This is a genomic window from Micromonospora sp. A202 (genome assembly GCF_006715105.1).
Lineage (GTDB): Bacteria > Actinomycetota > Actinomycetes > Mycobacteriales > Micromonosporaceae > Micromonospora > Micromonospora zamorensis.
The window spans coordinates 1,757,808-1,988,493 of sequence record NZ_VFMP01000001.1; the positions used below are offsets into that span (position 1 = coordinate 1,757,808).

Here is a 230,686-nt window from a genome sequence, read left to right on the forward strand (position 1 = left end):
CGTCGTGTGACGTCCTGGTCGGTGCGCGGCGACGCCGGCGATCCGTCGCCCGCCCGCGCTGACCTGTTTCCTGCGACCGGCGGATCGAGCCGCCGGTCATCCGCTGGTCGTCCTCGGTCCGCCCGCATCTCCCCTTTCAACGACTCGCGTGACGGCGCGGGTACGAGTGAGATCGGCGTACTCATGGATCTTGAAAAGCTGTTGTCCGACCGGCTGGCGCCGGCGTTCGCGGCGGTGGCCGGCGCCCCTGTCGACCCGCTCGTGCGGCGGTCTCCGCGCGCGGACTTCCAGTCCGACGCGCCGCTGGCGCTGGCCCGGCGGCTCGGCCGCCCGCCGCGCGACATCGCCGCCGCGGTGCTGGAGCACGCGGTGCTCGATGACGTCTGCGTGTCGGCGGAGGTTTCCGGGCCGGGTTTCCTCAACCTCACCATCGCCGACCGGGCACTGGCCGACCTGGTCGCCGGGCTGGCAGCCGACGCCCGGCTCGGCGTGCCGCTGGCGGCAGCACCGCAGACCGTGGTGGTCGACTATTCGGCGCCGAACGTGGCGAAGGAGATGCACGTCGGGCATCTGCGCTCGACGGTCATCGGCGACGCGGCGGTGCGGCTGCTGGACTGGCTCGGGCACCGGGTGGTGCGGGTCAACCACCTGGGTGACTGGGGGACACCGTTCGGGATGCTGATCGCGCACCTCGCCGACCTCGGTGAAGCCGAAGCGGCGCACGAGTTGTCGATGGGCGACCTGGACGGCTTCTACCGGGCGGCCCGGGTGAAGTTCGACGCCGACGAGGCGTTCCGGGAACGGTCGCGGCTGCGGGTGGTCGCGTTGCAGGGCGGCGACGAGCGGACGCTGCGGTTGTGGCGGCTGCTGGTGGAGCAGTCCGAGCGGTACTTCCTGACCGTGTACGACCTGCTCGACGTGACGTTGTCCGAGGACGATTTTCGGGGCGAGAGCGCCTACAACAACCTGCTTCCGGGCATCGTCGACGACCTGGACCGGTTGGGGCTGCTGGTTTCCAGCGGCGGGGCCGACTGCGTCTTCCCACCCGGGTTCACCGGCCGGGACGGCGAGGCGTTGCCGCTGATCGTGCGTAAGAGCGACGGTGGGTACGGCTATCCGGCCACCGACCTGGCCGCGCTGCGGCAGCGCACCGGTGAGCTGGGAGCGACCCGGTTGTTGTACGTGGTCGGGTTACCGCAGCGGCAGCACTTCGCGATGGTGTTCGCCGTCGCCCAGGCGGCCGGTTGGCTGTGCCCGCCGGTCCGGGCCGAGCATCTGGGCTTCGGGTCGATCCTCGGCGCCGACGGGCGGATGCTGCGCAGCCGGACCGGCGAGTCGGTGAAGCTGGTCGGGCTGCTGGAGGAGGCTGTCGGCCGCGCCACCGACCTGGCCCGGAGCAGGAACCCGGACCTGGACGCCGAGGCCGCTGCCGAGATCGGGCGGGCCGTCGGTATCGGCGCCGTCAAGTACGCCGACCTGTCTACCGATCGGAGGAAGGACTACGTGCTGGACTGGGAGCGGATGCTCTCCCTGGACGGCAACACCGCGCCCTACCTCCAGTACGCGTACGCCCGTATCCGGTCGGTGTTCCGGCGTGCCGGCACGGAGGCGCGGAGGGACGCCCCCATCGTGCTCGCGCAGCCGGCGGAGCGGGCGCTGACTGTCGAGTTGCTCGGCTTCGGCGCGGTGGTCACCGAGGTGGAGCGGAGCCTCGACTTCCACCAGCTCGCCGGTTACCTGCATCGGCTCGCGACCGCGTTCAACGCGTTCTACGAGCGCTGCCCGGTGTTGCGCGCGCCGGACGAGCTGCGGGAGAGTCGGCTGCTGTTGGCCGAGCTGACGGCCCGGACCCTGCGGCAGGGGCTGCACCTGCTCGGCATCCGCACCCTGGAGCGGATGTGACGGGGCAGCCGCCGGGTCAGCGGGCCTTCTTCGTGGCCCGCTTTCGAGGCGGCGTCAGCAGATCGGCGATCTGCGCGATCGCGGCGGGCACCAGGCGGTAGTACGCCCAGACCCCGCGCTTGTCCCGCTCGAGTAGGCCCGCCTCGGTGAGGATCCGCAGGTGATGACTCACTGTCGGCTGGGAGAGGTTGAGCGCCGCGGTGAGGTCGCTGACGGACGCTTCACCCTCCGGGGCGGACTGGATCAGGCTGAGCAGCCGGAGTCGCGCCGGATCGGCGAAGGCCTTCAGCACCCCCGCAAGCCGCTCGGCATCGGCCCGCTTGATCGGGTCGCCGGTGAGCGGCGAGATCGCAGGCATGGCAGTTTTCGCAGTTCCCACGCCTGCCATAGTGACACCAACACCATCAATAAGCCGGTAGAACCGGCACCAGTCCTCCGATGGCGTCCGGATGGCCGCCCGGTACGTCCGAACGTGAGTCGAACCTCGACGTCCGGGTGACGTAAGGGCCGTGTGGGGCTCCGCCGCGCCCCACACGGCCCTACGCCGGCATACGTGCCGTCGGATCAGCCGGGTCCGCGGGTCAGCGGCGGGGCCTGGGCGTGATGCGCGGCAGGACGTACGGCGGTCCAGCGAGGATCAGGTCCGACTTCAGTTCCTGGTACGCCCGCTTGGGTTGGTAGTTCTCGTCGTAGATCGTGGCCAGGCCCTCCGGCGGGTCGTCGAACCAGTCCGGCACCCAGGAGTACCTGTCGCTGAAACCCCAGACCGTGTACGACAGGCAGCTGCGCACCGCGAGGCACGCCTTCATCAGCACGCTGAAGTTGGCGGCCGACGCCTGGAGCCGAGGGTTGATCTCCTCCGAGTTGCCGGCCTGGACACCTGCCGTCATCTGACTGCGGACGTCGACCTCGGTGAAGGCGGTGGCGACGCCGAGCCCGCTGAACTTCTTCAGCGCGGCGGTCACCTGAAGGGTGTCGAAGTTGCCGTACTGCGTGCCCAGGTGGCCCTGGGAGCCGACGCCGTCGATCGGGACACCCTGTGCGCGCAGCCCCTTGGTCATGTCGTAGACGAACTGGGTCTTGTCGTCCGCCGGGTTGCCGGAGCCGAACGCCTCGATGTTGTAGTCGTTGTAGAACAGCAGGGCCTTCGGGTCGGCGGCCCGCGCCCAGCGGAACGAGTCGGCGATGTAGCCGGGCCCGAGGTTCTGCGCCCAGAAGCCCTTGTAGTGCAGGGTCGACGGGGTGTCCCACGGGTCGCTGACCGCCTCGTTGACCACGTCCCACTGCCAGATCTTGCCCTTGTAACGGTTGACGACGGTGGTGATGTGCTTGCGCAGAATCTCGCGCAGCTCCTGCTTGCTGATGGAGCCGTCGGCGACACCGGCGGTCAGCCAGGCGGGCAGTTGGTTGTGCCAGACCAGCACGTGGCCGCGCACGCTCTGCCGGTTGCGCTTGGCGAACTCGACCAGCTGGTCGGCCGCCGCCCAGTTGTAGGTGCCGCGGGTGGGCTCCAGGACCTCCCACTTCATCACGTTCTCGGCGGTGACCGAGGTGAACTCGGAGGAGGCCAGCGCGCGGTACTGCGGGTCACCGGCGTCGTTGAGGGCATCCATGTTGACCGCGGTGCCGACGTGGAGGCCGTGGCGCAGACCGAGGGCGCCGAGGCTCTGCGCCGTGGGGTCGTAGGGCCGGCTCGCGGTGGCCGGCACCGTGTTCAACGCCGCGACGGTCGCGACGGCGACCACGGCGACGGTCGTCCACTGTCTCAGCTTCATGTGCCTTCCTTTCCAGACCCTTGATCGACAATTGTCGATCAAGAAGGTGCGGGTCCGGTGTGGGCGGGTGGGGAGCGGGGTTCGGAATCGAGCGCCCTGGTCCGGGCGAGGGGCCGGTAGTTCCGGCCGGTGACCGGAAACCTGCTCGAAACGTTAAGGCCGTCTATGTCCGGGCGTCAACGCTGAAAACTTCCGGAAATTCGTCATATGACCTGCGCGGGGTCGCTTGACGGCCTCGCGAAACTTTCGGATGTCAGGGACGTTCTGCTACCGCGCTGACAGGCAACGTCGACAGGGTGGCCGACGATGCCTGGTGGCGTTACGGAAGCTGACCCGCGCAGTCAGCGCAGACCGGCGAAGAGGTCGTCCTCGGGGGTGGGCGCGCCGGTCCGGTCCCGGACCCGCACGAACGTCTCGACACCCATCAGCTCGGTGAACCGCTCGCGGCCCAGTTGCAGGAAGAAGATGTTCTCGGTCTGACTGGCGTGGGTGGCCAGCGCGTCGAACTTCTGCCCGCCATAGCTGCTCGTGTCGACCCAGGTGCTGATCTCGTCGTCGGGCAGGCCGAGCTGCGGCATCGGCTCCGCCGCCGGGTCCGGCTCGGACCACTCCACGCCGAGCTCCTGCATGATCCGGCCGAACTGCTCGAACGCCGTACGCGGCACGGTGGTCCAGTAGACCTTCGCCGGGCTGTCGGTCATCTCAACGGCGGCCATGGTGATCCGGTGCGCCTGGATGTGGTCCGGGTGGCCGTAGAAACCGTTCTCGTCGTACGTGACGATGACGTCCGGCTGGTGCTGCCGGATCAGCTCCGCGAGCCGACCCGCGGCCTCCGCGACCGGCGTCGTCCAGAACGCGCCGGGCTGGTCGTTGGTCGGCCAGCCCATCATCCCCGAGTCGGCGTAACCGAGGGTCTCCAGGCGGCTCACCTTCAGCACCGCACAGCTGGCCTCCAGCTCGGCCTGGCGCATCGCCACGACAGCGGCCGGGTCGTGCCCCGGGTCGCCCGGCTTGACCCCGCCGGGGCCGTCGCCGCACCGCCCGTCGGTGCAGGTCACCAGCACCGTCGTGATGCCCTCCGCGGCGTAGCGGGCCAGCACGCCACCGGTGCTCGTCGCCTCGTCGTCGGGGTGGGCGTGCACCGCCATCAGGGTCAGAGGTCGCTCAGCCATGCACTCACCCTACGGTCATCCCCCGACGGCCCCACGACCTCCACCGTCGTCCGGTTCGCGTCCCGCGTTCGTGGCAGACGTCCGGCTGACTTCGGGCCGGCATCCTACCCAGCTCGGCGTCCGTGCAGCGGTCCTTGCCGCAAAGCGCCATCAGGTCCGTCACCGGCCCCTACATTCGGCAGGGCCAGCAGGTCGGAGCAGTTCGGGACGCGGGGAGAGGTCGATCGCGGTGGCCGGTGCGGGGTCGTTCGCCGAGGTGAAACAGGTCGACGCCGGGGTCCTGAACGTGGGCTACGTGGACGCCGGGCCGCCGGACGGGCCCGCGGTGATCCTCCTGCACGGCTGGCCGTACGACATCCACAGCTTCGTCGACGTCGTACCGCTGCTCACCAACGCCGGCCACCGGGTCGTCGTCCCGTACCTGCGGGGCTACGGCACCACCCGCTTCCTCTCCGACGACACCATGCGCAACGGCGAACCGGCGGCCATGGGGCTCGATCTCATCGCCCTCATGGACGCCCTGCACATCGACACCGCGAAGCTGGCCGGGTTCGACTGGGGTGCGCGTACGGCGGACGTCGTGGCCGCGCTGTGGCCCGAGCGCTGCCGGGGTCTGGTCTCGGTGAGCGGCTACCTGATCGACGGCCAGGAATCGGGCAAGGTGCCGCTGCCGCCGAAGGCGGAACTGGCGTGGTGGTACCAGTACTACTTCGCCACTGAGCGCGGCCGGGAAGGGTACGCCAGGAACCGGCGCGACTTCGCCAGGCTGATCTGGCACACCGCGTCCCCCCAGTGGATGTTCGACGACGCGATGTTCGACCGCAGCGCGGCGGCGCTCGACAACCCCGACCACGTCGACATCGTCATCCACAACTACCGGTGGCGACTGGCCCTCGCCGCCGGCGAGCCGCAGTACGACGAGGTGGAGAAGCGCCTGGCCGCGAAACCGAGGATCACCGTGCCCAGCATCTCCCTGGAGGGGGATGCCAACGGCGCACCGCACCTGGAGCCCAGCGTCTACGGCAAGCAGTTCTCCGGGCGCTACGAGCACCGGACCATCGGCGGCGGTGTCGGGCACAACCTGCCGCAGGAGGCGCCGCAGGCATTCGCGGACGCGGTGCTGGAGGTCTGACCGGCGCGTCAGCCTCGGCTGCCCGGACGCTGCGGCTCCGGACGTTCCACCCGCACGGGGTCGCCGCGTACCAGTTCGTCGTGGATGCGCCACCGCGCGGTCGTGACGGCACGCCGCGCTGTCTCGTCGCCCTGCTCGATGCGGTCCCGCAGCAGTTGCAGGGCGATCCGACGGTTGAGGCTGAACTGCCGCTCCTCGTCCACCACCACGACGATGCCCGACGGACGGTGCGTCGCCCGCACCGCCGTGCTGGCCTTGTTGCGGTGCTGACCGCCGGGCCCGCCGGTGCGACAGGCGACGATGTCGACGTCCGCCTCCGAGAACGTCGTCGGCGCGGCGTCGAGGCGGGGCGGCTGGGCGGTGACGTACCAGTTCTTCCGACCGACGCTCGTCCGGTAAGGGCTGGGGGCCTGCCAGCAGAGTGTCCCGGTCCACGACCCGGCGAACGTCTCCGCGTCGGCGCCGGAGATCTCGATGAGCACCGACCGGTAGGTGCCGGCCCGGTCACCGGGCACGGCCTTGACCTGCCGGATGGTCAGACCTCGCCGGCTGCCGTCGGCGTTGAGGCGGTGCAGGAGCTGGGCCAGCGCCCAGGCGCATTCCTGCGGCCCGCGTCCGGCGGACAGCAGCAGGAGCGTGCTCACGACCCGCCTCGCCTGCCGCGGTGGCCCCGCCGGTCGGACCGCGCCGTGGACCCGAGGTCGGGCGTCTTGTAGGTGACCAGGGGAATCGTGGTGACCACCGGCGTGGCCAGCTGGTGCTCGACGAGGTCGGCGATCACCTGCTCGATGCGCTTGTAGGCGGTGGGCGCCTCCTCGAAGAGCAGTTGACGGTCGCCGCACACCACCAGCGAGCCCACCGGTGTGCGGCGCAGCTCCTCCACCGTGTGCTTGGCGCGGCCCCGGCGCAGCGCGTCGGCGCGTGACATCTTGCGGCCGGCGCCGTGCGCCACGGAGTGGTTGGCCTCCGGCCCTGCGTGGGCGGCCACCAGATAGGACGCCGTCCCCCGCGTCCCGGCGACGAGGACGTCGCGGCCGTCACCCGGCGCCGCGCCCTTGCGATGCAGGTACACCCCGTCGCGGATCTCGACCAGGTTGTGGCACTGGTCGACGATCGGGTCGGTGGGCTCGGCCCCCAACGCGTACGCGACCCGGGCCGCCAGCACCCGGCGGTTGAGCGAACCCCAGCGCACAGCGTCGTCGTGCCGCGCCAGGTAGGCGGCGGGGTCGGGGGCGGCACCGGCGCCGTGGGCCTCGGTGTGCGCCCGCAGGATCCGCTCGCCCAGACCGCGCGAACCACTGTGTACGACCAGCACGAGATCGCCGGCGTCGAGCCCGAGCCGACTCGCGTGACCCGGGTCGAAAACGGCGCCGACGCGGGCCAGCTCGACGAAGTGGTTGCCTCGGCCGACGGTCCCCAGGCCATCGAGGTGACCGGCCGGGACGTCGCCCTGAACGACGGCCCAGGCCGGGTCGTCGGCGTCCCGCTCCGGGTCCAGGGCGTGGTCGAGGTCGGGGAACCGGGAGGCCAGCCGCTCCGGTACGGCCCGCTTGAGCTTGATGGGGAACACGGCGATGCCGCAGCCGATGTCCGATCCGACCAGGAACGGGTACAGCACCGTCGACGCCATGGCCGCGCCGATGGGGGCGCCCTTGCCCGGGTGCAGGTCCGGCATCGCGGCAACGTGGACCATGCCGTCGAGGGCGGCCACCTGCTGACACTGCGCGAGCGCAGCGGACTCGATCCAACTCGCGGCCGACGCGAACACCGCGACGGAGGCACAGGTGGGGGAGGGTGTGGAAATCCGAGGGGGGTGGTGCTCAGACAAGGGGTACTCACTTCTCGCTGAGAAGGTGGAAACGGACGACGTCACACCGCCGGGAGGCGTCACCGGGGGCGGAGCGGGGAGGGAGTCCGTCAGTACGTCATGGACGCCACTCTCGCCGAGCGCACCGGGTACGACAAACGATTTTCCTTCGCGTCGTACGCTGCCGCGATGAGCGCACCGCGTCGCATCCTGATCTACGGCGTGTACGGCTCCGGCAAGTCCACCCTCGCCGCACGGCTGGCCGACCACCTAGGGCTGCCCTGGTATCCGGTGGACGACCTGGTCTGGCAGCCGGGCTGGGTCGAGGTGCCGGTCGCCCAGCAGCGCAGCAGGATCGAGGAAGTCTGCCGACGGGACCGCTGGATCATCGACGGGGCGTACCACGGCTGGCGGGACGTTCCGCTGGCCCGTGCCGACCTGGTGGTCGGCCTGGACTATCCACGGTGGCGCTCGTTCTGGCAGCTGCTGCGGCGCACCGTACGTCGGGTGGTGACGGGTGAGGAGATCTGCAACGGCAACCGTGAGTCGTTGGGCAGTGTGCTGTCCGGGGACTCGATCCTGCTGTGGCACGCCACCGCGTTCGGTCGGACGCGACGGCGGATGCGGGCCTGGCGGAGCGACGCTTCCGTGCCGCCCGTGGTGTTGCTGCGCTCCCCGGCGGAACTGGACGACTGGCTGGCCGGCCTGCCCCGCCGGGGTGTCGACCCGAACCCTGCCTGACATGCTCGCGGGCACCGCCACACCCGTCGTCGGCCCACCCCTGATCGGGAGTGGGCCGACGACGAACGGGATGACAGTGCCTGGAGTGGTCCGGCCGGCAGTTCACCGGCCGGACCACCGATCAGGACTCCTGACGTCGACGCCGCGCGAGGAAGAACGCGAACGCGCCCAGCACGACCATCACACTTCCGATGCCCGTCATGGCCGGGACCACACTGCCGCCGGTCACCGGCAGGATGGGGCCCTTGCCACCAGGGCTACCAGGCGCTCCGGGGCTGCCAGGCGCTCCGGGGCTGCCGGGGGCTCCGGGGCTGCCCGGCGCTCCGGGTGCTCCAGGGCTGCCAGGCGTTCCCGGTGCACCGGGGCTGCCGGGTGCTCCTGGGCTACCGGGTGCGCCGGGGCTGCCGGGTGCGCCGGGGCTGCCGGGTGCGCCGGGGCTGCCGGGCGGGCCGGACGGGCCGGCGGGGCCGGTGGGTCCGGGCGGACCGGTCGGTCCCGCACACACCGGTGCGGTGATGACGTTGTTGTCGAGGGTGACCGCCTCGGTTCGTGCCAGCGCGCGGCCCTGGAGGGTCGCGCCCGTGGCCATCGTGATCGCCGCCTGCGCCATGATGGTGCCGACGAAGGTCGTCCCCGTGCCGATCGTCGCCGAACTGCCGATCTTCCAGAACACGTTGCAGGCCGAAGCCCCGTTGATCAGCACGACGCTGCTGTTCGACGCCGTCGTCAACGAGGAGTCGACCTGGAAGATGAACACGGCCGAGGGGTCGCCCTGCCCGTTGAGGGTCAACGGTCCGGTGAGCTGGGCCGCCCCGATCCGATAGACCCCTTCGTTGAGCGTGTTGCCGCCGAGTTCTGCGGGCAGGTTGGTGAACGGGGTCCGACCGGCGGCGTCGTTGAAGGCGATGGTCAGGTCGCTCTGGGCTTGGAGAGCGACCGCGTCGCCGAGGTGGATCTCGCCACCGATGGTCGCCGTTTCGAAGCCGGCCGCGGTGTTTCCTGGGAACCGCCCGAGGCTCTGCGCCAGGAAGCTGGCGCCGGTGTTGGTGGGCTCGGCCCCGGCCAGGACGGAGAAGTTCGCCGCCGTCCCGAGGTTCACCGGCGCTTCCTGCGCGCTGGCGGCAGTCGAGCTGAAGAGCAGTAGGCTCGCCGCCACTGTAGCGGCGGTTCCGGCCGCGAGCGCCGGCAACACCACCCGCCGCCGTAGGCCGAGTCTCGGTTTCACTGTCACAGAACATCCTCCGTGGGTACTACTCGCGGGAACGCGTCTCGTGAGCCGTGTCCTGCGCGCGTTACGGCCGATATGGCGCCGACAAGCGGCGCTGACCACCACATCACGCACACCGAGTGAATGCCCGCAAAACGGAATAATCGACCGCAGTCGTCCGTACAAATAGGATTGGACCTCACGTTCGCGTTCGACGGTCTCGCGTTTGCGCCCCGGCCCACTGCCACGACGACCCGCGCCGGTTCGACCTCGCGCCGCCCGATCTCAGGGCAGCGGGTCGGCCGCCTCCACTATCGGGCCGCCGGCCAGGTCGCGCGCCCGTGTACGCAGGGCGAGGACGGGCTGTTGCTGCCAGCCGGAAAATGGAACCGGCGCAGCTCCTCGATCACGAACCCTGCGTCCGTGATCGCGGCGATGGTGTCCCGGCCGGTGTGGCAGCCGGCGAACAGCTTCGGCCACAGTGTCGCGTCGAGCAGCCGCTGGGTCCGGTGCAGCCTGCTGGCCTCGTCCGCGGCGACGTGCTCGAAGAACCGCAACTCGCCACCGGGGCGTAGCGTCCGGCCGATCTCGGCCAGCGCGCTCGCCTGATCGGGCACGGTGCACAACACCAACGCGACCACCGCCGCGTCGAACTCGCCGTCGCGTGCCGGCAGGCTCTCGGCCAGGCCGTCGACGACAGTGATCGGAACCGGCGCGGTCGGTGCCGCGCGCTCGGCGGCGGCCCGTAGCCGGCGTTCCGGCTCGACCGCGACGACCTCGCTCACCCCCGGCGGGTAGTGGGAGAACATCCGCCCGTTGCCCGCGCCGACCTCGATCACCCGGCCGGACAGACCGGCGACCAGGTCCCGCCGGAACTCCGCCGTGCCGGCACGGTCCATGGCGACGCTGAGCCGCTCGTAGACCCGGGCGAACACCGGGTGGGACACCGTAGCCACGTCGACCTCCGGGAAGCGGGTGGAACAGTTCTCCCGCGATTGTCCTGCATCGGCGCACGCTTTCCGTCTTACTGGTTGGCAGCACGATTCGACCAGGTGCAGACAGGACGTGGTACGGCCATGAAGATCGTCGTCATCGGAGGCAGCGGCCTCATCGGTTCCAAGCTCGTGGACAGCCTCGCCGGACAGGGCCACGAGGCGGTGCCGGCTTCGCCGAAGACCGGCGTGAACACACTGACCGGCGAGGGAGTCGCCGACGTGCTCACCGGCGCCGAGGTCGTCGTGGACGTGTCGAGCTCGCCGTCGTTCGAGGACAAGGCCGTGCTGGAGTTCTTCGAGACGTCCACCCGGACGCTCCTCGCCGCCGCGTCGGACGCAGGGGTGGGCCACTACGTCGCGCTCTCCATCGTCGGTTGTGACCGGATCCCGGACAGCGGTTACATGCGGGCGAAGGTCGCCCAGGAGAAGCTCATCGTCGCGTCCGGAACCCCGTACTCGATCGTGCACGCCACCCAGTTCTTCGAGTTCCTCCAGGGCATCATCGACGCCGGCACGGACGATGACACCGTGCACCTCGCGCCGGTGCTCATCCAGCCGATGGCCGCGGACGACGTCGCGGCCGCGGTGGCCGAGGCCGTGGTCGCAGCGCCGACGAACGCCGTGGTCGAGGTCGCCGGCCCGGAGCAGTTCCGTCTCGACGAACTGGGCCGGTCGATGCTCGCCGCCCGGCAGGACCCTCGTTCGGTGGTGGCCGACCCCGACGCCCGCTACTTCGGCGCCAAGCTGGGCGAACGCTCCCTCGTTTCCACCGACGGCGCCCGCATCGCCGGTACGCGTCTCGACGACTGGCGCGCCCGGACGGCCGGCGGTCGCTGACGCTACGTCGGGGTGTCTGGCGGATCGGCTCGCCCGAGACGCTGCACCAACTCCCGGACCACCTCGGTGAAGTGCTGGTCGGACTCGCCCGGCCAGTGTCCCTGGATGGGTGGGGGGACGCTGTCGCTGGGCGGCGTCACCACGTCGCGAGGGTCGCGATACCGGCGATCCACCGTGGCGGCCGGGCCGCTGGCGCAGGCCGGCGCGTGCGGCCGGTGAGCGGAGAAGATCCAGCCGCCGATGGGGTCGGCGTCACTCCACAGGTTCACCCACCGCCAACCGACCCGGTGGCCGATCTCGTGCAGCGCCGCGTCGTCGACGTACGCGGGGAAGAGCCGCGCGTAGAGGCGGCGCAGCGGTGACCCGTGGGTGAGCAGAGCGACCCGACCGCCGACGTGCGGCGGCAACTGGAGCACCGTCGCGGCGAGCAGGACCGAGCCGTGGCTGTGCCCGGTGAGCAGCACCGCGTCGCCGCGCCCGACGAGGTACGTGATGCGGCGGGCCAGCTCCGGCACGGCCCGCTCGGAATAGCAGGGCGGCGCGAACGGGTGGGCGGCCCGAGGCCAGAAGGTGCCGAGGTCCCAGAGGACACCGATGTGCCGACGGAACGGCACGGTCCGGTAGGCGAAGATGCCCCCGACGAGCAGGCCGAGGATGATCGCCGCGATCACCCAGCTGCCGAACGCGATGCCGAAGATGACCGAGTCCGCGGGCAGACCGACGTTCCGCTCGATGACGTCGTCCGGGAACTGCCCCAGCAGGCCGACGGTGGTGGTTGCCGTGGCGAGTCCGGTGAGACAGCCGTAGAGCACGGCCAGCGGCACCAGTTTCTCGGTGAAGCGAGCCCGGGCGATCGCGTCCCGGACCTGCCGCAGTCGCGGCCCGGCCTCGGCCGGGGCGTCCGGGTAGTCGTGGGCGACGATCGCCGCCGCGGATCGGCGCCGACTGCGCCGGGAGAGCACGATGACGAGGCCGGCGACGATCACGGTGGCCAGCAGCGCCCGGAAGAAGCCGTAGATCGCCCAGGTGTACGCCCGAGGCGGACCGGTCGCGATGCCCTCCCCGGTCGGCACGTCGCGATCGAGGAAGTCCGCCACCCGGTAGACCAACTCCGCTGAGTACGCCACCGCCAGGCTGATCCCGGTGGCCGCGACCACGAGGGCGCCCAGCCCGAACAGCGGGGTGGCGCCGCGATTCCGGCGGCAGAGCAGCACCACGCCCAGAGCGGCCAGCAGCGCCGTCTGTGCGACGAACAACCCGGCCAGGTGCGTCTCGTAGCCGGGTAGTCCGTGCCCCTCGTGCCACTGCGGTGGACCGGTCGCCAGGTGAGCCAGGACGACGACGGTCAGGACGACGGCGACGGTCCGCAGAGTACGGGTGACCCGGTCGAGCCGCGGGTCCCCGGCGGCCCGGTCGATCAACGGTGGCGTGCAGAGCAGCACCGCGCAGACCACCAGTACCACTGCGGTGACGACCGTCAGCGTGATCGTGATCGCCGTGGCGCCGCTCGCGGCCCGGGCCAGGAGCAGGGTGAGGTCCAGCGTCGCGAACGCGGCGGCGACATGGATGGAGCGCAGCCGGCCCACCAGCGGCTCGGCGTCCCACTGCCCGACGGTGCCGAGCCGCGACCCCGAGAACTCCCGATCGGGTGCGCGAAACGCCTCGAACGTCCGACCCGGGCGGTTGCTGATCCGCCAGATCAGGCCGATCGCGGCGGCCGGGACCAGCGCGAGCACCGCCAGTCGCAGTCCGACCGGTCGTCCGCTCAGCCAGGACAACCAGCTGCGCCCGGCCAGGCAGCGCGGCGAGGAGAGGCATTTCCAGCCGACCAGATCCACTGCGACGCCGGCGATGGCGAGCACGTACAGCACGGTGAGCGTGAGCGCCAGCAGCCGGCACAGCGACTTGACCACCGCCTCGGAGCCAGGGTTCGCCGGGCGCATCCAGATCGCGACGTTGACCAGCATGAAGGGCAGCAGGAAGACCACCGCCAGGGTGCGGGCCACGGTCCCGGACGGCAGATCACCCCAGCGGTACGCCTCCAGCGTCACTCCGTGCGCGCCGGTGCTGTCCTCGCACCGGGACCGCGGCCGGTAGAAGCCACCGCTGCGGTCACCCGCGACCTGCGCCGTCTGCTGAAGGTCGAGCACCTGTGCGGCGCTCGCGCCCGAGACGCCGTGCACCCGCAGCTCCACGACATCGCGGGGGATGTCCGACCCCCTCAACCGCGCTGATCCATGCGACGACCCCCCGAGGCGCTCGGCAGCCCCGTCTACCCGATGCGGACGGCCTCAACCGCACGAGCTGACGGGAGCGGGTTGGTGACCGTTGGCGAGGCTCAGTGCTCCCGGTCGGGTGTCAGGTCCGTCCTCGCCTGCCCGGTGCCCGGGTCGAAGGGGAACGACACGTGCTGGTGGATCATCTCCCAGCCCCGACCGGCCCGCTGGAAGACGCGGGTGCCCCGCGACCAGCTCACGATCGTGGTGCCGTCCGGCTGCTGCGCGGTCATCCGGTTGAGGCCCCACGACACGGCCAGGTCGTCGCGGGCGATGACCGCCAGGTCCGGAACGGTCCAGGTGACGATGCCGGTGCTGGCGTCGAGGCCGTTGGCGCAGACCTCGCGAACCTCGTCGCGGCCGACGTACTCCAGCGGCAGTTCGTGCTCGTACGACACGACCGTCGCGGCGACGGGCTCCATGATCCCGTCGAGATCCTTCGCCTCGGTGGCCTCGTACCAGCGCTCGTGCAGTGACCACACCTCCCGCTCGGAGGTCTCGCGGTCGTCGGCGCCGCTGTCGTCGGCGAACGAGTGGTGCTCGTGCGCCACGACCCACGAGCCGTTCTCCTTGCGCAGCCCGAGAGTCAGGCGCAGCAGGAGCTCGGGCCGCCTGGCGAGGTCCTCGGGGGTGCCGCAGCGCAGCAGCGCGTTGGCGTAGGCGAGGGTGTCGCCGGCGGTGATGTCGAGGCTGGTCAGCTCGAAGACGGCCCCCGACGCCTGCCACCGGAAGAAGTCGGGCCAGGTCCGCTCGTACGCCTCGATGCCCCGGACCCCCTCATGCGGCGGGGGTACGTCGTACATGACGATGTCCGCGGAGTGGCGGGCGAGGACGCCGGGCAGGTCACCGGCATGGACCGCCTGCACCCACCGCTCGATCAGCTCGCGGATCTGTGTCTCGTCGTCGGCCATGGTGCTCCCTCGTGCGTCGGGTTGCTCTCACCTCTACAACCCGCGCGGAGCGACAAACTCATCGCCGTGTGCCGACCGGATCTGCTCAGCCTGATCCAGGTGGGTCGGCAGACCGCACATGGGCAGGGTCTCCGGGGTCAGGAACGACACCACCTCGGCGATCCGGTCGCCGCGCAGCGCGACGACGTCCAGCGCCGCCGCCGTGAAGACCGACGCTTCCGGGTTCCAGAGGTACGTCCCGAAGGCGAGCTGCCCGTTCGCGTACGTCGGGACGAACCGCCACCGCACCGCCAACGGGCCGTCCAGCAGGAACTCTCGGATGGCGTCGCGGCCCTCGTACCACCGGGGCAGCGGCGGCATCGAGTACCGGGCGTCGTCGGTGAGCATCGCCAGGATGGCCTCGACGTCGCCGCGCTCCCACGCGGTCACGTACCGCCGTGCCAGTTCGCGCACGGTGTCGTCGCCGAGGCTGCTCAGCTCCGCCTGCTGGCTCTCGGCCGGGCGCAGCGCGTCCACGACCCGTCGGGCCCGTTGCAGGGCGCTGTTGACCGCCGGGGTGGAGGTGCCGAGCAGGTCGGCCACCTCGGCGGCGGGGTAGCCGAGCACCTCCCGCAGCAGCAGCACGGCCCGCTGTCGGCCGGGCAGGTGTTGCAGCGACGCGACGAAGGCGAGCTCCAGGTGCTCGCTGTCGATCACCCGCTGCGCCGGGTCCCGCTGTTCCGGAGGCAAGGAGCGTCGGTCCGGGTACGGTCCGAGCCAGGCCGTCTCGGCCACGGCGGCGGCGCCCGGGGTCAGGTCGGTCGGCAGCTCCCGGCGGCGACCCCGGCCCTCGATCATGCTCAGGCACCGGTTGGTGGCGATCTTGTAGAGCCAGGCTCGCAGAGTGCCGCGATCCTCGTACCGGTGCTGGTTCTGCCAGGCCCGCGTCAGCGTCTCCTGCACCGCGTCCTCGGCGTCGTGGAAGGAACCGAGCATCCGGTAGCAGTGGGCGGTCAGCTCGTCGCGGTGCTCGTCGATCAGCCGAGCGAACGTCACGGTCGTGGAGCCTACCGTCGGCCCGGCCGTCGCGCGCCTGCTCGCTGGCGCCGATCGATCGGCGGGGGAGGGGATTGATCCGACCAGGGTGGGGTAGGTGCGGCCATGGTCGCTGCCGGTCGGCGCGGAGCGGACGGTGGCGTTCCGGCACGTGCCGGGGACACCGCCCACGGCGGCCTGGCGAACACCGCGGCCCGGCTGCTGGACCGTGCGCTGGACACGGTGCGGGAGCGGTTCCGCCGGGTACGCGCCGTCGGCGGCCTCGCCCTGCAGGCCGGGCTGGCTGCGGCGCTGTCCTGGTTCGTGGCGCACGAGCTGCTGCACGTGTCGCAGCCGGTGTTCGCGCCGATCTCCGCCGTCTCGACCCTCGCCGCGTCCGTCGGTCAACGGCTGCGTCGCACCGTCGAGCTGATCCTCGGCGTCACCGTCGGGGTGCTGATCGGCGATCTGCTGCTCCTGGTGATCGGCACCGGCTGGTGGCAACTCGCCCTGATCGTCGTGCTGGCGATCATGGTCGCGTTGTTCCTCGCGGGCAGTGCCGCGGTGGTGATCCAGGCTGGCGCGACGGCGGTGCTCATCGCCACGCTCAGCCCGTCGATCCGCGACCTGGAGGTTCCCCGGTTCGTGGACGCGCTCGTCGGGGGAGGGGTGGCGCTGCTGGTCACCGCCGTGCTGCTGCCGCTGAACCCGCTGCGGGTGCTCAACCGGGCCGCGCGCCCGGCATTGGATCTCCTGGCCGCCCAGCTCGACGCCACCGCCGACGCGCTGGCCGAGCGTGATGCCGCTCGCGCGCGTACCGCCCGCAGCGAGCTGCGGCAGAACAAGGGCCCGCTGAAGGCGTTCGTCGAGGCGACCCAGGGCGCCCGGGAGGCCAGCACCCTGTCACCGGTGCACTGGCACCAGCGACGGGGGCCGGTGGGCCGCTATGCGCAGGCGGCGGAGCCGATCGACCGGGCGATGCGCAACAGCGGAACGTTGATCCGTCGGTCGGTGACGCTGATCGAGGACCGCGAACCGGTCCCGGAGCCGCTGCCGAGGGCGGTGGCCGATCTCGCCGAGGCCGTCCGGCTGCTCAAGCGGCAGTTCGCCGCGGGTGACGAGCCGGACCGGGCGCGCAAGCAGGCCCTGTTGGCGGTCGAGACGGCCGGTCACGCCTACCGGGAGGGCGTCGGCTTCTCCGGTGCGGTGGTGGTGGCGCAGGTTCGTACGACGGTCAGCGACCTTCTGGTGGCCATAGGACTGAGCCAGGAAGACGCGAATCGCCTGGTCAGGCGCTCGTTCGGTGGCCTCTGAGCGCCTGCCGGCCGGACCGTGACGGAGCCAATGGCATCACCTTGAGCCATGGGTGTTGCATGTTGAGCCAAAATGGTGCCATGATGGTGCCATGGAGCTGAGGTCATACGTCGAGAACCTGCGTGACGAGTTCGCCGTGGCTGCGGAGGGCGTCGACGCGGACGGCCGCGCGCTGGCCGAGCGGCTCTTCGCCCAACTGGAGGCCGCTACCCGACTCACCCTGCTGGAGGCGCTGTCCGACGCAGCCGACGAGATCACCCGCGAGCTGGCACCGGGCTCGGTGCACGTCCGGCTGCGTGGGCGCGAACCTGACTTCGTGGTCACCCCGGCCAGCCCGCCGCTCGACGAGCCGAGCGAGGCCACCGGGCCGCAGGCACCCCCTGCGCCGGTGCTCCCACCGGACGGCGACGACGGCGGCACCTCACGGATCAACCTCCGGCTCCCCGACCACCTGAAGGCCAGCGTCGAGGAGGCCGCCGGGCGAGCCGGGCTGTCGGTCAACGCCTGGCTGGTGCGAGCCGTCGCCGGTGCCATCGGGGCGGGCGACACCGAACGTCGTCCACCCCGGCGGGTGGAGCCGCGCTCCGGGCAGCACTTCACCGGCTGGGCCCGCTGACCCTCCGTACCCCTTTGTTTTCGCGCCGCTGACCAGCGGCGACATTCACCGACCACCTTTCGGGAGACCACCATGCCTGTTTTCGAAACGCCAGAGCCCATCTCCGTCCAGATCGAGTTGCCCGTCGGGGATGTCTGGATCAGCGCGACCGACCGCACCGACACTGTGGTGACGGTGCGGCCCCGCGACCCGTCGAGCAGGGCCGACGTGAGCACCGCCGAACAGTGCACCGTCGAGTACGCCGCCGGAAAACTGCTGATCAGGGTGTCGAAGAGTTGGCGCCGCTACGGCTTCGGCCCCGGCCCGTCGGTCGACGTCCTGATCGAGTTGCCGACCGGGTCGCGGGTGCAGGCCGAGTCGTCGTGGGCGGCATTCCGCTGCGAGGGCCGGCTCGGCGAGTGCCGGATCAAGACCGGAAGTGGGATCCGGCTCGACGAGACCGGCCCGCTGGACATCGACAGCAGCCACGGTGAGGTCGCCGTGGAGCGCGTCGCCGGTGACGCCCGGGTGAAGGCTTCGTCCGGCAAGGTGCGCATCGGTGCGGTCGACGGCACCGCCGAGATCAAGAACTCCTCCGGCGACTGCTGGATCGGCCGTAGCGGCGGCGACGTCCGGGTCAACACCGCGTACGGCGACATCACCCTCGACACGTCGACGGCCTCGGTGACGGCACGCACCGCCTACGGCAACCTCCGGCTGGGCGAGGTCGCACGGGGATCGATCGACCTGAACACCTCGTACGGGGCCATCGAGGTCGGCATCCGTCGGGGGACCGCCGCCTGGCTCGACGTCAGCTCCAAGCACGGCCGCGTACACAACGCCCTGGAAACCGCCGACAGCCCGGCGCAGACCGACGAGACGGTCGAGGTCCGGGCGAACACCGCCTACGGCGACATCATGATCCGCCGCGCCTGATCCGCTGCCACACAGACCGCAAAGAGGAGACCATGACCAGCTCCACGAAACCCGCAATCGTCGCCACCGACCTGCGGAAGTCCTACGGCGACAAGGTCGTGCTGGACGGCATCGACCTCATGATCACCGAGGGAACGATCTTCGCGTTGCTCGGCCCCAACGGTGCCGGCAAGACCACCACCGTGCAGATCCTCTCCACGCTGATCAACGCCGACGGCGGCCACGCCCGCGTCTTCGGCCACGACCTGGCCCGAGAGCCCAACGCCGTACGCGAACTGATCGGCGTCACCGGCCAGTTCTCCGCCGTCGACAACCTGCTCACCGGGCGGGAGAACCTGAACCTGATGGCCGACCTGTGTCACCTGGGCAAGGCGGCCGGCCGGCGACGGATCGCCGACCTGCTCGACCAGTTCGACCTGGTGGAGGCGGCGGGCAAACCGGTGTCGACGTACTCCGGCGGCATGCGCCGACGGCTCGACCTTGCGATGACCCTGGTCGGTGAGCCCCGCGTCATCTTCCTCGACGAGCCGACCACCGGCCTCGACCCGCGCAGCCGCCGGGCCATGTGGCAGATCATCCGCAACCTCGTCGCCGAGGGCGTCACCATCCTGCTCACCACGCAGTACCTGGAGGAGGCCGACCATCTCGCCGACCGCGTCGCCTTCCTCGACCACGGCCGGCTGATCGCCGAGGGCACGCCGCGCGAACTCAAGCGGCTCATCCCGGGTGGCCACGTCGTACTCCAGTTCGCCGATCAGGAAGGGCTCGATTCGGCGGCCCGCGCGTTCGCCGCCGCCACCCGCGACGACGCCGCGCTCACCCTCCAGGTGCCGAGTGACGGCGGGGTCGGCACGCTGCGGTCCCTGCTCGACCAGCTCGATCGCGCCTCCATCACCGTGGCCGGGCTCTCCGTGCACACCCCCGATCTCGACGACGTCTTCCTCACCCTCACCGGCCAGCCGGACACCCGCGCCGGCCGCCCCGACCACGAAAGGGCTCCAGCGCGATGAGCACCCTCTCCCTCGCCGTCCGTGACTCGAGCACGATGCTGCGGCGCAACCTCCTGCACATGCGGCGCTACCCGTCGATGACCCTGCTGCTCGTCGGCGTCCCGGTCATCACCCTGCTGCTCTTCGTCTACGTCTTCGGTGGCACGCTCGGCGCCGGCCTCGGGCCGACCGGCGACCGTTCCCAGTACGCCAACTACGTCACGCCGGGCATCCTGCTCATCACCGTGGCCAGCGCGGCGCAGGGCACCGCCATCTCGGTCGCGATGGACATGACCGAGGGCATCATCGCCCGGTTCCGAACGATGGCGATCTTCCGACCGTCGGTCCTCACCGGACACGTCCTGGGCAGCCTGGTCCAGACCCTGCTCAGCCTCGCGGCCGTCACCGGTGTGGCGCTGCTCGTCGGGTTCCGGCCCACGGCCAACCCGGTCGAGTGGCTCGCCGCCATCGGCGTCCTCTCCATGATCACCTTTGCGCTGGCCTGGCTGTCGGTCGCCCTCGGCCTGGTCAGCGACAGTGTCGAGACGGCCAGCAACCTGCCCATGCCACTGATCCTCCTGCCGTTCCTCGGCAGCGGGTTCGTCCCCACCGACTCCATGCCCACAGCGGTCCGATGGTTCGCCGACTACCAGCCCTTCACGCCCGTCATGGAAACCCTCCGCGGCCTGCTCCTCGGCACCGGGATCGGTGCCAACGGGATCATCGCGGTGATCTGGTGCGTCGTCATCAGCGCGCTCTCCTTCCTCTGGGCCAAGACCCTGTACAACCGCAGTCGAGCGACCTGATCCTGACCGGCGCCCGATGTCCCCGCCATCGCGACGGACAGCCGGCGGCTCGGCCCACTGGGCCGAGCCGCCGGCTGTCCACGTCGCGCGGGACGGGGTCGAGGTGGTGCAGGGCTGGCGGCGTCGCGAAGGCTTGACCGACTCGGGTTTCATGCATTCGGCCTGTCGCCGCGCCGCGGACCCCCCGATTTCAATAACGCGAGTGGATCTACCAGGCCGCACGACGTGGCCACGCCACTGCCCGCGTCGCGCCACGGCGCCGGGCGGGGGAGGCCGCCCTTGAGCGTCCGTCCGACCCGAGGGCACGCGACCGACGCAGCCACCGCTGAAACGTCGAATGTTATCGATAACACCCGCCGGTTGTCCGATCATGAGATGCGCCGGTCGCCCGCCGGGGCGCTCGCCGATGAGCCCGCGCGACCGTCGGCTCCGGTTCCGTAGATCTGATCAAGAGATCGTGAGGCCTCGATGATGTTATCGCCAACATCATCGGCGAGCGGCACGCGGTCGCCGTCGGACGGCCGTCTCGTGGTGGTGGAGGGTGGGACCTTGTCGTCCGGTCCGCCGAGAGGCAGCCGGGCGTCGACCGGTCCGCGCGGCAACCCCACCCGGAGTGCAGAGGAAAGGCCCGGCACCGGATTCGCGCCTTTTGCGCCGGTCCGTTATCGACCCTCCCGAGTCGGCCCACCTTCGGCGTTCCGTTACGGAGCTGTTGCGGGTAGATGTCTTGACGAGGCTGGATGTGAGCGTTAACACTATCCCCGTTAACGGTGGAGGTGAACATGAACCGTGTGGACGGAGCAGGCGACCGCTATGTCGTCGGTGTCGACTACGGCACCCTGTCCGGGCGCGCTCTGGTGGTCCGTGTCGGTGATGGTGCCGAGTTGGGGACCGCGGTGCACGAGTACGGCGACGCAGTGATCAGCACGGCGCTTCCGGGAGGTCGACCGCTTCCCCCGGACTGGGCCCTGCAGAACCCGGAGGACTACCGCGACGTGTTGCGGTACGCCGTCCCGGCGGCGGTGTCCGCCGCAGGGGTGGATCCGGCCGCGATCGTCGGCATCGGCATCGACTTCACCGCCTGCACGGTGCTGCCGACGACCGCCGACGGCATCCCGCTCTGCGAGGATCCCGAGCTGCGCGACCGGCCGCACGCCTGGGTCAAGCTGTGGAAGCACCACGCGGCGCAGACGCACGCCGACCGGATCAACGCGCTGGCCCACGAGCGGGCCGAGCCGTGGATCGGCCGGTACGGCGGCAAGATCTCCGCCGAGTGGCAGTACGCCAAGGGGCTCCAGATGCTGGAGGAGGACCCCGAGGTCTACCACCGCGCCGAGCGGTTCATCGAGGCGGCCGACTGGATCGTCTGGCAGCTCTGCGGCACCGAGACCCGCAACGTCTGCACGGCCGGTTACAAGGGAATCCTCCAGGACGGTCAGTACCCCAGTGAGGACTTCCTGACCGCGCTCAATCCCGGGTTCGGCGACTTCGTGACCAAGCTGGACGGTCCGTTGCTGCCCCTGGGCGCCCGGGCCGGCTCGCTCACCGCGCGCGCCGCCGCCTGGACCGGCCTGCCGGAGGGGATCGCGGTCGCCGTCGGCAACGTCGACGCGCACGTCACCGCGGCGTCCGCGCAGGCCGTGGAGCCCGGCCGGCTCGTCGCCATCATGGGCACCTCGACCTGTCACGTGGTCAACGGCGCCCAGGTCGCCGAGGTGGCCGGTATGTGCGGTGTCGTGGACGGCGGCATCAGCCCCGGCGCGTGGGGTTACGAGGCCGGGCAGAGCGGTGTCGGCGACATCTTCGGCTGGTTCGTCGAGCACGCGGCTCCGGCCGGCGTCGACTCGCACGAACGCCTCACCGAGCTGGCCGCGAGCCAGCCGGTCGGCGCGCACGGTCTGATCGCCCTGGACTGGTGGAACGGCAACCGTTCACTGCTGGTCAACCACGACCTCAGCGGGATGATCGTCGGAATGACCCTGGCCACCCGGCCGCAGGACATCTACCGGGCGCTGCTGGAATCCACCGCGTACGGCACTCGGATGATCATCGAGGCGTTCGTCGAGGCCGGAGTCGCGGTGAACGACCTCGTGATCGCCGGCGGCCTCACCAACAACGCGCTGCTGATGCAGATCTACGCCGACGTGACCAAGCGGCCACTGAACATCATCGCCTCGACGCAGGGGCCGGCGCTGGGATCGGCGATCCACGCCGCCGTGGCAGCTGGCGAGTTCCCCACGGTCCACGAGGCGTCGCAGGCGATGGGTCGGGTGCACGAGGCCGTGTACCGACCGGATCCCGAGCGGGCGCGTGCCTACGACGCCCTCTACGCCGAGTACCGGACGCTGCACGACCACTTCGGTCGCGGCGGCAACGACGTCATGCTGCGCCTGCGGGCAATCCGCAACGCGGCAGCCGGAACCGCTGCGGCCGCACCCGAGGCCGCGTTGGAGGTGGTCGCATGAGCACTGAGGTGACCCGACAGATCCGTGAGCTGCGCGAGACCGTCGCACGCCTGCACTCCGAGCTGACCCGGTACGGCCTGGTCGCCTGGACGTCCGGCAACGTCTCCGCGCGGGTTCCCGGCCAGGACCTCCTGGTGATCAAGCCGAGCGGCGTCAGCTACGACGACCTCACCGCCGACAACATGGTGGTGTGTGACCTCGACGGTGCTCTCGTCGAGGGCGACTTCACCCCGTCCAGTGACACCGCCGCGCACGCCTACGTCTACCGGGCCATGCCCGAGGTCGGTGGGGTCGTGCACACGCACAGCTCGTACGCCACCGCCTGGGCCGCCTGCGGCGAGGCGATCCCGTGCCACCTCACCGCCCAGGCCGACGAGTTCGGCGGGGAGATCCCGATCGGCCCGTTCGCTCTGATCGGCGGTGACGACATCGGCAAGGGCATCGTCGCTACGCTGGCCGGTCACCGCTCGCCTGCGGTGCTGATGCAGAACCACGGCGTCTTCACCATCGGGCGCGACGCCCGCGCCGCGGTCAAGGCTGCGGTCATGTGCGAGGACGTGGCCCGTACCGCGCATCTGGCCCGCGCACTGGGGCAGCCGGTGCCGATGGCGCAGGCAGACATCGATGCTCTTTATGACCGTTACCAGAACGTCTACGGTCAACAACCAGTCGCACCCGCGGGTTCCTGACCATTCGGCCAGGTCGAAGCCCGCTGGTCTGCACCACCGAAGCACCACCGACGCACCAGCACGCACCAGTACGCACCACCCGCGTACGCCGCTCTTTCGCACCTCGGCGGTTGGCGCGGTTTCCCACCACATGAGCCAAGGAGATCCGATGAGAAAGATGCGAACGCAGTCCGCTCCGTGGCGCGCTGCCGCGGTCCTCGCCAGCGTGCTGCTCGTCGGCGGCGTGGCGGCCTGCGGCAACAGCGACACCGGCGGCGGCGGTTCCAAGGACGACGGCAAGATCACGATGGGCTTCTCCCAGGTCGGTGCGGAGAGCGGCTGGCGTACCGCGAACACCACCTCGATCAAGGATGCCGCCGCTGCGGCCGGGATCGAGCTGAAGTTCGACGACGCTCAGCAGAAGCAGGAAAACCAGATCAAGGCGATCCGCAACTACATCCAGCAGAAGGTCGACGTGATCGCCTTCTCGCCGGTGGTGGAGTCCGGGTGGGACACCGTGCTCAAGGAGGCCAAGGACGCCGACATCCCGGTCATCCTGACCGACCGCTCGGTGGACTCGGCCGACAAGAGCCTGTACAAGACCTTCCTCGGCTCGGACTTCGTCAAGGAGGGCCGGCTCGCGGGTGAGTGGCTGGTCGAGCAGAAGAAGACCGCCTCGGGCCCGGTGAACATCGTCGAGTTGCAGGGCAACACCGGCGCGGCGCCGGCGAACGACCGCAAGAAGGGCTTCGCCGAGGCCATCGCCGCCAACCCGAACCTGAAGGTCATCGCCTCCCAGCCGGGTGACTTCACCCGCGCGGGCGGCAAGCAGGTCATGGAGCAGTTCCTCAAGGCCAACCCGAAGATCGACGTGTTGTTCGCGCACAACGACGACATGGGCCTGGGCGCACTCGAGGCGATCACCGCTGCCGGCAAGGTGCCCGGCAAGGACATCACCATCATCACTGTCGACGCTGTCAAGGACGGCATGCAGGCTCTCGCCGACGGGAAGTTCAACTTCATCGCGGAATGCAGCCCGCTGCTCGGCCCGCAGCTGATGGACCTGGCCAAGAAGGTGCACGCTGGCGAGCAGGTGGCGCCTCGGATCGAGACCGAGGAGACCACCTTCACCCAGGAGCAGGCCAAGGAAGCACTGCCCAACCGCAAGTACTGACCGACGCCGGGGTCGCCGCGCTCGCGTGGCGGCCCCGCCGCGTCGTCCCCCTACCCGCAACGGACCGGGTATGGCCCGCGACCATTCCGCAGCACGCCCGCCCGGACGATCCCCAGGGACGACCGGGCGGGCGCACGGGGCGGTGGCGGCCCTTCCGTGTCGACAACCCAGAAGAGGTCTGATGGGATGACGGATAGCCGTCCGGTCCTGACGATGACCGGGATCAGCAAGTCCTTCCCCGGGGTGCGCGCACTCCACGACGTCAACTTCCGGCTCTTTCCCGGCGAGGTGCACGCCCTGATGGGCGAGAACGGCGCCGGCAAGTCGACCCTCATCAAGGTGCTGACCGGTGTCTACGACACCGACGAGGGCACCATCACCCTCGACGGCGAGCCGGTCTCCTTCAGCGGGCCGATGCAGGCGACCGCCGCCGGGGTGAGCACGGTCTTCCAGGAGGTGAACCTCTGCACCAATCTCTCGGTGGCGGAGAACATCTTCATCGGCCGCGAGCCCCGGCGCCTCGGCGCCGTGCACTGGGGGGAGGTTCGCCGCCGGGCCCGGGCGCTGCTTGCCCTCCTCGACCTCGACCTCGACGTCAGTGCGCCGCTCGGCTCGTACTCCCTGGCTATCCAGCAGATGGTCGCCATCGCCCGCGCGATCGACATCAAGGCTCGGGTGCTGATCCTGGACGAGCCGACGTCCAGCCTGGACGCCGGCGAGGTGGCCCAGCTGTTCCGCATCATGCGGCACCTGCGTGACGAGGGCATCGCGATCCTCTTCGTGACCCACTTCCTCGACCAGGTCTACGAGATCGCCGACCGCATCACGGTGTTGCGCAACGGTGGGCTCGTCGGCGAGTACCTGACCACCGAGCTGCCTCAGCTCTCCCTGGTCGAGAAGATGATCGGCAAGGAACTCGACGTCCTCGAAGGCATCGAGGAGCACTCCCGCCGGGACCTGGCCGCGCTGGAGGAGGGCACCCCACTGGTGGCGGTGTCGAACTTCGGCCGGGCGGGGGCGGTCAAGCCGTTCAGCCTCACCATCCACGCCGGGGAGGTGGTGGGCCTGGCCGGCCTGCTGGGCTCCGGGCGTACCGAGGTGGCGCGGCTGTTGTTCGGCGCCGACCGGACCGACGGCGGTCAGGTCGCGGTGGACGGCACGGCGAGCAGCCTGCGCACCCCCGCCCAGGCCATCGACCATGGCATCGGCTTCTGTTCGGAGAACCGTCGCGCGGAGGGCATCGTCGCCGACCTGTCGGTCCGCGAGAACATGATCCTCGCCATGCAGGCCGCCCGTGGCTGGTTGCGGCCCATCCCGCGTCGCCGCCAGGACGAGCTGGTCGACAAGTACGTCAAGGCACTCAACATCCGGCCGGCGGACCCGGAGGTGCCGGTCCGCAACCTCTCCGGTGGCAACCAGCAGAAGGTGCTCCTGGCCCGGTGGCTGATCACCGAGCCGCGACTGTTGATCCTCGACGAACCGACCCGGGGCATCGACATCGGCGCGAAGACCGAGATCCAGAAGCTCGTGACCCAGTTGTCCGACGGCGGCATGGCGGTGCTGTTCATCTCCGCCGAGCTGGAGGAGGTGCTGCGCCTCAGCCACAAGGTGGCCGTGATGCGGGACCGGCAGATGGTCGCGCAGCTCGCCAACGACGACACCCTGGACGCGGACCGCATCATGCAGACGATCGCCAGTGGGTCCCACCGGGAGGAGGCAGACCGATGAACGCCACCATGGGCCGCTACCGGGCGGTGACCGGTCACCGGTTGTTCTGGCCCGTCGCCGTGCTGGTCGTCATGCTCGCCGCGAACACGATCTACCGGCCCGGGTTCCTGTCGATCGAGCTCAAGGACGGGCACCTGTACGGCTCGCCGATCGACATCCTGCGGCTGAGCGCACCACTGATCCTCGTCGCGCTGGGGATGACCCTGGTCATCTCCACCGGCGGCATCGACCTGTCGGTGGGGTCGGTGTGTGCGATCAGCGGCGCGATCGCCTGCATGTACATCAGCAAGCAGTCCGACCAGAACAGCCTTGTCGTGGTGCTGACCGCCCTCGCGATGGCGTTGGGCGTCGCGCTCGTGCTGGGCGCCTGGAACGGCGTGCTGGTGGCCGTGATCGGGATCCAACCGATCATCGCCACCCTGATCCTGATGGTGGCCGGCCGGGGCCTCGCCCAGCTGATCACCCAGGGTCAGATCATCACCATCAACTCCGAGCCGTTCCGGGCGATCGGGCTTGGCCACCTGTTCACCCTGCCGCTGGCCATCTTCATCGCCCTCGCCGCGGCACTGCTCGTCGCCGCGTTCACGCGGCGCACCGCACTCGGCATGATCGTCGAGTCGGTGGGTGGCAACGCCGAGGCGAGCCGGTTGGCAGGCATCCGCTCCGGCCGGGTCATCTTCCTCGCGTACGTGCTCAGCGCCGTCTGTGCCGCGATCGCCGGTTTCATGATGACGGCCAACGTCTCCAGTGCCGACGGCAACGCGGTCGGCCTCTGGGTGGAGCTGGACGCCATCCTCGCCGTCGTCATCGGCGGTACGTCCCTCGCCGGTGGCCGGTTCTTCCTCAGCGGCACGATCATCGGCGCGCTGATCATCCAGACGCTGACCACCACGGTGTACGCCATGGACATCTCACCGCAGACCTCGCTGCTGTTCAAAGCGGTCGTCGTCATCGCCGTCTGCCTCATCCAGGCGCCGGCCTTCCGGGCCCGGTTCGCCCGCCGCAGGCGCAGCGCGCCGAAGCCCACCACCATCGCCGACAAGCCGAAGGAGCAGGTACCGGCATGACCACTGGATCGCTCACCGCTGGTCGTGCCCGGTTCCGGCTGCCGAGGCGGCAGATACCGGTCCTGGCCACGCTCGTCCTCCTGCTGGTGATGTACGGCATCGGGGTGTCCCAGTACCAGGCGTTCTCCAACGTGCAGGTCATCTTCAACGTCTTCATCGACAATGGTTTCCTGCTCGTGGTCGCGATCGGGATGACCTTCGTGATCCTCACCGGCGGCATCGACCTGTCGGTCGGGTCCGTCGTGGCGATGACGGCGATGGTGTCGGCCTGGCTGCTCCAGGAAGGCCTACCGGCGGCGCTGGTGCTCGTCATCGCCCTGCTCATCGGGCCGACGCTCGGTCTGCTGATGGGCTGCGCCATCCACTTCTTCGACATCCAGCCGTTCATCGTCACCCTCGCGGGGATGTTCTTCGCCCGGGGGATGTGCACGTTCATCTCCGGCTCGTCCATCCCGATCACCGACGGGTTCTGGACCAGGATGTCGCAGGAACGGATCGGTGATCCCCGGGGCAACTTCGTCTCGATCAGCGTGCTGATCGCCTTCGTCGTGGTCGCCGTCGCCGCGTACGTGCTGGCCTACACCCGGCTGGGACGCAACGTGTACGCCATCGGCGGCAACCCCCAGTCGGCCCTGCTGATGGGTCTGCCGGTGGGGCGGACCAGGATCGCCGTCTACACCATCAGCGGTCTGTGCTCCGCGATCGGCGGGATCCTGCTGTCCTTCTACACCCTCTCCGGCGCGCCGTTGATCGCCGTCGGGATGGAGCTGGACGTCATCGCCGCCGTCGTCATCGGAGGCACGGTGCTCACCGGCGGCTCGGGTTACGTGTTCGGCACGGTGCTCGGCGTCCTGGTGCTGGGCGTGATCCAGACCCTCATCACCTTCGATGGGAGCCTCAACTCCTGGTGGACGAAGATCGTGATCGGCGGTCTGCTCTTCGCGTTCATCCTCCTCCAGCGCCTCATCGGAATCCGTTACAAGTGACAGTTCCTCTCGCGGAAGGCAACCCCATGGCACCACAAACCCAACCCGAGATCTGGTTCCTCACCGGCAGCCAAGGCATGTACGGCGAGGAGACGCTCCGGCAGGTCGCCGAGCAGTCCCGCCAGATCGCGGCCGCGCTCGACGACTCGCCGCAGATTCCCGCCCGCGTGGTCTGGAAGCCCGTCCTGACCAACAGCAGTGAGATCCTGCAGGTCTGCCGGGACGCCGCCGCCCAGGGTGCCGTCGGGGTCATCGCCTGGATGCACACCTTCTCTCCGGCGAAGATGTGGATCTCCGGTCTGGACGCGTTGCAGACGCCGTTGCTGCACCTGCACACCCAGGCCAACGTGCTGCTGCCCTGGAACGACATCGACATGGACTTCATGAACCTGAACCAGGCCGCCCACGGCGACCGGGAGTTCGGGTACATCCAGACCCGTCTCGGTGTGGCCCGCAAGACGGTGGCCGGGCACGTCAGCGACCCGCGGGTCACCGCCCGGGTCGGGGCGTGGGCACGTGCCGCGCTCGGCTGGTCGGCGATGCGGTCGCTGCGCCTGGCCCGCTTCGGTGACAACATGCGCGACGTCGCGGTGACCGAGGGCGACAAGGTCGAGGCGGAGCTGCGGTTCGGGGTCTCGGTCAACACCTACGGCGTCAACGACCTGGTCGAGGTGGTCGGCCAGGTCACCGACGCGCAGGTGGACGACCTGGTCAAGGAGTACCAGGACACCTACCGCATCGGCGGCGACCTGCTGCCCGGCGGCGATCGGCACGACTCGTTGCGGTACGCGGCCCGCCTGGAGCTGGGCATGCGCACGTTCCTGGACGCGGGCGGGTTCCGGGCCTTCACCACGAACTTCGAGGACCTCGGGGGCCTGCGTCAGCTGCCGGGCATCGCCGTGCAGCGGCTCATGGCCGACGGCTACGGCTTCGGTGGCGAGGGCGACTGGAAGACGTCGGTCCTGGTGCACACGCTCAAGGCGATGTCGGTGGGCGTGGACGGCGGCACGTCGTTCATGGAGGACTACACCTACGACCTCACCCCGGGCGAGGAGCTGGTGCTCGGCGCCCACATGCTGGAGGTCTGTCCGACCATCGCCTCCGATGTTCCCAACGTGGAGATCCACCCCCTGAGCATCGGCGGTCGGGAGGACCCGGTCCGGCTGGTCTTCGACGCCGCGCCCGGCCCGGCGGTGGTGCTCGGGCTCGCCGACATGGGCGAGCGGTTCCGGCTCGTCGCCAACGAGATCGACGTGGTCACCCCGCCGCAGCCGCTGCGCCGGCTGCCGGTGGCCCGCGCGGTCTGGCGTCCGCGACCGGACCTGCCGGTGTCGGCGGAGTCGTGGATCACCGCGGGCGCGCCGCACCACACCGTTCTGTCGCAGGCGGTGGGGGTGGAGGAGTTGCACGACCTGGCCGAGATGAGCCGCACGGAACTGGTCGTCATCGACGCCGACACCCAGCCCCGCCGCTTCGCCGACGAGATCCGCTGGAACCAGGCCTACTACCGGTTGGCGCGCGGCTTCTGACCCATTCGCTCGGAGCGTCCGGAAACGGGTGGTCCATCCCTGCCTGCGGGCCGGGGTGGCCACCCGTTCGCGCGTGGTCCTGGCAGGAACGCGGGCCGACTGTGTTACGTCTTGACTAACAGCATGTTATCGCTCACAGTCTATAGCCAAGATGGTCGATGTCTTGACTGTCCGGCCATGTGCGCGTTGCACCCCCTCGGATGCGGCACCTCGTCGCCGCGACGGTCGGGCTGGCGGTGTTAGCGATCACAAGGTCGGACGCGGGTCAACTCGGTGCCCCGCCCGGTGCCGCGGACGCCGACCCAGACCGCTCGGTTCGCGTCAGCAGAGGAGGATCATGCTTTCCATCGGTCGGGTTCCCCGAGGTGCGCCACGTCGGCGCGGGTGGCTGTCGAGACTGGCCATCGCCGCTATGACACTGGTGGTCGGTGGCGCGGCCGTAGCCGTCGCCTCGTCGCCCGCGTCAGCGGCCACCGTCGACACCAGCGCCTGGTACGTGTTGGTGAACCGCAACAGCGGCAAGGCCGTGGACGTGTACAACCTGGCGACGAACGACGGCGCGCGGATCACGCAGTGGACGCGCAACAACGGCAACCAGCAGCAGTGGCAGTTCGTCGACTCCGGAGGCGGCTACTACCGACTCAAGTCGAGGTTGTCGGGCAAGGTGCTGGACGTCTCCGGCCGCTCGACCGCCAACGGCGCCAGCGTCGTGCAGTGGACCGACAACAACGGCACCAACCAGCAGTTTCGGCTGGCAGACTCGGACGGCGGGTACGTGCGGTTGATCAACCGCAACAGCAACAAGGCGATGGAGGTGCAGGGCGCCTCGACCGCCGACGGCGGCAACATCGTGCAGTACGACGACTGGAACGGCGCCAACCAGCAGTGGCAGCTCGTCCGCGTCGACGGCGGGACCGACCCCACGACGCCACCGCCGTCGAACGGCACGTACTCGAACCCGGTGGTCTGGCAGGACTTCGCCGACGTCGACATCATCCGGGTCGACAACGCCTACTACATGTCGGCGTCCACCATGCACTACTCGCCGGGAGCGCCGGTGCTGCGCTCGTACGACCTGGTGAACTGGGAGTTCGCCGGTCACTCGGTGCCCCGGCTCGACTTCGGCTCGAAGTACGACATGAGCGGCGGTAACGCGTACGTCGACGGGATCTGGGCGTCGACGTTGAACTACCGGCCGAGCAACCGGACGTACTACTGGGCCGGGTGCATCGACTTCGCGCAGACCCACATCTACACCGCGTCCGCCGTCGACGGCGCGTGGAGCAAGCACACCACCATCCCGAACTGCTACTACGACGCCGGCATGCTGATCGACGACAACGACACCATGTACGTGGCGTACGGCAACGGCACCATCAGCGTGGCGCAGTTGTCCGCGGACGGGAAGTCGCAGGTTCGCGCCCAGCAGGTCTACACCACGCCGTCGAGCATCGGCACGCTGGAGGGCGCCCGGTTCTACAAGCGCAACGGCGCCTACTACATCTGGCTCACCCGCCCGGCCAACGGCCAGTACGTGCTGAAGTCGACCAACGGCCCGTTCGGCCCGTACGAGCAGCGTCAGGTGCTGCTCAACCTGCCCGGCCCGATCTCCGGTGGCGGTGTGCCGCACCAGGGTGGGCTGGTGCAGACCCAGAACGGCGACTGGTACTACATGTCCTTCGTCGACGCGTACCCCGGTGGTCGGATGCCGGCGATGGCCCCGATCACCTGGACCGGCGACGGCTGGCCGGTGCTGCAGACGGTCAACGGCACCTGGGGCACCTCGTACCCGAAGCCGAACCTGCCCGCGCCGCCACGTGCGGTCAAACCGCTGACCGGCACCGACACGTTCGCCGGCACCACCCTCGGCCCGCAGTGGGAGTGGAACCACAACCCGGACAACAGCAAGTGGGCGGTCAACAACGGGCTGAACCTGCAGACCGCCACGGTCACCGGCGACCTGTACAAGGCGCGCAACACGCTGACCCACCGCATCCAGGGCCCCACCTCGACCGCGACGATCGAGTTGGACTACTCCACGATGCGCGACGGTGACCGGACCGGTTTGGCGGTGCTGCGTAACTCGTCGGCCTGGATCGGGGTCCGACGGGACAACGGGTCGACACGTCTGGTCATGCAGAACGGCCTGACGATGGACGGCAGTTGGAACACCACCAGCACCGGCAGCGAGGTGGCGAGCACCGCTGTCTCCGGTGGCCGGATCTGGTTGCGGGCCAACGCCGACATCAGACCGGGGTCGGGCCGGCAGGCGCGTTTCTCGTACAGCACGGACGGGGTCAACTTCACCTCGTTCGGCAACGCGCTCACCCTGGCGAACAACTGGCAGTTCTTCATGGGCTACCGGTTCGCCATCTTCAACCACGCGACCCAGGCGCTCGGTGGCGCTGTCACCGTGCGCCGATTCGACCTGACGACGCCGTGACACCAGTCACAACAGGATCGGTCTGATCCGGTGGCGTGGGCGCGCACGTGCCCGTCGAGCCCGCGCCACCGCGCCACCGCGTGATGCCGTCGCCGGCCTGCTCCACGCTCTGTCCAGGGAGCGTAGGGCGGGCCGGCGTGGCGTCTGGCAACGACGGAGTACGCCGCTTGGCCGCGTACTCCAGGTGGGGGAATGCGTTGCGCGGCTCTGGCGCGTTGCGCGGACCCCCTACCGCCGTCCCGTGTTCGGGGCGGTGGCTGGCGTAGACTGTCGGCGATCCAGCGCTGGTCACCTGGGATTCAGCACCGGCGTGGTGACTGAGCGAGGGGGATCGGGCCGGGCCGCTCCAGTCGACGTCGACGGGCTGCGGGCCGGAGACGTAGCGGGGGGAGCGAAATGGCCGTCCACGGTCCCGCGATGACGGACGTTGCTCGTCTCGCCGGTGTCTCCCATCAGACGGTGTCGCGGGTGCTCAACGGGCATCCCAACGTCCGTGAGCAGACCCGGCTCCGGGTGCGCGCGGCGATCGCCGAACTCGGCTACCGTCCGAACGGCGCGGCACGCGCGCTGGTGACCGGTCGATCGCAGGTCATCGGCGTGGTCGCACAGAACACGACGCTCTACGGTCCGGCGTCACTGCTGGCGGCGTTGGAGCAGACGGCCGCCGAAGAGGGTTTCGCGGTCAGTGTCGGCAGCGTCCGCAACCTGGACCACCGGTCCATCTCGGCGGCCGTCGAGCGGCACCTGTCGCACCGCGTCGCCGGCATCGTGGTCATCGCGCCGGTCGAGTCGGCCGGTGAGGCGCTGGAACGCCTGCCGAAGGATGTCCCGCTGGTCACGGTCGACGGTGACCCGAGCCGACCGGTGCCACTGGTGACTGTCGACCAGGTAGCGGGTGCCCGGGCGGCGACGCAACATCTGCTCGACGCGGGGCACCGCACCGTCTGGCACGTCTCGGGCCCGTCCGACTGGTTCGACAGCGTCGGTCGGATCGACGGCTGGCGGGAGGCTCTGCTGGCCGCCGGGCTGGTTCCGCCACCGCTGATGCCGGGGGACTGGTCCGCGGCCTCGGGTTACCGGTGTGGGCAGATGTTGGCGCGGATGCCGGAGGTCACGGCGGTCTTCACCGCCAACGACCATCTCGCGCTGGGCGTGCTGCGGGCGTTGCACGAGTTCGGCAAGCGGGTGCCGGACGACATCAGCGTCGTCGGCTTCGACGACGTGCCGGAGGCGGCGTACTTCATTCCACCGCTGACCACCGTTCGCCCGGACTTCGACGCGGTGGCGCGGGCGAGCCTGCAGATGCTGCTGAGCCAGATCGAGTCGGGCACCAGCGGGGCACTACGGCAGACCGTCGCCCCGACACTGGTCTCCCGCGAGAGCGTCGCGCCACCGCGTCGCTGACGCTCGCCCGTCGACGGACGCGGTTGGATTGCCGTAGAGGGCCCCTATCGATGCTCGGCAATGCACCGAGGGCAAGGTATTGAACCTCATGAAATGTCGCCGTAACATGATGGGCGTCTCTGTTAACGCTAACAATATTGGCGTCCAGCAATAGGCCCAGCGACCCAAGATCGTAGTCAGGGGCGGGCGCCACCGACAAGGAGGCTCGATGAACCGCATCACCCGAGGTCGTCGCTGGGGGAGCGTACTGGCGGCCGGAGTGCTGCTCGCCGGCGCTCTGGTCGGCCTGCGCGCCCCCGCGGCGCAGGCACTGGACAACGGGGTGGCGCGTACTCCCCCCATGGGTTGGAATTCGTGGAACTCGTTCGGCTGCAACATCAACGAGGCGCTGATCCGGCAGACGGCGGATGCGATCGTCAGCAACGGTATGCGGGACCTCGGCTACAACTACGTCGTGGTCGACGACTGCTGGTTCAACCCCAACCGGGACAGCTCCGGCAACATCCAGGGCGACCCCAGCCGGTTCCCCAGCGGGATGAAGGCGCTCGGCGACTACCTGCACGCCCGGAACCTGAAGTTCGGCCTGTACCAGGTGCCGGTCGACAAGACCTGCGCGCAGTACTTCGGCGCCTACCCCGGCGCGACCGGCAGCCGGGGCCACGAGGTGCAGGACGCGCGCCAGTTCGCCGCCTGGGGCGTCGACTTCCTCAAGTACGACTGGTGCTCGCCGGAGGGCAGCATCAACGACCAGGTGACCACCTTCGCCAAGATGCGTGACGCGCTGGCCGCGACCGGCCGACCGATCGTCTACAGCATCAACCCGAACAGCATCCACGCCAAGACCGGCCCGCAGCGCAACTGGGGCGACGTGGCGAACATGTGGCGAACCACCGAGGACATCACCAACGCGTGGGACACCGGTCAGAGCAACGGCTACCCGATGGGCATCCAGAACATCATCAACGTGACCGTCCCGCTGGCGTCCTACGCGAGGCCGGGTGGGTTCAACGACCCGGACATGATGGAGGTCGGCCGAGGTGGCATGAACGACACGGAGATGCGCAGCCACTTCGCGATGTGGGCGATCATGGCGTCTCCGCTGATCGCCGGGAACGACGTGCGGAACATGAACACCGCGACGCAGACCATCCTCAAGAACGCCAACCTGATCGCGATCAACCAGGACTCGCTCGGGCTGCAGGGGACCCAGGTGTCCTTCGACGGCACCCGTCGGGTGCTGGCCAAGCCCCTCGCCAACGGTGACGTCGCCGTCGCCCTGTTCAACCAGGGCGGCTCGACGACGACGATCTCGACCACGGCCGCGGCCGTCGGCAAGTCCGGCTCGTCGTTCACGCTGGTGGACGCGTGGACGGGTGGCACCAGCTCCAGCAGCGGGACGATCAGTGCCAGCGTCCCCGCGCACGGCACCGTGGTGTTCCGGGTCAGCGGTGGTGGGACGACCACTCCGCCGCCGACCACGTCGGGCGCGTTCGCGAGCGCCGCCTCCGGCCGCTGCCTGGACGTTCCGCAGAGCAACACCACCAACGGCACCCAGCCGGTGATCTGGGACTGCAACGGCGCCGCCAACCAGAACTGGACCCTCAACGGGCAGACCCTCCAGGCTCTCGGCAAGTGCCTGGACGCACCCCTCAACGCCATTGCCGGCACCAAGGTGCAGATCTGGGACTGCAACGGGGGAGCCAACCAGCGGTGGGCGATCAACGCCAACGGAACGATCAGCGGCGCCCAGTCCGGGCTCTGCCTGGACGTCAACAACAACGCCACGGCCAACGGCACCACAGTGCTTCTCTGGACCTGCACCGGGGCGGCGAACCAGCGGTGGACGCGGCGATAGCCGATCGGGTCCGCCGACCGACCAGGTCGGGGCAACCCACCTGATCCTCGGAAGTGCCGGTGCCCGCTGACGACAGTCGTCGTCGGCGGGCACCGCTCTGTGTGGGGTCGCGCCGATGACGGTGAGTCGTCGCGTCAACCACTTCCCGCTGACCGACCGCATGACTACGCTCGCCTGGATGCTCCGTTACGAGACCGTGACACCGGTATTTCGACTCTGGTGTTGACGTGAACTTTGTGAGCGCTAACACTACCCGAAAGATGACAGTTGGCCCCGGCAGTCGCGGGGAGTCCAGAGAGGAGAAGCCCGTGGGCAGGAAATTCCTGGTTGCTCTGGGCAGCGCGGCACTGGCGCTGAGCCTGGCGGCGTGCAGTGGCGAGGGTGCGGGCAGTAACGGCAGCAGCGGGGGTGACAAGCCCAGCGACCTGACCATCGGCGTGTCCATGCCGACCCAGACCTCGGAGCGGTGGATCGCCGACGGCAACGCGGTGAAGTCGAAGCTTGAGGCCAAGGGCTACAAGGTCGACCTCCAGTACGCCGGTGACGACATCCCCACGCAGTCGCAGCAGGTCGACCAGATGATCACCCGCGGCGCGGACGTTCTGGTCATCGCGGCGATCGACGGCACCGCGCTCAGCAGCCAGCTGCAGGCCGCCGCGTCCGCGAAGATCCCGGTCATCTCCTACGACCGGCTGATCCGCGGCAGCAAGGACGTCGACTTCTACGTCAGCTTCGACAACTACAAGGTTGGCGTCGCCCAGGGCACCGCACTGCTCGTCGGCCTCGGCCTGCTGAACAAGGACGGCTCGAAGGGCACGGCCAAGGGGCCGCTGAACGTCGAGCTCTTCGCCGGGTCGCTGGATGACAACAACACCCAGTACTTCTTCGGCGGAGCGATGGACACGCTGAAGCCGTTCATCGAGAACGGCACGCTGGTCGTCAAGTCCAAGCAGACCACCCCCGAGCAGGTCGCCATCCTGCGGTGGCAGCAGGAGACGGCGCAGAAGCGGATGGAGAACCTGCTCACCTCCAGCTACAACGACGGCTCGAAGGTCGACGGGGTGCTGTCGCCGTACGACGGCATCTCCCGCGGCATCATCACCGCCCTGCAGAACGCCGGCTACGGCAGCGGCGCGAAGAAGCTCCCGGTGGTGACCGGCCAGGACGCGGAGATCGCCTCGATCAAGCTGATCAACGACGGCGTGCAGAGCTCCACGGTCTTCAAGGACACCCGCCTGCTGGCCGACCAGGCCGTCAACGCCGCCGAGGCGTTCCTGCAGAAGAAGCAGCCGCAGGCCAACGACTCGGAGACGTACAACAACGGTGTCAAGGTCGTCCCGGCGTACCTGCTGCCGATCGCGACCGTCTACAAGGACGACATCAAGGCGACCCTGATCGACTCCGGCTACTGGACGGCGGAAGAGGTCGCCGCCGGTCAGGCCAAGAAGTAAGCCACCCGTCGGGCCCGGCGATCATCGCCGGGCCCGACGCTGTGGTGTACCGCGTCCGACCTGACAGAGGACAGTGACCATGGACGACACCATCCTGGAGATGCGCCGCATCACCAAGACCTTCCCCGGCGTGACCGCGCTGGAGGACGTCACCCTCGCGGTGCGTCGCGGGGAGATCCACGCCATCTGCGGGGAGAACGGCGCCGGCAAGTCCACCCTGATGAAGGTGCTGTCCGGCGTCCACCCGTCCGGCTCGTACGACGGTGAGATCCTCTTCGACGGCAAACCGATGCAGTTCCGGGGCATTCGCGACAGCGAGGCCAACGGCATCGTCATCATCCACCAGGAGCTCGCCCTGGTGCCGTACCTGTCGATCGCGGAGAACATCTTCCTCGGCAACGAGCGGCGTGGCCGCAGCGGGCTCATCGACTGGAACTTCGCCAACGCCGAAGCGGCGAAGCTGCTGGCGTCCGTCGGGCTGCACGAGAACCCGGTCACCCCCGTCATCCAGCTCGGCGTCGGCAAGCAGCAACTGGTGGAGATCGCCAAGGCGCTGTCGAAGAAGGTGCGCCTGCTCATCCTCGACGAGCCGACGGCCGCACTCAACGACATCGACTCGGCGCACCTGCTCGACCTGTTGCGGGCCCTCAAGGAGCAGGGCATCACCTGCATCATGATCTCGCACAAGCTCAACGAGATCACCGCCATCGCCGACTCGACCACCGTCATCCGGGACGGGCGCGCCGTGGAGACCCTGGACATGAAGTCCGACGAGGTGACCCAGCAGCGCATCATCCGGGGGATGGTCGGGCGCGACCTGGACAGCTTCTACCCCGACCGAGAGTCGTCCCCCGGCGAGGAGGTCCTCCGGATCGAGGACTGGACGGTGCGGCACCCGGTCCAGGACCGGAAGGTCGTCGAGGGCGTCGGCCTGTCCGTGCGCGCCGGCGAGGTCGTCGGCATCGCGGGCCTGATGGGCGCCGGGCGGACCGAGCTGGCGATGAGCGTGTTCGGTCGCTCGTACGGGCGTGACATCAGTGGCCGGCTGTTCGTGCGCGGGCGCGAGGTGCACGCGCGTACCGTCGCCGAGGCGATCGACAACGGCATCGCGTACGTCACCGAGGACCGCAAGCGGTACGGCCTCAACCTCATCGACGACGTGCGGCGCAACGTGTCCGCCGCCGCGTTGGACCGGCTGTCCCGCCTGGGCTGGGTGAACGGCAACGAGGAGATCAAGGTTGCCGAGGCGAGCCGCAAGGAGATGAACATCCGGACGCCGAGCGTCATGGCGGTGGTGGGCAAGCTCTCCGGCGGCAACCAGCAGAAGGTCGTGCTGTCGAAGTGGCTGTTCACCGACCCGGACGTGCTGATCCTCGACGAACCCACCCGAGGGATCGACGTCGGCGCCAAGTTCGAGATCTACACGATCATCAACCGGCTGGTGGCCGCCGGTAAGGCGGTGATCGTCATCTCCTCCGAGCTGCCGGAGCTGCTCGGGATGTGCGACCGCATCTACACCCTCGCCGCCGGCCGGATCACCGGTGAGATGCCGGTGGCCGAGGCGACTCAGGAGAGTCTCATGGAGCTGATGACCAAGGACAAGGAGCTCGTCGGATGACCAGCATCAAGACCCCTTCGACGGAGCGCCCGACGCCCCCGGACAGCACGCCCGCCGCCGCCCTGCACAGCGGGACGAGCGACCTGCGGGCGCTGGTGTTGAACAACCTGCGGCAGAGCGGGATCTACGTCGCGCTGGTCGTCATCGTCGGGCTCTTCGCGATCCTGACCGACGGGGTGCTGCTGAGCCCGGGCAACATCACGAACATCGTTCTCCAGTACTCGTACATCCTGGTGCTGGCGATCGGGATGGTCATCCTGATCATCGGCGGGCACATCGACCTGTCGGTCGGATCGGTCGTCGCGCTGACCGGAGCGGTGTCCGCCGTCCTGGTGATTCAACAGGGCTATCCCTGGTGGGTGGGCGTCCTCGCCGCGCTCGCCGTCGGTGTCGCGGTCGGTGCCTGGCACGGCTTCTGGGTGGCGTACGCCGGCATCCCGGCGTTCATCGTGACCCTGGCCGGCATGCTGCTGTTCCGGGGCCTCACCCTGCGGGTGCTCGACAACATCTCGCTGTCGCCGTTCCCGTCGGAATACCAGCAGGTCGCGGCGGGCTTCCTCAACGGCCTGCTCGGCGGAAACGGTTTTGACGCCTTCACGCTGCTGATCGGTGCCGTCGCGGTGGCCGGTTACGCGGTGAGCGGCTTCCGCACCCGCGTGGCGCGGATCCGCTACCAGCAGCCCGTCGAGTCGTTCCCGCTGTTCGTCGCCCGGGTCGTCGTGGTCGGCGCGGTCATCATGTACTTCGCCTGGCAGCTGGCGCACGCCCGTGGCCTGCCGATCGTGCTGATCATCCTCGCGGTCCTCGTGCTGGTCTACGGCCTGCTCACCCGGCGTACCGTCTTCGGCCGCCAGGTGTACGCGATCGGCGGCAACCTGTCGGCGGCGGCGCTGTCCGGCGTGAAGGTCCGGACCGTCAACTTCTGGATGTTCGTCAACATGGGCTTCCTGGCTGCGGTGGCCGGCGTCATCTACTCGTCGCGGTCGAACGGCGCCCAGCCCGCCGCCGGCAACATGTTCGAGCTGGACGCGATCGCCGCGGCCTTCATCGGCGGTGCGGCGGTCACTGGTGGTGTCGGCACCGTCGTGGGCGCGATGGTCGGTGGTCTGATCATGGCGGTGATGAGCAACGGCATGCAGCTGATGGGTATCGACCAGTCGACCCAGTCGGTGGTGAAGGGTCTCGTCCTGCTCGTCGCCGTCGCCTTCGACGTCTACAACAAGCGCCGGGCCGGCACGGCCCGCTGACGTCGCAACAGCACGACCGTGGCCCCTGCCCGCCTCTGCGGACAGGGGCCACGCGTCAATGGGTGGTCGGTAGGCACACCGTGCCCGCCTCGGCCCCGCGCCGGCGCCCGGCACGCTGGTTGAGGGCTTCCCGCGCCGATGCCTGAGCCGCCCCGCAGGGTGCACCCCATCTGTCGGTGGTCCTGTAGAGCTGCCCCATATCCGGGGCAGCTCGACAGGAGCCGGACACACCCAGGGCCTGCCAGGGAAGCGACACCGAAGCGCCGCAGGGTCGAGCGCGAGACGATCCCGCTGCGCCGCGGACGACGCAGCGGGATCACGCGGTCAGTGACAGTTGCCGGTGCCGCTGTCGTTGTAGGTCTGCCCGGCCACCGGCACGAACTGCCAGTCGTAGCTGCCGGAGTGCAGGGTGAACTTCAGGACACCCCACGCCGAGCTGTTGCGCGCCTCGCTGTTGGGCTGGATGGTGCCGAAGCCGTAGTGGCTCGCACCGCCCATCCCGGCGACGAAGCTGCGCATGCCCCGGCTGGCGTCTGCGCCGCCGGAGGGGTTCATCGGGGCGAACCGTTCGTACACGTGGTTGTGCCCCCACACCACGACGTCGGCGTTGTGGTCGTAGAGCGCCTGGTACAGCGGACGCGTCGACGTCGACGGCGCGTGGTTGGAGCTGGACGTGAACAGCGGGTGGTGCCAGTACGCGAGCGTGCACGGCTTGCTGCTGGCGGCCAGGTCCGCGCGCAGCCACTGCTCCTGGGTTGAGCCGGCCGACATGCTGATGTTCGAGTTGAGCGACACGATGTGCCAGTTGCCGAGGTCGAATGAGTAGTAGCCACGGCCGCTCGGGCCGGCGGACGTACCGAAGTAGTTGTAGTAGCCGGTCGCTCCCGACGTGTTGTAGTCGTGGTTGCCCGGCGACGGGCGGGTGCGCGTCTTGTGTCGACCCCAGGTGGGCTCGTAGTAGCTGCTGAACTGCGACGCGGTGCCGCTGTCGTAGACGTTGTCGCCGGTGGTGAAGACCGTCCCCTGGATGTTGTCGAGCAGCGTCGCGGTGGCGCTGTCGCCGGAACCCGAGTCGGCGATGTCGCCGGCACCGACGAACACCGGGTCCCCGGACGGGGGTGGCGTGGTCCCGGTGGTGACCACCAGCTGCGGGGCGTCGGCCCCGCTCTCGCGGGTGTCGTAGTAGGCGCCGTCGCCGCTGGAGGAGGTCGCACCGAAGCTGTACGTGCCGTTGCCGGTGACCGCCGCCGTGACGTCGACCTCGTACCAGGTGTTGCCGCTGACCGCGCCGACCGTGCCGAGCGTGGCCCCGTCGATGGTCGGCTGGTTGTTCCAGGTGGTGCCGGTCTCGGACCACGTCGTGTTGGACATGCGGCGGAACGTGCCACCGGCGTCGCTGCCGCTGTTGCCACTGATCGTGCGCAGTCGCAGCTTGGCGCCGGTCACCGTGCCGCTGACGCCGCTCACCGTGAAGCGCAGGAACGAGCGCCGCACCGGCGAGTTGTCGACCACGATCTGCGTTGACGTGCCGTAGCTGGTGGAGGCCGTGTCGCTCTGGACGTAGGTGTCGGCGACCGGCGTGAACGTCACGCTGGCCGCCGACGCCGCGACCGAGCCGGTGAGGACGACGGCGGCGCTGGCGACGACGAGCACCGCGGCCGTTGCCAGCGTCAGCGGTGGGCGGGCGAATCGAGTGTCCATCCAGGACCCCTTCTCTGCGGGTGGAGAGCGCAAGGAATGTAGGAAGGCCGATGAACCGACGCACTGCCGCCAGATGAACAGTACGCTCAAACAGCGAAACTTCTCGATGTTTGTCACCTGTTCATCCGTCGCATGTCTGCGAGACGCCCACCGTCCCTTGCGGCCCCTCCGACCCGGTCGCCACGATGGCTGACCGTCAGTCGTCGACCCGAGGAGATGCTCGTGTACCTGTCGACCGTCTCCCGGCCGGCCGCCGAGGAACCCGGACCCGGACCCGGACCCGGACCACGGCGCCGGCGGTTCGCGTTGGTCAGCGGCAACGTCGTCGCACTCGGCACGGTCAGCCTGATCACCGACATCTCGGCCGAGATGGTGGCCGCCGTCCTGCCCCTCTATCTGGTGCTGGGCCTGCAACTCAGCCCGGTGGCCTTCGGCGTGCTCGACGGCGTCCACACCGGCGCCACCGCCCTGCTGCGGGTCGTCGGTGGCTTCGCCGCCGACCGGTTCCGGCGGCGCAAGCTGATCGCCGGCATCGGCTACACGCTCTCGGCGGTCGCGAAGCTCGGTCTGCTGCTCGCCGGCCGGTCGATACCGGCGATCGGCGCCGTCATCGCCGTCGACCGGCTCGGTAAGGGTGTACGCAGCGCGCCGCGCGACGCGCTGATCACGCTCTCCAGCCCACCCGAGGCGCTGGGTCGGGCGTTCGGGGTGCACCGGGCGATGGACAGCTTCGGGGCGTTCCTCGGGCCGCTCGCCGCGTTCGCGGTCCTGCTGGTCGTCGGGCAGTCCTACGACGCGGTCTTCGTCACAAGCTTCTGCATCGCCGCCCTGGCCGTGGTCGTGCTCGTGCTCTTCGTCCGCGAGCGTCCGGCCGGCGAGCCGACGGAGCAGCCGAGCGACCGGACCGAGCAGCCGAGCGACCCGACGGTCTCCGTGCGCGAGGCGTTCGGTCTGCTGCGTGGCGGGCCCGCCCGCCGACTGGTGCTGGCTGCGGCGATGCTCGGGTTGGCCACCATCGGCGACGGCTTCGTCTACCTGTTGCTGCAACGCCGGGAAGACCTCGGTCTGCGCTGGTTTCCACTGCTCGCGGTGGGGACCAGCCTGGCCTACCTGCTGCTCGCCGCCCCGCTCGGCGTACTCGCCGACCGGATCGGCCGCCTGCCCGTGGTGATCGGCGGCTACGCCGCCCTCGGCGCGACGTACCTGCTGCTGGCCGGTCCGGTCGACGGTTGGCCCCTGATCGCGCTGACGCTGGCCCTGTACGGCGCGTTCTACGCGGCCACCGACGGCGTGCTCATCGCGCTCGCCGGCCCGGTGCTGCCGGCGCGGCTGCGGACCACAGGTATCGCGCTCGTGCAGACCGGGCAGGCCCTGGCGTACCTCGTCTCCTCCGTCCTGTTCGGTCTCGCCTGGCAGTCGTGGGGACCGGAGAACGCGATCCGCGCGGCGGCCATCGCCGTCGCCGGGGTCCTGGTCGGCACGCTCCTCCTGCTGGCCTCCCCGTCCCGCCTGATCACCCGGAAGGTGCCCCGATGACCGTGATGTCGACCCGAGCCAAGATCGGCGTGGTGGTCGCCTCGGCCTTGCTGCTGGGCAGTGTGGCGGCCGGCTATGTGGCCATGGCGGCGGAACCGGCCCCGCCGCCGCCTCCCGCCGCCGGCGACCAGGCGGTCACCCTGACACCCGGCCCGCGCCTGTTGGCGATCACCGACCGGTACGTGTCCACCGTCGCGACGGCCGACCCCGCCGGGTCGCGTACGGTCTCGGGCCTGGAATGCCTCCGGGTGTACGCCGCCGCCGGCACCGGTGTCTGCCTGAAGCCGGAGACCGCGTGGTCGTACCAGATGGTCGTGCTCGACGCGGCGCTGCGCGAGACGCGGGCGATCAGCGTGCCGGGCCTGCCGAACCGGGCCCGGGTCTCGGCCTCCGGCCGGATGGTCTCCTGGACGACGTTCGTCGGTGGCGACTCCTACACCTCCAGTGGCTTCTCCACCCGCACCGGCATCCTCGACACCACCACCGGCGCCACTGTGGCCTCGCTCGAGGAGTTCGCGATCACCCGGGACGGCCGGAGCTACCGCCACCCGGACGTGAACTACTGGGGTGTCACCTTCACCGCCGACGACAACCGCTTCTACGCGACCATGTCGACCGGGGGCAGGAGGTATCTCGTGCGGGGTGACCTCGCGGCCCGTACGGTCGAGACGCTGAAGGAGAACGTCGAGTGCCCGTCGCTGTCACCGGACGGCACCCGGCTCGCGTTCAAGGAGGCGATCGACGCCGACCCGGCGAAGGGTTGGCGTCTCTCGGTCCTCGACCTGGCGACCATGCGGGTCACCGCGACGGCCGAGACGACCAGCGTCGACGACCAGGCAGCCTGGCTCGACAGCGCCACGCTTGCCTACACGCTGCGGGAGAGCGACGGCCGCCCGGACGTGTGGAGCGTCCCGGCCGACGGGTCAGGGGCACCGAAGCTGGTGATCCCCGGGGCCGAGTCGCCGTCCCCACTCAGCTGACGGAACGTGCTGCACCGACGACAACGACGGCAACGCGTTCGACCAGGTTCAGACGGCGTTGTCAGGCTCGCCGCTGGCGCTGGCCACCCCGTCGTCTCCGCCGAGGGACGAGGGGGTGGCCACGGCGCGCAGCGTGATCGACTCATCGTTGTGGTCGACCTCGAACAATGTTCCGGCAGGGAAGGCCGCCGACGTCTCGGGCGGCAGCTGGATCGTCCCGTCACCGGCCACCACGGCGAAGTCCCGGCCGTTACGCCCCTCGGCGCCGACCCGGCCGTCGCGGATGGTGACCGCTCGGCCGAGTTGGGCGCCCACCTCGCCGTCGTGGGTCACCACGACCACCGTGGTGCCCCGCTCCGCGTTGACGGTGGCCAGCGCCGCGAGCACGTCGTCGCGACCGGCCACGTCGAGCTGACTGGTCGGCTCGTCGACCAGGAGCAGGCCGGGCCCGGCGGCGAGCCCCTGCGCCAGAGCGGCCCGCTGGCGCTGCCCCGGGGTCAGGTCGCTCACCCGCCGTGCGCCGGCACCGGCGAGACCGACCAGGTCCAGGATCGCCTCCGGTGGGTCGAGCCGGCGTCCGGCGAGGCGCGCCGCGGGTCGCTGCGCCAACCAGATGTTGCGCGACAGCGACAGGTACGGCAGCAGGTTGCGTTCGGCGCCCTGGAGCACGGTGCCGACCGTGGCCCCGCGCAGGGCGGCCAGGCCCTTGGAGGAGAGTCGGGACAGCTCGTGGTCGCCCACGTAGACCCGCCCGGCGGAGGGTTGCATGAGCCCACCGAGGATGGCCACCAACGTGGACTTGCCGGAGCCGGACGGACCCACCAGCGCCAGCATCTCGCCGGCTGCGATGTTGAGGTCCACGCCGGAGAGCGCGACGACGTCACCGGTGGCGGTGGGGTAGATGTGGATCAGCCGGTGGCAGGTGACCGCGACACCCCCGGCTGGCTGTGCGGCGGTCACCGGCTCGTCCTGCCGCGCGGCGGTCATCGACCGCTCCGGCGGCGCACCGAGGCGGCGACGATCCGACCGAGCACGACCGCCGTGAGGGCGAACAGGATGACGGCCGGCACCGCGAACAACAGCAGCCGGCCGACGTCCGGCCAGTCGGGTAACGGGACTGGTGAGCGGCCGTCACTGAACAGACGCTGCCCGCGCCGGGTGAGGAGCCAGATCACCAGGGTGACGAGAGCACCCGATCCCACCGCGAACACGACCGGCCACCCGTAACCGCCACGCACAGCGCGTGGTGGCAACCCCTGCCGACGGAGGGCCACCAGCATGGCCACCCGGGTGCGCTGCTCGGCGGAGGCCGTCGCCACCATGCCGGCCGCCCCGATCAGCACCCCGGCCAGCGCGGCGAACACGTTGAAGCGCAGCGCCAACGCCGCTCCCTGCCGATCGAAGTCCTCTCGTACGCGGGTGATCGTCTTCTCACCTCGCACGACCAGACCCTGTGCGCGAAGCCGGTCGAGGACGTCGGCGGGAGCCGACTGCGCCAACCAGACCTCCTCGTTGCCGTTCTGACTGGAGACGGCGAGTCGGTCCGCGTACTCCAGGTCGACGATGAGGCCGGAGCCACCGAGTCGCGGCAGGCGGTCGGCCAGGCCTCGAACCGACCCGTTGGTCGGTGTCCCGTCGACACCGTCGTACGGATGAGACCCGCCGAGCCCCGTCCCCTTCGACCGGGTCAGGTAGACGGGCAGCGGGAACGGCGCATCGACGACACGGACGCCGGCCGGCCTTGCCCGGTAGGCTTCGGAGATATCGAGGACCAGCCCCGCCTTGGTCCCGCTCGCGGCGTTGAGATACGTGTCGTTCGGATCGAGCAGCCGCCACCGTTGCAGATCGGCGAGTTGCGCGCCCGTCAGCACGACAGTCTCGCCTCCGCCGTCGGCTTCGGCGGTGCGCAGCTCCTCGAACTGGACCCTGAGTGGCCGGGGCACCACGGGAGCGTCGATTTCGATCTTGACGAGCCGGCACTCCTGCGCGCACTCGGGCACCTGGAGGACGTAATCATTCTGGCCGGGCTGGATGTCGTCGCGGGGGAGGACCACCCGGGTGCCGTTCCGCCCGGAGATCGTGATCGCGAGGCGGACCCGGTTCCCGTCGAAGACCTCGGCGTCGAAGTCGGCGGAGATCGCCACGGTGAGCTGTCGGCCTCGCAGCGGCACGGGTGCCCCCGGTGCGGCTGGGCGGATCTGTCGTGCGACGTCCGCCAGGGACACGCCGTAGGACGGATGCGGCGCGGCCACCGTCGCCAGCCGGTCGGAGTCCACGGCCAACAGCGGCGTGCCGGCCACGTCAGGCGAACCCGACACCACGGCGGCCATCGCGAATGTGCCCTCGGGATCGACCGCCCGCACGGCTGTCAACAGGTGTGAACGGGAGGTCGCGTCGACCTCGACGACGCGGGGCGCACCGACCTCGACCGCCGCCCGGTCGCGGTAGGCAGCCGAGGCGACCTCACTCGTCGCGACGGTGAAGGCGAGCATTGCGACGACAACGGTGAGCAGGGCGATCAGGGGTCGGAACCGCGGTTGCCGGGCCACCTGCACCAGGGCGAGGCCGACCGCCGTCCGGCCGCGCAGGAGCAGCTGCGCACCCACCGCGGCTCCGGCGATCATCGCGACCCGCGCCAGCAGCACACCTGCGGCGAGCGCTCCGGCGACCGGCGCCACCAGCGCGAGGCCGCTGGGCGAGCCGCCGGAGCGTAACTGCACCACGGCGGCTACAGCGATGGACACCGCGACGACGTCACCGATGGTCGCCCGCCATCCTCGTACCCGTGCCGGCACCCGGCGCAGCAGGTCGACGACCGGCGCGGACATCATCCGAGCCTGGGCCAGCAGCACCGCGGCGAGTGCGCCGACGGCGCCGATGGTGGCGAATCCGATCGTGGTCGCGTCCACCGCGACGTCGGCGTGGGTCGGCAGGGTGTGCGCGGCGAGCAGTTGGGCAGCGGCCAGACCGGCCAGGCAGCCGAGGGGAATCGCGACCAGCACGGGCACGGCGTGCTCGCCGATCGCCAGCGCCCACAGTCGGCGGCGCTGCACCCCACGGAGCAGGAGCAGGCCCTGCTCCGGTCGCCGCTGGTCGGCCGCCGACGCAACAGCGACGAAGAGGACCAGCCAGCAGAGCAGGACGAGCAGCCCCGCGCCCAGCGTCACGCCGTCGGCCAGTTGCCCGCGTTGCAGCGTGACGCGGTCCAACAGACTGGGCAGGGTGGTGCCGGCGCCGAAACCCTCACGCTCCCCGTCGCGCTGCACCACGGCGATCGCCGCCTGCAGGCCCTCTATCGATCGGTTGTCCAGCAACTGCTCGGTGGCGTAGAGATCGGCCGTCGACCGGAAAAGGATCACCTGCTCGTCGACGAGGGGCGAGGACTCGGCGCTGAAGATGGCGTCCTCGGCGCTGCCCGGAATCGACGTGCTGGTCGAGTCCGCCGGGGGTGGCCGGATGAACTCCTCGCCAAGCCAGAAGGGGTCCTTCACGTCCAGCGGCTGGTAGATGCCGGTCACCCGCACCGGCACCGCGCCGAACGTGAACTGATCCCCGACGGCGACACCGAGCCGCGCCGCGGTGTGCGTGCTGACCATGACCTCGGGGAGCTGACCCCTCGATGTGGCCCGGGGGCATGCGCCGGTCATGGTGACGCGTTCGCAGACCCCCGCCCGATAGGTCAGGTTCGAGGTCACCGTGCCGGCACGACCGGCGGCGACACCGCCACTCTGGGCGCCCAGGACGACGTCGAAACCGGCCGGCGTCAACTGCCGGACCTTGCCGGCGAACACCGTCCTGGTGGGATCGCCGGGCATCCCCGGATATTCGACGGGATCGGCGAGTCGCATCCGAAGCTCGTTCGGCTGCGCGGTGGACAGTTCGTAGCGCCACAGGGCCTGCCCGGCCGCGGCGACGTAGGTCGGTGCGGCCGCTGCGGCGGCGCTGGCGAGCACCGCGAGCAGCAGCACGGCCATGGCCTGTGCACGGCGGGCCGCGATCGCGCGCCAGATGACGGTCAGCATCAACGCCAACGGTATTGACTCCGCCGCCGGCCCGCTGCCCCGTGCGGGTGGACTGAGACCTGCCGGTTATTCGGGGCCTCAGTCGCGCAGGATCTCCGCCCGACCCTCGACGAGGTGCAGCTCCGCTTCGCAGGCCGCGGCCACCTCCGGGTCGTGGGTGGCGAACACGACGGCGGCACCCCGGCGTGCCTCGTCGTGCAGCAGATCAAGAACCCGCTGCCGATTGCCAGCGTCCAGTTCGCTGGTCACCTCGTCGGCCAGCAGCACGCCGCCGCGCAGCGCGAGACCGCGAGCGATGGCCGTGCGCTGCTGTTGGCCGCCGGACAGTTCCTCGACCAACTGGTCGGCCTGGCCGGCGAGACCCAGCCGATCCAACATCGCTGCGGTCTGCTGGCGGGCCTCCGGCGCTGCCGCACCCCCGGCGACCAGTGCCACCTGGAGGTTTTCGGTCGCGGTCAGGATCGGGGCCAGACCGTTGTCCTGCGGGACGAGGACGATCCGCTGCGCAACCGCGTGATCACGGTCGCGGAGCGCCTGCCCGTCGACAGTCACTGTGCCGTCTCGTGGGCGCAGCAGCCCGGCCATCGCGTTGAGCAGGGTGGTCTTGCCGGCACCCGACGAACCGGTCAACGCCAGCACCCGACCCGGACGGACCGTCACCGACACGTCCCGGAGGACGGCCGGCGCGTCGCCGTAGCCGACCAATACCCGTTGAAGAGTCAACATCTGCGCTCGCCCCCTCCGGTATCGGCGTTCCGCACAGTGCCACGCCCGACCGGATCGCGCAATCCTCGTGCACGGGCCGTGCAGTGCGCCAAACCGGCCCGCACGGGCGCGAATCCAGGGATGTAGAAAACCTTCGATGGGTGCGTTGACTTCGACGATTTGCTACATAACAATCAGCGTCAATATCGACGGTTGTCTCTGGGTTGTCATCCGGAAGGAGGCACCCGTGGCGGAAACCGGCGGCCCGAAAACCCATCCGAGAGTGAGGCCACGATGAGACACGGTCGACGACTGGTCGGCGGCACAGCCGCGGCCCTGTTGATGGTCACGAGCCTGATCGGGGCGGCGCCCAGCGCCTCGGCTGCGGCCGTCACCCCCGCGCTCACCGCAGCGGTGACCGCCAAGCTGCTCGGCTCCTCCCAGCTGTCCACGGCCGACGCGCGACCGGAAACCCGGATCACCGTCAGCCGCACCAGCGGCCGCTGGGCGTTCGGCACCGCTGTCGCTCTCGCGCCCCGACAGGAGGACGCCCACCCGACCGGGTCGATCTTCCTCGCCCGGTCCGAGTCCGCCGGGTGGCGGATCGCCTTCGACGGAGAGGCCGCCTTCGGCGAACTGGCCGCCGAGTCGCCCCTCATGACGGGTCAGGAGAGGAGCGTGCTCACCACCACGCCGGCCCCGATGTACGCGGGTGGCGACTACCGGACCGGGATGGCCCTGCCGTTCGGCGTCGGCCAGACGTGGACGCTCACCAGCGGCCCGCACGGCTGGGGCGGAAGCGAGTCGCCGTACAGCTCGGTCGACCTGGCCGGCGGCGACCAGGTGGTCCGCGCGGCCCGGGCCGGAACGGCGTACACGATGTGTCAGGGGTGGATCCGGGTCATCCACGACCGGGGCTACTCGACCGACTACTACCACCTGTGGAACAGCATCTCCGTCAACGGCGCCGGTGTCGGCCAGGGCGCGGTCCTCGGCAACACCGGCACCGACGTTACCTGCGGCGGCGCGGCCTACGGCCGCCACGTCCACTTCGGGCTCCGGCAGAACAGCGCGTACGTGCCGATCGCCGGCCACGACATCGGCAAGTGGGTGCTGGCCAACGGCGCCGCCGCCTACCAGGGCGGGGCGCGGCACGGGTCGGCCTGGGCCGGTGCCGGCGCGGGCCTCTACAACTACGGCGCGCTCGGCTTCAACCAGGGGGTGGTCGACGCGAACGGCGGCGGGGTGCTCACCCGACGTGCCGGGCCGGGAACCGGCTACGGCTCGCTCGGCTCGGTCGCCGACGGCGCCACCGTCACCATCTCCTGCTCCGCCAACGGCACCTCCCACACCGGGCGGTACGGCACCACGGCGCTCTGGAACCGGTTGAGCGACGGCAGTTGGGTTTCCGACGCCTACCTGTCGACCGGTGTGAACGGTCCGATCAACGGCTGGTGCTGACGAGTTCGACCACCGAGGTTGGCGGCTGACCGGCCGCCAACCTCAGTCACCGCAAGGAGAGCTGATGCCCGTTCGAAGCTTCCACCGAGGCCGGTTCCTGCTCGCCCTGACCACCGCCCTGACCGGAGTCGTCGCGGTCGCGTCACCGGCCGTCGCGGATCCCGCCGGCACGCCAGTGACGGCCGCCCCGCTGGCCGTCGCGTTCGACACCGCCGCCGCGCGGTACGACGTTCCGCGCGACCTCCTGGTGGCGCTGGGCTACGCCGAGTCGCGGCTGGAGATGCACGCCAGCACACCGAGCGCGGCGGGTGGCCACGGGCTGATGCACCTGGCGAGCAACCCCGGGGTGCGCACCCTGGACGAGGCTGCCGCGCTCACCCGGCTCAGCCCAGCCGCGCTGCGTACCGAACCCACAGCGAACGTGCTCGGGGCGGCTGCCGTCCTGCGCTCGTACGCCGATCAGGCGGGCCTCACCGCCGCCGCGCGCGACGACGTGAACGGTTGGTTCGGACCGGTCGCCCGGTACGGCGGCGCCAGCGAGCCGTCGGTCGCGCGGCTCTACGCGGACACCGTCTACGACCTGCTGCGTGCCGGTTTCACCGGGCGCGGCGAGGCGGTGGCAGGGCGGCCGGTCGCGCCCCACCGAGGTGGCCTGGAGCGGGCCGCCGTGCTCGGCGGGATCGGCACCCTCAGCACCGACTACGGGCCGGCCGCGTGGGCGCCGGCCAGCACGAGCAACTACACAGTGGCCAGTCGACCGGGCAGCCACCCGGTCACCCGCATCGTCATCCACATGACGCAGGGCTCGTACGCCGGCGCTGTCAGCTGGTTCCAGAACCCGGCCGCCCAGGCCAGCGCGCACTACACCTTCCGCTCCTCCGACGGGGCGGTCACCCAGTCGGTGCGGGAGAAGGACATCGCCTGGCACGCCGGCAACTGGACCTACAACACCGAGTCGATCGGCATCGAGCACGAGGGGTTCGTCGACAACCCCGCCTGGTTCACCGACGCGATGTACCGCGCCTCGGCCGCGCTCACCCGGAGCCTCACCACGAAGTACGGCATACCCAGGGACCGGGCGCACATCATCGCCCACCGTGAGGTGCCCGGTGCCACCCACACCGACCCGGGCCCGAACTGGAACTGGACCTACTACATGCAGTTGGTGAACGGGGTCACCGGCATCGGCTCCGGCACGGTGAACACCGAGGCGTCCAGCCTCAACGTGCGCTCCGGCCCCGGTGCCAGCTATCCGGTCGTCGGCTCGGTCGTCGACGGCGCCACCGTCTCCGTCTACTGCCAGGCCGTCGGCAGCACGGTCACCGGCCCGTACGGCACGACCTCCGTCTGGAACCGGATCGGCACCAACCGCTACGTCTCCGACGCCTTCGTGCTGACCGGCTACGACGGGTACATCCCGAACGTGCCGCGCTGCTGAGGGCACACCTACGACCGCGACCGCTCAGGCGGCCGCCGACGAGCCGAAGAGCAGGTCCAGTTGGGCGTCCAGCGCGTCCAGCGCCTGCTCGGCGGTGTACTGCCCGCCCAGCAGGTAGAGGCCCAGCCCCTCCATCAGCGCGAGCAGGCCGGCCGCCTCGGCGGCGTCGCCGGTGGGCAGGACGCTGGCGATGAAACTGGTCAGCTGCATGGTGTCGGCGCGCAGACCGGTCGCGGACGCCGGTCGTACCGCTGTGTAGGCGAGGAAGGCCAGCGCCACCCGCCCGTCGTCACGGGTCCGGTCGTCGAGCGGCAACAGCGCGGCGATCATCGTGCGCAGCAGCAGCCGGGGGGCGGGATTCTCGCCCAGGCGCGCCAGGGCCTCGGCGACCCGGATCTGGCCACGTTCGCGGACCACCGCCATCGCGAACGCCATCATCTCGTCCTTGGTCCGGAAGTAGTGCTGGACCATGCCCGCGGACACGCCGGCCTCGGCAGCAACGTGACGGAGGCTGACGGCCTCCAGGCCCTGATCCGCGGCGACCCGCATCAGCGCGTCCGCGATGAGGGTGCGTCGCTCCTGGTGATCGACCTTCTTGGGCATGGCCTCGATCGTTTCACAGTGGGTGACCCGGACACCCCGCTGGCGCGGCGGCGGTCACCGGCTGACGGTGGTGCTCGCGGGGGCGCCGCGCGCGCTGCGCAGGAGGCCGTCCGGGTCGTCGGCGTACAGCCGCAGCTCGTCCACGGGCGTGGACCCGGTCTTCGCCAGGTCGAAGGCCAACGGCCGGCGCAGCAGGACGTCGATGCTCGTCTGGCTGCCGACGGAGACGGACACCACCCGATGGTCGCCTTCCTGCTCGACCTGCACCGACCTGCTCGACGGCAGCGAGCGGTGACGCTTGCGCAGGGCCTCGACGTCGGTCCACGGGATGAAGATGTCGATGCCCGAGCTGAGCCGTACCCGCAGACCCCGGTCGCCCACGATGTGCGGGTGGATCGTCATGCTGGCGAACAGCCCGATCATCCAGAGCAGACCCCAGATGCCGAGGCCGAGCACGATCCAGCGGGCGGGCCGCCACGGCACCACGTGGGTGACGACGACATCGAAGATGGGGATCTCCACGACCGACAGGCCGATGAAGATGCCCAGGATCGGCTTGACCACGCCGAGGTAGCCGAACGGCTCGTCGCCGGGCTCCAGGGGCAGGGGGCGGCGCCGGGCCCAGACGTACAGGCTGCGCCAGGTCGCGGCCTCGGCCTGGGCCGCCCGGCGCAGCAGCGGGCCCACCCGCGCCCTGGTCGGTGCCGTCGTGTCGGTCATGGTCGTCCTTCTCGGTAGGAGCCGACGGTCAGTGGACCGTGATGGTGCCGGCGCCACCGTCCACGGTGACGAGCTGTCCCGTGGAGATCGTCCGGGTGGCGTCCGGTACGCAGATGACGGCGGGAATGCCGTACTCGCGGGCCACCGTCGGACCGTGCGCCATGATCGCGCCGGTCTCGGTGACCAGCGCAGCGGCCGTGAGGAACAGCGGGGTCCAGCCGGGGTCAGTGGTCGCGGCGACCAGGACGTCGCCGGGCTCGATGTGGGCGGTGCCCGGATCGTGGACGACCCGGGCCGGGCCGGTCACCCGGCCCGCCGACGCGCCCACGCCGGCGAGCGTCCCGTCGCTGACGGGCCGCGCCGGCAGCAGGGTCTCCACGTCCGTGCCGTCGGAGAGCAGCGCCACCGGCACCGTCCTGCGACGCAGCTCCCGGCGGTGCACCGCCCGTCGGGCGGTGACGGTCCCGCGCGGATCCACACCCTGGTGTACGGCGGCGTGCACCTCGTCGAGGGTCAGGAACATGATGTCGTCGGGCTGGTCCAGTAACCCCGAGCCGTGCAGGTCGGCGCCGATGAGCAGCAGTTGGCGGCGCGTCTCGCGCAGCGGGTACAGCCCGGCGAACTTGCCGGCCTCGCGCAGGCCGGCCAACGACCGCGCCCGGCGCAGCAGGAAGCCGGCGATGCGGCCCCGCACCGGGCGCCGACGGCGGGCTCGCGCGACCATTGCCGTCAGCGACGCCTCCGCTGTGCCGGCGGCCCGCTGGAAGCGCTGGTCGGGGCTCTGCCGCGGATCGGTAACCCGCAGGTAGTTGGCGACCGCGGCGAACACCGGCGTGGGGTCCTCCGCCCAGCGCGGCACGCCGACGTCGACTTCGGCGACGCCCCGGTGACCGTAGACGTCGAGGAAGGTGGTCATGCCGATGTCGGGCAGCGTTCCGCGCAGATGGCGCGCGGCCAGCTCGGCCGGCGGGGTGTCGAGGAGGAGCTGACGGTGGTCGCCCGCGCCCTGGGCGAGCCGCCACAGGGCCAGGTCCATCTCGATGGTGACGTTGTGCGGCATGCCACCCAGCACGGTGTGGATCTCGTCCGGGGCGGCGACGCCCTTGAGCAGCGCGGTCGGCAGCGCGGCGGCGAGCATCCCTGCCACGATCGGCCACATGATGGCGTCGGCGCTGTCGTCGGAGTCCTGCGCCTGCACGAAGCGCAACCGGTCGGCGGCGGTCCGCAGGTCGGCGGGGGCGGCCGACCGTACCCTCATCTGCTCGATCGCCTCGAACATGCGGGTCCGTGCTGCCTCCGGGCGGGCCAGAGCCCGCAGAATCCCCACCACCGCGCGGCCGGCCGTCCCCAGCGACGCGGCACCCTGTGCCCCACCGCGCCCGGCCACGCCTCTGGTTGGGGCGAACCGGGGGTCCGCCAGCACGTGCTGCATCACCGCCTGGGCGCGCGGCCCGAAGTCGACCGCTAGGAGCTTCACCAGTCGCCTGCGGGACGACCTGTCTCGCGCCAGGTCGCTCAGGTCGCCGTAGAGCCGGCCACCGATGTCGACGATGTCGACCCGCACGCCGAGCGCGGCGAGCATCGCGGCGATCTGCGTCCGCAGTGTCGACATGCCCATCGGGGTGACCGGTTGCAGCATGCCCTGGACGTGACCGAACTCCAGGTAGACCCGGGGGAGGGGCTCCCCGGTCCGTGGTGGGAGGGGGAACAGGCTGGATATCGGCCGGGACTGCAGGAGCCACAGGACGTCGTCGGCGTCGATCGCCCACTCCACGTCCTGGGGGGAGCCGAAGTGGGCCTGCAACCGCTCGCCAGTGGCCCGCAGCTCGGCCAGGTGTGCGGAGGTCAGGCATCCCGTGTCGTCGCGTGGGAAGCCGTCGAGGACGTAGTGGTCGACGGTCGCCGCGCCGTCCACCACGGTCGTCCCGAGGCCGGCAGCGGCGTCGACCGCCATCTCGTCGCGACGCCCGGTCAGCGGGTTCGCGGTGAACAGCACCCCCGCCACCGTGGGCGTGATCATGCGTTGCACGACGACGGCCATCCGCACCGTCTGATGATCGATCTGGCGGGCGTCGCGGTAGGCGGTCGCCCGGTCGCTGTGCAGCGAATCCCAGCAGGTCTCGATGGCGGCGATCAGCTCGGCGGTGCCCGTGACGTTGAGGACGGTGTCCTGCTGCCCGGCGAAGCTGGCGTCGGGCAGGTCCTCCGCGGTGGCGCTGGAGCGCACCGCCACCGGGCCCGCCCCGAGCCGCTCGTAGGCGGCGACGACCTCGGCCGTCGGGATGACGCCGAGTCGGTGGGCCTCGGCGGTGACGCAGAAGCCCTCGGGGACCCGTTCACCGCGCCGGATCAGCTCACCCAACCCGGCGGCCTTGCCCCCGACCAGGTCGAGCATCTGGGTGGTCGCCTCGGACAGAGCGATCACGTGCATGGGGCCCACTCTCGTTGCAATACGACTGCATTGCATCCGACCGTACCCCGTTCACGATGCGAGTGCAATGTCTCCTTCGGTCGGGCGGCCGGGAGCGGAAGCGTTGCCGGCGTCTGCCATGCTCGGGCCGGTGACGACCGGCCGCCCCGACACAGCCCGCACCCACCGCCGCCCTCGAAACCGCACCGTCCGGGTTCTCCTTGCGCTCGTCGCGGTGGCGGCCGTTCTCGGCGTCGCGCTGGTCGTGGTGCCGATGCTGCGACCGGCGGGTCCTCGCCCGCTCTTCCAGATGCCGGTCAGCTGCGGCGAGACGTGGCAACTGGGCACCTACCCCGGCCACGACGACTACGACGTCGACCTGTTCCCCACCGAGGGCGAGGCGTGGGGGCGGCCGGTGCTCGCGTCGTACGCCGGCACGGTCACGGTGGCGGGCATCAACGGCTCGCTCGGTGGCCGTACCCCGGACAACCCCGACGGCCCACGGGGGCGGGGTGGCGGTTACTGGGTGAAGATCGACCACGGCGGCAAGTGGGAGACGCAGTACCTGCACATGCTCGAACCACCGCTGGTCGAGGTCGGTCAGAAGGTCGCCCAGGGTGAGCAGATCGGGCGGCTCGGCAGCACCGGCAACTCCGGCGCGCCGCACCTGCACTATGAGCAGCGACGCGGCTGGGACAAGGTGGAGACCCACTTCGACGGGGAGCCGTCGACCATCACCACCGACGACCGCGAATACACGGTCAGGCGGACGAGCAACAACTGCCCTGCGGCCGTCTCCTGAGGACGGCAGTTTGCCCCGGTGTGCCTGGGGGCACTGGTTCGGGAGACATTCAGACGCAGGGAGGGAGCCGGCCATGGCCAAGGGTGACGTCGAGACCTACCAAGAGGACGGGCAGTGGAAGAACAAGCCGGAGGGCAACGAGCGGGCCAGCAGCACGCATGACGTGAAGGCCGACGCGCAGGCCCAGGGCCGCGAGATGGCCGCCGACCGTGGCGTCGAACACGTGATCAAGAAGCAGGACGGCACGATCGGGGAGAAGAACACCTACCCCCGCAGTCGTGACCCCCGTGACATCGAGGGCTGACACAGCTCGTTTTTCGTCCACTGACCTCCTCGGCATCGCCGGGGAGGTCAGTTGGCTTTCGCGGCCTGTTGGTGGCCGGCTGGGCCGTCCGGCCATCTCCGTCGTACGGGGAATGTGGACGTTTTGGGGGGATATAGTCCAGAACGGGACTGGAGTGAAAGCTGGGAGTGGGCATGTCGTTTTGGGGCCGGCGTCGTCCGACCAGCACCGCGGCGCTGGTCGTCGTCGTGATCGCGGGGGTCCTCGCGTTCGCGCCGCAACCGGCGTGGGCGGCCGGGTCCGTCCTGTTCGACCAGCCGTTTCACAACAACACAGCGAACGGCCTCGGCGCTGTGGCGGTGCCAGGTGTGCCCGGCGCCTCCGCGACCAACGCCGCCTGTCTCAGCGCGGCGGGCAACTCGACCACCGGACCCCTGCTCAGCTGCCTCACCTCCACCGACCCCCAGGGCGCGGGCAAGCTGCGCCTCACCCCCGCCACCGTCACCCGCCAGGGTGGGGTGGTCGGTGCGGTGAGCGTGCCGACCTCACAGGGCCTGCACCTCACCTTCAACACCTACCAGTACGGCGGCAACAACCCGGGCGCGGACGGCCTCGCGTTCGTGTTGGCCGCTGTCGACCCGGCCAACCCGAGACCCCCGTCCACCCTCGGCCAGCCGGGCGGGTCACTGGGCTACTCGGCAGCGTTCAACGGCGCCTCGGTGGGTCTCTCCAACGGTTACCTCGGCATTGGGCTGGACGTCTTCGGCAACTTCAGCAACAGCACGTACCAGGGGACCGGGTGCACGAACCCGCCGTACATCTCGACCACCAACGGTCGGGTCCCCGGCCAGGTCGTGGTGCGCGGACCGGGCCGCAACAGCGTCGGCTACTGCGCGATCAACAGCACCGCCACCAGCACCTCCTCGGCCGCACTGGCGTTGCGGGCCGCCACCCGGGCCGCCTCGGTGGTGCCGGTCGAGGTGGTCGCCAACACCACCTCGTCCCCGTTCACCACGGACACCGGCATCACCGTTCCGTCCGGTCAGTACCGGGTCAGGTTCACCCCGGTCGGCGGGTCGGCGCGGACCTTGGCCGGCAGCCTCCCGGTCGTGTCGCCGAGCCTGTACCCGTCGCCGACCTGGCTGAACGCCAGCGGCTACCCCCGGCAACTCGCCTTCGGATGGGTCGCCTCGACCGGCTCGGTCACCGACTTCCACGAGGTCGACAACGCACGGGCGGTCAGCTTCAACCCGGTACCGGACCTGAACGTGTCACAGACCAGCGCGGTCGGAGCCAACCCGCAGCCCGGCGACCCGGTCACCTACTCGATCACCGCAGGGGTCGACGCCGGGGCCACCGAGACGTCGCCGATCACTGTCACCCAGACCGTGCCCACCGGTGTCCTGCCGCGCGGCGCGTACGGCTCCGGCTGGGTCTGCGGCGCCCCGTCCGGGCAGACCATCAGCTGCACCAACAGCAACGGCCCGTTCGCCGGTGACACCTCGCTGCCGCCGATCACGGTCGCGGCAACCGTCACCGGCGCAGCGGTGACGCCGTCGCTGATCCAGACCACGACGGTGGCGACCTCGTCCTCGATCGACGCGAACCCCGGTTTCTCCACAGTCACCACACCCGTCGCGCCAGCCACCGCACCCCGTGGCGTCACCGTCACCCCGGACCAGAGCTCGGTCTCCGGGGGAATCGCGGTCACAGTGGGCGGCAGCAACCTCACCGGAGCGACAGCGATCACCATCGGTACGGCCGCCGAACAGCAGGCAGGCACGTCGGTGCTGCTGTTGCCGTGCACCTCCGGCCCGGCCGCCGGCTGCTTCACAGTGAACCCGGGCGGCACCCTCGGCATCTCCTCCATGCCCGCCCGGTCCAGCCCGGCGACGGTCACGGTCAGCGTCGTCACCCGAGGCTCGGCGGGATCGGCGAGTTACGTCTACGCGTCCGCGCCGGGCACCCCGACCACACCGACCGCCGCAGCGGGCGTCACCAGCGCCACAGTGAACTGGACCGCGCCGCCGGACAACGGCAGCCCGATCACCGGCTACCTGATCACCCCGATCCGCGACGGGATCGTCCAACCGGTCCTCTCCTTCGACGCCTCCACCACAAGCCGCACGTTGACGGGACTGACCCCTGGCGCCTCGTACGCCTTCCGGGTGGCGGCGGTGAACGCGTACGGCACCAGCACGGCCAGCCCGGCCTCGGCGGCCGTGGTCCCGTACACGCTGCCGGGAGCACCGACGATCACCTCGGCCACGGCGGGGACCAACGCCGCCACGCTGACCTGGACCGCCCCGGCCAACGGGGGCTCGCCGATCACCGGCTACACAGTGACGCCCTACCTCGGCGACGTGGCGCAGACACCTCAGACCTTCAGCGGGACCGCCACGACCCGGATCGTCACCGTGCTGACCGCTGGCGCCACGTACACCTTCCGGGTGGCCGCGACCAACGCCGCCGGGACCGGTCCACAGTCGACCGCCTCCGGGTCGGTCACGGTTAACGCGGCACCGACGTTGACCTTCGCACCACCACCGCCCGGCAGGGCGTACGACCCGTACCAGTACCAGCTGACGGTGACCGGCGGGACGGGTCCCTTCGCCTGGGCGGTGAGCGCCGGGAGCCTGCCCGCCGGGCTGACCCTCGACCCGGTCACCGGTCTGCTCTCCGGTACGCCCACCGTGTCCGGAACATTTCCGTTCACCGTCCGGGTGACCGACTCGTTCGACCAGTCGGCGACCCGAGGAGTCGAACTGGTCATCAGCCCGCTCGGTGGGCTCTCCATCAGCGTCCCGGCGATCTCCCCGCTCGGCACCGCCAGCGCGGGCACGACCGGCGTCTCGGGCCAACTCGGCCCGGTGACCGTGACCGACGATCGCGGGCCGTTCTCCGGAAACTGGGTCAGCGTCGTCTCCAGCACGAACTTCACCACGGGCTCCGGCTCGGCCGGCGAGACGATCCCGAGCAGCAGCATCACGTACGCCTCCGGTGCGGCGCTGACCACCACCGGCGTCGGCACCTTCGTCCCGCAGGCCGGAGCGGTGCTGGACACCACGCGTACGGCTGGCAGGTGGTCCGGCCAGACCGGCGGCCCGAACTCCGCCACCTGGAGCCCGACCCTCTGGGTGACGCTCCCGCCGGGGGTGGTGGTCGGCGACTACGCGGCGGTCGTGACGCACTCGGTCATCTAGATACCGCGGCGCCAGGGCTAGGCCCTGAGAAACACCACTGCCCGGCCGTTCCTCGGGAAACGGCCGGGCAGTCTGTGTGGACCGGAGGTCAGGCGAGCCGGGTGCGTTGTCGGCGGACGAGATACCAGCCGGCAAGGGTGACGAGCACCGACAGGGCGATCCCGCCGACCGCGTAGACCAACCAGTTCGGCCCGGCGGAGTTCGCGACCACCATCGGCGCCGCGACGGGCAGGCTGATCTTCCCGGTCGCGGTGCGTTCGACGATGCCGCTGACCAGTTTCGCGTGCACGTCCCAGGACCCCGCGGGCAGGGCCTGGTTGACCTCGATCTGGACCTGGCCGCTCTGGCCGGGCAGGATCGTCACGCCGTTGGTCACCTTGAACGGGCCGGCCTGGACCGCCGCCCTGGTCAGCGACAGGGTGCCGGTCATGTCCAGCGCGCGCTCGCCGGTGTTGGTGACCTTCGCGGTGATCATTGCAAACTCGCCGGGTCCGGGTTCCGCGGCCAGCCCGTCGATGCGGAAGTCCGTCGGCGGCTCGCCACCCGGACCGATGTCGAGGTAGACCCGGATGCCCACCCGGTGGATCTGGGTGATGTTGCCGGTGCGCTCCTTCGCGCTGGTGACCTGGGCCCAGATCGCCCCGTACCGCTCACCCTTCGACGCCTTCCTCGGCACGGCGATCCCGACCTCGACCGGCCGTCGCTCGCCCGGGTCGAGCTCGATCCCGGAGGTCTTCAGCCGGATCCAACCGCTGAGTTCGTTGCCCGCGCGTCCCTCGGGAACGGTGAAGGCGTTGTTTTCGACCGACGCCGCCCCGGAATAGAAGTCAATCTTCTGTGACTCGCCAGAGTTGTTCTCCACCTCGACCCGACGGTTGATCGTCGCCCCGGGCTTCAGGTGATCCACTATGTAGACCTGGGCCCGGGGATCCTGCACCCTGCTGGCGGGGATGTCCAGCATGCGGATGCTGATCGCGGCGTCCTCGGCGGGCTCCTGTCGCTGCTCCCGCACGGCAGCGGCTGGTGCCGCCGAAACCCCGAGCGCCACGAGGGCGACCGAGGCCAGCAGCACCAGCCGGCCGAGCGGGTCAGAAGACCGAATGTGTCACCGTCCCCGTGTAGACACCCTGGACGGTGCCGACGGGCACGTTCACCACCAGTGTGGGGTTCCAGGTGGCGAAGTTGTTTCCCGTGCCACCGGTGTGGCTCATCGCCGTCCGTGGAACGTTGACGATCACCTGCTGGGCGGCGGTGGGCTGACCCGGCGTGAAGGTGCCGCCGCCGGCGGTCGCCGTGGCGGGGCCGGACCAGTACAGGACGTTGATGTTGGGGATCGTCTCCCCGGAGCTGCCGCCGCCGGTGACGAAGTCGGTGGAGGTGACGTTGGCGGTCCAGTTGGGGGTGAGCGCTCCACGCTGGTCCAGCACGGTGACCGGGCCGAGTTGACCGGAGATGGTCGTGCCCTCCACCCCGTTGCCGATGTTCGCGGTCGCCGGCACCGTGATCGACAGGCCGCCGGCCGCGTCGACGGTGAGGGTCACGATCGTGTCGCCCGTCGTGTCCGCGGCGGCCGGCCCGGCGAGCGCGACAACGGCGGCAACGCCGGCCAAGCCCGCGAGAAACTTTCTACGCATCGAGTCTCCTTCTGTCCTGAATGACCATGGGAAGCAGTTCGAGCGTAACTACGCAAATGCCCCATAAGGGACTGAATGCCGCAGGGTCACTCTGGCAGGCGGAGTCGATGTCCGAGCGGGGTGGACGATCCACTCGTTCTCAGCGAAAGTCGGGGCATCCGAACGTTCCGGATACCCCGACTTCTCGGTAAGCGACGGCTCGTGTGCGGCTCGCGGATCTCCGTCAGGCCGGGACCACGTAGGGGAAGGAGGCGGCACGGGCCGACTTGGTGACCTCCGGGGTGAGCCCGGAGGTGGTGCCGGTGTTGAGGACCAGGGAGAACATCACCTCGGGCGCGTTGTCCGCCATGGTGCGCCCGTTGCGGATCGCGAAGCCGAAGTTCGCGGCCGTGCCGACCTTGTACGACAGCATGTCGGGGTAGAGCTGTCGGGCGACGCTCCAGCCGTACGCCTGGGGGTCCGGTGCGGTGCCGTTCGCCGCGACGACACCCGCGACCGCGTTGGCGATCTCCTCGCCGTCCTCGGTGAGGTCTTGACTGGGGTGGCGGAAGTTGGCGGGATTTGAGAAGTCGGTGTCGTGCGGCCAGAAGATCGGCCACATCATGGGGTGGCCGGCGCGGTTGATCTGGCGCCAGCCACCGGCATCGGTGGCCAGCAGCGTGCGACACCACACGCCGATCTCGGTGCCGTCGCGCAGCAACGGCTCGTCATGGGAGACCTCAAGGACTATCGACTCCACTGTCGTGCCCGCGAAGCTGTTCTTGGCTTGGTCGACGCGCCACGCTGAGCGGTCCACCATCGACCCGTCCTTCACCGCGCCGTTGATGGTGGCGAGTTCGTCGAGATCGATGAAGAACGGGTCGGCGATCCGCCCGGCCCAGATCCGGACGTTGCCGCCGGTCGTCACCTCGCCGGTGCGCCCCTCCGCGACGGGAGTGCCCATCGCGGCGTCGTCGCGGGCGTCCGCCCCGGTCAGCTCGTACAGCTGGAAGGTCTGCCTGTTGTCACCGTCGAGCTCGCCGAAGGCGAACCGGTAGGTCAGATCCTCCATCTCGGCGCCGTTGACGTGGATCTTGATCTCGTAACGGCCCTCGGCGTGGAAGCCGCGCTTGATGTCAGCCTTGGTCACCGAGCTGTTGACGTCCATCACGAACACCGTGGCGCGGTTGCCGTCGAAGACGTACAGGTCGTCGATGTAGAGCTGGCCGCCCTGGGCGGCGAGGGGGGTGTCGAGGTGGTGCGACATGAGTTCACTCCCGGAGCGGCCGAATATCTGGATTAATCCGAACATAGCGGGCAGGAGACACCCTGCCGCGCCATCGGCTGAATCCGGAGTCGCCCGGGTTGGGGCCCGCACGGCGGCGGGCCGCCCGAAGCTGTGCTCGGACGGCCCACTCGTCGGTGCTGGTGTCGTCAGACGCGAGACCACTTCTGGTTGGCGGCGCCGAGGCAGTCCCAGAGGTGCAGCTTGCCGCCGTTGTTGGGGTTGGCTTCCCGCACGTCCACGCACTTGTTGGCGTTGAGGTTGACCAGGTCGCCGGCCGCGTTGAGGGTGAAGCGCTGCGCGGGATTGCCGTTGCACGTGACCAGGTTGACCTCGGTGCCGTTGGCGGTGCCGGCCCAGGCGGGGTCCATGCACTTGCCCATCGCGCGGATGGTCCCGTCCGAGGCGAAGGTCCAGGCCTGCGCGGCGGTGGTGTTGCAGTCCCAGATCTGGAGCTTCGCGCCGTCGACCGGGTTGGCGCTGGGGATGTCGATGCAGCGGCCGCTCTGCGCCCCGCGGATCCGGCTGGTGCCGGGAGTCGGGTTGCCGCCACCGTCGGAGGTGTAGCTGGACACCCGGACGTAGTCGACGAGCATCTGCTGCGGGAACTGCGTGGAGCCGTCCGGGTAGCCGGGCCAGTTACCGCCGACCGCCACGTTGAGGATCATGAAGAAGGGGTGGTCGAACGCCCAGCGGTTGCCGCCGAGTCGGGCGGGGTCGACCCGGTGGTACTGCACCCCGTCCAGGTACCAGGTGATCACGTTCGGCTCCCAGTCGACCCGGTAGGTGTGGAAGTCGTCGGCGAGCGGTGCCCCGACGGTGCGGCTGCCGGTGATGCCGCCGCCGCCCGAGTAGCCGGGTCCGTGCACCGTGCCGTACACGGTGTTGGGCTCCCGGCCGATGTTCTCCATGATGTCGATCTCGCCTGCGTCGGGCCAGCCGCCGCCGGTGCCGAGCATCCAGAACGCGGGCCAGATGCCCTGACCGCGCGGGATCTTGATCCGCGCCTCGAACCGACCGTACGTCTGGGTGAAGGTGGCTGCCGACAGGAGTCGGGCGGACGTGTATTCACAGCGCCCGTAGTGGCACTGGTAGTTGCCGGGGTTGTCCCGGCGGGCCGTGATGACGAGGTTGCCCTGGCCGTCGTGGACGGCGTTGCTGGTGCTGTTCGTGTAGTACTGCCGCTCGTTGTTGCCCCAACCGCTGCCGCCGATGTCGAACCGCCACTTGTTCTGGTCGACAGGCGTGCCGGCGGGGGAGTTGAACTCGTCCTGCCAGCTGATCGGGCCGATGGCGGCCTCGGCCCGGTCGGGATGCGGCGGGACGACGAGCGCCGCGGCGGTCGCGACGAGGGCGGCCGCCATGAGTACGAGTGGGCGGAAACGGAGTCTGGGGCGGGCTGTGAACACGGGAGGCTCCTCAGCGAGGGGGGTGGCGGAGGCTGCGTGCCGGAGAGACGGAGAGCGCTCTCTAGAATGAAGCATGTCGATATCATTATCTTCTGTCAAGACTGTTTCCAATATGCCAACCGTCCGTTACCGCCCGATGCTGCGCAGTGATCGGTGGAGTGCCGGTGGGCGACAGGATCACCAGGTCGATCGATGTCTCCGAGGTGGACGGCAGCCGCCGCATCGAAGCAGGTCGCCACGATCGAGTACTACTCGATAGCGGTCGAATCGACCCTTCCTATTGCCGTGAGGCGTCCACCCGGGACAGGATGGCGAGGCGAGCGGGAAACCTCCCCGTAACCTGCGCGCTGCTGGTCTCTGTCACAAGGAAGTGGGAGTCAGTCATGAGCGACGCGTCGACGGCGCTGGGTGTGCGCCTCTACCCGGATCTGGTCGAGCGGGGTGGCCTGGCCCCCGCGCTCATCGAAACCGCTGCCGGTCATGGGCTCGATCTCGGCCGGGTCACCGCCCCCGAGCAGGGGCGGAGCCGGTTCACCTGCGCCGAGCTGCACTCCGAGCAGGGCGTGGTCTGCGTGAAGCTGGGTTCGCAGGCCCGATACTTCATGATCGATCTGCGGGTCTCGGGCGAAGTCCTCGCGCGCGGCGACGTCATGGACCTGTTGCAGGTCGCCAAGGTGGCGGCGGCCTGGCATGCCGGGATGACGATCGCCGAGCTCACCGCCCAGTTCCCGTTCATGGAGGAGATCAAGCACCGCCCGGCGCCCGTGGCCCAGGTCAGCTAGCGCGCGGTCGGTCAGGTCAACACCGCAGCCGGGGCGGCAGAGCAGCCTCGACGCCGACCTCACGGTTCAGCCAGGTCGACTGGACGAAGGCGACGAAGCGTTCCGCGTCGGTCGCGGTGGAGGCCAGTCCGAACGAGACGCGGACCGCGCCGCCCGTCGGCAACCGCAACGTGGCGAGATACTGGTCGATCGTGTCGACCCGCGCCAACAACCGCCGCCGCAGCGACTCCCTCCTGATGCCGAACGCGCCCTCACCCGCGCCCGGGTTGCAGAAACAGCCGGTACGCAGGGAAAAGCCGGCCGCTGCGGCTTCCCGTGCGACCAACCGCTCGTCGACCAGCGTGCCGTCCGGATGGCGGAGGTTGAAGGTCACCGTCGCGCCGCGCGCCGCACCCGTCGTCGGCCCGTACACCTGGACCAGCGGCCCACCGGTGTCGTGCCGCAGGGTGACCAGCCGCTCCAACAACCATTCGGTGAGCAGGCCGACGCGGGTGTGCACGAGATCGACGCCGATCGAGTCGAGCCAGCGCAACCCGAACTCCACGTCCGGGATGCTCAGGAAGTTGAGCGTGCCGTCCTCGAACGCCGACTCGTCATCCATCGACCGGTGCCAGTCGCCCTGCACGCTGACCGCGCGGATCGTGCCGCCGGCGAACCACGGCCGGCGCAGCCGGGCCAGCGCGTCGCGCCGGGCCAGCAGCGCGCCGACCCCGGTGGGATAGCCGAAGAGCTTGTACCAGCTCAGACACACGAAATCCGGCCGGACGACGCTGAGGTCCAACCGGTTCGTCGGCGCGAAGGCGGCGGCGTCGAGCAGCACGTCGTACCCGTGCTGGTGGGCCAACTCCACCCAGCTCAGCGGGTGCTGCACGCCGGAGAAGTTGCTCTGCGCCGGATAGGCCAACAACCCCCGGCGGCCCGGACGGCCCCACCGTCCGGCCAGCCCGCGCGGACCAGCGTCGAGCACCCTGGTCAGATCCGATTCGGCGACCCGCAACTCCGGCCCGCTCAGCGGTACGTAACGCACGGCCCCGCCGGCTGCCCGGGCGTACTCCCGGATGCCGTTGACGGAGTTGTGGTTGTCCCAGGTCAGCACCAGCGGCGAGGCCCGGCCGAAGTCGTACGCCTCGCCGACCAGCCGGCAGGCGCCGCTGGCGTTCGGGGTGAAGACGACCGCGTACTCGGCCGGGTCGGCGTGGAAGAAGTCGAGCACCGCGCGTCGGGCCGAGTCCACCAGGGAACCTGCCGCCGCGCTGGTGGGGTTCTCCGAGTGGGGATTGCTGTACAGCCCGGCGAGCAGCCGATCGTGGTGTTGGCGTACCTGGGCCTGTGCCGCCACCCCGGCCCCGGCGTAGTCGAGATACACCTGCCCGTCCGTGTCCAGGTGGCGGTACTCGGTGGCGCGCAGCTCGTCGATCCGCCCGGTGGCGGCATATCCCGGCCAGGCGGTCGGGGAGGTGCGCGGCGGCTCAGGTCGTTCCACGGGAGCCCCGTCGTGCCAGCACCGCCCAGGTGGCGCACAGGAAGAGCAGCACGAAACCGCCGAGCACCAGCCAGTTGACCCACACCGGCCGGGAGAAGCTGTCACCGTACGTGGCGAGCAGCGGCGGGCCGAGCGGGGAACCACCGTCCCGCCAGAGCTGCTCCACCCCGGCGGTGTGCCCGAGGGCCTCGAACGCCCACCGGTTCGACATCGCGTAGCTGAGCCACTGACCGCCGGTCGCCATGGCGGGCACCGGCAGGATCGCGCCGACGAACAGCACCTGCGGGAAGCAGAGCATCGGCAGCATGAGCGTCGCCTGGGCCGCGTCGGAGACGGCCGCGGAGCACAGCAGGCCGAGGGCGAGCGCCGCCGCCGAGGAGAGCAGCAGGGTCGCGTACAGGGCGGCGAAGTTGCGGCCGTCGACCGGTGGCAGCCGGTCGATGCCGCGCAACACCCCGAGCAGGGCCAGGTCCACCAGGGCCAACAGCGGAAGCAGCACCGCGACCTTCCCCATCAGGTACGGCACCAGCCGGACGCCCGCCAGCCGCTCACGGCGCAGGATCGGCAACTCGGTGCAGATCTGCAGCAGCCCGTAGGTCAGCCCGAAGAAGAAGCCGCCGAACGCGATCCAGAACAGGATCATCACGGTCACCGTCGGGCTCGGCCGGGTCGGGTCGAACGCACCTGGCCGGAACAGCAGCGCGAACATGCCGAGCACCATCAGCGGCGAGCCGAGCAGGATCGCCAGGGTCAGCCGGTTGCGGACGACGATCTCCGCGTTGCGCGTGGTGAGGACGGCCCACTGACGCAACCGGCCGACCCGTCGGGGCGCTGGCGCGGAAACGTCGCAGTGGTCGGTCGCGCGGGCCGGCGGGCCGGCGTCGCGCTGAGCGGCGAAACGGTCGGGCCAGGCGGCCGGGTCGGTTTCCTCGTCGAGGCGCAGGTGCACCTCCGCGAGGGACCGCAGGCCGAAGAACTCCCGGGCGGCGGAAGGTGTGCCGGTGAACGCCAGGCGGCCCTGGCGGGTCAGCACCACGACCCGGTCGCAGTGGTCCACGTCGGTGATCTGGTGGGTGGTGAGCACGACTGTGGTCCCCACGTCGGCGAGGGTGCGCAGCACCCGGAGCAACTCCACGGCGATCGCCGGGTCCAGCCCGGAGGTGGGCTCGTCCAGGAAGAACACCCCGGGCCGGTCGAGCAGCTCGACGGCGATGCTGGCGCGCTTGCGCTCACCGCCGCTGAGCCTGCCCACCGGCACCGCGGCCCGCTCGGCGAGCCGCAGTTCGGCCAGCACCTCGGCCACCCGGTCGCTGATCTCGGTCGGCCCGGTCCCGGATGGGAGGCGTAGCCGGGCCGCGTACCGCAGGGTCCGGGCCAGTGGCAGCTCGCGGTGGATGATGTCGTCCTGGGGCACGAAGCCGATCGCGTGGACCTCGTCTGCGCCGTCGTGTGCCACGGTGCCGGTCGTCGGCAGCCGAACCCGGGCGAGCGTCTCCAACAGGGTGGTCTTGCCGGCGCCGCTCGCGCCGATGACGGCGACGACCTCGCCGGGCTGGATGGTCAGCGAGATGTCGTCGAGAATGCGGCGGCCGCCTGGGACGGTGCGGCCCACACCGGTGGCCGTGATGCCGAGGCCGGTACGCGGGGGAGACGTGGTCTGCTCGGTCGTCATGTCGGGTGCCCGATCCGGTCGGTGGGTGGTCCGCCTGAATATCGTGCCTCGCCGATGCTACGTCCGGTGTGGACCGTGCCGGCCCCGCCAGCTCAGTCGATGGTGATGGCCCACCACCTCGCGCCGGTGGGTGGGTCACCGGTCGCCGTCACGTCGGCGTCAGGGTCTCGGCTCGGCTGGGCCGCCGAGATCTCGGCGAAGAACTGCCGCAGGGCGTCGGCGACCAGAGCTGGTGCTGTCATCGTCGCGAAGTGTGACTGGCCCGGCCAGACGACGTGGCGCGCGGCCGGAATCGTGGCCGCGAGGGTGTGCGTCGTCGTGGGCATCGGCTCCCACGTGTCGGCGCCGGACAGCACGAGAGTCGGCACGGTGATCGAGGACCACCGGGCGATGACGTGCGGGCGAGGGCTCTCGGCAGCCTGTCTGCGGGCGCGGGCCGAGGGGCCGGGCGCGGCGTACGGCTACGCCGGAATGGGTCCGTACCGGGGCGCGCAGGCCGACCTGCTGCGCGTGCCGTGGGCCGACGCCAACTGCGTACCCGTGCCCGGGGAGCCGGGAGACTCCTACGAGGACGACTTCGTGCTGCTCGCCGACGCGTTCGTCACCGGGTGGCACGCCGCGGCCACCCTCGCCGGGGTCGAGCCGGGTGACACGGTGGCCGTTTTCGGCGCCGGCACCATCGGTCTGCTGAGCGCGTACTCGGCGCTGCTCCGGGGTGCCCGGGTCGTGTACTGCGTCGACGGTGTCGACGCCCGGCTCGACAAGGCCGGCGAGATGGGCGCCGCGCCGATCGACTTCCGCCGGGGCGACCCGGTCGAGCAGATCCGCGCCGACCGGGCCCGGACCGGGCTGCCGCTCGGCGAGGAGAAGCTGGGCGGGGTGGACAAGGTCATCGACGCGGTCGGGTTTCAGGCCCGTGACCGGGAGCACCCCGAGCGGGAGCGTCCGAACCAGGTCATCGCCGACGCGGCCCGACTGGTCAATGCCGCTGGCGCGATCGCGGTCGCCGGTGTGTACCCGGACCGGGACCCCCACCCCGGCCCTGGCGCGGACGACCACGAGAACCTGGTCGCGCCGTGGGGAGCGCTGTTCAGCAAGGGAGTGGCGGTCCGGTTCGGTCGCACCCACGACCGCCGCTACACCGTGCTGCTGCGGAACCTGGTCGTCGCGGGCCGAGCGCGGCCCAGCATGATCGTCACCCACCGCGGCACCCTTGACGACGCTCCCGCTTTCTATCGCAGCTTCGACCGCCGAGAGAACGGCGTGATCAAGGCGGTGCTGCGCCCGAGCTGACCGGTCGGATCGCCGATGCCGACGGCCGCGAATCGGCCTTAATGGGCGTTAAGGTGCGGACCCCTCTCCTGGTGGCGGGCATGTCACGGCGACCATCGTCGATCCGTGTCATCCGCAGAGGCGTGGGTCACACCGTTGGTCGAGGGCCGCCGTGGCGTCCCCGAGGGGGCGTCGGCGTCGCGGTCCGATCAAGATCTTTCGATGGTGGCGGGCGCGCGGATGCGTCGTTGTTTGTCCGCCCGCTGTGGATCACCCCTGGTGGGGGGCTTGTCAAGGGCGGCTGGGGCCAACGGCGGCGTCGCTGCCATTTGACAACGTTGCCACCGGCACGCGAGGGTGCCCGGAGTGACTGCGGGGGCGGCTGTGACTGGCGAAGACAGTGTGACGTCTATATTGCCGGATTGTTACATTTTCAACAGGCCCTCGCCTTGCGGATGACCCTCTGGCCGCAATACGTTGCCGTCAACAACAAAACCAAGTGAAGGTTCAACCTTCCGGAGGCAACCGATGACGTTGGCGAGGTGGTACGAGCGATGAGCGACGTGCCCATCCTCCTTGAGATGCGCTCCATCACCAAGGAGTTCCCTGGAGTCAAGGCCCTCTCCGACGTCAACCTGGTGGTTCGCGCCGGCGAGATCCATGCCATCTGCGGCGAGAATGGCGCGGGCAAGTCCACCCTGATGAAGGTGCTCAGCGGGGTCTACCCGCACGGCACCTACGACGGCCAGATCATCTACCAGGGGTCGGAGAGCAAGTTCTCCGACATCCGGGCCAGTGAGAACGCCGGCATCGTGATCATCCACCAGGAGCTCGCGCTCATTCCCGGAATGTCGATCGCCGAGAACATCTTCCTCGGCAACGAACCGCGCAAGCGGGGCGCGATCGACTGGAAGGCCGCGAACCGGATGGCGCTGGACCTGATGGCCCGGGTCGGTCTGCAAGAGGACCCGGACACCCTGATCAAGGACATCGGGGTCGGCAAGCAGCAGCTCGTGGAGATCGCCAAGGCGTTCGCCAAGGACGTGAAGCTGCTCATCCTGGACGAGCCCACCGCGGCGCTGAACGAGGCCGACTCCAAGCACCTGCTGGACCTGCTGCGTGGGTTCCGCTCCCGCGGCATCACCTCGATCATGATCTCGCACAAGCTCAACGAGATCGAGGCGATCGCCGACCAGATCACCATCCTGCGCGACGGCCGGACCGTGGAGACCCTCGACGTCAAGGCGGACGGGGTCGACGAGGACCGGATCGTGCGGGGCATGGTCGGCCGAGAGCTGAGCAGCCGGTTCCCGGACCACACGCCGAAGATCGGCGAGGTCTTCTTCGAGGTTCGCAACTGGAACGTGCGGCACCCGATCTCCGCCGACCGGCAGGTCTGCAAGAACGAGAGCTTCGTGGTGCGTCGCGGCGAGATCGTCGGCTTCGCCGGTCTGATGGGCGCGGGCCGTACCGAACTCGCGATGAGCATCTTCGGCCGCTCGTACGGGGTGTTCGAGTCGGGCACCATCATCAAGGACGGCAAGGAGATCGTCCTGAAGTCGGTCGCGGACGCGATCGACAACGGGCTCGCGTACGTCAGCGAGGACCGCAAGGCGATCGGCCTCAACCTGCTCGACGACATCAAGGCCTCGACGGTGGCGGCCAAGCTGTCCAAGATTTCGCACCGCGGCGTCCTGAGCGAGGTCGAGGAATACCAGGCGGCCGAGTCGTACCGCAAGGAGTTGCGGACCAAGGCCCCGACGGTCGACGAGAGCGTCTCCAAGCTCTCCGGCGGCAACCAGCAGAAGGTCGTCCTGGCGAAGTGGATGTTCACCGACCCGGACCTGCTGATCCTCGACGAGCCGACACGCGGCATCGACGTGGGTGCCAAGTACGAGATCTACGGCATCATCCAGCGGCTCGCCGACCAGGGGAAGGGCGTCATCGTCATCTCCTCGGAGCTGCCTGAGCTGATCGGGCTGTGCGACCGCATCTACACCGTGTTCGAAGGTGCCATCACGGGCGAGATCGCCCGGGCGGACGCCACCCCGGAAAACCTCATGAAGCAGATGACCTCGACGAAGAAGATGGCCACACGATGAGCCGATTGAAGGACCTTCAGAAGAACCTGTTCGGAGGCACCACCTCCAACGCTCGACAGTTCGGAATGATCTTCACCCTGGTGGCGATCGTCGTCCTGTTCCAGATCCTGACCGATGGCCTCACCCTGCGGTCGGACAACCTGATCGCGCTGTTCCAGCAGAACTCGTACATTCTGATTCTGGCCATCGGCATGCTCATGGTGATCGTCGCCGGGCACATCGACCTGTCGGTCGGCTCCGTCGCCGCCTTCGCGGGCATCCTGGTCGCCAAGTCGATGACCGAGTGGGACCTGCCCTGGCCCGCCGCCATCCTGTTCGGCCTCGCGATCGGCGCGTTGATCGGCGCCTGGCAGGGTTTCTGGGTGGCCTACATCGGGGTGCCGGCGTTCATCGTCACCCTGGCGGGCATGCTGCTGTTCCGCGGCGGCAACCAGTTCATCGGTAACGCGAGCACCGTCCCGGTGCCGGAGGGCTTCCGGGAGATCGGCTCCGGCTTCCTGCCGGAGTTCGGTCCGAACACCGGCTACAACAACGCCACGCTGCTGCTCGGTCTGATCGCGGCGGTGGCGGTGGTGTGGCGCGAGATCCAGGCCCGCAAGACCCGACGGGCGATGGACGCCGACCCGGCGCCGATGTGGATCTCCATCCTGCGGATGGCCATCATGGTGGGCGTGATCGCCTTCGCGGCGCTGCGCTTCGCCAGCGGTCGCGTCGGCACCAGCTTCCCGATCTCCGGCATCATCCTGCTGGTCCTGGTGATCGCGTACTCCTTCTACACCCGCAACACTGCCGGTGGCCGGCACATCTACGCGGTGGGCGGCAACTCCCGGGCGGCCGAGCTGTCCGGTGTGAAGCTCAAGCGGGTCAACTTCTTCGTCATGATGAACATGTCCGTCCTGGCCGCACTGGCCGGCATGATCTTCGTGGCCCGTTCGGCGGCCTCCGGTCCGCAGGACGGCAACGGCTGGGAGCTGGACGCCATCGCCGCGGTCTTCATCGGTGGCGCGGCAGTCGCCGGCGGTATCGGCACCATCAGCGGTTCCATCGTCGGTGGTCTGGTCATGGCCGTGCTCAACAACGGCCTCCAGCTCATGGGTGTCGGCACCGACCGCGTCCAGATCATCAAGGGCCTGGTCCTGCTGCTGGCAGTCGCGATCGACGTCTACAACAAGAGCCAGGGGCGCTTCTCGATCGTCGGGAGCCTGATGCGGCCCTTCCGCCGCGACGACTCCGCCCCACCCGCCTCACCGCCGGACGCGGAGCGCGAGCCCGCCAAGGCAGCGGTGTCCGGCTGACGGCCACCGACCTCTCCACCCGCCTCACCATCTAGAAAGGCAAGTCCTCACCATGCGTAAATTCTTCGGCACGTCGGTGGTGGCCATCAGCGCCGCCGCCATGCTGGCCCTCGCCGGCTGCGGCTCCGGCCGTGACGGCGACAGCGACTCCGGCGGCGAGGCCGCCAAGGGCTTCGCGGCGAACTCGCTGATCGGCGTGGCCCTCCCGGCCAAGACCTCGGAGAACTGGGTCCTCGCCGGTGACCTGTTCACCAACGGCCTCAAGGAGGCCGGCTTCCAGGGTGACGTGCAGTACGCCGGCGCGTCGACCACTGTTGCCGACCAGCAGGCTCAGATCACCGCCATGGTCACCAAGGGTGCCAAGGTCATCGTCATCGGCGCGACCGACGCCGCGCAGCTGTCGACCCAGGTCGCGGCGGCCCACACGGCCGGCGTGAAGGTCATCGCCTACGACCGGCTGATCACCAACACCCCGGACCTCGACTACTACGTCGCGTTCGACAACTTCAAGGTCGGCCAGCTCCAGGGCCAGGCCCTGCTGGAAGGCATGAAGGCCAAGAAGCCGAACGGCCCGTACAACATCGAGCTGTTCTCCGGCTCGCCGGACGACAACAACGCCGGTGTCTTCTTCAACGGCGCGATGGACGTGCTCAAGCCGGAGATCGACAAGGGCAACGTGGTCGTCGCCTCGGGTCAGAAGGACGTCAAGCAGACCGCCATCCAGGGCTGGAAGGCCGAGGGTGCGCAGGCCCGCATGGACCAGCTGCTGACCTCGACCTACGGCAACAAGGAGCTGGACGGCGTCCTCTCCCCGAACGACACGCTGGCCCGCGCCATCCTGACCTCGGTCAAGGGTGCTGGCAAGCCGACCCCGGTCGTCACCGGTCAGGACTCCGAGGTTGAGTCGGTCAAGTCGATCGTCGCTGGCGAGCAGTACATGACGATCAACAAGGACACCCGCAACCTGGTGAAGGAGACCATCAACATGGTCAAGGCTCTCCAGGCCGGTAACGCCCCGCAGGTGAACGACACCAAGTCCTACAACAACGGCAGCAAGGTCGTCGACACGTACCTGCTCCCGCCGGTCGCCGTCACCAAGGCGAACGCGGCTGAGGCGTACGCCAGCGACCCGAAGCTCGCGCCGCTCACCAAGTAATCACCGCACGGTAGGCAGCAACGCCGATGGGTCCCGGATCTCCTCTTCCGGGACCCATCGTCGTCCTGACAGCCCCGCACCACCCGGCACCGACCCGGAAGGAGGTCTGACCGTGGCGTCACCCGTCCGGTCCAGGCCAGCCGGCGTCGGCCGCAACACCGACTCCCCGCTGCCGTCCGTCCCCGGCGCCAGCCAGGAGGAGATCCGGCGACAGAACCTCGGCGCCGTGCTGCGCTACGTGCACCTGCACGGGCCGACGTCCCGGGCCGAGCTCACCGGTCGGCTCGGCCTCAATCGCAGCACCATCGGCGCCCTCGCTGCCGATCTAGTGGCCAGCGGACTGGTCACCGAGGAGGCACCCACCACCGCCCGCCGCGCCGGCAGGCCCTCGCTGGTGGTCAGCCCCCGCTCCGACCGGGTCTACGCACACGCCCTGAGCATCGACGCCGACCGGCTGCGCGCCGCCCGGGTCGGTCTCGGTGGGCAGATCCTCGATCTGCGAGAGATCCCTCGACCCGGTGGCATGTCGGCGATCGACGCCGTCGGGCCTCTCGCCGACCTGGTCCGTGACATGGAACGCTCCGTGGCCCCCGACGCGTTGCTGGTCGGCGGCGCGGTCGCGGTCACCGACACCACCCGGGAGCCGGACGGCAGGATCCGGATCGCCGGCGTGGACGAGACGCTCGGCACCGCGCTGGCAGCGGAGTTCCGCGCCGGCCCGGGTTTCGTGGCCGGTGACCTGGCCGACATCGCCGGCCTGGCCGAGCACGTGCGGGGCGTGGCGGTGGGCATCGACGACGTCATCTACCTGCACGGCGACCGGGGCATCAGTGCAGGCATCATCGTCGGCGGTCGACTGATCATCGGCCACCGTGGCCACAGCGGCAAGGTCGGCCACATGGTGGTCAACCCGAACGGTCTGCCCTGCGGCTGCGGCTCACGCGGCTGCTGGGAGACCGAGATCTCCGAAGCCGCGTTGCTGCGGCACGCGGGCCTGGACCCGAGTGACCGCGGGGCGGTGGCCGAGGTGCTGCGCGCGGCCGCCGAAGGGGACCGGACCGCCCGGGAGGCAGTCGAGCAGGTCGCCGACTGGCTCGGCTTCGGTGTGGCCAACCTGGTCAACGTGGTCAACCCGGACGCCGTGGTGTTCGGTGGAACTCTCCGCGACATCTTCACCGCGGGTGCCGAAGTGGTACGCGATCGACTGGACACCATGCCGCTGCCGGCCTCCCGCGAGCACCTGCGGCTGCGCGCGGCGGCCCTCGGCCGCGACGCCGTCCTGATCGGCGCCGCCGAGTTGGCGTTCGACAAGCTCCTGGCCGACCCGCTCAACGTCGGTGTCGTCGGTCAGGCCGCGAGCACCGAGCCCGCGTAGCCGCGACTGCCCCGTCGGTGAACCGTCAGGGAGCCGGCACCTCCTCCACCATGCTGCTGCCGTTGCCCGGCCGGGACTCCCACGACCAGGTCTCGTGCAGCCGGACCCGACCGTCGGGCAGCACCGACACCTCCGAGACGCAGCGCCCCGAGGACGTCTGACCGTCGGTGTTGAGCTGGACGTACCGGAAGTCCAGTCGGTTGCCGGTACGGGTGCCGACCAGGTGGCCACGTCGGATGGACCCGCCGGCGTACTCGGCCCACACCTCGCCGGCCCGTTCGTGGTACGCGAACACGGTCTGCGTGCCCACCTCGCCGGCCACCACGTCCGCCACGGCCCGGAACCGCCGACCGTCCAAGGAGATCGTCATCTGCCGAACCTAATCGAGGCAGGGTTCCCGTATTCCCTACCGTATGTTGTACGGTAACGGCGGTTTGACGCCTGCGGAGGGGAGCGCTGTGACGACGAGAGACGACGCGATAGTGGCGGACGGGCTGCGTAAGCGATATCGGGACCGCTATGCGCTGGACGGCTTCGACCTGCGGGTGCGGCAGGGCACGGTGTGCGGCCTGCTCGGCCCAAACGGGGCCGGCAAGACCACCTCGGTACGGATCCTGTCCACACTGCTGCGGCTGGACGAGGGCCGTGCCGAGGTCGCCGGGTACGACGTGGCCCGCCAACCCGACCAGGTCCGCTACCGCATTGGGCTGGTGGGGCAGAATCCCGCCCTCGACGAGGCGCTGAGCGGCCGGCAGAACCTGGTGCTCTTCGGCCGGCTGTTCCACCTCGGTCGCCGCCGGGCCCGGCAGCGGGCGGACGAACTGCTGGAACGCTTCGGTCTCGCCGACGCGTCCGAGCAGCCGGTCAGCACGTACTCGGGGGGCATGCGCCGTCGACTCGACCTGGCCGCCGGCATGATCCTGGCTCCCGCGGTCCTCTTCCTCGACGAACCCACCACCGGGCTGGACCCGCGTGGCCGCAACGAGGTGTGGGAGTCGGTCCGGGAGTTGGTGCGCACCGGCACCACAGTGCTGCTCACCACCCAGCACCTGGACGAGGCCGACCAGCTCGCCGACCGGATCTCGGTGGTCGAGGCCGGCCGGGTGATCGCCGAGGGCACTCCGGACGACCTCAAGACCGAGCTCGGCGGCGATCGGATCGAGGTGGTCGTCGCGGACCCGACCGACCTCGCCACCGCCGTCGCCCAGGTGCGCCGGGTGGCCGACCGCGAGCCGACGGTCGACGTGGACCGGCGGATGGTCAGCGTCCGGGTCGGTCACCAGGCCGGCGCGCTCGTCGACGTGTTGCGGGCGCTCGACGCCGGGAACGTCCCGGTGGCGGACGTCGCGCTGCGCCGTCCCACCCTGGACGATGTGTTCCTGCACCTCACCGGGCACCGGACCCGGACCGCCGAGGAGGTGGCGGCATGAGCGCGACGAGCATGCCGGCCCCGACGGTGGACCTGACCCCCGGCCGGCCCGCCCTCCTGATCGACAGCGGCACCCTGATCTGGCGCGGCCTGGCCCGGTGGCGACGTGATCCCGGCCCGCTGATCGCCTCGCTCGGCTTCAACATCCTGATCGTGCTGATGTTCGCCTACCTGTTCGGCGGCGCGTTGCAGGTGCCTGGCGGTGGCAGTTACCGGGAGTTCCTGATGCCCGGCATGTACGTGATGACCATGGTGTTCGGCATCAGCCTCACCACGATCGCCGTCGCCGAGGACCTGGAGCGCGGGGTGACCGACCGGCTCCGGTCGATGCCCGTCTCGCCGCTGGCCCCGCTGGTGGCCCGGGCCGTGGCCGACATGCTGTTCGCCCTGGTCACCCTCGCGGTCCTGCTGTTGACCGGTCTCGCCATCGGGTGGCGTGCGCACGGCGGGGCCGGTGCCACGCTCACGGCGGTGGGACTGATCCTGCTGCTGCGCTTCGCCCTGATCTGGGTCGGCATCTTCCTCGGCCTGGTCACCCGCGGGCAGACGGCCGTGGTGGCCGTACAGACCCTGGAGTTTCCGCTCGGCTTCCTCTCCAACGCGTTCGTCGCACCGTCCACCATGCCCGCGTGGCTCGGTGCGGTGGCCGCCTGGAACCCGCTGTCGGCAACCGTCGGCGCGACCCGCGAGCTGTTCGGCAACCCCGGTTGGGGCGGTGACTCGTGGGCGGCGCAGCACTACCCGTGGCTGGCGGTGCTCTGGCCGGTCGTCCTGGTCGCGGTCTTCCTGCCGCTCTCGGTCGCCCGCTACCGGCGACTGGCCGGCTGACCCGCTCGACGAATGCGCCCCCGGTGGTCGACCCACCGGGGGCGCGGTCCGTTGGCGACGGGCCGGAATCCGACTGTGCTGACGGGTGCTCGTCGAGGCCCCCGCCCCCCGACGAGCACCCGTCGCCCGGCTACGCGATCCGGCGGATCCGGCGCACCGCGAGATAGAGCAGCAGCAGGGCGAGAGCGACGAATACGCCCGTCTCGATGCCCTGGAACAGCCAGAACCGGTCCGCCGGTTGGTACAACTGCCAGTTGTACGCGCCCGGCTCAAGTCCCAGTTCCGCACCGCACATTCGACCCTCCGGCCCCTTGCCACCCGGCGGGCACTGGATCCGGCCGCCCTCGGCGATCATCGTGCCGTCGGGGTTCCGGACGCCCTGGGCGAGGATCCAGTCTCCCCGGCTCATCTCCGGTGGCCCTTCTCCCTCGATCGGGAAGGTCTGGGTGCGGGCCGGCTGGTAGTGCCGTCGGGCCAGGAGCTCGACCGCCGCCCGTACGCCGATGAACCCGGCGAGGGTGATGCCCATGGCGGGCAGCATCCGCTTCCACACGGTGCCGGCGAAGACGCCCAGCGCCACGGCGAACAGCGTGTACCCGATCGGGACGATGCCCTGCAGGTCGAAGACGATCATGCCGAATCGGCCCTCATACGCGGCCTGGGTGAGCGGGTCGACCCACCACGACATGCCCAGCCCGTAGACCGCCGCGAGGATCACCACGGCCGCGCTCACCAGCCCGAACTTCACCAGAGCCCAGCGGGTGCGGCCGACGCCCTGGGTCCAGACGAACCGGTGCGTGCCGTGCTCCACCTCGCGGGCGACCAGCGGGGCACCCCAGAACAGGCCGACCAGCGCCGGCAGGGTGATCAACAGCACGGCCACCAGGTTGAGGCTGCCGTACTGGTTGCCGAAACGCCGGAAGCCCGCGTCGCAGGCCTCCCGGGTCGCCGTCGCCACATTGGTGTCGGCGAGCTGGCGTGCGCAGTCCGTCAGCCCGAGGTCGGCGAAGGTGTGCCGCATCGCCAGGCCGATCGGCACCAGCAGAGCGGCGAGCGCCGCGAGCCCCAGCAGGGTGTAGAACGCCTGCTTGCGGTGTTGCCGCCAGGTCAGCCAGATCATGCTGCCACTCCCCACTCGCTGTGACTGGTCTGCGTGGTGCCGTCGGCCAGGTAGGCCAGCACGACGTCCTCCAGGCTGACCTCGCGGACCGTCCAGGCCGGGTCGGTGACCGGGCCGTCGGTGCGGACCAGCAGAGTGGACTGCCGGTCGGTGTGGCTGGCCCGGACCACGGCGGCGACGCCCCCGATGACGCCGCCGTCGTGCCGAGGGCCGACCAGGTGCCGGTGCCCGGCGACCAGGTCGTCGACCGTGCCGGTGAGCTGCACCTGGGCCGAGTTGAGCACGATCAGGTAGTCGCAGACTCGTTCCAGGTCGGCCAGCAGGTGCGACGAGAGCAGGACGGTGGTGCCGGAGTCCGCCACGCTGCCCATCAACGACTGGAGGAACTCCCGCCGGGCCAGGGGGTCGAGGCTGGCCACCGGCTCGTCGAGCAGCAGCAGCCGGGGCTGCTTGGCCAGCGCGAGGGCGAGCGCCACCTGGGCCCGTTGGCCGCCGGAGAGTTTGCCGACCGGTCGATCCGGTGGGATGCCGAGCTGCGCCAGCCGCTGGCGGGCCAACGCGGCGTCCCACCGCTTGTTCAGCTTGCCGCCGGCGATGACCAGTTCGGCGGCGGTGAAGTCCCGGTACAGCGGGGTGTCCTGGGCGACGAACCCGATGTCGGCCAGGCCCTCCGTGTCGCCGTACGGGGATCTGCCGAAGACCCGGACCGCGCCCGCGTCGGGCCTGAGCAGGCCGACGGCCAGGTGCAGCAGGGTGCTCTTGCCCGCGCCGTTCGGGCCGACCAGCGCGGCGATCCGACCGGCCGGCAGGTGCAGCGAGCAGTCCCGCAACGCCCAGGTGCTGCCGTACCGCTTGCCCAGCCGGTCGGCTTCCAAGACCATGTCCATTCTCTGTCCTCTCGTTCCGCTCATGCGTGCTCCTTGCGCGGGACGTCGTCGGTGAGGGTGGCGCGCAGGGTGGTCTCCACCAGGGCGATGACGTCCTCGGCCGTGAGGCCGGCGGCCTGCGCCCGGTCCAGCCAGGCGACCAGGTCGTCGCGTAGCTCGGCCTGGTTGGGCAGGGAGGCGCCGGCCAGGGTGCGCTGGACGAACGTGCCCACCCCGGGTCGGCCGCCGACCAGACCTTCGATCTCCAATTCCCGGTACGCCTTCAGCACCGTGTTCGGGTTGATCGCCAGGGATTGCGCGACGTCCCGAACCTTCGGCAACTGGTCGCCCGGCGTCAGCAGGCCGACCCGCAGAGCCTGTTTCACCTGCTGCACGAGCTGCATGTAGGTGTTCACCTTCGACCGGCTGTCCAGTACGAACTCGATCACTCGCGATGATCCTTCCTGTTGTCCTACGACAGTAGGACTAATAGACAGCTTCATCTGCGGCCGGGGCGCTGTCAAGGCCGAGGCGGCGTGTCTGCTCCGGCACGGCGCGTCACAGCCGGTGTCCCCGCGTGTCGACGGCGGTGGCACCGGCAGGCCAGAGGTTGGCACCGACGGGTCAGCCCGAGGGGAAAGGACCGGCAGCAATCCGTGTCTACGGGGAGGTGTGCGATGGTCACCAACGAACTGACGACGTCGAGGGCGACTCCACTACAGGTGGCCCGCGCACGTGGGCGGGTACGCGGCCGGTTGATCCTGCTCGGCCCCGCGTTCGTCGCCGCCGTGGCATACGTCGACCCGGGCAACTTCGCCACCAACTCCGCCGCCGGCGCCCGCTACGGCTATCTGCTGGTCTGGGTCGTGGTCGTAGCCAACCTGATGGCGATGCTGGTGCAGACACTCACCGCGAAGCTGGGTCTGGCCACCGGGCGCAGCCTGCCCGAGTTGTGCCGGGAGCGGCTGCCCCGGCCGGTGAACCGGGTGATGTGGGTGCAGGCCGAGTTGGTCGCCATGGCCACCGACCTGGCCGAGGTGATCGGCGGCGCGGTAGCCCTGTACCTGCTCTTCGGCATCCCACTGCTGCCCGGCGGGCTCATCATCGGCACCCTCGCGTTCGCCGTGCTCGCGCTGCGGTCGCGCGGATTCCGCGCCTTCGAGATCGCCATCGCGGTGGGACTCGGTGTCATCGTCCTGGCGTTCGCGGCGAACCTGCTCGCGGCCAACTCCGATCCGGGATCGGCAGTGGCCGGCCTGGTGCCCCGGCTCCAGGGCACCGACAGCGTGCTGCTGGCCGCCGGCATTCTCGGCGCCACCGTCATGCCGCACGTCATCTACGTGCACTCCGCGCTGACCCGCGACCGCATCCCCGCCACCGACGACACCGAGCGCCGGATCCTGTTCCGTGGCCAGCGCGCCGACGTGCTGCTCGCGCTGACGGCCGCCGGCGCGGTCAACCTCGCCATGCTGCTGATCGCCGCCGCGAGCTTCCGCGGCGGTGGTCCGGTCGGCGCGGACAGCCTGGAGGGCGTGCACGCCGGCCTCGGCCAGACCATCGGCACCGCCGCGGCGTTCGGCTTCGCCATCGCCCTGCTGGTGTCCGGGCTCGCCTCCACCAGCGTCGGCACCTACGCCGGCGAGGTGATCATGCAGGGCTTCCTGCGGCGGCGGGTCCCGCTGCTGCTGCGCCGCCTGGTCACCCTGCTGCCCGCCCTGGCCGTGCTCGCCATCGGTCTCGACCCGACCCAGGCGCTGGTGCTGTCCCAGGTGATCCTGAGTTTCGGCATCCCGTTCGCGCTGATCCCGGTGGTCGCCTTCACCCGCCGACGCGACCTGATGGGCAACCTGGTCAACCACCCGCTCACCACCGCCGCCGCGTCCCTGGTGGCGGTGCTGGTCGTAGCGCTCAACGCCTTCCTGCTCTGGCAGGTCGTCGCTGGCTGAGGCCGGCTGGCTGGTTGAGGCCGGCTGGTCAGGCTGGTCAGGCTGGTCGGGCGGGGCCGGTGGAGCCGAGCGTCCGGGCGGCGACGTCCGCACGAGCGTGATGCCTGTGAGTCATCTTTATGACTCAGAGGCATCACACTCGTTGGCGACCCTGCCCCGGCTTGGATGGCCGGGCCGGCGGCGTGCGTGGTCAGGTGCGACGGCCCTCGTCGCGGGTGGGGATTTCCTGGCGCTGTTCGAGGGCGTCGGCCGGGTTGGCGTCGGCCGGCAGCGACGTCGCCTCCTCGAGCGTGCCCGCCGGGAGGGCGCCCTGCTCGGCCAGATCCGCCTCGGACGCTTCCGGGTCGACGTCACCCGACACCCGGTCCGGCGGCCCGTAGTCGACGGCGTTCTGCCGCTGCTCTTGGGCATCCGCCTCCGGGGGCGGAAAGGTGTCGCCCTGATCATCCCGGTACGTGCTCATCGGAGCCTCCTGACCGGCGGGTGTCGACATGCCGCCGGGCTGCTGCCTACCCGCCGCTGCCGCTGGCACGCCTGCTCGCAGGTGCCTCGTCAGTCAGCCGGGACTGGCCTGGGGACCGTTCGGCGCAGCCAGCGCGGCGTTCGGCTCGCGTCCGTGCCGTTCCCGGTCCTGGGCACCCCAGCAATCGTCAAGCATCAATGGATGTGTCGGGGCGTCGCTGGTTCTCGGCGGACCGCACCCCACCGAGGTCCCGGACCACCTGCGAGGAGAGGGAACACCCATGCGATGGAACGCACGACGGGCCGCTGCCGGCGGCTTCGGGCTCGTCCTCGGTGCCGTGCTGGCACTGGTCCAGGTCGCACCCGCCCAGGCCGAGTCGAACGGCGGCGTACGCGTGATGCCACTCGGTGACTCGATCACCGACGGGTACAACGTGCCCGGCGGATACCGGATCAACCTGTGGCAGCGCCTGGCCGGCGGCGGTTACACGGTCGACTTCGTCGGCTCGGGGTTCAACGGGCCGGCCAGCCTCGGTGACCACGACCACGAGGGTCACTCGGGCTGGCGCATCGACCAGCTCGACGCCAACATCGTCACCTGGTTACGGGCCACCGACCCACGCACCGTGCTGCTGCACATCGGCACGAACGACGTGAACCAGAACTACGACGTGGCCAACGCGCCGGCACGCCTCTCCGGTCTCATCGACAAGATCAGGTCGACGGCCCCGGGTGCGGACATCTTCGTCGCCACCATCACACCGGAGTCCGACCCGAACCGGGAGGCCCGGGTGCAGGCGTACAACGCGGCGATCCCCGGCATCGTGGCGCAGAAGGGCAGCAAGGTGCACCTGGTCGACATGCACGCCGCGCTCACCACCGCGGACCTCGCGGACGGCGTCCACCCCAACGCCGGCGGGTACGACAAGATGGCGGCCCGCTGGTACGACGCGCTGCGTTCGGTGCCCGACAGCCTGGTCCCGGCGGGCGGGCCGCCGGTGGGCACCCCGGTCGGCCTGGTCAATCCCACCTCCGGGCGTTGCCTGGACGTCTCCGGCGCCAGCACCACCGCCGGTGCCGCCACCATCATCTGGGACTGCCACGGCAACACCAACCAACGCTGGACCCGTACCGCCGCCGGGGAACTGCGCGTCTACGGCGACCGGTGCCTGGACGTGAACGGCGGAGCCAGCGCCGACGGCACCCGGGTGCAGATCTGGACGTGCAACGGCACCTCCGCGCAGCGCTTCACCTTCCGCACGGACGGGACGATCGTGCTCACCTCCGCCGGCAAGTGCGTGAGCGTGACCTCCGCCGGCACGGCCAACGGCACGACCACGCAGCTCCTGACCTGCAACGGCACCGGAGCGCAGCGCTGGTCCACCCGGTAACGGACGCCCGGCCGGTCCCACGCCGTACCCCGGTGGGACCGGCCCTGGGCGGCCTGTCACCGGCGCGCGGTCGCGGCCCGTGGCGGTCAGCCGACCGGGGTCTCCAGAATGAGGCGGGGCGCCACTACATCCACCAGGGGTGCGGGCGCGTACCCCCGATGACCGCCGCCGGTGGCCGGGATCGGCCAGGATGGGCGGGTGGCCGGGTCACGGCCGCGACGAGGAGGGTGGGCGATGCGGGTACGCGGGCGGTTGAGGTGGGGGCGACGTGCCCGTGTCGGGGCGGTGCTGGCGGCCCTGCTCACCGGCGTGGTGACACCTGCCGTGCTGCTCACGCCAGGGGCGGCGGGCGCGGCGGCGGCCGGTGCGCCGGTGTGCCAGATACGCGACGACCGGCTCAAGGAGATCTCCGGGATGGTCGCCACCGACGACGGGTACGTGGTGGTCAACGACGGCGCCGATGACGAGGCCCGCCGCCGGATCTTCTTCCTCGACCAGCGCTGCGCGGTGGTCCGCACGGTGTCCTACCCGTCCCAGCCCCGCGACACCGAGGACCTGGCCATCGGCCGGGACGGCACCGTCTGGGTCGCCGACATCGGCGACAACGACCGCTCCCGCACCAGCGTCGCGGTGTGGCGGCTCGCGCCTGGGAAGGACAAGCCGGTGCTGCACCGGATGGCGTACCCGGACCGCCCGCACGACGCCGAGGCGTTGCTGCTCGACTCGGACGGCCAGCCCCTGATCGTCACCAAGGGCGGCAGCGGCACGGTCTTCCTGTACGCGCCGAGCACCGCGCTGCGGCCGGGCGCGACGACACCGCTGGTCCCGGCCGGCCAGGTGTCCCTGCCGATGACCGACACCAGCAACCCGTTCTCGTTCATCGGGCGGGGCGTGGTCACCGGCGCGGCGAACGCGCCGGACGGGCGTCGGGTGGTGCTGCGCAGCTACGCCGACGCCTTCGAGTACGACGTGCCCGACGGCGACGTGGTCAAGGCGTTGACCTCCGGCACCCCGCGGATCACCCCGTTGCCGGACGAACCCCAGGGCGAGTCGATCACCTACAGTCGCGACGGCGCGGCGTTGCTCACCGTCTCCGAATCCGCCGACCAGCCGCCGGGGACCCGCCCGACGATCCTGCGTTACCCGGCCACCGACGGGCCGGTCACCGCCGCACACCCGACGGGGTCCGCCGCCCCGGTGTTGCCCACCGCTGTCCGTCCGATCGCCGAGGACACCATCGGCCTGGGTGGCCGGACCTGGCTGCTGATGGCCGGAGGCGGGACCCTGCTGGGCCTGCTGGCACTGGCCGGTGTGCTGCGATGGAGGTACACCGCGCGTCAGTGACTGGGCGGATCGGTGCGGCAGGATGGGTCCATGTCCGTGCTGTCCACGTTGCGTCACCCGATCGTCGCCGCCCCGATGGCCGGCGGCCCGTCCACGCCGGCGCTCGCGGCAGCCGTCTCCGCGGCCGGTGGGCTGGGCTTCCTGGCCGCCGGGATGATCGACACCGGTCGGCTGGTCGCCGACGTCGCCGAGGTCCGTGCGCGCACCGACCGGCCGTTCGGCGTCAACCTCTTCCTGCCCGACCCCGGCGGCGTCGACGAGGCCGCCATCCAGGCGTACGCGCAACGGCTCGCCCCGCTGGCCGCCGAGCGCGGGGTGAGCCTGGGCGCACCGGTGGGCGGCGACGACGCGTACCCGGAAAAGCTGGCCGTGCTGCTCGCGGACCCGGTCCCGGTCGTGTCCTTCGTGTTCGGGCTGCCCGATCGGGCGGTGGTGGCCGCCCTGCGCGAGCGGGGCACCGAGGTGTGGGCCACGGTCACCCGCCCGGACGCCGCGACGGCCGCCGCGGACCTGGGGGTGGACGCGGTGGTGGTGCAGGGCACCGAGGCCGGTGGGCATCGTGGCGGCCTGCCGGACGACGACGACTACGCGCTGCTGCCGTTGCTCCGCCTGGCCGCCGCTGGGTGCGACCTGCCGCTGGTGGCGGCGGGCGGCATCGTCGACGGCCCCGCGGTGGCCGCCGTGCTGGCTGCCGGCGCCGCCGCCGCGCAGCTCGGTACGGCGTTCCTGCGCTGCCCGGAGGCGGGCAGCTCGCCGATGCACCGGGCGGCGGTGGCCGGTGCCGCGCCGACCGCGTTGACCCGGTCGTTCACCGGCAAGCGGGCCCGTGGCGTGGCCAACGACTTCCTGCGTCAGCACGACGCGGCAGCGCCGACCGGGTACCCCCAGGTGCTGCACCTGACGCGTCCGCTGCTCGCCGCCGCCCGCCGCGACGGGGACGCGTCGGTCGCCAACCTGTGGGCCGGGCAGGCGCACCCGCTGGCCAGGGACCTGCCGGCGGCCGAGGTGGTCACCGAGGTGAGCGCCGGGGCGCGGGCGGCGCTCGCCGCAGCGATCGAGCGGTCGACCCGCTGGGGATGACCAGGACCCCGGCAACCGGCTGTGCCGGGCCGGGGCGGGCGGGCCGGAGACCCGTTAGAGTCTCGCCGTGATCGAGATCGGTGCGCAGGTCGAGCTGTCCCACCCACCCGACCGGGTCTGGCTCGCACTGACCGATCGGCAGCTGCTCGGCCGGTGGTTCGCCGACGCCGAGACGGTGGAGGGCGTACCGGACCGGCTGGTGCTGCACACGGCCGGGTTGCCCGGCTTCGGGGCCAACGTCGAGGTCGAGGTGACCGAGCGGCGGGAGCCGGAACTCCTCGTGCTGGCCTGTGACGAGGCCGGCCGGCTCAGCGAGCTGACCTGTGCGGTCACCGCCACCCGGCAGGGCTGTCGGCTGGAGATGCGGGAGGTCACCACACACGGCGCGTGGTCCGCCGAACAGCACGATCCACGCGAGCAGCAACTCCGGCAGGCGCTGACCGTACGGTTGCCGGCGATCCTCGACTGGCTCGCCTTCCAGCAGGTCGATCTGCGCCGCGGCGACGGCGGGATGACGGCGGAACTGCCGTTGGTCGGCGTGTCCGGTGGGCCCTCCCGTGCCCGTCGCCGTCGCCGGCAGGTGGCCGCCGCGCTGGTCGGGGTGGTGGCCGTCGGAGGGGTGGCGGCGTGGGTGGCGCTTCCGGCCGAATCGGAGCAGCGCGCCGCGCCGCCCGCGGCCCCGTCGCCGTCGCCGTCCGCGACCCCCGTCGAGGTCGCCGCCACGCCGCGGCCGACGACCTCGGTACGCCCCTCGCGAACGGCCGCGTCGCCGACCGCCCGTCCGAGCCGGAGCCCGTCGGCGAAGCCCTCGCCCACCCTCACGTCGGCGCCGCCGCCCCCACCGCCGCTGACGGCCAGCTACGACACCGACTCCAGCCGCCTGTTCGGCTACACCGGCGAAGTGGTGCTCGGCAACCCCGCCGCCACCGCCGTGGACGGCTGGGTGGTGGTGGTCAGCCTCGCCGATGGCAGCACCGTGGACGACGTCGACGGCGCGGACTGGCGACAGAACGGGCGGTCGGTCACCTTCACCGGGGCGGCCGTGCCCGCCGGTGGGTCGCAGACGTTCCGCTTCGACGTACGCGACAACCGGCCGAAGGCCCGGGAACCGGAGACCTGCACGGTGGACGGCAAACCCTGCGCCGGCCTCTGACCTAGGCTGCGGTCATGGCACTGCTGCACCGGGCCACGCTGCGCCCCACGAAGCTCGACCTGCTGGCGGCCTGGCTGCCCAGCCAACCCTGGTTCCTCGGGCCGACCGACGTCGCTGGCGAACTGGCCGGCGTCACCGGCGGTCTGACCGGCGCCGATGTGGTGAGTCGGGGCGCGTACCGCTTCGACGACCCGGCCGACGAGGTCGGCATCGAGACGATGCTGGTCGGCACCGCCGACGGGCCGGTCCACCAGGTCCCGCTCACCTACCGCGCCGCGCCCCTCGACGGTGCCGACGACTGGCTGGTCGGCACCACCGAGCACTCGGTGCTCGGCACGCGCTGGGTGTACGACGGCTGCGCGGACCGGGTCTACGCCGCCGCGCTCGCCCACGCGATCCTCGCCGGTGGTGGCCAGGCTGAGCAGTACTTCGAGGTGGACGGTCGGCGTGAGGTGCGTGAGCCGACCGTGACGATCGCCGTCAGCGGCGCCGGGGACGCTGACGTGGCGCCGGTCGGCGCCGTGCGTCAGGTGGTCGACGAGGACAACACCACCATCGTCACCGACTCGGCCGACCTGGTTGTCGTCCGTCGGCCGGGCGCTGGCGACGCCACCGGGCCCACCCTGCTCGGCAGTTGGAACGGGCAGCCGACGAGCGTGCCGCTGGCGTACGCCAGAACGCGGTGAGCGTGCGGTGGGCGGCCCGACGAGTCGGACCGCCCACCGGGTTCACCACTGCGTCGGAGGCGGGGGCGGCGACACGGATGGCCGGTCGTCGCAGGTGATGGTGTTGGGCAGCAGCCACGGGGCGAGCCAACCGCCGTCGTTGCCGCCGAGGTCGGTCAGTGTGAACTCCGAACCGGCCGGGGTGAAGTGGAACGAACCGCAGTTGTTGACGCCGACAGCGCCCACGTTGCGGGCGTCCACGTTGGTGAACGAGGCGGACCCCGCCGTGCGGGCGCTGAGGACCGAGGTGCCGGTGCCGTCGACCCGAACGTTCCGGAACCGCACGTTGCTGATCGAGTAGAGGTCCTTCACCGGCCAGTCGCTGACCAGCATGATCGCGTTGTACGTGCTGTCGAGGTATGCGTCACCGGTCACCTGGACGTCCGCGTCGATGCTCCGGTCCAGGGCGAAGATCCAGATCGCGCCCAGCCCGATGTTCCAGTTCAGCTCGTACGTGCCGGCGCGGGCGGTGGTGTTGTTGGTGAACCGCAGGTGCCCGGTGAACGGCTCCGCGCCGAAGCGGGAACCCGCGTGGATGGCGCTGCCCTCGCGGACCGGGTCGGCGACGAGGTTGTGCGAGACGGTGGTGTCCGTGCCGCCGTAGATGGCGATGCCGTTGGCCAGCGTCGGTGACTGCACGGTGTTGTGGTCGAACGTGTTGCGCGCGTTCGCCGTCTTCTCCGACCACATCGCCAGGCCGTCGTCGCCGGTGTTGCGGACGAAGTTGTGGGCCACGACGGAGTCGGTCACACCAGTGTGGAAGTTGAGCGCGTCGGCGATCTGGTCGACGATGATGTTGTTGGTGACCCGGACGTTGCGCATCGGCCCGTCGAACCACACGCCCACCTTGGTGTGGTGCAGGTAGAGCCCGTCGATGGTCGAGTCGCTCATCGCGCCACCGATCGCGTTGACCTGGTCGGTGTCGATGCGTTCCCGGACGTCTCCCTCGATCGCGAAGCCGGAGAGGTGGACGTTGCGGCTGCCGCCGTCGGCGGCGTCGCGGCCGTAGAACCCGACGCCGGTGTGCACCGAGCCGTCCGGTGCGGGGGTCGGCAGGGCGACCTCACGGCCCTTGATGATGGTGTGCCAGTTGCCGGCGCCCTCGATGGTCACGTCGTCGACGGTGATGTGCCGGTTGACCTGGTAGGTGCCTGGCGGGATGTAGACCTTGAGGTGGGTGCGCCTGGCGAAGGCGATGGCCCGGTCCAGCGCGTCGGCGGAGTCCCGCCGGCCGGTGGGATCGGCCCCGAAGGCCAGCACGTTCGCCGCGAGCAGCCGGACGTGCGGCGGCGCGACCAACTCGGAGTCGAGCAGGTCGATGACGGTCCAGGCGGCGGCGCTGCCGGGCGGCGCGGTGAGCCGGATCTTGTCGCCGGCTCGGTAGGTGCGGCCGAGCAGGAGCCGCTGCTCGTCGTAGAACTGGCCGGGCCGGAACGGCGTGCTGATGCTCGGGGCCGGCGTGGTGGCCGACGGCACGCACTGGCACTCGGTGATCCACCAGTCCGGGTGCAGCAGCCCGGCCTGTGGGTCGTTGGTGAACGGGTACTGGTTGTAGAGCCACGAGTACTGCGACGTGAGCGTCATGGTGCGCACGTGCTTGCCGTTGACCGCGACCCGCAACGGAGCGGTGATACCGCCGCCCTGCGGCGCGTCCGGGATGCTGTACCGCACGGTGATCCCGTTGGCCGCGCTGGGCAGGACGAACTCCACGTACTCGCCGGGTGTGAGCCGGACCGCCCGGCGGCCGGAGGCCTCCGCGGGCAGGGTGTAGGCGGACCGGTCGGGGCCGATGACCTCGCCGGTGGTGCGGGCGTTCTCCGCCTCCTGCTCGACGAAGTCGACCTCCGCGCCGCGCCCGGCGACCAACGCCGGGTCGAGAGCGGCCCGGGTGACGACCGGCTGGGCGCCGGCGGACGCGGATGGACTGGCGGTGGCCACTGTGGGCCCGGCGACCAGTACGGCGAGGCCGGCCGCGAGCGCGACAGCGGTGCCGCCGGGCCGGCCGGGGCGTCCCCGCGCCGGCATGAGGCTGCGAAACATCGGTGACCCTCCTGGGTGGGTGGTGGTGGAGGTCCGCCCGGCGTTCCCCCGACGCCCGACATTGATCGTCATGATGCAGCACCACACATCGCACTGCAAGACGTCTATCGAACAATGAAAATAGCGGGCTACCAGACCGCAAGAAATGGACGGTCGTCGAGTTGAGGTGTCGCGCGTCGCCTGCCCCGCCCAGCTCACGCCGGGCGTAGGCTGGCCCCCGTGGATCAAGAAGACCGGATCGCCCTTTTCCTCGACTACGAAAACCTCGCGTTGGGCGCACGCGACAACCGTGGCGGCGCGGACTTCGACTTCCGGCCCATCGCCGACGCGCTGGCCGAACGAGGCCGCGTCGTGGTCCGCCGTGCGTACGCCGACTGGTCGTACTTCGACGAGGACCGCCGGATGCTCACCCGGTCGCACGTCGAGCTGATCGAGATCCCGCAACGGATGGGCGCGTCCCGTAAGAACGCCGCGGACATCAAGATGGCCGTCGACGCGATCGAGCTGGCCTTCGAGCGCGACTACATCTCGACGTTCGTGATCTGCAGTGGCGACAGCGACTTCACCCCGCTGGTGCACAAGCTCCGCGAGCTGAACAAGCGGGTCATCGGTGTCGGGGTCGAGGGCTCCACGTCGGCACTGCTCCCACCGGCCTGCGACGAGTTCCTCTACTACGACCGGCTGGAGGGTGTGGACATCCCGCCGACCCGCAGCCGGCGGGGCCGTTCCAGCCGGCCGGCCGGCACGGACCAGCGCCCGCCCGAGCCGGAGCAGGAGCTCGAACGGGAGCGCGAGCCCGAGGTGGACCGTCGACCCGCCGGCGAAGAGCCGGGACGGGACGTCGACGCACTCGCCGTGCTGGTCGCCCAGACCGTGGCCGGGTTGCAGGGCAGCGCCAACGGCGACGTCACCGCCTCCCGGCTCAAGCGCACCCTGCTGCGCAAGGACCCGACGTTCAGTGAGTCCGACTACGGCTTCCGCACCTTTGGGGAACTGCTGCGGCACCTCGCCGAGCAGACCGTGATTGAGCTGGCCGAGGGCCCCGCGAAGGGTGACCCCGAGGTCTCGCTGCCCGAACACGGCGACCGGGAGGTGGCCTTCGGGTTGCTCCGCGGTGTGGTGGCCGAGCTGGGCAGCAGCGGCAACCCGGTGGCGCTGTCCGGGTTGAAGAACCAGCTTCGCCGGGCCCGCCCCGACTTCAGCGAGAAGAAGCTCGGCTACCGCAGCTTCCTCCAGTTCTGCAAGGCCGCCGCGACCGGGGGAGTGGTCGATCTGCGCTGGAGCCCGGAAGCCGACGACTACCTGCTCACCACCCAGGGATGAGCACCGCCGTCGATCACTCCCTGTGATGTTCACATCACAGGCGAGGGCCGTTTGCCGCACCCGGCCCGTCGGGACAGGGAGGGTCGGCAAGCGCCCTGACCGGTGTACTCAGCGATATCTCAGATCCGCCTGATCCGCCACTCAGGGCGGGGAGGATCCGCCCTCGCGGTTCCTCCCTGTCACCAGATCGGTCGAAGTACGCCTGAATTATGGCTATCGCCCTGGTATCCACCAGCCTGCGCCGTACCCTCGACGCAAAAATTGCTATACGGTCGGCGAATGAAGGTCGAGGAGCATTGGTGGAACGGAGACACGACCCCGCGCGGGCGCCGGGACGTGTATATCCGTACTGACGGGCAGGGTTGGGAGGTCCGCGCCCAGATCGGTGGGGCGTCGGGTCGTGAGCGGGTGCAGCAGTGCCCAAGCCGGGCCTCGGCGGCCATCCTCGCCGACGCGTGGCGCGGCACCCACCCTTCCTGGCGCGAGCTAAAGCAGCGCTGATCCGGCTCCGGGCCGGGCCGGCAACGCTCCTGGGCTCCAGCCCGGCGCGCTCGCCGGCCGGCCCGGTGCTCGGTACCCAGCGGCCCGGCGTTCGGCCTGCAGTGGTCCGGTGCTCGGCACGCAGTGGTCCGGTGCTCGGGATCCAGCCAACTCCGCTGCGGTCGGCCGCCAACGACGTCTTCACCGCTTCTGCGACATGACCTGCGCGACGTTTGCCGCAGGTGCCGGCACACAGTCACGTTGCGACCGTCCCGATCGAGGCAGCCGCCTATTTCCTGAGGGCCGCGGTCGCCGAGGACGGTGGGTCTTCTCGATCGGTTTGATGCGCAGTGGCGTCTGTGTACCGGTGTCCCCGCCGTCAGGCCGGGTACTCGGAGGTCCCCGATAGCGGGTGCTCGGAGGCGCCCGGTCGAGGGTGTCGGAGGTTCCCGGTCGCGCCCGATGGAGGTCGCCATGTCGCACGGTCCCGACGAGGAGAACCCCAGGCTCGACAAGGAGGTCCGGGAGGCCGAGCGTCGGCTCGGCGACGATGCCAAGCCGTCGGACGACGCACTGACCGACGACGACGCCCGGGTGCCGGACGACGCCCCCTCCGAGCAGGACCCGGGCACCTGAGCCGGACGACCGTCCGTGAACCCGACACGTGCGCTCCCGACCGACCCGGCACCGCCCGTCGGGCCGTCCGCCGGTCGGGCCGTCCGCCCGTCAGGCCACCGGCTCGCAGGCAATGATCGACTCGGCTTCCTTGAAAATCGGGGTATCGCAGGCGGTCTGACACCGCGACTTCATGAAAACCGAGTCGATCGACCACTTGCCGGGCAACCCAAGGCGGGCAAATCGGGTGACGTGCCGTCGGCGGTGCGCGGGTGGAACGCCCACGGGCCTGCCCGGCGGAAGATGCCGGACAGGCCCGTGGTCGTAGGGAAAAGCGGTCAGTGCTTGAGGGTGAACGTGAAGTCGCCGGAGAGCTTGCCGTTCAACCGGACCGCCGAAACGAGCTTCCCCTGGACGATCAGTCTTTCGACCTCGCCTCGGGTAAGACCGCAACCTTCAGCGATCAGTCGTACTGGTCGGACCGGGATCCGCGCCGCGAAGCGGACCGAGACGTCGATCGTCTCGCCGTCCGGGTGATCCGATCCGCCGGTGTCGAGGCGCCAGGCGCCAGTCCAGTCGAGGGCGATGCGGTTGGCGTGCTGCACGTCCGGATCCTGGAGCAGTTCGGCTGTCAGCCCAGGGTCGTTGTTGTGCAGCCGCTCCAGCAACTCCGGTGGGATGGTGCGAACGGTCATTCGCTCCAGGACGGTGAGCTTTGCTGTCTCCCCGCAGGCGGTGCAGAGCGCGAGGAGCCAGACGTCGATGAGTTTGTGGTTGGCGTTGACTCGGAATTTTCCGCTTGGCCGGAGGCGTTCGGACGCGCACGAGCGGCAACGGCGGTCGATGAGTGGCAGGCAGGTGGGCACGACGGCCCAGTTTCTGAGCACAGAGGTACACCGGTTTCAGTGAGAGGTCCGCAGCAAAAAGGAGCGCGGCGCACACGGCGCGACGCGCGACAGATCAGCGCTTGGGATGTCTCACAGGGTGTACAACGGCACGTCCTTGCCTAGACGACCTGGTTCCGCGCACGGTAACGGCGCCCAGCGGCGCAGATCCACTGGTTTTCGAGCGCTTCAGGACCGTCCGACCGGACAGGTGCCGGTTACGACAAGCTCAGACGGTGGGGACCGGCAGCACCGCGCCTTCGACCGCGGACCGGTGGGCCAGCTCGATCAGCTCGACCGTGGCGACCGAGTCCCGTGGGTCCACCGGCATCGGCGCGCCGTCGCGCAGCGCCGTCGCCACCTGCGCGTAGAAGCTCTGGTACGCACCGGGTTCCGTCGGCACCGGTCGCAGGTCACCGTCGACACCGAGCTTGCCGTACCGCTCCGGCGGGACCTCGCCCCAGCCCGGCTGGTCCGGCCGGCCGCCGTCGTGCAGCGCCGCTTCCTGCACGTCCAGCCCGTACGTCGTGTAGCCGGCCCGGTCGCCCAGCACGCGCAGGCGGGGGCCGAGTTGAGCGGTGACCGCGCCCATCCACAGGTGCGAGTGGACCCCGTTGGCGTGGGTCAGCGCCACGAAGGCATCGTCGTCGACAGCTGCGCCCCCGCGGCGACGGTCCACCTCCGCGTAGACGCGGTCGACCCGGCCGAAGAGCTGCACCGCCTGATCGACGAGGTGGGCGCCGAGGTCGAAGAGTGCGCCGCCGGCCTCCTCGGGACTGGCAAGCTCCCGCCAGCCCGGCTTGATCGTCGGACGGAACCGCTCGAACCGGGACTCGAAGCGCAGCACCCGCCCCAACTCGCCCTGCTCAACGAGGCGGCGGGCGGTCAGGAAGTCGCCGTCCCAACGCCGGTTCTGGAACACCGTCAGCGGCACCCCACGCTCGGTCGCCTCGTCGACCAACGTGCGACCCTCGGCAGCAGTCGCGGCCAACGGCTTGTCGACGACGACCGGCAGGCCGGCTGCGAGCGCCGCCCGTGCCATCGGCACGTGCAGCCGGTTCGGCGTGGCCACCACGACCAGGTCCAGAGCGTCCGGCGTACGCCAGAACTCGTCGGCGTCGTCGACCAGGCGGGCGTCCGGGAAGTGCTGCCGGGCCTGCTCGCGCCGCTGCGGGTCGCGGGTCACGATGGCGTCGAGCCGCAGCCCGGGCGTCGCGGCGATCAGCGGTGCGTGGAACACCCGGCCCGCCAGCCCGTACCCCAGCAGGCCAACCCGCAGCGCCTCCGCCATGCCGTGCCCCCATCTCCCTGGTCCGCGCCCGACGTGGCGGCGGTACCGCTGAGGAAAACCTATCGCCCCGAGCGGCCCGACCCGATCTCGGCCCGACGCTGGTCAGCTCGCCGGGTCGGCCCGCAGGTAGGTGAGCACCGCCAGCACCCGACGGTTGGTGTCGTCGCTCGGTGGCAGGTCGAGCTTCAACAGGATGTTGCCGACGTGCTTGCCGACCGCCGCCTCGGTGACGTGCAGCCGGAGGGCGATCGAGGCGTTCGACCGGCCCTCGGCCAGCAGCGCCAGCACCTCGCGCTCCCGGGCGGACAGCGCGGCGAGCGGATCGCGGGGGCGGTGCAGCAGTTGCCGGACCACATCCGGGTCGATGGCGGTGCCACCGGCCGTGACCCGGCGCAGCGTGTCGACGAACTCGGTGACCTCGGCCACCCGGTCTTTGAGCAGGTACCCCACCCGTTGGCCGTCTCCGCTGTCCAGCAGCGCCGCCGCGTACCCGGTCTGCACGTACTGGCTGAGCACCACGACCGGCAGGTGGGGTCGCTCGGCACGCAACGCGACGGCTGCGCGCAGCCCGTCGTCACGGCGGCCGGGCGGCATCCGGATGTCGGTCAGCACCAGGTCCGGTTCATGCTCGCGGGCGGCGTCGAGCAGGTCCGGCGCGGAGCCGACCGCGGCGCAGACCGTGAAGTCGAAGCGGGTCAGCAGCGCGACCAGGCCCTCCCGCAGCAGCACCTCGTCCTCGGCGAGCACCACCCGGGTCAGCGACGGCACGGCAGCTCCACCCGGACCAGGGTAGGCCCGCCGGGCGGGCTGGACAGCAACAGCCGTCCGTCCACTGCAGCGACCCGGTCTGCGAGACCGGTGAGGCCCGTACCCCGGGTCGGGTCGGCACCGCCCCGGCCGTTGTCGGACACCTCGACCACGAGGTCGCCACCGGCCCGGGTGAGACGGACGTCCGCGCTGGTCGCGCCGGCATGCCGGACCACGTTGCCGATAGCCTCGGACACCACGAAGTACGCGGTGGTCTGGACGATCTCCGGTAGCTCGTCGTCGAGGTCGGCGCGGACGGTGACCGCGACGGTGGCCGCGTCGGCCAACTCGCGTACGGCGCCGGCCAGGCCGAGATTGGTGAGGCTCTGCGGCCGGATGCCGTGCACCAACTGGCGCAGCATCACCATCAGGCCCCGGGCCTGCTCGTGCGCCACGGCGAGCGGCCGGGCGGCGGGGGAGTCCTCGGGTACGTCCAGTCGGGCCAGGCCGAGCTGGAGGGTGAGGCTGGTCAGGCGCGGCTGTGCGCCGTCGTGCAGGTCCCGTTCGATCCGGCGGCGTTCGGCCTCGTACGCGCCGACCAGCCGGGTGCGGGACCGGGCGACCTCGCGCAGCGCCGCGGCGTCGACCGGCGGGGCCAGCGCCCACCGGGCCACGGCGGCCTGGGCGGCGGCCAGCAGACCGACGGCGTACCACAGCACCGGGATCAGCAGCACGCCCACGATCGCGTACGGGATGGCTTCGCCGGTGGTGTCGATCGGCTGCCAGATCACGACGGGCTGGTTGGAGTCGCCGGCCAGCCAGGGGCTGGTGATCATCCCGAGGTCGAGCAGCACCACCACCAGGAACACCCAGTACGCGACCGGGGCGACCCCGCCGAGCCAGAACAGGTACGCCGCCTCCCGCCACCCGGCGGCGCTGCGGTAACGGGCGGCCAGGCCGGGCCACGGTGACGTGGGCAGTGGGCGGCCGTCGACAAGCCCCAGCCGCCACCGCTCGATGACGGCCACCGGGAAGCTCATGAGCGGCGCCAGCGCCAGCAGGGTGAGACTGCCGACCGCCAGGAACAGCATGAGGGGGATGCTTGGCGGCCGGCCGTGCAGCAGCAGCGCGTTGAGGGCGGCGAAGAGGGGCGCGCCGATGACGAGCAGCCCGACGGCGAGCACGCCCGCGATCGGCAGTGTGCTGACCAGGTAGGCCAGCGCCCGCCATGGCCAGGCGGAGACCAGCCAGTCGCGGCAATGCAGCGCCTTGGCCAGGTGAGAAGGGCTTTCCGGGGTCATGCCAGAGACGCTAATCGGGGACGGCTGCGCGCCCCAGCCGTCCAGATCCACTTCCGAGGTATGCGCAGCACTACCCCGAACGGCCGTGCGGCGCTGTCCGAGGACCGCGAGGCCAGCTCACCCGGTCGCGCTGGCCGTTGCGCGTCAAAGCGGCGTCACGATCGCGCCGATCGGCGTAGCGGAAGCGTGAAAGCCCTGGCCGGCGCCGCCCCGTCGCGGTGCCATTGCCTTCGGCGGGCCCGAAGTACGGGTCTCCGCCCTCGCCGGAGGCGTGCTGTGGTTGTCGATCAGGAGCAGAAGACCGCCATGGTCGGCGGGTCGACCCCGACCGGGGTGAGCGTGGCGATCGGTTGGACGGTGCTGATCGGCGCCGCGCTGCTCGCCGGGGCGCTGTTCTCCCCGGCCGAGCTGCCCGCTCGGACGCTGGTCATGTCTGTTTTCGCCGGGGCGTACGCGGCGGTGGTGGCCGATCTTCGCGCGGTCGTCGCGGTGACCGGGCTGGGCATGGCGACCTTCGTCGGCTTCCTGGCTAACCGCTTCGGTGATCTGAGCGCGGGCGGGGACGCCTGGTCGTACGCCGTGGTGATCGCCTTCGCGGCCACGCTCGGCGCGGGTTACCGCTGGTTGCGGTCGGTGCCCCCGGCGGCCGAGTGACCGCCGGCAGGGCCGGGGTGCGGCCAGCCGCGCGGCGTACGTCGTACGCCCGCGTTGTTAGGATGGCGGCACCATGGCGAGTGAGCGCAAGGCGACCGCGGACCCGGCCCGCAGCCTGGCCATCCTCTGGCGCACCCGGGAGCCGACCAGCCGCAGCGCCGGGCCCGGCCTCAGCGTCGACCGGATCGTCCGGGCCGCGATCGACATCGCCGACGCGGAGGGTCTCGACGCGTTGACCATGCGACGCGTCGGCGAGGCGCTGGGCGTCGGCACCATGTCGGTCTACACGTACGTGCCGGGCAAGGCCGAACTCGTGGACGTCATGGTCGACACCGCGTACGGCGAGATGCCGCGACCCGCTGTCGAGGGTGACTGGCGGGCCCGGCTGGAGCGGATCGCCCGCGACAACCTGGCGCTCTACCAGCGGCATCCCTGGATGCTGCGGGCCGAGACGACCCGACCGGTGCTCGGCCCGCACCTGCTGGCCAAGTACGACTACGAGCTCGGCGCGGTCGTCGACATCGGTCTCAGCGACGTCGAGATGGACGCGGTGCTCACGCTCGTCCTCGGCCACGTGAAGAGCGCGGCGCGGGCCGCCTCCGAGGTGGTCGACCTGGAGCGCCAGTCCGGCATGACCGACGGCCAGTGGTGGCAGTCGCACGCGCCCTGGCTGGAGACGTTCATGACGGCCGGCAGCTATCCGATCGCCTCCCGCGTCGGCACCGCGGCCGGTCAGCAGCACGGTGCCGCGTACGGCCCGGAGTACGCCTTCGAGTTCGGTCTGCAACGCGTCCTCGACGGGATCTCGGTGGTGGTCACCGAGCGGGCGGCCTGATCAGCTCGGGCCGGGCACGCAGGTATTCGCCCAGCGGGCCGGCTGTGCTCACCCGCTCATCGTAGGAGCCGTCACCGGTGCCCATCCTGGTCCTGCCAGTCCCAGGAAAAGCAGGGATCCGGCTGGCACCGGCCGCCTGGGTGACAGTGTCGGGGTAAGCGTGATCGAGAGACGGGACAGCAATGACAACTCGGATCAACACTCCCTTCGGTTTCGCCTCGACCGCCGACGAGGTCCTCGCCGGTGTCGACCTGACCGGCAAGCGGGCCGTCATCACCGGAGGCGCCGCCGGCATCGGCGTCGAGACGGCCCGTTCGCTCGCCGCCGCCGGCGCCGAGGTGGTGCTCGGGGTACGCCGGGTCGCCGCCGGCGAGCAGGCCGCCGCCGACATCGCCGCCAGCATCGGTGCGGACCGGGTCAGCGCCCGCGAGCTGGACCTGGCCGACCAGGACTCGGTACGCCGGTTCGTCGCCGGCTGGGACCAGCCCCTGCACATCCTGGTCAACAACGCGGGGATCATGGCGCTGCCCGAGTTGGAGCGCACCGCCGAGGGCTGGGAGATGCAGTTCGCCACCAACTTCATTGGGCACTTCGCCCTGACCGTGGGCCTGCACGACGCCCTCGCCGCGGCCGGTGGCGCCCGGGTGGTGTCGGTCAGCTCCAGCGGGAACCTCTTCTCCCCGGTGATCTTCGACGACCTGCACTTCGCGTTCCGGCCCTACGACCCGCTGCTCGCGTACGGGCAGTCCAAGAGCGCCGAGGCGTTGCTCGCGGTCGAGGCGACCCGCCGCTGGTCCGGCGAGGGCATCCACGCCAACGCGCTCAACCCGGGCGCGATCGCCACCGGGTTGCAGAAGCACACCGGCGGGCTGCGTACGCCCAAGGAACGGCAGAAGACCCCGCAGCAGGGTGCCGCCACCTCGGTGCTGCTCGCCGCGTCCCCGTTGCTGGACGGCGTGGGCGGTCGCTACTTCGAGGACTGCGCCGAGGCGGCGGTCGTCACCGAGCGCCCTGCGGACTACACCGGTGTGGCGGCGTACGCCGTCGACCCGGGTAACGCCGAACGGCTCTGGAATGTCGCGTCGGACCTGATCTCTCATCGCGTCGGCACCACCGGCCGCTGAGTACGACGCGCCGATGGATGACACGCCGCACCAGCAGCGGCCCGGTCGGCACGACGTCGTGGAGTTGCGGGTCCACGGCGTGTCGGGGGCGCGACCGGAGCAGGTCCTCGGTCGGGCGCACGTCCGGCAGGTCGCGGGTGACGACAGCGGTGGTTTCCACCGCGCCGCCGAATCGGAGGACGCCGAGCCCGACGGTGTGACGCTGGAGGCGTACCGGTGGGGTGACCTGCCCTCGGGCACCGTGGCCCGGACGCTCTCGCTGGTCTTCCTGTTGCCGTTCATGCTCAGCAACGTGGCGGTCTGGATGCGGCCGACCGACCGTCGCAGCGGCGCCGGGGTCACCGTGCTGTGCCGGCTCCTCGCCCTGAACCTCACGGTGTTGTACGTGGTGTCCATCGGCGGGGTGGCCCTCGACCTGCTCGCCTGGCGGTGTCTGGGCGCGGCCCGGTGCCGTGGTCCCTTCGACACCATGGCGGGGTTGGACGGACGGGAGGTCGGGCCGCGGTTGGCGGTGCTCGCACTGCTGCCGATCGCTGCCGTCGCCTTCCTCCGGCTGCTGGGCACCCGTCGGCCCCGTCCGGCCGGCAACCCGTTGTGGGCCGTCGAGCCGATGGTGGGACGGCTGCGCGCGGTCCACGTCGCCGCCGCGCTCGCGGTGCTCAACCTGATGCTGCTCGTGGCCCGGACCGCCGGCGGTGCGACGGCCTCGACGACGGTGCTGCTGACGTTCAGCGCGGCGGTGCTGCCGGTCTGCGCCGTTCTGCTCGCCGTCCCCGGCCTGCTGGACCGGGCGGCGACCATGCGGATGGTCACCCGGACCGCCAGCACGGTGGGCGCGGTGGCCGTTGCTCTGAGCGTGGCCACCCTCGTCGCCGTCGCCCTCGATGAGCGCCCCTGGCCGTCGTCGGACGGGCTGCCGGGCTACGACGAGGTCGTGAACTGGGCGCTGCTCACGCAGATGACGCTGCTGGTGGCGCTGAGCGGGCTGGTGCTGTGGCACCAGGGCCGGGGAGGCCGCCGCAACGCGCTGCCGCGGGGGCTGGGTGCGGCGGTGGTCGCGGCCATCGCGGTCGGCCTCGGCAGCGCGTTCGCCGCCAACCTCGTCTACCAGAGCGGCAACCTGCTCGGCGGCTACCGCGGTGACGGTGGGCCGCCGCTGCCGTACCAGTGGACGCTGTTGGCCTTCTTCGTGCACGTCATCGCGGGCGTGGTGTTGTGCGGTGGGCTGACCCTCCTGTCGCGACGCCGCCGGTGGCGGGCGGCGGCGGCGATCACCGCCCGCGACTTCCCGGCGGTGGGGCCGGAGGGCGCCGAGCGGCTGCGACAGGTGACGAGGGCGGTCGCCCGCGCGCGGTTCGTCGAGTGGCTGGGACTCCTCGCGATCACGTACGCGGCCCTCTCGGTGATCGGTCTGGCCACGAGCCTGTTGAGGCTGACCGACCTGGCACCGGACCAACTGGCGTGGCGTGTCCTCGGGCTGCCAGCCGGGGCCGTCGGCATGGGGCTCGCCCTGGGCAGTTATCTCGTCGCCGCGGTGCTGGTGGCCCTGATCCTCGGAGGCGTGTTCGCCTACCGCACGGCGTGGTTCCGCCGGCACGTCGGCATCCTGTGGGACCTGGGTACCTTCTGGCCCCGGGCCGCGCACCCGTTCGCACCGCCGAGCTACGCCGACCGTGCGGTGCCGGAGCTGGCCGACCGGATCACCCACCTGACCGAGCGGCACGACGGGGTGCTGCTCTGCGGGCACAGCCACGGGTCGGTGCTGCTCGCTCTCGCGGTGCTGCGGCTGCCCCCGCGGGTACGCCAGCGCGTCGTCCTGCTCACCTACGGGTCGCCGCTGGACCGCCTGTACGCCCGGCTCTTTCCGGCCTATCTCAACGAGACGGTGCTCCGCGCGGTGGGGGACCGTGTCGAGTGGCGGTGGCTCAACCTGTGGCGGGACACCGACCCCGTCGGTGGTTGGATCTTCGCCCCACACCGGCCCGGCGATCCGCCCCCGGACCCCGCCGACCCGGCCGGCCGGGTCGACCGGCGGTTACGGGATCCACAGGGCCTGCTGCCTCCTCCGGGGGAGCGCCGTCCGCCACCGGTGCGGGGGCACCATCCGGGCGAGTCCGATCCCGACTTCCGGGCGGCGATGAGCGAGCTCGCCCGACGCCTCCGTCACTGAGGCTTCCCGACCGCGTGCCGGTCAACCGTCCTCGGTCGACCTGTCGGTCTCCGCCACCGTCGCTCGGACCTTTCGCAATGTGGCATCCGGCGCACGGATCGCGGCCCGCCAGCGGTCCAGCGTCCGGTTGAGGATCCGGACCAGGAACTGCAACTGGTTGACCTGCTCGCGGAGCACGTTGAGCTCGGAGCGGGCGTTCAGCGCCTCACCCTCCAACTGGGTGATCCGGGTCTGCAACGGCTGCACCAGGGTGAGGGCGGCCTCGGTGAGGGTGTCGGCGGCATCGGCCTTGAACTTGCCCCGTTGCACCACCACGGTGGCGATCGCGGCCAGGCCGGTGCCGCCGCCGAGGATGCCGAGCACACTGAGCACCATCTGCACCCAGTGCGGTGCGGCCGGCGCCGGAGAAGTCATCACGTGACACCCGCCTGCAACTGTTCGTAGCTCACCAGCTCGCATGCCTGGGCCAGCCTTCGCAGGTCGACGGCGATCTGCGCCGCCCGCCAGAGCGACCCGATCGTCACCGCGACGACGAACGACGTCGCGACGATGGACTGGCGGCCCGACATGGCCACCACGGACACCGCGTACATGCCGGTGATCGTGCCGAGCACCAGCACGGACGCGAGTTCGATTCCCAGCCCGGTGGAGAGCCGGCCGGGCCACACGATGCCCAGCAGCCCGCCCACACCCACCGCGATGAGACCCAGCTCCCAGGCGACCTGGATGGGCACCGGCATGGCCGTCTGCACGGAGGTCGGCCGGACCTCGAGGGTCATCATCAGCACGCCACAGACGGGTGCCGCGGCCAGGACAGCGATCTCGTACGGCTGGTGGCGGGATCGGATACGGAGGTTTCCCACGGCAACTCCTTGGTCGAGGACCGGCGTCCAGCAGCGGCCGGTGGGCCGGTGCCGTTCGGTGGGTCGCGACTGTGGAGCGGCGGTTCCGTGCGGCGTGGCCCGTTGGTGCGCTGCCTGTGGACGGTCGTTGAGCGAGAAAGCTGCGACTCGCCGTCGTTGGCTGCCGATATCTGCCTGTGTAGCACCGATGACCGGTTGTCGTCCACCAGGTGCAACGTCGTGTTACCGCAGCTCAGAGCCCATTTCGTGCCGGATTCGAGTGTGTCGGGTCGCTCGGAGCGCGGCGACCCGACCGCACCATCACCTCGGTGACGAAGAGTGTCGGATATCTTGCCGAGGGTGACAATGGTGCGATCGGGTCGCCGATCGGGTCAGCGGGCGAGCAGGGCCCGCAGTGCCCGGACCACCTCGGCGGGTGCCTCCTCCGCCATGAAGTGCCCGCAGGTGACCGTCCGATGCTCCAGATCCGGAGCCCAGGCGCGCCACACCGCGGCCGCGTCGTAGCCCAGCGCGGCACCCCAGTCCTGCTGGAGCACGGTCACCGGCACCCGCAGCTGGTTGCCGGCCTCCCGGTCGGCGGTGTCGTGGGCGACGTCGATCCCGGCCGACGCCCGGTAGTCGGCGACGATCGAGGTGACCGCCTCCCGGGACGCGCGCAGGTACTCCGCCCGGACGTCCGCCGGCATCACCTCCCGATCACGGGTCCAGACGTCCAGGAAATGGCCGAAGAAGGCGTCCGGGCTGCCGCCGATCAGCGCTTCCGGCAGACCGGGCGGCTGTGCCATCAGGTACAGGTGGAACGCGACGGCGGCGGAGGTGCCGTGCAGCACCTCCCACGTGTCGAGGGTGGGCACCACGTCGAGCAGCGCGAGATGGCTGATCACCTCCGGGTGGTCGAGACCGGCGCGGAACGCGACCAGGGCACCACGGTCGTGGCCGGCCAACGCGAACCGTTGGTGGCCGAGCGCGGCAGCCAGCGCCACGACGTCGGCGGCGAGGGTGCGCTTGGCGTACCCGTCGCCGTCGGGGTCGAGGGGCTTGTCGCTGTCGCCGTAACCCCGCAGGTCGGGGCAGATGACCGTGTGGTCGGCGGCCAGGTCGGCCGCGACGTGCCGCCACATGAGGTGGGTCTGCGGAAAGCCGTGCAGCAGCACGATCGCCGGCCCGGAGCCGCCCACGGCGACGTTGAGCGTCACACCGTCGGCGACTGTCACACGGCGGTAGTCGAATCCGTTGATCCTGGGGTCCACGGGAAACCTTCCTGGTGAGCGGTGCCGGCAGGGGCGGTGGCCCTCGCCGTCGTACCTGGTCGAGCCTGCGCGGTGGTGATCAGCGGGCGATCAGTGCCGAGTCAGTGCGGTCCGCCCGGCGCGCCTAGATTGATGCCATGACCAGGCAACCGACGGCACCGGACGCGGTGACCTTCGGCGTCCTCGGGCCGGTGACCGCCGTGACCGCGCGTGGCCCGGCCCCGCTGCGCGGGCACCGGCAGCGCCTGGTGCTGGCGCGGCTGCTGATCGCCCACGGGCGGGTGGTGCCGGTGGAACGTCTCGTCGACGACCTGTGGGAGGTCGCAACCGACGGCGCGGTGGGCGCCATCCGCACCTTCGTCGCCGACCTGCGCCGGGCCCTGGAGCCCGACCGACCACCCCGGCAGCCGCCCCGGATCCTGGTCACCGAGCCACCCGGGTACGTGCTGCGGGCCGCCCCGGACGCGGTGGACGCCGGACAGTTCGAGGCGGCCGTCGGCGAGGCGGGCCGGTTGCTGGCGGCGGGACGTCCCGCGCCGGCCCTGGTGACGCTCGACGGGGCAATGCGGCTCTGGCGCGGGCCCGCGTACGCGGACTGCGCCAACGAGCCCTGGGCGGTCGCCGAGATCAACCGGCTGGACGAGTTGCGGATGCTGGCCGTCGAGCGGCGCGCGGAGGTGCTGCTGGCACTGGGTCGGCCCGACGAGGCCGCCGCCGACCTGCCGGCCCACCTGGCCAGCTATCCGCTGCGCGAGGATGCCTGGCGGTTGCTCGCGGTGGCCCGCTACCGCGCCGGGCGACAGGGCGATGCGCTGGCCGCGCTGCGCGAGGCGCGACACGTCCTGGTGACCGAACTGGGCGTGGACCCCGGGCCCGAGCTGCGCCGGTTGGAAGCCGACATCCTGGCCCAGGCGCCGCACCTCACCCCGGCCCTCGACGACGCCGCCACCCCCAGCCCCGTGCGAGCCGTCGAACCGGGTCCGGCGCGGCAGCGCCCGTTCGTCGGTCGGGACACCGAGCTGGATCGCCTGCGGCAGGCCGCCGAGGCCGCGTCCCGCCGCCGCGAACCCACCCTCGCGCTGCTCAGCGGCGACCCGGGGGCCGGCAAGACCGCGATGGCCGAGACCCTCACCGAGCGGCTCGCCGCCGAGGGCTGGACCACGGCATGGGGACGCAGCCCGGAGTACGAGGGCGCGCCGCCGGCCTGGCCGTGGACCCAGATCACCGACGCGCTCGCCGGACCGGCCGATGGCCTTGTTGCCGACGATGGCTCGGGTGATCCCGCCGGGACGCGCTTTCGCCGACACCGTGCGGTGGCGTCACTGGTCTCGGCGGTCGCCGACCGCGGGCCGGTGCTGCTGGTCCTCGACGACCTGCACCGCGCCGACGGCGACACCCTGGACCTGTTGACCGCCCTGCTCACCGGCCCGCAGCCGGCCACCGGGCCGGTCTTGATCCTCGGCACCTACCGAGCCACCGAGATCAGCCCCGAGCTGACCGCCGCCCTGGCCCGCGCCGCCGGGCTGGAGCCGATCCGGGAGTATCTCGCCGGCCTGCCCGTGTCGGCGACCGACGAGTTGGCCCGAGCCGTCGTCGGTGCGGCACTGGACCCGGCCACCGCCCGGTTGATCCACGATCGCAGCGGCGGCAACCCGTTCTTCGTCCGGGAACTGGCCCAGTTGTACGCGAGCGAGGGGGAGGCCGCGCTGGCCGCGGTGCCGCCCGGGGTGCGCGACGTGATCCGGCACCGGTTGGCGCAGCTACCCACGCCGACGCGTACGGTGCTGCGGCAGGCAGCCGTGCTCGGCCGGGACCTCGACCCGGAGGTGCTCGGTGCGCTGGCCGGTGACCCCACCGCCGTGCTGGACGCCGTCGACCGCGCCCTTCAGGCCGGCTTCCTCACCGAGCGGGAGCCCGACGGGCGGCTGCGCTTCACCCACATCCTGGTCCGCGACACGCTCTACGCCGATCTGTCCACGCCGCGCCGCGCCGCCTGGCACGCGGCCGTCGCGGAGGTGCTGCGACAACGGGAGCCCGTGGAGCCGGCCGCGCTCGCGCACCACCTGCTCCGCGCAGGCGGACCGGTCGCCGCCGGTCGTGCTGCGGCGTACGCCCGCACAGCCGCCGAGCAGGCCGAACGGGGCGGTAACCCGCACGAGGCCGCCCGCCTCTGGGGGCAGACGATCGAGGCGTACGACCGCGCTGGTGCCGGCGAGCAGCGCGAGCGGTTGACGGCGTTGCTCGGTCTGGGACGCGCGCTGGCCGTGACGGGCCGGCTGGCCGAGGCACGGCGACGGCGTGCCGAGGCGATCACCGCCGCCGAGTCCGTCGGCGATCCACTCCTGATCGAGGAGGTGCTGGCCGGCTTCGACGTGCCCGCTATCTGGACGCGCAACGACGACGACCTGCTCTCCGGGCACATCGTCCGCGCTGCCGAGCACGCCCTGACCGCTCTCGGCCCGACCGGTTCGGCTCGGCGCAGCCGGCTGCTGAGCACCCTCGCGCTGGAGCTGCGCGGCGCCACCACCGACCGGGGCCGCCGTGCGGCGCACGAGGCCGAGACGATCGCCCGGACCGTCGGTGACCCGGGGCTGCTGGCCTTCGCGCTCAACGCCCGCTTCATGCACTCCTTCGACCGCGTCGGCCTGGCCGCCGACCGGGCCCGGATCGGCGCCGAACTGGTCGACCTGGCGGCCCGGCACCGGCTGGTTACCTTCGAGGTGCTCGGTCACCTCGTCCTGGTCCAGGCACACTGCGCGCTGGCCGACCGGCCCGCTGCCGATGCGCACGCCCGCGCCGCCGACCGCCTCGCCGAACGGTACGAGCTGCCGCTGGTCGGCGTCTTCACCAGCTGGTACGCGGCACTGCGCCTGGCTCTGGACGGCGACCCGGCCGCGGCGGCGGACGCGTACCGGTTGGCTGCCGACCGGCTGAGCGCCGACGGCATGCCGGGCCTGACCCGCGGGTTGCTCCCGCTCGCCCTGCTCGGCCTGCGGCTCGCCGAGGCCGTCGGCGGTGACCGGCCGCACGCCGGTCCGGACCAGCCGATCCCCGGACCCGACGGCGCGGGCTGGGCGGACGGGCCCGGCGGCGCCGGCTGGGCGGACGGGCCCGGCGGCGCGGGCTGGGCGGACGGGCCCGGCGGCGCGGGCTGGGCGGACGGGCCCGGCGGCGCCGGGTGGGCGGAGGGGCCCGGCGGTGCCGGGTGGGCGGATCTGGACTGGGGGCCGCACGAGCCGTGGGTGCGGCCGTTGCTGCTGCTCGCCGACGGTGACCGGGACGCTGCCGAGGCGGCCCTGCGGACCCTTCCGGACGGGCCGCACGATCTGCTGCGGGAGGCGCGGCTCTGCCTCGTCGGCCAGGCGGCGCATGCCCTCGGGGACCGGGTCACGATGGAACGGGTCTACGTCGAGCTGCTCCCGGCGGCGGATGAACTGGCCGCCGGCAGTGGGGTGCTCACCGTCGGCCCGGTGGCCGGGCACCTCGCCGCCCTGGCCGACGCGCTGGGCCGCGACGAGGAAGCGGCCGCGCACCGCCGCGCCGCCCGCGCGGTCACCGCCCGGGCCCGCGCAGTCACGCCGGCGCCCTGACCGCCCGGGCCCGCGCCGTCACCCCCGCGCCCTGACCGCCGCCCGCTGCCGGCGGCGACTTGCCGATTCGCGTCGGAACCCCGCGGCGGGTGCGGTCAGATGGAACCACCGGCGCGTCCACCGTCGGCCGTCGATCAAGGGGGTACGCCGTGGAGGTGCTCGTCCTGATCGTGGTGCTCGGCGCGACCGTCCTGATCGGCACCACCCTCGGCGGTCGGTACCGGGTCGCCCCGCCGGTCCTGCTCATCGCGTTCGGGGTGCTGCTCGGCCTGACGCCGCCGCTGTCCGAGGTGACCCTGGAACCCGACCTGGTGCTGCTGATCTTCCTGCCGGCGATCCTGTACCGGGAGAGCCTCACCATCAGCCTGCGCGAGATCCGGGCCAACCTGCCGGTGATCGGGCTGCTGGCCGTGGTCCTGGTGGTGCTCACCATGGTCACGGTGTCGTTGACCGCGCAGGCGTTCGGGGTGAATCCCGCCGCCGCCTGGGTGCTCGGCGCGGTCCTCGCCCCGACCGACGCGGCGGCGGTCACCGGTCTCGCCAAACGGCTGCCCCGGAAGCTTCTCACCACCCTGCACGCGGAGAGCCTGATCAACGACGGCACCGCGCTGGTGGTCTTCGCCGTGGCCGTGGGTCTGCTCAGCCAGAGCGCGGAGCCGGGCGTGCTGGGCATCGGCGAGGAGTTCGTCGGTGCCAGCGTCGGTGGGGTGGTCGCCGGTCTGCTGGTGGGGGCCGCCGTGGTGCTGATCCGCAAACGGCTCGACGATCCGCTGCGCGAGGGCGCGCTCAGCGTGCTGACACCGTTCGGCGCCTTCCTGCTCGCCGACTCGGTGCACGCCAGCGGTGTGCTGGCGGTGGTGGTCGCCGGCCTGGTGCTGGCCTATGCCGGCCCCCGGGTGATCCGCGCCCGGTCCCGGGTGCTGGCGTACGCGTTCTGGGACCTGTCCACGTTCCTGATCAACGGCGGTCTGTTCGTCCTGCTCGGCACGCAGATTCCTCGCGCGGTCCGGGGCATCACCAGCACCTCGGCCCAGCGGGCTCTGCTGATCGTGGTGATGGTCACCCTGGTCGTCGTCGGCACCCGCCTGGCATTCGTCTACCTGACCGCGCAGGTCGCGAAGCTGCGGCGCCGCCGGATCCTCGACCCGAGCCAGGGGCCGTCGAGCTGGCGGGTGGGAACAGTTGCCGGCTGGGCCGGTTTCCGGGGCGCCGTGTCGCTCGCCGCGGCCCTGGCCGTCCCGACGATGACGGCCTCCGGTCGACCGGTGGTCGAACGAGACCTGATCATCTTCGTCACCGCGCTGGTGATCGTGCTGATCATGCTCATTCAGGGCACCACCCTGCCGCTGGTGGTGCGCTGGGCCCGGCTGACCGGCGACCCGGAACGCGTCGACGAGACCCGCAACGCCCGGCGGCGGGCCACGGAGGTGGGCCTAGCGGCTCTTCCCCGGGTCGCCGCCGAGATCGGCGCCCAGCAGGAGGCGGTGCAGAGGTTGGAAGCCGAGTACCAGCGGCATCTGGCGGACCTCAGCGAGAGTGGCGGGAGCACGGCCGAGGAGCGCCGGCTGGAACGCAGGCTGCGCCTCGGGGTCCTCGCCCACAAGCGTCGGGAGGTCACCCGACTGCGGGACAACCGGGAGATCGACGATCTCGTGCTTCAGGAGCTCCAGGCCGCGCTGGACAACGAGGAGATCCGGCTGCTGGGTCGCGGGCCCAACGAGTGAGGACCTGCGCCCCTGCTCCCGGTCGGCTCAGAGCACCTGGGCGAGGAAGCGGCGCAGCCGAGGATGCTCGGCCCGCTCGAAGACCTGCCCGGGCGGACCGGCCTCCAGCACCACGCCCCGGTCCATGAAGGCCACGGTGTCGGCGACCTGCCGGGCGAAGCCCATCTCGTGGGTGACCACCACCATGGTCATGCCAGCGGCGGACAGGTCGGCCATCACCGCGAGGACGCCCTTGACCAGCTCCGGGTCGAGCGCGGAGGTGGCCTCGTCGAAGAGCATCACCTCGGGTCGAAGTGCCAGCGCCCGGGCGATCGCGACCCGCTGCTGCTGACCGCCGGAGAGCTGAGCGGGTCGGGAGTTGGCCTTGCCGGCCAACCCCACCAGCTCCAACTGGGCCCGTGCCACGGACTCCGCCTCATCCTCGCCGAGCTTGCGGAGCCGGCGCAGCGCGAGGGTGACGTTGCGCAGCACGCTCATGTGCGGGAAGAGGTTGAATTGCTGGAACACCATGCCGACCCGCTGCCGCAGCGCGTCCGGGTCGTCGGCCAGCACGCTGCGTCCGTCCAGCAGCACGTCGCCACGGTCCGGCTCGATCAGCCGGTTGATGGTGCGCAGCAGTGTGGACTTGCCCGACCCGGACGGGCCGATCACGCAGGCCGTGGCTCCGCGCGGCACCGTGAGGTCGACGCCGCGCAGCACCCGGTTCGGTCCGAAGGCGAGGTGCACGTCGCGGACGTCGAGGCTGACCGAGGTGGTCGTGTCGGTGCTCATCGCCGGTCTCCTTCGGTCGGGGCGTACGCCGGGGTGGTGTCTTCGTCGTCCTCGTCTGTCGGCGCGGCGACCGGCCGACCGTTGCGCAGCCGTCGGTCGATCCAGTTGACGACGTGCGTCAGCGGGACGGTCAGCGCCAGGTAGAACACCCCTGCCAGCAGGAGCGCCGACTCGTTGCCGGTGGTGGCCGCGTAGTCCTGCCCGATCCGGAACAGCTCCCGCTGGCTGGCCACCAGGCCGAGGAAGTAGACCAGACTGGAGTCCTTGATCAGCGCGATGAGCTGGTTGACCCAGGCCGGCAGCACCCGCCGGATGCCCTGCGGGATGATCACCAGCCGCATCGAGTCGGACCAGGAGAAGCCGAGAGCACGGGCACCCTCCAACTGGGCGGCCTCCACCGACTGGATGCCGGAGCGGAAGATCTCCCCGATGTACGCGGCGGCGATGAGCGACAGCGCCAGGATCCCCAGCGGGTAGGGATCCGGTCCCCAGACCTGCATGCCCAGCGGGGCCAGCCCGACGCCGATCAGCAGGATCGTGGCCGCGGCCGGCAGGCCACGGAACACGTCGGTGTAGACCCGCGCCGGCCAGCGCAGCCATCGGCTGCGGGAGATTCCGGCGACGGCCAGCAGCAGGCCCAGCACCGAGCCGAGCAGGGCGGCGGAGACCGCCAGGATCAGCGTGTTGGGCAGCCCGACGGTCAGCATCTCGGGCAGCGCCTCGCCCATCGCGTCCCAGTCGAAGAAGGTTTCCCACAGGGTGCTCAACGGATCCATCGGTTGCCTCTCCTACCGCCCTGCTCGCTCGTCACCGGTTCAGGACGCGGTCGACGTGGACGCCGACGGCGCAACGGACCCGGACGCCGACGGCGCAACGGACCCGGACGCCGACGGCGCAACGGACCCGGACGCCGACGGCGCAACGGACGTGGACGCCGACGGCGCAACCGACGCGGACGGTGCCGCCACGGTGCCGCTGCCCGGCGTGAAGTCCGCCGGGATCGGCCGGCCCGGGTAGTACTGCGCCTGCAACCGGCTCCACGTGCCGTCCGCGATGACCTCGTCGAGGCCCTTGTTCAGCGCCTCGCGCAGCTTGTCGCTGCCCTTGGCGACGGCGTACGCGGTAGGCGTCGGGCTGAGCTGCTTGGCAGCCACGGTGATCTTGCCGTTGCTGTCGGCGGCCGACTTCTCGCCGATCTCGGCCGGGGCGATCCACGCGTCGGCGGTGCCGGCCTTGAGCTGGTTGAGCGCACCGTTGTAGTCCGGCACCCGCACCGGGTCGAGCTGCTTGCCGGTGGCGTAGTCGTCCTGGACGGTGCCCTGCACCACCACGACCCGCTTGCCGGCGAGCTGGTCGAAGCCGGTGATCGGGGAGCCGGCCGGGACGTCCAGGCCGAAGTAGCCGAAGTCGTAGCCGTTGCCGAAGTCGACTGTCTTCTTCCGCGCCTCGGTGATGGTGATCGAGGAGCTGCCGACGTCGAACTTGCGGTTGTTGACCTGGGAGAGCAACGCGGAGAAGTCGGTGCCGACGAACTCCACGGTGAGGCCGAGCTTGCCGGCCACGGCGGTCAACAGGTCGTTGTCGAAGCCGGTGAACTTCCCGTCCTTGAGGAAGACGTTCGGCGGGGCGTCGGTCAGGGTGCCGGCCCGCAGCACGCCCGGCTGAGCCAGGCCGTACGGGTTGGCGGTGGCGTCGGACGAGCTGTCGTCGCCGCAGGCGGTGAGCGCGGTGGCGGCCAGGATGGTGGCCGCGCCGAGGGCTGCGGCACGGGCCAGGGCAGGAAGAAGTCGCACGGGTGTCTCCGAGAGGTCGTGTCTCGGCACGCACGGGTGTGCGTCGCCGACGGTGCGCCCGATGGGCGTACCGGTGAGGGAGAGGGTTCGGGAGAAGTGCTGCGCTAGTGCGTCATGCCGCGACAGGCGGCTCTAGTGCGTGGTGCCGCGACAGGCGGCGCTGCACATTCGCATCATGTCCACGTGCCGTCGCCGGGTCAGTGCCGGCGAGGGCCAACCGGCGCGGAGTTCCGCGACGTCGGTCGGTGGGGCGGTGCTGAGGATGCGCATGGTTCTCCCGGGTCTGTGCTGACCTGGGTGCCAGGCCACGCTTGCACCGACGTCGTGCCGGTGCCTGGTCTTCACCCGGGGCACCCCACCGCGGAGGAGGGTTGCCGGCCAGCGAGCCGGGGCTTCGCGCTGGCGCTCATGACCTGGGCCGAGGCTAGCAGCAGGCACCGGTGGGTCGTCCAGTCGTTATGACCACGCTCACCGCGCGCGACGGGGTGCCCGGCCCCGCAGGTCAGCCGGCGTGTACGTGCGGCCGGCGGCGCGGGTCGGGCTCCTGGCGGCGCAGGATCTCCCGGGTGACCGAGGCGATCGCACCCTGCCCGAACGCCAGGTAGCGCAGGATGTTGCGGCCCGGGCTGCCCTCGCTCCACTCGAAGTAGATGTGTGGGCGTCGCCGGCTCCGGTCGCGGATCTTTAGCAGCAGGGCGGCGAGCGCGGTGGGCACCGAGGAGCTGGCCAGGCTGAGCACCGGAAAGCGGTGGTCCGCCATGCTGCCGCGGACCAGCAGCTCGGTTTCGAAGTCCGAGGGGTCGGTGACGTGCACTTCGACGAAGATGACGTCGCTGTCGTCGGGGAAGTCGTTGTCCGCCATGGTCTGTGCCAGCTTGGCGCGGTACTCCGCCACGTCCCGGTGGTCGGGTTCGTGCGCGATGAGGCGGATCCTCCGCCCGGTGCGCTCGTCGATCATCCGGGTCGCGACCGGGTCCAGCTCGACCTGGCTGACCCGCAGCTCGTAGGCCCGGGACAACCGGGAGAGCACCGAGACCACGATGATCGCGCTGATGAAGCAGGCCGCGATCTTGACGCCGTCGGGGCGTTCCACCACGTTCGCCACCGTGGTGTAGATGAAGATCACCGCGATGGTTCCGAACGCGATGGTGCGGCCGTGCTGCCGTCGCCGTCTTGCCGCGAGCGTCACCGCCGTCGCCGCCGACGTGATCAACACCAGGACCCCGGTGGCGTACGCGCCGCCCTGCGCGTCCACGCTAGCCTCGAAGAGGATCGTGATCAGGAACGCCACCGCGGTGAAGACCAGCACCAGCGGCCGGACCGCACGCGCCCAGGTGGGTGCCATGCCGTAGCGCGGCAAATACCGGGGTACGAGGTTGAGCAGACCGGCCATCGCCGACGCCCCCGCGAACCAGAGGATCCCGATGGTGGACAGGTCGTAGACGGTGCCGAACACCTCCCCGAGGTGCTCGTGCGCCAGGTAGGCCAGCGCCCGGCCGTTCGCCGGCCCACCCGGCTGGAAGGCCTCCGGCGGGATCAGGACGGTGGTCGTCACGCTGCTGGTGATCAGGAAGACGCTCATGATCACTGCGGCGGTGGTGAGCAGCCGGCGCGCGCCGCGGATCCGGCCCAGCGGGCGAGCCTCGGAGTCCTGCGGGTCGCCTCGTACGCTCGGCATGACGGCCACCCCGGTCTCGAAACCGGACAGCCCCAACGCCAGTTTCGGGAAGACCAGCAACGACAGCCCGACCACCATCCAGGGATCGCCGTGCCCGGTGCTCAGCGTGGTCGTCCAGTCCTCGACGGCGCTCGGGTGCGTCACCACCCGCCACAACGAGTCGACCATCACCACCGCGTTCAGCCCCAGGTAGAGCGCGACCAGGACGACGGCGATCCCGATGGCCTCGGTGAATCCCTTGAGGAACACCGCGCCCAGCAGCGACACGAGCACCAGCGTGACCAGCACCTCGTGTCCCTTGAGCCCGCTGGGCCAGAACGGGTTCTCGTCGATGTGCGCTGTCGCGTCGGCCGCCGAGAGGGTGATGGTGATGATGAAGTCGGTGGCCGCGAAACCGAGCAGCACCAGCACCAGCAACTTGCCCGGCCAGTAGCTCAGCAGGCGTACGAGCATCGCGATGGAACCCTCACCGTGTGGGCTCTCCACCGCCACCCGCCGGTAGACCGGCAGCGCGCCCAGCAGTGTCACCAGCACCAGCACCAGGGTCGCCACCGGTGAGAGCGCTCCGGCGGCCAGCGCCGCGATGCCCGGCTGGTAGCCGAGCGTCGAGAAGTAGTCGACGCCGGTCAGGCACATCACCCTCCACCACGGGTGGTGCCGGTGCTCCGGCGGTCGCCCGTGCGGCCCCGGGTGCTGCACGGGCTGCTCCGAGCCGGTGCCGAGCAGCCACCTGCGCAGCCGGCCCGCGCGTCTGTCGACCTCCACCGGCGCGTCCCCCGTCATCCCGCCCATGGTCACCGTGAGTATCCGCCCGCGCTACGGCGCCCGTCCGCCGGTGCGCGGAAGTCAGCGGCCGCCGCAGCGGGTTTCGGGCCCGGGGCAGGGGGGAAGCAGCGCCCCCGGGTCGGCGGGCGTGCGCCGTGCCGGGCGTCGCCGGGGGAGGGGACAGGGCATGGTCGGTGGCCGTCGCTTCCGCCCGGGTGGTGGCTTCGGTCGCCAACTCGACGAGTACGAGACCAGGGTCGGCGTGCCGCCGTCCACGGAGTCGGCCACTCCGCCCCCCAGCGGTCTGGTGGACAGCGCGGTCTACATCCGAGGCCACCGGTTCGCCTCGCCGTCCGGCCTCGCCGAGACGTACCGCTGCCTGCAGGAGCAGGACGGCGCGATGGCCTGGATCGGTCTGTACCGGCCCGACATCGAGCAGATCACCTCGCTGGCCCGGGAGTTCCGGTTGCACGACCTGGCGGTCGAGGACGCGATCAACGCCCACCAGCGTCCCAAGCTGGAACGGTACGGGGAGACCCTGTTCGTGGTGCTGCGCGCCGCCCGCTACGACGACCTGCGCGAGGAGGTCGAGTTCTCCGAGCTGCACCTGTTCATCGGGCCGGGCTTCGTGGTCACCGTCCGGCACGGTGAGGCACCGGACCTGGCCGCGGTGCGGCGGCGGTTGGAGACCGAGGCGCACATGCTCGCCCGGGGCCCGGAGGCGGTGCTGTACGCGATCCTCGACCAGGTCGTCGACGGGTACGCGCCGGTGGTGGCCGGGCTGGAGAACGACATCGACGAGATCGAGACCGAGGTGTTCGGTGGCGACCCGAACGCGAGCCGGCGCATCTACGGCCTCAGCCGCGAGGTCATCCAGTTTCAGCGGGCCGCCCGCCCCCTGCTCACGGTGCTCGACGCGCTGGCCGACGGCGCCGGCAGCGGCAGCGAGGACGAGGAGCTGCGCCGCTACCTGCGCGACGTCACCGACCACCTGACCCAGGTCGTGGAGCGGGTGGACGGGTTCCGGCACCTGTTGCAGAACATCCTCACCGTCAACGCCACGCTCGTCTCGCAGCAGCAGAACGAGGAGATGCGCAGCCTCACCGCGGCCAGCTACGCGCAGAACGAGGAGCTGAAGAAGGTTTCGTCCTGGGCGGCGATCCTGTTCGCTCCCACGCTCATCGGCACCGTGTACGGGATGAACTTCGTCCACATGCCGGAGTTGAACTGGCGCTTCGGCTACCTGTTCGCGTTGTTGCTGATGCTGTTGGTCTGCGGCACTCTCTACCTGATCTTCAAGCGGCGCGGCTGGCTGTGAGCCGCGCGGCCGGGATCACTCGATGCCGCGCAGGATGTGCCGTTCGTCCTCGACGTCGTCGTCGCCGGCACTGATCCGGCCGAGCAGCACGGCGGCGGCCCAGATCGTCAGTGGCGTGGCCGCCCCGGTCATTCCGCCCCCGGTCCGGTCGTCCCGGGTCTGGCTCCGCTCCGCGCGCGGTGGCCTGCGCTGAGCCTGCATAGGCACTGCCTCTCCTCGTCGAAGCCGCCTCGGCGACACGGGGTGCGCCCGCGCCACCGGCCGGGCCACCCGCGCTCGGGCAGGTCACCACCGGTACGGCATCCATGTCGAACCATCCCACGTCGGGCCGCGTCACCACCGCTTGTTTTCAGTTTCCCGACTGTCGCCCGCCAAACCGGACATTTTGTGGGTGCCTCCCGCGCCCGTCAGGGGGCAGACCCTGGACAGTGCTCAGGGCAGTGGATGGGCGATGCCGCGCGCGTGGTCGGTGAGCGCCGCGCCGACCACGGTCGCGGCCAGCGGCAACACCTCCAGACAGCGCCGCACCGCGGCGGCCATCAGCGCGTTCGGCACCCGCATGGAGAGCGTGCAGTGCGGCACCCAGCGACCCGGCTGGTAGTGCTCGGCCAGCGGGATGCCGGCGGCGGTGAGCCGGTCGGACACCAGGCGTTGGTGGGCCAGCAGCTCCGGGGTGGGCGCCGGGCCGAGCCAGAGCACCCGACCGACGAACTGGCCGGCGTGTTGGAAGTCGAGGCGCAGCGGGGCCGCGACCACAGTCCCGCGCAGCGCCTCGGCGACCTGCTCCGGGTCGAAGCGGGGCGCCACCGCGAGAGAGACGTGCGGTCGGTGACGCCGCTCCAGCAGCGAACGCATGCTCTGCACGCCCTCGGCCTCCAGCGCGTCCCACAGCACCCGGATGCGGCGGCTGGCGTCCGGGTCCAGATACAACTCCAACGCCGCGACCATTCGATCACCGTAGCGGCCGAGGTTTGAGCACCCGCCTCCGGCGGTACCTGGTGCGAAACCGACCAGGAGGCGTGCCCGGTGGACGTGAGTGACCTGCTGACCGAGACGTACGACCGGCTGCCCGACCTCGTCCGCGCGGCGGTCGACGGGCTCAGCCCGGAGCAACTGCGCCACGAGCCCGGGCCGGACACCAACTCGATCGGTTGGCTGGTCTGGCACCTCACCCGGGTGCAGGACCACCACGTCGCCGACCTGCTCGACGCCGAGCAGATCTGGGTGAGCGGCGACTGGGCGGGCCGGTTCGGCCTCACCGCCGACCCCGACAACACCGGCTACGGGCACTCGCCCGGGCAGGTCGCCGCGGTGCGACCGGAGAGCGCACAGGCGCTGATCGACTACTACGAGGCGGTCGCGTCGCGTACCGGATCGTTCGTGGCCGGCCTGCGCCCGGCGGACCTGGACCGGGTGGTCGACGAGGCGTGGGACCCGCCGGTCACCCTCGGCGTCCGACTGGTCAGCATCGCCGAGGACGACCTGCAACACGTGGGCCAGGCCGCCTACGTACGCGGCCTGATCAAGGCCGGCTGACCTGGGTCCGCCGGGCTCAGGGTACGATCACCGCCCGGCCGTCCAGTGTGCCGTCGCGCATCTGCCGGTACGCGTCGAGGGCGTCGTCCAGGGCGAAGGTGGTGGTCCTCGGCCGGATCAGGCCACGGGCACCCAGATCGAGCACCTCGACCAGCTCCGGGCGACTGCCCCAGTAGGTGGTCGCGATGCTCACCTCGTAAGGCACGGAGAAGAACGACACCGCCACGGTGCCCCCTCCGATGCCCACGATGGTCAGGTCACCCACGGTGCGGGCCGCCGCCACACCGAGCGCCATGGTGGCGTCCGCACCGACGAAGTCCAGCACCACGTCGGCACCCCGACCGCCGGTTGCCTCGCGGATCTCCTCGGCGGCGGTCGGACCCGACATCACGGTGCGGTCGGCGCCGCACTCCTCGGCCAGCCGCAGCGCCTCGGCGCGGGTGTCCACCGCGATGACCCGCGCGGCTGTGGTGGCCTTGAGGATCTGCACGCCCACATGCCCCAGCCCGCCGACCCCGATGACCACTGCCGTGCTGCCCGGCGGCAGCTTCGCCCAGGACCGCCGGACGGCGTGGTACGGGGTGAGGCCCGCGTCGGTCAGCGGCGCGGCGTCCACCGGATCCAGCCCTTCGGGAAGGGGTACGACGTGCCGGGCGTCCGGGACCAACTCGAACTCGGCCATGCCGCCGTCCAGTCCGAGCCCGCCACCCCCGCTCGGCACCGGTGCACCGGCAGGGTTCTCGCAGTACGGGTCGACGCCGACCCGGCACCGGGCGCAGGTGCCACAACCCCACGCGCCGAAGACGGCTACCGGTTGCCCGACGGACAGCCCGGTCACGCCGTCACCGAGGGTGTGCACCCAACCCGCGTTCTCATGGCCGAGGGTGAACGGTGGGTTCCAGGGCATGGCGCCCGGCTCGAAGTCGTCCATCAGGTGCAGGTCGGAATGGCAGGCGCCGGCACCGCCGATCCGGACCACCACCTGACCCGGCCCGGGCGTCGGGTCGGGGACCTCGACCAACTCCGGTTCCGACTTCCACTCCCGCAACCGCAGCGCGCGCATCCGATGCTCCCGTCCGTCCTGACTCTCGGCTGGACCGGTGGCTGCCCGCTCTGCCGCCGCGCAAACGGGCCGACGCGGGCGCAAGCTCGGTGGCCCTCATCCGATGCGGGTGAACCGGCGTCACCCCGGCGCCGGTGATCCTGCGGAGAACCGTGGGGAGGGGAACCTGATGCGTACGACGGCGGAGCAGTACCTGCGACAGCTGGATTCCGGCCGGCGCCCCGACCTGCCGGAAACGACAGCGGGCACACTGCGGCTGGACGTACGCGCCGACGGCTGCACGGACCACTGGTATCTGACCATCTCCGACCAGCACGTCAACGTGGCCCGCTCCGCCGACGACGCCGAGCTGGTGGTCCGGGCGCACCGGTCGGTCGTCGACCAGATGGTCAACGGTGAGCTGCATCCGGGCGCGGCTCTGCTGCGCAACGAGCTGAGCGTGCAGGGCAACATCCAACTGTTGATGCTGCTGCGGCGGATCTTCCCGGGGCCGACCGGCGCCCGCCATCCGCGGGAGCTCGGCCGGGCCGCGTTGGCGCGCCGGGCACCGGAGCGGGACGCGGTGGCCACCCGGGAGGCCGGGCGGTGAGGCAGGAACTGCTCCACGTGATCGCCGGCAGCGTGTTCGCCAACAGCGACGCTCAGGGCGACATGGAGGTCGACCCGCAGCAGCCGGTCGGTCTCTTCGCGTTCGACACCCGCTTCCTGTCCCACTGGGTGCTCAGGATCGACGGCGAGCGGATCAACGCGCTCTCCCGCGACGACATGACGTACTTCGAGACCCGGTTCTTCCTGGTGCCCGGCGCGGCGAGTCACTACGTCGACGCCGACGTCTCGATCATCCGGCACCGGTCGATCCACGACTGTTTCCACGAGAAGATCACCGTGCTGAACCACTCGGCGCAGCCCGCCGAGTTCACCGTACGGATGGAGATGGGCAGCGACTTCTCCGACATCGCCGAGCTCGGGCTCCGGCAGCGGACCGTCGAGGCCACCGCCGACTCGGCGAACAGCCAGCTCGTGCTGCGCTATCAGCGGGACCGGTTCGTCCGCCAGACCACAGTGCGAAGCACCCTTCCCGTCGAGGTGGACGAGGGGGGAATGACGTTCCGGATCCGGATCGACGCCGAGGGGCAGTGGGAGACGGACCTGCACGTCGCCATGACCATGGGCGGCGAGGACGGCCAGGACATGCGCGCCCACCTCAAGTCGCACCAGTGGGCCGTGCGGACCGGGATGCGCGAGGACCTGGCGGACTGGATGGACCGGGCGCCGCAGCTGGTGGCCGAGCGCCGCGGGCTGGAGGAGATGTACCGGGGCAGCCTGGCCGACCTGGCGGCGCTGCGGTACAGGCCGCTGTCGTACGACGATCGGGTGCCCGTCGCGGGTCTGCCGTGGACGATGTGGCTGTGCGGACGGCACAGCATCATCACCAGCCTCCAGACGATGGCGTTCACCCCCGAACTGGCCCCCGCGACGCTGCGCATGCTGGCGCTCATGCAGGGCGGTCAGCTCGACGACGACATCGACGAGGAACCGGGCAAAATCCTGGCCCATCTGCGCTACGGCGAGTCCGGAGCGTTCGGCGACCGGGCGAACGCGCTGTACTACGGCTCGGCGGACACCACCCCGCTCTTCGTCGTCCTGCTCGACGAGTACGAGCGCTGGTCCGGTGACGCGGACCTCGTCCGCGAGCTGCGCCACCCGGCCCGGATGGCGTTGGACTGGGTCGACGAGTACGGCGACCTGACCGGGGACGGCTACGTGCGCTACCAGCGTCGCAACGAGCGGTACGGTGCGATCAACCAGGTCTGGAAGGACTCCCCGGAGTCGATCACCGACGCGAACGGCCGGCAACCCGCCTTTCCCCGCGCCACCTGCGAGGTGCAGGGCTACGTCTACGACGCGAAGATGCGCGGCGCCCGGCTGGCCCGGGAGTTCTGGGGCGACCCCGCGTACGCCGACCGTCTGGAGCGGGAAGCCGCGGCGCTGAAGGAGCGCTTCAACCGGGACTTCTGGCTGCCGCACCAGGAGTATTACGCGTTGGCCCTCGACCCGTACGGCGAGCCGGCCGACGCGCTGTCATCCAACATCGGGCATCTGCTGTGGAGCGGGATCGTCCCGGACGACCGCGCCGAGGCTGTCGCCGGGCACCTGGTCGGGTCGCGGTTGTTCGGCGGTTGGGGGGTGCGCACCTTCGCCACCGGGCAGCGGTCGTACAACCCGATGGGCTCCCATCTGGGCGCCGTGTGGCCGGCGGACAACGCCCTGATCGCCGCCGGGCTGCGCCGCTACGGCTTCGACACCCAGGCAGCCACCATCGCGGCCGCCATCTTCGACATGGCGCAGACCCTCGGTGGGGCGGTGCCGGAGATGATCGCCGGCCACGAGCGCCGGCTGACGAAGTATCCCGTCCAGTTGCCGGCGGCCGGGCGCCCGCAGGCGTGGTCGTCGGGTGCGCTGCTGATGCTGCTGAGCACCATGCTCGGGCTGCGACCCACCGGCGACGACCTGCTGGTGAACCCGGCGGTGCCGGCCGGCTTCGGTCGGTTGGACCTGCTCGACATCCCCGGTCGTTGGGGTCACTCCGACGCCTACGCGAGGGACCGGAGCACCGCGCACAGGGCCCGCCCACGGGAGCGCTGAGACCGGCCGCCGTCGACGCTCAGCGGCGCCCCGGTCAGCCCATGGTCCTGGCGCCGTCGATCGACTCCCGCAGGATGTCGGCGTGCCCGGCGTGCTGGGACGTCTCGGCGATCAGGTGCAGCAGCACCCGACGAACCGTCCAACTCGCACCCGGCTCGAACCACGGCGCCTGCGGCAGCGGGTGTGCCGCGTCCAGGTCGAGGGTGGCGACCAGCTCGTCGGTCTGGGCAGCCACCTCCTGGAATCGCTCGACGAGCCCGGCCAGGGTCTCGCCCGGCTCCATCCGGAACTGACCGACCCAGTCGATGGCCTCGCGCTCCATCGCCTCCGCGCCGCCCACGGCGAAGAGCATCCAGCGGTGCTCGATGCCGGCAACGTGCTTGACGAGGCCACCGAGGCTGAGCGCGCTGACCGTGGGACAGGTGGCCGCCTGCTCGTCGGTGAGCCCGTCGACGGTCTGCAGGAGGAAACCGCGGTGCCTGCGCAGACTCTGCAACAGGTCGGCCCGCTCACCGGTGAGCTGCTCCGTGCTGGTCATGCCGCCACCCTTCGTCGCTGTGCCCTCGACACCCGAAATCTGATCCGGTGTCACCGTAGGACGAGGCACCGACACTTCCCGGGCGCGACACCGGGGCGACGCGCGACCCGCCAGCGGTTGCCGATCCGCGCCGGCGGCCGTCCACTGAATGACATGGGTGTAATCAAGGTGGGCACGTCGTCCTGGGCGGACCAGTCTCTGCTGCGCTCCGGGTGGTACCCGCGCTCGGCCAACACACCGGCCCGTCGACTGGGCTTCTACGCCGGCCGGTTCCCGTTGGTCGAGGTGGACACGTCCTACTACGCCGTCCCGGTGCCCGAGACCACGCAGGGCTGGGTCGACGCCACCCCGGACGACTTCACCTTCGACGTCAAGGCGTTCAGCCTCTTCACCGGCCACCCGACGCCGGTCGCCGCGCTGCCCCGGGACCTGCGCCCGGCGGGCGGACCGAGCCGGATCCGCCGCCGGGACCTGCCGCCGGAGGCGTACGACGAGTTGTGGACACGGTTTCGCGCGGCCCTCGACCCGATGGCGGCGGCCGGCAAGCTGGGTGTGGTGCTGTTGCAGTTCCCACCGTGGCTGGCCCGCGGCGTCGCGGCTGAACGCCGGATCGTCGAGCTGGCGCAGCGCTGCCGGCCGTGGCGGGTCGGCGTGGAGTTGCGGCACCGGTCCTGGTTCGACGGTCCGGCCGCGGCGGACACGCTGGACCTGCTGCGCGCGCACGACCTGTCCCTGGTCTGCGTCGACATGCCGCAGGGGCATCCGTCGTCGGTGCCACCGATCCTCACCACGACGGCGGAGCCGGCGATCGTCCGGTTCCACGGCCACAGTGCGGCCTGGCGGGACGGCGACAAGCAGGAGAAGTTCCGGTACGCGTACGCCGAGGACGAGCTTCGGCACTGGGCCGGTCTGCTGGCCGAGCTGGCCACCGAGGCCGACGACCTGCACGTGCTGTTCAACAACTGCTGCGCCGGGCAGTCCCAACGCGACGCCACCCGGCTGGCGCAACTGCTCGCCGAGACGATGATCGCCGATCAGGCTGTCCCGGCCCGGGCGGCGTCGCCCACCGGTTGACGGTCGGGATGGCCGGCGTTCGGGTCAGGAGCGCCGGCCCCGGGCACGGAACGCGTCCTGCGTCGACTCGCCGATGTCCGCGTCGTCGGGGAAGGTCCGGCCGCTGGGCGCCGGGTCGGGTGGGGCACCCGGACCGGCCATCGTCGTACGGGTCGGCTCCACCGAACCGAAGCCGTGCCGTCCCGCCGGGTCGGACGGCCCCGCCGGGGCACCCGCGCGTCGCTCTCCGCGCCGTCCCTCGGGCACCGCGGTCTCCTCGCTGCCCTCGTCCATCGGTGAATCCTCATCCGTGCCCCAGGGCGCGTCGGCGTCGAAGCCGTCGCTGGTGCCCCATGGCTTCACCGCCTCCGGCTCCTGCCGGTCGTTGTCGCCGCTGCGTGCCTCGTACGCCGCCATGGCCACCCCGCTCCTCGGTCCGCCGCTACCGGCGGACGGTGTGCCGTCCCCGCCCACCGTCGTCGCCACCTGGCCTGCGCGGCGCGTCGATGAGCCTGCGTAGGGCCAGCCAGCGCCCCGCCGTCGAGGTGGCGGCGGGACGCCGGCCGGCCCGACGTTCAGCGTCCGGCCATCGCCATCGGCCGCTTGCCGTTGCTCATCCCCGCCATCTTGATCATGGTCTTCGAGGCGCTCTTCATCCCGCCGCCCCGGCCGAGCATCCCCCGGAACACCTGCCCGGGCTTCTGCTGCTCGCCCATGTACGCGGTGACCACCACCAGGGTCCCGGTCAGTGCCGGAATGGCCCACTGGAGCAGCTTCATCTGCCGCTGCGAGGAGGCCACACTGGCCGGAGTCTGGTGGTTCGGTTCCGTGGCGCCGCTCACCGACGGGCCGCCGGCCTTCTCCAACCGCATGCCGAGCAACCGGCTGTAACCGGTCACCGCGAGCGCGCCGATCGTCAAAGCGGTCTTGATGGCGCTCGCCCGGCCGACGCCGGCCTGGGCCGCCACCCGTGGGCTCTCCGTCACCAGCTCGCCCACCGCACCGGCCAGGTGTGCGCCGATCGCCGCCGCGTTGACGGGGGTCCACCTGGACCATCCCGCCGAGGCGACCGGGAGTCGCTGGGTCGAGTCGCTGATTTTCGCCGCTGCGCCGTTGACGCCGAAGGCACCCATGAGGGAGCCGCCAAACCAGGCCGCGAGGCCCAGATCGTGCATCGAGCGCAGTGCCGTATGCCGTTCGGACATGTGATCCCCTTCCGCCGTGTCGGGCGCTGCGGCTTACCCGCCGGTCGGGCGGCTAACCCCGCCCCGTCCGGGCCGATCCAGGCCGTACCGGGCAGTCAGGGGACGTTGCGTGCGCCGCTGGGCCGTATCGCCGCAAGCAGGAGTCGTCCGCGCGTTGGTGGGTAGATCCCGAGCGACGCCGACGAGAGGGGAACGCGATGTCGCAGCCAGACGAGAGCCGGGAGAAGACCCCCAAGACAGACGCTGTGCTCATGCACCCGGACAACGACCCGCACAAGAACACCGCAGAGGTCGCGCCGCGCAAGGATCACGCGGCGATCCAGGTGGAGCGCGACGATGAGTTGGTGCCGCTGGAGCGGGACGAGTGAGTCGGCCGGCCGGGCCGCCGCACGGCGACCGGCCGGTACGACTCAGCGTGGCGGCAGGTCGCCGGCGAACTCGGCGACCCGCCGCGCCAGCGGTGCGCCCGCGCGGACCCAGGTGAAGTGGTCCAGCGGCGCGCCGGCCTGGTCCACTGTGTAGCGCTCCCGGGTCACCGGGGCCGCGGCGAGCTTCCCGCAGAGGTTGTCCACGGTCTCGTGCGGGGTGAACTGGTCGTCGTCCACACTGACGGCCAGCACCGGTGTCCGCACCGCGCGTACCGCCGCCTCGGTGTCCGTGCCGTTGAGCCGGGGGAACCGGCCGGTGCGCGCGGTGTACGCCCAGTCGCGGATCACGCCGCGCGCCTGGCGGCCGCCGAACCCCCAGCCCGGCCACACGCCGAGCAGCGCCGTGGTGGCGGCGATCCCCTGGATGTACGGCAGCACGCCGAGGCCGCGCCGACCCGGATAGTTTCGCCAGTACGGGATGCCGACAGCGATCAGCGCCAGCCCGTCCACCTCGTCGCCGCCGTGCAGGGCGAGGTGCAGCAGGGCGGCCTGCCCACCGAGCGAGTGCCCGACCAGCAACCGGGTGCGCCCGTCCAGTCGTGGCTTGAGCGCGGCCAGCACGGCGCCGACGTCGGCGGCCAGCTCCGGGTAGCCGTACCGGTCGGCCCGGCTCGGCGTGGGGGTGCTCGCCCCGGTGCCACGCAGGTCGGCGACGACCACGGCCAGCCCGGCGGCGCGCAGCTCGGCGGCGAAGGGCCGGTAGTAACGGGCGCGGACGCCCATCGCGGGCCAGATCACGGCCACCGGCGCATCCGTCACACCGGTCGGCTCCGGATAGATCTGCACACCCAGCCGACCACCGTCGACCTCGACGAACTCCTGCGCGTACTCCGGGTCCCCGTTCACCGGCCCAGCCTACGGCCTGACGTTACCGGCGGGTAGCCGCAGGTGGTCGGACACGACGGAGGCCCCGCCGATCGGCGGGGCCTCCGGGATGGCGAGCGGTCAGGAGACGGAGATCGTCCCGTTGCCGGCGCGGACGCAGGCCACCGACCGGGCGCTGGTGGAGGCCGCGCCGCTCAGGCACTGGCCGAGCACCTGGTGCCCGGTCGCGTTCGGGTGCCACGACTCCTGGCAGGTCTGGAAGTAGCTGACGCAGGTGTTGGCGATCCGCTGGATGGCGATCTTGTCCTTGCCGGCGAGGCTGGTGACGAAGGTGCCGGTCGCGCCGTCCTGGAGCCGGATCGGCGTGGCGAGCGAGCCCGTCGGGCTGCTCGTCTGCTCACAGAGCCGGGCGCCGTTGAAGGCCTGCTGCACGTTCAGGTACACCAGGTCGTCGCCGGGGAACTCGGCGGCCAGAGTGTCCCGGGTGGACTTCACGATGGTGCCCAGAGCCTGCGAGAAGCGGTGCCCGGGGGCCAGGCTGGCCCGGTGGATCGGGCAACCGGCCGCATACCGCTCGGCACCCAGGTCGCGGAACTTGTCGCGGGTGTCGTCCCGGCTGTCCTCCTCGTGGAACTGCGGGTTCAGGTCCAGCGGCAACGGGTTCGTGTAGTCCTGGAACACCACCCGGTGCTGTCCGTCCGCGTCCACCTGGTCGAGGGTGGTCAGCAGCTGGCGTACGGCGGCGGTGGTCTCCGCGGTCGCGGCGCTGATCTGCGCTGCGGTGGCCAGGTCGGCGTCGCTGCACGGCTTCTGCTCCACCGGGCCACCCAGGTACGCCCAGAACTCCCACCAGCCGGTCCACGCGTCGGCGATGAACCGGTTGGCGCACTTCTCCGCGACGCTGCCGAACGTGAACGAGCTGTTGTTGGAGCCCAGGCCGATCAGCACCAGGTCGATGTCCTGGGTCTGCGCGACGGCGCGGAGCTGGTCGATCTGCGCGGCCACCGTGCGGCCCTTCTCCCGGGCGGCGGAGGCGGTGGCGATGTCGCGTGGCTGGCCGCCGGAGCAGGCCAGGTTGAACCGGTTCTGGATGCCCGGCAGGTTGGCCTTGTTGAGCGAGGCGTTCGCCGACCGGTGGCAGAAGAACGCGTTGTTGTTGGCCGCTGTCCAACCGGGGAAGCCCTGGGCGACCCCGTTGACGTCGACCACCGGGCCGTACGCCCCGGCGCCCTCGCCGCTGATGAAGCTGTCCCCGAGTGCCACCGCGGCGGTGGGCAGCGCGGCGGACGCGGGTGCGGGCAGCGCGACGGCTGTCGACAGCGCGGCCATGGCGATCGTTAGTCCCGCGGCAAGCGCGGTACGGCGGAACCTGGGCATGGGGCCCCCATCCATCGAAAGATGAAAGATTCTCTGAGAGCGAGATCAGATCACCCCTGTGCGACGGGCGTCAATGGCCCGTAACAGAATCGTTCGATGAAAGACATGCGCGCGTAGACGTACCGTGCGCTTCGCCGAGGCGGACCAGCACTTCCGGATGACAGTGGCCGTCGACCACGCCGGCCTTCGCCGGGCTACCTGCCGCTCAGATCGCCGCCGCGCTTGAGCACGGCCGCGCCGACGGCGTTCAGACCGACACCCCAGAGCAGCAGTACGCACAACCACTGCGCCCACCGCAGCACTGTCATGTCCCCCGAGAGCAGGTTGCGGACACTGCCGAGCGGGGTGAGCCACTGCTGAGCCGGACGCAGGGCGTCCACGGCGCCCAACAGCCCGAACAGGCCCAGCGGCAGGACGATCGTGGCGAGGAACGCGACCACCGTCGACCGCAGCAGCAGACCCAACCCGGTGCCGACCAGGCCGGCGACGACCTGCGCCAGCACGCTGCCCACAGCGACCGTGCCGGCGTGCCGCCACGGCTCGTCGGCGACCTCGGCCGGGGAGAGCGCCAACGTCGCCGCGCAGATCAGCACCCCGACGACACCGATGACCACGGCCGGCAGCCCCACCGCGAGCACGCTGGGCAGGACCGGGGCGGAGCCGGGCGCCCGTCGTAGGTCGCGCACCAGCAGGATGCCGAAGAGCGGCGTCACGACCGACATCAGGCTCTGGACCGTCTCCGAGAGCGCCGCGAACGTCCGGTCGGCGGGAGTTGCCGCCGCCACCAGCGCCACCCCGCACAGCACACCCGCCAGCAGGGTGCCCACGAGCAGCCACCGCCGGGCGCGGGTGCCGAGGGAGCGTCGCAGGGCGTCACGTGTCGTCTCGTCCATCCCGGTCGCCTCCCGACGAACGCCCCCGACCAGCCGCGATCATGAGAGCGTACCGACGCCGGTGCCTCTGCGTGGTCCCGTGATCACCCGCAGGCTGTTCCCTCGCTCACGTCCGGAGGCTCCCGCGCGGCGGGTCGCGCGGGCCCTCCGGGAGTTGTCCTAGCCTCGGGCTAGGCTCGCTGCGGCGCGCCACGCCGGCTGATGTCGCCGGTGACCGGCTGCACACCGCCGAGACCGGGGAGTACGACCAGTTGACCGCAGAGCCTGACACCCTGTACGGGGCCGATGACCTCACCCACCTTGAGGGGCTGGACGCTGTCCGCAAGCGGCCCGGCATGTACATCGGTTCCACCGACAGCCGTGGCGTGGGTCACCTCGTCAACGAGATCCTCGACAACTCCACCGACGAGGGTGTCGCCGGCCACGCCAGCACCGTCGAGGTGATCCTGCACGCCGACGGCTCTGTGCAGGTCGACGACGACGGCCGGGGCATCCCCACCGACGTTCACGCCAAATCCGGCATCTCCGGCGTCGAGCTGGTGCTCACCCGGCTGCACGCCGGCGGCAAGTTCGGCGGCTCCGGCTACAAGACCTCCGGCGGCCTGCACGGCGTCGGCGCCTCAGCGGTAAACGCGCTGTCCCGCCGGTTCGACGTGACCGTCCGCCGGGCCGGAAAGATCCACGCGATGTCCTTCCGGCACGGCGTCCCGGGCATCTTCGACGGCGACGGGCCGGACGCGCCCTTCACCGCCGGCCCCGGGCTCCAGGTCGTCGGCGCGGTCAAGCGCGGCCAGCGCACCGGCACGTCGATCCGCTGGTGGCACGACGCCCGCTACTTCGAGACCGGCGCCGCGCTCGACGTCGAGGCGGTCCGCACCAAGCTGCGCAACACCGCCTTCCTGGTCCCCGGCGTGACCTACCTGCTGCGCAACCTGACCGGCGAGGCACCCGCCGAGGAGCGGTTCCACTACCCCAACGGGCTCAGCGACATGGTGGAGTTCCTCGCCCCGGCCGGCGACCGGCCGGTCTCCGGCACCCTGCTGGTCAACGGCGAGGGGACCTACCGGGAGAACGCCGCCGACGCCAACGGCGTCATGCAGTCCAACGTGCAGCGGCGCGCCGAGGTCGAGGTGGCGTTCCGGTGGGGCACCGGCTACGAGCGCACCGTCGAGTGCTTCACCAACACCATCCGCAACGCCCACGGCGGCACCCACCGCAAGGGCTTCGAGCGGGCCCTCGTCCGCAGCCTCGCCGACGCGATCCGTAACACCCGCGGCCTGCTCAAGGCCAAGGAGGAGCCGCCCACCCTCGACGACGTCCTGGAGGGGATGACCGCGGTGGTGCACGTGCGGATCCCCGAGCCGCAGTTCACCTCGCAGACCAAGGACGAGCTCTCCACCACCGGCATCACCAAGGTCATCCAGACGCAGGTCGACGCGCACGTCAAGGCCTGGCTGGACGACCGGCGCACCAAGGCCGAGGCCCGCACGGTCCTCCAGAAGATCGTCGACGCGGCCCGGGTGCGGCTCACCCAGAAGCAGCAGAAGGACGCCGCCCGGCGCAAGACCGCCCTGGAGGGCGCGTCCATGCCGCCGAAGCTGGTCGACTGCCGGGCCACCGGCATCGACCGCAGTGAGCTGTTCATCGTGGAGGGTGACAGCGCACTCGGGACGAGTCGCATGGCCCGATCCTCGGAATACCAGGCGCTGCTGCCGATCCGCGGCAAGATCCTCAACGTGCAGAAGGCCAACCTCCAGCAGGTTCTGGACAATGCCGAGTGCGCGGCGATCGTCCAGGTCCTCGGCGCGGGCTCGGGGCGCACGTTCGACCTCTCCGCACTGCGCTACGGCCGGGTGCTGATCATGGCCGACGCCGACGTGGACGGCGCGCACATCCGCACGCTGCTGATCACCCTCTTCGCCCGGTACATGCGCCCGTTGATCGAGGCCGGTCGGCTCTACGCGGCGATGCCACCCCTGCACAAGATCACCACCAAGGGGCGCAGCCCGCAGACTGTCTACACCTACACCCAGGCCGAGATGGAGACGACGGTCCGCAAGCTGGAGAAGGCCGGCAAGCAGATCGTCACGCCCATCCCGCGCTTCAAGGGTCTCGGTGAGATGGACGCCGACGAGTTGTGGGACACCACGATGAACCCGGCCACCCGCGCCGTACGCCGGATTACCCTCGACGACGTCGACGCCGCCGAGCGGATCCTCGAACTGCTGATGGGCGAGAAGGTCGAGCCGCGCCGCAACTGGCTGATCGACTCCGCCGACCGCGTCGACCGGGATGCGATCGACGCATGAGCGCCTTTTTCGTTCCGATGGAGAGCTGAGTCATGGCACGCCGTAAGGAAAACAAGGTCGACCTCTCCTCGTTCGACCAGGCCGGCGCGCGGGTCTTCGACAACCCGCTGGTCACCGAGGTGTCCGACTCCTACCTGGAGTACGCGTTCTCGGTCATCCACTCCCGCGCGCTGCCCGACGCGCGCGACGGCCTCAAGCCCGTGCACCGGCGCATCCTCTGGTCGATGTACGAGCAGGGCTACCGCCCGGATCGCGGGCATGTGAAGTCTGCCCGAATTGTGGGTGACTGCTTCGTCGCCGGCACACTCGTCTCGACGCCCGCTGGCCTTCGGACCATCGAGGAGATCGAGGTCGGTGACCTCGTTCTGGATGGTGCTGGCGCACCAGTGCCGGTGACCGCTGTCTATCAGAATCCAGTGTCCGACCTCGTGCGCGTGACCTGGAGCAACGGGCACACGATGCTCGTCACGCCGGGCCAACGCTTCCGCGTGGTCGCCGATGACCTTTCGGTTCAATGGGTGGAGGCTCGGGACCTCCCGGGGCGACTGGCGTTGGCGTACGGCAGCCGCCGAAATGTGGTGTCAACACCGACCGGCGACATCTACGACTATGTGCGCGGGCTGCTGGTAGCCGAGGGCTTCCCAGTGCACCGATCTCGCGCGGCGGACGGTCGGGTCCGGATCCACATGTGTGACATTGAGCCGCTCGATGTCGCCCATGGTTGGGCCATCGCCAGTGGGCTGAACGTTTCCCGAGGAAAGCGTGAGGCCGAGAATCCGCTGCATCGCGACCAGCACATTCTTACCTTCAGCCGACACGAAGGACTGCTAGAGGCCACGCGGCCGCTCAGCCGCGACAAGTGCGTGCCCGCCGACATCATTCGCGACCGGTCGGCCTGGGTGCCATTTCTCGCCGGCTTCTTCGATGGAGACGGCTACATTCGTAAGCGTTTTCGGGAGGTTGTCTTCGTCAGTACCAGCGAGGTGCTGGTGCGGCAGATTTACGCCATGCTTGCCGACCTGGGGCTACATGGGCACCATTGGACCAGCGGTCGTGGCTCACAGGAACACCCTCTTCATGGCCTGTCGGTCAGCGGCCGGGACGCCTCGGATCTCGCCCGTCTTCTGCTGCCGTGGGTGCGGATCGGTTACAAGCACGACGACTTGCAACGGGTCGCCGAGATCGACTACCAGTACGGCGGCAAGCAGGGCAATGACCGGCTGCCGTACGCCCCGGTCATGGCCGCGTTCACGGCCGCGCACCAGGGCGGCGGGTGGTTTCGGGACCGGGATGGCCAAGCGTTCCGCGACTCCCTCTCGGCTAGCGGCGGACCGAAGGTGCGATATGGCAAGGACCGCAATGGCGTCCCGCTCGCTGAACGATCTTTCCAATTAGAGCGTGCGGTACGAGACGGCTGGATCCGCAAACTCCACCGCCTCGGTTCACCGCTCGCTTCTCGGCTGGACGCGTTGGTCGGTGGATCCTTCCTACGGGTCACCTCGGTGGAGCCGGTGTCGCCCGACGTCACCTACGACATTCAGGTCGGCAGCGACGAGCACGCCTTCGTTGCCGAGGGCTACGTCGTCCACAACTGCATGGGAAAGTACCATCCACACGGCGACACGGCGATCTACGACGCGATGGTTCGCCTCGCACAGGACTTCTCGCTCAACGTGCCCCTCATCGACGGGCATGGAAACTTTGGATCTCCAGACGATGGCCCGGCTGCCTCGCGTTACACCGAAGCACGAATGTCCCGTGAGGCCATGCTGCTCGTCGGTGAGCTGGGCGAGGACACCGTCGACGTCGAGCCCAACTACGACGGGTCGCTGACCCAGCCGACAGTGCTGCCGGCCGCATTTCCCAACCTGCTGGTCAACGGCGCGTCCGGGATCGCGGTCGGGATGGCCACCAACATGATCCCGCACAACCTGGGCGAGGTCGTCCAGGCGGCCCGCTGGCTGATCAACCACCCGGACGCCACTCTGGACAAACTCATGGAGTTCGTCCCCGGCCCCGACCTGCCCACCGGTGGGGTGCTGCTCGGCTTGGACGAGGTGCGCCGGGCGTACGAGACCGGGCGCGGCGTGGTGCGGATGCGCGGCAAGGTGGAAATCGGCCCGATCGAGGGCAGCCGGGGTCGCCAGGCGATCACCGTGGTCGAGCTTCCCTACGGCGTCGGTGCGGAGAAGGTCATCGCGGCCATCACCAACGAGGTCACCAAGACCAAGCGGCTGACCGGCATCGCCGACGTCAAGGACCTCACCGACCGGGAGAGCGGCACCCGCCTCGTCGTGGAGTGCAAGGTGGGCGTCAACCCGCAGGCGCTGCTCGCCGACCTCTACCGGTTGACCCCGCTGGAGCAGTCGTTCGGCGTCAACAACCTGGTCCTGGACGGCGGTCAGCCGCGCACGCTGGGGTTGAAGGCGCTGCTGGAGGTCTTCCTGGCCCACCGCTACGAGGTGGTCACCCGGCGCACCTCGTACCGTCGGCGCAAGCGGCAGGAGCGGCTGCACCTGGTCGACGGTCTGCTGATCGCCCTGCTGGACATCGACGAGGTGGTCCGGCTGATCCGGGGCAGTGACGACGCGCAGGCCGCGAAGGACGGGCTGATGAGCCGGTTCGGCCTGTCCGACATCCAGGCCACCTACATTCTGGACACTCCGCTGCGCCGGTTGACGAAGTTCGACCGGATCGAGCTGGAGGCCGAGCAGGAGCGGCTGCGCGCCGAGATCGCCGAGCTGAGCAAGATCCTCGACGACGAGCGGGTGCTCAAGAAGCTGGTCTCCGACGAGCTGGCCGCCGTGGTCAAGCAGTTCGGCACCGAACGGCGTACGACGCTTGTCGACGGTGACCTCAAGGAGGTGCTGGCCGCGTCCGTGCCGGCCGGGCCGCTGGAGGTCGCCGACGACCCGTGCCAGGTGATCCTCTCCGCGACCGGGCTGGTTGCCCGGACCGCGGCCGAGTCGGAGGAGAGCTCCGAGGGGCGCCGACGCAACGGCCGGGTCAAGCACGACACCGTACGCGCCATTGCGCACTCCACCGCCCGTGGTCGGGTGCTGCTGTTGACCAGTGCTGGCCGGGCCTTCAAGGTCGACGTCCTGCCGCTGCCGGTGTTGCCGGAGCAGGCCGGCACGGTGTCGCTGCGAGGCGGGATGTCCGCGGCCGAGGTGGTGCCGTTGGAGGCGGGGGAGAGCGTCGTCGGCCTGGCCCCCCTGGGTGGACAGGCGGAGGGCTCGCCGGGGCTGGCGCTGGGCACCCGACAGGGCGTGGTGAAGATCTGCGCTCCGGAGTGGCCGGTGCGCTCCGACGAGTTCGAGGTGATCGGTCTGCGCGACGGTGACGAGGTGGTCGGGGCGACCTGGCTGACCGACGGCACCGAATCGCTCACGTTCGTCACGTCGGAGGCGTCGCTGTTGCGCTTCCCCGCCGGGCTGGTCCGTCCGCAGGGCCTCAAGGGCGGCGGGATGGCCGGCATCAACCTGCCGGCCGGGGCGCGGGTGACGTTCTTCGGCGCGGTCCGCACCGACGACCCGGGGCACGGCGAGCCGATGGTGGTCACCTCCACCGGGGCGACGGTCAAGGTGACGCCGTTCAAGTCGTACCCCGCGAAGGGCCGGGCGACCGGCGGCGTGCGCGCGCACCGCTTCCTCAAGGGTGAGACGGACGTGGCGGTTGCCTGGGTGGGGCCGCGCCCGGTCGGTGCGACCGGCACCGGCGATCCGGTGGAGCTGCCGGCGGCGGACCCCCGCCGCGACGGCAGTGGCTTCGCGGTGATGCTCGGCCCAACGGTGGTAGGCCACCTCATCGAACGGGACTGACCCACCAACCCCGCCGCCCCCCGGGGCGTGCGGGGTGTCCCGACCTCAAGATCCGCGCAACTTCGGGGGAGTTGCTGCCTCGGACATGCCGCAGGCAGCGCTTTCCCTGAAGTTGCGCGGATTTTGGTGTCTGAACGCGGTCCGCGCGCGGGGTATGGTGAGGGTTCTTGTTGTCGGTGATGGCCTGGGTGCGCCGCCAAGCACCTCTCACATGATCTTTCTTCTGTCCGGCGGAGTCGCCGGCGCGGCGTGAGCGCCGCCATCCGGGTCCGGCCAAGGCGTGAGCTGCGTGCCGCCCGCCGACCCCGCCAGCATCGCTGCTGGGGTCATCTGATCGCCGCCCCGCTCTGGCCGCTGCACGGCGCGAACCTGGGCACCCTGCTGCGCACCTGTGACGCGGTCGGTGCCTGCCTGGCCGTGCCGCCGTTCCGGTGGGTGGACGAGGCTCTGGCCCGGGGCAACACCCTGCGCCGGCCGGGCTGTGTCCACCGGGTCGGCAGCCCGCTGCGGTGGCTGGCCGCCGAACGGGCCGCCGGCTCCCGGATTCTCGGGGTGGAGTTGGCCGACGAGGCCGTCAGACTCGGTGACCTGCCCGCCGCTCGGGGGCGCACCGTGGTGCTGCTCGGGCACGAGTCGACAGGCATCCCGCCCGAGGCACTCGACTACCTGGACGCGGCCGTGGAGATTCCCATGGTCGGGCACGGCCAGAGCCTGAACGTCGCCGTCGCTGGGTCGCTGGTCCTATACAGACTCGCCGGCCTGCTGTAGGGCAGGCCGGGGTGGCGCCGCCAACGTCAGGCGACGTTGACGGGGCGGAACTGCACGCTGACCCGGGGGCCGACGGGGCGGGCCGTTTTCGGGATGGCATGTTCCCAGGTGCGTTGGCAGGAGCCGCCCATCACGATCAGATCGCCGTGGCCCACCGGGAAGCGCAGGCTGCCGCCGCCGCCACGTGGGCGCAGCAGCAGCGGTCGGGGTGCTCCGAAGGAGACGATCGCGACGATGGTGTCGGTGTGTGCTGACCGGCCGATGGTGTCGCCGTGCCAGGCGACGCTGTCCCGTCCGGAACGGTAGAGGCACAGGCCGGCGGTGACGAAGGGCTCGCCCAGCTCGGGCGCGTAGTGCCGGGTCAGCTCCGCCCGTGCCGTGGTGAGCACGGGGTGGGGGAGTTGCCGGTCGCCGCCATACCAGCAGAGCAGGCGGGGCACGTCGACCTCGGTGTCGTACATGGTGCGCCGCTCGGCACGCCAGGGCACCTCGGTGAGCAGGGTGTCGAGGACGGCGTCGGAGCCGCGCACCCAGCCCGGGAGGTGGTCGACCCAGGCGCCCCGGCTGAGCTGGTGTCGTCGGATCTGACCGGGCAGTGGCCCCAGGGTCGGCTCGGCGTCGGCGAGGTCGAGCATCGACGGCTGGTAGGCGGCCTGCATCATGCGGCCACCCTAGCAGTCCTTTCGTACACCCGTGCTATGCCTGTGCCACGCGGATCCCTCAAGATCGTGCTCGATCCTGGATGTAGTGCCCGTGCGATCGAGGGGACTATTTCCAGGATCGAGCGTGACCGTGGCGGGCGCGGCGTCGCTCGCGTGCGACAGCGTCAGTCGCCTACGCCGGCGGGCGTACGGCGTCGAACACCCGCACCAGCCGGGTGTACGAGTCGCTCTGGTTGTCGACCACGCAGACCAACGCGGCGGGTGCGCCGAGGCAGCAGAGTTCCCAGGGGACGTGCCTGCGGCGCTGACCACCAAGTCAGCTTCGGTGATCAGTTTCGGTAGCGAGGTGGTGGGCGGGACCGGCCGGATGATCTGCCGACGTTGGTGGAATCTCTGAACTCCCGCCCGGAAAAAGGTTAACGCCCACGGATGGTCCGGTCCGCCACCAGGGCAGCCTGTGCCTACCCATTCCGCGTTGGCGGGGGTGGAACGCGTCCGGTTCACCCGGGAGTGCCCCGGGTAGGGTGCCCCGGGTACGGCCCCTGCTGGGCCGTCGCGGGCGTCGCCGTCGCGCCGTCCGACGTCGTACCGAGGAGGACACGCACGTGCTGGTGACCTTGCCGAGCGTCGGGATCCCAGCATGACGAGCGCCGCCGCGGAGACGGCTGCCCGGCCCACCCCCGCGCCGGCCCGGCTGCCCTCGCTGACCGGGCTGCGCTGGATCGCCGCGTTGCTGGTCTTCGGATTCCACGCGGGCACCATGCGGATCATCGCCGAGCCGGACTACAAGGCCGTGGTCGACGCGCTGTTCACCCTCGGCCTGTCCGGGGTGCAGTTCTTCTTCATCCTGAGCGGTTTCGTGCTGGTCTGGTCGGCCCGCGTAGGCGACTCCCGGCGCACCTTCTGGCGGCGACGGGTCGCCAAGATCTATCCGAATCACCTGGTGCTGTGGGGGGTGGCGCTGCTGGTCGCCTGGTGGTTCGCCGACCCGGTCCTGCCGGCGGTCGCGCTGGAGAACCTGCTGTTGTTGCAGGCCTGGGATCCCCGACCGGGCTGGTTCTACAGCATCAACACCGTGAGCTGGTCGCTCTCCTGCGAGTTCTTCTTCTACCTCTGCCTGCCGTTGGCGCTGCCGCTGCTGCGCCGGGCCCGGCCGAAGCTGCTCTGGGTGCTGATCGTCGCGCTACCTCTGCTGATCCTCGCGCTCTGGCCGGCCCAGCACCTGGTGCCGGAGGCGAGCCGCTGGTGGTTCACGCAGATCTTCCCGCCCGTACGGTCGCTGGAGTTCTGGATGGGCGCGGTGGCGGCCGAGCTGATGCGCCGTGGCCTCTGGCGGGGCCCGGGGCTGACCGCAGCCAGCGTGATCTTCCTGGCCACCTGGGTGGCAGCGGCAGAATGGATTCGCGCCGAGCTGTGGACCACGCTGCTCGCGGTGGCGTATCTGCTGGTGATCACTGCCGCCGCGGACGCGGACGTCCGAGGTAAGCGTTCCCCGTGGCGGTCCCGACCGGTGGTCTGGCTCGGCGAGGTCTCCTTCGCCTTCTACCTGGTGCACGTGCTGGTGATGACGAGCGTGCTGCGCTGGAGCGGTGACTGGGGGACCGGCTTCCAGGGCTGGCGTGGCCCCGTCGCGGTGCTCGGCTTCCTACTGGTGAACCTGGTCCTCGCCGGGCTGCTGCACCGCTTCGTCGAGACCCCGATGATGCGCCGGCTCGCTCCACGCCGCCCGGCCCGCCAGGTGGCCGTCCCTCAGCAACGCACCGCCAGCATTGAAGTCAACGGCCGCGAAGACCGCACCGCCGATGGCGTCGGGACCCAGGCCCAGGCCGGCGAAGCCGCCGTCGGCGACGTCGAGCAGGCCAGCGGCCGATCGACGTACGCCGAGTCGCGCTGAGGCGTCCGCACTGGTCAGCGCGGTCGGCGCGGCGTACGCCGACACGCCCGTGGTCGATGCGCCCGGGCCGGCGTGACGGTAGCGTCGGGGCGTGCTTCCGGTCGCGTTCACCTGTCCCCTGTGGTGGGTGGCGCGCTGGGCGACACGGGTGCTGACCAGCCTCGCCGTCGTCGCGGCCCTGGCGCTTGGCGCAGGCCCGGCCTCGGCCGCCGCGCCAACGCCGACCGCCGCGCCAACGCCGACCGTGCACGCGGCCCCAGCGGTCGCTGAGGGAGCCGCCGAGAAGGCCTTCCCGGTCTGCTCAGTCGACTCGCACCCGGCCCTGCGCGGCCGGGGCGTCATCGTGGTGGCCGGAGTGCCGCTGGTGTGCGCGGCCGGGTCTGAACGGCTGCCCCTCGTGGATGGTCCGAGGAGCTGGGCGCCCCGGGCTCCACCCGGGCGCTGATCCACCGGGACGAGCGTCCCGTCGCCGCGCCCTGTCGATCCACCCGTCCCGCACCTCGCCGATCCGTGGCCCACCGTGGCCCGGTGGCCGGTGGGGCTCCCACCGCATTGTTCTCTCCCCGAGGTGCCGACCATGGAGACCGTCGTCTTCTACCAGTTCGTGACCGAGGTGCCGCAGGCCGCCGCCATCTGGTCAGCCCTGTTCCTGCTGGCACTGGGCGTACTCATCGTGCTGGCCGCCCGCCCCGAGCGGGACCGGCCAACGGACGACCCGGCCCCGGCGGCGCCTACCGCCCGGGAGTTGGCTGAGGCCGAGGCCGTCGACCTGCGCCGGTACGCCGAGGAAGTGGCCGTCGCCGCGGCCGGCGCGGGGCAGAACGCCCGGCGGCGACGGGCTTCCTGGCTGACCGCTCAGGAGCAGGTGGAGCGGGCCTGGGGCAGGTACGACGAGGCGGACGTGGCCGCGCGTCGCTTCGCGGGAGCCGGGGCGCTGCCCACCCCGCATACCCCCCGCACCCCCGCCGAGTACGCCTCCCGGGAGCGCTACCTGCATCGCGCGGCGGCGGCGGCGCACTGGCGGGGCGACCTGACCATGGCGCAGTTCGGCGACGTGTTCGGGCACCGGCACGGTTGGGATTCCCGGCGGCACCCGGTCGAGCAGGAGGTGCTGCTGAGCCGGGCGATCCGGGACGCGAGGCTGGCCGACTACCAGGCCGCAGCCACCCGGGAGCGGGCCGCCTGGCGGGACGCGGAACTGGCCGCCGAGTCGGCCCGCACTCTCGCCGAGGAGGCGTACGCGGCAGCGGCCCGGCGGCGGCCGAACCCGGTACCCGCCCGCCGGGCGGCTACCCGGGTGTTCCGTCCCGCCCTCGTGGCACGTTGGCGCCCGGCTCGCGCGGGTTGAGCCCGATCCGTTATGTGAGCCCGGTCATGTCTATGGCGAATCGGGCGTCGGGCACGATTGGCTCGATTGTCCCCGTGATTGTGGCCGCATTATCGGCGACCTGTCCGGTTGTCGCCCGTTGGCGTCACCGTAACCGCTTGTCCCATCGAGTCACGTCAGCGGCAATACGCGCAGAAATTGTCGCGCCGATTGGGGTTTACACAGGTGAACCCGGCTTGGCAGGGTGAGAGCCGGCCAGTACTGTCGTCCTGTCCGGTGCGGTAACCGATCGCAAGAGGCGACGCCGCGCCGACCCGCTCAATCGTGATGAACGAACCGGGGACCCATCAGTAAGTCCGGGGTGAATCCGCGAGCCATGGCCCGCGGTAGGGCGATCTTCCCGCCCGAATCCGTCAGCTAACCCGGTAGGCGGTGTCGGAAGGAGTTCCATCCTCGTGCAGCACCTTTCCACCCCTCGGTTGTTCCTTCGCCTCCACGGCGTAGCGGTGCCCCCGCTCATTCGTCCAGTGACGGTGAGCTGACCCCCCCGGGTCATCGCCTAACCGCCCGGCCGCGCCGGGCGTTCCCCTGAGCGGTTCACCATCCGCGGACCATCGTCCGCGCGCTGGCGCCTGCCCGGATGCCGGTCCGGCCCCGGTGTGCCGCTCTCCCCCCGATCCGTGGAGGACCCCGTGAAGCACACCCTGAAGCGTCAGCTCCGCCGCCTCACCACCGAGCGTCCGTACCAGATCGTTGCCGCCTCCGCCGCGGCCCTCGCCATCGCCACCACCACCGGCGCCCTGCTCACCACCGCCGACGACGCGCCGGCCGGCCAGCGCACCGCGACCACTGTCGCCGAGATGCGCAGCGACGTCGCCGCCTCCCGCGGCGAGGTGCGCGAGGCGTCCCCGTCGGCCAGTGCCGCGCCGACCACCGCAGCCCCGACCACCACCGCCGCGTCACCCACGGCCAAGGCCAGCAGCAATCCCGACCTGACCCGTAAGCCGGAGCGGCCGAAGCCGCCCGCGACGAAGGTGCTCGACTACGACTACGAGGCGCAGAACACGTACTACAACTGCGGCCCGGCAGCCACCCGTAACGCGCTCAGCGCCGCCGGCATCGACCGCACCCAGAACGAACTCGGCGCCGAGCTGGGCACCAGCGAGATGGGCACCAACTCGGCCCTGGACACCACTCGGGTGCTCAACGCCGAGGTGAAGGGCTCTCCGTACCGGACCCGGATGTTCGCCGGCGCGCCCAGCCCGGCCCAGATGGACCAGCTCCAGGCCGACGTCGTCAAGGCCATCACCGACGGCCGTGGCGTGGTCGCCAACGTCGTCGGTGACGCCACCGACACCAACGGCGGCTGGCACTCCTACGGTGGCGGTCACTACATCGCCGTCGTGGGTTACAAGGACAACGGCCGGACCGTGCGGATCGCCGACTCGGCGAACCCGGCCGACGCGTCGTACTGGATCACCACGATCGACCTGGCCAACTGGATCGCCAGCCGGGGCTACTCCGCCTGACCCAGGCACGTTGACCGCTTCGGGCGCCGTCCCCCACAAGGGCCGGCGCCCGCGGCGTCTTCACCGAGCGGTCAGGCCTGCGCCGCATCGACGACCCTCGTACCTGGTCGCGAACCGTGGGAGACTGCGGCCGTGGTGGATGAATCAGGTGGCCGGGCAGGCCGTGGGCCGATCCTGTTGCTGCTGCACGGGATGGGGGCGACCGGGGACGTCTGGCTGCCCTCGGCCCCACTGCTGGAGCAGCACTGGCCCGGGCGGTGGCTGGCACCGGACCTTGCCGGTCACGGCTGGTCGGCCCCGCTGCCGTCGTACTCCTTTGATGGGTTCGCCGAGCGGATCGCCCACGGCCTGGTCGCCGACGACCGGATCGTCGTGCTCGGGCACTCGCTGGGCGGGGTGGTCGGCCTGGCGTTGGCCGCCCGCGCCGCCGGGATGCCGGTGGACGCGGTGGTCGGGCTGGGCATCAAGGCGGTCTGGTCACCCGACGAGCTGACCCGCGCGGCCGAGCTCGCCGCGCGCCCGGTGAGCTGGTTCGCCAGTCGCACCGAGGCCGCCCGCCGCTACCTGCGCGTCTCCGGGTTGGTCGGCCTGGTCCCGCCGGATCATCCGGTGGTGGACGCCGGGTTGCGTCAGGTCGACGGCCGGTGGCGCCTCGCCATGGACTCGACAGCCTTCGGCGTCGGCGAGCCCGACCTGGTCCCGTTGCTGGCGGCGACCGACGTGCCGGTGGTGCTGGCCCGCGGGGAACACGACTCGCTGGTCACCGACGAGCAGCTCAAGGCGTACGGCGTACCGGTCGTCACGCTGCCCGGTCTCGGCCACAACGCACACGTGGAGGACCCGGCTGCCGTGCTGGCGCTGCTCGACCCGTACCGACGCGGGTGAGCTGGATGAAGCGGACGCGGTGGCTGGTCACCTGGCTCCGAGCATCCGGCGGACCCGGCCGGCGACGGCCTGCTTGACCCGCCCGCGCAGTGACCGCGCGTGGAGGGTATTGACCTCTGTCTGGAGCGTCCGGGTTTCGTCCCGCAGCCACTGGATGCGCGTCAGCAACTCCTCGGGAGAGTAGGAGGAGACCGGCCGGACCGCAGGTGGGTAGACGGTCTGGCGGACCTGCTCGTCGAAGCGGGTGGCGCTGTCTCCATCGGCGAACGAGAGGCCGAGGTCGTGCTTGGCGAGGAACGCGGTGATCCGCGCGAAGCGCTCCTTGTGGCCCTCGTTCAGGGCCGTGTAGTCGGCTTCCGCATAGAGTTGGGCAGCGTCAACGTCGGCCGGCGCATCGCGCAACAACCGGTGCGGGATGTCGAAGTATCGGGCCAGCTCCAGGGTGCGCGAGTCGTGCGCCAGCAGATAGCCGGGGATGCCCGAGATCAGCGCCGTGATGGTGCCGTGGATCCGGGTGCCGAAGGCGAAGTCGAACCCGGAGAGATAGTCCATCCAGGGCCACGGGTCCATGAACATCCGCACCTTGTCCTCGACGAAGAGCGGGTGCGAGGTGTGGATCGGCATGTCGGCGGTCTTGCCGCGCAGCTTCGGCGCGTCGCCGTAGAGCAGGGTGCCGAGGGTGTAGAGGTCCTGTGCCACGTAGCGCAGGTTCGGGTAGCGCTGGTGGTGGTGCAGGATGAGGGGGGCCAGCGCCTTGACGTACGGCGAGATGACGAACGCGAGCCGGTCGTCGATGCCCAGGGTCGCCTTCGTCTTCTCGATGCGCAGGCTGTCGCCGTGTAGGAACATCGACGGGCAGCCGATCTGCTCGACAGCCGAGAAACCCAGCTTGCGCAGGTAGTTCTCGGTGATCTCGCCGCGTACGCCGATGCTGTGCGAGTGGTCGAGCACCGCCCGGCAGAACGCGCTGACCGGCTCGTCGATCGGGCGGAGCTGCTCCAGGTCGCCGTCCACGTCGGTCTGCGCCCCGACCCCGAGTACCACCACCGGGATCTTCAGCCGTTCGATCAGCCGGGCCATCGACGTCAGCCGCTTCGCGTAGTCATGACGGAACGCGTTGGCCAGTGGTATCACGAAGACGTCGTACTTCTCGTTGATCTCGTCGGCGTCGCGTGGGTCCGCCCGGAAGCGCGACGCGGTGATCTCGGCCGTGGAGGTGGCCAGCAGCTTGTGCGCGGCGTGGCTGAAGACCAGATTGCCGGTGTTCTTACCGATCCAGTCCCGCTCGTACGTCTCCTCGGCGCTGAGGACGTCGAACGGGCCCTTGCGGGCGCGCAGCAGGATCCGCTTATGCATCGGTGGCTCCACCTCTCGACCGGCGGCGGTGGCGTCCGACCCCGGAGATCGCCCGGCAGTGTCCCGGGAGGCGGCACATCTGTCACCTCCAGGCCCCGCGATACTAGGCCACCGGCCGGCCGGCGGCCGCACGCGGCGATCGGCCCGCAGGATCACGGCGGGTCAACGATTCAACAAGCGTCGCACCCGGCCGCCGACCTCCTGCCTGACCCGGGTCCTCAGCTCTTGCTGCTCGAGGGTCTCGACCTCGGTCAGCAGCCTTCGGTTGTGGTCGCGCAGCCACTGCACCCGTTCCAGCAGCACATCGGAGCCGGTGGCGCCGGCCGGGCGGACGGCGGGTGGGAAGGTGGTGGCGCGGACCTGCTCGTCGAAGCGGGTGGCGCTGTCGCCATCGGCGAAGGCGTGCCCCAGGTCGTGCTTGGCGAGGAAGGCGAGCATGGTCTCGAAGCGGGCCTTGTGCCCGTTGTTTAGCGCCGTGTAGTCGGCCTCCGCGTAGAGGTCGGCGGCGTCGACATCGGCCGGCACGTCCGCCATCACCCGGTGCGGGATGTCGAAGTACCGGGCCAGCTCGAGCGTGCGCGAGTCGTGCGCGAAGAGGTAGCCCGGCGTGCCGGCCACCAGCGCGGTGATGGTGCCGTGGATGCGGGTACCGAAGGCGAAGTCGAACCCGGACAGGTACTCCATCCAGGTCCACGGGTCCACGAACATGCGCACCTTGTCCTCCGTGAACAGGGGGTGCGAGGTGTGGACGGGGATCACGCTGGTTTTCCCTCGGTCCGCGGGAGCGTCGCCGTAGAGCAGCGTGCCGAGGGTCTTCAGGTCCTGCGGGAGGTAGCGCAGGTTCGGGTAGCGCTGGTGGTGGCTGGAGACCACCTCCGCCATCGACTTCACGTACGGCGAGATGGTCAGCGCGACCCGGTCGTGCGGGGTCAGGAACTCCTTGCGCTTCTCCACCCGCAGGCTGTCACCGTGCAGGAACATCGACGGGCAGCCGATCACGTCGACCGCGGAGAAGCCCAGGGTGCGCAGGTAGCTCTCGGTGATCTCGCCCCGAACCCCGATGCTGTGCGAGCGCTCCAGCACGGCCCGGACGAAGCGGCTCACCACGTCGTCGATCGGGCGCAGGTATTCCCGGTCGCCGGCGACGTTGGTCTGCACGCCCACCCCGAGAACCACCACCGGGATCTTGAGCCGCTCGATCAGCTTGGTCATGGCCGCCACGCGATGCGCGTAGCTGCGCCGGAAGGCGTTGGCGAGCGGGATGACGTACACGTCGTACTGCTCGTTGATCTTGTCGGCGTCGCGCAGGTCGATCTTGAACTCGGTGGAGGTGATCTGCGCCGTCGTTGTGCGGAGCAGCTTGTGGGCTGCGTGGCTGAAGACCAGGTTCCCGTTGTTGTCGCCGATCCAGTTGCGTTCGAAGGTCTCCTCCGGCGCGTAGACGTCGAAGGGGCCCTTCTTGGCCCGCATGAGGATCCGCTGGTGCATCACTAGCTCCACCTCTCGTCCGTGGCGACGTCCGCCCGGAACACCCCGGACCGGCCGGGATTGGCGGTGCGCATCGAGCACCTCCGGCCCCGCGATTTTAGGGCACGCCACAGCTGACGCCTCGGACCGTACCCGTCCAACCGTTCCCCAGCTGGCCAAGCGGTTTAGCGGGCGGCCCGCCCAGGCTGCTCTCCCCGGACCACCGGGGGTGACCGGGGCCGGGCCGCCCCCGGCGGCCCGCCGGCTCAGGTGGTGGGGGAGGCCGCCACCCGGTCCGGCTCGACCGGCCGCCCGGGCGACGGCGGGCTCCAGCCCGGTTCCAGCTCGCGCCTGGCGGCGTCCAGGAACGCGTCGGCGTACGACTCGGCGGGGAAGTCACCGAGGTAGCGCCGCCGGGTCGCCCAGCGCTCCGGTGCCATCGGATCGGCGCCGAGCAGCCGGCCCAGCACATCATCCAGGTTCGTCATGTCCCGGTGCAGCACGTAGCCCGCGCCGGCCAGCGGGAACCGCTCGGTGAACCGGTCACCCTCGCCGCCCATGTCGGTCACCGCGAAGGGCTTGCCGGAGTAGAGGTAGTCCGAGATGACCCCGGAGACGTCGGAGATCAGCGCGTCGGAGCGGTTCACGCAATCCACCAGGCTCAGGTCGCGGCCGGCGGCGCCCCAGACGTGTGGCCGGCCAGTCCGCGCCCGGTCCGCCGCGAGCAGCTCGGTCAGCCGACCCAGCTGCCGTGCCGATGTCGGGTTCTGCGTGGTGTACGGGTGGGCGCGCAGGATGACCGTTACGCCCCGGTCGAGCAGCTTGCGCAGCATCGGTTCGGCCACCGGCAGCGAGCAGTAGTCCGCGTCCGCGTGGTGTCCCGTCCAGGTCGGGGTGTAGAGGACCGTGCGGGGTGCCTCGGCAGCTAGGGGCTCCGGGCGTACGTTCATCGACTCGACCTGCGGGCGGCCTACTACCACGAACTTCTCCGCAGGGATCTGCACCCCGGCCCGGGCGTACCGGTCGATTGCCGCCGGGCCGGCCACGAAGATCCGGTCGAAGATCCCCGACACCGGGTTGGCGCTCGGCGCCTTGTCGCTGTCGCCGTGGTGCAGCTGGACGTGGGTGAGCTGGGTGAAACGGATGCAGTGGCTGTTCTTCGCACCGTGGTTGACGTAGAACGCCGCCCGGAGGCTCGGCACCAGCACCTCGTCCATCGCCCTCAGGGTGGGGCAGTAGACCACTGGCGCATCGGTGGCCGCGGCGATCGGGGCCAGGAACTCCGGCTCCCTCAGCACGACCATGAACGGCCGGCCAATCCGCTCCAGATACGGCAGCCACATGGTGACCTGGTACTCCGAGCCGGGAGGCGCGGAGAAGTAGAGCAGGAACTCCGGCTGGTGCCGGCGCAGCGCCCGGCTCACCGCCCCGCCGCCGGCCGGTGGCCGGAACCGGCGCCGGGCCAGATCCAGCGCGATTGTGCCGGCGCCGGCGCCGACCAGCAGGGCCGCCGCGAGGGCGACCAGGGCCGACATGGTTGCTGCGGCGGCCAGCGCCACCACGGCGAGAAGCCCGAGCAGTGCGTCGCCGAGGTGCGTGGCGACCGGCGCCGTCCAGGACCGCCCCGGCAGGTTGGCCGCCCGGATCTCCAGGTTGCCGGCGTGCCGCAGCGGGCCCACCAACAGCACCAGCCCGAGCAGCACCAGCGCGGTGGCGGCCAGCGCGGGGTCGAACCCACCGTCCAGCCGTCGGGCGTAGCCGACCAGGACGGCGGCGGCGATCAGTGTCGTCTCGGCGGCGGTGTCCGCGCCCTGGCGGATCCGTCGCTCAGCGGCGGTGGCGACGATGGCGGCCACCGCCAGCGCCAGCCCCCAACCGGTCGCCCCGGTCAGCGCCACGACCAGGAAGGCCAGCACGGCCAGCCCGATGCTCAGGCACCGTGCGATCAGTTTCCGGACCAGGTCACCACGCATGTCGCTCCGTTCACCATCGTCCCGGTCAGCAGTGCTCGGCCGTCAGCCGACGGTCGCCGAGGCGACATTGGTCTCGTCGGCTACCCGCGGCTTCTGGGCCGGCACGGCCTGCGTCGCTTCGCCCGGCGCCCGGCGTACGTCGATGACCTGCCCGGTGAGCTCCGAGATCAGCACGTCCAGCGACGACCGGGCGACGGCCTCCGCGGCGAGCAGGGTGTGCTCCGGCTCCTCGCCGAAGGCCCGCGTCCGCATCGGGGTGGCGGTCCGCTCCGGGTTGATGCAGTTGACGCGTACGCCGACGTCGGCCCATTCGTCGGCGAGCGCCTGGGTGAGGTTGACCAGGGCGGCCTTGGTGGCCGAGTAGAGCGCGTAGCGGGCTCGTCCCCGGGTGTAGGAGCTGGACGTGTAGAGCAGCAGCTGGCCCTTGGTCTGCTGCAGATACGGAAGGGCCTGGCGGGCGATGGTCACCGGGCCGACGAAGTTGACCTGGAGCAGCCGGTCCATCGTCTCCTCGTCCATCTCGGCGAGGGCGCCCCTCTCCAGGATGCCGGCGGTCACCACCACGTGGTCGATCCGGCCGGTGGCCTCGAAGGCGGTCTTCAGCGCGGCCTCGACGTCCCCGGCCCGCTCCACGTGGGTGCCGGTTGTGGAACGGCTGAACGGGAAGACCTGGGCACCGTAGCGACGGGCCAGCTCGGTCAGCTCGTGGCCGATGCCGTAGCTGCCGCCGAACACGACGATGGTGCGGCCGATCAGCTCCTCGCTGTAGCTGCGGTGGTCGGTCAGCCGGGGCGCCTGCGCCGCGGCGAGCTGGAAGAGCTTGTCCGCCAGGTGCACGTCGACCGGGTGGGTGACCTTGATGTTCTCGTCCGAACCGTCGATAACCTTGATCGGCGTGCCGGGCAGGTAGCGCAGCACCACACCGCAGTCGTCGGTGGCGGCGAAGTTCGGGTCGCCCTCGGCGATCCGGTACGCCTCGCGGATGGTGGGGGAGCGGAACGCCTGGGGGGTCTGGCCGCGGCGCAGCGCGGAGCGGACCGGAATGTCGGTGATGCAGTCGTTCTCGTCGACCTGGATGATCGTGTCCGCCGACGGGATGGCCACGTCGACCGCGGAGTAGCTCCAGAGCGCGTTCACGCACTCGCGGACGATCCGACCGCTGACCAGGGGCCGCACCGCGTCGTGGAAGAGGATGTTGACGTCGCCCTCGCCGACCGCGTCGAGCGCGATGCGGGTGGTGGCGTTGCGGGTGTCGCCACCCTCGATCACCTTGGTCACCTTGCGGAAGCCGGCCTTGTCGACGATCTGCTGGGCGTCGGGGACGTGCCCGGTCGCCATCAGCACGATGATCTCGTCGATCTCCGGGGCGGCCTCGAAGATGGCCAGGGTGTGCTCGATGATCGGCTTGCCGGCGATCTTCAGCAGCTGCTTGGGGATGCCGAGCCCGAGTCGCGTCCCCGTACCCCCGGCGAGGATCACGGCCACTGTCCGCGAGGGGCGCCAGAGTGCCGGGCTCGCCGGCGTGGCACCCAGTGCGGGGCTGTGATCCTGGATCATTCTGCCGGTCCTCGCTTCCACCAAAAGGGTGTTTTGTGCGTCGATGACGAGATATGAACTGTGGTCGGCGCCCAGGAAACCTTAGCGCCTACGACTGACCGCACCGACCGGGCAAGCGTGCGCCCGGCCGATGCGGTCGTCGACCTGTCTACTTGCCTTCGTAGGCGTTGCACACCTCGTCGGTCGGGCCGTCCATCTTCAGGACGCCACTCTCCAGCCAGATGGTCCGCTCGCAGGTGTCCCGGATCGAGCCGATTGAGTGGCTCACCAGGAAGACGGTGCCGGCGCTGTCGCGCAGTTCGCGGACCCGCTGTTCGCTGCGGCCCCGGAACTTGCGGTCACCGGTGGCGAGCGCCTCGTCGATGAGCAGCACGTCGTGCTTCTTCGCCGAGGAGATGGCGAAGCGCAGCCGGGCGCCCATGCCGGAGGAGTAGGTGCGCATCGGCAACGAGGCGAAGTCGCCCCGTTCGTTGATCCCGGAGAACTCGATGATCTCCGGAGCCAGCCGCTTCACCTCCTCGGGAGGCATGCCCATGGCCAGGCAGCCGAGCACCACGTTGCGCTCGCCGGAGAGGTCGTTGAGCAGGGCCGCGTTCACGCCGAGCAGCGAGGGCTGGCCGAGCGTGTAGACCGCGCCCCGGGCCGGTGGGAGCAGGCCGGCGATGGTCCGCAGCAGGGTCGACTTGCCGGAGCCGTTGCTGCCGATCAGCCCGATGGCCTCACCCTGGTACGCGGTGAAGCTCACGCCCTTGACCGCGTGCACCTCGCGGATGTTCGGTGCGTTCGTGCGGGACACGATCCGCTTGAGGGCGGAGACCGGACTGGTGGTACCGGTGGCGCCCTTGTGGATCTTGTAGATCACATGCACGTCGTCCACCACGACGGTGGGTACGCGCCCCGTGTCCACCACAGCGTCCACCGCAGGCAGGGTCTGCTCAGCCACGGCCGTACTCCTTCTCTCCGCGCCAGAAGTAAACGAACCCGCCCAAGCCGACGGCCGCTGCCCAGGCCGCAGCGAGGAGCCACAGCCGAGTCGGCGAGGACGCGATGTGGTCGGGGTACGCCGATTCGAGCAGTGAATACCGGGCCAGCTCGATGTAGACCAGGATCGGGTTGGACTCCAGCGCGGTCGCCGCCCAACCGGGAAGCCGTTCCGCGAAGAGCGTGACGCTGTAGAGCACGCCGGAGCCGTAGAGCCAGGCCCGCATCACGAACGGCATGACCTGCTTCAGGTCGGTGACCTTCGAGCCGATCCGGGCCATGATCATGGTCAGCCCGATGTTGAAGATCGACTGGAGTAGGAGCGTTGGCGCGATCAGCAGCCAGCGGAAGGTGATCGGCTCCCCGGTGGCCAGCACGATCGCGGCCAGCACCAACATCGACATGAGCAGCTGCTGGAACTGCACCAGGGTGACAGTGATCGGCAGGGCAGCGCGCGGGAAGTGCAGCGCTCGAATCAACCCCAGGTTACCCGTGATCGCGCTGGTGCCCTGCAGCGCGGCGCTCTGGGTGAACGTGAAGATGAAGATGCCGGTGCAGAGGTAGGCGATGAAGTTCGGCACGTGCCGGTCCTGCGCCACGATCACGCCGAAGATCAGGTAGTAGACCGCCGCGTTGGTGAGCGGGGTCAGCACCTGCCACAGTTGGCCGAGTTGCGTGTTGCTGAACGACGACGCGACCTTCGCCCGCGAGTATGCGGACATGAAGTGTCGATACGCCCACAGTTGGCGGGCGTACGCGCCCAGGGACGGAGGTTCCCCGGCGACCTTGAGCCCGTACCGCTGCGCGAGTTGGGCGCGGGTCAGCCCGGATTCGAGGTCGGCCACCGCGGTGTTGGCCATGGTGAGGCGCTCCGATCTTTCGTGCTGATGGGGAGCAATGAGAATGCTTCGCGGCGATGAAATCTAGCGTGGCCGGTATGGGGAGGCCGCTCCGCTGCTGCGTGGAAGGTAGTGGAAAACACGTCGGGACGCAACCGTAGCGTCGTTGCGCTACATTCTCCCACGTGACGACCGAGAAGAGGCGTGCTCCCGCCGGTGCGGCCGTTCTTCGCGACGACATCACCACGGCCATCCGCCGAGCCGTCATGCAGGAACTGGCGCAGACCGGCTACGGCCGGTTCTCCGTGGAGGCGGTCGCCCGACGGGCCGGTGTCAGCAAGACGGCGATCTATCGGCGGTGGCGTTCGAAGCTGGAGCTGGTGCTCGACATGGTGAGCGCGGTCGCCGGGAAGAAGTTGCCGCTGCTCGACACCGGCAGCCTGCAGGGCGACGTCCAGCTGCTGCTCATGGTCGCCTCGGGGGCCCTTGGCCACCCGCTGGCCTCGCAGATCATTCCGGACCTGCTGGCCGAGGCGGCGCGCAACCCGCAGATCGCGGAGACTCTCCAGCGGGCGCTGCGCGACTACCAGGTCCGGATCGGGGACATGGTCGTCGGCCAGGCGGTCGACCGGGGAGAGTTGCCGGCCGGCACCGACCCGTCGGCGGCGATCGATCTGATCGTCGGCCCGATCTACTGGCGGCTCGCGATCTCCCGCTCGCCGCTGGACACCACCGAGCTGACGAACATGGCTAACGCGATCGTGGCCGCGTTGCGGATAACATGTGCTGGTTTGGTGGAGAGTCAGGCCCCCAGAATGCCGGCCCAGTGACCGAGCCCCCACCCGACCAGGCCGCGCGTGAACCTGCGCCCGTACGAGTCGCCGCAGATTTCAACGGGCTAGTATCGCCAACCGAACCCCCGCCTGCACCGTCTAGACCCAGGAGGATCCCCCATGGCTGGGCAGAACCCAGACTTCATCCCACCGGCACGTCCGATCATCGGTGAAGCTGAGATCGAGGCGGCTGTGCGGGTGCTGCGCAGCGGAAAGGTGGTGCAGGGGCCCGAGGTGGCGGCGTTCGAGGAGGAGTTCGGCGAGCTCGTCGACGGTCGGCACTGCGTCGCCGTCAACTCCGGCACCTCGGCGCTCCAGCTGACCCTGATGGCGCTCGGGTTCGGCCCCGGCGACGAGGTCATCGTGCCCTCGTTCTCCTTCGCGGCCAGCGCCAACGCCGTCCGGCTGGTGGGTGCTGAGCCGGTCTTCGTCGACATCGAGGCGGGCAACTTCTGCGTCGACCCGGAGGCGGTCGCCGCGGCGATCACCCCGCGCACCGTCGCGATCATGCCGGTGCACCTCTACGGCCACCCCGCCGCGATGGACAGGATCATGGCGATCGCCGAGCGGCACGACCTCGCCGTCGTCGAGGATGCCGCCCAGGCACACGGGGCCGGCCTGCACGGCACCCCGGTCGGCGCCTTCGGCACCGCCGGCTGCTTCAGCTTCTACCCCACCAAGAACATGCACTCCCTGGAGGGCGGCATGATCAGCACCGGGGATGCCGGGCTCGCCCGCACCCTACGGCTGCTGCGCAACCAGGGCATGGAGCAGCGCTACGCCAACGAGATCGTGGGCGCCAACATGCGGATGACCGACGTGGCGGCGGCCATCGGTCGGGTGCAGCTGACCCAGCTCGGCGAGTGGACCGAGCAGCGTCGCGCGAACGCAAAGTTCCTCGACTCCACCATCACCAGCCTGGTCACCCCGCCGGTGGCCGACGGCGCCCGGCACGTCTACCACCAGTACACGGTGCGGGTGCGGGGCGACCGGGACGCCACCCAGCAGCGCCTGACCGAGCTGGGTATCGGCAACGCCGTCTATTACCCGACGCCGATCCACCGGCTCAAGCCCTACCTCACCGAGGACGGCAAGCCCGGCCCGTGGGAGCTGCCGGAGACCGAGCGGGCCGCCGCCGAGGTGATCTCGCTGCCGGTGCACCCGTCGCTGACCCAGGTCGAGCTCGACCGGATCGCCGAGGGTGCGAACCTCGCCGGGGGTGCCCGATGAACGAGCGGGGCAAGCTGCGCGCCGGCCTGATCGGCCTCGGTGCGATGGGTCGCAATCACGCCCGGGTTCTCTCCAACCTGGACGGCGTCGAACTGGTCGCCGTCGTCGACCCGGCCGGCGACACCACCGGCACCCTGCGGGCCCCGGTGGTCCCGGAGCTCGGTGACCTGCTGGCGATGGGCATCGACTACGCGGTGGTCGCCTGTCCGACCGCGCTGCACGAACGGGTCGGCCTGGAGTTGGCAGCCAACGGGGTGTGCGCGCTGATCGAGAAGCCGCTGGCCCAGTCCGTCGAGACGGCCACCCGGCTGGTCGAGGCGTTCGAGTCCGCGGGTCTGGTCGCCGGCGTCGGTCACATCGAGCGCTACAACCCGGCGCTGCAGAGCCTGCGTATCCGGCTGGAGGCCGGTGAACTGGGCGAGGTCTTCCAGGTCGTCACCCGGCGTCAGGGCCCGTTCCCGCACCGGATCGCCGACGTCGGCGTGGTGATGGACCTGGCCACCCACGACATTGATCTCACCGCGTGGGTGACCGGTCAGGAATACGCATCGGTCTCGGCTCGAACGGTCTCCCGTAGTGGCCGGCTGCACGAGGACATGGTCGCCGTTGTCGGCCAACTCGCCGACGGCACGATGGTCAACCACCTGGTCAACTGGCTGAGCCCGCTCAAGGAGCGGTCCACCGTGATCACCGGTGACAAGGGCTGCTTCGTCGCCGACACGCTCACCGCCGACCTCACCTTCTACGCCAACGCTGCCATCGACACCGAGTGGGAGGCGCTGCGCGCGTTCCGGGGCGTGGCCGAGGGCGACATGGTCCGCTACGCCATTCCGAAGCGGGAGCCACTGCTCGTCGAGCACGAGCGGTTCCGTGACGCGGTCGAGGGCAAGGAGAGCGACATCGTCACCCTGCGGCAGGGTCTGCGTACCGTGGAGGTCGCGGCGGCGCTGCTGGAGTCGGCCTCCGACGGCAAGGTCCTGTCGGTCGTGCCCGGCGGCAGCGACGCGGAGCCTGCACTGCGATGAGCCCGGCGCCGGCTCGGCGGGTGGTCTCGGCGGTGCGGCGGCGCGTTCCGCGGCGTTTGCGTATCGCGCTCCGCCGTGCCGCCGTGGGCACGCGGCCCTGGGAGACCCCTTCGGTACGCGAGCTCTGTGAGCTTCCCGCTGGTACGCCGCTGCTGGTGCACGCGGGCGGGGTCGCAGGCGACCGGGCGCTGGCCGGCGTGGTACGCGCCATGGCCCGGTTGCCCGAGTTCCACCTGGCGCTGGTCCGCGGCGAGGCGGAGCGGGCGGCCACCGAGGACCTGATCCGCCGGGCCGGCAAGGCCCGGCGGCGGATCCACGAGGTGCCGCGCCCGAACACGATGACCGCAGCGTTCCTCGCCTCGGCGGACGTGGCCGTGTTCGGGTTCGAGCCGGACGCCGGTCTCGCGCTGCTCGACACCTACCTCGCCGCCGGGCTGCGCGTCGTCGCGGCGGACAGCCGGGCGGCCCGCGAGCACCTGGCCCGGCACCGGGCCGGAGACTTCTTCGCGCCCGGTTCGCTGCCCTCCTTTGCGAAGGCGGTGGAGCGGGCCTGGCAGCGCGGGGACGCGCCGCCCGCACCGGACGAGCTGCCGGTCGCGCCGATCGAGGCTGGCACCCCGGGTCCCTGGCGGGCGCTCGGCGCCGGTCCCGTCCGGTTGGGGCTGGGCACGGCCAACTACGCCGGGCAACTCTCCGCCCTGGCGGTGGCGATCACCGCCGCGCGGGCGGACGTCGGCATCGAACTGGTGATGGCCAAGCCGCCGGCCACCTATCGCTACCCGGCCGACCGCTACCTGAACTACCCGGGCGAACACAGGCTCGACGTGCAGGCGGAGCAGGCCCTCCGGGTGCTCGGCTGGTACACGCACCTGATCGTGGACGCGTTCCGCCCGGTGCTCGGCCGGGGCAACGGCGACGACATCTCCGCAGACCTGCCCGCGCTGCGCCGGGCCCGGCTCAAGGTCGCGTTGCTGGCGCACGGCAGCGAGATCCGCCATCCGGGCGCGCACCTGGAGCGGCACGCCGAGTCCGCGTTCCGGGACGCGGACTCCGAACTGCGCGAGCGGCTCACCGTGGTGGCCGAGCGGAACCGGCGCACCGCAGAGGAGAGCGGCCTGCCGTTCTTCGTGACCACCCCCGACCTGCTGGACGACGTGCCGTTCGCCACCTGGGCGCCGCTGATCGTCGACGTGGACGGCTGGGCCTGCGACCGCCCGGTGCTGGAGCGCGCCCGGCCGGTGGTGCTGCACGCACCGTCGAATCGCTGGACCAAGGGCACCGACCGGCTACTGCCCCGGTTGCAGGAGCTGCACGACCAGAGGCGGATCGAGCTACGGCTGGTGGAGGGACTGCCCTATAGCGAGATGCGCCGGCAGGTGCACGACGCTGACATCATCGTCGACCAACTCGTGATCGGCAGCTACGGCACGTTCTCCTGTGAGGGGATGGCCGCCGGCAAGGTGGTGGTGGCGTATCTCAGCGAGAGCGCGCACCGCGCGGCCGGCGTCCAGCCGCCGATCGCGAACGCCACGCCCACCACGCTCGTCAAGACGATCGAGTCGTTGCTCGACGACCGTGCCGGGGCGACAGCCCTCGCCGCGGAGGGTCTCCGTTATGTCCGTGAACACCACGACGGCCGGCGCACCGCGCAGGTCTTCGACGCTTTCCTCCGGTGATCGGCGCCGGTCGTCGCACCGGCGACCGCTGATCCGCGCCCGTGCAGGACCTTGAACAAGGAGAAGGCACCCGATGCAAGCTGTCCCGGATACCGACGCCCGGCCGACCCGGGGACGGGTGGTGATGCTTGTCGACAACGGGGTCCACGGTGACTCCCGCGTGCAGAAGGCCGCCCGGTCGGCCGCCGACGCCGGCTGGGAGGTGATCCTCGTCGGCATCCTCAAGGGCGGCAACCCCGAGGAGACCTGGCGGATCGGCGACGCCGAGGTCCGCCTGATCCGGGTGGCGCGGCGGATTCCACATCCGATCGCCCATCGCCGCGCGCTGCTGCGCCGCCCGCTGGCGTACAAGCCGGGACTTACCGCGAAGCGGAACCTGAACGTGCTCAAGGCGCGGCGCAACGACCTCGACTTCCGGCTGGCCGAGATCGAGGTCGCCCGTCGCGCGGGCGGGCCGCGCTGGGCGGAGTTGACCGGCAAGGCCCGCCTGGCCGCGCCGTACATCGTCAACAAGGCGAAGTTCCGGTGGGTCAAGCTTCGGACCCGTGAGCTGCAGCGCCTCCAGGAGCGCCAGCAGGACCCGAACGCCCTGCTGGACCGGGCCGCGCTGCGGCTCTGGCAGCGCCTGCACGGCGACCGGGCGTGGCGCCGCCTGGACCCGGAGCTGTGGGACTTCGAACTGGCCTTCGGGTCCGTTGTGGACGAGCTGCAGCCGGATCTGATCCACGCGCACGACTTCCGGATGCTCGGCGTGGGTGCGCGCGCGATGATGCGCGCCCGCGCTGCCGGGCGGGACGTGAAGTTGGTCTGGGACGCGCACGAGTTCGTGCCCGGCATCATCGGTCGGCCCAAGAATCTCCGCTGGCTGCCGGCTCAGATTGCCTACGTCCGCGAGCACGCCCCGTACGCCGACGGCGTCATGACCGTCTCCTCGACCCTGGCCGACCTGCTTCGGGAAACGCACGACCTGCCCGAGCAGCCGGCGGTCGTGTTGAACGCCCCGCCCGCTGAGCTCACCCTCGAGCAGCGGGCGCTGCCAATTCCCGACATCCGGGCGCTGTGCGGAATCGACGCGGGAACGCCCCTGCTGGTCTACTGCGGCGGCATCAACCCGTCCCGCGGGGTCGACATCATGATCCGAGGCCTGACCCGGATGCCCGACGCGCATGTCGCGCTCGTGTCGGTGCACCCTAACGGCAAGGTCCCGATCATGTACGAGCTGGAGGAACTCGCCGCCGAGTTGGGGGTGGCCGACCGAGTGCACTTGCTGCCGTACGTGCCGCACTGGCAGGTCTCCGCATTCGTGGCCCCGGCCGACCTCGGCGTCATCCCGATCCACCACAAGCCCAACCACGAGTTGGCGCTGATCACCAAGTTCTTCGAGTACGCGCACGGCCGGCTGCCGATGGTCGTCAGCGACGTCAAGACCATGGCCGAGGCGACGCGGGCCAACGGCCAGGGCGAGGTCTTCCGGGCCGAGGATCTGGACGACTACCTGCGTGCCGTGCGGGAGGTGCTGGCCGACCCGCAGCGGTACCGGGCGGCGTACGACCGGCCGGGTGTGCTCGACCAGTGGACCTGGGAGGCGCAGGCCCGGGTGATGGACGAGGTCTACACCCGCCTGCTGCCGGACCGCCCGAAGGCCCCGGCGCAGCGCACGACCACCCCGGCGCCCGTGGCGCACCGCTCCTCACTGCCCGTGAGCTGACCGAAAGGGGGCTTGGCCAGTCGGCCAAGCCCCCTTTGCGTACCTGCTGTTCCGCCTCGTCGGAGGCTTAGTCGTCGAGCAGCAGCCGGTCGAAGCCGGACTGGGTGACGCTCCAGTCCCAGGTCTTCAGCGCGTGTTCCGCCGCGGCCTGGCCGGTCTCCCGCCACTGCTCCTCGGTGGCGGTGGCGGCGAATATCCGCTCCGCCGCCTCAGCCGGACTCTCGACCACCCAGTCGGCCGGGAAGAGGGTTCGGGCGCCGTGCGGCTTGCCGGCGAAGAACGGCCAGTCACGCACCACCGGCACTGCCCCGCTCGCTGCGCCCTCCACCAGGCCGCAGTGGAAACTCTCGCGTACCGAGGAACTCACGATGACGCCGACCTCCTGCAGTGCGGCCGGGACGTCGTCGGTCTGCCCGTAGCGCCGCACCGCCCCCAGCGGCTCCAGTTCCGCCAGGTCCTGCTTGAGCAGCTTGCCGTAGTCCTTGGCGGGCTTGCTGGTCCGGTCGTTGAAGTTGCTGCCGATGAGCGTCAGCCGGTACCGCTCGTCCCGTTCGCGCAGCTTCCGTAGCACCTCGATAGTCCACCGCGGGTCCTTGGCCACCGAGCTGAACCCGACCATGCCGAGGTTGAACCGGGCGTCGGCTGGCTTTGACCGTGGGTAGCGTTGCAGGTCCATCGCGTTGTCGATGACCCAGAGGCGGGGCCCACCCGTGTCGGTGAGCTGCGGCAGCACGGCGGTGGAGAGGTCGCGCAGGTGGTCGGAGACGAAGACGACGTCGTCGACCCGGGAGAAATCCACAAGGTGTGGCCAGAAGTTGAACGCCTCGAAGCTGTGCAGCCGGACGATGATCCGGGTGCTGCCCGGGTCGTGCAGGGTGAAGAGCGCCGCGGTGGCTTGACACCAGTCGACGAAAATGGTGTCAGCCCAGTCGAGGTGTGGTCGGAGCCACTCTTCGACCTTGGCGCCGTAAGACGAGTCACCTGCCAGCAAGTGTTCCATGACGGTGCTGCCGCTGAGCGCGAGCGGGCGAGTCACCTCGTCCTCGTAGAGGTCCAGGAAACGGACCTCCACGTTCGGCATGGCCCGGTAGCGCTCCAGAATCTCCGACAGGAAGTTGTCGTTGATCAACGTCGTCACCAGCAGGCGCAGCGGCCGGTCGGTCGGCGCAGGGGCTGCCGGGGTGAGCCGACCGCGCGGCTGGGACAGCTTTCGCGCTGCGGTGCTCTCCCGGAACGGTGCCACGAAGGCTCCCGGATCCGTGCTCATCGGCGAGGTGAGTCGATCGAAGTGCAAGACCCGGTTGGATGACAGGCTCCACGCCATGGAGACGGCCGCCGCGGCCTTCTTGGTGTCTCGGGGCAACAGGTCGTCCGCCAACGCGAGCTGGGCCCGGATCGCGTCGTGCAGGCCGCTCGGCTGGTGGCCGAGCGTCAGCTCCGTCTTCGCAGCCTTCGTCAGCATGTCGGCGCGGGTGGCGAGGCTGTTGATCCGGTGTACGGCTGCGGAAGCGGCCCGGGTGCCGGCGGCCGGCCGGCCGGCCCGGACCGCGCTGTCGTGCAGGCGGACGGCGAGCTTGCTGCGGAGCCGGTCCGGGACGCGAGGCGCCGCCACGGCCCGGGTCCAGAGCCAGGCGCCCGCCGGGTTGCTCATCACCCGCTGGCCGGTGGCCTTCTGGAAGGTGGTCCGGATGGTCTGCTCCGCTGCGCTGCGGGCCCCGCGCGCGCCGATGCCGGCAGCGGCGGCGACCTGGCGCTCCAGCCGCTTCCCGACCGACTCGCTCCGGTCGGCGGCGAGGGCCTTCTGTGCGGGCACGAGCCCGTAGTAGGCACCGGCCCGGGTGTTGCGCTGCGCCATCTCCCAGACCGTGTGCACCGCGCGAGCGTCGAGAGCGACAAGCAGGTCGGCCCGGCGGTACTGCTGCCGCAGCCAGGTGCTGCGTCGAGCGTGCAGCCAGATCTTCCGATTGGCCGGTGCCCGCCCGAGGGCCTTGCGGAAGCGGGCGTCCCGCTTCTCGCCAGGTATGGCGAAGGTGCGGATCTCCGCCAGCGCCGGGTCGATCCCCAACTCCTCGCTGTCGAAGAAGCAGGCCAGCGTGACGGTGGCACCCTTGCTGCGGAAGCGCTCCAGCGCCTCGACTAGGACGGCCGGCTGCTTCGGCGCGGCGGTGGCCACGATGAGCACGGTGGTCATGGTTGGACATCTCCAGTCGAAGCGGTCGCGGCCGGGGCGGGAACGCCGGCCGAGCTCGGCCGCACGAGTTCGGTGAGGTGTCGCACGGCCGGGGCGAGCACGGCGGGCCGGGCGAACCGGCGAGCGAGCTGGCGTGCGATGGCCCGATCCTCGTCGGTGGCCTTCAGGGCCATTCGCGCTGCCTCCGAGAAGGAGTCCGCCAGCCGGTGCGGGTCCAGACCCACCGCGCCCGTCCAGAGTGGATGCCCGGCAAGGATGTTCGCTGCGTCGTGGTCGACGTCGTGGGCGGAGAGCACCGGCAGCCCGGTGGCCATGAACTCGTACACCTTGCCGGAGGTGACGAAGCGCCCGCCTACCAGCATCAGCACCAGGGCGTCCCAGGAGCCGTACGTCGCCGCCAGGTCCGCCTTCGGTACCGGCCCGCCGAAGCTGACGTTGTCGACGGCAGCCTCTTTGAGCAGGTCCATGTGCCGGTTGGCCTCCCGCATCGCGCCAGCGCCGATGTGGCCGCGCACCTCGAATCGGGAGCGGGCCAGGACCGGATCGTTGCGCCGTGCGATCCGCCACCCGTCGAGCACCGACTCCAGGAAGGCCGGGGTGAAGTTGACCGAGCCGAGGTAGCCGAAGGTCAGCCCCGCGGCCGGATCCGGTGAGCGGCCGCCGACATCGGGGAGGCTGTCCTCGTCGTAGCCATTGCGCACGACGTGTACCCGGTCGGCCAGGTGCGGGTAACGCTCACGGTAGAAGCCGGCGATGGGGTCGTTCACGCACCAGACCGCACGTGCGTGCTCGAGGACCTTGGACTCCCAACGCCCGGAGACCGAGTCGCGAGTGAAGGCCTCGCCTCCACCGATCACGTCCAGCGACCAGCCGTCCCGGAAGTCGACCGCGTAGGGAACCCTGTACTCCTCCCACAGCTTCCAGGTCGCCGCGAGGTTCACGTAGGGGGCGCAGGAGGAGATCAGCAGGTCCGCGGGGTGCTTGCGGTGCTGCTGGATCACCGCCTTCTCCAACTCGTAGCGCCAGCCGCCGAAGACCGGCTCAGGGAAGATCTTCTGCTCGCGCTTGCGGAGCCGGCTGATCCACCCCGCCGGGTCGATCGACCGTGCTTCGGAGAAGGCGCGGATGTCGGTCTCCAGGTCCTCCCGGATCAGTGGCAGCTCGATCACCTTGACCCGGGGGTCGACCTTCTCGGAGAGGGTGTGGTCGAGGCCGTACTCGCGCTCCCAGGCATCCTGGCAGATGGTGATGACGGTGATGTCCCAGCCCATGGCGACGAACTGATTCGCCGTCTCGCGCAATCGGTATGCGCTGCTCTTCGCCGCGGGCGGGAACCCGATCGCCAGGTAGATGGCGTGCGGTCGCCGCCCGCCGCCAGACCGGGGAAGGGGTGCAACTCGATTGCTCATCGCAGGTACCCGATCGTGAGGAGGAGATGCGCCATCATGCCAGGTGACGCCGCAGCGTCTCGGCGACCCGGTGGGCGGCCCGGCCGTCGCCGTACGGGGTGCCGCGCAGGGCTTGCGGGGCCGGGCGGGTCGCGGTGGTCGTCCACTGCGCACCCAGTTCGCGCGGGTCGGGGACCAGTGCGTTCCAGCCGCCTTCGAGGGTCTCCACCCACTCCGTCTCGGTGCGCAGCGTCGTGCAGGGGCGGTCCAGCAGGTAGGCCTCCTTCTGCAGGCCACCCGAGTCGGTGACCACCCCGACGGAGCCGAGCACCGCGGCGACCATGGCGCCGTACGGCAGTGGCCGGCCGGCGTGCAGTGAGCCCCGGGAAAGCTTCAGGCCGTGCTCCTCGGCGCGGATCACCAGCCGCGGGTGGGCGAGCAGCGCCACCGGCACCGGCAGGTCGGCCAGCGCGTCGAGCAGCGCGGCGAGCCGCTGCGGGTCGTCGGTGTTCTCGGCGCGGTGCAGGGTGGCCAGCAGGTACGGCTGCTCCGGGTCGATCCCTTCGGGCAGCGGCGGCCGGGGCTGACCCTCGCGCGTCACGTCGTCCCGGACCCGCAGGCAGACGTCCACCATCACGTCCCCGACCAGGACCGATCGGGGCGCCAGACCCTCCGACGCCAGGTGCCGCATCGCCTCCTCGGTGGGGGCGAGCAGCAGATCCGCGGAGTGGTCGGTGAGCACCCGGTTGTGTTCCTCGGGCATCCGGCGGTTGAACGAGCGCAGTCCGGCCTCGAGGTGGGCTACCGGTAGGTGCTGCTTGACCGCCGACAGGGTGCCGGCCAGGGTCGAGTTGGTATCGCCGTAAACCAGGACCCAGTCCGGCCGTTCGGCGGCGAGCACCGGGTCGAGCGCGGCAAGCGTCCGGCCCGTCTGCACACCGTGGCTGCCGGAGCCGATGCCCAGGTGCACGTCCGGGTCGGGGATGCCGAGGCCGGAGAAGAACACGTCGGACAGGTCCGCGTTGTAGTGCTGGCCGGTGTGCACGATCACATGCTCACAGCCCTCCGCCGCGAACGCCGCGGCGATCGGTGCCAGCTTCACCAACTGCGGACGGGCGCCGACGATGCTGACGACCTTCACTACCTGACTCCTCGGGGGTCTGCGACGGGGACGATGAACGGGCGGTTGCCACCCGGGGCGCGGGTCGGCGCCGTTCACCTCGATCGGTCGGGGTGCCCCGGCCGGTCGAGCTATGGAGCTGTGTGGCGCCGGACCCGGGTGGGCACCGGGGACGACCACGGCGGTGGCTGCGCCCGCCCATGCCGCAGTATCCGGCTGGCGGGCGACGGCACCTGGAATAGTAGTGCTTCGCGCAGCGCGCGACGACGCACGCGCTCGCCGCCTCGAAAGCCGGTGTCGACCGCACGACACAGCGTGCTCGGGCCGGTCGGCCCACCGGGAAGAAGCAGGCGGTGGCGGGAACACAGCGGCCAACCCTAGCGGATTTTGTCCGATACCTCGTCTCTCGGGGCCGCCGTCCGATGCCGGGCCCGCACCGAGCGCGGCATCGGCACCGACGTGCCGGTGCCCGCGGGCGGACCGTCTGACCGGGGACGCGTCAGGCTAGGGCGAGGAGCGCCACACCAGGAGCAGGTAGCCGCCGAAGTAGGCGGACATGATCATCATGGCGGTGATCACGGCGGCCGCGCGGGCCCAGCCGGCCCGGGCCAACGCCACCGCTGGCGGGATCAGCAGCGGAAACGCCGGGAGTAGGAACCGGGCCTTGGAGTGGTAGTAGCCGGCCGCGCCGAGCGTGGTTATCAGCAGCAGGCCGCTGTAGAGCAGCAGTTGCCAAGGCTGCCTGTCGAGCACGCTCAGCACGAAGAGCAGGATCGCCAGGCCCGCTATCAGCGTCACCATGTAGAACTCCAGCGCCGACGCCTTGCTCAGCACCGTCTGACCCACCTGCAGAGTGTCGACACCAAAGTCGAAGGTGGTGCCCCACCCGGCGTCCTGGATGTGGAACCACCCGTCGGGCCGGCCGGTCTCCGCGCCGACCCAGGCCAGGTAGCCCAGCCAGCCGAGGGGTGCCAGGATCATGGCGACCCAGGGGCGCCAGCCGTGGCGCCGCTTGATGACGGCGATGAGGGCGGCCAGCCCGACGACGGCGATCAGCGACGACCCAGTGGGACGGGTGAGGCCGGCGAGCAGGCAGAGCACGCCCGCGGTGAGCCAGCGATCGCGCAGCAGCGCGTAGAGCGTCCAGGCCGCGAGGGCCGTGAACAGGCCTTCGCTGTACGACATCGACTCGACGATGCTGTGCGGAAGCACTCCCCAGAGCGCCGCGAGCAGGATCCCGACCCGCCGACTGTGCAGCAGGTTGCCGACGGCGAACAGCCCCCAGGCGGCGGCGAGCGCCGCAGCCCAGGCCACGACGAGGGCGGTCTTGCGGTGGTCGAACGGGCTGAGTGGTTCCAGCAGAGCCAGAACGCCGGGGTAGAGCGGGAAGAAAGCCATGTTGCTCTGCAGCTTTTCGTACCCGTCGTAGCCGTGTTGGGCAATCAACAGGTAGTAGGTGCCGTCGAACCGGGTGAGCAGGCTCTCCGGGCTGCGGTTGGTGGCGCGGGCCCAGATATAGAGCGTGACTCCGCCGACCACGCGGGTCGCCGCGTACGCGACCAGGGCCGGCAGGGCCAGTTGGAAGGCGGCGCGGATCCGGAGCACGGCCCCCTCCCGGGGTGCCGGCGTCTCGGCAGGGCTTGGTTCCGTTGTCGACGGGCGGCGCTCGCCGGTCGTCACCACGTCCATTTTCGTCCTGTCTACGCTGAGGCGGGGTGATCGGTCGGGCGCGGACGGGATCCGGCGCCACCCCCGGAATGGCCGCCGCGCGGCACGGCGGTCACCGGTCTTCGACCAGGATGCAGGTTAGCAACCGACCTGGCTTCGGTGGGGACACCGAACGCCTCGCGGGGCGGGTCCGACGCCTGACTTGTCGTAGACTCGCTCGGGTCCCGCGGGCGCGGTGCTGGCTGACACGGAAACGGGCAGGAATGGGATCTGACGGCACGACCGCAGCGGTGTCCACCCGGGGACGGGTCGTCATGCTGGTGGACAACGGGGTCATCGGCGACTCGCGGGTACAGAAGGCGGCTCGGTCCGCCGCCGACGCCGGCTGGGACGTCGTCCTGCTCGGGCGTGCGCCGGCCGGGGGGCAGCCGCAGAGCTGGCGCCTCGGTGACGCCGAGGTTCGGCTGATCCCGATGCCCGAGCCGCTGGCCAAGCGCCGACACGAATTCCGACGCGCACTGCTGCGCGCGCCGCTTGCCTACCCGCCGAGCGGGATCGGCGCCCATCGTGCCCAGGCCGTGAAGGCCTGGCGTGCCGACCTGCAGGTCCGCCGCGCCGCCCTGACGCTGGCCGCCCGCGACGGCGGTCGTGTCCCGTCGCTGGCCTGGCCGACGCTGCGGTTCGAGGAGAAGTTCTCGACCCTGGTCCGTCTCTGGGTGTCGCTGCGCAACCGGGAGCTGAGCCGCGCCCGTCGTGGCCGCAAGCTGACCAGCCCCTGGGACCGGGCGTACACGCTCTTCTGGCAGCGGCTGCGCGGCGGCGGCGCGTGGCGTCGCCTTGAGCCGGGCCTGTGGGACTACGAGCTGGCCTACGGCCCGGTGGTCGACGAGATGGCACCGGACCTCATCCACGCCAACGACTTCCGGATGATCGGCGTCGGGGCCCGCGCCAAGATCCGTGCTGCCACCAAGGGCCGGCGGATCGCACTTGTGTGGGACGCCCACGAATACCTGCCCGGCGTGCAGCCGTGGCGTGACAACGCCCGGTGGCTGCCGGGGAACGTCGCGCACGAGCGGGAGTACGTGCCGCACGCGGACGCCGCGATGACCGTCTCCGGCGGACTGGCCGATCTGCTGCAGCGCGAACACGGGCTGGCGGAGCGCCCCGCGGTGGTGCTCAACGCGCCGACGCTGGAGACGCAGCCGGCGGGCTCCGCCGAGCCGGTACCGGACATCCGGGCGCTCTGCGGGATCGGCCCGGTCACGCCGCTGCTGGTCTACAGCGGGGTGGCTGCGGCCAAGCGCGGGCTCGGGGTGATGGTCGAGGCGCTGCCGCAGCTGCCCGAGGCGCACGTCGCCTTCGTGACCAACAAGCCCCAGTCGGCGTACGTCAAGGGCCTCCTCCGCCGCGCCGAGGAGCTCGGGGTGGCCGGGCGGGTCCACCTGCTGCCGTACGTTCCGCATCACCAGGTGGTGCCGTTCCTGTCCGGCGCGCAGGTCGGGGTGATCCCGATCCAGCACTGGCCGAATCACGAGATCGCCCTGATCACGAAGTTCTTCGAGTATTCACACGCCCGGCTGCCGCTGGTCGTCTCCGATGTGCGGACGATGGCGGAGACTGTCCGCGAGACCGGCCAGGGTGAGGTGTTCGAGGCCGAGGACGTTGCCGACTTCGTCCGGGCGGTCACCGCGGTGCTCGCCGACCCAGCGCGCTACCGTGCCGCGTACGACCGGCCCGGGTTGCTGGCCGGCTGGACCTGGGAGGCGCAGGCAGAGGTGCTGGACGACGTCTACTCCCGGCTGTTGCCCGCCGCGCCTCCGCGCCCGATGTCCGCCCGCGACACCTCCACCGGCGCCGAGCAGACAGTGGTGGAGGTCGGGGCGTGAGCCAACCCGACGTGACGGTGGTGGTTGCCGTCTACAACACCATGCCGTACCTGACCGCCTGCCTGGATTCGCTGGTCGGGCAGACCATCGGGCTGGACCGGCTCGAAGTCGTCGCGGTCGACGACGGCTCCACCGACCGCAGCGGCGCGGAGCTGGACCGCTACGCGAAGCGGTACCCGGATACGGTCCGGGTGCTGCGCCAGGCAAACTCCGGCGGCCCGGCGGTGCCAAGCAACCGCGCCCTGGACCACGCCCGCGGCCGGTACGTCTTCTTCATCGGCTCCGACGATCATCTCGGCCCGGAGGCCCTGGAACGCCTGGTGGACGCCGCCGACCGGTGGGGCTCTGACGTGGTGCTCGGGCGAATGGTCGGCACCAACAAGCGCTACGTGCACCAGGCCGTCTACGCGGAAACCCGGGAGCAGGTCGATCTCGTCGACAGTGCACTGCCCTGGTCGCTGTCGAACACCAAGCTGTTCCGGCGGGACCTGATCGAACGGCACGGGCTGCGCTTTCGTACCGACATGCCGATGGGCAGCGACCAGCCGTTCACACTGGAGGCCTGCGTCCGCGCGAACAAGGTCTCCGTCCTCGCCGACTACGAGTACTACTACGCGGTCAAGCGGCACAACGCGCAGAACATCACCTACGCCAGCCGCTTCGAGGAGCGGCTGCGCTGCGCCGAGGAGTTGGTCGGCTTCGTCGCCGGCCTGATCGAGCCCGGGCCGCGGCGGGACGCGGTCCTGCTGCGTCACTTCAGCTGGGAGGTGGCGAAGCTCCTCCAGACGGAGCTGCTCGACCTCGGCGCCGACGTCCAGGAGCGCGTCCACGACCGGATCCGCAAGTTGGTCGAGGGGTACCTCACCGACGACATCCTGGCAAGGTTGGCCCCCGACCTGCGGCTGCGGCTGGTAGTCGCCCGCGACGCCACGCTGGGTCGGTTGCGTGAGCTGATCCGGCAGCAGGCCGAGCGGACGCCACCCGAGATCAGCATCGAGGATGGCCGCTGGTACGCCCACTATGTCGGCTTCCGTGACCAGTCGCTCGGCTACCCGGACGAGTGGTACGACGTGACCGACGGCTCCGCGAAGGTGCTGGCCATGCTCACCGCGACCCGGCTGGCCTGGGGGCGGGACGCCGCAGGCGCCCGATCCCTGGTGGTCACCGCGCAGAGCCGCTGGGCGGAGCTGGCCGACCTGCCCGCCGAGGCACTCCGGGTCAGTGCCGGGGAGGTGGTCGGCGTGACATCCGTCACCACCGGTGCGCCCGGTACCGTCGTACGGACGGTCTTCGCGGTGGACCGGCTGCTCGCGGCCGTGCCGCTCAACGGCGGACGGGAGACGGTACGGGCCGAGGTGAGCACCCCGGTCGGGGTCGGTTCCGCGCCGTTGCGGACCGACCGCCGGGTCGGCGCGCCCCGCCTGCTCACCCGCCACGGCGTCCGGTTGCACCTCGTCACGCCGACCACGAACCACAAGGGCCAGGTGATCGTCGCGATCACGCCGGTGACCACCGGTCGGTTCCTTGCCCGTCTGCGCCGAATCTGGCCCTCTGGAGGAAAGTAGTTTCATGAACATCTGCGTCGTCGCGCTCGGAAAGATCGGCCTTCCGCTCGCCGTGCAGTTCGCCTCGAAGGGGCACCGGGTGATCGGTGCCGACGTTTCCGAGCGGGTCGTCCAGCTCGTCAACGATGGTGCCGTGCCGTTCCCCGGCGAGGCCGACCTGGACGTGAAGCTGAAGGAGGTGGTGGCCGCCGGGCTGCTGTCGGCCACCACCGACACCGCCGCCGCGGTCGCCGACTCCGAGGCCGTCGTCGTGGTGGTGCCGCTCTTCGTGGACGCCGAGGGCGTACCGGACTTCGGTTGGATGGACGACGCCACCCGGGCCATCGCCCGCGGCCTCAAGCCGGGCACCCTGGTGAGTTACGAGACCACCCTGCCGGTCGGCACCACCCGTAGCCGTTGGGCGTCGATGCTCCAGGAAGGCTCCGGCCTCACCGCCGGAACGGACTTCCACCTGGTCTTCAGCCCGGAGCGGGTGCTCACCGGGCGGGTCTTCGCCGACCTGCGCCGCTACCCGAAGCTGGTCGGTGGCATCGACGAGGCGTCCGCCGCGCACGGCGTGCGCTTCTACGAGGCGGTCCTCGACTTCGACGAGCGGCCCGACCTGGACCGGCCCAACGGCGTGTGGGACCTTGGTTCGGCCGAGGCGTCCGAGCTGGCCAAGCTGGCCGAGACGACCTACCGGGACGTCAACATCGGCCTGGCGAACCAGTTCGCCCGCTTCGCCGACACCGTGGGCGTCGACGTCACCAAGGTCATCGAGGCGTGCAACACCCAGCCGTACAGCCACATCCACTCGCCGGGCATCGCCGTCGGTGGGCACTGCATCCCGATCTACCCGCGGATGTACCTCTGGAACGACCCGGCCGCCACCGTCGTCCGCTCGGCCCGCGAGGCCAACGCGGCCATGCCGGAGTACGCGGTCGACCTGCTCGCCGCCGCGTACGGGGACCTGACCGACGTGGGCGTGCTGGTGCTGGGGGCGGCCTATCGGGGTGGGGTCAAGGAGACCGCCTTCTCCGGCGTCTTCCCGACCGTCGAGGCGCTGCGCCAGCGGGGCGCCAAGCCGTACGTCTCGGACCCGATGTACACCAACGAGGAGTTGGTGGCGCACGGCCTGCCGGCGTACGACGGTGAGCCGCTCGGTGCCGCGGTCATCCAGGCCGACCACGCGGAGTACCGCAGCCTCGCCCCGGCCGACCTGCCGGGCGTGACCGTTCTGGTGGACGGTCGGCGGGTCACCGATCCGGCCCGCTGGGCCGGCATCCGCCGGGTGGTCATCGGCGGCTGATCCCACCCGTCCGCTCCGGGCCCCGTCCGTTCCGCGGCCGGGGCCCGTTGTGCGTCCCCGCGCACGACGCTGTGAGTCGCCTCTCCTGCCCGTTCACCCACGAGACACCCCGGCGATACTTGTGTTACTTGCCCCGTTAAAGGTCGCGGCGGCCGGTATCGAACGCGCCAACACCGGCGAGCAGACAGGGAGTGTGTCGTTGTTCAGCAGAATACGGAGCCAACAGGGTGTCGCCGTCGCCGGCGTGACCCTGCTGGGCTACGGGATCATGGTTCTGGCCGGCGTCCTGGGCTGGGTGATTCCGTTCGTGGTCGCCGCGTTAATCGCGACAGCGGGTGAGTTCGCCCTCGCCAACCGGTTCGCCGCCACAGCCGTGCTGCTGGAGAAGGCCGGTATCGAGCCGGTCTGGCGGTGGCTCGTCCGCGACCTCTCGGTAATCCTGCTGATCGTCAGCACCGTCCGCCCCGGGGTGGCCGCCACGATCGGGATCATGCTGCTGCCGGCCGCGCTCTGGGCCGTGGCCGTCGGCACCACAGCGTTGAACCGGGTCGTCGAGGGCCGGGCCGCGACGCCGGCGTTCACCCGCAACATCGATTTCGGCGCGGTACGCCGGGTGCCGATCCCGCCGGCCTGGGCCGAACGCGTCGTGGGCCTGCGGATGCCGGTGCTCAACTTCCTGCTGCCGCCGGCGGCCGTGGCGGCCGCGTTGGTCGACCGGACCACGCCCGTGCTGGTGACCGGTCTGGTCACCCTGGCCATCGGGCTCGTCGCCGCGGCCGTGCTGGCTTTCACCCTGCTGCGTGGGCGCGGCCGTACCCCCGGGGTGCTGCCCGCCGTGAACGACTGGCTGGCCCGGGAGCGTCCGGAGGTGGCGCTCTACTTCGCCGGCCCCGGCAAGGACGTCTACCAGGCCAACATGTGGCTCGCCCCGGTGGAGGCGGCGGGCCGCCGCGCGGTCGTGCTGCTGCGCGCCGAGGACGCCTTCGAGGCGCTGGCCGACACCCGGCTGCCGGTGATCTGCGTGCCCGCCGGGGTCGACTTCATGAACCTCGACTTCAGCCCCGTCCGGGTGGCGCTCTACGCGGCGAACGTGGGCGCCAACATCCACATGATCCGCGAGCCGGGCGTCCGACACGTCTTCGTCGGGCACGGCGACAGCGACAAGCAGGCCAGCGTCAATCCCTACAGCAAGGTGTACGACGAGGTGTGGGTGGCCGGTCGAGCCGGGCGGGAGCGGTACGCGCAGGCCGGGGTGGGCGTGCTCGACCAGGACATCGTCGAGGTGGGCCGGCCGCAGTTGTCCGGGGTGCCGACCTTCGGCTCCGGCCCGACCGACCGTCGGTTCACCGTGCTGTACGCCCCCACCTGGGAGGGGTGGCTGGACGACGACCCGCACCACACGTCGCTGGTGGCGATGGGGGAGCGGATCGTGTCGGGCGTGCTCGCCGCGAACGTGCGCCTGATCTACAAGCCGCACCCGCTGACCGGCACCCGCTGGAACAAGGCCCGGGCGGCCAACGACCGGATCATCAACCTGATCCGGGCCGCTGGCGGCGAGGTGGACGTGAACTCGCTGGACGGCGACGCCCACCTGGTCGTCACCGGCCGGGTGCCGGCCCTGTTCGACTGCTTCAACGTCACCGACCTGCTGATCAGCGACGTGTCCAGTGTGGTCTCCGACTTCGTGCAGAGCCAACGGCCGTACGTGGTGGCCAACCCGGCGAGCCTGCCGGAGGACGAATTCCGTAGCTCGTACCCCACGTCCCGGGCGGCGTACCTGCTCTCCGCCGACTGCGGGGAGCTGGGGAAGATCCTCGACCTCGCCCAAGCTGGCGACGACCCGATGACCGCAGCTCGGCGTGAGCTGAAGGAGTACCTGCTCGGCCCGGACGAGCCGAACCCGATGGATCGTTTCCGCGCGGAGATCGAGCGTCTCTGCGCCTGAACTGCGCCCGGTTGCCGGTGAGCGGCGATCCGCTCACCGGCAACCGGTGACGGTCAATCCCGACGCGGCGGGTTCGCCACGTCCCGGGAGACGACCTCGCCCTTCTCGTCGACCCAGCCCTTCGGCCGGGCCGGGTTGCCAGCCACCAGCTGGTACGGCGCCACGTCTCGAGTGACGACCGAGCCAGCGGCGATCATCGCGTACTCGCCGACCTCGATGCCGCAGACCAGTGTGGCGTTCGCGCCGATCGAGGCGCCCCGCCGGACCAGGGTCGGCGTGATCGTCCAGTCCGGATTCTGCGCCCTCGGCCGGAAGTCGTTGGTGAAGACCGCACACGGGCCGACGAAGACCTCGTCCTCCAGCGTCACACCCTGGTAGACGGAGACGTTGTTCTGGATCTTCACGCGGTCGCCGACCGTCACGGTGGCGTCGACATACACGTTGCGCCCGATCACGCAGCCCGCGCCCACCTGGGCCGACGATCGGATGTGGGCCAGGTGCCAGACCTTGGTGCCGTCGCCGACCTGGGCGCCGTCCTCGACGTCGGCGGTGGGGTGGACGAAGACCGAGGGGGTCGGTGAGGTGCTGTCAGTCATCCTTCAACTCGCATGGGTCGCAGGGCGCGCCGGGCGCCGTCGGTGACCCGCGCCGCCTCGGGCCGGAGACCGGGCACCGGGCGCGCGGATCGGGGCTGCCACGCTGCCCCGGGCACGGAGCGTGTCGTGGGGGCGCGGGACTCGGCGTAGCATATCGACCGCTCAGCCGAGCAGCGCCGCCACCGCCTCGGCGGCCGGGGTGTCCGCCGGCAACGCCTGCGCCGCCACCACCGCCGCGACCGGCAGCGGACCGTACACATGTGGGAAGAGCTGCCCGCCGCGCGACGGCTCCCAGCGCAGCGTGTCGCCCAACCGCTCTTCGGCCACGCTGAGCAGGGTCAACCCGGTCGCGCCGGCGAAGTGCCGCCGCGCCGTCTCCACCACCTGGTCCGCGCCGGAGAGGTGGATGAACCCGTCCTTCCGGTCCACGGCGGAGCCGGAGAAGGCGCCGGCGGCGAGGGCATCGTCCCATTCCGTGTTCGACAGCAGTTTGTAGATCACCTCGGCAGCCTACGGGGGTGCCGTCGGGGTGCTGGCCCGGTTTTCGCCGGTACCGCCGCGCCCGTTGCCCCCCGCCGGGCATGCTCAGGTCAAGGGCCGCGGAGGGGATGGGCAATGCAGAGCTACGACGACGACTGGACCGACAGCCAGCGCGCGCTGTACGACGAGTGCTACCGGGCGGGCGGCGAGTGGGCCGAGGATCCGGACACTCCGTCCGACGACGTCCAGCACGTGATCAACCTAGCCGAGGCGGACGACGACGCCTTCCAGGATGCCGAGATCGACTACCCGCCCCTGGTCGACGCGGTGACCCAGGCCAGCGGCGTCAACGTCACCAGCGTGCCGGCCAGTCACGAGGACCCGGGCTTTCGCGGCTTCACCGACGGCGTCCGGGACGCCACCGCCGACGACGTCTTCGGCCTCTAGCTCGCACATCGCGGTATCCGGCCTCCCGTTCCGCGCACGCTTCTGCCACCATTCGCAGAACGGCGCTGCGACGGACGGGGGCACGGGTGCGGATCCTGCTGGTGGAGGACGACCGCCGGGTCGCCGCTGCGCTCTCCTCCGCCCTGACGCGCCGCGGATACGAGGTCGAGCACGCGGGCACCGTCGCCGCCGCCCTCTCCGCCGCCCCGTGCGACCTGGTGCTGCTCGACCTGACCCTGCCCGACGGGGACGGCACCGACCTGTGCCGGGAGCTGCGTCGGCGCAGCAGTCAGCTCGGCATCATCGCGGTGACCGCGCGGGGTGAGGAACGCGATCGGGTGCTGGGGCTGCGCCTCGGCGCGGACGACTACGTCGTCAAGCCGTTCTCGATGGTGGAGTTGCAGGCACGGATCGAGGCGGTGCTGCGCCGGGCCGCGAACGCCGCGCCGCAGCGGCACCTCATCGAGGCCGGGTCGGTGCGCATCGACGTGCCCGCCCGAACGGTGACCGTGGACGGCCGCGACGTCACGTTGACCCGCAAGGAGTTCGACGTGCTGCTCTCGCTGGCCCGCCAGCCCGGCGTGGCGGTGCCGCGCGATCGGATCCTGCTCGACGCCTGGGGCACCACCTGGGCTGACCGGCACACGGTCGAGGTGCACGTGGGGTCGTTGCGCGGCAAGCTCGGTGATGCCCGTCTGGTGGAGACCGTGCGCGGTGTCGGTTACCGACTGCGCGACGCGTGAGGGGCTGACGTGCGCCGCCGTCTGGTGATCAGCTATCTGCTGCTGATGGTGCTGGTCCTCATCGCGTTGGAGACACCGCTGGCCGCGACCATGGCCAGCCGCGAGACGGAGCGGGTCCGCGCCGACCGGCTCGCCGACGCCACCCGGTTCGCCTCACTGGCCGGGCCGGCGTTACGCGACGGCGGGCCGGGCCCGATCGAGTCGGAGCTGACCAGTTACGACAACCTGTACGCGATCGGCGCCGCGATCGTCGACCGGGACCGCAGCACCCCGGTCTCGTCGCCGAGGTACCGGCCCGGCCCGGTGACCGCGACGGTCCTGGACATCGCCCTGTCCGGGCAGCAGACCAGCGCGCCCGAGTCGGTCTGGCCCTGGACGACCGACCCGGTGGCGGTGGCGGTGCCGATCAACGACGGCGGTGAGGTGCTCGGCGCGGTGGTGATCGTGACCCCGTCCGGCCCGATCCGCCGAGCTGTCACCTCGTGGTGGTTGCTGCTTGCCCTGGCTGGTCTGCTCGTCGTGCTGGCCTGCGTGCTCACCGCGTTCGGGTTGGCCGGTTGGGTGCTGCGCCCGGTCACCGAGCTGGACGCGGTCACCCACGAGATCGCCGAGGGCGACCGGGGCGCCCGGGTGCAGCACCGTCTGGGCCCGCCGGAGCTACGCCGTCTCGCGGCCAGCTTCAACCACATGGCCGACGTGGTCTCCGACGTGATGGACCGGCAGCGTGCCTTCGTTGCGCACGCCAGCCACCAACTGCGCAACCCGCTCACCGCGCTGCGGCTGCGGGTGGAGGAGCTGGGCCCCAGCCTCACCGACCCGGACGGCCGGTCCGAGCACCAGTTGGCACTGGAGGAGACCGACCGGCTGGCGTTGGTGCTCGACGCGCTGCTCACCCTCGCCCGGGCCGAACGGGAGGAGAACGAGCGGGTCACCGTGGACGCCGCCGCGGTGGCCGCGTCTCGCGTTACCGCGTGGGCGCCGCTGGCCCGGCACCGTTCGGTCGCGTTGCGGTTGGCCACCACCGACGCCCCGGCGTACGCCCGGACGGTGCCGACCGCCGTCGACCAGGCGCTGGACGCGCTGATCGACAACGCGGTGAAGTTCAGCGGGGCTGGCGGGGCGGTGACGGTGACGGTGGCCCGCCGCGACGACGGGGTGGCCCTGGAGGTGCGCGACTCCGGCCCGGGAATGACCGAGAGTCAGCTCGGCCAGGCGACCGAGCGGTTCTGGCGGGCCCCGGACGCGCAGAACGTGGACGGTGCGGGGCTGGGCCTGACCATTGCCGCGGTGTTGGTGGACGCGTCCGACGGGCGGCTCACCATGCGCCTGGGGGAGTCGCGCGGGTTGGTCGCCGCCCTGTGGTTCCCGGCGCCGGAAGCCGACCCGTCGGTGGAGCCTGCGGACGAGGAGGTGCCCGCCGACCTGCGGCCCGCCCCGGCGCGGTGACGCCTGCCGTCAGGGTTTGGCCGCGCGGTACCAGGCGGCGGCCCCGGGGTGCAGCGGCAGCGGCGCGGTGACGATCGCCGAGCGGGGGCTCATCCGGCCCGCCGCCGGGTGCGCGGCGGCCAGTTCGGCCCGGCGCTCCATCAACAGCCTGGTCACCTCCCGAACCAACCGCTCCGGCAGGTTGGCCTGCACGATCAGGTAGTTCGGGTCGGCCACCGTGGTCACCGCGTCCACCCCGTACACCGAGCGGGGGATGTCCCGGGAGACGTAGACCTGCCCGTAGCGGGAACGCAGCGGCTCGGTCCATTCGCTGAGGTCGACGATCCGGGTGGCGCTGCGCCAGGCCAGCTCCTCGATGCCCCGCACCGGCAACCCGCCGGAGAAGAAGAACGCGTCGATCCGGCCGGACCGCAGTGCCGCCACCGATTCGTCCAGCCCGAGCCGTTCCCTGCGCACCTCGTCACCACCCAGGCGGGCGACCTCCAGCAGCCGGGTCGCGGTGATCTCGGTGCCCGAGCCGGATGCGCCCACGGAGACTCGGCGGCCCTGCAGGTCGGCGACCGTGCGGACCGGGCCGCCGCCGGTGGTGACCAGGTGCAGTTGGTCGTCGTACACCCGGGCGATGGCCTCGACCGCGGGGCTTTCCGCCGTGCTGGTGGGCAGCACGTCGGCCTGGGTGAAACCCAGCTCGGCTGCGCCGGACCCGACCAGTTGGACGTTCTCCGCCGAGGCGGCGGTGATCACCACGCTGGCCCGCACGTTGGGCAGTTCCCGGTTGAGGATGGCGGCCAGGGACTGCCCGAACGCGTAGTAGACGGCGGTGGGGCTGCCGGTGGCGATCCGGATCGTCGTCGGCGCGGTTGGCGCGTCCCGGCAGCCGGCGGCGGCCAGGGTCGCGGTCAGCAGCACCGTCAACAGGGCGGCCGGCCCCGCGCGGTGGCGGCCGGGCCGGCGGGACGAGGTACGACTCACGCGGTGCACTGTGCGCCGTCGCCCGGGCGCGCGCAACCCCACTGCCGTGCCGCGCCGGGCGGGTGTGGCCGAACCTCGATCAGCAGGCCGGGCTGCGTGTCGGCGTCGCGACCCCGCTCCGGGTCGCCACCGCCCCGCGCGCTGGTTCCAACGCCGCGCTGCTCAGGATCCGCGCCCGGTCCGGGCCGTCGGCGACGCTGACCAGGAAGCAACCGGTGCCGGGGCGCAGCCGGGCCGGCACGTCGAGCACGGCAGCGCTGCGGATCAGCACCGCGGCCAGCTCCCGGTCGGTGAGTCGCACGCCGAGGATGTGCCGGCGGACGTGCCGCCCGGCGGCCAGCAGCGCCGAGCGCCAGGCCGCCGCCGCGAGCCGGCTCACCAACCGCCGGCGGGCCGGCGAGGCACCGGGCAGCGGCCCGCCGAGCAGCTCACGCCGCCCCTGCCACCAGCCTGCGTCCAACACCCGGGTGTACGCCTCCCGGTGCTCCTGCGGCACCCAGAGCCGGTGCAGCTCGTAGCGGCGGCGCAGACCGCCCACGACGACCTCGTGGGTCACCGGGATGTCCAGCCGGGCGAGCAGTTGCCGGGTGCGTTGTGCGGCGTCCTCCCGGTTGAACTCCACCCCGGGCGCGTGCGCCAGGCGTGCCGCGCTCGGCCGGGCGGCGGTCGGCGGCGGTGTGCAGCGCAGCAGGCAGGCAGCCTCGAACGCGTCGCCCAGGGTCAGCCAGTCCAACGGAGAGGACGGCGCCGGGGACCGGGGTCGGTCGAGCAGGGCGGGTTCGAGGGTCAACGAAGGCTCCCTTGCCGGAGTCTGGGTTCCCCTACCGTGGTCCCTGCGTCGCCGTTACGGAACTCCTCCGGCCCAGCCTTGAGCAAATCTTGCGGCTGCCGGAACTGCTAGAGGTCGGTGACCACCAGATCGACCTGCCGTACCCGGCCGGGCGCGGTGGTCTGCTCCACGACGGTGTGCTTCAGCTCGCCCAGCGTGCCGACCAGCTCGTCGGCGGTGCGCGGTCGGGCGCCGGCGACGAGCAGGTCGCGGACCAGCCGCCCCTTGGTCGCCTTGTTGAAGTGGCTCACCACCGACCGGACCGGTACGCCGTCCACCTCCCGCTCGTGCAGCACCCGCACGGTGACGGTCCGCTCGGCCAGCGCCCCGCGCGGCGTCCAGGTGGCCGCGTACGCGCCGGAGCGCAGGTCCAGCACCGGGCCCTTACCGGCGGCGGCGTCCAGCACCGGCGTCAGCTCCCGACGCCAGTACGCGGACAACGCCCCGACGCCCGGCAGGCGAGCGCCGATGGGGCAGCGGTACGGGGGGATCCGGTCGGCCAGCCGGACCGCGCCCCACAGCCCGGAACTGATCATGATCGACCGGCGGGCCGCCCGCTGCGCCGCAACCGGCAGCGAGGCCAGGTCCAACGCCTCGTAGAGCACCCCGGTGTAGAGCCGCTCGGCGGGCGCGGTGGCCGCCTCCCGCAGCCGGGCGTTGCGCCGCAGCTCGCCCCGTTGGCCGTCGCTGAGGCCGAGCGCGGCCCGCGCGGCCTCCTCGTCCGGTCCGGCGCAGAGCGCCACCAGGGCGTCCAGCACCCGCTCACGGGCCGGGTTCAGCTCGGGCAACGAGACCCGGTCCGGGGCCCAGCGCCGCCCGGTGCCGGCGTCGGCCTTCCCCTCCGAGGGCGGCAGCAGGATGAGCATGGTTCTCCTCGACGGGCGCAACGCGGCGCCCACGCGCCGGCCCGGCCAGCGTACGACCCGTCGCTACCGCCAGGGTCGTACCGGGGTGTCGGGGTGGTACACGCGATAGCCGCCGACCTCGCGCACGAGTGCGGTGTCGGCACGGTCGGCGAGCAGCCGGCGCAGCCGCCGATCCATCGGCGAGTCGACCTCCACCACGTACCCCGGTCGTTCGGCCCGCCCGACCTGCCGCCAGTACGGCCGGTAGCGGTTCTGCCCGGGGGACAGGTCGCCGTCGAGCACCCCGCAGACCACCGTCTCATCCGTGTTGAAGATCAACCGGTTGCAGGTCCAGTAGTCCCCGTACACCTCGTGGGGTCCGTCAGCGCGCAGCGCGGCGGCCAACTCCCGGGCCCCGCGCTCCTCGGTCCGCGAGGCGCCGGTGCCGGTGGCCGCGAAGAGCACGGTGATCACCACCGTGGTCGCGGTCAGCGCGGCCAGCACGGCTGTGGACAGCGCGCCGGTGAGCCGGCCGAGCGCCCCGACCGTGCCCCGCCAGCAGGCCACCGCCGCCACCCACAGCGGCCAGAGCACCGCCGGCAGCGACAGTTGCAGCACCGACAGGTACCGGGCGTTGTCCAGCGGGCTGGTCGCGGCGAGCGGGCTGCGCACGTACGACAGCAGGGTCAACGCGGCACCGGCGACCAGCGCGAGCTGCACGACGGGCCCGACCCGCTCCCCGCGCGGTGCCGCAGCCGCGCGACGGTACGCGAGCACCGCGAGCACCGCACCGACCACCAGCAGCACCGGATACAACACGCCGAACCACTGTTGCCACCGGCCGCAGCCGCCCACCGGGCAGAGCCCGTGCGCCAGCGGCACCCCCTCCAGCAGGCCGCCCCGGATCCGGTCCGACCACGGCGGCGTCGGCCCGGCCTTGGTGCTGACCTCGCGGAACACCGACAGCGAGTCCTCACCGGGCCCGGCCCGCAGGTTGTCGAGAATCATCGGCGCCACCCCGACGACGGCCCCCACCACCAGCAGCAGGCCGGACCAGCCCAGCAGTTCCCGCCGCACCGCCCACACCAGGGCGAGCCCGGCCACCGCCAGGTACGGCAGGATCAGCCAGTCCGACCAGACGGCCAACCCGACGAGCAGGCCGAACACCGCGACCGCGAGCCGTCGGCGGCGAACCGTGCCGGCGGCCAACCCCACGGTGATCAGCAGCATCAGCAGCACCGCCGGCTTCACCTCGGGCCGGCCACCGACCACCGTGATCTGGTCGCGCACCACCCTCTCCCCGCCGAGTGCGAGCAGGCCCACGACGAAGGTGGCGAACCAGGGTGTGCACAGCCGGCGGGTCAGCCGGTGGATCAGGTAGAGGAACAGCGCGTACAGCGCGAGCATCGGCAGCCGCAGCACCGGCCAGCTCGGCCCGGCCACCGCCAGCAGGGGAGCGGCCAGGTACGACTCCAGCATCCCCATGTAGTGCTGGCCGTAGAGGAAGACCGGGCGTTCCCGGCCCTGCCCGATGTGCAGCGCGGCGAGACCAAAGGTTGCCTCGTCGCTGTTCGACACCGGCACCGTGAACAGGGTCAGGACCAGCCGGTAGACGACACCGGCCAGCCCGAACAGCAGCGCGACGAGCGCCGGCCGGTCGAGTCGCGGGCGCCATCGCCCACGGTGCTGCTCCAGATCTGACACGACCACGCCCCCGTCGCCGTCCGGACGGAGTGTTTCACGTTCGGCGGGGTCGCCGGGGTGGATCGGCGCAGCCGGCACGGCTCACGTGGCCGTGGCTGACGACGTGTGGCAGGGTTGGCGGGTGCCACCCACTCCCGCCGGCCAGTTGGCCGTTCCGAACCTGCACCGAGCTGCGCGGATCGAGGACGCCGTCCACGAGCTCGTCCAGCGTCGGCTGCGGCGCACAGGGTGGCGGGTCAACATCGTCGCGTACACCGGCTATGGCGCGCCGGGCTGGGTGCGGGTGATGTGCCGGGTCCTGCTGGGCCGTCCGGACACCCGCCAGCGGGGTCGGCTGGACAAGGTCCGCGGCTGGCGCAGCTTCACCACTCTGCCCAACAAGCACGTCACAGTGACCATCGAGGCCGGCGGGGTGCGGCACGAGACGCAGGCCGACCGCAGCGGCTTCGTCGACACCCTGGTCGAGGCCGACCTGCCACCTGGCTGGGGCACCGTCCGGCTCAGCGTGCCGGACGCCGAGCCGGTCGACGCGCCGGTGCGCATCCTCGACCCGGAGGTCAAGTTCGGCATCATCTCCGACATCGACGACACGGTGATGGTGACCGCGCTGCCCCGACCGCTGCTCGCCGCGTGGAACACGTTCGTGCTCGATGAGCACGCTCGTAACGCCGTGCCCGGCATGGCCGTGCTCTACGAGCGGCTCGTCACCGGACACCCCGGCGCCCCTGTCTTCTACCTCTCGACGGGCGCGTGGAACGTGGCACCGACTCTGACCCGGTTCCTGTCCCGGCACCTCTACCCGGCCGGGCCGCTGCTGTTGACGGACTGGGGGCCGACCGCCGACCGGTGGTTCCGCAGCGGGCGGGAGCACAAGCGGGTCACCCTGGCCCGGATGGCCAAGGAGTTTCCTGACGTGAAGTGGCTGCTGGTCGGCGACGACGGGCAGCACGACCAGGAGATCTACCGCGAGTTCGCCGCCGCCCACCCGGAGAACGTCGCCGGGGTGGCGATCCGTCGGCTCTCGCCGACGCAGTCGGTGCTGGCCGGTAGCCTGCCTGCACCGGCCGGCTCGTCGTCGGCGGGACCGGTGGGGCAGAAGTGGCTTTCCGCACCCGACGGCGCGGGGCTGTGGAAGCTGTTGCGCGACGCCGGGCTGGTCTGACCGCCCGACCTCGCCGTCGTGAAGATTACTTGCACAACAGTCGGGCAACGTTGAAAATCCTTTCATGCCCAGAGACTGCTATCGATATTTTCCAGGTCTGGCACTGGTAGCGGCGCTGATGCTCGGCGCGGCAGCCCCCGCCACCCCCCAGGACACCGTGCCGGTGGCCGCCCAGGCAGCCTGCGTGACCGATCCGGCCACCCCGAAACGGCAGTTCCGGGGCATGTGGATCGCCAGCGTGGCCAACATCGACTGGCCCAGCCGCACCGGGCTCACCGCCGCCGCCCAGCAGGCGGAGTACCGGGGTTGGCTCGACCTGGCCAAACAGCGTCGGATGAACGCCGTCGTCGTGCAGATCCGCCCCGCCGCCGACGCGTTCTGGCCCTCGACGTACGAGCCGTGGTCGCAGTGGCTCACCGGAACCCAGGGCGGCAACCCCGGCTACGACCCGCTGGCCTTCATGGTGGCCGAGGCGCACGCCCGCAACCTGGAGTTCCACGCCTGGTTCAACCCGTACCGGGTCGCGACCCACACCGACCTCACCAAACTGGCCGCCAACCACCCGGCCCGCAGGAACCCGGGCTGGGCCGTCGCCTACAACGGTCAGCTCTACTACAACCCCGGCATCCCCGCCGTCCGGGCCTTCGTGCAGACCGCCATGATGGACGCCGTCAGCCGCTACGACATCGACGCGGTGCACTGGGACGACTACTTCTACCCGTACCCGGGCAGTGGTGGGGGCTTCCCCGACCAGGCCACGTACGCCCAGTACGGCGCCGGCTTCAGCACCGTCGCCGACTGGCGGCGCAACAACGTCAACCTGCTGGTGCAGGAGATGAGTGCCAGGATCCGTGCGGCGAAGCCGTGGGTGAAGCTCGGCGTGAGCCCGTTCGGCATCTGGCGCAACGCCGGCACCGACCCGCTCGGCTCGCGCACCACCGGCCTCCAGTCGTACGACGCCATCTACGCCGACACCCGACGCTGGGTGAAGCAGGGCTGGATCGACTACATCGCCCCGCAGATCTACTGGCAGATCGGCCACCCCGCAGCCGACTACGCGGAACTGGTCCGCTGGTGGTCGGAGACCGTCACCGGCACCAACGTGCAGTTGCTCGTCGGGCAGGCCACCTACCGCGCCGGGGCATCGGGGCAGGACGCCGCCTGGCAGGACCCGACCGAACTGACCGACCACCTGACCCTCAACCGCACCTACCCCCGGATCCTCGGCGACATCCACTTCAGCGCCAAGGACGTACGCGCCGACCGCATCGGCGCCGTCTCCCGGGTGGCGACCGACCACTACCGCAGGCCCGCCCTGGCACCGGCCGGCGTGGGTGGCTCAGCGCCCGCCGCGCCGAACCTCACCTCGGCGGTACGCGGCACCGGCGGTGTGACAGTGAACTGGCAGCGTGGCGGCACCGGAAGCACCGCCGAGTACGCCGTGTACCGACTGCCCGGTGACGGCGCGGTCGACCCCTGCGACCTGGCCGACGCCCGCAACCTGCTCGGCACGGTGCGCGCGTCTGGCAGCACCGGGACGTTCACCGACGCCACCGCCGCGGCGGGCTCGACCTACCGGTACCTGGTGACCGCCCTGGACCGGCTGCACCACGAGAGCCCGGCCAGCAACGCGCGGGTCGTCACCGGCACCGGCGGCACGTTCAGCGTGATCGTCGACAACACCACCACTGGTGGCTTCACCGCCGCCACCACCTGGGGCACGTCGTCGTACCTCACCACGCGATACGGCACGAACTACCGATTCGCCGAGCCGCAGGCGGTCAGCGACCCGGCCTGGTTCAGCGCGACGCTGCCCGCTGCCGGCTCGTACCGGGTCGAGGTCTGGTACCCGGCGGACCCCGGCTACAACAGCGCCACGCCGCACCTGGTGGCCACCGCGAACGGAACCGTGACGGCCTCCGTCGACCAGCGCAGCGGCGGCGGGCAGTGGCGGGTGCTGGGCACCTACGACTTCGCCGCGGGGACACGCCAGGTCGTCGGGGTCAGCCGCTGGACCAGCACCCAGGGGTACGTCGTAGCCGACGCCGTCCGGATCACCCGGCTCTGAGCCGCGCCGTTCCCCCGGGGCGTCTCGACGTTTCGGGGGAACGGCGTATTGCCCACCCCGGGCCATCGCCGACCTGAACGAGCACCTGAGGCACTGGCGGAGCAGCCAGTCGAGGTGACCCTGGCTCAGCCCTGGCGGAGCCAGACGGCACCGAGCGGTGGCACCTGGAGGGCCGCGGAGGCGACCATGCCGTGCCACGGCACGTCCTCGGCGCGTACCTCGCCCAGGTTGCCCACCCCCGACCCGCCGTAGTGGTGCGCGTCGGTGTTGAGCACCTCCTGCCACGTCCCGCCGGCCGGCAACCCGATCCGGTAGTCGTGCAGCGGCTGGGCGGAGAAGTTCGCCACGCAGACCAGGGTCGAGCCGTCCGGGGCGATCCGGACGAACGACACGGTGTTGTTGGCGACGTCGTCGCCGGCGATCCACCGGAACCCGGCCGGCTCGGTGTCCTGTGCCCAGAGCGCCGGAGTGTCCCGGTAAACGCGGTTGAGGTCAGCGACGAGGCGCTGCACACCGGCGCGGGCCGGGTCGTGCAGCAGGTACCAGTCGAGGCCGCGCTCCTCGCTCCACTCCCTGTCGTCGGCCAGCTCCGAGCCCATGAAGAGCAGCTGCTTGCCCGGGTGCGCCCACATGTACGCCAACAGCGCCCGCACGTTCGCCAGCCGCTGCCAGGTGTCGCCGGGCATCTTGCCGGCCAGCGAGCCCTTGCCGTGCACCACCTCGTCGTGGCTGATCGGCAGCACGTAGTTCTCGCTCCAGGCGTACGCCAGGGAGAAGGTGAGCTGGTGGTGGTGGTGCTGGCGGTAGATCGGGTCCTTCGAGGTGTAGAGCAGGGTGTCGTGCATCCAGCCCATGTTCCACTTGAACCCGAAGCCCAGCCCGCCCTCGGCCGTGGAGCTGGTGACACCCGGCCAGGCGGTGGACTCCTCGGCGATCATGACGACCCCGGCGTGGTGCTTGTAGACGGTCGCGTTCACCTCCTGCATGAGCGCGAGGGCTTCCAGGTTCTCCCGGCCGCCGTACTTGTTGGGGGTCCACTCGCCGGGCTTGCGGGAGTAGTCCAGGTAGAGCATCGAGGCGACGGCGTCCACCCGCAGCCCGTCGACGTGGAACTGGTCGCACCAGTAGAGCGCGTTGGCGACCAGGAAGTTGCGCACCTCGTTGCGGCCGAAGTCGAAGACGTACGTACCCCAGTCGGGGTGTTCGCCACGGCGCGGATCGGGGTGCTCGTAGAGCGGCGTGCCGTCGAAGCGCCCGAGGGCCCACTCGTCCTTGGGGAAGTGCGCGGGCACCCAGTCCAGGATCACGCCGATGCCCGCGGCGTGCAGCCGGTCGACCAGGTGCCGGAACTCGTCCGGGTCACCGAAGCGGGAGGTCGGCGCGTAGTAGCCGGTGACCTGGTAACCCCAGGAGCCGCCGAACGGGTGCTCCATCACCGGCAGGAACTCCACGTGCGTGAAGCCCAACTCGGTGACGTACGCGGTGAGCTGGTCGGCCAGCTCGCGGTAGCTCAGCCCGGGTCGCCACGAACCGAGATGCACCTCGTAGACGCTCATCGGCTCCTGGTGCGGCTGCCGCTCGGCCCGTCGGGCCAGCCAGTCCGCGTCGTTCCACCGGTACGTCGAGTGGTGCACCACCGAGGCGGTGGCCGGGGGCACCTCCGCGTACGCGGCCAGGGGGTCGGCCTTGTCCCGCCACTGCCCGTCGGCGCCCAGCACCCGGTACTTGTAGCGGGCTCCGACCCGGGCGTTGGGGACGAACAGTTCCCACACGCCGCTGGAGCCGAGCGAGCGCATCGACCAGCCGTCGTCGGGCCCCCAGCCGGTGAAGTCGCCGACCACCCGGACCCCGCCGGCGTTGGGCGCCCACACGCTGAAAGCCACGCCCTCGTCGAAGACCCGTGCGCCCAGGGCGTCCCACAGTCGCTCGTGCCGGCCCTCGCCGATCAGGTGCAGGTCCAGCTCGCCGAGCGTCGGCGGATAGCGGTACGGGTCGTCGTGCGCGGTGCCGTCGACCTCCACCCGGTAGTCGAGCACTGTGCCCTCGACCTGGGTCTCGAAGACGCCCACGTCGTGCACCCGCTTCATCGGGTGTCGCTCGTCGCCGACGAGCAACACCACGTCGCCGGCGCCCCGGCGCATCGTGCGGATCGTCGTCGAGGAGTCGGCGGGGTGCGCGCCGAGCAACGCGTGCGGGTCGTGCGTCGCGCCGGAGATCAGCTGGTCCATCGGGCGTCCTTCGGGGCGGCGTCGGTCGGTGCGGAGGCGGGCGGGCGGGTCGCCGATCGGCGCGGCGGGGTCGGTACCGGGCCCGACCGGCGGGGCGGAGTCGGAACGGGAGCTGTCGGCGCAGGAGTTGTCGGCGCGGGAGCTGTCGGTGCGGTGCCGCCGGACAGGTCGTCCGGCACCTCGGCGACGGTGAGGTCCGCCGACTCGGCGCCCACCGGCTGCGGCTCGGTCGGCGGGGCTGGCCGACGCACGGTCAGCACGTGCGCCGGTTGCAGGTACGGGTCGAGCCGCACCGCGTTGCGTTGACCCCAGTCGTAGCTGGTGCCGGTCAGCTCGTCGTGCACTGTGAACCGCTCGTGCCAGTCGAAGCCCAGCGCCGGCATGTCGAGGGTGGTGTTGCCCCACTGCACCTCGCGCGAGTCGAACGAGCAGATCACGATGACAGTGTTGCCGGTCTCCGGGTCGTGCTTCGACCAGCAGAGCAACGCCGGGTTGTCGATCTCGTGGAAGCGCAGGTTGCGGAGCTGGTGCAGGGCCGGGTTGTCACGGCGTACCCGGTTGAGGGTGGTGAGGAACGGTGCCAGCGAACGGCCCTGCGCCTCGGCGCCGGCCCAGTCCCGGGGCCGCAGCTCGTACTTCTCGTTGTCCAGGTATTCCTCGGCGCCCGGCCGGGCCACGTGCTCGAACAGCTCGAAACCGGCGTACATGCCCCAGGACGGGGAGAGCAGCGCGGCCAGCACCGCCCGGATCTTGAACATCGGCGGCCCGCCGTGCTGCAACGACTCGTGCAGGATGTCCGGTGTGTTCGGCCAGAAGTTCGGCCGCATGTGGTCGGCCGACTCGACCAGTTCCTCGCAGTACTCCCGCATCTCGGCGGCCGTCGTGCGCCAGGTGAAATAGGTGTACGACTGCGTGAAGCCGATCTTGCCGAGGCCGTGCATGATGGCCGGTCGGGTGAACGCCTCGGCCAGGAACAGCACGTCGGGGTCGACACTCTTCACCTCGGCGATCAGCCAGTGCCAGAAGTCGAACGGCTTGGTGTGCGGGTTGTCCACCCGGAAGATCCGGATGCCCTCGCCGACCCAGTGCAGCACGACCCGCAGCACCTCGGCCCGGATGCCCTCCGGGTCGTTGTCGAAGTTGACCGGGTAGATGTCCTGGTATTTCTTCGGCGGGTTCTCCGCGTACGCGATGCTGCCGTCGGCCCGGGTGGTGAACCACTCCGGGTGCTCGGTGACCCACGGGTGGTCCGGCGCGCACTGCAACGCCAGGTCCATCGCGACCTCCAGGCCCTGCGCCGCCGCCGCCTCGATGAAGGCGCGGAAGTCCGCGGGCGTACCCAGGTCGGGGTGGATGGTGTCGTGGCCGCCCTCGGCGGCGCCGATCGCCCACGGTGAGCCCACGTCGGCCGGCCCGGCGGTGAGCGCGTTGTTGCGGCCCTTGCGGTTGACCCGGCCGATCGGGTGGATCGGCGGCAGGTAGAGCACGTCGAAGCCCATCGCGGCCACGCCCGGCAGCCGGTCGGTGGCGGTGGCGAAGGTGCCGGAGCGGCCACCCACCGCCCCCTCGGAGCGGGGGAAGAACTCGTACCACGCCGAGAAGAGCGCCCGCTTGCGGTCAACCCAGATGGTGTACGTGTCACCGGCGGTCACCAACTCCCGCACCGGGTGCTCCCAGAGCAGGTCGGCCAGCGCCAGCGCCGGGTCGACCCGCTGCGGCAGCGGCAGGTCGGTCTCGACCAGCGCGGTGAGGGCATCGGCGACCCGGGGCCGGTCGGCGGCCGGGACGAGGTCCCGGGCGGCGGCGAGCACACGAGCGCCCTCGGCCAGGTCGTTGGCCAGGTCCTCCGGCCCCTGCCCGGCGGCGATCTTCTTGGTCACCGCGTTCTGCCAGGTCAGGTACGGGTCCTGGAACGCCTCGACGGAGAAGGTCCAGGAGCCGACGGCATCCGGGCGAATCGTGGCGTGCCAGCGGTCCTGGCCGGGCTCGCCGGGGCGCATCCGGGTGAACGGCCGGGCTTCGCCGTCCGGACCTGTCCAGACCACGTTGCAGCCGAGCGCGTCGTGCCCCTCCCGGTAGGCGCGGGCCGACACCGGGACCGGCTCGTCGACCACCGCCTTGGCCGGGTACCGCCCGCACGAGACGACGGGGGAGACGTCTTCGATCGGGAACCGTCCAGTCACCCCGCCAACCTACTGCGCGAGATCCGTTCGCGCGCGGCCAAGCACGCCTGTCCCTCCCTGCCCTCGCGGCGCGAGTCACGATCCGTGCGCTCACGTCGGGATTCGCGCACTTTCAGGGAAACTGCTGCCTCAACGCCTGCTGACACAGCAGTTTCCCGGAAGTTGTCCGGATCTTCGTGGTGCGCGTGGTGTGAGCGGACTCAGGCGGGCGGGTTCGGTGCCTCGAACAAGCCCTTGCCTTGTGCACCTTGACCCGCCCCGCTCTTCTGTGACTTGGTGGGCGCGTTACCGAGGGGCGCCTACGCATCATGTGTGGTGCGTCGAGCTCAGTGTCACGTATCATATGTGACACGTGACAGGGGGTCGGGTATGCGGTTGAATAGCAAGGGCCAGGTCACCATTCCGGCGGCGCTGCGGGCCCAGTACAACCTGCATGAAGGCGACGAGGTCGATGTGGTCGAGGAGGGCGGCGCCCTCCGCATCGTCCGAGTCCACGGTGCCGAGACCCGGGGCCAGCGCCTCGTCGGCCACATGCGGGGCCGGGGCAGCGCCAAGGAGACCGAGCACATGTCCACCGAGGAGCTGATGGAGATGTTGCGTGGCGAGTGACCGGATCCGCGCAGTGCCACCACGTCCGCCCGACGCGGTGACGACCCTGGTCGACACCAACGTCCTGCTGGACATCCTGACCGATGACCCCAAGTGGGCGGAGTGGTCCGGAGCCGTCCTGGCCGAGGCCCGCGACGCGGGCAACCTGGTGATCAATCCCATTGTGTACGCCGAGGTGTCGGTCCGTTTTGACCGGGTCGAAGAGCTTGACGAGGCGTTGCCGGCGGGGGATCTCCTGCGCGAGGAGCTTCCGTACCTGGCGGGCTTCCTCGCGGGTAAAGCCTATGCGCGGTACCGGAACCTGGGCGGCGCGAAGCGGTCGCCGCTGGCCGACTTCTATATTGGGGCGCACGCGGCGGTGTGCCGGTACAACCTGCTGACCCGTGACGGGTCGCGATACCGCACGTACTTTCCGACCCTGACGCTGATCACACCGGACGGCTGACCGTCCCTGGGCCGTCGCGAGGCAGTGCCCGGGAAACATCAAGATCCACACGCGTTCGTTGAAAGCGCGGTATCGAGGCGACCCGGACACGGCGGTTTCCTGAAAGCTGAGTGGATCTGGGTCGGGCGAGGGCCGCCGCGTGCGCGGAGGTGACGTAGCCTCCGGCCATGATCGAGCGGGTGAAAGTCGCGGTTGTGGGTGTCGGCAACAACACCTCGGCGCTGGTGCAGGGAATCGCGCTCCACCGCCACAACGGCAGTCTGGTGGGTGTCCGCAGGCCGACCGTCGACGGGCTCGCAGTGGGCGACATCGAGTTCGTTGCGGCCTTCGCCACCTCCCCGGAGAAGATCGGGAGGGACCTGACCGAGGCGATCTTCCTGCCGCCCAACAATTTCCCCCGGCTCGACTGCGACCTGCCTGAGGCAGGTGTCCCCGTCACCGAGGGGCTTGTCGACGCGACCGGCGTGGGCCGGGTGGCGGCGGCGCTGGCCGGGGCGGAGGTGCTGCTCTACTCGGCGCCGAGCGGCCGACCGGAGATCGCCCGGGCGTACGCCGAGGCGGCGTGCAGCGCGGGCGTCGCCTTCATCAACACCACCGCCGACCCGATCGCCCGCGATCCGCAGGTGATGAGCAGGTTCGAGGCGGCCGGTCTGCCGCTGCTCGGAGACGACCTCGCCAGCCAGTTCGGCACCTCGGTGGTGCACAACGCACTGCTGCGGCTGCTTCAGGAGCGGGGCCTCACGCTGGTCAGCTCCTACCAGGTCAATCTGGGCGGCACCGAGGACTTCCGCAACCTGGTCGAGAACCCCAACACGAAGAAGCAGTCCAAGCTCAACGCCCTGCCGGACGCCGACAAGGTCGAAATGGCTCCGCTCGGGTACCTGCCGCACCTGCGGTCACAGAAGGTGGCGCACCTCAACATCGAGGCGCAGGGCTGGGGCGAAACGGTGGTGAGCCTCGACGTGAAACTGAAGGTGGACGACCCCAGTGGCGCCGCCGGGGTCAACATCGACCTCATCCGCATCGCGGCCAGCGCGCTCCGCAACGGGCACGGTGGTAATCCCGCTCAGGCGACGTCCCTGCTCAAGTCTCCGCCCGGAACGGCGATCTGACCGGCGTCGAACGGCGTCGGGACGACAGGGCGGGGGTGTCGACCGTACGGGTGAGGGCCGCCCAGCCCGGGCGTCGGTGGAGGACGACGGTGAGTGAATGGGCGAATGACAATCCTCGCGATCGTCGTCGGCGGTGGCATCGGCGCCACCCTGCGGTACCTGCTGGGGCTCGGCCTCGCGCCATCCACGCCACCTGACTTCCCCTGGGTCACCTTCGTGATCAACATGGTGGGCGCCTTCGCTCTCGGCGCCGTGATGACGCTGCTCGCGGCACACCGGCTGCCCGGCCCGTGGGGCAAGCCGTTTCTGTCGACCGGACTCATCGGCGGGTTCACGACCTGGTCGCACTTCATCGTCGAGGCTGACCAACTGATCGGGGCGCGGCGCAGTGGGATCGGCATCGTCTACCTCGTGGTGTCCATCGTCGGTGGCGTGATCGCGGCGGCGCTCGGCGCCCGTCTGGCGGAACTGCGGGTGGGGCACCCGGCGGGAAGGGGTGCGTGATGTGGGTGGGCATCGGAGTGTTCCTGGCCGGCGGGCTGGGTGCGCTGTCCCGGGCCGGGGTGGACGCGCTGGTGAAGCCGTGGTGGAGCGCGCGGGTCAACGGGCCCAGCAGGGCCTTCCCGGCGAGCACCTTCCTGATCAATGTCTCCGGTGCCTTCGTGCTCGGCATCGTCACCGGCTACGCGGTGAAACACACCGCCGTCGGCGCACAGGACTTCGCCACGATCGTCGGCGTCGGCTTCCTCGGCGCGTACACCACATTCTCCACCGAGGAATGGCACTCCCTGGGACTGCTGCGCAAGAACGCCGCCGTCGAGGCCTTCAACGTGCTCGGCAGTCTCTGCGCCAGCCTCGTGGTGGCCGCGCTCGGCCTGTGGCTGGGCAGCCTGCTCTAGGCGGCCGGTCCAGCGGCGTTCTCCGTCAGACCGCCTTCACCAGCAGCGAGCGGTAGATGTCGAGCGTCTGCCGGGCGATGGCGTCCCAGGAGAAGTGCTCCACGGCGCGCCGCCGACCGGCCTGACCGAACCGGGCGGTACGCGCCGGGTCGGCGAGCAGCGTGTTGATCGCCGACGCCAGGTCGGCGACGAACTTCTCCGGCTCCAACGGGGTCCCCGACCCGTCGGTGACCTGCTCGATCGGCACCAGCAGGCCCGTCTCGCCGTCGGACACGACCTCGGGAATGCCGCCCGTCGCGGTCGCCACCACCGCCGTCTCGCAGGCCATCGCCTCCAGATTGACGATGCCCATCGGCTCGTAGATCGACGGGCAGGCGAAGACGGTGGCGTGCGTGAGCACCTGGATCACCTCCGGCTTGGGCAGCATCTCCGCCACCCAGACCACGCCGGAGCGGTTGGCCCGCAACTCGGCGACCAACTCCTCCACCTCGGCGGCGATCTCGGCCGTGTCCGGCGCGCCGGCGAGGAGCACGAGCTGGGTGTCCGCCGGCAGCTCCCGGGCGGCCCGCAGCAGGTAGGGCAGCCCCTTCTGCCGGGTGATCCTGCCCACGTAGACCACGCTGGGTCGGGACGGGTCGACACCGAGCCGGTCCAGCACGTCGGTGCCGGAGTCCGGGGCGTACTGGATGGTGTCGATGCCGTTGTAGACCACCCGGACCCGGGACGGGTCGATCTGCGGGTAGGCGGTCAGCACGTCGTTGCGCATCCCCCCACTGACCGCGATCACGGCGTCGGCGGCCTCCATGGCGGTGCGCTCGATCCAGGACGAGAGCGCGTAACCGCCGCCGAGCTGCTCGGCCTTCCACGGCCGCAGCGGCTCCAGGCTGTGCGCGGTCACCACGTGCGGCACCCCGTGCAGCAGCTTCGCGGTGTGGCCGGCCATGTTCGTGTACCAGGTGTGGCTGTGCACCACGTCGGTGCCGGCCGCGCCGGCGGCCATCTCCAGATCCACGCCCATCGTGCGCAGCGCGGCGTTCGCGCCGGTCAGGCCGGGCGGTTCGGCGTACGCGGTGACGCCCGGCTCGCTACGCGGCAGACCGAAGCAGTGCACGCGGACGTCGGTGAGGCGGCGCAACTCCCGGGCCAGGTACTCGACGTGCACCCCGGCACCGCCATAGACCTCCGGCGGGTACTCGCGGGTGAGCAGATCGACGCGCAGCGGGGTGGGTTCCGTCATGACCCCGCACCCTAGTGCAGAAGACTCCCCGTACGAGTGGTGAAGTGGGGCGAGGGTGGATAGCGTCGGGGCATGGCTGCCAAGGTGCTCGCGATCGTCCTGGCGGGTGGTGAGGGCAAGCGCCTGATGCCACTCACCACGGATCGGGCCAAGCCGGCCGTCCCGTTCGGCGGGATGTACCGCATGGTCGACTTCGTCCTCTCCAACCTGGCCAACGCCGGCTATCTCAAGATCGTCGTGCTGACCCAGTACAAGTCCCACTCCCTCGACCGACACATCACCAAGACCTGGCGGATGTCCACGCTGCTCGGCAACTACGTCACACCGGTGCCCGCGCAGCAGCGTCGCGGCCCGTGGTGGTTCGCCGGCTCGGCCGATGCCATCTACCAGAGCTTCAACCTCATCAACGACGAGCAGCCTGACTACGTGATCGTCTTCGGCGCCGACCACATCTACCGGATGGACCCCCGGCAGATGGTCGAGGACCACATCGCCTCCGGCGCCGCGGTGACCGTCGCCGGCATCCGCCAGCCGCTGTCGATGGCCGACCAGTTCGGCGTCATCGAGGTCGGCGAGGACGGCAAGCGGATCCGGGCGTTCCGCGAGAAGCCCACCGACGCGGTCGGTCTGCCCGACGCGCCGAACGAGATCTACGCCTCGATGGGCAACTACGTGTTCACCACCCGGGCGCTCTGCGAGGCGGTCGAGCGCGACGCCGAAGACAAGACCAGCAAGCACGACATGGGCGGCAGCATCATCCCGATGCTCGTCGAGCGGGGCGAGGCCAATGTCTACGACTTCCGCGACAACGAGGTGCCGGGCAGCACCGACCGGGACCGCGGCTACTGGCGCGACGTGGGGACGCTCGACTCCTTCTACGACGCCCACATGGATCTGATCAACGTGCACCCCGTGTTCAACATGTACAACTTCGACTGGCCGATCTACACCGAGCAGCCGCCGTGGCCGCCGGCGAAATTCGTCCACCAGTGGGGTGAGCGGGTCGGCCGGGCGGTCGGCTCGATGGTCTCCCCGGGCGTGGTGATCTCCGGTTCGCTGGTGGAAAACTCGATCGTCTCGCCGAAGGTGCGGGTGCACTCGTGGGCGCACGTCGAGGGCTCGGTGCTGATGGAGGGTGTGGAGATCGGCCGGCACGCGGTGGTCCGGCGGGCGATCCTGGACAAGAACGTGTTCGTCCCGGAGGGCGCCGAGATCGGCGTCGACCTGGAGAAGGATCGGCAGCGCTACACCGTCTCCGACAACGGCATCGTGGTGATCGGCAAGGGCCAGAAGGTCGAGCCGTGACCGACCCGTACTCCCCGAGGAGGATCCCGCAGTGACCCACCCCCGTGCCGGCCAGCCCGCCGAGCCCGCCGACCTGGTCGACGTGCCGCGCCTGGTGACCGCCTACTACGCCGAGCATCCGGATCCCACGGACCCGGCGCAACAGGTCTCCTTCGGCACCTCCGGGCACCGCGGCTCCAGCCTGCGCAACGCGTTCAACTCCGACCACATTCTCGCGGTCACCCAGGCGCTGTGCGACTACCGGCGGGAGCAGGGCCTGGACGGGCCGCTCTTCCTCGCCCGCGACACCCACGCGCTCTCCGCGCCGGCCGCGGTGGACGCCCTGGAGGTGCTCGCCGCCAACGGGGTCACCGTGCTGGTGGACAGCCGCGACGGCTACACCCCCACGCCGGCGCTGTCGCACGCGATCCTCACCCACAACCGGGGTCGCACCAGCGGGCTCGCCGACGGCATCGTCATCACCCCGTCGCACAACCCGCCCGACGACGGCGGTTTCAAGTACAACCCCACCAACGGCGGGCCGGCCGACACCGACGTCACCCGGTGGATCCAGGACCGGGCCAACGCCATCCTCGCCGCCGGGCTCAAGGAGGTCCGCCGGATCACCTACGCGCGTGCCCGGGCCGCCGACACCACCGGGGAGTACGACTTCCTCGCCCACTACGTCGACGACCTGCCGTCGGCGATCGACATCGACGCCATCCGCGATGCCGGGATCCGGATCGGCGCGGACCCACTGGGCGGGGCCAGCGTGGCGTACTGGGGTGAGATCGCCGAGCGGCACCGCCTGGACCTGACCGTGGTCAACCCGACGGTCGACCCGACCTGGCGGTTCATGACCCTGGACGGCGACGGCAAGATCCGGATGGACTGCTCCTCGCCGAACGCGATGGCGTCGCTGATCGCCGCTCGCGCCGACTACCAGATCTCCACCGGCAACGACGCGGACGCCGACCGGCACGGCATCGTCACCCCGGACGCCGGCCTGATGAACCCCAACCACTACCTGGCGGTGGCGATCGGTCACCTGTTCCGTACCCGTACCGAATGGGGTCCGGACGCCGCGGTGGGCAAGACGCTGGTCTCCTCGTCGATGATCGACCGGGTCGCCGCGGACCTGGGTCGGCCGCTGCTGGAGGTGCCGGTCGGCTTCAAGTGGTTCGTGCCCGGCCTGCTCGACGGCGCGGTCGGCTTCGGCGGTGAGGAGAGCGCGGGGGCGTCGTTCCTGCGCCGAGACGGTTCCACCTGGACCACCGACAAGGACGGCCTGCTGCTCTGCCTGCTCGCCTCCGAGATCCTGGCCACCACCGGGCGCAGCCCGAGTGAGCACTGGGCGGAGCTGGCCGAGAGGTTCGGCGCGCCCTCGTACGCCCGGATCGACGCCCCGGCCACCCGGGAGCAGAAGGCCGTGCTCGGCAAGCTCTCGCCGGACCAGGTCACCGCCACCGAGCTTGCCGGCGAGCCGATCACCGCGACGCTGACCACCGCCCCCGGCAACAACGCCCCGATCGGCGGCCTCAAGGTCAGCACGAAGTCCGGCTGGTTCGCCGCGCGCCCGTCCGGCACCGAGGACGTCTACAAGATCTACGCCGAGTCCTTCCAGGGCCCCGACCACCTCAAGAAGATCCAGGAAGAAGCCAAAGCCCTGGTAGACCAAGCCCTAACCGCCTAACCCCGTCACCCGGGTAAAGGGGTTGGGTGGGTTAGCAGGGCGGGGGGATTTCTTGTTGGCTGCGTCGGCGTAGTTCCTCGGGGAGCAGCTCGCGGAGCTGTTCGGGGAGGAACGGCAGGTCGAGCAGGGTCATCTTCAGCTGGTTGCGCTCCTGGTAGCGCAGCGGGTCGAAACGGACCACCAGGCCGGCGTTGCGGCGGTACGTGATGTCCACGGCCCCATCCGTCGCCGCGTCGCGGAACACCAACCCGTCCATCTCCACCACGACCGGCGACGAGTCGGGTCGGATCTCCAGCCGGATCTTTTCGTCCGCCGAGAGCACCACCGACCGGGAAATGCCGGCCATGGGCGCCGACGGTGTGATCACCACCGAGTCGGCGGCGGGGGAGATCAGTGGACCACCGGCGGCGTAGCTGTAGGCCGTCGAGCCGACCGGGGTGCTGACCACCACGGCGTCACTGCGGTAGTAGCCGTACTGCTGACCGTCGATGGCGAGGGTGACGCTGACGAAGCCGGACCCGGGCTGGCGCACCAGCGCGATGTCGTTGAACGCCACGACGTCGTCACCGCACACGTCGCACGCCAGGCAGGCGTGCGACTCGATGGTGAAGTCCTTCGACAGCAGCCGGCTCAGCGCGTCGGGCAGCTCCGGCGGCTCGATCTCGACGAGAAACCCCAGATGACCCAGGTGTACGCCGAGCACCGGCTTCGGGTCGCGGATCGCGGAGCGCAGCGCACCCAGCATGGTGCCGTCGCCGCCGACGCTGATCAACGCGTCGGCCCGGGCGGCGACCTCGTCCGCCGGCACCGGTTCGACGCAGGACGGCACCCGGTGCCGGTCCTCCTCGCGCACGATCAGCGTCTTGCGGTGGCGCGTCGCCCACCGTTCGATGATCCCGACCACCTCGGTGACATCCCGGGTGGGGTGCAGCACAAGTCCCAGCCCCGACACCCATACAGCTCATCACATCGGCGGCGACCGCACCCGGCGTACACCGGAAGGTGCGCTGGCACGCCGAGGGTGTACCCGCAGGTGCACGGCGGCGACCGTGGTCGGTCCGGAGCGGAGCGGCGCTCAGGTGTTGCGTCACCTCGGCTCGACGGGATCGTTACGGAGGTTGTTGGTCCGGTCACGTTGTGCCATGTTCTCCGCCGATTGCTCAGTAAGTGAGGTCGACAGGTGCCCAGTCGCGTTCGCACGATGATCCGCAGGGTCCAGGACCACCTCGCCGGCTCCCGTGATCCGGAGGCGTTCGCCCGGTCACTTGGTGTGAAGCTGAACGGCCGGGTCAAGTTCTACGCGGTGAACCGTGCGATGTTCGGGTCCGAGCCCTGGTTGATCACCATGGGGGACAACGTCTACATCACCGCCGGGGTCCAGTTCGTGACCCACGACGGGGGCACTCTGATCCTGCGCAAGGACCATCCCGAGCTGGACTGGACCGCCCCGATCACCATCGGCAACGACGTCTACATCGGCATGCGGTCGATGATCCTGGCTGGGGTCAACATCGGTAACAGGTGCGTGATCGGGGCGGGGTCGATCGTCACCCGCGACATCCCGGACAACACAGTGGCGGCCGGAGTGCCGGCTCGCCCGCTGCGCACCACCGACGAGTACCTGAAGCAGTTGCAGGCCAAGTCGCTGGGCATCGGCCATCTCGCCGTCCAGGCGAAGCACGAGGCGATCAAGAAGATCTACGGGGTCACGACGGTCTGACGCTGCCGACGTCCCACCAGCCCGGGCTTTGCGACGCGCCCTAGGCCCGCCGGTAGGCGACCCGGGGCGGGGGCAGTTGGTGAACGCCGTCGATCGTGATCGTCCCCAGTGCGCCGGTCACTCCGGTCGACTCGTAGCCGAACCGATCGCCGGTCATGGCCGCCGAGCTGGTACCGATGTTCAGCGTTGCGGCGCTGGCGGTGGCAATGGTCCGCAACGTGGGCGGGGTGGTGGGGCCTGCCTGCCACACGTGTCCGTACCAGTGCCAGCCGACTGGTAGGACCACCGGGGCGGCCAGAACAGATTCCTTCACCCCTGTGGACGTGACGTCGAGTGTGCCGAAGTCGGCGATCGGGCGAACGAGCACAGGTCGGCCGGTCGTCGGGTCGTGGCTGTACACGCCGTGCCGCAGGACACCCGTGCCCGCTCCCGTCACCTCGATGCACACCCGGTCGACCGGGGTGGCGTCGGCCAGGTACATCGGATGCAGCAGGAGGCGCTGGTAGGTGCCGGTGTAGGTGGTGCTGAGGGTCGCGCCGGCCACGGGCAGAAAGTAGCTACCCACCCCGTCCGTCGCCCCCGGCAGGGCCTCCATGCGTGGCCGGTCCGGCTCCGCGCGCCACATGCCGTACCCGGGGGACGTCGACACCTCGTACGGGATCCCGTCGGCGGTGATCCGGTCCGGGACCCGGAGGTTCGTCGGCCCGGCCGGAACGAGCTTCCGGTTCAGCAACTCTGTCGCCAGCATTCGAGCGCCCTTGACCGCACCGACCCGTTCGATCATGACGAAGTCGTGGGTACCGTCCGACACCGTGATCTCGGTGGCGGTCATGGGTGGGGCCAGGTACCGGCGGTAGGCGGTGCCGGCCGCCGACTCCCCGGGTTCGAGAGTGCGCCCCCACACCAGCTGCGGGTAGTTCTTCTTGAAGCTGGAGCTGATGAACCAGCCCTTCGCAGTGGTGTACCTGACCCGGATCTGGGGATGCCCGTCACCGATTGGCAGCAGGCCGACGGTGATGCCCCACTGTGGGATGCCATTTGCGTCGACCGCCCACTGGGTCATGCTGCTCGCCGGCATCAGCGGGTTCTTCAGGGTCGCCGGGGTGATATCGGTGAGCGCGGGAAGCGTGTTGATATCTGCCCAACCCGACCAGTCCAGGGTGCCAGCGACCCCCACGTTCGGCATGAACTGCCTGCGGGTGCCGCCCGTCGGCGCGGTCAGCGGGAAGCACTGGGTGACACCCATGTTCAGAGTGAACTTCTGCAGAGCGGTCACCCGCTGGGCGACGATCAGCGTGCCCCGCGACCAGCGGTAGATATTGGCGACGTGGCACAGCGAGGGCACCTGCGGCATGATCGTGGAGACCGGTGTGCCGATGTTCGCCTGCGCAGTGTCGATCATTCCTTGGTACGACGAGATGGTGTACGACTCCTCGATCGTCAACGCCTGCCCCGTCGACGTGCCGTCGGGGACCGGCCGCCCGTCCAGCTCGACGGTCACCGTGCGGGAGTGGGTGGCGGGGAGAATCTGCACGGCCGGAATGAGGATGTCCTGGATCGGCACCGTGGCCGCGTGGGACGCACCCGACAGGTGGGTGAGCGGCGCTGACGGTGGGGTCATCACGCCCCGGGCGATGCCGTCGATGACCGTGTACGGGTTACCGAACAACAGGTTGCCGCCGTCGATGATCGCCAACAGGGTGTAGACGTGCGTCCCGTCGGTCCACCGCGAGCCCACGTCGGCCGTCGTCTTGCCGTGGTTGGCCAGGGCGATCCGGTTGCCGACGCTGTAGCCGTGGTTGCCGCCGACGTACGACCAGCCGGTGTTGACCGGACAGTTGTCGTCCGACGTGTCGTGGATCTTCGTGCCGATGGTCGAGGGCACGACCGGCCAGACCTGGGCGTCGGTCGCGGTCGTCGGTACGAGCATGACCTGCGGGAGGCCAGCGTGCCACAGGCCGACCATGGTGGCGGGAGGGTACGCCAGATTCACCGGCATCATCACGTCGCGAGTGTTGTCGAACCGGGACCGGATGGAGAGTGTGTTGCCGCCCCGGTACACAGTCAGATCGATCATGGTTAACACCTCTGGCACTCATCCTCGCCCCGCCTCGTGACCGCTGCCATCGACGAAAGGATGAGCTCCGCTCCCGTTCGTGTTGGTGCTTGCGTCAGTTGCGCCGTCTAGCCGGATTTGCCCCTCTACGTTGCGGGCTTCCCGTTACTGCACGCTGCCTCGCTCGATGTACAGGTGGTCGGTCCATACCCCCGAGAGGTTGTTCATGCGCATTCTGATCACTGGCGGGGCCGGTTTCATCGGTTCGAACCTGGCCCGCGCCGCGTTGGTCGATCCTGCGGTGAAGGAGGTGGCCATCCTCGACGACCTGTCGGTCGGACTGCGGGGCAACCTCGACGGGCTGGATGTCGACTTCGTCGAGGGGTCGATCCTGGATCCCGGTGCGCTGGACGCCGCGATGGCCGGGCGGGAGGCCGTCGTCCACCTGGCGGCGCTGCCCAGCGTGCCCCGTTCGCTGAGCGACCCGCTCGCCTCCCACCACGCGAACGCGACAGGCACGCTCATGGTCCTCGAGGCGGCGCGACGGCACGACGTCGGCCACGTCCTGGTCGCCTCCTCCTCCTCGGTCTACGGGATGAACCCCGCGCTGCCGAAGGAGGAGCTCACCTGGACCCGGCCGATGAGCCCCTACGCCGCCAGCAAGCTCGCCACCGAGGCGTACGCGCTCGCCCACCAGGCATCGTTCGGTCTGCCGACACTGGCGTTCCGGTTCTTCAACGTGTTCGGCCCGGGGCAGCGGCATGACCATGCCTACGCCGCGGTCATCCCCCGGTTCGTCCACGGCGCCCTGCGGGGGGAGCCCGTGGTGCTGCACGGCGATGGCACCCAGTCCCGCGACTTCACCTTCGTCGGCACCGTGTGCGAGGTCATTCTCGACGCACTCCGTCGGCGCGTGCACCACCCACACCCGGTCAACCTTGCCTTCGGCGCGCGGGCGAGTCTGCTGCAGGTGCTGGACGAACTCACCGAGTTGTTGGACCGCCCGATCGCCCGCGAGTACGCGCCGCCCCGCGTCGGGGATGTCCCCCACTCGTTGGCCGACAACACCACGCTGCGGGCGCTGTTCCCGGACGTCGTGCCGACCGACCGGACCGTCGGGCTCCGGGCGACGATCGAGTGGATGGCCGGGCTGTTGCACGTCGAACACGCCGCACAGCGGTGACCCAGAAGTCAACGAGCAGGGCAGAGCGGGCCCAACTCACCGCCGACCCGCCCCTCCCACCCCAGGACCCCGGCGCACCGGCCGCGCCGAAGGTCCAATCCCGACGCGGCCTGTCGCGGCTCCTGCCAGCGGGACGCGATCGCAGACTCAGCGTCGACATCGCCACCTCCCTGGTCGCCAAGGGGGTCGGTCTCGCCGCGCCGCTGGTCATCACCCCGGCCTGCTTCCGGTACCTCGGCGACCAGCGCTACGGCCTGTGGATGGCGATCACCGCGCTCACCGGGATGGCCTGGTTCGCCGACCTGGGGCTCGGCAACGGCCTGCTCACCCGGCTCAGTCTTCTCGCTGACGACCCCCGCCAGCGGGCGCGGGAGATTTCCAGCGCGTACGCCACGCTCGGTGTGGTCGCGTTGGCCCTGCTGGCCGGACTCGTCCTGATCGAACCCGTGGTGCCCTGGTCCCGGATGTTCGGCGTCACCGACCCCGCCATCGCCGCGGAGGCGTCGGCCCTGGCCCTGCTCTGCTTCGGGGCCTTCGCGATCAACGTTCCGCTCTCCCTGATCCAGCGGGTCCAGTACGCTCGCGCGCAGGTCATCCAGAGCAACGCGTGGCAGGCGGCCGGTGCCCTGTCCTCGATGGTGGCCGTGCTAGCCGCGATCGCCGCCGGGAGTAGCCCGCTGACGGTGATCGCCTGCGCCGTGCTGGGCGTCCCGCTGACCAACCTGATCAACACCGTCGTCTACTTCTGGCGGCAGGAGTCCACCGCACGACCGCGACCCGGGCTGGTGCACCGGGCCACGGCGGTGGGTCTGCTCCGGCTGGGCCTTCAATTCTTCGCGCTCTCGGCGATGTCGTCGATCGCGCTGAACGTGGACAGCCCGCTGATCGCACACGTCCTCGGCCTCAGCGTCGCCGCGTACTACGCGGTCGTCGGGAAGCTCTTCGGCGTCCTGTCACTGTTCGTCGCGTTGGTCGGGATGACGGTCTGGCCGGCAAACGGGGCCGCCCTCGCCCGCGGCGACACCGCCTGGGTACGCCGGACCACCCGACGGATGGTGCTGCTCAACGGCCTGATCGTGGGGACGGCCGGGCTCGCGCTGGTCGTTCTCGGTCATCGGCTGCTCGACCTGTGGGTCGGCGGGGTCGACACGGCGGTGGTGCCGGTCGCCGTCCTGGCCGGGCTTGCGCTCTGGTCGTTCCTGGTCGCGGTCGCCTCCCCGCTGCTTCTCGTACAGAACAGCATCGGCCTCCTCCGCCCGCAGTTCGTCGGCTGGGCGGCCTTCCTGCTGCTCGCGACGGCGCTGAAGCTCGCAGGGCTGCGGGAGTTCGGGCTGGTGGGCCTGCCGCTGGCCGGGTGCCTGGCCTACCTGCTCACCATCTGGCCCGCCGCCATCGCCGGTTACCGGCGCGCACTGGCCACTTCGGACCGTGTCACCACGCGCAGCGGGTCCGAGGTGGCGGTGTGACCGTCCGCCGTCCGGGGCCGGCAGGGATCGTCAGCCGGCCCGTCCTCTTCAACAGCTAGGGGAGTCCTTCGATGAAACAGGCGCAGATCGTCATCGACGCCGCGGGCGGGGCGGGCGGCGGTGCCGGGCGTCTCAAGACCGAACTCGACGCCTTCCTCGCCGATGGCGCCGTCCCGATCCGGGTCATCGGACGGGACCGCCACCTCACGCCGTCGTGGCTGGTGCGGCGCGAGGTCGTCGCCGCAGGCGCCCCCGTGCTCGTCTCGCTGAACAACGTCTCGTTCGCCTGGCGCGGCACCGAGCGGCGGGTGCTGGTGCACAACGCCCTGCATTTCCTGGCACCCAGCGAGGGGCGGCTGTTGACGCTGCAACCCCGGTCGCTGCGGGCCCAGATTCCTGTGGTCCGGCGGATGCTGCATCGGGCCGACGTGATCGCCGTTCCGTGCTCGGCCATGGCGCAACGGGTTGCCGATCGGGTGCCGGCGGTACGCGACCGGCTGCTGGTGCTCGCGAACCCGGTCAGCCCGGTCGGCCCCCGGGTGCCAACGGACGAGGTGTCGATCCTCGTCCCGGTCGTGCCGTCACCGTTCAAGAACGTGGTAGCGGAACTCCGCGTGCTGCTCGCCGCGCTGGACCGACGCCAGCACCCGGCTCGGGTACGGATGACCGCGCACCCCCACGATCTGCCGGATGACCTGGCCCGGCATCCGCGACTGGATCTGCTGGGGCAGCTGCCGCACCACGAACTCTCCGAACACTGGCGCCGGACGACGGCCGTCTTCTTCCCGTGCCTGGTGGAGTCCTTCGGCTACCCGCTGGCCGAGGCACGCGTCTACGGCCTGCCGGTGCTGGCACCGGACAGCGCGCAGTCCCGCGAGGTCGCGGGCAGCGCCCTGACCCCGTACCGCACTGCGGACGTGGCGAGCCTCGCTGACGCGCTCGACGAGATCGACCGGACGGTGGTCCCGGAACCGGACGCGTTCGAGCGGGGCGCGTACTTCACTCGGCTGCTGGGACTGGATCGGGAGCGGCCGGGCCGCCAGGTCGACAGGTCGGCGGCAGCCGTTGCCCGGGCGGTCCGCCCGTGACGAGCAGCCGGACGGAAGAACAAGGAGACGAAATGTCCGAGGACGTGTTCGGCAGCGCCGACGTCGGCGTCGGCCCGGGGAGTCGGAGCGACGACGGCCGGTGCCGGGTGCTGCGGGTCCTCGGCGAGCTGAACTTCGGGGGTACGGAGATGCGGACCGCCGAGTTGCTGCCCCGTCTCGCAGCCGCCGGGACTGAGGTCCACTTCGTGACGCTCAGCGGCCGGATCGGGCCCGGGCCCCTGGCCGAGGCGGCCGTCCGACACGGTGGGTCGGTCATCCCGATCCCGCTCGACGCCCGGTTCCCGCTGCGCTTCCTCCGGCTGCTGCGGCGGCTGCGCCCGGACGTGGTGCACGTGGACTGCGCGAACTTCTCCGGCGTGCTTCTCTGCCTCGCGCTGCTCGGCCGCGTACCGACCCGGGTCGCCCACTTCCGGGGTGACGACAACCAGCACCGCAACCTGCGTCGGCGGGCGCAGCGGTGGGTCTGGAGACAGCTCCTGCGAGCGTCGGCCACGGACATCCTGGGCGTCTCGCCCAGCGCTCTCACCTGTGGCTATCACCGGGCCTGGCGCGACGACCCGCGGTGTCAGGTAGTGCTCAACGGTCTGGACCTCGACCGGCTCCACCGGCCGACCGGCCAGCACCTCCGGGCCCTGACCGGGGCCGGCCCGGACGACCTGCTCTGCGTGAGTGTGGGCCGGGCCTCGCCGGAGAAGCGGCGCTGGCTCCTGCCACCGATCCTGGCCGGTCTGCGCGATCAGGGCGTCGACGCCCACGTCGTCCTCATCGGCCCCTCGGACGACAACGACGAGGCCCGCGTGCGAGCCGCCGCCGCTGAACACGGCGTCGCCGACCGGGTACACCTGCTCGGCCCACGCGACGACGTGGGCGGCCTGCTCCGCCAGGCCGACGTTGTCGTACACCCGTCCTGCCTGGAAGGCCTGCCGGGCGGTGTGCTGGAACCCATCGCCCTGGGGATCGGCACTGTCGCCGCCGACCTGCCCGGTGTGCGCTTCATCGACGAGCACCTGCCCGGAGTCACCATCGTCGACACCGACGCGGCGCCGGCGGTGTGGGCGGCGGCGGTGGCGAGCGCCGCCGGCCACACCATGGCGACCGATCCCGACACGGCCGGCAGACGCTTCCAGTCGAGCCCCTTCGCGATCGAGGCGGCAGTCGAGACGCACCTGGCGATCTACCGGCGGCGGCTGCCCGAAGGCCCGCCGTCCGTACCCGTTGTCAAGAACAGAAGTCGGCTGCCCGCCGCTTCGGAACGGTGAGACAGATGAACGACCAGACGACGGTGCTCGGCACCGACCACGGGAGGCTCGACGGCCCGGCGCGGCGGACGGAGCAGCCACGTCCGCTCCTGATCGGCCACTACCGCTTTCCGTACGGTGACGCCACCTCCAACCGGTTGCTGCAACTCGCCCGGTGTGCGGCGCCGCACGGCACCCACACCCTGGTGGTCAACGACTGGCCGTCCGACGGGTCCGTGCCACCGCAGCGCGACGAGGTCGCCGGCATCGAGCTGATCACGCTGCGGACCTCGGGCGGGAACCGTGTCACCCGGATGTCGGCCCGCCTCACCCGTCCGGTCCGGGTGGTGCGGGCGATGCGCCGTCGGGGTGTGGTGCGCGGTGACGTCTCGGTGGTGCTGTTGCCGATGGCCATGATGACCCTGGGCAACTGGGCGGTGCTGCGGTTCGCGCTGCGCTGCCCGGTGGTGGTGGACGCGAGCGAGCGGCACGACCGTCGCCAGTTCCGGCGCGGCTGGCTGGCCCCGTACTTCGTTCGGCACCGCTGGTCCACCTTCCTGGCCACCCGCCTCGTCCACCGGGCCATCGCGGTGTCGACCACCCTCGGCGGCTATTTCGAACGGCGTGGCCTCGACGTGCTGGTGGTGCCGCCGCAGGTGGACTGCGACGAGTTCGCCGAGCCGCGGCCGTCGTCGCTGACCGGTGGGCTGCGGTTGCTGTACGCAGGAACGCCCGGCCGTAAGGACATGCTCAACGTCATCCTCCGCGGGATCAGCCGACTGTCACCGCAGGACCAGGCACGGGTACGCCTCACCATCGCCGGGGTCACCCGCCAGGACGCCGCCGCGCTGTCCGACCTGGACGTCTCGGTGCTGGACTCGGTGTCGGCCGAGGTGACGTTCCTCGGCCGGGTGCCTCGCGACACGGTGCTCACTCTGCTGTCCGAGGCGCACTTCTCGCTGTTGGTGCGCCCCACCGGGGGATACGCCGCCAACGGCTTCCCGTCCAAGGTGCCGGAGAGCCTCTCCGCCGGATGTCCGGTGATGCTCAACTACACCAGCGACCTCGCCGCGTACGTGCGGGACGGGGTGGAAAGCCTCGTGCTCGACGGCAACGGTCCGGAGGACGTCCAGCGCGGCATCGAGCGGGCGTTGCGCCTGCGGGACGAGGACTGGGCGGCGATGAGCCGAGCGGCCCGCAGGACGGCCCGCGAGTCCTTCGACCACCGGGCCTGGCGGGCACGGGTGACGGCCTTCCTCGACCCCACGGATGCGGCGAACTGACGCGCGGGTTCCGAACCGACCGACGGCCGCCCCGGTGGGGCGGCCGTCCGGCATTCCTGGTCGGGCGTTACCGCACGGGCACCCGTTCCCGCCGGGCCGAACCGTGCGCACCGGCCGGCTGCCGCCGACCCGTCGAGCTGTGCGGGTACGGTCCGCCGTTGGCACGTCCCGAGATGTACACGGCGGCGGGAACCCCGGAGAAGTGGCGCCCCGAGCGGGTCTTCACCAGGACGCCGGCCACGGCCAGCCAGAACACGTACGGGTAGGGCTGACCCATGCCGAACATCGTTGACTCGGTGACCTGGATCAGCAGACCGGTGACGATGAGCCAGACCAGACCCGAGTTGAGTGCGCCGATGGGGGCCAGCAGTACCGCCCGCATCGCGGCGAGCAGGAGCAGGAGCAGCGGGGCGACGCCGATGACCCCCAGCTCCAGCAGCCACTGAAGGTAGCTGTTGTGCACCAGGTTGACGCTGACGTCGAAGAAGCCGTTCTGACGGGTCTGTTCGAACAGGTGGATTCCCGACGCGTAGCCGAAGCCCAGCGTCGGACGGCTCTGCCACAGCTCGTAGGCCGCCTGCCAGGTCTGGGTGCGTCCGTTGGAGAGATCGCCGTTGTCCGGGTCGGTGAACCGGGCGGCGAAGGTCTGCGCCCAGGTCGAACCCACGACGCTGGGGACCATGCCGAACAGGTACGCCAACCCCAGGCCCCCGACCGCTACCACCAGCAGGCGTGCCATCGGCCCGGCACCGTGCCGGAGCACCACCCAGAGGCCGCCGACGACGACGGCGATCAACGCGGTGCGGGACTCGGTGAGCGGGACGGCGATGAGCGCCGGCACGACGCCGAGCAACTGTGCCCGCTTGCGCGACTGCTGGTAGAGCGCCCAGCCGAGCGGAATCGTCAGGGCACAGATGATGCTCAGCATGTTCGGGTTGGCGTACAGACCCTGGAAACGGTCGTTGAATGAGGTGGCCGACGCGCGACCGGCGATCCCGTAGCCGAGACTGACAACGAGCGACAGGCTGAGCACCGCGTAGACCACGTGCAGGTCGGTGGCCACGGCCGCTGTGTCGGCCCACCGGCGGCGCAGCAACACGTGGGCGAGCGCGGCGAGGAGCAGCAGCGCGACGCCCTGCTGGAGGGTGTGCAACGGGGCGATCGACCACACGCTGCTCAGCGTGGCCAGCCCCGCGGTCGCCCAGAGCGCGGCGATGAACAGGCGCGTCCAGTTGTCGGCTGGCCGGATCCGGCTGTCCCGCCCGTTCAACGCGCAGACGATCAGGCAGCCGACCGCGAGGTACCGCGCGTAGAAGCTGAAGGTGACCAGCGACGGCATGTTGGACGAGGCGCAGACCAGCAGGATCGTCGCCACGGCCAGGATCCGTCGGAAAGCGTCGAGGCGCCGCGTGAGATAGAGCGCGGCGATCAGGAGCGCCACACCGGCGGCGATCATCGGTTCGTCCAGGGCGAAGGCGGTCGTGACCGCCGTGAGACAGACTGCCCCGACGACGAGGGCGACGAGGCCAAGGCGTTCTACCACGTGATGTCCTTCGGCTCCTGCCGGCCTGGATCGGCGTCGGCTGGTGGTCCTGGTCGACTGCGGGGATGGGGCGAGGAGAGTGGCCCCACCGGTCCGTCGTTGTCGCGCAGATGTGTCAGCGGAGAGGCCGGCCGGCAGCCGACCCCTGGTGTACGTGCGGTCAGACCGGCGCGGTCTGTCGGCTCGCCAGTGCCTCGGGGATGCTCCACCTGGCTCGCGCGTCGTGCATCAGCCGGATCATGTCCGGCCATGCCGGCGGCCGGTAACCGGTGGCCTGCGCCAACGCGTCGGCGCGCATCGACCGGTCGATCACGAAGTCGACGTCCGGCAGCAACTCGCCCCGCCAGCCGTACACGTCGGCGACCAGCCGGAGGAGGTCGTACTTCGAGATGGGCTCCGCGGCGAGGTGGTACAGCCCGGTCAGGTCCTCGCGGGGCAGGATGACCTCGCGCAGCAGTCGGGCGAACTCGACGGTTGTCACTCCGCTGTAGATCGCCCTGGTGAACCCGCGCACCAGACCCTGTTGGGAGAGGAACCAGTCCAGCAGCGACCGGTTCGTGGTCAACTCGTGCCCGATGATCGAGGTGCGCAGGGTGAGCGCGGGAGCCGACCTGGTCTCGCCCAGCAACTTGGACTGCCCGTAGAGGTCGGGTGGGTCCGGCAGGTCGTCCTCCAGGTAGCCACCGCGCCTGCCAGAAAACACGCAGTCGGTGCTGACGTGCACGAGCCGGTTGCCGAGTTGAGCGCAGGCGTCGGCCAGCAGGTGCGGGAAGAGCGCATTGAGCATCACAGTGTGGACGGCATCCTGGACATCCGGGCGCTGCTTGATCACGCCGACACAGTTGACGACGACGTCCGGGCGGATGTCGTCGATCACCTGTCGCACCTGGTCGAACCGGCTGACGTCGAGGGCGGGGGTGATCCGGGCGAGCAGCTCGGGCGAGAAGAGGTGCGCGCGGCCCTCCATGCTCCGCGCGGCGCCGTACACGTCAAGCCCCGGATCCTCACTCAGCTCCCGGACGAGTGCGTGGCCCAGCATCCCGGTCGCTCCGAGGACGAGGACGCGTCGGGTCATCGTGACTCCCTGTCCCGGCGGGTGCCGCTCCTGGCCCGCCGTGCCGCTTCGGTGAGCAGGTCGGCGAGGACCTGCACGTTGGTCGCCTGACTCATGTGGGTCAGGTAGTGGTGCCGGCCCGCCCGCCCCATCGCCCGCAGCCGCGACCGCGGTGTCTGCCTGGCCTGCCGGATGACCCCGGCCAGGCTTGCCGGGTCCTCCGGTCGGGCGTCGAAGCCGGCGCCGGCGTGCCGGACGACCCGGGCGGCGTCGCCGGGCGCGCAGGCGAGCACGGGTTGGCCACAGGCCAGGATCGACTGGACCTTGCTGGGCAGGGTGATGCTGAACAGCGGATCGTTCGCCAGGGACACGAGGTGCAGGTCGGCGGCTGCCATCCGGGCCGCCAAGCGGTCCGGCGGGACCTGGTCGAGGAAGTGGACGTGACCGGGTCGGCTCCGCGCCGCCTGCACGATCAACGCGTCCTTCTCCACCCCGTCGCCGACCAGGACCAGGTGGACGTCCGGCAGGTCGTGCAGCCGGGCCACGGCGTCGATCACGGTGTCGAGTCGCTGCGCCGGGCCGTGGTTGCCCGCGTACATCAGCACGAAGTCGTCGTCGCGCAGGCCGAGCCGGGCGCGTAGGCCGGGCTCCGGTTCGGTCGGCTGCATGACCTTCTCGTCGGCCCAGTTGTAGACCACCGAGACCTTCTCGGCCGGGACGCCCCGGGCGATGATCGTGTCCCGCAGGCCGGGCGCCGGGACCGTGACGTGATCGGCCCAGCGGTACGTCCGGTCCGTGAACCAGCCGAGGCTCGCCTCCGCGAGCCGGCGGGCCACCCCGTCGGTGAGGAAGCCGGTGGCGAAGATGGAGTCCGGCCAGAGGTCCAGCACCATGGTCACGTACGGGGTGCCCCAGCGTCGCCGTGCCGTCATGGCCGCGGCCGTGGCGGTGACCGGCGAGGAGTAGACCAGAGCGACGTCGGCGTTGCGCAGCACGGACGCGCCGAGCAGGGACGAGGACGCCGCCCAGCTCAGGTAGTTGGCGGCCCGGCCGACCGCGGACCGGTCGTGGCTCGGGTGCAAAGGCGTACGGACGACCCGGGAGCCGTTGCGCAGCTCGACGGTCCGTCGGCGGGCCGAGTATCCGTCGTACACGACGCCCTTCGGATAGTTCGGCACCCCGGTGAGCACGTCGACGTCGAAGCCTTGTCGGCGCAGCGAGTCGCTGATGCCTTCGGCGAAGGGCGCCGGTTCCGGGGGGAACCACTGACTGACCAGTGCGACCCGGTCCGGCCGTCCGCCATTTCTGGCCGGGGCGCTCACGCCGCGACGGCGTCGAGGTGCGCCCGCACCTCCGGCAGGTTCAGGAGCAGCGACTCGATCTCCGGAACGACGAGACGCCGGGTGTTGTGCGAGTTGAAGTCCTGGGTGCCCCGGTCGACGCTGCCCTCCTCGAAGTAGAGGGCGTAGTTGAGGTCCCGGCTGTCCACCGGCACCCGGAGGAACTCCCCGAAGTCCTCGGCGCGGGACAGGTCCTCGCGGCTGGCGAGGGTCTCGTAGAGCTTCTCGCCGTGCCGGATCCCGAGGACGTTCATCTTGACGGGGACCCCGAACAGGTTGCACAGCGCCGTCGCCAGGTCGCCGATGGTGCAGGCGTCTGCCTTACGGATGAAGATGTCGCCGGGCTGGCCGTGCCGGAAGGCGTGCTCCACCAGGTCCACCGACTCTTCCAGCGACATCAGGAAGCGGGTCATCGTCGGCTCGGTCACCGTCAGCGGTGTCCCCTTGCGGATCTGGTCGATGAATAGCGGGATCACCGAACCCCGCGAGTACATGACGTTGCCGTAGCGCACACAGCAGACGCGGGTCCGGGCGGCAGGGTTGTTGCGCGCGTGAGCCTGCGCCACCTTCTCCATGAGCGCCTTCGTCATGCCCATCGCGTTGACCGGGTAGACCGCCTTGTCGGTGCTCAACAGCACCAGAGCTTCGACGCCGTTGCGCTCGCACGCGTCCACGACGTTGGCGCTGCCCAACACGTTGGTCCGCAGCGCCTCCAGTGGAAAGAACTCACAGGAGGGGACCTGCTTGAGAGCAGCGGCGTGGAAGACGAATTCGGTGTCCCGGCTGGCCTTGGCCACGGAGTCGTAATCGCGTACGTCGCCGACGTAGTAGCGGACGCGGTCGTCGCGGATGCGGTGCCGCATCGCGTCCTGCTTCGACTCGTCGCGGCTGAGTACCCGCACCTCGGCGGCCCCGGCGTCGAGCAGGCGACGGACCATGGTCTGGCCGAAGGAGCCAGTCCCGCCGGTGATCAGGAAACGTCGGTCCGAAAGCGAGGAAATCACTTCTCCTCCAGCCCTCTCCGCCATTTCAGGGGAGTTCGCAGTTTTCATAGATCCGGACCATACCGTCCTAAGCAGACCAATGACCCGGGAAGCAGGATAACCACTGACAAATTTGGTAAGCGACTAATCTTCGTTAAAAATGCCGCTACCACCGGCTATCTCGACTCGTTTGTCCAACGATCGAATTGCCGGCCCGAGACGGAGTCCGGCGCAGTCATCGGCGAAGGGTGGACACATGACACGGGTGATGACCGTGGTAGGGACCCGACCAGAGATCATCCGGCTGTCCCGGATCATGACCGCGCTCGACGAGACCGTGGAGCACGTGCTGGTCCACACCGGGCAGAACTGGGACGCGACCCTCTCCGACGTCTTCTTCAAGGAGTTGGGGCTGCGGGAGCCGGACCGGTCGCTGCGGGTGGACACGTCCTCGCTGGGACGGGTTCTGGGCGGCGTGCTGACCGGCATGGAGACGGCCATCACCGAGCTGAGGCCGGACGCGCTCCTGGTCCTCGGCGACACCAACAGCAGCATCGCCGCCCTGATGGCACGGCGGATGCGAGTGCCCGTCTATCACATGGAGGCCGGCAACCGTTGCTTCGACCTCAACGTCCCGGAGGAGACCAACAGGCGTCTCGTCGACCACATCGCCGACTTCAACCTGGTCTACAGCGAGCACGCCCGGCGCAACCTGCTCGCCGAAGGGCTTCACCCGCGCCGCATCCTGCACACCGGCTCGCCCATGCGTGAGGTGCTGGACCACTACGCCGCGGACATCGCAGGTTCCGGAATTCTGCGCCAGCTCGGCCTCGAACCCGACGGCTACTTCGTGGTCAGCGCCCACCGGGAGGAGAACGTCGACCAGCCGGCCCGGCTGCGTCGGCTGCTCGACTGCCTCCGCGCCGTACGGCAGACCTGGGGGCTGCCGGTGCTCGTCTCCACCCACCCCCGCACGCGAAAGCGGCTGGAGGCCCTGACCGACGTCGACCTCAGCGCCGACGGCATCACCTTCCACGAGCCGTTCGGTCTGTTCGACTACGTACGCCTGCAGAGCCAGGCCCGGTGCACCCTCTCCGACAGCGGCACCATCAGTGAGGAGGCGGCGATCCTCGGCTTCCCGGCGGTCACCCTGCGCGACTCGATGGAACGTCCGGAGGCACTCGACGCGGGCGGAATCATCATGACCGGTCTCGACCCGGAGGGCGTGGTCGAGGCCATCGGGGTCACCGTCGCCCAGGTCGCGGCACGGGGGGTGCCCTGCCCGGCCGACTACCAGGTGCCGGACACCTCCCGGCGGGTGGTCGACTTCATCCTCTCCACGGTCCGCCGGCACCACGACTGGGCGGGCATCCGCCGCTGAGACCGGGACGCCATCAGGGCCGGCGACCGCACCCCCGCGGTCACCGGCCCTGATGCGCCAGCCCAGTCGCGCGATCAGCGCGACTGCAGTGGTACGCCCAGAGGACCCTCCACCACCGGGTCGGTCGGCTGGGTGCAGAGCAGTGCGAGGTGCTCGACGACCTTCGCCGCGTCCTCGTACGGGTCGAGCCCGCTGACCTCCATCGGGTCGAGCGGCGGCACGGCCACGTGGGACACCAGGGGGTGCAGCGGTCGGGTGTCTACCTCGCCGGTCCCGAGCAGATCCTCGTGCAGCTTCTCGCCGGGCCGCAGACCGGTGTAGACGATGGGCACGGAACTGGACGCCTGGTCGGCCATCTGGCGTGCCAGGTCGACAATCCGCACCGGGTCGCCCATGTCGAGCACCAGCGCCTCCCCGTCCCGGCCGATCTCGGCGGCCTGAAGCACCAGGTGGACGGCCTCCTGCAGGGTCATCAGGTAGCGGGTGACGTCCGGGTGGGTGACGGTCAGCGGCTTGCCGGTCTCGATCTGCCGTTGGAAGGCCGTCACCACCGAGCCGCGACTGCTCAGCACGTTGCCGAACCGGACGCTGAGGAACGTGCCGGGGAACCGGGACGCGGCGTGTGCGGTCAACCGCTCGGTGATCCGCTTCGAGTAGCCGAGGACGCTGATCGGATCTGCGGCCTTGTCCGTGGAGATGTTGACGAACTTCGCCACGTCCTGGCAGGCGTCCAGCACCGACAGGGTGCCCCAGACGTTGGTCTTGATCGCCTCGCCCGGGTGCCGCTGCAGCAGCGTCAGGTGCTTGAGCGCCGCCGCGTGGAAAATGATCTCCGGCCGGCGTTCCCGGATGATCCGCCGAATTCCCTCGTCGTCGCGAAGGTCGGCGAGGATCAGCTCAGGCCCGTCCAGCATGGCCCGCCCGGCGAGCGACATCTGAAGACTGTGCAGGGCCGACTCGTCCCGGTCGAGCATCATCAGTTCGCCCGGGTTGGCCTTCATCACCTGACGGCACAGCTCGGAGCCGATCGACCCGCCGGCGCCGGTGACCAGGATCCGCCGGCCGGTCAGGCTGTTGGTGCTCAACGGCAGGTCGCCGACCACCTGCCGTCGGCCGAGCAGATCGCTTACCTGCACGTCCCGGACGTCGGTGACGGTGATCCGGTGGTCGACCAGGTCCCGCACCGGCGGCAGCACCTTGAAGACCGCTCCGGCCTCCAGGGTGGCCTCGCGGATCTGGCGGATCAACGCGGCGTCCGCGTTGGCCACCGAGAAGATCACGGTGGTGGCTCCGGTACGCCGGACCGAGGTGCCGACGTCCTGCCGTCCACCCAGCACGCGCACCCCGCCGATGCGCAGGTCGCGCTTGTCGGGGTCGTCGTCGAGCGCGCCGACCGGCAGGTACCGGCCGCGCGGGTCGCTGAGCATCGCGCGCAGCAGGCCCTGGCCGGCGTCACCCATCCCGAACAGCAGCACGGGCGTCGACGACCGGACGTCCGGCCGCATGGCGAGATCGCGGCGGTGCCGGTACGCGAACCGGGCCCCGAGCATGAAGAGCAGGGCCAGCGCGCCGCCGACCAGCGGGGTGCTCGCCGGAACCGGTCGCTCGCCGGACGGCAGCAGGGCGAGCAGCACGATGCCCCCCGTCGTGATGGCGGTCCCGGCGACGCCCTGAACCTCCTGCAGACTGCCCAGCGGGTGTCGTCCGGAGTAGAGCCGGCGTAGCGCCGCCACCGCCACGTGTACGACCGCCGCCACGACGCCGACCGCTGCTGCCCGTCCCAGTTGTCCCGGGGGCGGCTGGAACTCGAACCGGGTCCACGCGGCCGTGACGAATCCACCGACCCAGGCGGTGGTGTCGGTGGCGAGGAACCCGGCCGTGCGCTGACGGGCCCTGGCCCGCCGCGCCTGCCGGTCCGCGTGCTGCGTGTTCTCGGTGTCCTGCGGCATGTGCTGGCTCCCTGTCCCGTCGCACGCTCCTTCCGCCCACACGACGGAAGGAGCCTCTAGGCTCTTTGTTCTTGTTACATGCCAAAGCGGCGTTATTGGGCGCTTTCGGTGTTTGTGAGCTGAATAGGCTGTGGGTCAGGTGCCTTCAGCGGGCCGGAACGCCCTTGACCGTCACCTGATCGGGTACGTCCCGGACGACGCAGGCACCGGCCCCGACCGTGCTGTCCCGTCCGATCCGCAGGCCCTGGAGCACCGCGGCGGTGGTCCCGATCAGCACGCCCTCGCCCAGGTGGCAGTCACCGGACACGGCGGCGAGCGGGTTGACCGAGACGTAGTCCGCGAGGCGGCTGTCGTGTCCGACGGTGGCGTTCTGGTTGAGATGGACGTGCCGGCCGAGGGTGACGTTCGTGGTGACCCTGGCTCCCGCGAAGGCCACGAAACCCGGCCCGTACTCGGTGTCCGGCCCGATGGTGGCGTCCGGGTGGACGAGACTCGCGGCCTCGGTGTCGTACCCGTCGATGCGGCCGCCGATGGCGCGGCGGATCCGGGGATCGCCGATGCCGATGAGGTGTCGGGTGGCCGAGGGCGCGTCGCGCAGCCAGGCCACGTCCCCGAGGTACGGCACGTCGAGTCGCTGCAACCGTTTCAGGTTCTCTTCGCTGGGTCGGTCGTCGACAACGCCCAGCAGTTGCCAGATCGGTCGGCTGGCGGCCTCGTTGACAGCCCGGGCGATGGTCAGCACCTCCCGGCCGTGGCCGCCGCAGCCGACCACCACCAGTCCCGTTGTCACGCGGCGGGCCCTCCCGTTCGAGCGGCCAGGAACTCGTCGATCGCGGCCAGCACCCGTGCGATCTGCGGCTCGGTCAGGGCGCTCCCGCTGGGCAGGGTGAGCCCGTCGGCGAAGAGCCGCTCCGCCGCACCGCTGAGCAGGCTCTCCGCGCCGGCGTGCATGGGCTGAAGGTGCATCGGCTTCCACACTGGCCGGGTCTCGATGTCCCGCTCGGCCAGATGGGCCGCCAGGTCGTCGGCCTGCCAACCACACCGCTCCCGCTCGACGGTGATGACGGTGAGCCAGCAGTTCGACTCGGTGTCCTCGGCGCCGAGGAGTTGGACGCCCGGCACCGGGGCGAAGAGCTTGGCGTAGTGGTCGCGTAGTTGGCGGCGTCGCGCGATCATCTCGTCCAGCCGGAGCAACTGGGCCCGGCCGAGCGCCGCGAGGAGGTTGCTGAGCCGGTAGTTGTAGCCGGTCTCCCGGTGCTCGTAGTGTCGCGCTGGTTCGCGGGCCTGGGTGGAGAGGTGGCGGGCCCGGTCGAGAAGTGCGACGTCGTCGCTCACCAGCATCCCGCCGCCGGAGGTGGTCATGATCTTGTTGCCGTTGAAAGACAGCACGCCGGCGTGCCCGAAGGAGCCGGCGGGCTGCCCCCGGTGGCTCGCCCCGAGCGCCTCCGCGGCGTCCTCCACAAGGGGGACCTCGGCCTCGTCGCAGACCGGGACCAGCGAGTGGTAGTCGACGCAGCTGCCGAACATGTCCACCGGGACGATCGCGCCAACCCGCTCGCCGCGCGATCGCAGCCGACGCAGCAGGTCGGCGGTGAGATCGACGTCGAGGTTGCCGGTCCTGGGGTCGCAGTCCACGAAGACCGGACGCGCGCCGATGTAGTGGACCGCGTTGGCGGTGGCGACGAAGGTGAGCGTGGGCACGATGACCACGTCGTCAGGCGTCACGCCGACGCCGAGTAGAGCCAGGTGCAGGGCGGCGGTGCCGGAGCTGACCGCGACGGCTCCGCGGGTGCCGACCCGCTCGGCGATGTCGTGCTCGAAGGCCTGCAGGTCCGGGCCGGCCGGCGCCACCCAGCCGGAACGCAGGGCCGCGACCAGGTACGACTCTTCGAGAGGGCCGACGTCGGGCGGGGACAGGTGGATCGTCTGGTTCATCGGCCGGCTCCCCAGGGGGTCGTCACGCCGGTGTCCGGTCGCGCTGCGGAGGTGCCGGACGGCGGGGCGGCGTACCGAGGAACTCCGGCGCGGTCGCGGACCCGGCCGCGTTGATTCCCTCGCGGCGCAGCACGGTCCGCACGGTCGCGGCGAGAATCGACAAATCCACCCGGAGGTTGTGGCTCTCCACGTACTGCACGTCGAATTCCAGCTTCTCCTCCCAGCTCAAGCTGTTGCGCCCCCGCACCTGGGCCAACCCCGTGACGCCGGGCCGGACCTCGTGCCGTCGGGCCTGGCGGGGGGAGTAGCGGCTGAGGTATTCGGGCAGCAGCGGGCGCGGGCCGACCAGGCTCATGTCGCCGCGCAGCACGTTCCAGAGCGTGGGCAGCTCGTCCAGACTGGTGGCGCGCAGCCAACGCCCGAGTGGGGTGAGTCGATCGCGGTCTCCGACCAGGCCGAGGTTCAGGTTGGGTGGTCGCATGGTGCGGAACTTGACCAGCTCGAAAGGTTGTCCGTGCAGTCCGGCGCGGCACTGGCGGAAGAGCACCGGGCGACCGAGACGCATCGCGACCAGAGCCGCCACCACGATCAGCAACGGCGTGACCAGGATGAGAAGGACCGCCGCCACGACGACGTCGGCGACTCGCTTGCCCCGCTTCGGGCTGCTCCGGGACAGTGACAGATCGGCGTCCACGAGACCATCAGGCACCGGCACGGTGTGACCTCCCACATGATTTACACAAAACGTACTCATTTGTCATATCGGGTACACATGACGCGGTGTCACCGAATAGCGACAGTCAGTCCGCATTCCCCCGATCAACCCCGAAACCCCGCAGTCGGACACGGCCAGATCGGCGGCCTTGTGCAGCTCCAGGCGTCGACAGGCCGGGCGGTAGAGTCGCGTCGGCCAGTCAGGCGAGGGAAGAACTGGCCGGTCGGGCGAGGGGGATGGCGTGCTGCACCTGAGGGTGATCGCCCCGGTGGACCTGTCGACGGAGGTCGTCGACCTGCTCTCCGCGGAGGCGGGGGTGACTCACCTCGCCGTGCTGCCTGGTGCCGCCCGGCAACCACCGGGTGATCTCATCCTCTGCGACGTGGTGCGGGAGAGCGCCGACCGCGTGCTGCGGGAGTTGCGGCGGATCGGCGTGGACACCAGCGGCGGCATCGCCGCCGACGACGTCGAGCTGACCATCTCCGATGCGGCCGACCGGGCGGCGGAGGACGCACCAGGCAGTGGCGCGGACGCGGTCGTCTGGGACGAGATCGCCGCGAAGACCGGCGAGCAGACGGAACTGTCCGGCACCTACCTCGTGCTGATCGTGGTGGCCACCATGATCGCCGGCATCGGGGTGCTGCTGGACCAGCCGATTCTCATCGTCGGGGCGATGGTGGTCGGTCCGGAGTTCGGTCCCCTCGCCGCGCTGTGCGTGGCGTTGCTGCGCCGCCAGCTCGGGGTGATCGGCCGCTCGGTGCAGGCTCTCGTGGTCGGGTTCCTGGCGGCCATGGTGGCGACAGTGCTGAGCACCTGGGCGCTGACCGCAGTTGGCCTGGTCAGTCGGGAGATGCTGCTCGCCGAACGCCCGCTCACCGACTTCATCTGGCGGCCGGACGCGCTGTCCTGGGTGGTCGGTCTACTCGCCGGTGTGGCCGGGATGCTCTCGTTGACGTCGAAGAAGTCCGGCAGCCTGGTCGGGGTGCTGATCTCGGTGACCACGGTCCCGGCCGCAGCGAACGTGGCGGTGGCCGCCGCCTACGGAGCGTGGGACGAAGCGGGCGGCTCGGCCCTCCAACTGGTGATCAACCTGGCTGCGATCGTCCTCGCCGGGCTGCTCACCCTCGTGGTGCAGCAGGTCTGGTGGTGGGGTCTGGCTCGCCGGCGCCGCCGTCTAGCAACCGGGTGAGCAGCGTCCGCAACGGGATGGACTCACCGTCGCGGCCACCGGCCCCGACCACCAACGGCGCCGGGCTGGGCTCCGGGTCGACGCCGAACAGCCGGGCCCGCAGACCGCCCGGCACGGTCAGCAGGTGGAACCGGCCGTCCACGTCCACCGCCCGGGTCTCGGCCCGGTCGACGTACCAGCCGGTCAGCCTGGTCCGGTAGCGCCCGCGCCCGTCGTAACCCCGGGCGACCAGCCGGGTGGTGCGCAGCCCCCGCCGGGTCGCCTCGGCCACGAACCAGGCCACCAGCTTCGCCGCCTCGGCCTGCTCGGCGGCCCGCCGCCGCGCGTCCGCGTCGGCGTGCGCCCGTACCGCCTGCTGCCGCTGATCCCGCCACGTCCGGCCGTCCGGCTCAATCACGACGCCGACGGTACGCGACGCGGCTCAGTCGAGGACGGCCCGCAGGGTGCGCCGAGCGATGGCGGCCATCACCAGGTTGGTCTCGACGTAGTACGGCAGCGCGTTGATCGCCTGCTCCAGCGCCCATCCGCGCCCGCGCTCCCACGTCGCATCGTCCACGCCGAGCGCCCGCCGGTACGTCTCCCGCGACCTGGCGTCGAACAGGTTCCACGCCGGCATCAGGTCCACCGCCGGGTCGCCCACGTCGACGGCGCCCAGGTCGATGACCGCGGCCAGCCGGCCGTCGCGAACCAGCAGGTTGCCCGGCATCAGGTCGGCGTGGATCCACACGTCGGCCACCTGATACCGCGGGACGGCCCGGCAGCGGTCCCACACCTCGGCGAGCCGAGCGGTGTCGGTGAGCTGGACGCTGCTGGCCAGGGCCGACCGCACTCCGCCGTCCTGGTTGGCCAGCGGGCCGCCCCGGCCGGACCCGGACCAGGTCCGGCCACCGGTGTCGATGGCGTGCAGGGCGGTGACGACGCCGGCCAGGTCCCGGGCGAAGGCGTCCAGGTCGCCGAAGCGGCCGGGGTGGATCGTCTCTCCGGGGATCCAGCGGTACGCCGTCCACGGCCCCGGGTACCCCTCGCCCGGCTCGCCGAGGCCGAGCGGTTCGGGCACCGCGATCGGCAGGTGCCGGCCAAGTAGCCGAGCGTGCTCCTGCTCCCGCAGCAGCTCGGCCCGCAGCTCGGCGCCAGCCGTCGGTTGCAGGGGAAACCGGAGGACGATCTCCGCACCGAGCCGGAAGAGGGCGTTCACCGTGCCGGTCGAGGGGAGCGGACGAACGGGGAGGGCCCGCCACTCGGGAAACTGCTCGGCGACCAGGGCGGCCACCACCTCGGCGCTGACGTCGAGCTGATCGGCGTGCATCTTCACCGCGAGATCATCACGCATCGCTGCGCTGCCAGGCGAGCCGATTTCCCCCGGGGTCCGCATCCTTCCTCCGTGGCTCCCTCACTCCGACGGCGCATGCGGATTCTGGGAGCCCGATGCAGGCGGCCCCTGTCGAGCTGCCCCAGATCTGGACCGCGGCCACACGGACTCGCCCCACGAGTGGGGCAGCTCGACAGGTCTCCGTGAGGACCCGTGCCGTGCCGTGGAGCACCGGGCAGGCCGGCGATCGAGGTCGACAGAATCTTGGGTGCTCGGGATGCCGCCCGCGTGGGCGGCATCCCGAGCTTGTCGAGCGAGGGCTGCGCGCCCCGCTGGTTGATCAGGCCAGGCCGGCGCGGCGCAGGGCCTCCGCCATCGCGTCATTGGCCGGCGCCGGCGCACCCTGCCGCTGCTGCCCGCCGCGGCCACCCTGCCCGCCACCCTGCCCGCCGCGGCCACCCTGCGCGCCACGACCACCCTGCCCGCCACCCTGCCCGCCCCGGGAACCCTGGGCGCCGCGACCACCCTGACCGGCAGGCCCACCCTGCGGCCCGCGCTGCGCCGGGCCGCCACGCCCCTCCTGGCTCGTCCGACCACCGCCACCGGCGGCTCCCGGCTCGTCCTCCAAGCGCAGGGTCAGCGAGATGCGCTTACGGGGTACGTCCACGTCGAGCACCCTGACCTTGACCACGTCACCGGACTTCACCACGTCGCGGGGGTCCTTCACGAAGGTCCGGGACAGCGCCGAGACGTGCACGAGACCGTCCTGGTGCACCCCGACGTCGACGAACGCGCCGAACGCGGCCACGTTGGTGACCACGCCTTCGAGCACCATGCCCGGCGTCAGGTCGCCGATCTTCTCCACCCCTTCGACGAAGGTGGCGGTGCGGAACTCCGGCCGAGGATCCCGGCCCGGCTTCTCCAGCTCGGCGAGGATGTCGGTGACGGTGGGCAGACCGAACCGATCGTCGACGAAGTCGGTGGCCCGCAGCCCCCGCAGGATGGTGCTCTTACCGATCACCGAGCGCAGGTCCTGACCGGTGGTGGAGAGGATCCGGCGCACCACCGGGTACGCCTCGGGGTGCACGCTGGAGGAATCCAGTGGGTCGTCGCCGTCGGGGATGCGCAGGAAGCCAGCGCACTGCTCGAACGCCTTCGGACCGAGTCGCGCCACCTTCTTCAGCTCGGTACGCGACCGGAACGGCCCGTTGGCATCCCGGTGCAGCACGATGTTCTCGGCCAGCCCGGCGCCGATCCCGGAGACCCGCGTCAGCAGCGGCGCCGAGGCGGTGTTGACGTCCACCCCGACCGCGTTGACGCAGTCCTCCACCACCGCGTCCAGCGACCGGGACAACTTCACCTCGGACAGGTCGTGCTGGTACTGGCCGACCCCGATCGACCGGGGGTCGATCTTGACCAGCTCGGCGAGCGGGTCCTGGAGTCGTCGGGCGATGGAGACCGCGCCACGCAGCGACACGTCCATCCCGGGCAGCTCCTGCGAGGCGTACGCGGAGGCGGAGTAGACCGACGCGCCGGCCTCGGAGACCATCACCTTCGTCAGGTTCAGCTGCGGGTGCCGCTTGATCAGGTCGCCGGCCAGCTTGTCGGTCTCCCGCGAGGCGGTGCCGTTGCCGATCGCGACCAACTCCACCCCGTGTGCCCCGGCCAGCCGGGCGAGGGTCTCGACCGACGCGTCCCACTGCCGGCGTGGCTCGTGCGGATAGATCGTGTCGGTGGCGAGCACCTTGCCGGTGGCGTCCACCACGGCCACCTTCACGCCGGTCCGCAGGCCCGGGTCCAGGCCCATCGTGGGCCGGGTGCCGGCCGGCGCGGCCAGCAGCAGGTCGCGCAGGTTGGTCGCGAAGACCCGCACCGCCTCCTCCTCGGCCGCCTGCCACAGCCGCATCCGCAGGTCCGCGCCGAGGTGGATGAGGATCCGGGTACGCCAGGCCCAGCGGACCGTGTCGGTCAACCAGCGGTCGGCCGGGCGACCGGCGTCGGAGACCCCGAACCGGCCGGCGATGGCCGCCTCGTAACGGGTCGGGCCGGTCGGCGCGGCGTCGGACTCGCCGGCCTCCTCCGGTTCCATGGTCAGGTCGAGCACGCCCTCCTTCTCGCCCCGGAACATGGCCAGGATCCGGTGCGAGGGCAGCTTCGGGTACGGCTCGGAGAAGTCGAAGTAGTCGGAGAACTTGGCGCCCGTGGTCTCCTGCCCCTCGCGTACCCGGGAAGCCAGGCGCCCTCGCGACCACATCTGCTCGCGCAGCGTGCCGATCAGGTCGGCGTCCTCCGCGAAGGTCTCGATGAGGATCGCCCGCGCGCCCTCCAGCGCGGCGGCGGCGTCGGCGATGCCCTTCTCCGCATCGACGAACCCGGCGGCGGTGGCCCGTGGGTCCTGGGTCGGGTCGGCCAGCAGCGTCTCGGCCAACGGCGCCAACCCGGCCTCGCGGGCGATCTGCGCCCGGGTCCGCCGCTTCGGCTTGTACGGCAGGTAGATGTCCTCCAGCCGGGACTTCGAGTCGGCGGCCATGATCTGCGCTTCCAGGGCCTCGTCGAGCTTGCCCTGACCGCGGATCGACTCCAGCACGGCGGCCCGCCGCTCGTCCAGCTCGCGCAGGTAGCGCAGCCGCTCCTCCAGGGTGCGCAGCTGGGTGTCGTCGAGCAGGCCGGTGGCCTCCTTGCGGTAACGGGCGATGAACGGCACTGTGGCGCCGCCGTCGAGCAGCTCCACGGCCGCCCGCACCTGACGCTCGGCCACGCCGAGCTCGTCGGCGATCCGCTGATGAACAGACTGGGTCACGATCTCGATCCGCCTTCGACTCGATCCGCCTTCAAAGAGCGGGTACCGCCTGCATTCTGCCGGGCGGCCCCCGACGCTGTCGCCGCGCCCGGCCGGGGTGACCGGCGGCGGTGTCAGCGGCCCTGCGCTAGCGTGGCGATCATGGAAACACCTGCGGAGCCGCGCGCCCGGCGGCTCTTCGGCGGCAGCGCCCGTGCCCTCGGCGACCTGACGGCCAACCCGTTCCGCGCCGACCGGGACCGGATCGTCGGCTCGCCGTTCTTCGCCCGCCTCGGCGGTGTCACCCAGGTGATCAGCCCGGTCGGCTCCGGGCTGCTGGTGCACAACCGGCTCACCCACAGCCTCAAGGTCGCCCAGGTGGCTCGGGCGGTCGCCGAGCGGTTGAACGCCGACGAGCGGTGGCGTGACCTGCTGGACAAGCTCGGCGGCTGCGACCCCGACGTGGTGGAGGCCGCTGCGCTCGCACACGACCTCGGCCACCCGCCGTTCGGGCACCTGGGGGAGCGGGTGCTGGACCGGCTGGCTCGCCAGCGCCTCGGCCTCGCCGACGGGTTCGAGGGCAACGCCCAGTCGTACCGGATCGTCACCAGCACCGAGATCCGCGGCGCGGCCACCACCGGGCTGGACCTGACCGCCGCCGTCCGCGCGGCGATGCTGAAGTACCCGTGGACCCGGCTGGACCACCCCGACCCGCACCCGCGCACGATGGACCCACCGCCGCGCGGGGCCACCCCTCCGCCGGACGACCCGGAGAGCGGCTCGTCGAAGTTCGGCGCGTACCGGACCGAACTCGACGACCTGCGGCAGGCCCGGGAGCCGTTCGCCGGCCGCATCCCGGACTGGCAGCAGACCGTGGAGGCGTCGGTGATGGACACCGCCGACGACATCGCGTACGCCATCCATGACGTGGAGGACTTCTACCGGGTCGGTGTGCTCCAACAGGGGTCGGTGTCCGCCGAGTTGATGGCGTGGCAGCGCGAGAGCGGGCACTTCCGGGCGATCACCGACGCGGCGCTGGCCACCGCGGCCCGGCGTCCGGGGGCGGCGATCGAGCGGTTGCGTCGGCAGTTGCACCGCAAGGACGCCTGGATCGCCGACGACGACGCGTTCGCCGCCGCTGTCGAGCACGTCCGCGAGGAGTTGGTCGACGGGCTGCTGGCGATGCCGTTCGACGGCTCGATCGAGGCCGAGCAGTACGTGGCGCGGTTCTCCGCCCGCTGGTCCACCCGTTTCGTCGAGGCGATCACGGTGACCGACCAGCCGTCGGTGCGCTCCGGTCACGTGCTGCTGGGCTGCGCGCAGTGGCACGAGGTGCAGGTGCTCAAGTTCGTCCACCACCGGTTCGTGCTGGCCCGACCGGATCTCGCCCTGCACCAGCGCGGCCAGGCCCGGCTGCTGGGCACCCTGGTCGAGGCGCTCTGGGAGTGGCTGCTCGACCCGGAGGAGGAGTCGCGACTGCCCCGCCGGCTGCACGACCTGGTCGAGCTGGCCGAGGCGGAACTGCACCCGCGGATCCCGGACCGGATCGGCCGCGCCCGGGGGCGGGCCATCGTGGACTTCGTCGCGCAGCTCACCGACGGTCAGGCGGTGGCCATGCTGGATGCGCTCTCCGGCCGCTCCGGCGCGCTCTGGACCGACGCCTTCGTGCTCTGACCCGGCTCAGGCGACCGACTGCCACCAGCCGTCGACGGCGGGCGGCTCGTCGACCACCACCCGCTCGCCTGGGCGGGGCACGGCGAGTCGCACGTCGCGGGCCTTCGCCTCGGCCCACAGCCGGTCCACCGGCTCGGACCAGTCGTGCAGGGCCAGGTTGAACGTCGCCCAGTGCACCGGGACGAACAGCCCGCCACGCAGGTCGAGGTGGGCGTCGACCGCCTCCTCGGGGAACATGTGGATCGTCGGCCAGGCCCGGTCGTACGCGCCGATCTGCATCAGCGTCACGTCGAACGGCCCGTGCTCGGCGCCGATCGCCGCGTACCCGTCGAAGTAACCGGAGTCGCCGGTGTAGAAGACCTTGCGGCGCGCCCCGGCGACCACCCACGAACTCCAGAGCGTGCCGTCGCGGCGCAGCCCTCGCCCGGAGAAGTGCTGGGCGGCGGTGGCGGTGATCTCCAGCCCGGCGACCCGGTGGGACTCGGACCAGTCCAACTCGATGATCCGCTCGGCGGGTACGCCCCAGCGGTCCAGGTGCGCGCCCACGCCGAGCGGCACCAGGAACGGCGCGGACTGCCCGGCCAGCAGCGCCCGCACGGTCGGCATGTCGAGGTGGTCGTAGTGGTCGTGCGAGATCAGGATGGCGTCCAGCGGCGGCAGCTCGTCGAGGCGTACCGGTGGTTCGTGCAGCCGGCGAGGACCGACCAGCCCGGAGGGGGAACACCGCTCGCTCCACACCGGGTCGAGCAGCACCCGCCGGCCCTCGATCTCGATCAACGTCGAGGCGTGGCCGTACCAGACGATGTTCAGCTCGTCGGCGGTGTCGACGGTGTGGGGTGCGCTGGAGCGCAGCAGCGGCACGGGTGCGGTCGGGCGTCGCTTCTGCTTGCCGAAGAGCAGCTCGCGGACCAGGTTGCGGCCCGGCTCGGCGACCATTGTGCGGGTGCCGGCCTGGTTGTGGAAGGTGCCCTCGCGGAACTGGGGCGAGCGGGCCGCCCGTTCGGCCCGGGCCCCGCTGAGTCGGCCGCCGAGCGCCGCCGGCACATCCCGGGCGACCCAGGCCAGCCCGGCCAGCGCCGCCAGCCCGGCCGCGCCCCGCATCCGCCGCCCGAGCGACCGTTCGACGTCCGTGCTTTGCGCTCGTGCCATTGCCGTCCCTCCGACGTGTCCGCCCTACACGGTAGTCACCCGGACCGGTCCGTGCCTCGGCGGTCGCCACGCCGGGTCGATCGCCGCCAGCGGCGACCGACCCGGGACGGGCTCAGCGGGTGACCTAGCCGCCGTTGCTGGGGCGCCGAGCGGTGATCCGGAACGTCCGGCCCACGCCCGCGATCCGGTCCACCGCGGCCAGGAACTTCGGGCCCATGGCTGCCCGGGCCTGGACCGCCGGGTGGGTGGCGCCGAAGTCCTCCGGGTTGGCCTGCCCATCGGCGAAGAGAGCGTACGTGAGCACGGCCGCACCGGAGCGGTCGAAGATCACGCCGGCCTCGTGCCGGGCGTCGGCGTACCAGCCGGCCTTGGTGGCGATCCGGGCCCGCTCGTCCGAGGACATGGTGCGCCGGATGCCGTCGGTGAAGGCCACCGGGGAACGCAGGAGACCCAACAGGTACGTGGTCGAGGCGGGGGAGAGCAGCGTGCCGCCGACCAGGGCGCGCAGCAGGTCGTGCGTCTCGCGCGGGGTGCTGGTGCCGAGGAAGAACCGGTTCGGGTTGGCCACCGGCTGAACCTGGGTGTTCGGGAAACCCTTGACGACCAGGATGGAGTTGATCTCGGCAGCCGGGGCGACCAGCCCGCACAGCCGCACCGCCGTGTCGTCCGAGACGGTCAGCAGATTGGCCAGGACGTGACCGAGGGTCACCATGCTCGGGTACGCGCCGTCCAGGCTGAAGATGCCGTCACCGCCCGGCACGACGATCGCCGCGCTCACCTCGACCTGCTGGTCCAGGGTGAGCAGCCCCCGGTCGACCTTGTCGAGCACCGCCGTGGCGACCGCGATCTTGTTGACGCTGTACGCCTCGATCCGTCGGTCCGCGTCGGCCTCCACCGCGACCACCGGCGTGCCGGCCGGGTCGGCGACGCTGACGTACGCCTGCCAGTTGCCGCCGGCCTCAACGCTGTGCTTGGCGAAGACGGCGGCCACCCGGCGGGCTGCCCGCGCCGGGGTGGTCGGGGTGACCTCGGTGCTCTCGGCGGCGCTCGCCGAGGGGGCGGCGCCCAGCACCGTGCCGGCGGTGGCCACCGTGCCCAACCCGAGTGCCGTTCTGCGGTTCAGTCGCATGGTCGATCGTCTCCCCCATCGTGGTGCGCCAGAGCGCTTGCTGGCCCACCACCCTAGGCGAGTTGATCGATCCACAATGCCCCCCGAACAGTCCCGAACAACTCCGAACAGGTCAGCCGAATCGTCGGCGCACCGCCGCTCCGACTGCGCTCGCCGGCCCGGACACGAGTTGCCGCAGGTCGGGCAGGTGACCGCCGCGTACCGCCTCACCGGCCGGGTTCGGGGCGAAGACCGAGCCGTCGTTCGCGGCGACCGGCCGTCCACTCAGGCCGGCCAGCCGCATCAACGGCCCGACGAGGATGTCGTAGACGCCCGGCAGCACGGTGAACCCGACCCGCATCACCACGTTGAGTCGGCCCACGGACACCTCCGGACGGGGACGGTCCACACAGTTCACGATGGCCCGGGCCACCCGATGCGGGCTGGCGACCGGCGGCGGAGGTCGCCCGACCCGGCCCAGGTAGTTGGCCGCCTGCTGGTACACCGGTGTGTCCACGCTGCCCGGGTTGACCAGACACAGCCGGATCTCCGGGCTGTCGCGCAACTCCTGCTGCACGGTGCGGACCAGACCCTGCAAACCCCACTTGCTCGCCACGTACGCGCTCATGTTCGGGGCGGTGATGTGGCCGAGCACCGAGCCGGTGAGGACGACAGTGCCGGCCCCGGCGGCCCGGAAGTGCCGCAGCGCCACCCGCACCGAGCCGGCAGCGCCGAGCAGGTCGGTCCGTACCACCTGGTCGAAGACCCGCCCGGGCAGCTCGTCGAAGCGACCGTAGGCCATCACCGCCGCCGTGTGCACCCAGACGTCGATGCGACCGAACCGCTCGATCGCCGCGTCGGCGAGCGCGTCCAGCGCGCCCGGCTCGGTGACGTCGGTCGGCACGGTCAACACGTCGACGTCGGCGCACTCCGCGCGTACCTCGGCCAGGGTCGTGGTGGCGCGAGCGGCGAGGACCAGACGGTCGCCGCGTTCGGCGAACTCCCGGGCCGTCGCCCGGCCGATCCCGCTGCTCGCGCCCACGATCACGACCACTCGGCTCACGGCACCGGCTGCATTCGTGACTGCGGGGCTCGCAACCCCGGCTCACTCCTCGCACTCATGGTTCGAGCACGACCTTGATGCAGCCGTCCTCCTTCTTCTGGAACATCTCGTACGCCTGCGGCGCCTGGGCCAGCGGCATCCGGTGGGTGCGCAGGTCCTCCACACCCAGCGGGTCGTCGTCGCCGGAGAGCAGAGGCAGGATGTCGTCGGTCCACCGGCGCACGTGGCACTGCCCCATCCGCAGCTGGATGCCCCGGTCGAACATCTCCATCAGCGGCATCGGGTCCGCCTCGCCGCCGTACACGCCGGACAGCGACACGGTGCCGCCACGGCGAACCGCCTTGAGCGCGGCGTGCAGGACGGACAGCCGGTCCACGCCCGCCCGGTCGGTCATCGTCTGGGCCAGCTTGTCCGGCAACAGCCCGGCGGCGGTCTGAGCCAACTTCCCCGCCGGAGAACCGTGCGCCTCCATCCCGACCGCGTCGATCACCGCGTCCGGGCCGCGGCCGTCGACCAGGTCGATCAGCGCGCCCGGCACGTCGGACAGCTCACTCACGTCGAGCACCTCGATGCCGTGCCGGCGGGCCAGCTCCAGCCGCTCCGGCACCAGGTCCAACCCAATCACCCGGCCCGCGCCGAGGTGGCGGCCGATCCGCGCGCAGAACTGCCCGACCGGCCCCAGCCCGAAGACGGCCAGGGTGCCGCCCGGAGGGGTGTCCGCGTACTTCACCGCCTGCCAGGCGGTCGGCAGAATGTCGGACAGGTAGAGGTAACGCTCGTCAGGGCCGGTCTCCGGGATCTTGATCGGCCCGAAGTGGGCCTGCGGGACGCGCAGGTACTCGGCCTGCCCGCCCGGCACCGAACCGTAGAGCGAGGTGTAACCGAACAGCGCCGCGCCCTTGCCCTCGCTGGTGACCTGGGTGGTCTCGCACTGCGCGTAGAGCTGCCGCTGGCACATCCAGCAACTCCCGCAGGAGATGTTGAACGGGATCACCACCCGGTCGCCGGGCTGGAGCCCGGTCACGCCCGACCCGACCTCCTGGACGATCCCCATCGGCTCGTGGCCCAGGACGTCACCCGGCTTCAGGTACGGCCCGAGAACCTCGTACAGGTGCAGGTCAGAGCCGCAGATCGCAGTCGAGGTGATCTTCACGATCGCGTCGGTCGGCTCCTCGATCCGAGGGTCCGGCACCTCCTCGACCCGTACGTCCCGCTTGCCCTGCCAGGTCAGTGCCTTCATGTCCCTCGTCCCTTCTCACGCGGTCTCGAAAGACTGCTACCCGGGCTCGGGCACTTGAACCTGCTGCGCTCTCCGATGTCCGGGTTGTTCTCGGTTCTGCCTGCCAGTGGGTGGGTGCGGTCGCCCCAGCCCCACCGCAACCACAAACCGAACGCCGAACCAAAGACCGAACGCCGAGCCAGAAACCGCACGCCGAGCCAAGGCCGAACGCCGAACCGCCGTACCCCCCGAAAACAGCGCAGGGGTACGGCGGTCCGGCGTCGTGCGGTGGCCTCAGGAACCGGGGGTGTTGCCGGCGCCCTTCGCGGTGGCCGCGAGGTAGTCGCGGTTGAGTCGGCCGATGGTGTTCAGCGGGATGCCCTTCGGGCAGGCCGGGGTGCATTCGCCAGCGTTGGTGCAGCCGCCGAAGCCGGCCTCGTCGTGCGCGTCGACCATGCCGATCACCCGGGTGTACCGCTCCGGCTGGCCCTGCGGCAGCAGAGAGAGTTGGGTGAGCTTGGCGGCGGTGAAGAGCATGCCCGAGCCGTTCGGGCAGGCTGCCACGCACGCGCCGCAGCCGATGCAGGCCGCCGATTCGAAGGCGGCGTCGGCGTTGGCCTTGGCGACCGGGGTGGAGTGCGCCTCGGGCGCGCTGCCGGTCGGCGCGGTGACGTAGCCACCGGCCGCGATGATCTTGTCGAAGGCGCTCCGGTTGACCACCAGGTCCTTGATGACCGGGAAGGCGCTGGCCCGCCACGGCTCGATGTCGATCGTCTCGCCGTCGGTGAACTGGCGCATGTGCAGCTGGCAGGCGGTGGTGCCGCGCTGCGGCCCGTGCGCGTCGCCGTTGATCATCAGGCCGCACATGCCGCAGATGCCTTCGCGGCAGTCGTGGTCGAACGCCACCGGGTCTTCGCCGGCGAGGATCAGCCGCTCGTTGAGCACGTCGAGCATTTCCAGGAACGACATGTCCGGGGACACGTCGTCGACCGGGTAGGTCACCATCCGACCCTTGTCCTCAGGGCCCTTCTGGCGCCAGATGCGCAGGGTCAGGTTCACTTGTAACTCCGCTGCGTGGGGTGGACGTATTCGAACTTCAGGTCTTCCTTGTGCAGCACCGAGGGCTCGCCGTCGGCGGTGAACTCCCAGGCCGCCACGTACGCGAACCGGTCGTCGTCGCGCTGCGCCTCACCGTCGGGCGTCTGGTGCTCGGCCCGGAAGTGGCCGCCGCAGGACTCCTCACGGTGCAGGGCGTCGATGCACATCAGCTCGGCCAGTTCGAAGAAGTCGGCCACCCGGCCGGCCTTCTCCAGCGACTGGTTGAGTTCCTCGCCGGTGCCGGACACCTTGACCCGCTGCCAGAACTGCTCGCGCAGGCCGCGGATCTCGTCGATCGCCTTGCGCAGGCCGGCCTCGCTGCGTTCCATGCCGCAGTGTTCCCACATGATCTGGCCCAGTTCCCGGTGGAACGAGTCCACGGTCCGGTCACCGTTGACCGCGAGCAGCCGCTGGACCCGGTCCTCGACGTCGGTGCGGGCCTCGACCGCCGCCGGGTGGCTGGCGTCGACCTTCTCCAGCGGGCCGGAGGCCAGGTAGTTGGCGATGGTGGTGGGCAGCACGAAGTAGCCGTCGGCGAGGCCCTGCATCAGCGCCGAGGCGCCGAGCCGGTTCGCGCCGTGGTCGGAGAAGTTGGCCTCACCGATCACGAACAGGCCGGGGATGTTCGACTGGAGGTCGTAGTCGACCCACAGGCCACCCATCGTGTAGTGCACGGCGGGGTAGATCCGCATCGGCACCTCGTACGGGTCCTCGCCGGTGATCCGCTCGTACATCTCGAAGAGGTTGCCGTACTTGGCCTCGATGGCCTTGCGGCCCAGCCGGTTGATCGCGTCGGCGAAGTCGAGGTAGACGCCGAGCTTGGTCGGTCCGACGCCCCGGCCCTCGTCGCAGACGTTCTTCGCGGCGCGGGAGGCGATGTCGCGGGGGACCAGGTTGCCGAAGGAGGGGTAGATCCGCTCCAGGTAGTAGTCCCGCTCGTCCTCTCCGATGTCCTTGGGGCTGCGGTCGTCACCCTTGGTCTTCGGCACCCAGACCCGGCCGTCGTTGCGCAGCGACTCGCTCATCAGGGTCAGCTTCGACTGGTGGTCGCCGGAGACCGGGATGCAGGTCGGGTGGATCTGCGTGTAGCAGGGGTTGGCGAAGTACGCGCCCTTGCGGTGCGCCCGCCAGGTGGCGGTGACGTTGCAGCCCTTGGCGTTGGTGGAGAGGTAGAAGACGTTGCCGTAGCCGCCGGAGGCGAGCACGACGGCGTCGGCCATCTCGGTGCTGATCTCGCCGGTGACCATGTCCCGGACGACGATGCCGCGGGCCTTGTCGTCGACGAGGACCAGCTCCAGCATCTCGTGCCGGGTGTTCATCTCGACGTTGCCCAGGCCGATCTGCCGTTCGAGCGCCTGGTACGCGCCGAGCAGCAGCTGCTGACCCGTCTGGCCCCGGGCGTAGAAGGTGCGCTGCACCTGGGCGCCGCCGAAGGAGCGGGTGTCCAGCAGGCCGCCGTACTCGCGGGCGAACGGCACGCCCTGGGCGACGCACTGGTCGATGATGTTGACGGAGACCTCGGCGAGCCGGTGCACGTTCGACTCGCGGGAGCGGAAGTCGCCGCCCTTGACGGTGTCGTAGAACAGCCGGTGTACGGAGTCGCCGTCGTTGCGGTAGTTCTTCGCCGCGTTGATGCCGCCCTGTGCCGCGATGGAGTGCGCCCGGCGCGGGCTGTCCTGGTAGCAGTAGGACTTGACGTGGTAGCCCTGCTCGGCCAGGGTCGCTGCGGCCGAGCCACCGGCGAGGCCGGTGCCGACCACGATCACCGTCATCTTGCGGCGGTTGGCGGGGTTGACCAGCTTGGCCTCGAAGCGGCGGGTCTCCCAGCGCTTCTCGACCGGGCCGGCGGGAGCCTTGGTGTCGGCGATCGGGTCGCCCTCGGTGAAGAGTTCCATGTCAGGACACCAATCCGGTGAGTACGGCGAACGGGACCACCAGGTACCCGGCGCAGAGCAGCACGGCGAAGACCAGAGCTGCGGTACGCGCCCGACGCTCGCCACGCGGCGTCTGCTGGCCGAGGCTGCGGAACGCGCTGAACGCGCCATGGCGCAGGTGGAAGCCCACCGCGACGATGGCGAGCGTGTAGAAGAGCGTGACGTACCAGCGCTCGGGCGCGAAGTCGGCGACGACGTTGCCGTACGGCTTGCTGGCGTCGCCGACCGGGTTCAGCGTGCCGGTGGTCAGGTCCAGGATGTGGTAGATCACGAAGAGCAGGATGATCACTCCACCCCAGCGCATCGTGCGGGCCGCGTAGCTGCCGTTGACCTTCTTGCGGTGGGCGTACTTGACCGGGCGGGCGGCGCGGGCCCGCATGGCCAGCACGGTGGCGGCGACGATGTGGGCGACGACCGCGACCACCAGCACGGTGCGCAGGATCCAGAGGAACCAGACGCCGGGCAGCAGCGGCTTGCCGATGTCGCGCAGCCAGTGCGCGTAGTGGTCGAACGAGGTTTCCCCCGTGAACACCTTGAGGTTCCCGAGCATGTGGGCGATCAGGAACAGCGCCAGCAGGATGCCCGTCACCGCCATGACGGCCTTGAGGCCGACGTTCGAGCGGATGGGCGACCGAGTTTTCGTCATTACCACGCAACCGACGCTAGGAGCACTTCGATCAGTCGTCCAATGCATCAAACTCGTAGTGTTGATAGCCGTAGGCTATGTAGATGCAGCTCCATCAGCTTCGGTACTTCGTCGCGGTGGCCGAAGTACGACATTTCACCCAAGCCGCCGATCTCGTAGGCATCACTCAGCCTTCTCTCAGTAAGCAAATTCACGCTCTGGAGACCGACCTCGGAGCGCCGTTGTTCGAGCGGGTACGGGGCAACATCGCCCTCACCGCCGCCGGTGAGGTGCTGCTGCCGTTGGCCACCCGGATCCTCGCCGACGTGGACACCGCCACCCGCGAGGTGCAGGAGCTGGTGGGGTTGCGCCGCGGTCGGGTCCGGCTCGGCGCCACCCCGAGCCTGGCCACCTCGCTCGCCCCACCGGTGCTGCGCCGGTTTCGCGACGCGCATCCCACAGTCGACCTCAAGGTCGAGGAGGGTGGCTCCCAGGATCTGGTGCGCGACCTGCTCCGCGGCGACCTCGACCTGGCCCTCATCATCATGCCGGCCCAGGGCGCCGACCCCGGGCTGCGAGTCGATCCGATCCTGCGCGAGAGCCTGGTGGTGGCCTCGGTGGGGGAGGTGCCGACCGCGTCGCTGACCGGGGAGCTGCGGATCACCGACCTGCGGGACCAGCCGATGGTCATGTTCCGGGAGGGCTACGACCTGCGGGACGCGACCATCCAGGCCTGTCGGGAGGCAGGCTTCGAACCGACCTTCGCGGTGGACGGCGGCGAGATGGACGCCGTCCTCAGCTTCGTCGAGGCGGGGCTGGGCATCGCGCTGGTGCCGGGCATCGTGCTCGCCCGTCGCCCCGGCGTGCGGATCACGCCCCTCGCTCCGCCCGGGGTGCGGCGGACCATCGCGGTGGCCCGCCGCCGCGACATCGTGCCCACCCACGCGGGTCGGGAACTCCGGCGGATCCTGCTCGACTACATCCAGGCGGCGATCGACCGGGGTGAGCTGCCGCCCGGCGTGGACCCGCTCTGACTGCGAGTGGTGGCACCTACCGACGCGGCGGCACCGACGGCAGGGCGTCGCCGCTTGGTGGCGCCCGGCTCCCGTTGCTGACCGTCGAGTGTGGATTGATCATGATCTGGAACATAGGCTAACGTGCCTGCCGTGAATCGTTTTAGGCTTACCTGCACCGTCGTGGTCTCGGCCGCGCTATTGGCCCTCGCTGGGTGTGGCGAGGGGGACAGCACGGCCGCGTCCGCGCCGTCCGCGTCCGCGCCGTCCGCGTCCGCGCCTGACACCTCGACGGCCCCTTCCGCCGCCGCGCCGTCCTCCTCGACGGGCGCCACCGGCGGGGCGAGCGACAAGGAGCTCTGCCAGAACGCCAAGTCCGCGGGAGACGAGATGAAGGGCGCCTTCCTCACTGCCATGCAGAGTGGCAAGGAGCCCGAGCCGGCCGTCTTCCAGGAGATCATGAAGGGCCTGGAGCAGAAGATGGTCGCGGCTGCCACTGCCGGGGGTGACAGCAAGGTGGCCGGCCTGATGCGGGACTTCGCCGCGGAGGCCGGAAAGGTGGCGGTAGCCGCCGACCCCGGCACCGCCGCCGCGAACCCCACCTTCGAGAAGGTTGGCGAGGACCTGAGCGCCGCCTGCAAGGCGGCTGGGGTCAAGGCCACTTTCTGACCGGCACCGCCTGACCACCTTCCCGCCGCTGCCCCCGCGACCAGATCCCGGTTCGCGGGGGCAGCACCGCATCCTGGGAAGCGCCCGGCCTGGAGCGACGCTGGGCAGCGCCGACGGGCCCCGCCGGCGGCCGCATCCGTCGCCGCGGGTGCACACCCCACCTGTCCTACCGACCCTCGGCCTCGTCCATCGCCCGGTAGATCCGTTGCTCCGAGACGGGGTACGGGGTGCCCAGCGCCTGGGCGAAGACGTTCACCCGCAACTCCTCGATCATCCAGCGGATCTGCCGGACGGCGGTCTCCTGCCGGCGGGCCGGCGGAAGGGCGGCGAGCAGGTCCGCGTACTCCTTCTGCACCGCCGCGATCCGGTCCTGCTGCTGGCGGTCCCGCTGCGGGTTGCCACCGAGGCGGTCCAGCCGACGTTCGATGGCGGTGAGGTAGCGCAGCAGGTCGGGCAGGCGCGCGTACCCGGTCTCGGTGATGAACCCGGCGTGCACCAGCCCGGCAAGCTGGCCGCGGATGTCGGCCAACGCGGCCACCACGGCGAGGTTGCGGGTGGCGCCGAGGCGTTGCTCCACGGCGTACGCGGCGGCGAGGACCTTGCGTACCCGGTCCATCACCTCGACCACGGTGTCGACCAGGTCGGCGCGGACCTTCTCGCGCAGGGCCGCGAACCCGTCGGCGTCCCACGCCGGCCCGCCCGCCGCGCCGATCAGCCGGTCGATGGCCGCGCCGGCCGCGTCCTCGATCAGCTCCTGCACGCCGCCGTGCGGGTTGCGGCTCAGCGCCAGCTTCGCCTCGTTGTTCAGCCGCCCCTGCAGGAACCGCGCCGGGGACGGCACGGTGAGCCGCAGCAGCCGGCGGGTGCCAGCCCAGTGCGACGCCTCCGCCTCAGCGGGGGAGTCGAACACCTTCACCCCGACCGTGGCGCCCTCGTCGACCAGCGCCGGGTACGCGGTGACCGCGTAGCCGGCGCGGACCTGCTCGATGCTGCGGGGCAGCGTGCCGATGCTCCACTCGCGCAGCCCCGTCCGGGCCACCTCCGGCGCGGCGGCCGCCACCACCTGGCGTACCTCCTGGCGCAGTTGACGTTGCAGGGCCGGCAGGTCCTTGCCCTCGGCGACCGGCTTCTCGTCGGCGTCGAGCACCCGGAAGGTGACCCGCAGGTGGGCGGGAAGCTTGCCCGGCTCCCAGGCGTCGCGGGGGACGGTGACGCCGGTCATCCGGCGCAGCTGGCGGGTGAGCGCGTCCAGCAACGGCTCCTCGCCCGGGGTGATGGCAGCGAGGGCGGCGCGGGCGTAGTCCGGCACCGGGACGAAGTTGCGGCGTACCGCCTTGGGCAGCGTACGGATCAGCGCGATCACCGTCTCCTCGCGCAGCCCCGGCACCTGCCAGTCGAAGCTCTCCGCCGGCACCTGGTTGAGCAGCGGCAGCGGGATGTCGACGGTGACGCCGTCGGTCGGCGTGCCCGGCTCGAAGCGGTACGTCAGCGGCAGCGTCACCCCCTGGGTCTGCCACTCGTCCGGGTAGTCGTCCTCGTCCACCCCCGGCCGCCCGTCGTTGATCAGCAAGTCGCGGGTGAAGGTGAGCAGGTCGGGTTGCTCCCGGCGGGTCTTCTTCCACCAGCTGTCGAAGTGCCGCCCGGAGGACACGTCGGCCGGGATCCGCTGGTCGTAGAAGCCGAAGATGGTCTCATCGTCGACCAGGATGTCCCGACGACGGGCCCGGCTCTCCAGCTCCTCGATCTCGGCGAGCAGCCGCTTGTTGTCCGCCCAGAACTGGTGGTGGGTCTGCCAGTCGCCCTCGACGAGGGCGTGTCGGATGAACAGCTCCCGGCTCAGCGTCGGGTCGATCCGCCCGAAGTTGACCTTGCGGGAGCTGACCAGTGGGACGCCGTACAGGGTGACCTTCTCGTAGGCCATCACCGCGGCCTGCTTCTTCTCCCAGTGCGGCTCGCTGTAGCTGCGCTTAACCAGGTGCTGCGCCAGCGGCTCGACCCACTCCGGCTCGACCCGGCCGGCGATGCGCCCCCACAGCCGGGACGTCTCCACCAGTTCGGCGGCCATCACCCAGCGCGGCGGCTTCTTGAACAGCGCCGAGCCGGGGAAGAGCGCGAACTTCGCCCCCCGCGCACCCAGGTACTCGTGCTTCTGGGCGTCCTTGAGCCCGATGTGCGACAGCAGGCCGGGCAGCAGCGACTGGTGGACCTTCGGGGTGTCGATCTCCTCCGGCAGGTCCGCGCCGCCACGGCGGCCCTCACCCCGGCCGGCGTCCGCGCCGTCGGCGCTGTCGCTCGCCGGCCGCCCGCCGCGCCGGTCGCCCTCGGACGGGGTACGCAGCACCTGACGCAGTTGGCTGACGATGTCCTGCCATTCGCGGATCCGCAGGTAGTTCAGGTATTCCGCCTTGCACATCCGGCGGAACGCGCTGGAGGACAGCTCCCGCTGCTGCTCGCGCAGGTAGCGCCACAGGTTGAGGTAGGCGACGAAGTCGGACTCCTTGTCGGCGAACCGGGCGTGCGCCTGGTCGGCCTGGGCCTGCTTCTCCGCGGGCC

General features: G+C 70.8%; 190 protein-coding genes, 3 pseudogenes and 2 riboswitches (1 of these 195 running past the window's edge). Of the genes and pseudogenes, 100 read left to right on the top strand and 93 right to left on the bottom strand.

Annotated elements, in window-relative coordinates; all coding sequences use genetic code 11:
- Positions 1-183: 183 nt before the first annotated feature.
- A complete protein-coding gene (gene argS / locus FBZ33_RS08175; RefSeq protein WP_141908574.1) occupies positions 184-1,902 on the top strand; it encodes an arginine--tRNA ligase in 1,719 nt (572 codons plus the stop codon).
- A 16-nt stretch (positions 1,903-1,918) separates the two neighbouring features.
- On the opposite strand, the gene FBZ33_RS08180 is transcribed toward argS, so the two are convergent.
- The 3 genes from FBZ33_RS08180 to FBZ33_RS08190 form a co-directional block, all read right to left on the bottom strand.
- On the bottom strand, positions 1,919-2,260 hold the full coding sequence (locus tag FBZ33_RS08180; protein WP_088947102.1) for a helix-turn-helix transcriptional regulator: 342 nt from the start codon (positions 2,258-2,260) through the stop codon (positions 1,919-1,921).
- 223 nt (positions 2,261-2,483) lie between these two features.
- Entirely contained in the window at positions 2,484-3,677 is a 1,194-nt protein-coding gene (locus FBZ33_RS08185) for an endo-1,4-beta-xylanase (protein WP_088947103.1), read from the bottom strand.
- 341 nt (positions 3,678-4,018) lie between these two features.
- Entirely contained in the window at positions 4,019-4,849 is an 831-nt protein-coding gene (locus FBZ33_RS08190; RefSeq protein WP_088947104.1) for a PIG-L family deacetylase, read from the bottom strand.
- 229 nt (positions 4,850-5,078) lie between these two features.
- Here FBZ33_RS08190 and FBZ33_RS08195 point away from each other — a divergent pair, with 229 nt between their 5' ends.
- A complete protein-coding gene (locus FBZ33_RS08195; protein WP_255508765.1) occupies positions 5,079-5,981 on the top strand; it encodes an alpha/beta fold hydrolase in 903 nt (300 codons plus the stop codon).
- Between the two features lie 8 nt (positions 5,982-5,989).
- Here FBZ33_RS08195 and prfH read toward each other — a convergent pair whose 3' ends face one another.
- Positions 5,990-6,625: a peptide chain release factor H gene (gene prfH / locus FBZ33_RS08200; protein ID WP_141908575.1), complete on the bottom strand. Its 636-nt coding sequence runs from the start codon at positions 6,623-6,625 to the stop codon at positions 5,990-5,992.
- Positions 6,622-7,809 carry an RNA ligase RtcB family protein gene (locus FBZ33_RS08205; RefSeq protein WP_141908576.1) on the bottom strand — a complete coding sequence of 396 codons (1,188 nt, stop codon included), beginning with the start codon at positions 7,807-7,809 and terminating at the stop codon, positions 6,622-6,624. Before FBZ33_RS08205 ends, prfH begins: the two co-directional genes overlap by 4 nt.
- 168 nt (positions 7,810-7,977) lie before the next feature.
- On the opposite strand from FBZ33_RS08205, the gene FBZ33_RS08210 reads away from it, so the two are divergent.
- Positions 7,978-8,529, top strand: coding sequence for an adenylate kinase (locus FBZ33_RS08210; protein WP_141908577.1), 552 nt, complete (start codon positions 7,978-7,980; stop codon positions 8,527-8,529).
- Positions 8,530-8,650: 121 nt separating this feature from the next.
- Here the strand turns inward: FBZ33_RS08210 and FBZ33_RS08215 are convergent, their stop codons facing one another.
- Both FBZ33_RS08215 and FBZ33_RS08220 read right to left on the bottom strand, forming a co-directional pair.
- Positions 8,651-9,760, bottom strand: a complete 1,110-nt coding sequence (locus FBZ33_RS08215; RefSeq protein ID WP_141908578.1) for an ice-binding family protein — start codon at positions 9,758-9,760, stop codon at positions 8,651-8,653.
- A gap of 287 nt (positions 9,761-10,047) precedes the next feature.
- The gene (locus tag FBZ33_RS08220; RefSeq protein WP_255508766.1) at positions 10,048-10,692 is read right to left on the bottom strand and encodes a class I SAM-dependent methyltransferase; all 645 of its coding nucleotides are present in this window, start codon (positions 10,690-10,692) and stop codon (positions 10,048-10,050) included.
- 96 nt (positions 10,693-10,788) lie between these two features.
- Between FBZ33_RS08220 and FBZ33_RS08225 the strand changes: the two genes are divergently transcribed.
- A complete protein-coding gene (locus FBZ33_RS08225; protein WP_255508767.1) occupies positions 10,789-11,568 on the top strand; it encodes an SDR family oxidoreductase in 780 nt (259 codons plus the stop codon).
- A gap of 2 nt (positions 11,569-11,570) precedes the next feature.
- Here FBZ33_RS08225 and FBZ33_RS08230 read toward each other — a convergent pair whose 3' ends face one another.
- The 3 genes from FBZ33_RS08230 to FBZ33_RS08240 form a co-directional block, all read right to left on the bottom strand.
- Entirely contained in the window at positions 11,571-13,793 is a 2,223-nt protein-coding gene (locus FBZ33_RS08230) for a hypothetical protein (protein WP_141908579.1), read from the bottom strand.
- 113 nt (positions 13,794-13,906) lie between these two features.
- Positions 13,907-14,755: a nuclear transport factor 2 family protein gene (locus tag FBZ33_RS08235; protein WP_141908580.1), complete on the bottom strand. Its 849-nt coding sequence runs from the start codon at positions 14,753-14,755 to the stop codon at positions 13,907-13,909.
- A gap of 33 nt (positions 14,756-14,788) precedes the next feature.
- On the bottom strand, positions 14,789-15,865 hold the full coding sequence (locus FBZ33_RS08240; RefSeq protein ID WP_141912506.1) for a sigma-70 family RNA polymerase sigma factor: 1,077 nt from the start codon (positions 15,863-15,865) through the stop codon (positions 14,789-14,791).
- 30 nt (positions 15,866-15,895) lie between these two features.
- Here FBZ33_RS08240 and FBZ33_RS08245 point away from each other — a divergent pair, with 30 nt between their 5' ends.
- From FBZ33_RS08245 to mmsB (FBZ33_RS08330), 18 genes are all read left to right on the top strand, one after another.
- Positions 15,896-17,083, top strand: coding sequence for an aromatic acid exporter family protein (locus tag FBZ33_RS08245; RefSeq protein ID WP_141908581.1), 1,188 nt, complete (start codon positions 15,896-15,898; stop codon positions 17,081-17,083).
- A 91-nt stretch (positions 17,084-17,174) separates the two neighbouring features.
- Positions 17,175-17,699 carry a hypothetical protein gene (locus tag FBZ33_RS08250; protein ID WP_141908582.1) on the top strand — a complete coding sequence of 175 codons (525 nt, stop codon included), beginning with the start codon at positions 17,175-17,177 and terminating at the stop codon, positions 17,697-17,699.
- 72 nt (positions 17,700-17,771) lie between these two features.
- On the top strand, positions 17,772-18,614 hold the full coding sequence (locus tag FBZ33_RS08255; protein ID WP_141908583.1) for a DUF4097 family beta strand repeat-containing protein: 843 nt from the start codon (positions 17,772-17,774) through the stop codon (positions 18,612-18,614).
- Between the two features lie 32 nt (positions 18,615-18,646).
- The gene (locus FBZ33_RS08260; protein WP_141908584.1) at positions 18,647-19,624 is read left to right on the top strand and encodes an ATP-binding cassette domain-containing protein; all 978 of its coding nucleotides are present in this window, start codon (positions 18,647-18,649) and stop codon (positions 19,622-19,624) included.
- On the top strand, positions 19,621-20,409 hold the full coding sequence (locus FBZ33_RS08265) for an ABC transporter permease (protein WP_088947115.1): 789 nt from the start codon (positions 19,621-19,623) through the stop codon (positions 20,407-20,409). Before FBZ33_RS08260 ends, FBZ33_RS08265 begins: the two co-directional genes overlap by 4 nt.
- A 782-nt stretch (positions 20,410-21,191) precedes the next feature.
- The gene (araB, locus tag FBZ33_RS08270) at positions 21,192-22,874 is read left to right on the top strand and encodes a ribulokinase (protein ID WP_141908585.1); all 1,683 of its coding nucleotides are present in this window, start codon (positions 21,192-21,194) and stop codon (positions 22,872-22,874) included.
- Complete coding sequence (locus tag FBZ33_RS08275) at positions 22,871-23,563, top strand: L-ribulose-5-phosphate 4-epimerase (protein ID WP_141908586.1); 693 nt, start codon at positions 22,871-22,873, stop codon at positions 23,561-23,563. The genes araB and FBZ33_RS08275 overlap by 4 nt, the downstream gene beginning before the upstream one ends.
- A gap of 148 nt (positions 23,564-23,711) precedes the next feature.
- Positions 23,712-24,716 carry an ABC transporter substrate-binding protein gene (locus FBZ33_RS08280; protein WP_370452996.1) on the top strand — a complete coding sequence of 335 codons (1,005 nt, stop codon included), beginning with the start codon at positions 23,712-23,714 and terminating at the stop codon, positions 24,714-24,716.
- A 186-nt stretch (positions 24,717-24,902) separates the two neighbouring features.
- Positions 24,903-26,444, top strand: coding sequence for a sugar ABC transporter ATP-binding protein (locus tag FBZ33_RS08285; protein ID WP_141908587.1), 1,542 nt, complete (start codon positions 24,903-24,905; stop codon positions 26,442-26,444).
- On the top strand, positions 26,441-27,511 hold the full coding sequence (locus FBZ33_RS08290) for an ABC transporter permease (protein WP_088947119.1): 1,071 nt from the start codon (positions 26,441-26,443) through the stop codon (positions 27,509-27,511). The genes FBZ33_RS08285 and FBZ33_RS08290 overlap by 4 nt, the downstream gene beginning before the upstream one ends.
- Positions 27,508-28,497 carry a galactofuranose ABC transporter, permease protein YjfF gene (gene yjfF / locus FBZ33_RS08295; protein WP_088947120.1) on the top strand — a complete coding sequence of 330 codons (990 nt, stop codon included), beginning with the start codon at positions 27,508-27,510 and terminating at the stop codon, positions 28,495-28,497. Before FBZ33_RS08290 ends, yjfF begins: the two co-directional genes overlap by 4 nt.
- A gap of 26 nt (positions 28,498-28,523) precedes the next feature.
- Positions 28,524-30,026, top strand: a complete 1,503-nt coding sequence (gene araA, locus FBZ33_RS08300) for an L-arabinose isomerase (RefSeq protein ID WP_099851814.1) — start codon at positions 28,524-28,526, stop codon at positions 30,024-30,026.
- Positions 30,027-30,363: 337 nt separating this feature from the next.
- Entirely contained in the window at positions 30,364-32,469 is a 2,106-nt protein-coding gene (locus tag FBZ33_RS08305; RefSeq protein ID WP_141908588.1) for a family 43 glycosylhydrolase, read from the top strand.
- 417 nt (positions 32,470-32,886) lie between these two features.
- Complete coding sequence (locus FBZ33_RS08310; RefSeq protein ID WP_185755248.1) at positions 32,887-33,873, top strand: LacI family DNA-binding transcriptional regulator; 987 nt, start codon at positions 32,887-32,889, stop codon at positions 33,871-33,873.
- Between the two features lie 208 nt (positions 33,874-34,081).
- Positions 34,082-35,728, top strand: coding sequence for a ricin-type beta-trefoil lectin domain protein (locus FBZ33_RS08315; protein ID WP_141908590.1), 1,647 nt, complete (start codon positions 34,082-34,084; stop codon positions 35,726-35,728).
- A gap of 308 nt (positions 35,729-36,036) precedes the next feature.
- A complete protein-coding gene (gene chvE, locus FBZ33_RS08320) occupies positions 36,037-37,179 on the top strand; it encodes a multiple monosaccharide ABC transporter substrate-binding protein (protein ID WP_141908591.1) in 1,143 nt (380 codons plus the stop codon).
- 79 nt (positions 37,180-37,258) lie between these two features.
- Positions 37,259-38,797 (top strand): multiple monosaccharide ABC transporter ATP-binding protein, encoded by a 1,539-nt coding sequence (gene mmsA, locus FBZ33_RS08325; RefSeq protein ID WP_088947126.1) that lies wholly within the window; start codon positions 37,259-37,261, stop codon positions 38,795-38,797.
- Positions 38,794-40,044 carry a multiple monosaccharide ABC transporter permease gene (gene mmsB, locus FBZ33_RS08330; protein ID WP_088947127.1) on the top strand — a complete coding sequence of 417 codons (1,251 nt, stop codon included), beginning with the start codon at positions 38,794-38,796 and terminating at the stop codon, positions 40,042-40,044. The genes mmsA (FBZ33_RS08325) and mmsB (FBZ33_RS08330) overlap by 4 nt, the downstream gene beginning before the upstream one ends.
- A gap of 324 nt (positions 40,045-40,368) precedes the next feature.
- Here the strand turns inward: mmsB (FBZ33_RS08330) and FBZ33_RS08335 are convergent, their stop codons facing one another.
- Positions 40,369-41,745, bottom strand: coding sequence for a DNRLRE domain-containing protein (locus FBZ33_RS08335; protein ID WP_141908592.1), 1,377 nt, complete (start codon positions 41,743-41,745; stop codon positions 40,369-40,371).
- Between the two features lie 222 nt (positions 41,746-41,967).
- Here FBZ33_RS08335 and FBZ33_RS08340 point away from each other — a divergent pair, with 222 nt between their 5' ends.
- Complete coding sequence (locus FBZ33_RS08340) at positions 41,968-43,281, top strand: MFS transporter (RefSeq protein WP_370452997.1); 1,314 nt, start codon at positions 41,968-41,970, stop codon at positions 43,279-43,281.
- Complete coding sequence (locus tag FBZ33_RS08345; RefSeq protein WP_141908594.1) at positions 43,278-44,261, top strand: PD40 domain-containing protein; 984 nt, start codon at positions 43,278-43,280, stop codon at positions 44,259-44,261. The genes FBZ33_RS08340 and FBZ33_RS08345 overlap by 4 nt, the downstream gene beginning before the upstream one ends.
- A gap of 48 nt (positions 44,262-44,309) precedes the next feature.
- On the opposite strand, the gene FBZ33_RS08350 is transcribed toward FBZ33_RS08345, so the two are convergent.
- From FBZ33_RS08350 to FBZ33_RS08360, 3 genes are all read right to left on the bottom strand, one after another.
- A complete protein-coding gene (locus tag FBZ33_RS08350) occupies positions 44,310-45,248 on the bottom strand; it encodes an ABC transporter ATP-binding protein (protein ID WP_141908595.1) in 939 nt (312 codons plus the stop codon).
- Positions 45,245-48,283, bottom strand: coding sequence for an FtsX-like permease family protein (locus FBZ33_RS08355; RefSeq protein WP_141908596.1), 3,039 nt, complete (start codon positions 48,281-48,283; stop codon positions 45,245-45,247). The genes FBZ33_RS08350 and FBZ33_RS08355 overlap by 4 nt, the downstream gene beginning before the upstream one ends.
- Positions 48,284-48,361: 78 nt before the next feature.
- Positions 48,362-49,009: an ABC transporter ATP-binding protein gene (locus tag FBZ33_RS08360; protein ID WP_141908597.1), complete on the bottom strand. Its 648-nt coding sequence runs from the start codon at positions 49,007-49,009 to the stop codon at positions 48,362-48,364.
- Between the two features lie 273 nt (positions 49,010-49,282).
- Here FBZ33_RS08360 and FBZ33_RS08365 point away from each other — a divergent pair, with 273 nt between their 5' ends.
- Positions 49,283-50,449 carry a peptidoglycan DD-metalloendopeptidase family protein gene (locus tag FBZ33_RS08365; protein WP_247667847.1) on the top strand — a complete coding sequence of 389 codons (1,167 nt, stop codon included), beginning with the start codon at positions 49,283-49,285 and terminating at the stop codon, positions 50,447-50,449.
- A 64-nt stretch (positions 50,450-50,513) separates the two neighbouring features.
- Positions 50,514-51,887, top strand: coding sequence for an N-acetylmuramoyl-L-alanine amidase (locus FBZ33_RS33295; RefSeq protein WP_185755249.1), 1,374 nt, complete (start codon positions 50,514-50,516; stop codon positions 51,885-51,887).
- Positions 51,888-51,911: 24 nt separating this feature from the next.
- On the opposite strand, the gene FBZ33_RS08375 is transcribed toward FBZ33_RS33295, so the two are convergent.
- The 3 genes from FBZ33_RS08375 to FBZ33_RS08385 are packed head-to-tail and all read right to left on the bottom strand — an operon-like array spanning position 51,912 to position 55,641.
- Positions 51,912-52,490 carry a TetR/AcrR family transcriptional regulator gene (locus FBZ33_RS08375; protein WP_141908598.1) on the bottom strand — a complete coding sequence of 193 codons (579 nt, stop codon included), beginning with the start codon at positions 52,488-52,490 and terminating at the stop codon, positions 51,912-51,914.
- A gap of 54 nt (positions 52,491-52,544) precedes the next feature.
- Entirely contained in the window at positions 52,545-53,210 is a 666-nt protein-coding gene (locus FBZ33_RS08380) for a hypothetical protein (protein ID WP_141908599.1), read from the bottom strand.
- A 28-nt stretch (positions 53,211-53,238) separates the two neighbouring features.
- The gene (locus FBZ33_RS08385; protein ID WP_141908600.1) at positions 53,239-55,641 is read right to left on the bottom strand and encodes a PEP/pyruvate-binding domain-containing protein; all 2,403 of its coding nucleotides are present in this window, start codon (positions 55,639-55,641) and stop codon (positions 53,239-53,241) included.
- 118 nt (positions 55,642-55,759) lie between these two features.
- On the opposite strand from FBZ33_RS08385, the gene FBZ33_RS08390 reads away from it, so the two are divergent.
- The 3 genes from FBZ33_RS08390 to FBZ33_RS08400 all read left to right on the top strand — a co-directional run bounded on the left by FBZ33_RS08390 (position 55,760) and on the right by FBZ33_RS08400 (position 59,908).
- Entirely contained in the window at positions 55,760-56,422 is a 663-nt protein-coding gene (locus FBZ33_RS08390; RefSeq protein ID WP_141912510.1) for a M23 family metallopeptidase, read from the top strand.
- A gap of 73 nt (positions 56,423-56,495) precedes the next feature.
- On the top strand, positions 56,496-56,726 hold the full coding sequence (locus tag FBZ33_RS08395) for a DUF2188 domain-containing protein (RefSeq protein ID WP_099851838.1): 231 nt from the start codon (positions 56,496-56,498) through the stop codon (positions 56,724-56,726).
- Between the two features lie 173 nt (positions 56,727-56,899).
- Positions 56,900-59,908, top strand: coding sequence for a fibronectin type III domain-containing protein (locus FBZ33_RS08400; RefSeq protein WP_141908601.1), 3,009 nt, complete (start codon positions 56,900-56,902; stop codon positions 59,906-59,908).
- Positions 59,909-59,996: 88 nt separating this feature from the next.
- Here FBZ33_RS08400 and FBZ33_RS08405 read toward each other — a convergent pair whose 3' ends face one another.
- From FBZ33_RS08405 to FBZ33_RS08420, 4 genes are all read right to left on the bottom strand, one after another.
- Positions 59,997-60,980 (bottom strand): hypothetical protein, encoded by a 984-nt coding sequence (locus FBZ33_RS08405; RefSeq protein ID WP_141908602.1) that lies wholly within the window; start codon positions 60,978-60,980, stop codon positions 59,997-59,999.
- A gap of 16 nt (positions 60,981-60,996) precedes the next feature.
- Complete coding sequence (locus tag FBZ33_RS08410) at positions 60,997-61,542, bottom strand: hypothetical protein (protein WP_141908603.1); 546 nt, start codon at positions 61,540-61,542, stop codon at positions 60,997-60,999.
- A 223-nt stretch (positions 61,543-61,765) separates the two neighbouring features.
- Complete coding sequence (locus FBZ33_RS08415; RefSeq protein WP_141908604.1) at positions 61,766-62,788, bottom strand: DUF4331 family protein; 1,023 nt, start codon at positions 62,786-62,788, stop codon at positions 61,766-61,768.
- 167 nt (positions 62,789-62,955) lie between these two features.
- The gene (locus FBZ33_RS08420; RefSeq protein WP_305069513.1) at positions 62,956-64,215 is read right to left on the bottom strand and encodes a family 16 glycosylhydrolase; all 1,260 of its coding nucleotides are present in this window, start codon (positions 64,213-64,215) and stop codon (positions 62,956-62,958) included.
- Between the two features lie 383 nt (positions 64,216-64,598).
- On the opposite strand from FBZ33_RS08420, the gene FBZ33_RS08425 reads away from it, so the two are divergent.
- Complete coding sequence (locus FBZ33_RS08425; RefSeq protein WP_141908605.1) at positions 64,599-64,997, top strand: hypothetical protein; 399 nt, start codon at positions 64,599-64,601, stop codon at positions 64,995-64,997.
- A 16-nt stretch (positions 64,998-65,013) separates the two neighbouring features.
- Here the strand turns inward: FBZ33_RS08425 and FBZ33_RS08430 are convergent, their stop codons facing one another.
- The 3 genes from FBZ33_RS08430 to FBZ33_RS32655 form a co-directional block, all read right to left on the bottom strand.
- Positions 65,014-66,480, bottom strand: a complete 1,467-nt coding sequence (locus FBZ33_RS08430; protein ID WP_141908606.1) for an aminotransferase class V-fold PLP-dependent enzyme — start codon at positions 66,478-66,480, stop codon at positions 65,014-65,016.
- Complete coding sequence (locus FBZ33_RS08435; protein ID WP_141908607.1) at positions 66,467-68,152, bottom strand: ATP-binding cassette domain-containing protein; 1,686 nt, start codon at positions 68,150-68,152, stop codon at positions 66,467-66,469. The genes FBZ33_RS08430 and FBZ33_RS08435 overlap by 14 nt, the downstream gene beginning before the upstream one ends.
- A gap of 92 nt (positions 68,153-68,244) precedes the next feature.
- Positions 68,245-68,394 carry a hypothetical protein gene (locus FBZ33_RS32655; protein ID WP_185755250.1) on the bottom strand — a complete coding sequence of 50 codons (150 nt, stop codon included), beginning with the start codon at positions 68,392-68,394 and terminating at the stop codon, positions 68,245-68,247.
- Between the two features lie 127 nt (positions 68,395-68,521).
- On the opposite strand from FBZ33_RS32655, the gene FBZ33_RS08440 reads away from it, so the two are divergent.
- The 5 genes from FBZ33_RS08440 to FBZ33_RS08460 all read left to right on the top strand — a co-directional run bounded on the left by FBZ33_RS08440 (position 68,522) and on the right by FBZ33_RS08460 (position 75,352).
- Entirely contained in the window at positions 68,522-69,445 is a 924-nt protein-coding gene (locus FBZ33_RS08440; RefSeq protein WP_255508769.1) for an alcohol dehydrogenase, read from the top strand.
- Between the two features lie 533 nt (positions 69,446-69,978).
- A complete protein-coding gene (gene mmsA / locus FBZ33_RS08445) occupies positions 69,979-71,526 on the top strand; it encodes a multiple monosaccharide ABC transporter ATP-binding protein (protein WP_099851851.1) in 1,548 nt (515 codons plus the stop codon).
- Positions 71,523-72,821 (top strand): multiple monosaccharide ABC transporter permease, encoded by a 1,299-nt coding sequence (gene mmsB, locus FBZ33_RS08450; RefSeq protein ID WP_141908608.1) that lies wholly within the window; start codon positions 71,523-71,525, stop codon positions 72,819-72,821. The genes mmsA (FBZ33_RS08445) and mmsB (FBZ33_RS08450) overlap by 4 nt, the downstream gene beginning before the upstream one ends.
- A 52-nt stretch (positions 72,822-72,873) precedes the next feature.
- Positions 72,874-73,977 carry a sugar-binding protein gene (locus FBZ33_RS08455; RefSeq protein ID WP_141908609.1) on the top strand — a complete coding sequence of 368 codons (1,104 nt, stop codon included), beginning with the start codon at positions 72,874-72,876 and terminating at the stop codon, positions 73,975-73,977.
- A gap of 169 nt (positions 73,978-74,146) precedes the next feature.
- Positions 74,147-75,352 carry an ROK family transcriptional regulator gene (locus tag FBZ33_RS08460; RefSeq protein WP_247671735.1) on the top strand — a complete coding sequence of 402 codons (1,206 nt, stop codon included), beginning with the start codon at positions 74,147-74,149 and terminating at the stop codon, positions 75,350-75,352.
- 25 nt (positions 75,353-75,377) lie between these two features.
- Here the strand turns inward: FBZ33_RS08460 and FBZ33_RS08465 are convergent, their stop codons facing one another.
- Positions 75,378-75,722 carry a hypothetical protein gene (locus FBZ33_RS08465; protein WP_141908610.1) on the bottom strand — a complete coding sequence of 115 codons (345 nt, stop codon included), beginning with the start codon at positions 75,720-75,722 and terminating at the stop codon, positions 75,378-75,380.
- Positions 75,723-75,810: 88 nt separating this feature from the next.
- Between FBZ33_RS08465 and FBZ33_RS08470 the strand changes: the two genes are divergently transcribed.
- Both FBZ33_RS08470 and FBZ33_RS08475 read left to right on the top strand, forming a co-directional pair.
- A complete protein-coding gene (locus FBZ33_RS08470) occupies positions 75,811-76,782 on the top strand; it encodes an ATP-binding cassette domain-containing protein (RefSeq protein WP_185755251.1) in 972 nt (323 codons plus the stop codon).
- Positions 76,779-77,609, top strand: coding sequence for an ABC transporter permease (locus FBZ33_RS08475; protein WP_141908612.1), 831 nt, complete (start codon positions 76,779-76,781; stop codon positions 77,607-77,609). The genes FBZ33_RS08470 and FBZ33_RS08475 overlap by 4 nt, the downstream gene beginning before the upstream one ends.
- A gap of 130 nt (positions 77,610-77,739) precedes the next feature.
- Here the strand turns inward: FBZ33_RS08475 and FBZ33_RS08480 are convergent, their stop codons facing one another.
- The 3 genes from FBZ33_RS08480 to FBZ33_RS08490 are packed head-to-tail and all read right to left on the bottom strand — an operon-like array spanning position 77,740 to position 80,044.
- Positions 77,740-78,729, bottom strand: coding sequence for an ABC transporter permease (locus FBZ33_RS08480; RefSeq protein ID WP_141908613.1), 990 nt, complete (start codon positions 78,727-78,729; stop codon positions 77,740-77,742).
- Positions 78,726-79,616, bottom strand: coding sequence for an ABC transporter ATP-binding protein (locus tag FBZ33_RS08485; protein ID WP_088947159.1), 891 nt, complete (start codon positions 79,614-79,616; stop codon positions 78,726-78,728). The genes FBZ33_RS08480 and FBZ33_RS08485 overlap by 4 nt, the downstream gene beginning before the upstream one ends.
- Positions 79,617-79,636: 20 nt before the next feature.
- Positions 79,637-80,044, bottom strand: a complete 408-nt coding sequence (locus FBZ33_RS08490) for a GntR family transcriptional regulator (RefSeq protein WP_141908614.1) — start codon at positions 80,042-80,044, stop codon at positions 79,637-79,639.
- Between the two features lie 228 nt (positions 80,045-80,272).
- On the opposite strand from FBZ33_RS08490, the gene FBZ33_RS08495 reads away from it, so the two are divergent.
- Positions 80,273-81,541 (top strand): Nramp family divalent metal transporter, encoded by a 1,269-nt coding sequence (locus FBZ33_RS08495; protein ID WP_141908615.1) that lies wholly within the window; start codon positions 80,273-80,275, stop codon positions 81,539-81,541.
- Between the two features lie 190 nt (positions 81,542-81,731).
- Here FBZ33_RS08495 and FBZ33_RS08500 read toward each other — a convergent pair whose 3' ends face one another.
- A complete protein-coding gene (locus FBZ33_RS08500; protein ID WP_099851866.1) occupies positions 81,732-82,004 on the bottom strand; it encodes a hypothetical protein in 273 nt (90 codons plus the stop codon).
- 280 nt (positions 82,005-82,284) lie between these two features.
- Between FBZ33_RS08500 and FBZ33_RS08505 the strand changes: the two genes are divergently transcribed.
- From FBZ33_RS08505 to FBZ33_RS08525, 5 genes are all read left to right on the top strand, one after another.
- On the top strand, positions 82,285-83,394 hold the full coding sequence (locus FBZ33_RS08505) for a ricin-type beta-trefoil lectin domain protein (protein WP_141908616.1): 1,110 nt from the start codon (positions 82,285-82,287) through the stop codon (positions 83,392-83,394).
- Between the two features lie 234 nt (positions 83,395-83,628).
- Complete coding sequence (locus tag FBZ33_RS08510; protein ID WP_255508770.1) at positions 83,629-84,738, top strand: hypothetical protein; 1,110 nt, start codon at positions 83,629-83,631, stop codon at positions 84,736-84,738.
- A gap of 30 nt (positions 84,739-84,768) precedes the next feature.
- The gene (locus FBZ33_RS08515; RefSeq protein ID WP_141908617.1) at positions 84,769-85,818 is read left to right on the top strand and encodes a nitronate monooxygenase; all 1,050 of its coding nucleotides are present in this window, start codon (positions 84,769-84,771) and stop codon (positions 85,816-85,818) included.
- 67 nt (positions 85,819-85,885) lie between these two features.
- A complete protein-coding gene (locus tag FBZ33_RS08520) occupies positions 85,886-86,971 on the top strand; it encodes a cellulose binding domain-containing protein (RefSeq protein WP_141908618.1) in 1,086 nt (361 codons plus the stop codon).
- 14 nt (positions 86,972-86,985) lie between these two features.
- Complete coding sequence (locus FBZ33_RS08525) at positions 86,986-87,657, top strand: hypothetical protein (protein ID WP_141908619.1); 672 nt, start codon at positions 86,986-86,988, stop codon at positions 87,655-87,657.
- Between the two features lie 42 nt (positions 87,658-87,699).
- Here the strand turns inward: FBZ33_RS08525 and FBZ33_RS08530 are convergent, their stop codons facing one another.
- Positions 87,700-89,736, bottom strand: a complete 2,037-nt coding sequence (locus tag FBZ33_RS08530; protein WP_141908620.1) for a glycosyl hydrolase family 28-related protein — start codon at positions 89,734-89,736, stop codon at positions 87,700-87,702.
- Positions 89,737-89,955: 219 nt separating this feature from the next.
- On the opposite strand from FBZ33_RS08530, the gene FBZ33_RS08535 reads away from it, so the two are divergent.
- The 3 genes from FBZ33_RS08535 to FBZ33_RS32660 all read left to right on the top strand — a co-directional run bounded on the left by FBZ33_RS08535 (position 89,956) and on the right by FBZ33_RS32660 (position 92,175).
- On the top strand, positions 89,956-91,059 hold the full coding sequence (locus FBZ33_RS08535) for a PIN domain-containing protein (RefSeq protein WP_088947169.1): 1,104 nt from the start codon (positions 89,956-89,958) through the stop codon (positions 91,057-91,059).
- Positions 91,060-91,338: 279 nt separating this feature from the next.
- The gene (locus FBZ33_RS08540) at positions 91,339-91,560 is read left to right on the top strand and encodes a hypothetical protein (protein WP_030335934.1); all 222 of its coding nucleotides are present in this window, start codon (positions 91,339-91,341) and stop codon (positions 91,558-91,560) included.
- A gap of 453 nt (positions 91,561-92,013) precedes the next feature.
- Positions 92,014-92,175, top strand: a complete 162-nt coding sequence (locus FBZ33_RS32660) for a hypothetical protein (RefSeq protein ID WP_185755252.1) — start codon at positions 92,014-92,016, stop codon at positions 92,173-92,175.
- A 317-nt stretch (positions 92,176-92,492) separates the two neighbouring features.
- Here FBZ33_RS32660 and FBZ33_RS08545 read toward each other — a convergent pair whose 3' ends face one another.
- From FBZ33_RS08545 to FBZ33_RS08560, 4 genes are all read right to left on the bottom strand, one after another.
- Positions 92,493-93,041: a DUF1062 domain-containing protein gene (locus FBZ33_RS08545; RefSeq protein ID WP_141908621.1), complete on the bottom strand. Its 549-nt coding sequence runs from the start codon at positions 93,039-93,041 to the stop codon at positions 92,493-92,495.
- Between the two features lie 226 nt (positions 93,042-93,267).
- Positions 93,268-94,329, bottom strand: a complete 1,062-nt coding sequence (locus FBZ33_RS08550) for a Gfo/Idh/MocA family oxidoreductase (protein ID WP_141908622.1) — start codon at positions 94,327-94,329, stop codon at positions 93,268-93,270.
- A 102-nt stretch (positions 94,330-94,431) separates the two neighbouring features.
- The gene (locus FBZ33_RS08555) at positions 94,432-95,097 is read right to left on the bottom strand and encodes a response regulator transcription factor (RefSeq protein ID WP_088947172.1); all 666 of its coding nucleotides are present in this window, start codon (positions 95,095-95,097) and stop codon (positions 94,432-94,434) included.
- Positions 95,085-96,377 (bottom strand): sensor histidine kinase, encoded by a 1,293-nt coding sequence (locus FBZ33_RS08560; protein ID WP_141908623.1) that lies wholly within the window; start codon positions 96,375-96,377, stop codon positions 95,085-95,087. The genes FBZ33_RS08555 and FBZ33_RS08560 overlap by 13 nt, the downstream gene beginning before the upstream one ends.
- Positions 96,378-96,653: 276 nt before the next feature.
- Between FBZ33_RS08560 and FBZ33_RS08565 the strand changes: the two genes are divergently transcribed.
- From FBZ33_RS08565 to FBZ33_RS08580, 4 genes are all read left to right on the top strand, one after another.
- The gene (locus FBZ33_RS08565; protein WP_141908624.1) at positions 96,654-97,031 is read left to right on the top strand and encodes a hypothetical protein; all 378 of its coding nucleotides are present in this window, start codon (positions 96,654-96,656) and stop codon (positions 97,029-97,031) included.
- A gap of 73 nt (positions 97,032-97,104) precedes the next feature.
- Positions 97,105-97,866: a TetR/AcrR family transcriptional regulator gene (locus FBZ33_RS08570; protein WP_141908625.1), complete on the top strand. Its 762-nt coding sequence runs from the start codon at positions 97,105-97,107 to the stop codon at positions 97,864-97,866.
- Between the two features lie 182 nt (positions 97,867-98,048).
- Positions 98,049-98,990 carry an SDR family NAD(P)-dependent oxidoreductase gene (locus FBZ33_RS08575; RefSeq protein ID WP_141908626.1) on the top strand — a complete coding sequence of 314 codons (942 nt, stop codon included), beginning with the start codon at positions 98,049-98,051 and terminating at the stop codon, positions 98,988-98,990.
- 13 nt (positions 98,991-99,003) lie between these two features.
- Positions 99,004-101,160 carry a hypothetical protein gene (locus tag FBZ33_RS08580; protein WP_141908627.1) on the top strand — a complete coding sequence of 719 codons (2,157 nt, stop codon included), beginning with the start codon at positions 99,004-99,006 and terminating at the stop codon, positions 101,158-101,160.
- A 21-nt stretch (positions 101,161-101,181) separates the two neighbouring features.
- Here FBZ33_RS08580 and FBZ33_RS08585 read toward each other — a convergent pair whose 3' ends face one another.
- The 3 genes from FBZ33_RS08585 to FBZ33_RS08595 form a co-directional block, all read right to left on the bottom strand.
- Complete coding sequence (locus FBZ33_RS08585; RefSeq protein WP_141908628.1) at positions 101,182-101,574, bottom strand: hypothetical protein; 393 nt, start codon at positions 101,572-101,574, stop codon at positions 101,182-101,184.
- Complete coding sequence (locus tag FBZ33_RS08590) at positions 101,574-102,023, bottom strand: hypothetical protein (RefSeq protein ID WP_141908629.1); 450 nt, start codon at positions 102,021-102,023, stop codon at positions 101,574-101,576. Before FBZ33_RS08590 ends, FBZ33_RS08585 begins: the two co-directional genes overlap by 1 nt.
- Before the next feature lie 371 nt (positions 102,024-102,394).
- Positions 102,395-103,273, bottom strand: a complete 879-nt coding sequence (locus tag FBZ33_RS08595) for an alpha/beta fold hydrolase (RefSeq protein ID WP_141908630.1) — start codon at positions 103,271-103,273, stop codon at positions 102,395-102,397.
- A gap of 137 nt (positions 103,274-103,410) precedes the next feature.
- On the opposite strand from FBZ33_RS08595, the gene FBZ33_RS08600 reads away from it, so the two are divergent.
- Both FBZ33_RS08600 and FBZ33_RS08605 read left to right on the top strand, forming a co-directional pair.
- Positions 103,411-106,863 carry a BTAD domain-containing putative transcriptional regulator gene (locus tag FBZ33_RS08600; protein WP_141908631.1) on the top strand — a complete coding sequence of 1,151 codons (3,453 nt, stop codon included), beginning with the start codon at positions 103,411-103,413 and terminating at the stop codon, positions 106,861-106,863.
- A 149-nt stretch (positions 106,864-107,012) separates the two neighbouring features.
- The gene (locus FBZ33_RS08605; protein WP_141908632.1) at positions 107,013-108,587 is read left to right on the top strand and encodes a Na+/H+ antiporter; all 1,575 of its coding nucleotides are present in this window, start codon (positions 107,013-107,015) and stop codon (positions 108,585-108,587) included.
- A 27-nt stretch (positions 108,588-108,614) separates the two neighbouring features.
- On the opposite strand, the gene FBZ33_RS08610 is transcribed toward FBZ33_RS08605, so the two are convergent.
- The 5 genes from FBZ33_RS08610 to FBZ33_RS08625 form a co-directional block, all read right to left on the bottom strand.
- The gene (locus FBZ33_RS08610; protein ID WP_141908633.1) at positions 108,615-109,358 is read right to left on the bottom strand and encodes an amino acid ABC transporter ATP-binding protein; all 744 of its coding nucleotides are present in this window, start codon (positions 109,356-109,358) and stop codon (positions 108,615-108,617) included.
- Positions 109,355-110,134 carry an amino acid ABC transporter permease gene (locus FBZ33_RS08615; protein WP_141908634.1) on the bottom strand — a complete coding sequence of 260 codons (780 nt, stop codon included), beginning with the start codon at positions 110,132-110,134 and terminating at the stop codon, positions 109,355-109,357. Before FBZ33_RS08615 ends, FBZ33_RS08610 begins: the two co-directional genes overlap by 4 nt.
- 39 nt (positions 110,135-110,173) lie before the next feature.
- On the bottom strand, positions 110,174-111,151 hold the full coding sequence (locus FBZ33_RS08620) for an ABC transporter substrate-binding protein (protein ID WP_141908635.1): 978 nt from the start codon (positions 111,149-111,151) through the stop codon (positions 110,174-110,176).
- Between the two features lie 132 nt (positions 111,152-111,283).
- Positions 111,284-111,421: a hypothetical protein gene (locus tag FBZ33_RS32665; protein WP_185755253.1), complete on the bottom strand. Its 138-nt coding sequence runs from the start codon at positions 111,419-111,421 to the stop codon at positions 111,284-111,286.
- Positions 111,422-111,453: 32 nt separating this feature from the next.
- Positions 111,454-111,565: riboswitch (SAM riboswitch) on the bottom strand.
- A gap of 88 nt (positions 111,566-111,653) precedes the next feature.
- Positions 111,654-113,612, bottom strand: coding sequence for an amino acid transporter (locus tag FBZ33_RS08625; RefSeq protein WP_141908636.1), 1,959 nt, complete (start codon positions 113,610-113,612; stop codon positions 111,654-111,656).
- Positions 113,613-113,781: 169 nt separating this feature from the next.
- Here FBZ33_RS08625 and corA point away from each other — a divergent pair, with 169 nt between their 5' ends.
- The gene (gene corA / locus FBZ33_RS08630; RefSeq protein ID WP_141908637.1) at positions 113,782-114,912 is read left to right on the top strand and encodes a magnesium/cobalt transporter CorA; all 1,131 of its coding nucleotides are present in this window, start codon (positions 113,782-113,784) and stop codon (positions 114,910-114,912) included.
- Between the two features lie 15 nt (positions 114,913-114,927).
- Here the strand turns inward: corA and FBZ33_RS08635 are convergent, their stop codons facing one another.
- The gene (locus FBZ33_RS08635) at positions 114,928-115,119 is read right to left on the bottom strand and encodes a hypothetical protein (protein WP_141908638.1); all 192 of its coding nucleotides are present in this window, start codon (positions 115,117-115,119) and stop codon (positions 114,928-114,930) included.
- Positions 115,120-115,344: 225 nt separating this feature from the next.
- Entirely contained in the window at positions 115,345-115,860 is a 516-nt protein-coding gene (locus FBZ33_RS08640) for a 2'-5' RNA ligase family protein (protein WP_088947185.1), read from the bottom strand.
- Positions 115,861-115,938: 78 nt separating this feature from the next.
- On the opposite strand from FBZ33_RS08640, the gene FBZ33_RS08645 reads away from it, so the two are divergent.
- The gene (locus FBZ33_RS08645) at positions 115,939-116,448 is read left to right on the top strand and encodes a DUF664 domain-containing protein (RefSeq protein ID WP_141908639.1); all 510 of its coding nucleotides are present in this window, start codon (positions 115,939-115,941) and stop codon (positions 116,446-116,448) included.
- A gap of 16 nt (positions 116,449-116,464) precedes the next feature.
- On the opposite strand, the gene FBZ33_RS08650 is transcribed toward FBZ33_RS08645, so the two are convergent.
- Positions 116,465-117,511 (bottom strand): NAD(P)-dependent alcohol dehydrogenase, encoded by a 1,047-nt coding sequence (locus FBZ33_RS08650; protein ID WP_141908640.1) that lies wholly within the window; start codon positions 117,509-117,511, stop codon positions 116,465-116,467.
- Positions 117,512-117,680: 169 nt separating this feature from the next.
- Between FBZ33_RS08650 and FBZ33_RS08655 the strand changes: the two genes are divergently transcribed.
- Entirely contained in the window at positions 117,681-118,100 is a 420-nt protein-coding gene (locus FBZ33_RS08655) for an SCP2 sterol-binding domain-containing protein (RefSeq protein WP_141908641.1), read from the top strand.
- Positions 118,097-120,157, top strand: coding sequence for a glycogen debranching N-terminal domain-containing protein (locus tag FBZ33_RS08660; protein WP_141908642.1), 2,061 nt, complete (start codon positions 118,097-118,099; stop codon positions 120,155-120,157). The genes FBZ33_RS08655 and FBZ33_RS08660 overlap by 4 nt, the downstream gene beginning before the upstream one ends.
- 34 nt (positions 120,158-120,191) lie before the next feature.
- Here FBZ33_RS08660 and FBZ33_RS08665 read toward each other — a convergent pair whose 3' ends face one another.
- Positions 120,192-120,695: a DinB family protein gene (locus FBZ33_RS08665; RefSeq protein ID WP_141908643.1), complete on the bottom strand. Its 504-nt coding sequence runs from the start codon at positions 120,693-120,695 to the stop codon at positions 120,192-120,194.
- Positions 120,696-120,848: 153 nt separating this feature from the next.
- Between FBZ33_RS08665 and FBZ33_RS08670 the strand changes: the two genes are divergently transcribed.
- On the top strand, positions 120,849-121,769 hold the full coding sequence (locus FBZ33_RS08670; RefSeq protein WP_141908644.1) for a DUF72 domain-containing protein: 921 nt from the start codon (positions 120,849-120,851) through the stop codon (positions 121,767-121,769).
- Between the two features lie 24 nt (positions 121,770-121,793).
- Here the strand turns inward: FBZ33_RS08670 and FBZ33_RS08675 are convergent, their stop codons facing one another.
- Complete coding sequence (locus FBZ33_RS08675; protein WP_141908645.1) at positions 121,794-122,165, bottom strand: hypothetical protein; 372 nt, start codon at positions 122,163-122,165, stop codon at positions 121,794-121,796.
- Between the two features lie 158 nt (positions 122,166-122,323).
- Positions 122,324-122,953, bottom strand: coding sequence for a hypothetical protein (locus FBZ33_RS08680; RefSeq protein WP_141908646.1), 630 nt, complete (start codon positions 122,951-122,953; stop codon positions 122,324-122,326).
- A gap of 197 nt (positions 122,954-123,150) precedes the next feature.
- Between FBZ33_RS08680 and FBZ33_RS32670 the strand changes: the two genes are divergently transcribed.
- On the top strand, positions 123,151-123,321 hold the full coding sequence (locus FBZ33_RS32670; RefSeq protein ID WP_157743920.1) for a hypothetical protein: 171 nt from the start codon (positions 123,151-123,153) through the stop codon (positions 123,319-123,321).
- 42 nt (positions 123,322-123,363) lie between these two features.
- Here FBZ33_RS32670 and FBZ33_RS08685 read toward each other — a convergent pair whose 3' ends face one another.
- The 3 genes from FBZ33_RS08685 to FBZ33_RS08695 all read right to left on the bottom strand — a co-directional run bounded on the left by FBZ33_RS08685 (position 123,364) and on the right by FBZ33_RS08695 (position 126,476).
- Positions 123,364-124,227 carry an alpha/beta fold hydrolase gene (locus FBZ33_RS08685; RefSeq protein ID WP_141908647.1) on the bottom strand — a complete coding sequence of 288 codons (864 nt, stop codon included), beginning with the start codon at positions 124,225-124,227 and terminating at the stop codon, positions 123,364-123,366.
- 99 nt (positions 124,228-124,326) lie between these two features.
- The gene (locus FBZ33_RS08690; RefSeq protein ID WP_141908648.1) at positions 124,327-125,583 is read right to left on the bottom strand and encodes a hypothetical protein; all 1,257 of its coding nucleotides are present in this window, start codon (positions 125,581-125,583) and stop codon (positions 124,327-124,329) included.
- 194 nt (positions 125,584-125,777) lie between these two features.
- Positions 125,778-126,476: a hypothetical protein gene (locus tag FBZ33_RS08695; RefSeq protein ID WP_141908649.1), complete on the bottom strand. Its 699-nt coding sequence runs from the start codon at positions 126,474-126,476 to the stop codon at positions 125,778-125,780.
- A gap of 251 nt (positions 126,477-126,727) precedes the next feature.
- Here FBZ33_RS08695 and FBZ33_RS08700 point away from each other — a divergent pair, with 251 nt between their 5' ends.
- The 5 genes and pseudogenes from FBZ33_RS08700 (at position 126,728) to FBZ33_RS08710 (ending at position 133,374) form a co-directional block, all read left to right on the top strand.
- Positions 126,728-128,785 (top strand): type IIA DNA topoisomerase subunit B, encoded by a 2,058-nt coding sequence (locus FBZ33_RS08700; RefSeq protein WP_141908650.1) that lies wholly within the window; start codon positions 126,728-126,730, stop codon positions 128,783-128,785.
- 32 nt (positions 128,786-128,817) lie between these two features.
- Positions 128,818-129,072 (top strand): annotated as a pseudogene (locus FBZ33_RS33695) (DNA gyrase subunit A); the annotation flags it as partial.
- A gap of 171 nt (positions 129,073-129,243) precedes the next feature.
- Positions 129,244-129,876 (top strand): annotated as a pseudogene (locus tag FBZ33_RS33700) (LAGLIDADG family homing endonuclease); the annotation flags it as partial.
- Between the two features lie 147 nt (positions 129,877-130,023).
- Positions 130,024-132,606, top strand: a complete 2,583-nt coding sequence (locus tag FBZ33_RS08705; RefSeq protein WP_370453078.1) for a DNA topoisomerase (ATP-hydrolyzing) — start codon at positions 130,024-130,026, stop codon at positions 132,604-132,606.
- A gap of 249 nt (positions 132,607-132,855) precedes the next feature.
- A complete protein-coding gene (locus tag FBZ33_RS08710) occupies positions 132,856-133,374 on the top strand; it encodes a TrmH family RNA methyltransferase (RefSeq protein ID WP_141908652.1) in 519 nt (172 codons plus the stop codon).
- 26 nt (positions 133,375-133,400) lie between these two features.
- Here the strand turns inward: FBZ33_RS08710 and FBZ33_RS08715 are convergent, their stop codons facing one another.
- Both FBZ33_RS08715 and FBZ33_RS33300 read right to left on the bottom strand, forming a co-directional pair.
- Entirely contained in the window at positions 133,401-134,033 is a 633-nt protein-coding gene (locus FBZ33_RS08715) for an alpha-ketoglutarate-dependent dioxygenase AlkB (RefSeq protein ID WP_141912515.1), read from the bottom strand.
- 205 nt (positions 134,034-134,238) lie between these two features.
- Positions 134,239-134,414 (bottom strand): annotated as a pseudogene (locus tag FBZ33_RS33300) (spore coat protein); the annotation flags it as partial.
- Between the two features lie 262 nt (positions 134,415-134,676).
- On the opposite strand from FBZ33_RS33300, the gene FBZ33_RS08725 reads away from it, so the two are divergent.
- The 5 genes from FBZ33_RS08725 (at position 134,677) to FBZ33_RS08745 (ending at position 139,671) form a co-directional block, all read left to right on the top strand.
- Positions 134,677-135,930, top strand: coding sequence for an acyltransferase (locus tag FBZ33_RS08725; RefSeq protein WP_141908653.1), 1,254 nt, complete (start codon positions 134,677-134,679; stop codon positions 135,928-135,930).
- 91 nt (positions 135,931-136,021) lie between these two features.
- On the top strand, positions 136,022-136,375 hold the full coding sequence (locus tag FBZ33_RS08730; RefSeq protein ID WP_088947198.1) for a hypothetical protein: 354 nt from the start codon (positions 136,022-136,024) through the stop codon (positions 136,373-136,375).
- Positions 136,376-136,507: 132 nt separating this feature from the next.
- Complete coding sequence (locus tag FBZ33_RS08735; RefSeq protein ID WP_141908654.1) at positions 136,508-137,278, top strand: hypothetical protein; 771 nt, start codon at positions 136,508-136,510, stop codon at positions 137,276-137,278.
- Between the two features lie 284 nt (positions 137,279-137,562).
- Positions 137,563-137,704: riboswitch (cyclic di-AMP (ydaO/yuaA leader) on the top strand.
- A gap of 233 nt (positions 137,705-137,937) precedes the next feature.
- A complete protein-coding gene (locus FBZ33_RS08740; protein WP_185755254.1) occupies positions 137,938-138,786 on the top strand; it encodes a C39 family peptidase in 849 nt (282 codons plus the stop codon).
- Positions 138,787-138,918: 132 nt separating this feature from the next.
- Positions 138,919-139,671 (top strand): alpha/beta fold hydrolase, encoded by a 753-nt coding sequence (locus FBZ33_RS08745; RefSeq protein WP_141908656.1) that lies wholly within the window; start codon positions 138,919-138,921, stop codon positions 139,669-139,671.
- A 27-nt stretch (positions 139,672-139,698) separates the two neighbouring features.
- On the opposite strand, the gene FBZ33_RS08750 is transcribed toward FBZ33_RS08745, so the two are convergent.
- The 6 genes from FBZ33_RS08750 to FBZ33_RS08775 form a co-directional block, all read right to left on the bottom strand.
- Positions 139,699-141,027 (bottom strand): polysaccharide pyruvyl transferase family protein, encoded by a 1,329-nt coding sequence (locus FBZ33_RS08750; protein ID WP_141908657.1) that lies wholly within the window; start codon positions 141,025-141,027, stop codon positions 139,699-139,701.
- A gap of 162 nt (positions 141,028-141,189) precedes the next feature.
- Positions 141,190-142,515, bottom strand: a complete 1,326-nt coding sequence (locus FBZ33_RS08755) for a polysaccharide pyruvyl transferase family protein (protein WP_141908658.1) — start codon at positions 142,513-142,515, stop codon at positions 141,190-141,192.
- A gap of 245 nt (positions 142,516-142,760) precedes the next feature.
- Entirely contained in the window at positions 142,761-144,467 is a 1,707-nt protein-coding gene (locus tag FBZ33_RS08760) for a CDP-glycerol glycerophosphotransferase family protein (protein ID WP_141908659.1), read from the bottom strand.
- A 42-nt stretch (positions 144,468-144,509) separates the two neighbouring features.
- Positions 144,510-146,024 (bottom strand): bifunctional cytidylyltransferase/SDR family oxidoreductase, encoded by a 1,515-nt coding sequence (locus tag FBZ33_RS08765; protein WP_141908660.1) that lies wholly within the window; start codon positions 146,022-146,024, stop codon positions 144,510-144,512.
- A gap of 148 nt (positions 146,025-146,172) precedes the next feature.
- Positions 146,173-146,967 carry an ABC transporter ATP-binding protein gene (locus FBZ33_RS08770; protein ID WP_088947204.1) on the bottom strand — a complete coding sequence of 265 codons (795 nt, stop codon included), beginning with the start codon at positions 146,965-146,967 and terminating at the stop codon, positions 146,173-146,175.
- Entirely contained in the window at positions 146,960-147,865 is a 906-nt protein-coding gene (locus FBZ33_RS08775; RefSeq protein WP_141908661.1) for an ABC transporter permease, read from the bottom strand. The genes FBZ33_RS08770 and FBZ33_RS08775 overlap by 8 nt, the downstream gene beginning before the upstream one ends.
- Before the next feature lie 164 nt (positions 147,866-148,029).
- Between FBZ33_RS08775 and FBZ33_RS08780 the strand changes: the two genes are divergently transcribed.
- The 5 genes from FBZ33_RS08780 to FBZ33_RS08800 all read left to right on the top strand — a co-directional run bounded on the left by FBZ33_RS08780 (position 148,030) and on the right by FBZ33_RS08800 (position 154,316).
- Complete coding sequence (locus FBZ33_RS08780; RefSeq protein ID WP_141908662.1) at positions 148,030-148,674, top strand: TetR/AcrR family transcriptional regulator; 645 nt, start codon at positions 148,030-148,032, stop codon at positions 148,672-148,674.
- Between the two features lie 123 nt (positions 148,675-148,797).
- Entirely contained in the window at positions 148,798-149,907 is a 1,110-nt protein-coding gene (locus FBZ33_RS08785; protein ID WP_141908663.1) for a DegT/DnrJ/EryC1/StrS aminotransferase family protein, read from the top strand.
- Positions 149,904-150,932: a Gfo/Idh/MocA family protein gene (locus FBZ33_RS08790; RefSeq protein ID WP_088947208.1), complete on the top strand. Its 1,029-nt coding sequence runs from the start codon at positions 149,904-149,906 to the stop codon at positions 150,930-150,932. Before FBZ33_RS08785 ends, FBZ33_RS08790 begins: the two co-directional genes overlap by 4 nt.
- Positions 150,933-151,015: 83 nt before the next feature.
- A complete protein-coding gene (locus FBZ33_RS08795; RefSeq protein ID WP_255508771.1) occupies positions 151,016-152,608 on the top strand; it encodes a glycosyl transferase family 1 in 1,593 nt (530 codons plus the stop codon).
- A 73-nt stretch (positions 152,609-152,681) separates the two neighbouring features.
- The gene (locus FBZ33_RS08800; RefSeq protein WP_255508772.1) at positions 152,682-154,316 is read left to right on the top strand and encodes a glycosyltransferase family 4 protein; all 1,635 of its coding nucleotides are present in this window, start codon (positions 152,682-152,684) and stop codon (positions 154,314-154,316) included.
- Positions 154,317-154,383: 67 nt separating this feature from the next.
- Here the strand turns inward: FBZ33_RS08800 and FBZ33_RS08805 are convergent, their stop codons facing one another.
- The 4 genes from FBZ33_RS08805 to FBZ33_RS08820 all read right to left on the bottom strand — a co-directional run bounded on the left by FBZ33_RS08805 (position 154,384) and on the right by FBZ33_RS08820 (position 160,704).
- Complete coding sequence (locus FBZ33_RS08805; RefSeq protein WP_141908665.1) at positions 154,384-156,507, bottom strand: glycosyltransferase family 4 protein; 2,124 nt, start codon at positions 156,505-156,507, stop codon at positions 154,384-154,386.
- Positions 156,504-157,916, bottom strand: coding sequence for a glycosyltransferase family 4 protein (locus FBZ33_RS08810; RefSeq protein WP_141908666.1), 1,413 nt, complete (start codon positions 157,914-157,916; stop codon positions 156,504-156,506). The genes FBZ33_RS08805 and FBZ33_RS08810 overlap by 4 nt, the downstream gene beginning before the upstream one ends.
- A 34-nt stretch (positions 157,917-157,950) precedes the next feature.
- Complete coding sequence (wecB, locus tag FBZ33_RS08815) at positions 157,951-159,036, bottom strand: non-hydrolyzing UDP-N-acetylglucosamine 2-epimerase (RefSeq protein ID WP_141908667.1); 1,086 nt, start codon at positions 159,034-159,036, stop codon at positions 157,951-157,953.
- A gap of 483 nt (positions 159,037-159,519) precedes the next feature.
- Positions 159,520-160,704 (bottom strand): hypothetical protein, encoded by a 1,185-nt coding sequence (locus FBZ33_RS08820; protein WP_141908668.1) that lies wholly within the window; start codon positions 160,702-160,704, stop codon positions 159,520-159,522.
- 293 nt (positions 160,705-160,997) lie between these two features.
- Between FBZ33_RS08820 and FBZ33_RS08825 the strand changes: the two genes are divergently transcribed.
- From FBZ33_RS08825 to FBZ33_RS08840, 4 genes are all read left to right on the top strand, one after another.
- On the top strand, positions 160,998-162,569 hold the full coding sequence (locus tag FBZ33_RS08825) for a glycosyltransferase family 4 protein (RefSeq protein ID WP_099857247.1): 1,572 nt from the start codon (positions 160,998-161,000) through the stop codon (positions 162,567-162,569).
- Complete coding sequence (locus FBZ33_RS08830) at positions 162,566-164,134, top strand: glycosyltransferase (RefSeq protein ID WP_141908669.1); 1,569 nt, start codon at positions 162,566-162,568, stop codon at positions 164,132-164,134. Before FBZ33_RS08825 ends, FBZ33_RS08830 begins: the two co-directional genes overlap by 4 nt.
- Positions 164,135-164,138: 4 nt before the next feature.
- A complete protein-coding gene (locus tag FBZ33_RS08835; protein ID WP_141908670.1) occupies positions 164,139-165,422 on the top strand; it encodes a nucleotide sugar dehydrogenase in 1,284 nt (427 codons plus the stop codon).
- A 199-nt stretch (positions 165,423-165,621) separates the two neighbouring features.
- Positions 165,622-167,367: a CDP-glycerol glycerophosphotransferase family protein gene (locus FBZ33_RS08840; protein ID WP_141908671.1), complete on the top strand. Its 1,746-nt coding sequence runs from the start codon at positions 165,622-165,624 to the stop codon at positions 167,365-167,367.
- Positions 167,368-167,420: 53 nt separating this feature from the next.
- On the opposite strand, the gene FBZ33_RS08845 is transcribed toward FBZ33_RS08840, so the two are convergent.
- Both FBZ33_RS08845 and FBZ33_RS08850 read right to left on the bottom strand, forming a co-directional pair.
- Entirely contained in the window at positions 167,421-167,963 is a 543-nt protein-coding gene (locus tag FBZ33_RS08845; protein ID WP_088947215.1) for an acyltransferase, read from the bottom strand.
- A 162-nt stretch (positions 167,964-168,125) separates the two neighbouring features.
- Positions 168,126-168,464, bottom strand: a complete 339-nt coding sequence (locus tag FBZ33_RS08850) for a DUF952 domain-containing protein (RefSeq protein ID WP_141908672.1) — start codon at positions 168,462-168,464, stop codon at positions 168,126-168,128.
- Positions 168,465-168,578: 114 nt separating this feature from the next.
- On the opposite strand from FBZ33_RS08850, the gene FBZ33_RS08855 reads away from it, so the two are divergent.
- From FBZ33_RS08855 to FBZ33_RS08865, 3 genes are all read left to right on the top strand, one after another.
- Positions 168,579-168,890, top strand: coding sequence for a hypothetical protein (locus FBZ33_RS08855; protein ID WP_088947217.1), 312 nt, complete (start codon positions 168,579-168,581; stop codon positions 168,888-168,890).
- 86 nt (positions 168,891-168,976) lie between these two features.
- A complete protein-coding gene (locus FBZ33_RS08860; RefSeq protein ID WP_099851951.1) occupies positions 168,977-169,633 on the top strand; it encodes a response regulator transcription factor in 657 nt (218 codons plus the stop codon).
- 9 nt (positions 169,634-169,642) lie between these two features.
- Entirely contained in the window at positions 169,643-171,079 is a 1,437-nt protein-coding gene (locus FBZ33_RS08865) for a HAMP domain-containing sensor histidine kinase (RefSeq protein ID WP_141908673.1), read from the top strand.
- Between the two features lie 9 nt (positions 171,080-171,088).
- On the opposite strand, the gene FBZ33_RS08870 is transcribed toward FBZ33_RS08865, so the two are convergent.
- From FBZ33_RS08870 to FBZ33_RS08885, 4 genes are all read right to left on the bottom strand, one after another.
- Positions 171,089-172,051: a TAXI family TRAP transporter solute-binding subunit gene (locus tag FBZ33_RS08870; protein WP_255508773.1), complete on the bottom strand. Its 963-nt coding sequence runs from the start codon at positions 172,049-172,051 to the stop codon at positions 171,089-171,091.
- Positions 172,052-172,130: 79 nt separating this feature from the next.
- The gene (locus FBZ33_RS08875) at positions 172,131-172,841 is read right to left on the bottom strand and encodes a hypothetical protein (RefSeq protein ID WP_141908675.1); all 711 of its coding nucleotides are present in this window, start codon (positions 172,839-172,841) and stop codon (positions 172,131-172,133) included.
- Positions 172,842-172,948: 107 nt separating this feature from the next.
- Entirely contained in the window at positions 172,949-173,746 is a 798-nt protein-coding gene (gene yaaA / locus FBZ33_RS08880; RefSeq protein WP_141908676.1) for a peroxide stress protein YaaA, read from the bottom strand.
- 63 nt (positions 173,747-173,809) lie between these two features.
- Entirely contained in the window at positions 173,810-175,429 is a 1,620-nt protein-coding gene (locus FBZ33_RS08885; protein ID WP_141908677.1) for a hypothetical protein, read from the bottom strand.
- A gap of 121 nt (positions 175,430-175,550) precedes the next feature.
- Between FBZ33_RS08885 and FBZ33_RS08890 the strand changes: the two genes are divergently transcribed.
- Together FBZ33_RS08890 and FBZ33_RS08895 are read left to right on the top strand one after the other, a co-directional pair.
- A complete protein-coding gene (locus FBZ33_RS08890) occupies positions 175,551-176,591 on the top strand; it encodes an App1 family protein (RefSeq protein WP_141912519.1) in 1,041 nt (346 codons plus the stop codon).
- 64 nt (positions 176,592-176,655) lie between these two features.
- Positions 176,656-178,659 carry a family 10 glycosylhydrolase gene (locus FBZ33_RS08895; protein WP_185755255.1) on the top strand — a complete coding sequence of 668 codons (2,004 nt, stop codon included), beginning with the start codon at positions 176,656-176,658 and terminating at the stop codon, positions 178,657-178,659.
- Between the two features lie 125 nt (positions 178,660-178,784).
- On the opposite strand, the gene glgB is transcribed toward FBZ33_RS08895, so the two are convergent.
- Both glgB and FBZ33_RS08905 read right to left on the bottom strand, forming a co-directional pair.
- On the bottom strand, positions 178,785-180,887 hold the full coding sequence (gene glgB / locus FBZ33_RS08900) for a 1,4-alpha-glucan branching protein GlgB (protein ID WP_141908678.1): 2,103 nt from the start codon (positions 180,885-180,887) through the stop codon (positions 178,785-178,787).
- Positions 180,875-183,070 (bottom strand): alpha-1,4-glucan--maltose-1-phosphate maltosyltransferase, encoded by a 2,196-nt coding sequence (locus FBZ33_RS08905; protein WP_141908679.1) that lies wholly within the window; start codon positions 183,068-183,070, stop codon positions 180,875-180,877. The genes glgB and FBZ33_RS08905 overlap by 13 nt, the downstream gene beginning before the upstream one ends.
- A gap of 369 nt (positions 183,071-183,439) precedes the next feature.
- Here FBZ33_RS08905 and FBZ33_RS08910 point away from each other — a divergent pair, with 369 nt between their 5' ends.
- The 5 genes from FBZ33_RS08910 to FBZ33_RS08930 all read left to right on the top strand — a co-directional run bounded on the left by FBZ33_RS08910 (position 183,440) and on the right by FBZ33_RS08930 (position 186,135).
- On the top strand, positions 183,440-183,679 hold the full coding sequence (locus FBZ33_RS08910; RefSeq protein WP_110561971.1) for an AbrB/MazE/SpoVT family DNA-binding domain-containing protein: 240 nt from the start codon (positions 183,440-183,442) through the stop codon (positions 183,677-183,679).
- A 37-nt stretch (positions 183,680-183,716) separates the two neighbouring features.
- On the top strand, positions 183,717-184,124 hold the full coding sequence (locus FBZ33_RS08915) for a type II toxin-antitoxin system VapC family toxin (RefSeq protein ID WP_255508774.1): 408 nt from the start codon (positions 183,717-183,719) through the stop codon (positions 184,122-184,124).
- Positions 184,125-184,291: 167 nt separating this feature from the next.
- Positions 184,292-185,236 (top strand): inositol-3-phosphate synthase, encoded by a 945-nt coding sequence (locus tag FBZ33_RS08920; RefSeq protein ID WP_141908681.1) that lies wholly within the window; start codon positions 184,292-184,294, stop codon positions 185,234-185,236.
- 105 nt (positions 185,237-185,341) lie between these two features.
- Positions 185,342-185,740 (top strand): fluoride efflux transporter CrcB, encoded by a 399-nt coding sequence (crcB, locus tag FBZ33_RS08925; RefSeq protein WP_141908682.1) that lies wholly within the window; start codon positions 185,342-185,344, stop codon positions 185,738-185,740.
- Entirely contained in the window at positions 185,740-186,135 is a 396-nt protein-coding gene (locus FBZ33_RS08930) for a CrcB family protein (protein WP_141908683.1), read from the top strand. The genes crcB and FBZ33_RS08930 overlap by 1 nt, the downstream gene beginning before the upstream one ends.
- Positions 186,136-186,160: 25 nt before the next feature.
- Here FBZ33_RS08930 and glgA read toward each other — a convergent pair whose 3' ends face one another.
- Entirely contained in the window at positions 186,161-187,372 is a 1,212-nt protein-coding gene (gene glgA, locus FBZ33_RS08935) for a glycogen synthase (RefSeq protein WP_141908684.1), read from the bottom strand.
- 72 nt (positions 187,373-187,444) lie between these two features.
- On the opposite strand from glgA, the gene glgC reads away from it, so the two are divergent.
- Both glgC and pgm read left to right on the top strand, forming a co-directional pair.
- Entirely contained in the window at positions 187,445-188,677 is a 1,233-nt protein-coding gene (gene glgC, locus FBZ33_RS08940) for a glucose-1-phosphate adenylyltransferase (RefSeq protein ID WP_088947234.1), read from the top strand.
- 31 nt (positions 188,678-188,708) lie between these two features.
- Positions 188,709-190,349 (top strand): phosphoglucomutase (alpha-D-glucose-1,6-bisphosphate-dependent), encoded by a 1,641-nt coding sequence (gene pgm / locus FBZ33_RS08945; RefSeq protein WP_088947235.1) that lies wholly within the window; start codon positions 188,709-188,711, stop codon positions 190,347-190,349.
- 31 nt (positions 190,350-190,380) lie between these two features.
- Here pgm and FBZ33_RS08950 read toward each other — a convergent pair whose 3' ends face one another.
- Positions 190,381-191,292 carry an NAD(+)/NADH kinase gene (locus FBZ33_RS08950; protein WP_247672151.1) on the bottom strand — a complete coding sequence of 304 codons (912 nt, stop codon included), beginning with the start codon at positions 191,290-191,292 and terminating at the stop codon, positions 190,381-190,383.
- A gap of 258 nt (positions 191,293-191,550) precedes the next feature.
- Between FBZ33_RS08950 and FBZ33_RS08955 the strand changes: the two genes are divergently transcribed.
- Complete coding sequence (locus tag FBZ33_RS08955; RefSeq protein WP_099851971.1) at positions 191,551-192,069, top strand: DapH/DapD/GlmU-related protein; 519 nt, start codon at positions 191,551-191,553, stop codon at positions 192,067-192,069.
- Between the two features lie 40 nt (positions 192,070-192,109).
- On the opposite strand, the gene FBZ33_RS08960 is transcribed toward FBZ33_RS08955, so the two are convergent.
- A complete protein-coding gene (locus tag FBZ33_RS08960; protein ID WP_141908686.1) occupies positions 192,110-194,146 on the bottom strand; it encodes a hypothetical protein in 2,037 nt (678 codons plus the stop codon).
- A 205-nt stretch (positions 194,147-194,351) separates the two neighbouring features.
- Between FBZ33_RS08960 and FBZ33_RS08965 the strand changes: the two genes are divergently transcribed.
- The 5 genes from FBZ33_RS08965 (at position 194,352) to FBZ33_RS08985 (ending at position 200,404) form a co-directional block, all read left to right on the top strand.
- Complete coding sequence (locus FBZ33_RS08965; RefSeq protein WP_141908687.1) at positions 194,352-195,308, top strand: NAD-dependent epimerase/dehydratase family protein; 957 nt, start codon at positions 194,352-194,354, stop codon at positions 195,306-195,308.
- Entirely contained in the window at positions 195,305-196,774 is a 1,470-nt protein-coding gene (locus tag FBZ33_RS08970; protein WP_185755256.1) for a lipopolysaccharide biosynthesis protein, read from the top strand. The genes FBZ33_RS08965 and FBZ33_RS08970 overlap by 4 nt, the downstream gene beginning before the upstream one ends.
- A gap of 71 nt (positions 196,775-196,845) precedes the next feature.
- On the top strand, positions 196,846-197,862 hold the full coding sequence (locus tag FBZ33_RS08975) for a glycosyltransferase (RefSeq protein ID WP_141908689.1): 1,017 nt from the start codon (positions 196,846-196,848) through the stop codon (positions 197,860-197,862).
- A gap of 32 nt (positions 197,863-197,894) precedes the next feature.
- A complete protein-coding gene (locus FBZ33_RS08980; protein ID WP_141908690.1) occupies positions 197,895-199,142 on the top strand; it encodes a glycosyltransferase family 4 protein in 1,248 nt (415 codons plus the stop codon).
- Positions 199,143-199,147: 5 nt separating this feature from the next.
- Positions 199,148-200,404, top strand: a complete 1,257-nt coding sequence (locus tag FBZ33_RS08985; RefSeq protein WP_141908691.1) for a glycosyltransferase — start codon at positions 199,148-199,150, stop codon at positions 200,402-200,404.
- A gap of 67 nt (positions 200,405-200,471) precedes the next feature.
- Here FBZ33_RS08985 and FBZ33_RS08990 read toward each other — a convergent pair whose 3' ends face one another.
- The 4 genes from FBZ33_RS08990 to FBZ33_RS09005 all read right to left on the bottom strand — a co-directional run bounded on the left by FBZ33_RS08990 (position 200,472) and on the right by FBZ33_RS09005 (position 205,345).
- Entirely contained in the window at positions 200,472-201,947 is a 1,476-nt protein-coding gene (locus tag FBZ33_RS08990; RefSeq protein ID WP_099851982.1) for an O-antigen ligase, read from the bottom strand.
- Between the two features lie 160 nt (positions 201,948-202,107).
- Positions 202,108-203,022, bottom strand: a complete 915-nt coding sequence (locus tag FBZ33_RS08995) for an SDR family oxidoreductase (RefSeq protein ID WP_099851983.1) — start codon at positions 203,020-203,022, stop codon at positions 202,108-202,110.
- Positions 203,019-204,323 (bottom strand): glycosyltransferase family 4 protein, encoded by a 1,305-nt coding sequence (locus tag FBZ33_RS09000; RefSeq protein WP_141908692.1) that lies wholly within the window; start codon positions 204,321-204,323, stop codon positions 203,019-203,021. The genes FBZ33_RS08995 and FBZ33_RS09000 overlap by 4 nt, the downstream gene beginning before the upstream one ends.
- A complete protein-coding gene (locus tag FBZ33_RS09005) occupies positions 204,320-205,345 on the bottom strand; it encodes a polysaccharide biosynthesis protein (RefSeq protein WP_305069518.1) in 1,026 nt (341 codons plus the stop codon). The genes FBZ33_RS09000 and FBZ33_RS09005 overlap by 4 nt, the downstream gene beginning before the upstream one ends.
- A 235-nt stretch (positions 205,346-205,580) precedes the next feature.
- Between FBZ33_RS09005 and wecB (FBZ33_RS09010) the strand changes: the two genes are divergently transcribed.
- Positions 205,581-206,705 (top strand): non-hydrolyzing UDP-N-acetylglucosamine 2-epimerase, encoded by a 1,125-nt coding sequence (gene wecB / locus FBZ33_RS09010; RefSeq protein WP_141908693.1) that lies wholly within the window; start codon positions 205,581-205,583, stop codon positions 206,703-206,705.
- A gap of 74 nt (positions 206,706-206,779) precedes the next feature.
- On the opposite strand, the gene FBZ33_RS09015 is transcribed toward wecB (FBZ33_RS09010), so the two are convergent.
- The 4 genes from FBZ33_RS09015 to FBZ33_RS09030 all read right to left on the bottom strand — a co-directional run bounded on the left by FBZ33_RS09015 (position 206,780) and on the right by FBZ33_RS09030 (position 211,298).
- Entirely contained in the window at positions 206,780-208,654 is a 1,875-nt protein-coding gene (locus tag FBZ33_RS09015) for a nucleoside-diphosphate sugar epimerase/dehydratase (protein ID WP_141908694.1), read from the bottom strand.
- A gap of 145 nt (positions 208,655-208,799) precedes the next feature.
- Positions 208,800-209,444 carry an acetyltransferase gene (locus FBZ33_RS09020; protein WP_141908695.1) on the bottom strand — a complete coding sequence of 215 codons (645 nt, stop codon included), beginning with the start codon at positions 209,442-209,444 and terminating at the stop codon, positions 208,800-208,802.
- Positions 209,441-210,589 (bottom strand): DegT/DnrJ/EryC1/StrS aminotransferase family protein, encoded by a 1,149-nt coding sequence (locus tag FBZ33_RS09025; RefSeq protein ID WP_141908696.1) that lies wholly within the window; start codon positions 210,587-210,589, stop codon positions 209,441-209,443. The genes FBZ33_RS09020 and FBZ33_RS09025 overlap by 4 nt, the downstream gene beginning before the upstream one ends.
- A gap of 22 nt (positions 210,590-210,611) precedes the next feature.
- Positions 210,612-211,298 (bottom strand): sugar transferase, encoded by a 687-nt coding sequence (locus tag FBZ33_RS09030; RefSeq protein WP_305069519.1) that lies wholly within the window; start codon positions 211,296-211,298, stop codon positions 210,612-210,614.
- A 247-nt stretch (positions 211,299-211,545) separates the two neighbouring features.
- On the opposite strand from FBZ33_RS09030, the gene FBZ33_RS09035 reads away from it, so the two are divergent.
- The gene (locus FBZ33_RS09035) at positions 211,546-212,493 is read left to right on the top strand and encodes a DUF389 domain-containing protein (RefSeq protein ID WP_141908698.1); all 948 of its coding nucleotides are present in this window, start codon (positions 211,546-211,548) and stop codon (positions 212,491-212,493) included.
- On the opposite strand, the gene FBZ33_RS09040 is transcribed toward FBZ33_RS09035, so the two are convergent.
- The 3 genes from FBZ33_RS09040 to FBZ33_RS09050 form a co-directional block, all read right to left on the bottom strand.
- The gene (locus FBZ33_RS09040; protein ID WP_141908699.1) at positions 212,423-212,890 is read right to left on the bottom strand and encodes a hypothetical protein; all 468 of its coding nucleotides are present in this window, start codon (positions 212,888-212,890) and stop codon (positions 212,423-212,425) included. The genes FBZ33_RS09035 and FBZ33_RS09040 overlap by 71 nt on opposite strands.
- Before the next feature lie 24 nt (positions 212,891-212,914).
- A complete protein-coding gene (locus FBZ33_RS09045) occupies positions 212,915-213,823 on the bottom strand; it encodes an aminoglycoside phosphotransferase family protein (RefSeq protein WP_255508775.1) in 909 nt (302 codons plus the stop codon).
- A 319-nt stretch (positions 213,824-214,142) separates the two neighbouring features.
- Positions 214,143-216,602: a Tex family protein gene (locus FBZ33_RS09050; RefSeq protein ID WP_141908700.1), complete on the bottom strand. Its 2,460-nt coding sequence runs from the start codon at positions 216,600-216,602 to the stop codon at positions 214,143-214,145.
- A gap of 141 nt (positions 216,603-216,743) precedes the next feature.
- Between FBZ33_RS09050 and FBZ33_RS09055 the strand changes: the two genes are divergently transcribed.
- A complete protein-coding gene (locus FBZ33_RS09055; protein WP_088951603.1) occupies positions 216,744-218,255 on the top strand; it encodes a deoxyguanosinetriphosphate triphosphohydrolase family protein in 1,512 nt (503 codons plus the stop codon).
- A gap of 6 nt (positions 218,256-218,261) precedes the next feature.
- Here the strand turns inward: FBZ33_RS09055 and FBZ33_RS09060 are convergent, their stop codons facing one another.
- The 7 genes from FBZ33_RS09060 to FBZ33_RS09090 form a co-directional block, all read right to left on the bottom strand.
- A complete protein-coding gene (locus FBZ33_RS09060) occupies positions 218,262-219,404 on the bottom strand; it encodes an MBL fold metallo-hydrolase (RefSeq protein ID WP_141908701.1) in 1,143 nt (380 codons plus the stop codon).
- 124 nt (positions 219,405-219,528) lie between these two features.
- On the bottom strand, positions 219,529-220,533 hold the full coding sequence (locus tag FBZ33_RS09065; RefSeq protein ID WP_141908702.1) for a serine hydrolase: 1,005 nt from the start codon (positions 220,531-220,533) through the stop codon (positions 219,529-219,531).
- Between the two features lie 112 nt (positions 220,534-220,645).
- Positions 220,646-221,575, bottom strand: a complete 930-nt coding sequence (locus FBZ33_RS09070) for an SDR family NAD(P)-dependent oxidoreductase (protein WP_141908703.1) — start codon at positions 221,573-221,575, stop codon at positions 220,646-220,648.
- Positions 221,576-221,630: 55 nt separating this feature from the next.
- A complete protein-coding gene (locus FBZ33_RS09075; protein WP_141908704.1) occupies positions 221,631-222,815 on the bottom strand; it encodes a zinc-dependent alcohol dehydrogenase in 1,185 nt (394 codons plus the stop codon).
- A 273-nt stretch (positions 222,816-223,088) separates the two neighbouring features.
- Entirely contained in the window at positions 223,089-223,853 is a 765-nt protein-coding gene (locus FBZ33_RS09080) for a succinate dehydrogenase/fumarate reductase iron-sulfur subunit (RefSeq protein WP_088947260.1), read from the bottom strand.
- Positions 223,850-225,787 (bottom strand): fumarate reductase/succinate dehydrogenase flavoprotein subunit, encoded by a 1,938-nt coding sequence (locus FBZ33_RS09085; RefSeq protein ID WP_141908705.1) that lies wholly within the window; start codon positions 225,785-225,787, stop codon positions 223,850-223,852. Before FBZ33_RS09085 ends, FBZ33_RS09080 begins: the two co-directional genes overlap by 4 nt.
- A 1-nt stretch (position 225,788) precedes the next feature.
- Positions 225,789-226,472, bottom strand: coding sequence for a succinate dehydrogenase cytochrome b subunit (locus FBZ33_RS09090; protein ID WP_088947262.1), 684 nt, complete (start codon positions 226,470-226,472; stop codon positions 225,789-225,791).
- An 83-nt stretch (positions 226,473-226,555) separates the two neighbouring features.
- Here FBZ33_RS09090 and FBZ33_RS09095 point away from each other — a divergent pair, with 83 nt between their 5' ends.
- Positions 226,556-227,485, top strand: coding sequence for a LysR family transcriptional regulator (locus FBZ33_RS09095; protein ID WP_099852012.1), 930 nt, complete (start codon positions 226,556-226,558; stop codon positions 227,483-227,485).
- Between the two features lie 132 nt (positions 227,486-227,617).
- Positions 227,618-228,133, top strand: a complete 516-nt coding sequence (locus FBZ33_RS32675) for a hypothetical protein (protein ID WP_185755257.1) — start codon at positions 227,618-227,620, stop codon at positions 228,131-228,133.
- A 166-nt stretch (positions 228,134-228,299) separates the two neighbouring features.
- On the opposite strand, the gene hrpA is transcribed toward FBZ33_RS32675, so the two are convergent.
- Positions 228,300-230,686 carry the 3' portion of an ATP-dependent RNA helicase HrpA gene (gene hrpA / locus FBZ33_RS09105; RefSeq protein WP_141908707.1) on the bottom strand. It continues 1,684 nt past the right edge of the window, so 2,387 of the gene's 4,071 nt are visible here — the last part of the coding sequence; its start codon lies off the right edge, out of view; the stop codon is at positions 228,300-228,302.

Excerpts from the sequence above, each read along its gene's own strand:
- FBZ33_RS08510 (WP_255508770.1), top strand. The coding sequence starts at position 83,629 with ATGCGGGTACGCGGGCGGTTGAGGTGGGGGCGACGTGCCCGTGTCGGG.
- FBZ33_RS08265 (WP_088947115.1), top strand. The coding sequence starts at position 19,621 with ATGAGCACCCTCTCCCTCGCCGTCCGTGACTCGAGCACGATGCTGCGG.
- FBZ33_RS08500 (WP_099851866.1), bottom strand. The coding sequence starts at position 82,004 with ATGAGCACGTACCGGGATGATCAGGGCGACACCTTTCCGCCCCCGGAG.
- FBZ33_RS32665 (WP_185755253.1), bottom strand. The coding sequence starts at position 111,421 with ATGCGCATCCTCAGCACCGCCCCACCGACCGACGTCGCGGAACTCCGC.
- FBZ33_RS08580 (WP_141908627.1), top strand. The coding sequence starts at position 99,004 with ATGGATGACACGCCGCACCAGCAGCGGCCCGGTCGGCACGACGTCGTG.
- FBZ33_RS08285 (WP_141908587.1), top strand. The coding sequence starts at position 24,903 with ATGACGGATAGCCGTCCGGTCCTGACGATGACCGGGATCAGCAAGTCC.
- FBZ33_RS08845 (WP_088947215.1), bottom strand. The coding sequence starts at position 167,963 with ATGACTGACAGCACCTCACCGACCCCCTCGGTCTTCGTCCACCCCACC.
- FBZ33_RS08675 (WP_141908645.1), bottom strand. The coding sequence starts at position 122,165 with ATGGCGGCGTACGAGGCACGCAGCGGCGACAACGACCGGCAGGAGCCG.
- FBZ33_RS08955 (WP_099851971.1), top strand. The coding sequence starts at position 191,551 with ATGATCCGCAGGGTCCAGGACCACCTCGCCGGCTCCCGTGATCCGGAG.
- FBZ33_RS08505 (WP_141908616.1), top strand. The coding sequence starts at position 82,285 with ATGCGATGGAACGCACGACGGGCCGCTGCCGGCGGCTTCGGGCTCGTC.
- FBZ33_RS08335 (WP_141908592.1), bottom strand. The coding sequence starts at position 41,745 with ATGGACACTCGATTCGCCCGCCCACCGCTGACGCTGGCAACGGCCGCG.
- yjfF (WP_088947120.1), top strand. The coding sequence starts at position 27,508 with ATGACCACTGGATCGCTCACCGCTGGTCGTGCCCGGTTCCGGCTGCCG.
- FBZ33_RS08575 (WP_141908626.1), top strand. The coding sequence starts at position 98,049 with ATGACAACTCGGATCAACACTCCCTTCGGTTTCGCCTCGACCGCCGAC.
- mmsB (WP_141908608.1), top strand. The coding sequence starts at position 71,523 with ATGAGCCGATTGAAGGACCTTCAGAAGAACCTGTTCGGAGGCACCACC.
- FBZ33_RS09045 (WP_255508775.1), bottom strand. The coding sequence starts at position 213,823 with ATGCGTGATGATCTCGCGGTGAAGATGCACGCCGATCAGCTCGACGTC.
- FBZ33_RS08395 (WP_099851838.1), top strand. The coding sequence starts at position 56,496 with ATGGCCAAGGGTGACGTCGAGACCTACCAAGAGGACGGGCAGTGGAAG.
- FBZ33_RS08895 (WP_185755255.1), top strand. The coding sequence starts at position 176,656 with ATGCCCAGAGACTGCTATCGATATTTTCCAGGTCTGGCACTGGTAGCG.
- FBZ33_RS08600 (WP_141908631.1), top strand. The coding sequence starts at position 103,411 with ATGACCAGGCAACCGACGGCACCGGACGCGGTGACCTTCGGCGTCCTC.
- FBZ33_RS08960 (WP_141908686.1), bottom strand. The coding sequence starts at position 194,146 with ATGATCGATCTGACTGTGTACCGGGGCGGCAACACACTCTCCATCCGG.
- FBZ33_RS08785 (WP_141908663.1), top strand. The coding sequence starts at position 148,798 with ATGGCTGGGCAGAACCCAGACTTCATCCCACCGGCACGTCCGATCATC.
- FBZ33_RS08350 (WP_141908595.1), bottom strand. The coding sequence starts at position 45,248 with ATGACCGCCGCGCGGCAGGACGAGCCGGTGACCGCCGCACAGCCAGCC.
- FBZ33_RS08695 (WP_141908649.1), bottom strand. The coding sequence starts at position 126,476 with ATGGACGAGACGACACGTGACGCCCTGCGACGCTCCCTCGGCACCCGC.
- FBZ33_RS08315 (WP_141908590.1), top strand. The coding sequence starts at position 34,082 with ATGAACCGCATCACCCGAGGTCGTCGCTGGGGGAGCGTACTGGCGGCC.
- FBZ33_RS08570 (WP_141908625.1), top strand. The coding sequence starts at position 97,105 with ATGGCGAGTGAGCGCAAGGCGACCGCGGACCCGGCCCGCAGCCTGGCC.
- FBZ33_RS08410 (WP_141908603.1), bottom strand. The coding sequence starts at position 61,542 with ATGCGTAGAAAGTTTCTCGCGGGCTTGGCCGGCGTTGCCGCCGTTGTC.
- FBZ33_RS08360 (WP_141908597.1), bottom strand. The coding sequence starts at position 49,009 with ATGTTGACTCTTCAACGGGTATTGGTCGGCTACGGCGACGCGCCGGCC.
- FBZ33_RS08280 (WP_370452996.1), top strand. The coding sequence starts at position 23,712 with ATGAGAAAGATGCGAACGCAGTCCGCTCCGTGGCGCGCTGCCGCGGTC.
- FBZ33_RS09085 (WP_141908705.1), bottom strand. The coding sequence starts at position 225,787 with ATGGAACTCTTCACCGAGGGCGACCCGATCGCCGACACCAAGGCTCCC.
- FBZ33_RS08750 (WP_141908657.1), bottom strand. The coding sequence starts at position 141,027 with ATGCATAAGCGGATCCTGCTGCGCGCCCGCAAGGGCCCGTTCGACGTC.
- FBZ33_RS08765 (WP_141908660.1), bottom strand. The coding sequence starts at position 146,024 with ATGATCCAGGATCACAGCCCCGCACTGGGTGCCACGCCGGCGAGCCCG.
- FBZ33_RS08680 (WP_141908646.1), bottom strand. The coding sequence starts at position 122,953 with ATGTCCGAACGGCATACGGCACTGCGCTCGATGCACGATCTGGGCCTC.
- FBZ33_RS08985 (WP_141908691.1), top strand. The coding sequence starts at position 199,148 with ATGAACGACCAGACGACGGTGCTCGGCACCGACCACGGGAGGCTCGAC.
- FBZ33_RS09025 (WP_141908696.1), bottom strand. The coding sequence starts at position 210,589 with ATGAACCAGACGATCCACCTGTCCCCGCCCGACGTCGGCCCTCTCGAA.
- FBZ33_RS32660 (WP_185755252.1), top strand. The coding sequence starts at position 92,014 with ATGTCGCACGGTCCCGACGAGGAGAACCCCAGGCTCGACAAGGAGGTC.
- FBZ33_RS08485 (WP_088947159.1), bottom strand. The coding sequence starts at position 79,616 with ATGGACATGGTCTTGGAAGCCGACCGGCTGGGCAAGCGGTACGGCAGC.
- FBZ33_RS08655 (WP_141908641.1), top strand. The coding sequence starts at position 117,681 with ATGCGTACGACGGCGGAGCAGTACCTGCGACAGCTGGATTCCGGCCGG.
- FBZ33_RS33295 (WP_185755249.1), top strand. The coding sequence starts at position 50,514 with ATGCCCGTTCGAAGCTTCCACCGAGGCCGGTTCCTGCTCGCCCTGACC.
- FBZ33_RS08920 (WP_141908681.1), top strand. The coding sequence starts at position 184,292 with ATGATCGAGCGGGTGAAAGTCGCGGTTGTGGGTGTCGGCAACAACACC.
- FBZ33_RS08245 (WP_141908581.1), top strand. The coding sequence starts at position 15,896 with ATGGTCGCTGCCGGTCGGCGCGGAGCGGACGGTGGCGTTCCGGCACGT.
- FBZ33_RS08725 (WP_141908653.1), top strand. The coding sequence starts at position 134,677 with ATGACGAGCGCCGCCGCGGAGACGGCTGCCCGGCCCACCCCCGCGCCG.
- FBZ33_RS08640 (WP_088947185.1), bottom strand. The coding sequence starts at position 115,860 with ATGGTCGCGGCGTTGGAGTTGTATCTGGACCCGGACGCCAGCCGCCGC.
- FBZ33_RS08690 (WP_141908648.1), bottom strand. The coding sequence starts at position 125,583 with ATGCCCAGGTTCCGCCGTACCGCGCTTGCCGCGGGACTAACGATCGCC.
- FBZ33_RS08615 (WP_141908634.1), bottom strand. The coding sequence starts at position 110,134 with ATGGATCCGTTGAGCACCCTGTGGGAAACCTTCTTCGACTGGGACGCG.
- FBZ33_RS08560 (WP_141908623.1), bottom strand. The coding sequence starts at position 96,377 with ATGACCCCGGAAAGCCCTTCTCACCTGGCCAAGGCGCTGCATTGCCGC.
- glgB (WP_141908678.1), bottom strand. The coding sequence starts at position 180,887 with ATGGACCAGCTGATCTCCGGCGCGACGCACGACCCGCACGCGTTGCTC.
- FBZ33_RS08365 (WP_247667847.1), top strand. The coding sequence starts at position 49,283 with ATGAGACACGGTCGACGACTGGTCGGCGGCACAGCCGCGGCCCTGTTG.
- FBZ33_RS08435 (WP_141908607.1), bottom strand. The coding sequence starts at position 68,152 with ATGACGACCGAGCAGACCACGTCTCCCCCGCGTACCGGCCTCGGCATC.
- FBZ33_RS08930 (WP_141908683.1), top strand. The coding sequence starts at position 185,740 with ATGTGGGTGGGCATCGGAGTGTTCCTGGCCGGCGGGCTGGGTGCGCTG.
- wecB (WP_141908693.1), top strand. The coding sequence starts at position 205,581 with ATGACACGGGTGATGACCGTGGTAGGGACCCGACCAGAGATCATCCGG.
- FBZ33_RS08275 (WP_141908586.1), top strand. The coding sequence starts at position 22,871 with ATGAGCACTGAGGTGACCCGACAGATCCGTGAGCTGCGCGAGACCGTC.
- mmsA (WP_088947126.1), top strand. The coding sequence starts at position 37,259 with ATGGACGACACCATCCTGGAGATGCGCCGCATCACCAAGACCTTCCCC.
- FBZ33_RS08250 (WP_141908582.1), top strand. The coding sequence starts at position 17,175 with ATGGAGCTGAGGTCATACGTCGAGAACCTGCGTGACGAGTTCGCCGTG.
- FBZ33_RS08585 (WP_141908628.1), bottom strand. The coding sequence starts at position 101,574 with ATGACTTCTCCGGCGCCGGCCGCACCGCACTGGGTGCAGATGGTGCTC.
- FBZ33_RS08975 (WP_141908689.1), top strand. The coding sequence starts at position 196,846 with ATGAAACAGGCGCAGATCGTCATCGACGCCGCGGGCGGGGCGGGCGGC.
- FBZ33_RS08355 (WP_141908596.1), bottom strand. The coding sequence starts at position 48,283 with ATGCTGACCGTCATCTGGCGCGCGATCGCGGCCCGCCGTGCACAGGCC.
- FBZ33_RS08390 (WP_141912510.1), top strand. The coding sequence starts at position 55,760 with ATGCTCGGGCCGGTGACGACCGGCCGCCCCGACACAGCCCGCACCCAC.
- yaaA (WP_141908676.1), bottom strand. The coding sequence starts at position 173,746 with ATGCTCATCCTGCTGCCGCCCTCGGAGGGGAAGGCCGACGCCGGCACC.
- FBZ33_RS08790 (WP_088947208.1), top strand. The coding sequence starts at position 149,904 with ATGAACGAGCGGGGCAAGCTGCGCGCCGGCCTGATCGGCCTCGGTGCG.
- FBZ33_RS08965 (WP_141908687.1), top strand. The coding sequence starts at position 194,352 with ATGCGCATTCTGATCACTGGCGGGGCCGGTTTCATCGGTTCGAACCTG.
- FBZ33_RS08995 (WP_099851983.1), bottom strand. The coding sequence starts at position 203,022 with ATGACCCGACGCGTCCTCGTCCTCGGAGCGACCGGGATGCTGGGCCAC.
- FBZ33_RS08415 (WP_141908604.1), bottom strand. The coding sequence starts at position 62,788 with ATGTCGCACCACCTCGACACCCCCCTCGCCGCCCAGGGCGGCCAGCTC.
- FBZ33_RS08610 (WP_141908633.1), bottom strand. The coding sequence starts at position 109,358 with ATGAGCACCGACACGACCACCTCGGTCAGCCTCGACGTCCGCGACGTG.
- FBZ33_RS32655 (WP_185755250.1), bottom strand. The coding sequence starts at position 68,394 with ATGACAGCACCAGCTCTGGTCGCCGACGCCCTGCGGCAGTTCTTCGCC.
- FBZ33_RS08475 (WP_141908612.1), top strand. The coding sequence starts at position 76,779 with ATGAGCGCGACGAGCATGCCGGCCCCGACGGTGGACCTGACCCCCGGC.
- FBZ33_RS08775 (WP_141908661.1), bottom strand. The coding sequence starts at position 147,865 with ATGGCCAACACCGCGGTGGCCGACCTCGAATCCGGGCTGACCCGCGCC.
- FBZ33_RS08760 (WP_141908659.1), bottom strand. The coding sequence starts at position 144,467 with ATGCGTGGTGACCTGGTCCGGAAACTGATCGCACGGTGCCTGAGCATC.
- FBZ33_RS09065 (WP_141908702.1), bottom strand. The coding sequence starts at position 220,533 with ATGCGACTGAACCGCAGAACGGCACTCGGGTTGGGCACGGTGGCCACC.
- FBZ33_RS08835 (WP_141908670.1), top strand. The coding sequence starts at position 164,139 with ATGAACATCTGCGTCGTCGCGCTCGGAAAGATCGGCCTTCCGCTCGCC.
- FBZ33_RS08190 (WP_088947104.1), bottom strand. The coding sequence starts at position 4,849 with ATGGCTGAGCGACCTCTGACCCTGATGGCGGTGCACGCCCACCCCGAC.
- FBZ33_RS09090 (WP_088947262.1), bottom strand. The coding sequence starts at position 226,472 with ATGACGAAAACTCGGTCGCCCATCCGCTCGAACGTCGGCCTCAAGGCC.
- FBZ33_RS08210 (WP_141908577.1), top strand. The coding sequence starts at position 7,978 with ATGAGCGCACCGCGTCGCATCCTGATCTACGGCGTGTACGGCTCCGGC.
- FBZ33_RS08255 (WP_141908583.1), top strand. The coding sequence starts at position 17,772 with ATGCCTGTTTTCGAAACGCCAGAGCCCATCTCCGTCCAGATCGAGTTG.
- FBZ33_RS09095 (WP_099852012.1), top strand. The coding sequence starts at position 226,556 with ATGCAGCTCCATCAGCTTCGGTACTTCGTCGCGGTGGCCGAAGTACGA.
- FBZ33_RS08810 (WP_141908666.1), bottom strand. The coding sequence starts at position 157,916 with ATGAGCAATCGAGTTGCACCCCTTCCCCGGTCTGGCGGCGGGCGGCGA.
- araB (WP_141908585.1), top strand. The coding sequence starts at position 21,192 with ATGAACCGTGTGGACGGAGCAGGCGACCGCTATGTCGTCGGTGTCGAC.
- FBZ33_RS08310 (WP_185755248.1), top strand. The coding sequence starts at position 32,887 with ATGACGGACGTTGCTCGTCTCGCCGGTGTCTCCCATCAGACGGTGTCG.
- FBZ33_RS09060 (WP_141908701.1), bottom strand. The coding sequence starts at position 219,404 with ATGGCACGAGCGCAAAGCACGGACGTCGAACGGTCGCTCGGGCGGCGG.
- FBZ33_RS08425 (WP_141908605.1), top strand. The coding sequence starts at position 64,599 with ATGAGCGACGCGTCGACGGCGCTGGGTGTGCGCCTCTACCCGGATCTG.
- FBZ33_RS08345 (WP_141908594.1), top strand. The coding sequence starts at position 43,278 with ATGACCGTGATGTCGACCCGAGCCAAGATCGGCGTGGTGGTCGCCTCG.
- FBZ33_RS08980 (WP_141908690.1), top strand. The coding sequence starts at position 197,895 with ATGTCCGAGGACGTGTTCGGCAGCGCCGACGTCGGCGTCGGCCCGGGG.
- argS (WP_141908574.1), top strand. The coding sequence starts at position 184 with ATGGATCTTGAAAAGCTGTTGTCCGACCGGCTGGCGCCGGCGTTCGCG.
- FBZ33_RS08525 (WP_141908619.1), top strand. The coding sequence starts at position 86,986 with ATGGCACTGCTGCACCGGGCCACGCTGCGCCCCACGAAGCTCGACCTG.
- FBZ33_RS08385 (WP_141908600.1), bottom strand. The coding sequence starts at position 55,641 with ATGCACGTGATCGCTCTGTCCGAGGCGACCACCCAGATGCTCGACCTG.
- FBZ33_RS08515 (WP_141908617.1), top strand. The coding sequence starts at position 84,769 with ATGTCCGTGCTGTCCACGTTGCGTCACCCGATCGTCGCCGCCCCGATG.
- FBZ33_RS08465 (WP_141908610.1), bottom strand. The coding sequence starts at position 75,722 with ATGACGATCTCCTTGGACGGTCGGCGGTTCCGGGCCGTGGCGGACGTG.
- FBZ33_RS09015 (WP_141908694.1), bottom strand. The coding sequence starts at position 208,654 with ATGCCGCAGGACACCGAGAACACGCAGCACGCGGACCGGCAGGCGCGG.
- FBZ33_RS08530 (WP_141908620.1), bottom strand. The coding sequence starts at position 89,736 with ATGTTTCGCAGCCTCATGCCGGCGCGGGGACGCCCCGGCCGGCCCGGC.
- FBZ33_RS08625 (WP_141908636.1), bottom strand. The coding sequence starts at position 113,612 with ATGACGGGGGACGCGCCGGTGGAGGTCGACAGACGCGCGGGCCGGCTG.
- FBZ33_RS08715 (WP_141912515.1), bottom strand. The coding sequence starts at position 134,033 with ATGCAGGCCGCCTACCAGCCGTCGATGCTCGACCTCGCCGACGCCGAG.
- FBZ33_RS08375 (WP_141908598.1), bottom strand. The coding sequence starts at position 52,490 with ATGCCCAAGAAGGTCGATCACCAGGAGCGACGCACCCTCATCGCGGAC.
- FBZ33_RS09055 (WP_088951603.1), top strand. The coding sequence starts at position 216,744 with ATGGAAACACCTGCGGAGCCGCGCGCCCGGCGGCTCTTCGGCGGCAGC.
- FBZ33_RS08235 (WP_141908580.1), bottom strand. The coding sequence starts at position 14,755 with ATGGCCGACGACGAGACACAGATCCGCGAGCTGATCGAGCGGTGGGTG.
- FBZ33_RS08550 (WP_141908622.1), bottom strand. The coding sequence starts at position 94,329 with ATGGCGGAGGCGCTGCGGGTTGGCCTGCTGGGGTACGGGCTGGCGGGC.
- FBZ33_RS08380 (WP_141908599.1), bottom strand. The coding sequence starts at position 53,210 with ATGACCGACACGACGGCACCGACCAGGGCGCGGGTGGGCCCGCTGCTG.
- FBZ33_RS08825 (WP_099857247.1), top strand. The coding sequence starts at position 160,998 with ATGCTGGTGGACAACGGGGTCATCGGCGACTCGCGGGTACAGAAGGCG.
- corA (WP_141908637.1), top strand. The coding sequence starts at position 113,782 with ATGGTCGGTGGCCGTCGCTTCCGCCCGGGTGGTGGCTTCGGTCGCCAA.
- glgC (WP_088947234.1), top strand. The coding sequence starts at position 187,445 with ATGGCTGCCAAGGTGCTCGCGATCGTCCTGGCGGGTGGTGAGGGCAAG.
- FBZ33_RS08670 (WP_141908644.1), top strand. The coding sequence starts at position 120,849 with ATGGGTGTAATCAAGGTGGGCACGTCGTCCTGGGCGGACCAGTCTCTG.
- FBZ33_RS08305 (WP_141908588.1), top strand. The coding sequence starts at position 30,364 with ATGCTTTCCATCGGTCGGGTTCCCCGAGGTGCGCCACGTCGGCGCGGG.
- FBZ33_RS08735 (WP_141908654.1), top strand. The coding sequence starts at position 136,508 with ATGGAGACCGTCGTCTTCTACCAGTTCGTGACCGAGGTGCCGCAGGCC.
- mmsA (WP_099851851.1), top strand. The coding sequence starts at position 69,979 with ATGAGCGACGTGCCCATCCTCCTTGAGATGCGCTCCATCACCAAGGAG.
- FBZ33_RS08540 (WP_030335934.1), top strand. The coding sequence starts at position 91,339 with ATGAAGGTCGAGGAGCATTGGTGGAACGGAGACACGACCCCGCGCGGG.
- FBZ33_RS09075 (WP_141908704.1), bottom strand. The coding sequence starts at position 222,815 with ATGAAGGCACTGACCTGGCAGGGCAAGCGGGACGTACGGGTCGAGGAG.
- FBZ33_RS08650 (WP_141908640.1), bottom strand. The coding sequence starts at position 117,511 with ATGCGCGCGCTGCGGTTGCGGGAGTGGAAGTCGGAACCGGAGTTGGTC.
- crcB (WP_141908682.1), top strand. The coding sequence starts at position 185,342 with ATGACAATCCTCGCGATCGTCGTCGGCGGTGGCATCGGCGCCACCCTG.
- FBZ33_RS08705 (WP_370453078.1), top strand. The coding sequence starts at position 130,024 with ATGGCCGCGTTCACGGCCGCGCACCAGGGCGGCGGGTGGTTTCGGGAC.
- FBZ33_RS08260 (WP_141908584.1), top strand. The coding sequence starts at position 18,647 with ATGACCAGCTCCACGAAACCCGCAATCGTCGCCACCGACCTGCGGAAG.
- FBZ33_RS32670 (WP_157743920.1), top strand. The coding sequence starts at position 123,151 with ATGTCGCAGCCAGACGAGAGCCGGGAGAAGACCCCCAAGACAGACGCT.
- araA (WP_099851814.1), top strand. The coding sequence starts at position 28,524 with ATGGCACCACAAACCCAACCCGAGATCTGGTTCCTCACCGGCAGCCAA.
- FBZ33_RS08495 (WP_141908615.1), top strand. The coding sequence starts at position 80,273 with ATGGTCACCAACGAACTGACGACGTCGAGGGCGACTCCACTACAGGTG.
- glgA (WP_141908684.1), bottom strand. The coding sequence starts at position 187,372 with ATGACGGAACCCACCCCGCTGCGCGTCGATCTGCTCACCCGCGAGTAC.
- FBZ33_RS08455 (WP_141908609.1), top strand. The coding sequence starts at position 72,874 with ATGCGTAAATTCTTCGGCACGTCGGTGGTGGCCATCAGCGCCGCCGCC.
- FBZ33_RS08290 (WP_088947119.1), top strand. The coding sequence starts at position 26,441 with ATGAACGCCACCATGGGCCGCTACCGGGCGGTGACCGGTCACCGGTTG.
- FBZ33_RS08800 (WP_255508772.1), top strand. The coding sequence starts at position 152,682 with ATGCAAGCTGTCCCGGATACCGACGCCCGGCCGACCCGGGGACGGGTG.
- FBZ33_RS08665 (WP_141908643.1), bottom strand. The coding sequence starts at position 120,695 with ATGACCAGCACGGAGCAGCTCACCGGTGAGCGGGCCGACCTGTTGCAG.
- FBZ33_RS08755 (WP_141908658.1), bottom strand. The coding sequence starts at position 142,515 with ATGCACCAGCGGATCCTCATGCGGGCCAAGAAGGGCCCCTTCGACGTC.
- FBZ33_RS08480 (WP_141908613.1), bottom strand. The coding sequence starts at position 78,729 with ATGATCTGGCTGACCTGGCGGCAACACCGCAAGCAGGCGTTCTACACC.
- FBZ33_RS08185 (WP_088947103.1), bottom strand. The coding sequence starts at position 3,677 with ATGAAGCTGAGACAGTGGACGACCGTCGCCGTGGTCGCCGTCGCGACC.
- FBZ33_RS08820 (WP_141908668.1), bottom strand. The coding sequence starts at position 160,704 with ATGGACGTGGTGACGACCGGCGAGCGCCGCCCGTCGACAACGGAACCA.
- FBZ33_RS08400 (WP_141908601.1), top strand. The coding sequence starts at position 56,900 with ATGTCGTTTTGGGGCCGGCGTCGTCCGACCAGCACCGCGGCGCTGGTC.
- FBZ33_RS08805 (WP_141908665.1), bottom strand. The coding sequence starts at position 156,507 with ATGACCACCGTGCTCATCGTGGCCACCGCCGCGCCGAAGCAGCCGGCC.
- FBZ33_RS08180 (WP_088947102.1), bottom strand. The coding sequence starts at position 2,260 with ATGCCTGCGATCTCGCCGCTCACCGGCGACCCGATCAAGCGGGCCGAT.
- mmsB (WP_088947127.1), top strand. The coding sequence starts at position 38,794 with ATGACCAGCATCAAGACCCCTTCGACGGAGCGCCCGACGCCCCCGGAC.
- FBZ33_RS08910 (WP_110561971.1), top strand. The coding sequence starts at position 183,440 with ATGCGGTTGAATAGCAAGGGCCAGGTCACCATTCCGGCGGCGCTGCGG.
- FBZ33_RS08855 (WP_088947217.1), top strand. The coding sequence starts at position 168,579 with ATGCAGAGCTACGACGACGACTGGACCGACAGCCAGCGCGCGCTGTAC.